General features: G+C 57.5%; 203 protein-coding genes, 1 tRNA gene and 1 riboswitch (2 of these 205 cut by a window edge). Of the genes, 75 read left to right on the top strand and 129 right to left on the bottom strand.

The features are described 5' to 3' along the window. The 29 genes from AACV31_RS01635 to AACV31_RS01495 form a co-directional block, all read right to left on the bottom strand. Positions 1 to 932, bottom strand: the 5' portion of a protein-coding gene (locus tag AACV31_RS01635; RefSeq protein ID WP_075199289.1) for a glycosyltransferase family 4 protein. It extends 277 nt beyond the left edge of the window; only the first 932 of its 1,209 coding nucleotides appear in the window; its start codon is at positions 930 to 932; its stop codon lies beyond the left edge, outside the window. Beyond that, a complete protein-coding gene (gene wecB / locus AACV31_RS01630) occupies positions 932 to 2,062 on the bottom strand; it encodes a non-hydrolyzing UDP-N-acetylglucosamine 2-epimerase (protein ID WP_075199288.1) in 1,131 nt (376 codons plus the stop codon). The genes AACV31_RS01635 and wecB overlap by 1 nt, the downstream gene beginning before the upstream one ends. Then, positions 2,062 to 3,165: a UDP-2-acetamido-2,6-beta-L-arabino-hexul-4-ose reductase gene (gene wbjC / locus AACV31_RS01625; protein WP_165154673.1), complete on the bottom strand. Its 1,104-nt coding sequence runs from the start codon at positions 3,163 to 3,165 to the stop codon at positions 2,062 to 2,064. The genes wecB and wbjC overlap by 1 nt, the downstream gene beginning before the upstream one ends. Before the next feature lies 1 nt (position 3,166). After that, the gene (fnlA, locus tag AACV31_RS01620) at positions 3,167 to 4,201 is read right to left on the bottom strand and encodes a UDP-N-acetylglucosamine 4,6-dehydratase/5-epimerase (RefSeq protein WP_075199286.1); all 1,035 of its coding nucleotides are present in this window, start codon (positions 4,199 to 4,201) and stop codon (positions 3,167 to 3,169) included. After that, on the bottom strand, positions 4,194 to 5,363 hold the full coding sequence (locus AACV31_RS01615) for a glycosyltransferase (RefSeq protein ID WP_165154675.1): 1,170 nt from the start codon (positions 5,361 to 5,363) through the stop codon (positions 4,194 to 4,196). The genes fnlA and AACV31_RS01615 overlap by 8 nt, the downstream gene beginning before the upstream one ends. Further along, on the bottom strand, positions 5,363 to 6,520 hold the full coding sequence (locus tag AACV31_RS01610; RefSeq protein WP_165154677.1) for a glycosyltransferase: 1,158 nt from the start codon (positions 6,518 to 6,520) through the stop codon (positions 5,363 to 5,365). Before AACV31_RS01610 ends, AACV31_RS01615 begins: the two co-directional genes overlap by 1 nt. Next, positions 6,521 to 7,465 carry a hypothetical protein gene (locus AACV31_RS01605; RefSeq protein WP_255491249.1) on the bottom strand — a complete coding sequence of 315 codons (945 nt, stop codon included), beginning with the start codon at positions 7,463 to 7,465 and terminating at the stop codon, positions 6,521 to 6,523. A gap of 181 nt (positions 7,466 to 7,646) precedes the next feature. After that, the gene (locus tag AACV31_RS01600; protein ID WP_165154679.1) at positions 7,647 to 8,936 is read right to left on the bottom strand and encodes a lipopolysaccharide biosynthesis protein; all 1,290 of its coding nucleotides are present in this window, start codon (positions 8,934 to 8,936) and stop codon (positions 7,647 to 7,649) included. 298 nt (positions 8,937 to 9,234) lie between these two features. Beyond that, on the bottom strand, positions 9,235 to 10,125 hold the full coding sequence (gene galF / locus AACV31_RS01595) for a UTP--glucose-1-phosphate uridylyltransferase GalF (protein WP_007769092.1): 891 nt from the start codon (positions 10,123 to 10,125) through the stop codon (positions 9,235 to 9,237). 171 nt (positions 10,126 to 10,296) lie between these two features. Further along, positions 10,297 to 11,715 carry a colanic acid biosynthesis protein WcaM gene (wcaM, locus tag AACV31_RS01590; protein ID WP_165154681.1) on the bottom strand — a complete coding sequence of 473 codons (1,419 nt, stop codon included), beginning with the start codon at positions 11,713 to 11,715 and terminating at the stop codon, positions 10,297 to 10,299. A gap of 11 nt (positions 11,716 to 11,726) precedes the next feature. After that, on the bottom strand, positions 11,727 to 12,947 hold the full coding sequence (wcaL, locus tag AACV31_RS01585) for a colanic acid biosynthesis glycosyltransferase WcaL (protein WP_041923726.1): 1,221 nt from the start codon (positions 12,945 to 12,947) through the stop codon (positions 11,727 to 11,729). Continuing rightward, the gene (gene wcaK / locus AACV31_RS01580; protein ID WP_146378865.1) at positions 12,944 to 14,224 is read right to left on the bottom strand and encodes a colanic acid biosynthesis pyruvyl transferase WcaK; all 1,281 of its coding nucleotides are present in this window, start codon (positions 14,222 to 14,224) and stop codon (positions 12,944 to 12,946) included. Before wcaK ends, wcaL begins: the two co-directional genes overlap by 4 nt. Before the next feature lie 80 nt (positions 14,225 to 14,304). Beyond that, positions 14,305 to 15,783 (bottom strand): MOP flippase family protein, encoded by a 1,479-nt coding sequence (locus AACV31_RS01575; RefSeq protein ID WP_007769061.1) that lies wholly within the window; start codon positions 15,781 to 15,783, stop codon positions 14,305 to 14,307. Between the two features lie 12 nt (positions 15,784 to 15,795). Beyond that, positions 15,796 to 17,190, bottom strand: coding sequence for an undecaprenyl-phosphate glucose phosphotransferase (gene wcaJ / locus AACV31_RS01570; protein ID WP_041923727.1), 1,395 nt, complete (start codon positions 17,188 to 17,190; stop codon positions 15,796 to 15,798). Positions 17,191 to 17,296: 106 nt separating this feature from the next. Further along, complete coding sequence (gene cpsG, locus AACV31_RS01565) at positions 17,297 to 18,667, bottom strand: colanic acid biosynthesis phosphomannomutase CpsG (protein ID WP_105582365.1); 1,371 nt, start codon at positions 18,665 to 18,667, stop codon at positions 17,297 to 17,299. 54 nt (positions 18,668 to 18,721) lie between these two features. Continuing rightward, on the bottom strand, positions 18,722 to 20,164 hold the full coding sequence (gene cpsB, locus AACV31_RS01560; protein ID WP_105537730.1) for a mannose-1-phosphate guanyltransferase: 1,443 nt from the start codon (positions 20,162 to 20,164) through the stop codon (positions 18,722 to 18,724). Positions 20,165 to 20,167: 3 nt separating this feature from the next. After that, on the bottom strand, positions 20,168 to 21,391 hold the full coding sequence (wcaI, locus tag AACV31_RS01555; protein WP_165154683.1) for a colanic acid biosynthesis fucosyltransferase WcaI: 1,224 nt from the start codon (positions 21,389 to 21,391) through the stop codon (positions 20,168 to 20,170). Further along, positions 21,388 to 21,867, bottom strand: coding sequence for a GDP-mannose mannosyl hydrolase (locus AACV31_RS01550; protein ID WP_007769046.1), 480 nt, complete (start codon positions 21,865 to 21,867; stop codon positions 21,388 to 21,390). Before AACV31_RS01550 ends, wcaI begins: the two co-directional genes overlap by 4 nt. Before the next feature lie 2 nt (positions 21,868 to 21,869). Next, positions 21,870 to 22,835, bottom strand: a complete 966-nt coding sequence (fcl, locus tag AACV31_RS01545) for a GDP-L-fucose synthase (protein WP_007769033.1) — start codon at positions 22,833 to 22,835, stop codon at positions 21,870 to 21,872. A gap of 2 nt (positions 22,836 to 22,837) precedes the next feature. Further along, the gene (gene gmd, locus AACV31_RS01540; RefSeq protein WP_015741790.1) at positions 22,838 to 23,959 is read right to left on the bottom strand and encodes a GDP-mannose 4,6-dehydratase; all 1,122 of its coding nucleotides are present in this window, start codon (positions 23,957 to 23,959) and stop codon (positions 22,838 to 22,840) included. A gap of 133 nt (positions 23,960 to 24,092) precedes the next feature. After that, on the bottom strand, positions 24,093 to 24,641 hold the full coding sequence (gene wcaF / locus AACV31_RS01535; RefSeq protein ID WP_007769029.1) for a colanic acid biosynthesis acetyltransferase WcaF: 549 nt from the start codon (positions 24,639 to 24,641) through the stop codon (positions 24,093 to 24,095). 22 nt (positions 24,642 to 24,663) lie between these two features. Further along, the gene (gene wcaE, locus AACV31_RS01530) at positions 24,664 to 25,416 is read right to left on the bottom strand and encodes a colanic acid biosynthesis glycosyltransferase WcaE (protein ID WP_165154685.1); all 753 of its coding nucleotides are present in this window, start codon (positions 25,414 to 25,416) and stop codon (positions 24,664 to 24,666) included. Between the two features lie 14 nt (positions 25,417 to 25,430). Beyond that, the gene (wcaD, locus tag AACV31_RS01525) at positions 25,431 to 26,651 is read right to left on the bottom strand and encodes a colanic acid polymerase WcaD (protein WP_007769024.1); all 1,221 of its coding nucleotides are present in this window, start codon (positions 26,649 to 26,651) and stop codon (positions 25,431 to 25,433) included. Then, on the bottom strand, positions 26,626 to 27,843 hold the full coding sequence (gene wcaC / locus AACV31_RS01520) for a colanic acid biosynthesis glycosyltransferase WcaC (RefSeq protein ID WP_105537727.1): 1,218 nt from the start codon (positions 27,841 to 27,843) through the stop codon (positions 26,626 to 26,628). Before wcaC ends, wcaD begins: the two co-directional genes overlap by 26 nt. Then, positions 27,840 to 28,328: a colanic acid biosynthesis acetyltransferase WcaB gene (wcaB, locus tag AACV31_RS01515; RefSeq protein ID WP_085958889.1), complete on the bottom strand. Its 489-nt coding sequence runs from the start codon at positions 28,326 to 28,328 to the stop codon at positions 27,840 to 27,842. Before wcaB ends, wcaC begins: the two co-directional genes overlap by 4 nt. A 2-nt stretch (positions 28,329 to 28,330) precedes the next feature. Further along, complete coding sequence (gene wcaA, locus AACV31_RS01510; protein ID WP_075197304.1) at positions 28,331 to 29,176, bottom strand: colanic acid biosynthesis glycosyltransferase WcaA; 846 nt, start codon at positions 29,174 to 29,176, stop codon at positions 28,331 to 28,333. Between the two features lie 188 nt (positions 29,177 to 29,364). After that, positions 29,365 to 31,527: a tyrosine-protein kinase Wzc gene (gene wzc / locus AACV31_RS01505; RefSeq protein WP_007769018.1), complete on the bottom strand. Its 2,163-nt coding sequence runs from the start codon at positions 31,525 to 31,527 to the stop codon at positions 29,365 to 29,367. 2 nt (positions 31,528 to 31,529) lie between these two features. Next, complete coding sequence (gene wzb / locus AACV31_RS01500; RefSeq protein WP_015741795.1) at positions 31,530 to 31,973, bottom strand: low molecular weight protein-tyrosine-phosphatase Wzb; 444 nt, start codon at positions 31,971 to 31,973, stop codon at positions 31,530 to 31,532. A 5-nt stretch (positions 31,974 to 31,978) separates the two neighbouring features. Further along, positions 31,979 to 33,118, bottom strand: a complete 1,140-nt coding sequence (locus AACV31_RS01495) for a polysaccharide export protein (RefSeq protein ID WP_015741796.1) — start codon at positions 33,116 to 33,118, stop codon at positions 31,979 to 31,981. 732 nt (positions 33,119 to 33,850) lie between these two features. Here AACV31_RS01495 and AACV31_RS01490 point away from each other — a divergent pair. Next, entirely contained in the window at positions 33,851 to 35,443 is a 1,593-nt protein-coding gene (locus tag AACV31_RS01490) for a TerC family protein (RefSeq protein WP_165154698.1), read from the top strand. Positions 35,444 to 35,491: 48 nt separating this feature from the next. Here the strand turns inward: AACV31_RS01490 and asmA are convergent, their stop codons facing one another. From asmA to udk, 3 genes are all read right to left on the bottom strand, one after another. After that, a complete protein-coding gene (gene asmA, locus AACV31_RS01485; protein ID WP_165154700.1) occupies positions 35,492 to 37,333 on the bottom strand; it encodes an outer membrane assembly protein AsmA in 1,842 nt (613 codons plus the stop codon). Positions 37,334 to 37,363: 30 nt separating this feature from the next. Continuing rightward, positions 37,364 to 37,945 (bottom strand): dCTP deaminase, encoded by a 582-nt coding sequence (dcd, locus tag AACV31_RS01480; protein ID WP_007699522.1) that lies wholly within the window; start codon positions 37,943 to 37,945, stop codon positions 37,364 to 37,366. A gap of 83 nt (positions 37,946 to 38,028) precedes the next feature. Further along, positions 38,029 to 38,670 (bottom strand): uridine kinase, encoded by a 642-nt coding sequence (udk, locus tag AACV31_RS01475; RefSeq protein WP_004386755.1) that lies wholly within the window; start codon positions 38,668 to 38,670, stop codon positions 38,029 to 38,031. A gap of 300 nt (positions 38,671 to 38,970) precedes the next feature. Here udk and AACV31_RS01470 point away from each other — a divergent pair, with 300 nt between their 5' ends. Continuing rightward, positions 38,971 to 42,360: a diguanylate cyclase gene (locus AACV31_RS01470; RefSeq protein ID WP_165154701.1), complete on the top strand. Its 3,390-nt coding sequence runs from the start codon at positions 38,971 to 38,973 to the stop codon at positions 42,358 to 42,360. Here the strand turns inward: AACV31_RS01470 and alkA are convergent. After that, entirely contained in the window at positions 42,350 to 43,198 is an 849-nt protein-coding gene (alkA, locus tag AACV31_RS01465) for a DNA-3-methyladenine glycosylase 2 (protein WP_165154703.1), read from the bottom strand. The genes AACV31_RS01470 and alkA overlap by 11 nt on opposite strands. 135 nt (positions 43,199 to 43,333) lie before the next feature. Here alkA and yegD point away from each other — a divergent pair, with 135 nt between their 5' ends. Further along, positions 43,334 to 44,686: a molecular chaperone gene (gene yegD, locus AACV31_RS01460; protein ID WP_015741802.1), complete on the top strand. Its 1,353-nt coding sequence runs from the start codon at positions 43,334 to 43,336 to the stop codon at positions 44,684 to 44,686. A gap of 9 nt (positions 44,687 to 44,695) precedes the next feature. Here yegD and AACV31_RS01455 read toward each other — a convergent pair whose 3' ends face one another. Both AACV31_RS01455 and AACV31_RS01450 read right to left on the bottom strand, forming a co-directional pair. Next, entirely contained in the window at positions 44,696 to 44,992 is a 297-nt protein-coding gene (locus AACV31_RS01455; protein ID WP_165154705.1) for a helix-turn-helix domain-containing protein, read from the bottom strand. Further along, positions 44,989 to 45,342, bottom strand: coding sequence for a type II toxin-antitoxin system RelE/ParE family toxin (locus tag AACV31_RS01450; protein WP_165154707.1), 354 nt, complete (start codon positions 45,340 to 45,342; stop codon positions 44,989 to 44,991). The genes AACV31_RS01455 and AACV31_RS01450 overlap by 4 nt, the downstream gene beginning before the upstream one ends. A 230-nt stretch (positions 45,343 to 45,572) precedes the next feature. Here AACV31_RS01450 and AACV31_RS01445 point away from each other — a divergent pair, with 230 nt between their 5' ends. The 8 genes from AACV31_RS01445 to yegS all read left to right on the top strand — a co-directional run bounded on the left by AACV31_RS01445 (position 45,573) and on the right by yegS (position 59,401). Then, on the top strand, positions 45,573 to 46,820 hold the full coding sequence (locus AACV31_RS01445; protein ID WP_165154709.1) for an MdtA/MuxA family multidrug efflux RND transporter periplasmic adaptor subunit: 1,248 nt from the start codon (positions 45,573 to 45,575) through the stop codon (positions 46,818 to 46,820). Then, positions 46,820 to 49,942 carry an MdtB/MuxB family multidrug efflux RND transporter permease subunit gene (locus AACV31_RS01440; RefSeq protein WP_165154711.1) on the top strand — a complete coding sequence of 1,041 codons (3,123 nt, stop codon included), beginning with the start codon at positions 46,820 to 46,822 and terminating at the stop codon, positions 49,940 to 49,942. The genes AACV31_RS01445 and AACV31_RS01440 overlap by 1 nt, the downstream gene beginning before the upstream one ends. Continuing rightward, positions 49,943 to 53,032, top strand: coding sequence for a multidrug efflux RND transporter permease subunit MdtC (gene mdtC, locus AACV31_RS01435; RefSeq protein WP_105537719.1), 3,090 nt, complete (start codon positions 49,943 to 49,945; stop codon positions 53,030 to 53,032). Between the two features lie 3 nt (positions 53,033 to 53,035). Beyond that, positions 53,036 to 54,451: an MFS transporter gene (locus tag AACV31_RS01430; RefSeq protein WP_165154712.1), complete on the top strand. Its 1,416-nt coding sequence runs from the start codon at positions 53,036 to 53,038 to the stop codon at positions 54,449 to 54,451. Continuing rightward, the gene (baeS, locus tag AACV31_RS01425; protein WP_161588520.1) at positions 54,448 to 55,875 is read left to right on the top strand and encodes a two-component system sensor histidine kinase BaeS; all 1,428 of its coding nucleotides are present in this window, start codon (positions 54,448 to 54,450) and stop codon (positions 55,873 to 55,875) included. Before AACV31_RS01430 ends, baeS begins: the two co-directional genes overlap by 4 nt. Further along, positions 55,872 to 56,594 carry a two-component system response regulator BaeR gene (gene baeR / locus AACV31_RS01420; RefSeq protein WP_015741810.1) on the top strand — a complete coding sequence of 241 codons (723 nt, stop codon included), beginning with the start codon at positions 55,872 to 55,874 and terminating at the stop codon, positions 56,592 to 56,594. The genes baeS and baeR overlap by 4 nt, the downstream gene beginning before the upstream one ends. Before the next feature lie 295 nt (positions 56,595 to 56,889). After that, positions 56,890 to 58,251: a prephenate-dependent tRNA uridine(34) hydroxylase TrhP gene (gene trhP, locus AACV31_RS01415; protein WP_165154714.1), complete on the top strand. Its 1,362-nt coding sequence runs from the start codon at positions 56,890 to 56,892 to the stop codon at positions 58,249 to 58,251. A gap of 250 nt (positions 58,252 to 58,501) precedes the next feature. Next, positions 58,502 to 59,401: a lipid kinase YegS gene (gene yegS, locus AACV31_RS01410; RefSeq protein ID WP_075197318.1), complete on the top strand. Its 900-nt coding sequence runs from the start codon at positions 58,502 to 58,504 to the stop codon at positions 59,399 to 59,401. Positions 59,402 to 59,697: 296 nt separating this feature from the next. On the opposite strand, the gene fbaB is transcribed toward yegS, so the two are convergent. The 3 genes from fbaB to thiM all read right to left on the bottom strand — a co-directional run bounded on the left by fbaB (position 59,698) and on the right by thiM (position 62,482). Continuing rightward, entirely contained in the window at positions 59,698 to 60,750 is a 1,053-nt protein-coding gene (gene fbaB, locus AACV31_RS01405) for a class I fructose-bisphosphate aldolase (RefSeq protein ID WP_165154995.1), read from the bottom strand. A gap of 147 nt (positions 60,751 to 60,897) precedes the next feature. Then, on the bottom strand, positions 60,898 to 61,698 hold the full coding sequence (gene thiD, locus AACV31_RS01400; RefSeq protein ID WP_075197320.1) for a bifunctional hydroxymethylpyrimidine kinase/phosphomethylpyrimidine kinase: 801 nt from the start codon (positions 61,696 to 61,698) through the stop codon (positions 60,898 to 60,900). Beyond that, entirely contained in the window at positions 61,685 to 62,482 is a 798-nt protein-coding gene (thiM, locus tag AACV31_RS01395) for a hydroxyethylthiazole kinase (protein ID WP_165154715.1), read from the bottom strand. The genes thiD and thiM overlap by 14 nt, the downstream gene beginning before the upstream one ends. Positions 62,483 to 62,515: 33 nt before the next feature. Further along, a riboswitch (TPP riboswitch) is annotated at positions 62,516 to 62,612 on the bottom strand. Between the two features lie 263 nt (positions 62,613 to 62,875). Between thiM and AACV31_RS01390 the strand changes: the two genes are divergently transcribed. From AACV31_RS01390 to AACV31_RS01370, 5 genes are all read left to right on the top strand, one after another. Further along, positions 62,876 to 63,370: an Hcp family type VI secretion system effector gene (locus AACV31_RS01390; RefSeq protein ID WP_165154717.1), complete on the top strand. Its 495-nt coding sequence runs from the start codon at positions 62,876 to 62,878 to the stop codon at positions 63,368 to 63,370. Continuing rightward, the gene (locus AACV31_RS01385; RefSeq protein ID WP_075197688.1) at positions 63,370 to 63,738 is read left to right on the top strand and encodes a tlde1 domain-containing protein; all 369 of its coding nucleotides are present in this window, start codon (positions 63,370 to 63,372) and stop codon (positions 63,736 to 63,738) included. Before AACV31_RS01390 ends, AACV31_RS01385 begins: the two co-directional genes overlap by 1 nt. 4 nt (positions 63,739 to 63,742) lie before the next feature. Continuing rightward, positions 63,743 to 64,183: a Shiga toxin A subunit gene (locus AACV31_RS01380; protein WP_165154718.1), complete on the top strand. Its 441-nt coding sequence runs from the start codon at positions 63,743 to 63,745 to the stop codon at positions 64,181 to 64,183. 239 nt (positions 64,184 to 64,422) lie between these two features. Beyond that, positions 64,423 to 64,749, top strand: a complete 327-nt coding sequence (locus tag AACV31_RS01375; RefSeq protein ID WP_032804767.1) for an RcnB family protein — start codon at positions 64,423 to 64,425, stop codon at positions 64,747 to 64,749. A gap of 359 nt (positions 64,750 to 65,108) precedes the next feature. Continuing rightward, on the top strand, positions 65,109 to 66,830 hold the full coding sequence (locus AACV31_RS01370) for an ABC-F family ATP-binding cassette domain-containing protein (protein ID WP_165154720.1): 1,722 nt from the start codon (positions 65,109 to 65,111) through the stop codon (positions 66,828 to 66,830). A 51-nt stretch (positions 66,831 to 66,881) separates the two neighbouring features. Here the strand turns inward: AACV31_RS01370 and AACV31_RS01365 are convergent, their stop codons facing one another. From AACV31_RS01365 to AACV31_RS01355, 3 genes are all read right to left on the bottom strand, one after another. Continuing rightward, positions 66,882 to 68,426: a methyl-accepting chemotaxis protein gene (locus AACV31_RS01365; protein ID WP_165154722.1), complete on the bottom strand. Its 1,545-nt coding sequence runs from the start codon at positions 68,424 to 68,426 to the stop codon at positions 66,882 to 66,884. A gap of 111 nt (positions 68,427 to 68,537) precedes the next feature. Beyond that, on the bottom strand, positions 68,538 to 69,263 hold the full coding sequence (gene btsR / locus AACV31_RS01360; protein ID WP_007762493.1) for a two-component system response regulator BtsR: 726 nt from the start codon (positions 69,261 to 69,263) through the stop codon (positions 68,538 to 68,540). After that, positions 69,260 to 70,945: a sensor histidine kinase gene (locus AACV31_RS01355; RefSeq protein ID WP_165154724.1), complete on the bottom strand. Its 1,686-nt coding sequence runs from the start codon at positions 70,943 to 70,945 to the stop codon at positions 69,260 to 69,262. Before AACV31_RS01355 ends, btsR begins: the two co-directional genes overlap by 4 nt. Positions 70,946 to 71,059: 114 nt before the next feature. Here AACV31_RS01355 and AACV31_RS01350 point away from each other — a divergent pair, with 114 nt between their 5' ends. Next, a complete protein-coding gene (locus AACV31_RS01350; RefSeq protein WP_075197683.1) occupies positions 71,060 to 71,485 on the top strand; it encodes a GNAT family N-acetyltransferase in 426 nt (141 codons plus the stop codon). Positions 71,486 to 71,543: 58 nt separating this feature from the next. Here the strand turns inward: AACV31_RS01350 and apbC are convergent, their stop codons facing one another. Both apbC and AACV31_RS01340 read right to left on the bottom strand, forming a co-directional pair. Further along, the gene (apbC, locus tag AACV31_RS01345) at positions 71,544 to 72,653 is read right to left on the bottom strand and encodes an iron-sulfur cluster carrier protein ApbC (RefSeq protein ID WP_038856763.1); all 1,110 of its coding nucleotides are present in this window, start codon (positions 72,651 to 72,653) and stop codon (positions 71,544 to 71,546) included. A gap of 136 nt (positions 72,654 to 72,789) precedes the next feature. Continuing rightward, a complete protein-coding gene (locus AACV31_RS01340; RefSeq protein ID WP_161588510.1) occupies positions 72,790 to 73,128 on the bottom strand; it encodes a putative T6SS immunity periplasmic lipoprotein in 339 nt (112 codons plus the stop codon). Positions 73,129 to 73,399: 271 nt separating this feature from the next. On the opposite strand from AACV31_RS01340, the gene metG reads away from it, so the two are divergent. The 3 genes from metG (at position 73,400) to AACV31_RS01325 (ending at position 76,525) form a co-directional block, all read left to right on the top strand. Beyond that, on the top strand, positions 73,400 to 75,433 hold the full coding sequence (metG, locus tag AACV31_RS01335) for a methionine--tRNA ligase (protein ID WP_165154734.1): 2,034 nt from the start codon (positions 73,400 to 73,402) through the stop codon (positions 75,431 to 75,433). Between the two features lie 178 nt (positions 75,434 to 75,611). After that, complete coding sequence (locus tag AACV31_RS01330) at positions 75,612 to 76,355, top strand: MerR family transcriptional regulator (RefSeq protein WP_007762512.1); 744 nt, start codon at positions 75,612 to 75,614, stop codon at positions 76,353 to 76,355. Positions 76,356 to 76,414: 59 nt separating this feature from the next. Beyond that, positions 76,415 to 76,525: a protein YohO gene (locus AACV31_RS01325; protein ID WP_015741830.1), complete on the top strand. Its 111-nt coding sequence runs from the start codon at positions 76,415 to 76,417 to the stop codon at positions 76,523 to 76,525. On the opposite strand, the gene AACV31_RS01320 is transcribed toward AACV31_RS01325, so the two are convergent. The 5 genes from AACV31_RS01320 to bglX form a co-directional block, all read right to left on the bottom strand. After that, positions 76,503 to 77,234: an ABC transporter permease gene (locus AACV31_RS01320; protein WP_007762514.1), complete on the bottom strand. Its 732-nt coding sequence runs from the start codon at positions 77,232 to 77,234 to the stop codon at positions 76,503 to 76,505. The genes AACV31_RS01325 and AACV31_RS01320 overlap by 23 nt on opposite strands. After that, positions 77,227 to 78,168, bottom strand: a complete 942-nt coding sequence (locus tag AACV31_RS01315; RefSeq protein ID WP_015741832.1) for an ABC transporter ATP-binding protein — start codon at positions 78,166 to 78,168, stop codon at positions 77,227 to 77,229. The genes AACV31_RS01320 and AACV31_RS01315 overlap by 8 nt, the downstream gene beginning before the upstream one ends. Continuing rightward, a complete protein-coding gene (locus AACV31_RS01310; protein ID WP_165154736.1) occupies positions 78,161 to 79,318 on the bottom strand; it encodes an ABC transporter permease in 1,158 nt (385 codons plus the stop codon). Before AACV31_RS01310 ends, AACV31_RS01315 begins: the two co-directional genes overlap by 8 nt. Positions 79,319 to 79,348: 30 nt before the next feature. Continuing rightward, positions 79,349 to 80,257 (bottom strand): glycine betaine ABC transporter substrate-binding protein OsmF, encoded by a 909-nt coding sequence (gene osmF, locus AACV31_RS01305; protein ID WP_007762526.1) that lies wholly within the window; start codon positions 80,255 to 80,257, stop codon positions 79,349 to 79,351. A gap of 156 nt (positions 80,258 to 80,413) precedes the next feature. After that, a complete protein-coding gene (gene bglX / locus AACV31_RS01300) occupies positions 80,414 to 82,711 on the bottom strand; it encodes a beta-glucosidase BglX (protein WP_165154738.1) in 2,298 nt (765 codons plus the stop codon). Positions 82,712 to 82,906: 195 nt separating this feature from the next. Between bglX and dld the strand changes: the two genes are divergently transcribed. Further along, entirely contained in the window at positions 82,907 to 84,658 is a 1,752-nt protein-coding gene (dld, locus tag AACV31_RS01295; protein ID WP_165154740.1) for a D-lactate dehydrogenase, read from the top strand. A gap of 91 nt (positions 84,659 to 84,749) precedes the next feature. Then, on the top strand, positions 84,750 to 85,304 hold the full coding sequence (locus AACV31_RS01290; protein WP_007762530.1) for a GNAT family N-acetyltransferase: 555 nt from the start codon (positions 84,750 to 84,752) through the stop codon (positions 85,302 to 85,304). A gap of 1 nt (position 85,305) precedes the next feature. Here AACV31_RS01290 and pbpG read toward each other — a convergent pair whose 3' ends face one another. Together pbpG and AACV31_RS01280 are read right to left on the bottom strand one after the other, a co-directional pair. Next, a complete protein-coding gene (gene pbpG, locus AACV31_RS01285) occupies positions 85,306 to 86,238 on the bottom strand; it encodes a D-alanyl-D-alanine endopeptidase (protein ID WP_075197673.1) in 933 nt (310 codons plus the stop codon). A gap of 166 nt (positions 86,239 to 86,404) precedes the next feature. Continuing rightward, entirely contained in the window at positions 86,405 to 86,992 is a 588-nt protein-coding gene (locus tag AACV31_RS01280) for a Yip1 family protein (protein ID WP_007762538.1), read from the bottom strand. 184 nt (positions 86,993 to 87,176) lie between these two features. Between AACV31_RS01280 and AACV31_RS01275 the strand changes: the two genes are divergently transcribed. Continuing rightward, a complete protein-coding gene (locus tag AACV31_RS01275; protein ID WP_165154742.1) occupies positions 87,177 to 87,743 on the top strand; it encodes a DedA family protein in 567 nt (188 codons plus the stop codon). Here AACV31_RS01275 and AACV31_RS01270 read toward each other — a convergent pair. Next, complete coding sequence (locus tag AACV31_RS01270; protein WP_165154744.1) at positions 87,740 to 88,513, bottom strand: SDR family oxidoreductase; 774 nt, start codon at positions 88,511 to 88,513, stop codon at positions 87,740 to 87,742. The genes AACV31_RS01275 and AACV31_RS01270 overlap by 4 nt on opposite strands. A gap of 172 nt (positions 88,514 to 88,685) precedes the next feature. Between AACV31_RS01270 and yohP the strand changes: the two genes are divergently transcribed. After that, on the top strand, positions 88,686 to 88,769 hold the full coding sequence (yohP, locus tag AACV31_RS01265) for a small membrane protein YohP (protein WP_000691708.1): 84 nt from the start codon (positions 88,686 to 88,688) through the stop codon (positions 88,767 to 88,769). A 36-nt stretch (positions 88,770 to 88,805) separates the two neighbouring features. Here yohP and AACV31_RS01260 read toward each other — a convergent pair whose 3' ends face one another. After that, positions 88,806 to 89,762 carry an MBL fold metallo-hydrolase gene (locus tag AACV31_RS01260; protein WP_165154746.1) on the bottom strand — a complete coding sequence of 319 codons (957 nt, stop codon included), beginning with the start codon at positions 89,760 to 89,762 and terminating at the stop codon, positions 88,806 to 88,808. Between the two features lie 75 nt (positions 89,763 to 89,837). Here AACV31_RS01260 and AACV31_RS01255 point away from each other — a divergent pair, with 75 nt between their 5' ends. Further along, entirely contained in the window at positions 89,838 to 90,761 is a 924-nt protein-coding gene (locus tag AACV31_RS01255) for a LysR family transcriptional regulator (protein WP_165154748.1), read from the top strand. A 2-nt stretch (positions 90,762 to 90,763) separates the two neighbouring features. Here AACV31_RS01255 and dusC read toward each other — a convergent pair whose 3' ends face one another. From dusC to AACV31_RS01240, 3 genes are all read right to left on the bottom strand, one after another. Then, positions 90,764 to 91,696 carry a tRNA dihydrouridine(16) synthase DusC gene (dusC, locus tag AACV31_RS01250; protein WP_161588502.1) on the bottom strand — a complete coding sequence of 311 codons (933 nt, stop codon included), beginning with the start codon at positions 91,694 to 91,696 and terminating at the stop codon, positions 90,764 to 90,766. A 72-nt stretch (positions 91,697 to 91,768) separates the two neighbouring features. After that, positions 91,769 to 92,068, bottom strand: coding sequence for a helix-turn-helix domain-containing protein (locus AACV31_RS01245; RefSeq protein WP_007776551.1), 300 nt, complete (start codon positions 92,066 to 92,068; stop codon positions 91,769 to 91,771). Next, complete coding sequence (locus AACV31_RS01240) at positions 92,069 to 92,416, bottom strand: type II toxin-antitoxin system RelE/ParE family toxin (protein ID WP_007762559.1); 348 nt, start codon at positions 92,414 to 92,416, stop codon at positions 92,069 to 92,071. It abuts the gene before it with no gap. A 253-nt stretch (positions 92,417 to 92,669) separates the two neighbouring features. Here AACV31_RS01240 and AACV31_RS01235 point away from each other — a divergent pair, with 253 nt between their 5' ends. The 4 genes from AACV31_RS01235 (at position 92,670) to sanA (ending at position 95,615) form a co-directional block, all read left to right on the top strand. Then, entirely contained in the window at positions 92,670 to 93,071 is a 402-nt protein-coding gene (locus AACV31_RS01235) for a CidA/LrgA family protein (protein ID WP_007699662.1), read from the top strand. Continuing rightward, positions 93,068 to 93,763, top strand: a complete 696-nt coding sequence (locus tag AACV31_RS01230) for a CidB/LrgB family autolysis modulator (protein ID WP_075197667.1) — start codon at positions 93,068 to 93,070, stop codon at positions 93,761 to 93,763. Before AACV31_RS01235 ends, AACV31_RS01230 begins: the two co-directional genes overlap by 4 nt. A 129-nt stretch (positions 93,764 to 93,892) precedes the next feature. After that, positions 93,893 to 94,777, top strand: coding sequence for a cytidine deaminase (gene cdd, locus AACV31_RS01225; RefSeq protein ID WP_105539155.1), 885 nt, complete (start codon positions 93,893 to 93,895; stop codon positions 94,775 to 94,777). Positions 94,778 to 94,901: 124 nt separating this feature from the next. Further along, positions 94,902 to 95,615 carry an outer membrane permeability protein SanA gene (gene sanA / locus AACV31_RS01220; protein WP_004387784.1) on the top strand — a complete coding sequence of 238 codons (714 nt, stop codon included), beginning with the start codon at positions 94,902 to 94,904 and terminating at the stop codon, positions 95,613 to 95,615. Between the two features lie 467 nt (positions 95,616 to 96,082). Here sanA and mglC read toward each other — a convergent pair whose 3' ends face one another. The 7 genes from mglC to AACV31_RS01185 all read right to left on the bottom strand — a co-directional run bounded on the left by mglC (position 96,083) and on the right by AACV31_RS01185 (position 104,261). Continuing rightward, on the bottom strand, positions 96,083 to 97,093 hold the full coding sequence (gene mglC, locus AACV31_RS01215; protein ID WP_007762569.1) for a galactose/methyl galactoside ABC transporter permease MglC: 1,011 nt from the start codon (positions 97,091 to 97,093) through the stop codon (positions 96,083 to 96,085). A 15-nt stretch (positions 97,094 to 97,108) separates the two neighbouring features. Then, a complete protein-coding gene (mglA, locus tag AACV31_RS01210; protein ID WP_007762571.1) occupies positions 97,109 to 98,629 on the bottom strand; it encodes a galactose/methyl galactoside ABC transporter ATP-binding protein MglA in 1,521 nt (506 codons plus the stop codon). A gap of 81 nt (positions 98,630 to 98,710) precedes the next feature. Further along, positions 98,711 to 99,709 carry a galactose/glucose ABC transporter substrate-binding protein MglB gene (gene mglB, locus AACV31_RS01205; RefSeq protein ID WP_007762574.1) on the bottom strand — a complete coding sequence of 333 codons (999 nt, stop codon included), beginning with the start codon at positions 99,707 to 99,709 and terminating at the stop codon, positions 98,711 to 98,713. Positions 99,710 to 99,992: 283 nt separating this feature from the next. Continuing rightward, positions 99,993 to 101,018 carry an HTH-type transcriptional regulator GalS gene (gene galS / locus AACV31_RS01200; protein WP_075197665.1) on the bottom strand — a complete coding sequence of 342 codons (1,026 nt, stop codon included), beginning with the start codon at positions 101,016 to 101,018 and terminating at the stop codon, positions 99,993 to 99,995. A 155-nt stretch (positions 101,019 to 101,173) separates the two neighbouring features. Next, positions 101,174 to 102,331: a DUF418 domain-containing protein YeiB gene (yeiB, locus tag AACV31_RS01195; RefSeq protein WP_165154750.1), complete on the bottom strand. Its 1,158-nt coding sequence runs from the start codon at positions 102,329 to 102,331 to the stop codon at positions 101,174 to 101,176. 8 nt (positions 102,332 to 102,339) lie between these two features. Further along, the gene (gene folE / locus AACV31_RS01190; protein ID WP_007762579.1) at positions 102,340 to 103,011 is read right to left on the bottom strand and encodes a GTP cyclohydrolase I FolE; all 672 of its coding nucleotides are present in this window, start codon (positions 103,009 to 103,011) and stop codon (positions 102,340 to 102,342) included. Between the two features lie 125 nt (positions 103,012 to 103,136). Continuing rightward, a complete protein-coding gene (locus AACV31_RS01185) occupies positions 103,137 to 104,261 on the bottom strand; it encodes a YbfB/YjiJ family MFS transporter (RefSeq protein WP_165154752.1) in 1,125 nt (374 codons plus the stop codon). Between the two features lie 123 nt (positions 104,262 to 104,384). Here AACV31_RS01185 and fghA point away from each other — a divergent pair, with 123 nt between their 5' ends. Next, positions 104,385 to 105,215 (top strand): S-formylglutathione hydrolase, encoded by an 831-nt coding sequence (fghA, locus tag AACV31_RS01180; RefSeq protein ID WP_165154754.1) that lies wholly within the window; start codon positions 104,385 to 104,387, stop codon positions 105,213 to 105,215. A gap of 317 nt (positions 105,216 to 105,532) precedes the next feature. On the opposite strand, the gene AACV31_RS01175 is transcribed toward fghA, so the two are convergent. Further along, a complete protein-coding gene (locus tag AACV31_RS01175) occupies positions 105,533 to 107,002 on the bottom strand; it encodes an amino acid permease (protein ID WP_032807421.1) in 1,470 nt (489 codons plus the stop codon). Between the two features lie 186 nt (positions 107,003 to 107,188). Next, positions 107,189 to 108,055: a DNA-binding transcriptional regulator YeiE gene (gene yieE / locus AACV31_RS01170; RefSeq protein ID WP_041923745.1), complete on the bottom strand. Its 867-nt coding sequence runs from the start codon at positions 108,053 to 108,055 to the stop codon at positions 107,189 to 107,191. Positions 108,056 to 108,172: 117 nt separating this feature from the next. Between yieE and AACV31_RS01165 the strand changes: the two genes are divergently transcribed. Then, positions 108,173 to 109,222 (top strand): YeiH family putative sulfate export transporter, encoded by a 1,050-nt coding sequence (locus AACV31_RS01165; RefSeq protein WP_075197662.1) that lies wholly within the window; start codon positions 108,173 to 108,175, stop codon positions 109,220 to 109,222. Positions 109,223 to 109,296: 74 nt separating this feature from the next. After that, on the top strand, positions 109,297 to 110,154 hold the full coding sequence (nfo, locus tag AACV31_RS01160; RefSeq protein ID WP_165154756.1) for a deoxyribonuclease IV: 858 nt from the start codon (positions 109,297 to 109,299) through the stop codon (positions 110,152 to 110,154). On the opposite strand, the gene AACV31_RS01155 is transcribed toward nfo, so the two are convergent. The 4 genes from AACV31_RS01155 to fruB form a co-directional block, all read right to left on the bottom strand. Continuing rightward, positions 110,155 to 110,985 (bottom strand): sugar phosphate isomerase/epimerase family protein, encoded by an 831-nt coding sequence (locus AACV31_RS01155; RefSeq protein ID WP_165154758.1) that lies wholly within the window; start codon positions 110,983 to 110,985, stop codon positions 110,155 to 110,157. A 129-nt stretch (positions 110,986 to 111,114) separates the two neighbouring features. After that, on the bottom strand, positions 111,115 to 112,809 hold the full coding sequence (gene fruA / locus AACV31_RS01150) for a PTS fructose transporter subunit IIBC (protein WP_165154760.1): 1,695 nt from the start codon (positions 112,807 to 112,809) through the stop codon (positions 111,115 to 111,117). Positions 112,810 to 112,825: 16 nt separating this feature from the next. Beyond that, positions 112,826 to 113,764 (bottom strand): 1-phosphofructokinase, encoded by a 939-nt coding sequence (fruK, locus tag AACV31_RS01145; protein WP_007750403.1) that lies wholly within the window; start codon positions 113,762 to 113,764, stop codon positions 112,826 to 112,828. Next, the gene (gene fruB / locus AACV31_RS01140) at positions 113,761 to 114,894 is read right to left on the bottom strand and encodes a fused PTS fructose transporter subunit IIA/HPr protein (RefSeq protein WP_165154762.1); all 1,134 of its coding nucleotides are present in this window, start codon (positions 114,892 to 114,894) and stop codon (positions 113,761 to 113,763) included. The genes fruK and fruB overlap by 4 nt, the downstream gene beginning before the upstream one ends. Positions 114,895 to 115,263: 369 nt before the next feature. Here fruB and setB point away from each other — a divergent pair, with 369 nt between their 5' ends. After that, positions 115,264 to 116,445 (top strand): sugar efflux transporter SetB, encoded by a 1,182-nt coding sequence (gene setB, locus AACV31_RS01135; RefSeq protein WP_015741861.1) that lies wholly within the window; start codon positions 115,264 to 115,266, stop codon positions 116,443 to 116,445. Here the strand turns inward: setB and AACV31_RS01130 are convergent. Next, on the bottom strand, positions 116,442 to 116,696 hold the full coding sequence (locus tag AACV31_RS01130; RefSeq protein ID WP_007762605.1) for a YkgJ family cysteine cluster protein: 255 nt from the start codon (positions 116,694 to 116,696) through the stop codon (positions 116,442 to 116,444). The genes setB and AACV31_RS01130 overlap by 4 nt on opposite strands. 19 nt (positions 116,697 to 116,715) lie before the next feature. Further along, on the bottom strand, positions 116,716 to 117,159 hold the full coding sequence (locus AACV31_RS01125) for a GNAT family N-acetyltransferase (RefSeq protein ID WP_165154764.1): 444 nt from the start codon (positions 117,157 to 117,159) through the stop codon (positions 116,716 to 116,718). 191 nt (positions 117,160 to 117,350) lie between these two features. Between AACV31_RS01125 and yeiP the strand changes: the two genes are divergently transcribed. Next, positions 117,351 to 117,923, top strand: coding sequence for an elongation factor P-like protein YeiP (gene yeiP, locus AACV31_RS01120; protein ID WP_015741863.1), 573 nt, complete (start codon positions 117,351 to 117,353; stop codon positions 117,921 to 117,923). Between the two features lie 64 nt (positions 117,924 to 117,987). Here yeiP and uxuA read toward each other — a convergent pair whose 3' ends face one another. Next, a complete protein-coding gene (gene uxuA / locus AACV31_RS01115) occupies positions 117,988 to 119,178 on the bottom strand; it encodes a mannonate dehydratase (protein ID WP_165154766.1) in 1,191 nt (396 codons plus the stop codon). A 205-nt stretch (positions 119,179 to 119,383) separates the two neighbouring features. Here uxuA and AACV31_RS01110 point away from each other — a divergent pair, with 205 nt between their 5' ends. From AACV31_RS01110 to yejF, 9 genes are all read left to right on the top strand, one after another. Beyond that, a complete protein-coding gene (locus AACV31_RS01110; protein ID WP_165154768.1) occupies positions 119,384 to 120,850 on the top strand; it encodes a mannitol dehydrogenase family protein in 1,467 nt (488 codons plus the stop codon). A 131-nt stretch (positions 120,851 to 120,981) separates the two neighbouring features. After that, positions 120,982 to 121,968, top strand: a complete 987-nt coding sequence (locus AACV31_RS01105) for a CobW family GTP-binding protein (protein WP_165154770.1) — start codon at positions 120,982 to 120,984, stop codon at positions 121,966 to 121,968. Between the two features lie 30 nt (positions 121,969 to 121,998). Further along, positions 121,999 to 122,706 (top strand): phosphatase PAP2 family protein, encoded by a 708-nt coding sequence (locus tag AACV31_RS01100; protein WP_165154997.1) that lies wholly within the window; start codon positions 121,999 to 122,001, stop codon positions 122,704 to 122,706. A 425-nt stretch (positions 122,707 to 123,131) separates the two neighbouring features. Next, positions 123,132 to 123,701 (top strand): bifunctional murein DD-endopeptidase/murein LD-carboxypeptidase, encoded by a 570-nt coding sequence (gene mepS, locus AACV31_RS01095; RefSeq protein ID WP_032806623.1) that lies wholly within the window; start codon positions 123,132 to 123,134, stop codon positions 123,699 to 123,701. 174 nt (positions 123,702 to 123,875) lie between these two features. After that, positions 123,876 to 125,438, top strand: a complete 1,563-nt coding sequence (locus tag AACV31_RS01090) for a cyclic di-GMP phosphodiesterase (protein ID WP_165154772.1) — start codon at positions 123,876 to 123,878, stop codon at positions 125,436 to 125,438. Between the two features lie 95 nt (positions 125,439 to 125,533). Continuing rightward, entirely contained in the window at positions 125,534 to 127,339 is a 1,806-nt protein-coding gene (locus tag AACV31_RS01085; RefSeq protein WP_165154774.1) for an extracellular solute-binding protein, read from the top strand. 8 nt (positions 127,340 to 127,347) lie between these two features. Continuing rightward, positions 127,348 to 128,445 carry a microcin C ABC transporter permease YejB gene (locus AACV31_RS01080; protein WP_007762620.1) on the top strand — a complete coding sequence of 366 codons (1,098 nt, stop codon included), beginning with the start codon at positions 127,348 to 127,350 and terminating at the stop codon, positions 128,443 to 128,445. Further along, positions 128,442 to 129,467 (top strand): ABC transporter permease, encoded by a 1,026-nt coding sequence (locus AACV31_RS01075; RefSeq protein WP_075197651.1) that lies wholly within the window; start codon positions 128,442 to 128,444, stop codon positions 129,465 to 129,467. The genes AACV31_RS01080 and AACV31_RS01075 overlap by 4 nt, the downstream gene beginning before the upstream one ends. A 1-nt stretch (position 129,468) precedes the next feature. Beyond that, positions 129,469 to 131,058 carry a microcin C ABC transporter ATP-binding protein YejF gene (gene yejF / locus AACV31_RS01070; RefSeq protein WP_165154776.1) on the top strand — a complete coding sequence of 530 codons (1,590 nt, stop codon included), beginning with the start codon at positions 129,469 to 129,471 and terminating at the stop codon, positions 131,056 to 131,058. Positions 131,059 to 131,061: 3 nt separating this feature from the next. Here the strand turns inward: yejF and AACV31_RS01065 are convergent, their stop codons facing one another. The 3 genes from AACV31_RS01065 to rsuA form a co-directional block, all read right to left on the bottom strand. Next, a complete protein-coding gene (locus AACV31_RS01065; RefSeq protein WP_007699763.1) occupies positions 131,062 to 131,406 on the bottom strand; it encodes a YejG family protein in 345 nt (114 codons plus the stop codon). Positions 131,407 to 131,737: 331 nt separating this feature from the next. Beyond that, the gene (locus AACV31_RS01060; RefSeq protein ID WP_015741875.1) at positions 131,738 to 132,934 is read right to left on the bottom strand and encodes a Bcr/CflA family multidrug efflux MFS transporter; all 1,197 of its coding nucleotides are present in this window, start codon (positions 132,932 to 132,934) and stop codon (positions 131,738 to 131,740) included. A gap of 15 nt (positions 132,935 to 132,949) precedes the next feature. After that, positions 132,950 to 133,657, bottom strand: coding sequence for a 16S rRNA pseudouridine(516) synthase RsuA (gene rsuA, locus AACV31_RS01055; protein ID WP_007762630.1), 708 nt, complete (start codon positions 133,655 to 133,657; stop codon positions 132,950 to 132,952). 170 nt (positions 133,658 to 133,827) lie between these two features. Here rsuA and AACV31_RS01050 point away from each other — a divergent pair, with 170 nt between their 5' ends. Together AACV31_RS01050 and rplY are read left to right on the top strand one after the other, a co-directional pair. Further along, entirely contained in the window at positions 133,828 to 135,588 is a 1,761-nt protein-coding gene (locus tag AACV31_RS01050; protein WP_041924190.1) for a DEAD/DEAH box helicase, read from the top strand. Positions 135,589 to 135,713: 125 nt separating this feature from the next. Continuing rightward, the gene (rplY, locus tag AACV31_RS01045) at positions 135,714 to 135,998 is read left to right on the top strand and encodes a 50S ribosomal protein L25 (RefSeq protein ID WP_007675837.1); all 285 of its coding nucleotides are present in this window, start codon (positions 135,714 to 135,716) and stop codon (positions 135,996 to 135,998) included. A gap of 104 nt (positions 135,999 to 136,102) precedes the next feature. Here rplY and yejK read toward each other — a convergent pair whose 3' ends face one another. Continuing rightward, positions 136,103 to 137,107 (bottom strand): nucleoid-associated protein YejK, encoded by a 1,005-nt coding sequence (yejK, locus tag AACV31_RS01040; RefSeq protein WP_007762647.1) that lies wholly within the window; start codon positions 137,105 to 137,107, stop codon positions 136,103 to 136,105. A gap of 134 nt (positions 137,108 to 137,241) precedes the next feature. On the opposite strand from yejK, the gene AACV31_RS01035 reads away from it, so the two are divergent. The 3 genes from AACV31_RS01035 to AACV31_RS01025 all read left to right on the top strand — a co-directional run bounded on the left by AACV31_RS01035 (position 137,242) and on the right by AACV31_RS01025 (position 139,403). Further along, positions 137,242 to 137,469: a YejL family protein gene (locus AACV31_RS01035; protein ID WP_007762648.1), complete on the top strand. Its 228-nt coding sequence runs from the start codon at positions 137,242 to 137,244 to the stop codon at positions 137,467 to 137,469. 19 nt (positions 137,470 to 137,488) lie between these two features. Beyond that, the gene (gene yejM / locus AACV31_RS01030; RefSeq protein WP_075197648.1) at positions 137,489 to 139,252 is read left to right on the top strand and encodes an LPS biosynthesis-modulating metalloenzyme YejM; all 1,764 of its coding nucleotides are present in this window, start codon (positions 137,489 to 137,491) and stop codon (positions 139,250 to 139,252) included. A gap of 74 nt (positions 139,253 to 139,326) precedes the next feature. Beyond that, positions 139,327 to 139,403, top strand: a tRNA-Pro gene (locus AACV31_RS01025). 170 nt (positions 139,404 to 139,573) lie between these two features. Here the strand turns inward: AACV31_RS01025 and AACV31_RS01020 are convergent. After that, positions 139,574 to 140,410 (bottom strand): MipA/OmpV family protein, encoded by an 837-nt coding sequence (locus AACV31_RS01020; protein WP_165154778.1) that lies wholly within the window; start codon positions 140,408 to 140,410, stop codon positions 139,574 to 139,576. A 207-nt stretch (positions 140,411 to 140,617) separates the two neighbouring features. On the opposite strand from AACV31_RS01020, the gene AACV31_RS01015 reads away from it, so the two are divergent. Further along, positions 140,618 to 141,295, top strand: coding sequence for a response regulator (locus tag AACV31_RS01015; RefSeq protein WP_007762651.1), 678 nt, complete (start codon positions 140,618 to 140,620; stop codon positions 141,293 to 141,295). Next, positions 141,295 to 142,686: a sensor histidine kinase gene (locus AACV31_RS01010; RefSeq protein ID WP_165154780.1), complete on the top strand. Its 1,392-nt coding sequence runs from the start codon at positions 141,295 to 141,297 to the stop codon at positions 142,684 to 142,686. The genes AACV31_RS01015 and AACV31_RS01010 overlap by 1 nt, the downstream gene beginning before the upstream one ends. Positions 142,687 to 142,817: 131 nt before the next feature. Here the strand turns inward: AACV31_RS01010 and AACV31_RS01005 are convergent, their stop codons facing one another. Further along, positions 142,818 to 143,396 carry a DUF4142 domain-containing protein gene (locus tag AACV31_RS01005; protein ID WP_165154782.1) on the bottom strand — a complete coding sequence of 193 codons (579 nt, stop codon included), beginning with the start codon at positions 143,394 to 143,396 and terminating at the stop codon, positions 142,818 to 142,820. Between the two features lie 368 nt (positions 143,397 to 143,764). Continuing rightward, positions 143,765 to 144,190 (bottom strand): nucleoside triphosphatase NudI, encoded by a 426-nt coding sequence (gene nudI, locus AACV31_RS01000; protein WP_015741884.1) that lies wholly within the window; start codon positions 144,188 to 144,190, stop codon positions 143,765 to 143,767. 376 nt (positions 144,191 to 144,566) lie between these two features. Between nudI and AACV31_RS00995 the strand changes: the two genes are divergently transcribed. The 3 genes from AACV31_RS00995 to AACV31_RS00985 all read left to right on the top strand — a co-directional run bounded on the left by AACV31_RS00995 (position 144,567) and on the right by AACV31_RS00985 (position 146,863). Then, a complete protein-coding gene (locus AACV31_RS00995; RefSeq protein WP_165154784.1) occupies positions 144,567 to 145,586 on the top strand; it encodes an iron-containing redox enzyme family protein in 1,020 nt (339 codons plus the stop codon). A gap of 61 nt (positions 145,587 to 145,647) precedes the next feature. Next, positions 145,648 to 146,565 (top strand): DMT family transporter, encoded by a 918-nt coding sequence (locus tag AACV31_RS00990; protein WP_165154786.1) that lies wholly within the window; start codon positions 145,648 to 145,650, stop codon positions 146,563 to 146,565. A gap of 79 nt (positions 146,566 to 146,644) precedes the next feature. Next, positions 146,645 to 146,863 carry a KTSC domain-containing protein gene (locus AACV31_RS00985; protein WP_015741887.1) on the top strand — a complete coding sequence of 73 codons (219 nt, stop codon included), beginning with the start codon at positions 146,645 to 146,647 and terminating at the stop codon, positions 146,861 to 146,863. A 3-nt stretch (positions 146,864 to 146,866) separates the two neighbouring features. On the opposite strand, the gene norW is transcribed toward AACV31_RS00985, so the two are convergent. Together norW and norV are read right to left on the bottom strand one after the other, a co-directional pair. Beyond that, on the bottom strand, positions 146,867 to 148,009 hold the full coding sequence (gene norW, locus AACV31_RS00980) for an NADH:flavorubredoxin reductase NorW (protein WP_165154788.1): 1,143 nt from the start codon (positions 148,007 to 148,009) through the stop codon (positions 146,867 to 146,869). Between the two features lie 3 nt (positions 148,010 to 148,012). Then, positions 148,013 to 149,446: an anaerobic nitric oxide reductase flavorubredoxin gene (norV, locus tag AACV31_RS00975; protein ID WP_165154790.1), complete on the bottom strand. Its 1,434-nt coding sequence runs from the start codon at positions 149,444 to 149,446 to the stop codon at positions 148,013 to 148,015. A 157-nt stretch (positions 149,447 to 149,603) separates the two neighbouring features. Between norV and norR the strand changes: the two genes are divergently transcribed. Then, positions 149,604 to 151,121, top strand: a complete 1,518-nt coding sequence (gene norR / locus AACV31_RS00970) for a nitric oxide reductase transcriptional regulator NorR (RefSeq protein ID WP_165154792.1) — start codon at positions 149,604 to 149,606, stop codon at positions 151,119 to 151,121. Between the two features lie 108 nt (positions 151,122 to 151,229). After that, the gene (locus tag AACV31_RS00965; protein WP_165154794.1) at positions 151,230 to 152,723 is read left to right on the top strand and encodes a SulP family inorganic anion transporter; all 1,494 of its coding nucleotides are present in this window, start codon (positions 151,230 to 151,232) and stop codon (positions 152,721 to 152,723) included. Positions 152,724 to 152,798: 75 nt separating this feature from the next. Here AACV31_RS00965 and AACV31_RS00960 read toward each other — a convergent pair whose 3' ends face one another. The 5 genes from AACV31_RS00960 to AACV31_RS00940 form a co-directional block, all read right to left on the bottom strand. Next, a complete protein-coding gene (locus AACV31_RS00960; RefSeq protein ID WP_165154796.1) occupies positions 152,799 to 154,445 on the bottom strand; it encodes a multidrug ABC transporter permease/ATP-binding protein in 1,647 nt (548 codons plus the stop codon). A 78-nt stretch (positions 154,446 to 154,523) separates the two neighbouring features. After that, complete coding sequence (gene alkB / locus AACV31_RS00955) at positions 154,524 to 155,168, bottom strand: DNA oxidative demethylase AlkB (RefSeq protein WP_105582208.1); 645 nt, start codon at positions 155,166 to 155,168, stop codon at positions 154,524 to 154,526. After that, positions 155,168 to 156,232, bottom strand: coding sequence for a bifunctional DNA-binding transcriptional regulator/O6-methylguanine-DNA methyltransferase Ada (gene ada / locus AACV31_RS00950; RefSeq protein ID WP_165154798.1), 1,065 nt, complete (start codon positions 156,230 to 156,232; stop codon positions 155,168 to 155,170). The genes alkB and ada overlap by 1 nt, the downstream gene beginning before the upstream one ends. Before the next feature lie 72 nt (positions 156,233 to 156,304). Then, a complete protein-coding gene (apbE, locus tag AACV31_RS00945; RefSeq protein WP_370458091.1) occupies positions 156,305 to 157,324 on the bottom strand; it encodes an FAD:protein FMN transferase ApbE in 1,020 nt (339 codons plus the stop codon). A gap of 120 nt (positions 157,325 to 157,444) precedes the next feature. Beyond that, positions 157,445 to 158,584 carry a porin OmpC gene (locus AACV31_RS00940; protein WP_165154802.1) on the bottom strand — a complete coding sequence of 380 codons (1,140 nt, stop codon included), beginning with the start codon at positions 158,582 to 158,584 and terminating at the stop codon, positions 157,445 to 157,447. A gap of 840 nt (positions 158,585 to 159,424) precedes the next feature. Here AACV31_RS00940 and rcsD point away from each other — a divergent pair. After that, on the top strand, positions 159,425 to 162,079 hold the full coding sequence (gene rcsD, locus AACV31_RS00935) for a phosphotransferase RcsD (protein ID WP_165154999.1): 2,655 nt from the start codon (positions 159,425 to 159,427) through the stop codon (positions 162,077 to 162,079). A 16-nt stretch (positions 162,080 to 162,095) separates the two neighbouring features. After that, positions 162,096 to 162,746: a response regulator transcription factor RcsB gene (gene rcsB / locus AACV31_RS00930; protein ID WP_007762679.1), complete on the top strand. Its 651-nt coding sequence runs from the start codon at positions 162,096 to 162,098 to the stop codon at positions 162,744 to 162,746. 166 nt (positions 162,747 to 162,912) lie between these two features. On the opposite strand, the gene rcsC is transcribed toward rcsB, so the two are convergent. Both rcsC and gyrA read right to left on the bottom strand, forming a co-directional pair. Further along, on the bottom strand, positions 162,913 to 165,762 hold the full coding sequence (rcsC, locus tag AACV31_RS00925; RefSeq protein ID WP_161576784.1) for a two-component system sensor histidine kinase RcsC: 2,850 nt from the start codon (positions 165,760 to 165,762) through the stop codon (positions 162,913 to 162,915). Between the two features lie 185 nt (positions 165,763 to 165,947). Continuing rightward, entirely contained in the window at positions 165,948 to 168,584 is a 2,637-nt protein-coding gene (gene gyrA / locus AACV31_RS00920; protein ID WP_015741899.1) for a DNA topoisomerase (ATP-hydrolyzing) subunit A, read from the bottom strand. Between the two features lie 159 nt (positions 168,585 to 168,743). On the opposite strand from gyrA, the gene ubiG reads away from it, so the two are divergent. From ubiG to yfaE, 4 genes are all read left to right on the top strand, one after another. Continuing rightward, positions 168,744 to 169,475, top strand: a complete 732-nt coding sequence (gene ubiG / locus AACV31_RS00915) for a bifunctional 2-polyprenyl-6-hydroxyphenol methylase/3-demethylubiquinol 3-O-methyltransferase UbiG (protein ID WP_007699897.1) — start codon at positions 168,744 to 168,746, stop codon at positions 169,473 to 169,475. 342 nt (positions 169,476 to 169,817) lie between these two features. Further along, the gene (gene nrdA, locus AACV31_RS00910) at positions 169,818 to 172,103 is read left to right on the top strand and encodes a class 1a ribonucleoside-diphosphate reductase subunit alpha (protein ID WP_007762699.1); all 2,286 of its coding nucleotides are present in this window, start codon (positions 169,818 to 169,820) and stop codon (positions 172,101 to 172,103) included. Between the two features lie 209 nt (positions 172,104 to 172,312). Continuing rightward, positions 172,313 to 173,443, top strand: coding sequence for a class Ia ribonucleoside-diphosphate reductase subunit beta (gene nrdB, locus AACV31_RS00905; protein WP_007762702.1), 1,131 nt, complete (start codon positions 172,313 to 172,315; stop codon positions 173,441 to 173,443). Between the two features lies 1 nt (position 173,444). Further along, positions 173,445 to 173,699, top strand: a complete 255-nt coding sequence (gene yfaE, locus AACV31_RS00900; RefSeq protein ID WP_004387471.1) for a class I ribonucleotide reductase maintenance protein YfaE — start codon at positions 173,445 to 173,447, stop codon at positions 173,697 to 173,699. A gap of 91 nt (positions 173,700 to 173,790) precedes the next feature. Here yfaE and glpQ read toward each other — a convergent pair whose 3' ends face one another. From glpQ to tctD, 6 genes are all read right to left on the bottom strand, one after another. Beyond that, positions 173,791 to 174,849 carry a glycerophosphodiester phosphodiesterase gene (gene glpQ / locus AACV31_RS00895; RefSeq protein WP_165154804.1) on the bottom strand — a complete coding sequence of 353 codons (1,059 nt, stop codon included), beginning with the start codon at positions 174,847 to 174,849 and terminating at the stop codon, positions 173,791 to 173,793. A 9-nt stretch (positions 174,850 to 174,858) separates the two neighbouring features. After that, a complete protein-coding gene (gene glpT / locus AACV31_RS00890) occupies positions 174,859 to 176,211 on the bottom strand; it encodes a glycerol-3-phosphate transporter (protein ID WP_165154806.1) in 1,353 nt (450 codons plus the stop codon). Positions 176,212 to 176,560: 349 nt separating this feature from the next. Beyond that, a complete protein-coding gene (locus tag AACV31_RS00885; protein ID WP_105582008.1) occupies positions 176,561 to 177,757 on the bottom strand; it encodes a nicotinamide mononucleotide deamidase-related protein YfaY in 1,197 nt (398 codons plus the stop codon). 93 nt (positions 177,758 to 177,850) lie between these two features. Next, positions 177,851 to 178,393 carry a YfaZ family outer membrane protein gene (locus tag AACV31_RS00880; protein WP_032806643.1) on the bottom strand — a complete coding sequence of 181 codons (543 nt, stop codon included), beginning with the start codon at positions 178,391 to 178,393 and terminating at the stop codon, positions 177,851 to 177,853. Between the two features lie 140 nt (positions 178,394 to 178,533). Beyond that, positions 178,534 to 179,970 (bottom strand): sensor histidine kinase, encoded by a 1,437-nt coding sequence (locus AACV31_RS00875; RefSeq protein ID WP_165154808.1) that lies wholly within the window; start codon positions 179,968 to 179,970, stop codon positions 178,534 to 178,536. Further along, positions 179,951 to 180,631, bottom strand: a complete 681-nt coding sequence (gene tctD / locus AACV31_RS00870; RefSeq protein ID WP_007762721.1) for a transcriptional regulator TctD — start codon at positions 180,629 to 180,631, stop codon at positions 179,951 to 179,953. Before tctD ends, AACV31_RS00875 begins: the two co-directional genes overlap by 20 nt. Positions 180,632 to 180,764: 133 nt before the next feature. Between tctD and AACV31_RS00865 the strand changes: the two genes are divergently transcribed. From AACV31_RS00865 to AACV31_RS00850, 4 genes are all read left to right on the top strand, one after another. Next, positions 180,765 to 181,745, top strand: a complete 981-nt coding sequence (locus tag AACV31_RS00865; protein ID WP_075199425.1) for a Bug family tripartite tricarboxylate transporter substrate binding protein — start codon at positions 180,765 to 180,767, stop codon at positions 181,743 to 181,745. A gap of 11 nt (positions 181,746 to 181,756) precedes the next feature. Next, positions 181,757 to 182,191: a tripartite tricarboxylate transporter TctB family protein gene (locus AACV31_RS00860; RefSeq protein WP_165154810.1), complete on the top strand. Its 435-nt coding sequence runs from the start codon at positions 181,757 to 181,759 to the stop codon at positions 182,189 to 182,191. Positions 182,192 to 182,202: 11 nt separating this feature from the next. Next, a complete protein-coding gene (locus tag AACV31_RS00855; protein ID WP_015741913.1) occupies positions 182,203 to 183,720 on the top strand; it encodes a tripartite tricarboxylate transporter permease in 1,518 nt (505 codons plus the stop codon). 104 nt (positions 183,721 to 183,824) lie between these two features. Further along, positions 183,825 to 184,448 (top strand): DUF2238 domain-containing protein, encoded by a 624-nt coding sequence (locus AACV31_RS00850; protein WP_161588472.1) that lies wholly within the window; start codon positions 183,825 to 183,827, stop codon positions 184,446 to 184,448. Here AACV31_RS00850 and menE read toward each other — a convergent pair. From menE to AACV31_RS00810, 8 genes are all read right to left on the bottom strand, one after another. After that, positions 184,425 to 185,816 carry an o-succinylbenzoate--CoA ligase gene (gene menE / locus AACV31_RS00845; protein ID WP_165154812.1) on the bottom strand — a complete coding sequence of 464 codons (1,392 nt, stop codon included), beginning with the start codon at positions 185,814 to 185,816 and terminating at the stop codon, positions 184,425 to 184,427. The two genes, AACV31_RS00850 and menE, sit on opposite strands and share 24 nt — an antisense overlap. Continuing rightward, on the bottom strand, positions 185,813 to 186,778 hold the full coding sequence (gene menC / locus AACV31_RS00840) for an o-succinylbenzoate synthase (RefSeq protein WP_165154814.1): 966 nt from the start codon (positions 186,776 to 186,778) through the stop codon (positions 185,813 to 185,815). Before menC ends, menE begins: the two co-directional genes overlap by 4 nt. After that, the gene (menB, locus tag AACV31_RS00835; protein ID WP_165154816.1) at positions 186,778 to 187,635 is read right to left on the bottom strand and encodes a 1,4-dihydroxy-2-naphthoyl-CoA synthase; all 858 of its coding nucleotides are present in this window, start codon (positions 187,633 to 187,635) and stop codon (positions 186,778 to 186,780) included. Before menB ends, menC begins: the two co-directional genes overlap by 1 nt. A gap of 12 nt (positions 187,636 to 187,647) precedes the next feature. Next, complete coding sequence (gene menH / locus AACV31_RS00830) at positions 187,648 to 188,412, bottom strand: 2-succinyl-6-hydroxy-2,4-cyclohexadiene-1-carboxylate synthase (RefSeq protein ID WP_165154818.1); 765 nt, start codon at positions 188,410 to 188,412, stop codon at positions 187,648 to 187,650. Continuing rightward, positions 188,412 to 190,079 carry a 2-succinyl-5-enolpyruvyl-6-hydroxy-3-cyclohexene-1-carboxylic-acid synthase gene (menD, locus tag AACV31_RS00825; protein ID WP_165154820.1) on the bottom strand — a complete coding sequence of 556 codons (1,668 nt, stop codon included), beginning with the start codon at positions 190,077 to 190,079 and terminating at the stop codon, positions 188,412 to 188,414. The genes menH and menD overlap by 1 nt, the downstream gene beginning before the upstream one ends. 84 nt (positions 190,080 to 190,163) lie before the next feature. Next, the gene (gene menF, locus AACV31_RS00820) at positions 190,164 to 191,453 is read right to left on the bottom strand and encodes an isochorismate synthase MenF (protein WP_165154822.1); all 1,290 of its coding nucleotides are present in this window, start codon (positions 191,451 to 191,453) and stop codon (positions 190,164 to 190,166) included. A gap of 103 nt (positions 191,454 to 191,556) precedes the next feature. Continuing rightward, positions 191,557 to 191,868, bottom strand: a complete 312-nt coding sequence (gene elaB, locus AACV31_RS00815; protein ID WP_007762748.1) for a stress response protein ElaB — start codon at positions 191,866 to 191,868, stop codon at positions 191,557 to 191,559. 49 nt (positions 191,869 to 191,917) lie between these two features. Beyond that, positions 191,918 to 192,388, bottom strand: a complete 471-nt coding sequence (locus AACV31_RS00810; protein WP_075199433.1) for a GNAT family N-acetyltransferase — start codon at positions 192,386 to 192,388, stop codon at positions 191,918 to 191,920. Between the two features lie 73 nt (positions 192,389 to 192,461). On the opposite strand from AACV31_RS00810, the gene rnz reads away from it, so the two are divergent. Then, entirely contained in the window at positions 192,462 to 193,376 is a 915-nt protein-coding gene (gene rnz / locus AACV31_RS00805; protein WP_165154824.1) for a ribonuclease Z, read from the top strand. Between the two features lie 53 nt (positions 193,377 to 193,429). On the opposite strand, the gene nuoN is transcribed toward rnz, so the two are convergent. From nuoN to lrhA, 14 genes are all read right to left on the bottom strand, one after another. Next, a complete protein-coding gene (nuoN, locus tag AACV31_RS00800; protein ID WP_007762757.1) occupies positions 193,430 to 194,887 on the bottom strand; it encodes an NADH-quinone oxidoreductase subunit NuoN in 1,458 nt (485 codons plus the stop codon). Positions 194,888 to 194,893: 6 nt separating this feature from the next. Beyond that, positions 194,894 to 196,423: an NADH-quinone oxidoreductase subunit M gene (gene nuoM, locus AACV31_RS00795; RefSeq protein ID WP_165154826.1), complete on the bottom strand. Its 1,530-nt coding sequence runs from the start codon at positions 196,421 to 196,423 to the stop codon at positions 194,894 to 194,896. A 155-nt stretch (positions 196,424 to 196,578) separates the two neighbouring features. After that, a complete protein-coding gene (nuoL, locus tag AACV31_RS00790) occupies positions 196,579 to 198,417 on the bottom strand; it encodes an NADH-quinone oxidoreductase subunit L (protein ID WP_007762763.1) in 1,839 nt (612 codons plus the stop codon). Beyond that, on the bottom strand, positions 198,414 to 198,716 hold the full coding sequence (gene nuoK, locus AACV31_RS00785) for an NADH-quinone oxidoreductase subunit NuoK (RefSeq protein WP_004388260.1): 303 nt from the start codon (positions 198,714 to 198,716) through the stop codon (positions 198,414 to 198,416). Before nuoK ends, nuoL begins: the two co-directional genes overlap by 4 nt. Next, positions 198,713 to 199,276, bottom strand: coding sequence for an NADH-quinone oxidoreductase subunit J (nuoJ, locus tag AACV31_RS00780; protein ID WP_007762766.1), 564 nt, complete (start codon positions 199,274 to 199,276; stop codon positions 198,713 to 198,715). Before nuoJ ends, nuoK begins: the two co-directional genes overlap by 4 nt. A gap of 10 nt (positions 199,277 to 199,286) precedes the next feature. Beyond that, entirely contained in the window at positions 199,287 to 199,829 is a 543-nt protein-coding gene (nuoI, locus tag AACV31_RS00775; protein ID WP_041923766.1) for an NADH-quinone oxidoreductase subunit NuoI, read from the bottom strand. Positions 199,830 to 199,843: 14 nt separating this feature from the next. Next, positions 199,844 to 200,824: an NADH-quinone oxidoreductase subunit NuoH gene (gene nuoH, locus AACV31_RS00770; RefSeq protein ID WP_004388258.1), complete on the bottom strand. Its 981-nt coding sequence runs from the start codon at positions 200,822 to 200,824 to the stop codon at positions 199,844 to 199,846. After that, complete coding sequence (nuoG, locus tag AACV31_RS00765) at positions 200,821 to 203,547, bottom strand: NADH-quinone oxidoreductase subunit NuoG (protein ID WP_165154828.1); 2,727 nt, start codon at positions 203,545 to 203,547, stop codon at positions 200,821 to 200,823. The genes nuoH and nuoG overlap by 4 nt, the downstream gene beginning before the upstream one ends. A 54-nt stretch (positions 203,548 to 203,601) precedes the next feature. Then, positions 203,602 to 204,939 (bottom strand): NADH-quinone oxidoreductase subunit NuoF, encoded by a 1,338-nt coding sequence (nuoF, locus tag AACV31_RS00760; RefSeq protein ID WP_165154830.1) that lies wholly within the window; start codon positions 204,937 to 204,939, stop codon positions 203,602 to 203,604. Further along, on the bottom strand, positions 204,936 to 205,436 hold the full coding sequence (gene nuoE / locus AACV31_RS00755) for an NADH-quinone oxidoreductase subunit NuoE (protein WP_007699978.1): 501 nt from the start codon (positions 205,434 to 205,436) through the stop codon (positions 204,936 to 204,938). The genes nuoF and nuoE overlap by 4 nt, the downstream gene beginning before the upstream one ends. A gap of 2 nt (positions 205,437 to 205,438) precedes the next feature. Then, on the bottom strand, positions 205,439 to 207,250 hold the full coding sequence (nuoC, locus tag AACV31_RS00750) for an NADH-quinone oxidoreductase subunit C/D (protein ID WP_023898361.1): 1,812 nt from the start codon (positions 207,248 to 207,250) through the stop codon (positions 205,439 to 205,441). Positions 207,251 to 207,337: 87 nt separating this feature from the next. Further along, the gene (locus tag AACV31_RS00745) at positions 207,338 to 208,012 is read right to left on the bottom strand and encodes a NuoB/complex I 20 kDa subunit family protein (protein WP_004388648.1); all 675 of its coding nucleotides are present in this window, start codon (positions 208,010 to 208,012) and stop codon (positions 207,338 to 207,340) included. A gap of 15 nt (positions 208,013 to 208,027) precedes the next feature. Next, positions 208,028 to 208,477, bottom strand: coding sequence for an NADH-quinone oxidoreductase subunit NuoA (gene nuoA / locus AACV31_RS00740; RefSeq protein ID WP_007762790.1), 450 nt, complete (start codon positions 208,475 to 208,477; stop codon positions 208,028 to 208,030). Between the two features lie 618 nt (positions 208,478 to 209,095). After that, entirely contained in the window at positions 209,096 to 210,031 is a 936-nt protein-coding gene (lrhA, locus tag AACV31_RS00735) for a transcriptional regulator LrhA (RefSeq protein WP_165154832.1), read from the bottom strand. Positions 210,032 to 210,984: 953 nt separating this feature from the next. Between lrhA and alaA the strand changes: the two genes are divergently transcribed. Continuing rightward, on the top strand, positions 210,985 to 212,199 hold the full coding sequence (gene alaA / locus AACV31_RS00730) for an alanine transaminase AlaA (RefSeq protein ID WP_075199763.1): 1,215 nt from the start codon (positions 210,985 to 210,987) through the stop codon (positions 212,197 to 212,199). Positions 212,200 to 212,279: 80 nt separating this feature from the next. Then, entirely contained in the window at positions 212,280 to 212,879 is a 600-nt protein-coding gene (gene yfbR / locus AACV31_RS00725) for a 5'-deoxynucleotidase (RefSeq protein ID WP_007762823.1), read from the top strand. A 5-nt stretch (positions 212,880 to 212,884) separates the two neighbouring features. Here yfbR and AACV31_RS00720 read toward each other — a convergent pair whose 3' ends face one another. From AACV31_RS00720 to yfbV, 4 genes are all read right to left on the bottom strand, one after another. Then, positions 212,885 to 214,717 carry an SLC13 family permease gene (locus AACV31_RS00720; protein WP_007762825.1) on the bottom strand — a complete coding sequence of 611 codons (1,833 nt, stop codon included), beginning with the start codon at positions 214,715 to 214,717 and terminating at the stop codon, positions 212,885 to 212,887. 102 nt (positions 214,718 to 214,819) lie between these two features. Next, complete coding sequence (locus AACV31_RS00715) at positions 214,820 to 215,479, bottom strand: sugar phosphatase (RefSeq protein WP_105538377.1); 660 nt, start codon at positions 215,477 to 215,479, stop codon at positions 214,820 to 214,822. A gap of 12 nt (positions 215,480 to 215,491) precedes the next feature. Beyond that, on the bottom strand, positions 215,492 to 215,986 hold the full coding sequence (locus tag AACV31_RS00710; RefSeq protein ID WP_007762828.1) for a YfbU family protein: 495 nt from the start codon (positions 215,984 to 215,986) through the stop codon (positions 215,492 to 215,494). A gap of 86 nt (positions 215,987 to 216,072) precedes the next feature. After that, complete coding sequence (gene yfbV, locus AACV31_RS00705) at positions 216,073 to 216,528, bottom strand: terminus macrodomain insulation protein YfbV (RefSeq protein WP_007762830.1); 456 nt, start codon at positions 216,526 to 216,528, stop codon at positions 216,073 to 216,075. Positions 216,529 to 216,862: 334 nt separating this feature from the next. Between yfbV and ackA the strand changes: the two genes are divergently transcribed. Next, positions 216,863 to 218,065: an acetate kinase gene (gene ackA / locus AACV31_RS00700; RefSeq protein WP_007762832.1), complete on the top strand. Its 1,203-nt coding sequence runs from the start codon at positions 216,863 to 216,865 to the stop codon at positions 218,063 to 218,065. A gap of 83 nt (positions 218,066 to 218,148) precedes the next feature. Beyond that, entirely contained in the window at positions 218,149 to 220,287 is a 2,139-nt protein-coding gene (gene pta / locus AACV31_RS00695) for a phosphate acetyltransferase (protein ID WP_015741935.1), read from the top strand. 67 nt (positions 220,288 to 220,354) lie between these two features. Here the strand turns inward: pta and AACV31_RS00690 are convergent, their stop codons facing one another. Both AACV31_RS00690 and AACV31_RS00685 read right to left on the bottom strand, forming a co-directional pair. Beyond that, positions 220,355 to 220,606, bottom strand: coding sequence for a DUF1158 domain-containing protein (locus tag AACV31_RS00690; protein ID WP_007762836.1), 252 nt, complete (start codon positions 220,604 to 220,606; stop codon positions 220,355 to 220,357). Between the two features lie 68 nt (positions 220,607 to 220,674). Beyond that, positions 220,675 to 221,019, bottom strand: coding sequence for a RamA family antibiotic efflux transcriptional regulator (locus AACV31_RS00685; protein WP_007700018.1), 345 nt, complete (start codon positions 221,017 to 221,019; stop codon positions 220,675 to 220,677). Positions 221,020 to 221,297: 278 nt separating this feature from the next. On the opposite strand from AACV31_RS00685, the gene AACV31_RS00680 reads away from it, so the two are divergent. After that, positions 221,298 to 221,879: a TetR/AcrR family transcriptional regulator gene (locus tag AACV31_RS00680; protein ID WP_075199648.1), complete on the top strand. Its 582-nt coding sequence runs from the start codon at positions 221,298 to 221,300 to the stop codon at positions 221,877 to 221,879. 57 nt (positions 221,880 to 221,936) lie between these two features. Here the strand turns inward: AACV31_RS00680 and yfcD are convergent, their stop codons facing one another. From yfcD to yfcF, 3 genes are read right to left on the bottom strand one after another with little or no spacing between them, the layout of a single operon-like run. Further along, a complete protein-coding gene (yfcD, locus tag AACV31_RS00675) occupies positions 221,937 to 222,512 on the bottom strand; it encodes an NUDIX hydrolase YfcD (RefSeq protein WP_105538379.1) in 576 nt (191 codons plus the stop codon). A 54-nt stretch (positions 222,513 to 222,566) separates the two neighbouring features. Next, positions 222,567 to 223,118: a phosphodiesterase gene (gene yfcE / locus AACV31_RS00670; RefSeq protein ID WP_075199650.1), complete on the bottom strand. Its 552-nt coding sequence runs from the start codon at positions 223,116 to 223,118 to the stop codon at positions 222,567 to 222,569. A 59-nt stretch (positions 223,119 to 223,177) separates the two neighbouring features. After that, positions 223,178 to 223,822 carry a glutathione transferase gene (gene yfcF, locus AACV31_RS00665; RefSeq protein ID WP_165154834.1) on the bottom strand — a complete coding sequence of 215 codons (645 nt, stop codon included), beginning with the start codon at positions 223,820 to 223,822 and terminating at the stop codon, positions 223,178 to 223,180. A gap of 144 nt (positions 223,823 to 223,966) precedes the next feature. Between yfcF and yfcG the strand changes: the two genes are divergently transcribed. The 4 genes from yfcG (at position 223,967) to AACV31_RS00645 (ending at position 227,125) form a co-directional block, all read left to right on the top strand. Next, the gene (yfcG, locus tag AACV31_RS00660; RefSeq protein ID WP_165154836.1) at positions 223,967 to 224,593 is read left to right on the top strand and encodes a GSH-dependent disulfide bond oxidoreductase; all 627 of its coding nucleotides are present in this window, start codon (positions 223,967 to 223,969) and stop codon (positions 224,591 to 224,593) included. 153 nt (positions 224,594 to 224,746) lie between these two features. Next, positions 224,747 to 225,649, top strand: a complete 903-nt coding sequence (locus tag AACV31_RS00655) for a TIGR01777 family oxidoreductase (protein ID WP_165154838.1) — start codon at positions 224,747 to 224,749, stop codon at positions 225,647 to 225,649. 140 nt (positions 225,650 to 225,789) lie between these two features. Then, complete coding sequence (locus AACV31_RS00650) at positions 225,790 to 226,494, top strand: DUF2384 domain-containing protein (RefSeq protein WP_105538382.1); 705 nt, start codon at positions 225,790 to 225,792, stop codon at positions 226,492 to 226,494. Next, positions 226,487 to 227,125: an RES family NAD+ phosphorylase gene (locus AACV31_RS00645; RefSeq protein WP_075199654.1), complete on the top strand. Its 639-nt coding sequence runs from the start codon at positions 226,487 to 226,489 to the stop codon at positions 227,123 to 227,125. Before AACV31_RS00650 ends, AACV31_RS00645 begins: the two co-directional genes overlap by 8 nt. Before the next feature lie 33 nt (positions 227,126 to 227,158). Here AACV31_RS00645 and hisP read toward each other — a convergent pair whose 3' ends face one another. From hisP to argT, 5 genes are all read right to left on the bottom strand, one after another. Further along, entirely contained in the window at positions 227,159 to 227,932 is a 774-nt protein-coding gene (hisP, locus tag AACV31_RS00640) for a histidine ABC transporter ATP-binding protein HisP (RefSeq protein WP_007762855.1), read from the bottom strand. Between the two features lie 10 nt (positions 227,933 to 227,942). After that, positions 227,943 to 228,659 carry an ABC transporter permease gene (locus AACV31_RS00635; RefSeq protein WP_161588456.1) on the bottom strand — a complete coding sequence of 239 codons (717 nt, stop codon included), beginning with the start codon at positions 228,657 to 228,659 and terminating at the stop codon, positions 227,943 to 227,945. Further along, the gene (locus AACV31_RS00630; protein ID WP_165154840.1) at positions 228,656 to 229,342 is read right to left on the bottom strand and encodes a histidine ABC transporter permease HisQ; all 687 of its coding nucleotides are present in this window, start codon (positions 229,340 to 229,342) and stop codon (positions 228,656 to 228,658) included. Before AACV31_RS00630 ends, AACV31_RS00635 begins: the two co-directional genes overlap by 4 nt. 73 nt (positions 229,343 to 229,415) lie before the next feature. Continuing rightward, complete coding sequence (gene hisJ, locus AACV31_RS00625; protein WP_165154842.1) at positions 229,416 to 230,198, bottom strand: histidine ABC transporter substrate-binding protein HisJ; 783 nt, start codon at positions 230,196 to 230,198, stop codon at positions 229,416 to 229,418. 235 nt (positions 230,199 to 230,433) lie between these two features. Further along, positions 230,434 to 230,686, bottom strand: the 3' portion of a protein-coding gene (gene argT, locus AACV31_RS00620; RefSeq protein ID WP_105538387.1) for a lysine/arginine/ornithine ABC transporter substrate-binding protein ArgT. 530 nt of this gene lie beyond the right edge of the window; 253 of the gene's 783 nt are visible here — the last part of the coding sequence; its start codon lies beyond the right edge, outside the window; the stop codon is at positions 230,434 to 230,436.

Here is a 230,686-nt window from a genome sequence, read left to right as displayed (position 1 = left end):
CCCGGGAAATTATGGGCCGAGTGCCTGGCTGAAAGGGAGAACAGACCGATATCCATTTCCGATAAAATAAACTTGAAATCGTCTTGCTTAACGGAAGGCAAATAGGTGAAATTACTTAAATTCCACTTCCTTGCCAAATTATTAATCAACTCGACTTCATCGCCCTGACCAATGAAAAGAAAGTGGGCTTGCGGATGAATACTCATCTTGCGTGTAAGGCGCAAAAGATTAGACATATCTTGTGCATGTCCAATATTTCCACCATAAAAGAAGATGACTTTATCTTCAAGTCCTAGTCTTTGGCGGAGAGAGGCATAATTTTCCGGTAAGGTTACGGGTTTAAGTGAAGCCCAGTTTCTCAATACTTCACATGGATAACCTTTATTGAGAGTACGGAAAAGTTCGAGATTTTTCTCGGACATAAGCCCAATGCGGTCTGCATGCGCGTAAGTCTGTTTTTCAAATAAACGAAAATATTGCGCTATCACAGAATCGTTTTTTATCATGCCCGCATCGATCACCCATTGAGGGAATAAATCACGTAAGATTAGATAAGCCGGACACTGGCAGTGAGCTTTAAGTTTTTTTACAAGCCCCCCCCAAAAAATTGAGGGAGAGTAATAAACAATCCCATCAAATGTATCGTTTTGCACACGCTTTTTAATTGAACGCCATGCCCGCCATGAGAGCAATGTTTCATTGATTGCACGCAGAATCTTATTCACATCTTTAAGAGCGCCACTTTTAAAACGCCACGTTGTCACTCCTTCTACAATATCTATTAAAAGCGCTTTATTAATAGTTGCATCTGGTGTGATTACCGTGACGTCATGTCCGGTTCTTAAAAATTCCTGCGCCAGCTCGTGAAACATTTTAGCGCCAACGCGAGTACTATTGGGCAAATAATCATCTATGATTAACGCAAGCTTCATCAATATTCTTTCCAGACTACTCTTTTAACGTAATCAGTATAGGATTGAATAATCCTGACGACTTTGTCAGATACATTCGGCATAGAATAATCACTTACCTGTCTTAATAAGCGCTCTTCCCCGCGTGGCTGAGAAGATAAGATCTCCAGGGCCTGTAATACACGATTGCATTCAAGTCCAACCATCATCACCGAGGCTTCTTCGAATCCTTCCGGGCGTTCGTGAGCTTCGCGAATATTTAACGCTGGAAAATTCATGATAGACGATTCTTCCGTAATCGTTCCGCTATCAGACAGGACAGCTCTGGAATTTTTTTGCAAATTATTATAGTCGTGAAAACCCAGAGGCTTTAATAGTTGAATATTTGGGTGAAATTCAATGCCTTGCTCGTTAATGCGTTTACGCGTCCGTGGGTGGGTCGATACAATAACCGGCAAATCATATTTTTCAGCGATAGTATTAAGAATTGAAGCTAATTTTATTAACTGCTTAGGCGAGTCGACGTTTTCTTCACGGTGTGCACTGACGACAAAAAATTCTCCCGCACGTAAGTTCAGGCGAGACAGCACATCAGAGTTGTCGATTTGTGGCATATAGTAGGAAAGTACTTCAAACATGGGGCTGCCGGTTTTAATGATTCTGTCCGGAGGCAGACCTTCAGCAAGGAGGTACTCACGCGCAATATCACTATAGGTCATATTAATATCGGCCGTGTGATCGACAATACGACGGTTAGTTTCTTCAGGAACGCGCTGATCGAAACAACGATTACCCGCTTCCATATGAAAAATTGGGATCTTACGGCGCTTAGCGGGAATGGCAGAAATACAGGAATTCGTATCACCCAAAACTAGCATTGCTTCAGGCATTTCTTTTTCAAGTACTTCGTCAACCTTTATGATGACTTGTCCAATTGTTTCCGCCGCATTTTTACCAGCAGCATTTAAAAAATAATCTGGCTTACGTACACCTAAATCGTTGAAGAAAACTTCATTTAATTCATAATCATAATTCTGGCCAGTATGAACAATAATATGTTCACAATATTGATCCAGCTTTGCTAAAACGCGTGATAACCGAATGATTTCTGGACGGGTACCAACAACTGACATTATTTTCATTTTAATCATTATAAAGCTCTCGCTATCGTATCGGGCTGTTCACGGTTAAATATTTCATTAGCCCAAAGCATCACAACAAGCTCATCAGAGCCAATATTCGTTATATCGTGCGTCCATCCGGGTACTGTTTCGACAATCCTGTACTCCTCAGAAGATACGTAGAGTTCATGACGCTCGCCCGTAATAATGTGTTGAAACTTGAATAGCGCGCTACCACGAATGACAAGGAACTTTTCATTTTTAGAATGATGATAGTGTCCACCGCGGGTGATACCTGGATGTGCCGTGAAAAAAGAGAATTGGCCTGTTGAAGGTGTCTTTAGCATTTCGCAGAAAACACCACGCGTATCTTCATACGATGGGATCGTATAAGAAAAATGCTCAACCGGTAAATAACTGAGCCATGTTGAATAGAGTGCGCGGACAAAGCCTGTCCCGACTTCCTCAGTTATGAGAGTATTGCGACTTTCCTTAAACCGATAAAGTAAATCAGCGACATCACCAACCGTTGTTGCATACACTGGTTTCACTTCCTGATAGCCACTCTCGATATCATCGGTAAGAAGCTTAATGGCTTCAGTGCATACATCATCTATATAAACGAGATTAACAACGGCTGCAGGATCATTAATTTTAATATCAATATCGTGAGCCAGATTATAGCAAAAGGTTGCTACAAAAGAATTGTAGTTAGGTTTACACCATTTACCAAAAACATTTGGATAGCGATAAATAAAATAACTAGCTCCGCTGACCGCGGCATATCTAATAATATGTTTTTCCGCAGCCGCTTTGCTTTCTCCATATGGATTGTCCAGCTCGGCCTGTATGGATGAACTCACCATTACAGGGATGCTTCGCTCGTTAGCTAGCAGTATATCAACTATTTGACCAGTTAAATTACTATTCCCTTCAGCAAACTCGTCAACGCATTGAGGTCTGTTTATACCTGCCAGATGATAGACAAAAGCAACTTCTTTGAGACCGTTTTCGAGTTCTTGATAAGGGCTATTGCGATCAATCTTGATAAGGTCAATGTAACCCGATTCTTGCAAGCGTAAACACAAGTTGCGGCCAATGAAACCATCAGCTCCAGTTACAAGTATTTTCATTTTATGAGTCCAATTCGTATTGCTCGCCAGCGCGTAAAGCTCGAATGAATGAAAGTTTTAGCAGCAGCTTTTTCATACCTTCAACATCAAGGCGAGTAGTATTATGAGAATTGTAATCTTCCACCTCAGATATGCGTCGATCGCCCTGTTCAACATATTTACCATAGTTAAGGTCACGTAAATCAGGTGGCACGCGATAGTAATCCCCCATATCAACCGCAGCAATCATCTCTTCACGGCTCAACAAAGCTTCGTATAGTTTTTCACCGTGTCGAGTGCCGATAATATTAATGGGATGATGCTCTTTATTGAGAAGCTCTTTTAAGGCGACAGCTAAGGTTTCAATTGTTGCTGCGGGAGCTTTCTGGACGAATATGTCACCGTTATTACCGTGTTCAAACGCATAGAGCACAAGATCCACAGCGTCTTCAAGTGTCATCATGAAGCGTGTCATATTGGGATCGGTAATAGTAAGGGGCTGGTCAGCTTTGATCAGGTCGACGAACAGAGGAATAACAGAACCGCGCGAAGCCATTACGTTGCCATAACGAGTACCACAAATGACAGTCTTGTTCGTATCCACATTACGTGATTTCGCAACCATCACTTTTTCCATCATAGCCTTGGAGATACCCATAGCATTGATTGGATAAACAGCTTTATCTGTACTTAGACATACCACACGTTTGACTTCGTTTGCAATTGCCGCTTCAAGGACATTTTCGGTACCAAGAACGTTCGTTTTAACCGCTTCCATGGGGTGAAATTCGCAGGAAGGCACTTGCTTGAGCGCAGCCGCATGATAAATAAAATCTACACCTCGTGTCGCGTTTAGAATGCTTCCATAGTCACGCACGTCACCAATATAAAATTTAAGCTTATTGTTATTATATTTTTTTCGCATGTCATCTTGTTTTTTCTCGTCACGGGAAAAAATGCGGATTTCTTTTATATCGGTATTTAAAAAACGATTAAGCACTGCGTTACCAAAAGAACCAGTTCCGCCAGTTATTAAAAGAACTTTATTTTTAAACATGCTCCCTCTCATTATTAACAAGATATTCTTTGATTAATGTCACTATTTTATTCACACGCTGTTCTTGCGAACCATATTTTTTTACAATTTGCATTGCCATGTGATATCTTTCCCCAAAATTAATATGTTGTATAGCATTATACAAAGCTTCAACATAAGAATTAAGATCATTGGCACTATAATAATAAGCATAATTACCGCAGATGGATTTCGCAAAATCAAAGTCTGGGACGACCAATGGTTTTAACGTTGACATTGCTTCGATGTAACTCGTAGAAAATACTTCTAGCGCACTAGGTTGAAGAACAACATCATATTTTGAATATATACTTAACGCTTGCGAATGAGAATAAGCACCAATATTTTCTATAAGATCCTCAACGCCGTTCTTTTTGGCAATTTCAACGATATTATAGTAGTCTTTATCAGAACCCACTGTAAAAATTATTTTGAATTTTCCTGAATATCTTTTTCTTAATAAAGCGGCTGCAACAGGAACTCTTTCTAAATCTTTATGCTTATAATATGCGGTAGGCACTAATATTTTGCAAACAGGTCCATTGCTTAACTGTTCAATGTAATCACCAGAAATACTTCTTTGGTTCAGGAAATTCAAGAATTCCTCTGATAGGGAATTATAAACTATATGGATCTGTGCCGTTTCACCTACTATATTCTGTAATTGAACTTTTGATGATTCTGTTTGAACAACCCATACATTAGCTTTCTTAATATTAATCCTTTGATAAGCAGTTTTCAACTTTCTCTTTATTTGCTCTTTTTTATTTCCGCACAAACTATAAGCATATTGTGAGGCACCTAAAATATACGGATTACTACAACCCATTATATGTGGGACGCCAAATTCTATATATGCTGGCCCAGCAGATGTATATACTACTTTAGGACTAACCAAATCTACTATTTTCTTTATTTTATTTCTAACAAGAAATGATGATGCGGGGGAATCATAAGCAATAAAAAAGGAGCCTTGGGGAAGAATGTTTTTTACTTGCTCATATACCTGAGGACTCAGTAAAAAGAACCATTCTAGCCCGTAACCTTCATTTTTTAATACTTGAGATATGAAATTTACGCTATTCTGGATCCCACCGCCAATTACATTTGTGGAACAGTTAAAAACCACATCTGATTTATTCATTATCTTATTCGCTTCATGAACTCTTTAAATTTTTGCAAATTAGCTCGTGCAGAATATTTTTCTTCATATATTTTTTTTAATGCAGGAGCATATTGATTCTTTTTATCCATAGCAACTTCAATTAAGTTATCAACATCATCTTCCATTGGCTGATATTTGATTCCAGTAAATTGTAATTCTGAACTAATATCACCAACAGCATTAGTAATAACAGGGACACCAAAAGATATCGATTCAACATACTTTGATGGAAAACCAGCAATAGCATATCTTTTATTTTCTCTAAAAAAAACACAATAATCGGTCTTTCTATATAACTTAAATACTTCAGCCATTTTTAACCGCCCAAGGAAAATACAAATTTCGTCAAGGGCATATTCTTTTTGATAGTATATAGGATATAGTTCTAAAAATTTTTCTTTATCAATACCAGCTATATAGAATTTTACTGAAGACATTGCTTTTTTACTTGTAAGCAAATCATCTATGAAAAAATCGAGTCTATCTTTTTTTCCAGGGGAACCCGCGTATAAAAGGTTCAAATTGTCAGCTGAATGCACCCTATTTTCAGCATATTGAAATTCATTACCAAGGGGAGGGATTTTGATAATATTTTTACCCTTGCGCATATAAAATGCCTCTAAGAATGAAGATATTGCGATAACATTTTTAAACAAAGGGTAGGCTAAATGCATGCGACACCAGTTCTCAAAAGAAGCAGCACTATACTTGCCTCCTACCAAATGCTCACTTTCATACCATTCAGTTGAATCAAGAATGATTTTCTTATTAAAAATCTTGGATAAAATAAAAATAGTTATCGAAAAGAGAAACGGTGTATTATAAATAAATACATGGCTGTATTTATCTTTATTAAAGATCATCCAAGGGATAATTTGTATACCCATAAATAGAAAGCTTATTAATTTCCTTATTTTAGACGTTCTTTCCTTATCTAGAATCGAGAAAGATAAATGGCTTGTTTTATCATTTATTTTAATTACACCTTCGTTTCCTTGTTCCCATCCGCCGACAATAATGCTTTTACATTCGTCTATATGGTTTAACATATCAACAATTTTATGGACTCGCTTTCCAGCAGCATCTATATCGGGAAACCTGAACATACCGGTATAAAATACTTTAAATTCGTCCATTTAATAACGTACCCTCATTTGTTTTTTAAAATTAATGTACATACTAAGACCCAAAATCTGTAGTACTGGAAAGAAAAGTATAAAATACCTCAAATTTATTGTTGGATTGAAAAGCCAAATACCAAAAAAAGCATTAATCATAGCTAACAGGTATTTTTCTTTTTGGTTCATATAAACATTATAGTTAACTATTGCATTTATTATAAAAGGACTCAAACTCATCAGAAAAATAACTTGAGGTATATTTTTAAAACGGCCTACATCGACCTGATATCCGTCGATAAAATCGAATGAAATTATTGCATCATGGACATATTGAATTGCTCTAATCGGATTTAAGAGCAAAGAACCTATATAATAATTTCTATTTAAAGTATAAACTAAATAACTCATACCGTCTGACAATGTAGATTCATTAAAAAATTCAGTTTGATACTTTGCTAAAACCCCATTAGCTAGTGAAAGCAAAACATATGCTACGATAAATTTAACAATATGATTTTTTTTACCAGTAATAAAAAATAAATAAAGTAAGAGTAATGCAGGCAGTTGAAAACGAATCAATGTGGAAATCATCACTAATAAAGAAAATGTTTTCCATTTTTTTTCTAATGATAATTTTATCGCTAGTAAAATTATTAAAATGGTAAAGGAATCTTTATTAATTAATTGCGCGAAATATATTAAAGGCGTCATTAAAAAAAATGTTAATGCAAATGTCAAATCTAAATTCAGCCTACGAATTATAGCTGTATATGTATTTAACGCAAATAGCAAAACAATCAAATTTACGATTAGCGCCAGTGTTTCATAAGAAACAACGATATCAAGGGATTTTAAAATGCCATGAAAAAAGTAATACAATAATGAAATGCCAAAATTATTATTTAAACCAGAAAGAGTTATCCAATTTCCGGAAGATTCAATATCCTCAATATAACTCAAATAAACATAGTGATCATGTATGTTTACCGGGTAAAGCCATCCGTCTACAGGCTCATATGTAAATCCCTTGTTATAAACAAAAAACAAGTAATACACGAAGCTGCCAAAACAAAAAAATAAAAAAAGATAGTATCTTAAAATAGTAGAAAAGTTATAATTGCTCTGATAAATGCCCATAGTATTACTTCACCCACCAAAAAGTTGACATAATAGTTACAAAGCAAAAAAGAATATAATAATGGCAATACTTTATATCAAAACCCATTGGGCTAAGTCGCTCTGAAACAAGCCATGTGGTATAGGTGAGTAATATGTTTGAAAAAAATATGGCTAAAGCAACACCCGTTAGCCCCCATATTGAACCACCGAATATAATAAGCAAAAACAAAATGACTGTATTACAGATATATATGTATGATATGTATTTTGTTTTCTCACTTAACTTTATGCCGGCATCAACCATTTCTTTTATGACTAAAAGTGACATAGCAATAATCATTATATAAGTAGGATGTTCTGATTCGGCATAAGACTGAGGTATAAAGAAACGAAAAACCAACCAGGTTATAATGAAAAGCACAACATCTACGACAGGCAACAAAATCAGCACTAATCTAAATATTTTTCTTGTACTTTCGATGGCGGCATTATTATTTTCATTATAAAGTAACGGGTACCACACCATACAAAATGCACTAACCCCGACTAGCATTAGAGCTGATATTTTATTAGCGAGGGCGAATAAACCAATAGTTGATTGAGTAAATATTGCATATAAAATAAAGCGATTACCATACTGCGCCATAACGCTAGCGATTCTGCCTGGTAACTGCGGTAGTGAAAATTCTATAAGTTTTTTAAAATCAGCCTGAGTGTTTTTAACAGAAAATTCATTTTTGAGGATAACTATGGATGTCACTACAGATACTATATAAGATACTAATAACGCAAAGAAGTAACCTTTTATACCACTATTTAACTTAATCACTGTATAGCAGGCCAATCCTGCAAATAGACTTGTTTGCAAAATATTAATAAAAATCACATATTTTATTGTTCGAGCATATCGTATAGTTAAACTATTGACTATGTATAAATTTGCAAACAACACGCAGAACCCAGATAAGCCTAGCTCAATATATGCTGAAGATCCTAATGATAACAATGAAGTCATCACTGGAATGGATATTAAATATATGATTAAAGTTCCAAAAGAAAACCGTAAGACGCTAATGAACGTTGATTTAGGAATGCTTTTGCTTTGATAAAAATACCTTTGTAAAGCAGTGTCTAGTTGACACATGCCAAATACCATGAAAATGTTATATAAAGAAAGTATAAGTTCTAAACGCCCCATCTCTTCAGGAACAAGATAGTGTGTAAAAATTGGTGTTAGTAGAAAGGGTAATAATCTTGAGATGCCTGAAACAAAAAGAAAAATGAAAATTTCCCGTATAAACTTAGCAATCATTTGTTTTTCTAGCGTTATTAATTGGAATTAATCAAAAAACAATGCTACCGCCCCTGGCTCAACAGCTACCAGTGTACTGAGTTATACAGCAATCTGTGGATCGGGCGATGAGCTTATTTACCTGCGTATCTGACCAGGGCGCTACCGCGATGTTACTTACCCGTCATGGCCTTTCAGCCACAAAAAAACAAAACGGCAGCGAGTCCGTCGAGTATAAATGCTTATCAACCCGAATGCTCAACTGCCGTTTTATCAAAGGCTATCCTGCCTGTATAGCGTTCTGCGCAAAGCGGCTGGCTTACGCCAGCAGTTTCTTGATGCTCTCGCGGAACTTCTGCCCTTCTTTCAGGTTACGCAGGCCGTAGTTAACGAACGCCTTCATGTAACCCATTTTTTTGCCGCAATCGTAGCTTTCGCCGGTCATCAGCATCGCTTCAACAGGCTGATTCTCGTTAAGGCGCGCGATGGCGTCAGTCAACTGGATACGTCCCCAGGCGCCCGGCTCGGTTTTCGCGAGTTCTTCCCAGACATCCGCGGACAGCACATAACGCCCGACGGCCATCAGATCAGAATTCAGCGTCTGCGGCTGGTCTGGCTTCTCGATGAAGTCGACGATACGGCTGATTTTACCTTCGGTATCCAGCGCATCCTGGGTAGTTATCACGGAGTATTCAGAGAGATCGCCTGCCATACGCTTGGCCAGTACCTGGCTGCGGCCATTTTCCTGGAAGCGCGCAATCATAGCGGCCAGGTTATAACGCAGCGGGTCAGCAGAAGCGGCGTCAATAATAACATCCGGCAGTACGACCACAAACGGGTTATCGCCAATAATCGGGCGGGCGCACAGAATGGAGTGGCCAAGGCCCAGCGGCTGCGCCTGACGCACGTTCATGATGGTCACGCCCGGCGGGCAGATAGACTGCACTTCTGCAAGCAGCTGGCGCTTCACACGCTGTTCAAGCAGCGCTTCGAGTTCGTAAGAGGTGTCGAAGTGGTTCTCAACCGCGTTCTTGGAGGAGTGGGTAACCAGCACAATTTCCTTGATTCCCGCCGCTACGATTTCGTCGACAATGTACTGAATCATTGGCTTATCGACGATAGGTAGCATTTCCTTCGGAATAGCCTTCGTGGCTGGCAGCATATGCATGCCGAGCCCGGCTACCGGGATGACTGCTTTTAAATTAATCATTTTCTCTCCCACCTCAAAAGGTTGATGAATTATAGTCGTTTACCGGACATAAGCCAGTATGAATTTATCCATGGCGTAAGCGCCACAGCCCCGCGACTCTCAGGGAAAGTGGTTATACCTTCTATGAATTCATACCGTTAATCGCCAGGATAATTCGTAAAGTCCGGGCAATCATTTTGTGATCCGCGTCGGCAGCGCAAAATTCAGCATTTCCGTATTCACGTGCTGATGATCCACCCGGTCGATATCGACTGAACTCTGTCCTTTCTCGTTCACGGCCTGGATGTTCGCAAGCGACAGCAGCGTATCGTCTTTAGCCATAAAGCGGCCGCGCACATCTTTGCGCAGATCAAAGCGCATCTTCAGCGCCGGGCCAACGGACGACTCCTGCATCACTTTGACATTACGCACAAACAGGTGCTGCGGCTTGTTATGCAGCTCAAGCGTCGCGCGCTTCATATCCACGTTCGTGATAGCGACAAACGAGGTGGCATTCCCGGAGGAGATCTGGATCCCGCGCAGCTTATAAGGCAGGGTGCGGTTATCCATGCAGATATTGTTCAGCTTGAAGTTCTGCGGAATCGACAGGTAATTGCCTTTAATCACCCCGTAGCCGATCAGCATCCCGGCGCTGTTCACCATATTAACGTCATCAATGAGGAAGTTATCGCAGCCGTAAATCGCGACCGTCGCGTTATCGATGCCCGCGGTTTTACTGAAGTCCGGCGTGATGTTTTTCGCTTTTACATTGCGGATGACGAAATGTTTGCCGTTCTCCACATGCACCAACTGGCGGCAGTTGCTGCCGGTGATGTTCGCCACCACGAAGTTCTTCACCGCCTGGCTTTCCGGATAGGTATTATCGTAAGTGCTGCCCGCAAGGCCGATGCCGATGCCCCAGTTGATTTTGCCGTTGGTGCAGTTGATCTGGTCAAGAACGTGATCGGAGATAAGAAGCTCCGAATCGTTGATCGCGACGTTCCATTCGATGGCGTCGCCCTGGAGCCGTTCAAAGCGTCCATGAGTGATACGCACATTGCGCAGTTCGTTATGAAATCCCTGGCGCAGAATGCCGTAATTGGCGTCGTGGATGTAGATATCGTCAATCACGAGATCCTGCATCTTCTGCGGCTTTTTGCCGCCGATGTAAATCTGCATCACCGGGCCGAAGCCGCTCATCTCGATGCCTTTAATCGCCACCTGCGAGCCGCGCACGTCGAGAATGATGTTATGCAGGCGCCCTTTTTTCTCGCCCAGGATCTGGCAGCCGTCCTGGAGAATAAAACGTCCTTTGCCGTTGCCTTTGAGCGCGCCGAGCACCCGCAGGGTTTTCCCGGCCGGCATAAACACCGGGCTGTTGATATTGTCGCAGGTGAGACTGGCGGGCACTTCCACGGTCTGCGCCTCACTGAAGGCAAGCTTAAATGCCTGGGGCCAGTTGTCCTTGTAGAAATCAGCGACATTCACGGTTTTGCCGCCCGTAACGGCATGGGCGGCGCGGCTGTGCAGCAGCGGCATCAGCGCCGCAGCGGCGCCGGCCTGCACGAAAGTCCGGCGGGAAAGACGCCCGGACGACATGATTTTACGCATAAAACCTCGGGTTACAGGGTTTGCAGCAGGCCCGCGAGTTCGCGGTAGATGCGCTGCTGGTTAAACTCGGTTTCCACTTTTTCACGGGCGCGGGACAGCATCGGGCGCAGCGTCTGTTCGTCGATTTGCGCAAAGGCCTGAAGCTTGTCCGCCAGCGCATGCGCGTCGTTTTCCGGCACCAGCCAGCCCGATTTTTCAGCGTCGATCAGCTCCGGAATACCGCTGTGCTGCGTAGAGATAACCGGAATGCCCACCGCCATCGCTTCCATCAGCGCGACCGGAATGCCTTCCATATCGCCATCCACGCCGGTGACGGAAGGCAGCAGGAACAGATCCGCCTCGTCGAGCATCGCTTTCACTTCATGGCTCGGTTTAAAGCCCGGCATAAACACGCAATCATCAAGACCATATTGCTCAATCAGCGTGCGCAGACGGCGCTCCCACGGCCCGGTGCCCAGGATGTTGTAACGAAAGTCCACGCCGCGGCCTTTCAGCAGGCGGCAGGCCTCGATCGCCACATGCAGCCCCTTTTTCTCGGTCAGGCGCGCCACGGAGATAATCTCCAGCGGCGTACCCGGCTGCTTCAGCGGGCGCAGCGAGAACTTCTCCATGTCCACGCCCATACGGGAGACCGCGATTTTCTCCTGCGGGCAGCCCATCGCCTTCAGACGTTCGGCCCACAGTTCGCTAATCGGCAGCATTAAATCGCCGCGGCGAAACAGTTGCTGATATTCCGGCGTGTAGCGCGTGAGAACTTCACGGTGCGACACATCGATGCCATGAAACACGGTCGCGATTTTGCCGTCCAGCACGCCCAGTTCGCGAAGCTTGGCGGCGGTGACGCCCGCCGGGCCGAAATGCGCGATAAACACATCGGCCTTCAGCGTGCCGGGCACGCGCCCGCAAATGGCCGAGAGAATCAGGTTACGCGCCTCATCGCCGTAGCGGGCCATATTGAGCGCCCGCCAGGTGCGGCCGTTGAACAGCCCTCGCGCGGTATGTCTGGCGCGATATTTCAGCTTGGCGGCTTTGCCTTCCGGCTCTTCCAGCAGAAAGCGGGTTTTCTGCGCCAGGTTGTACTCGGTATACGCGGCATGGGTGTTTTTCAGATCGCCCTTCTGCAGCGAGACGATCTCCACCTCATATCCCATGTTGATAAAGCCGACAATCTGGTTCAGGACGAACGTTTCCGAGGCGACCGGGAATTTCAGCAGAAAGAAGCTGACTTTCATCGGGCTCCTCCCGCGCGCATCAGCACGGATTTCACCATCTGATGGCCCTTCTCGCGCTCGGCGGCGACCGCCGTGGCGAGACGTTCATTAATCGCCGGCAGCTGGCCGAGCGTATCGCCCACCATCGACTGCAACGAGCCGTCCAGCAGATGGCGGATCTCAATCGCCATCTCCGGCATGCCGAGCTGCTGCATGATGCCCGCGGACTTGTGTTCGTAGTTAATGGCAATCGCTGGCGTCCCGAAGTTCATCGAGATAATCGCCGAGTGCAGACGGGTGCCGACGGTCAGCTCGCACGCGCCGAGAATTTTGCCCATCTCAAGGTCGTTCAGTTCATCCATCACCACGTGGAAGCGCGACGGATCTTTCACCAGCTTGCTCAGGTTTAGCGCCACCATACGGTCATCTTTGTTGTAACTGTCGATACCGGTGCAGGTGGAGAGCGCCAGCACCTGATAACCTTCGTCGATAATGCGGTTCACCACATTCGCGAAAGCCTGTTCGTAGGCCTGCTGGGTGGTGCCGAGACGTTTGTCGAACGGCGCCAGTTCGCGCAGCGTAATCGCTACGGTCTTATCGCGCGCCGCCACGTCCAGCCAGTGCTGCACCGCGTAGCTCGCGACGAAATCTTCATTATGATGCTCAACCAGCCAGGCGGTATCGACGCCCAGTTCCACTTTCGAAGTGTCGATCTGGCCTTTCTTCATCAGGTCGAGACTCACGGTTTCGCGCAGGATCAGCGCGTCGCAGTGGCCGAACACGTAGTTCGCGAGCTGGTTAAACTGCGGCTCCTGGAACGGCCCGACGCTGTGGCCCACCATAAACAGCGGCTTTTTCGCCATAAAGGCGCACAGCGCATGTTCAAATTGCGGGGTGCCGTAGAGATCGACGAAGAACGAGCCGCCGACCTGGATAATCGCGTCATAACCGCCAAGCAGCCCAACGAAATCGGTAAAGCCCTGCGGCAGAGAGATATTGCGCAGCTTCCCGTTGCCGGTCACTTTGGCGAGCAGCACCTGGTGCTGATAGCGGCGGCGCAGCACTTTCTTTACGCGGCCCATCACGCCCGCCGCGTTATTAAACTGCTTCATCTGTTTGTAGAGCGGATCAGGCATGACCTCTCTGTCCAGCAGCCAGGCGGAGCTCACCGGGTAGCGGCTCATCACGTCCACTTCCGCGGCAGGATCCTGAAGCGCTATCGCATCGATTAATCCGCGCAGGATAGCGCTGTCGCCACGGTTTCCGCAGGTGTGGTTGCCAAGAATGAGTAACTTCATGTTGACCTCTGAAATATGCGCTCGCCCTGTTCGCCGCACGCTGGCAGCAGGGGCTTGCGCATCAATAATTTTTAACGGGATCAGCCTGCACGGAGCAGCATTTTCATTTTATCGTTGCGGCAAAACTGACGTTTCAGCTCTACCACCAGCGCATTGCGCGAAAGCACTATCGTCACGACGAACGCCAGCACGCCAGCGCCAATCTGCACCGCCAGCAGCGGGGCGAGCGCCAGATGTCCTTTCAGCGCCACGCCAAGCGCGTAGCTGACCACAAGCGTAGGCAGCGAGAGCCAGAATGGCAGCAGAATGCTCTGGATATACTCGCGGTAGCTGGAGCCCAGCACCGGTTTAATCATGATGAAATAGCTCAGCACGGTATTGATTATCTGCACCAGCAGGAAGCCGAGCGTCACGCCGAGCGCGCCGCCAAGATGCCCGCCCGCGACAATCGCCGGAATAAACAGGAAGGTTTTAAAGACGTTGAATTTAAAGCTGATATCCACGCGCGCTTTCGCCATCAACAGCGAGCCAATCGGGTTACCGATAGAGCGCAGAAGACCTACGACGCACAGCAGTTGCAGAATCGGCACAATGCCCACCCACTTCTCACCAAACACCAGCGGCACGAAGTTATTCGACACCACCATCAGGCCGAGCAGCGCTGGGAAGTTAATGATACCGACCACCGAGAGCAGCTTGTAGAAGTTCACGCGCAGCTTGTCGATATCGTCCTGGATTTTGGCGAACGCCGGAAACAGCACGCGGGTGATAATCGGGTTAAGCTTCATTGGCGGTACGACCGCCACGTTGTACGCGAGGTTATACCCGCCCGCGACCGCCGCGCCGAGAATGCGCGCCAGCACCAGCGTCGAGAGGTTGGTATTGACGTAGTTCACCAGGCTGTCGGCGGTCAGCCACGCGCCGAACTTCAGGTTAGAGGAGACCGACGCCAGCGAGAAATGCAGGCCCGGACGGTAAATCTTGCGCCCGAAGAACCCGAACAGCGTGGTGCGCACCGCCGTGTTGACCAGATAACCAAGAATGGCGGTCATCGCCACCGGCCAGTACTGGGCGGAAATCACCGTAAAGGTGAAGCCCGCCAGCACCGAGAAAGTCTCAATGGCGCCAATCTTGTTGAACTCCAGCTCTTTTTGCATCAGCGCGCGGAACTGCTGGCCGTGCGGGATCACCACGAAGGCGAACGCCAGGGTCCGGATAAGCGGCGCCAGATCCGGGTTATGCAGCACGCCCGCGATAAGATCGCTTAACAGAAAGACCACCACACAGACCACAATCCCCAGGCCCACGTTCAGCCAGTAGAGCGTGGTCAGCTCCAGGTTGCTGATGGTTTTGCGCTGGATAATCGAGTTCGCAATCCCGAAATCGGAAAGCGTATCGGCCAGCGCGATAATCACCAGACTAATGGTCAGCAGACCGAACTGATGCCCATCCATCAGCCGCGCCAGGATGGTCATCTGCACCAGCCCCAGGCTGATGATAATCACCGTCGAAATGGCGGACCACTTGGCGCCGCTAATGGTTTTGTCGCGAAGGCTCATGACCTACTACCCTTAATATGCCGCTTTGTTAACAAAGCCTTTGAACACGGTCAGGAAGACGATTTTGATATCGAGCCACACGCTCCATTCGCGGATGTACTCCAGATCGAACTCGATGCGTTTTTCCATCTTCTCCAGGGTATCGGTCTCGCCGCGCCAGCCGTTGATCTGCGCCCAGCCGGTAATGCCCGGTTTCACTTTATGGCGCAGCATGTAGCCCTGAATCAGCGCGCGATATTGCTCGTTATGCGCCACCGCGTGCGGACGCGGGCCAACAATCGACATCTCGCCGGTGAGCACGTTAATAAACTGCGGCAGCTCATCAAGCGACGTGCGGCGCAGGAAGTTGCCCACTTTGGTGACGCGCGGATCGTTCTGCGTCGCCTGCTTCACGACTTTGTCGTTTTCCATCACGCGCATGGAGCGGAATTTCCACACCATAATCGGCTTGCCGTCCATGCCGTAGCGCGTCTGGCGGAAGATAATCGGGCCTGGCGAGCTGAGCTTCACGGCCACCGCGATACAGCACAACACCGGCGAAATCAGCAGCAGGATCATGGAAGCCAGAACGATATCTTCCAGGCGTTTGAGCACGCGGTTGATGCCCGAGAGCGGCGTATCGTACAGCGGCACCACCGGCACGCCGTTCACGTCATCCAGGCGCGAGTGCAGAATGTTGAACGTAAACACATCGGGGATCAGCATCACCGAGCAGGTGGTATCGGAAAGCTGGCGCACGAGTTTCTTCATCTGCGCCCCTTCGCTCATGGACATCGCGATATAGACGTTATGAATTTTGCCCGCGCGGGCGTCTTCCACCAGTTGTTCCAGGTTACCCGCCCAGCCCGTCGGCACGCCGCCCGGCTCCGGATCGTGATAAATGCCTGCGACTTCCAGCCCCAGCCAGGGCTCGTTGCGAAAGCTCTCGGCGAGTTGCAGACCGACCGGCTGCGCACCCGCAATCGCCACGCGACGGGTGTTATAACCGCGATTACGCAGCCAGCCCGCGCCGAAGCGAATCGCCGAACGGCACATCACCATCCCTACCCCGGTCAGCAGATACCAGGCGAAGAACACGCGCACCGGGCTGTCGAAATCGGGGTTAAAGGCCATCAGACCGGCGCTGAACACCAGGCTCATGGTCCAGTTCTGCAACAGCAGCAGCAGTTCGGTCGAGATTTTGACGCCGCGCCAGGAGCGGTAAAAATCGGTGATCCCGCCAATCATCTGGAATACAACGAGGGTGGTCAGGGCCATCAGCAGATGCATGTAGAAAAACGGCAGCTCATTGATCCTGCACACCACCCACAGTCCGACGAACATAATGGTTATGTCGGAGAATCGTTGCACCAGAGAGATTAACGATGCATTCGTTTTGGCTCGTTCGCGCTTTTTTAGATTTGTCATCGTCGTACCTTCAGGCGCCGTAAGGCGCAGTTAAGCGACTGTCTGGTCCCGGCAGGCGGGACGTAAGCGTCGCGGCGCACCGCGACGCGCAGACGGCCGCGCCGTTTTACTGATTCAGCAGCGCAAGGATTTCTTTGGTTTTCGCCTGCATCAGTTCCGTATCCGCACGCGACTCCACGTTAAGGCGCACCACCGGCTCGGTGTTGGACGAGCGCAGGTTAAAGCGCCACTCGCCAAACTCCATGCTGATGCCGTCGGTGCGGTCAATGCTGTCCGCCTGCGGCGCGAAGTGATCTTCAACGCGCTTAATCGCGACAGCCGGCTGCGCCAGTTTGCTGTTGATTTCGCCGCTCGCCGGGAACGCCGCCATGCGGTCGCGCACCAGCTCGCCCAGAGACTGGCCTTTCAGGCACAGCAGCTCGGTCACCAGCAGCCACGGGATCATGCCGCTGTCGCAGTAGGCGAAATCGCGGAAGTAGTGATGCGCGCTCATTTCGCCGCCATAAATGGCGTCTTCCTGGCGCATACGCTCTTTGATAAACGCATGACCGGTTTTCGACATCACCGGCGTGCCGCCCGCGCCCTGCACCACGTCAACGGTGTTCCAGGACAGACGCGGATCGTGAATGATTTTCGCGCCGGGGTGTTTTTCGAGGAACGCTTCGGCCAGCAGACCGACAATGTAGTAGCCCTCGATAAACTGCCCGGTTTCGTCGAACAGGAAGCAGCGGTCGAAATCGCCGTCAAACGCGATGCCCATATCCGCGCCATGTTCGATAACCGCGTTGCGGGTATCGTCGCGGCACTCCGGCAGCAGCGGGTTAGGAATACCGTTCGGGAAGTTGCCGTCCGGGTTGTTATGCACCTTAATGAACTGTACCGGCACATTCAGCGCCTTAAAGCGCGCTTCGATGGCGTCCACCACCGGGCCCGCGGCGCCGTTGCCGGAGTTAATGACAAGCTTCAGCGGCGTGAGGTTTTTCACGTCGATGTAGCCCAGCAGATGGTCGATATACGCGTCGCGCAGGTCGATTTTTTTGTAGCTGCCGCGGGCGGCTTCATTCACCGGCGGGAAGTCGTTCGCTTCGGCAAGACGCTGCACGTCGCGCAGGCCGGTATCGCCGCTAATCGGGCGCGCGCCTTCGCGGACCAGCTTCATGCCGTTGTAATCCATCGGGTTGTGGCTTGCGGTCACTTCGATGCCGCCGTCCACGCCCAGATGGAACGTCGCGAAGTAGATCTCTTCGGTGCCGGAAAGGCCGATATCCAGCACGTCGACGCCCGCGTCCTGCAACCCTTTCGCCAGCGCCAGCTTTAGCGCTTCGCTGGTCAGACGCACATCGCCGCCCAGCACGATGGTTTTCGGCTTCAGGAACTCGCCATACGCGCGGCCGATGCGCCACGCGATATCTTCATTTAACTCTTCGCCCAGACGCCCACGAATGTCGTAGGCTTTGAAACAGGTTAACTTTTCCATTTTTTATCTCTTGGGTTCTCTTTTTTGTCGGAAAATGCGCAGGATGCCTGCGCCTCACACCCGGCCGTAACGGTCGGCGAAGCGGATCACATCGTCTTCTTCCAGATAGGTGCCGGAGCGCACTTCAATCAGGTCGAGCGGGATCTTGCCGGGGTTTTCCAGGCAGTGCGTGGCGCCCAGCGGGATGTAGACCGATTCGTTCTCCCCTACCAGTTTCACGTCGTCGTTAATGGTCACCTTCGCAGTGCCCGCCACCACAATCCAGTGCTCGGCGCGGTGATGGTGCATCTGCAGCGACAACCCTTCGCCCGGCTTCACGGTGATGCGTTTCACCTGGTAGCGTTCGCCCTGATCAATGGAGTCATATTTGCCCCACGGACGGTAAACCTCGCGGTGGATGTGATGCTCATGGCGGCCGTCGGCTTTGATTTTCTCGACCACTTTTTTCACGTCCTGGACGTGATTACGGTCGGCGATCAGCACCGCGTCTTTGGTCTGCACCACGACGAGATCTTTCACGCCGACGGTGGTCACAAGGCCGGACTCGGCATAGACGTAGCTGTTTTCGGTGTTATGCGAAATCACGTCGCCGTGATGCACGTTGCCTTCCGGCGAATGGTTGGAGATCTCCCAGAGCGAAGACCAGGAGCCGACATCGCTCCAGCCTGCGTCCATCGGCACCACCACCGCGTCGGCGGTTTTTTCCATCACCGCGTAGTCGATGGACTCTTCCGGGCAGGCCAGGAAGGCTTCTTCGTCGACGCGGATAAAATCGAGATCCGGGTCAACGGTGCTCATGGCTTTTTCGCAGGCGTCAAGGATATCCGGGCGGTATTTGGCGAGCTCTTCCAGGTAGCGACCGGCGCGGAACAGGAACATGCCGCTATTCCAGTAATATTCGCCGCTGTTGACGTAGGACTGCGCGGTTTCCAGATCCGGTTTTTCGACAAACTGCGCGACGCTGAAGGCGACGGCGTCGACCGCCACTTCCGGATTAGAGACTTCGCCACGGCGGATGTAGCCGTAGCCGGTTTCCGGCAGGTTCGGCACGATGCCGAAGGTGACCAGCTTGCCGCTCTCGGCGAACGGCATCGCGGCGCGCACGGCATTGCGAAACGCGTCTTCGTCCTGAATGACATGGTCAGCCGCCAGCACCAGCATCAGCGGATCGGTTTCCGGGCTGTTGCGTTTTGCCGCCAGCGCCGCCAGCGCGATAGCCGGCGCGGTATTACGTCCGGCTGGCTCCAGAATGATGTTTTCGGTCAGCTTGTTGAGCTGTCGCAGCTGCTCGGCGACGATAAAGCGATGCTGTTCGTTACAGATAACCACCGGGCTTTCGCACTGCACGCCGTTTAAGCGGCAGACGGTGGTCTGAAGCATTGTCAGATCCCCTTTCAGACAGAGGAACTGTTTTGGGTAAAGCACGCGGGAAAGCGGCCACAGACGGCTGCCGGAGCCGCCTGCCATAATTACCGGAAAGAGTTTTGACTGACTCATGGCTTAACCCCGAATATCAGCGATAAATTGGCTTAACACGTTCTCTTTTTCGAGCGTGCGTTCGGCATATTCACGTGCCACCGTGTTGTCTTTGGGAAGCGCAAGCGCGCTGACGATCCCTTCCGCCAGCGCGTCAACCGACTCTGGCTCTACGCAGACGGCGATGCCTGGCTCCTCGATACAAAGCTGTCCAAGCTCGGTGTCGTGCTCGGCGGTGATCACCGCGTTGCCGCCGACCGCCAGGATATTGGTGAGCTTCGACGGCAGTACCGCGTCGGCCGCGCCGCGCTTCTGAATCACCAGATGGCAATCCGCCATCTTGAGAAGCGCCGGGAGCGCTTCATAAGGTTGCAGCGGGAAGAACTTCACGTTCGTAAGCCCCCGCTCTGCGACCATCTTCTCAAGGCGCGCTTTACCGCCGCCCTGGCCGACAATCGCGAAAATCCACGGCTGGTCGGTAAACCGCGCCGCCACGTCAATGGCGCTCTCCAGCCCCTGTTTCTCCCCGATGTTGCCGGAGTAGAGGATGATTTTTTTATCCGCCGGCAGACCAAGCTGGCTGCGCAGCGCCAGGACGTCCTCTGTCTTCACATCCCGGAACCGCGCCACTTCGGACCAGTTCGGGAAAAAGATCACGCGCTCCGGGGGAACCCCTTTTTCTTTGGCTTTGTTCATCATTGAGCGCGAAATGGTCGAGACGTTATCAACGTTATGCAGACCGCTACGCTCAAAGCGGCTGGCGAGACGGGCGATTTTGCCCCCCTTGCCGCGGCCCGCCATGCCAAGGCCAAGCATGGCGTCCACTTCGTAATCCTGAATGTGCAACAGCGTCTTCGCGCCGGAGAGCTTCGCCAGCAGGCGCATGCCCGGCGTGCAGAACAGCGTTGGCACGACGCCGATGATGCGATCCGGCTTCCAGCGACGCTGGGCCAGCAGCGGGAAGAATGAGCTCGCCGCAAAGCTGCCAAGATGGATCAGGCGTTTTAACGTAGAAGGTTGTTTCGGGACATAAAGCGGGCAGCGCCACACCGTGGCGGCGCCCTGCTCTTTGCGCCAGCGCCAGGAGGAGTAGTTCTCCCCCACTTTCCAGGCCGGGTAGTAAGGCGGTGCGGTAATCACCCGCACCTCATGGCCCTGACGGGCCATCCATTCCACCATCTCGCCGGTGTACTTACCGATACCGGTCAGCTCCGGCGAGTAGTTGATGCCGTAAACCAGGATTTTCATAAGCCCGGCACTCCGGCAAAACGTTCAGCCATGAAATAGGCGCGGCTGTTGTCGTGCACATCTTCACTCGCCACAATCGAGGAGGGCGACTGCCAGCGGTACGCTTCGTGCTGCTCTTTGGGCAGGTTGAGCTCATCCGCTTTTACGCGCAGCCGGAAACCCAGCACGATGTAATGGGTGGTGAAGTCGGTCCCGGAGAAGTTGTCGTCATAGAAGTGCTGCCAGACGCCGTAAAACTCTCCCTCCGGCATCGAAAAGCGTTTGCCAAGCTCCGCCTGCGTCAGACGTTCAAACGCCTGCGCCAGCGGCTCATCTTTCTGAACCCGACCGCCTGGCACGAACCAGAAGCCCTGCGCCGGACGGTTGGTGCGATGACCGAGCAGGAACTCCCCCTGCTCGTTCTCGACAATCAGATCGATGGAGATAAGCGGCGTGGAGCGCACCACGGTGGCAAAATCTTCCTGACTTAAAAACATCCTTACCCCCGGAAACGATGCTGGTTTTCAAGGAACCACTGGTAAGTGCTGGCAAGGCCCGCCTCCAGTGAAATCTCGTGATACCAGCCCAGTGAGTGCAGACGGGTGACGTCGAGCAGTTTGCGCGGCGTACCGTCCGGTTTAGAGGCGTCAAACACCACGCGGCCTTTGTAGCCCACCACTTTGGCGATGGTCTGCGCCAGCTCGCGGATAGTGCAATCCACCCCGGTGCCCACGTTGATGTGCGACAGCATCGGCTCGGTGTTTTCCTGCCACACCTCGCGGTCAAGCTCCATGACGTGAATGCTGGCGGCGGCCATGTCATCCACATGCAGGAATTCACGCATCGGCGTACCGCTGCCCCACACCACCACGTCCGCGGCGTTTTCCTGGGTCGCTTCATGGAAGCGGCGCAGCAGCGCCGGGATCACGTGCGAGTTGCTCGGGTGGAAGTTGTCGTGCGGCCCGTACAGGTTCGTCGGCATCACCGAGCGGTAGTCGCGGTTATGCTGGCGGTTGTAGGATTCGCACAGCTTGATACCCGCGATTTTGGCGATAGCGTACGGCTCGTTGGTCGGCTCCAGCGTGCCCTGTAACAGCTCGCTTTCCGCAATCGGCTGGTTCGCCAGTTTCGGATAGATGCATGATGATCCGAGGAACAACAGCTTGTTCACGTTGTGCAGATGCGCCGCGTGAATGATGTTGCTCTCAATCATCATATTTTCGTAGATGAAGTCCGCCGGGTAGGTGTTGTTGGCGACAATGCCGCCCACCTTCGCCGCCGCCAGGTAAACCTGATCCAGCGCGGCATCCGCGAAGAACGCGTTCACTGCCGCGCTGTCCAGCAGGTTCAGCTCGTCGCGCCCTTTGAGCACCAGCTCGACATCGTCGCGCTGCTCAAGCTGGCGAACGATGGCCGACCCCACCATCCCGCGGTGGCCGGCCACAAAAATACGTTGCTTTTTCATGCTCAGGACTCCAGCGCGATGGCAACCTCGTAGCCGTGAGATTTCAGCAGCGAGTGTTTCTTCGCGGCTTCGAGATCTTTCGCGACCATTTCAGAGACCATTTCCTGCAGAGTGATTTCCGGTTTCCAGCCCAGTTTTTCGTGTGCTTTGGTCGGGTCGCCCAGCAGGGTTTCCACTTCAGCAGGACGGAAGTAACGCGGGTCAACTTCAACGATCACGTCGCCCGGTTTCACGCCCGGTGCGTCATGGCCGGTCACGGAAACCACGATGCCTTTCTCTTCCACGCCTTTGCCTTCAAAGCGCAGTTTGATACCCAGCTGCGCGGCCGCCATTTCGACGAACTGACGCACGGAGTACTGCACGCCGGTCGCGATAACGAAATCTTCCGGCTGTTCCTGCTGCAGCATCATCCACTGCATTTTCACGTAGTCTTTGGCATGGCCCCAGTCACGCAGGGAGTCCATGTTGCCCAGGTGCAGGCAAGATTCCAGACCCTGTGCGATGTTGGCGATAGCGCGGGTGATTTTGCGGGTGACGAAGGTTTCGCCGCGGCGCGGGGATTCGTGGTTGAACAGAATGCCGTTGCACGCGTACATGCCGTAGGATTCACGGTAGTTTACGGTGATCCAGTAAGCGTACAGTTTCGCGACCGCATACGGAGAACGCGGGTAGAACGGGGTGGTTTCTTTCTGCGGGATTTCCTGCACCAGGCCATACAGCTCAGAGGTGGATGCCTGATAGAAACGGGTTTTCTTTTCCAGACCCAGGAAGCGGATAGCTTCCAGCAGGCGCAGGGTGCCCATGGCATCTACGTCTGCGGTATATTCCGGGGATTCGAAGGAGACCGCTACGTGGCTCATCGCGCCCAGGTTGTACACTTCGTCCGGCTGCACTTCCTGCAGGATACGGGTCAGGTTGGAGGTATCGGTCAGGTCGCCATAGTGCAGGTGGAATTTCGGGTTGGTGCTGTGCGGATCCTGGTAGATATGGTCAACGCGCTCGGTATTGAAGGAAGACGCGCGGCGTTTGATACCGTGGACTTCATAACCTTTCTCAAGCAGAAACTCAGCCAGATAGGAGCCATCTTGTCCGGTTACGCCGGTAATGAGAGCAACTTTACTCATAATTTGTTTTTCCTCTGTTTAAATCGGACTTTGCCTGGCTCACCAGGCCGTTTATTAATTCAGGGATCAGTGTCCTGCTCCCCTTTCCCAAACCCTCTCGGCTTGAGAGGGGAAATCGATGTGGCGCGGAGGGTTACTGCCCCTCCACCCGGTCGCGAACGATCTGCGCCGGATTGCCACGACAAATCTTGTTCGCCGGCAGCGTCTTAAATACGCTGCTGCGCGCGCCGACCACAGTGCCTGCGCCGATGGTCACGCCAGGCGCGACAAACACATCCGTCGCAAGCCAGGCCTTTTCGCCAATCACAATCGGCTCGGCGGTAATATCAAAATGCGGGCTCATGTAGTCGTGGCTGCCGGTGCACAGGTAGCATTTCTGCGATACCACGGCGTTCGCGCCGATGGTGATATCCCCAAGCGTATAGAGCACCGCGTCATCCCCGACCCAGGCGTAATCGCCGATGGTTAATTTCCACGGGTAGGTAATTTGCACCGAAGGGCGAATCACCACGCCTTTGCCAATTCGCGCGCCAAATAACCGTAATAAGAAGGCGCGCCAGCGATATAATATTTGCGGAGACCAGGCAAACAGCGTCGCCTGAACCGCCCACCACAGTTGAACCTTAATAGGGTGCCCGCCCCGGAAGCCTTTCGGCACCGAGAATCCGCTTAAATCTTGCATATGCTTTCCTTATGGCCAGGCTTTATGCTTTGTTATACAGCGCCTTAGCTTTTCCGGTCGTACGCATGCGTAATAAATAAGAAAGTTCTGTTAATATTCCAGGAACCCGCAATATGTTGCGTTGCACTTTTTTAGCGTCCTGACATAATTCCAGATTATTCGAGGTTGACACGCCGCCCATTGAGAATTCTGACACCAGCCCCTTCAGCTTTTTAAAGCCGTAGCCGGATTTATACATTTTGGCGGTTAACGCGTAATCGGATGAGACTTTATATTGCAGATCGTAGGGGTACTTTTTAAGCCCGGAAACCGGGAAGAAAATCGCCTGATGGCTGGCAGGCAGGCTGTGGTAAATATACCAGCCGCTTTTCGCGTTGCGGCGCATTTTATTGCCGTCACCGAAATCGAGCAGCGCATCGCCAATATACATCGCATTTTCATTTTCCGGCGCAGCGGCCAGCTGGCGCGCCACGTCGGCTACGCCTGGATGAAATATGTCGCCGGAATTCAGAAAAATCGCAAAGCGGCCGTTGGCCATTTCGATGCCTTTATTCATCGCATCGTAAATGCCGTGGTCTTTTTCGCTGACGAAACGCAGGTTGTACTGACCGTTGAGATCTTCCAGGAACTGCGCGGTACCGTCGTTAGAGCCGCCGTCCACCACAATCCATTCGAACTCGATCTCAGGCGCCTGCGCCAGGTGGGCCAGGGACTGCCAGGTCTTCACCACCCCTTCGTAATTGCGCCAGGCGACAGTAATTACACTTAAAAGCATCCGGGCCTACCTCATCAGGAATCTGTAATGTTTAACGCTTTACGCAGAATAAACGGACAAACAATTAAGAACGCATATTCCGGGCTAAAAATCGAACCGGTAAAAAACAGGGATACAGGTGTAAATAACCACAGCTGTACACGAAAATTCTGATTATTACCAAATGCGTTAATCATCATTTTCCCGACCCTGAACATATACCAGCCGGTGAGTAACACTGCGAACCATGAAAAATAAATGATTAGCAGGTAGAGCCCATTGTCTATTGTTTTTCCGACGTCCGCACCGTTAAAAATTCCGAATGATGCGACATATTCGTAAAGCGAACCAAAACGCACTACACCATCGATATTCGTCAGCGAATATCCCACCATCACCAGCGGTCCGATGATGCGATAATAGGATGACGAACCCTCTGTGCCTAAATCACCGATACGCTCCGCGATATACGGGAAGGCGAACACTACGCCTACGATAAACACAGCCAGGGAAACAATTGCCAGCGGCAACTTTTTACGAATCGCGTTTTTATTAAGATACTGAAACGCCCACTCCAGCAAATAAAACAGGATAAATGTCATCACGCCCGAAAACGAACCCGATAAGACTATCCCTAAAAGAATCATACCATCGGTTTTTGGGGTTTTGATACCAAACTGTTTGATGCTGAGCCAAATTGAGATTAACGCCAGAGCGAAGAACGCCGGCTCGAAATACATCGCCGTGGTGCGCCTGCCGCCAAACTTAATGAAATTGAGTACATAGCTGTTGCTGTAGATGAGAAACTTCGAGATGGTTTCCATCAGACTACTGCCGCCGGAGAGGATAATCTGCGCCATCTCCAGCGCCGCCAGCGTAACGATAAAGCCCACCACCAGGTAAAACAGCCGCAGAATTTTGCGGTAGTTACGCGGCGAGATGGTCTTGAAGCGAATGCTCCAGGTCATCCCGATGATGATAACCGTATACAGAAACAGCATCGTCGACGTGACATATTTACTGGCGTCGAGCGATTTACCGAACAGGTAGTTGAACATCGTCAGACCAGCGCCGAGTCCCAGCGCGATCATCAGCTTCTTCAGGTTAATCTTGTCCACGAACAGCAGCAGCAGCACCGGCAAAAACGTCACAATCGTAATCGGGAAACTCTCGCCAAGCTGCGCCAGTTTGACGTTCACCACCAGATAGATGAACGGCAGCAGCAGATAGCTACAGACTCTGATAGAACGAGACATATTCCTCCAGCATCTGTTGGCCGCTGTACGCTTCCCGACTGCGCGCCCGGAAGGCTTCAAGCGTGGTGCCGAAAACCGCTTCGGCGATCTGCGCTTTACCGCGCTGCGCCAGCAGCAGCACGTCATTGTCATCGACCGTTTTACCGCCCGATTTATTCAGCACTTCCTGCGCCGCCTCGCTGTGGGTGGCGATAACCGGCACGCCGATGGAAAGCGCTTCGCACAGAATCAGCGGGTAGTTATCGACGCGCGACGTAAACAGCAGCGCGTCCATCTGATTCAGTTCGTTCATCAGCTTACGTTTGTCGGTCAAAAAGCCGTGGTTGACTACATTGGCGCCTTCAAACGGCGAGAATTTGCCGAAGGTGTGCACTTCCACTTTATCGCCGAGCGCCACCAGATCGCGCACCAGACGCTGATTGGTTTTACCGTCGTAACGTAAATCGTGAGCCACAACGGCGATTTTCGGCGCGCCCGTGCCCGGCGGCATCAGCGGCAGTTCGGCGAGAATGGCTTCCGTCGCCACGTCGATGCCGTTGTTGATGATTTTGCAGCGCCCTGCCCCGTAGAGGCTGTTAAAGGCGTCGGCCACGTGCTGGCTTGGCGAAATAAAATGGCAGCCGAGCGCCAGCATGTCGCGAAAGCGCTGGCGTTTGTTATCGACCAGGCTGTGCGCGCGGTCGACTTTGACCGGCGGATAGTTGTCCAGCGTCGGGCATTTCTGGCAGCCGCTTTTCCAGCCTTCGCAGCCGTCGAGAAAGGCGCAGCGGCCGGTGACGCTCCAGTGATCGTGCAGCGTCCAGACGAAAGTGACGTCGCGCTTGTGCGCTTTCAGCTTCTGGCAGAACGCCACCACCTTATCGAGATTCAGCCAGTAGCTGTGCAATACATGAAAGTGCAGCACCACCGGCCCGTCGGCGCGCGTTACCCGACGGTAAAGCCCGTCGAGCGAGCCAAAGAGATCCTGGTTTACGAAGCGGAACAGCGCGATATTGGCGATCGAGGTCAGTCGCGGCGTATGTTTTTCCACTTCCGGGAAATTATCGTGACTGACGCTTTTTTTACCGCCCTTGCCGTAGCCGTAAATAAAACGGGAACGCATCCCTTTTTGCAGGGCGCGCTGATGAAGATCCAGCGCTACGCCTGCCGCGCCGCCTTCTGCGAGGCGGACATTAAATTGTAATATGTTCATTTAATTACCTTCACCCGCGCTTTTTCGCCGACCACCAGCGCATTGTCCGGCACGCTGTCCAGCACCACGCTGCCCGCGCCTATCGTGACGTTATTGCCGATGGTGATATCGCCAATGATCACCACGTTCGCCCCGAGCTCCACGCCGTTGCCGATAACCGGGCAGGCGAGGCTTTCCGCGCCGCGGTTGCCGATGGTGACGCCGTGGCGAATGGTGAAATCATCTCCGGCCACCACGTTTTTGTTGATAACGACGGCATAACCGTGGTGAATGGTGAAACGGCGGCCAATGGTGGCGGCGGCCTGAATTTCATACCCGAAAAAACATTCGGTAAAGAAGCGGTAGAGCAGCAGCACCGGCGCCGCCCACAGGTTGTTAAGCACGTTTTTTTTGCGCCACACCGAGCAGAAGTGCGCGATGCGATAGGCGACCACCATGCAGCAGGGGCGCAGGTTCCATGAATTCGCGCGCAGATCCTCAAGCAGCATTATTTCCCCCGCAGGCTGTCAGCCAGACGTTTGGTATTACGCACCGACAAAAGCGTCAGCAGCGTGCGCCAGTTCATGCGTTTATTACGGATCTGATAGAGCGTAAACAGCTGATATTTTTTGCTGGCGCGGTCGAATTTATCTTTGTGTTTACGGTAGAAGTGGAAATAACCGGCAAACTTTTTCGCCGATTTGGTTATCTGCATTTCACCGTGGTTGATATGCAGAATTTGCGTCGCGTCTTCCACTTTCCACGGCTCGCCGTAGGTCACGACCATGCGCAGGAACATGTCGTAGTCCTGCGCGGCGGCAAGCTCGTTATCAAACAGCGACTCTTTGAAACGCCACGCCCAGGTGAACACCTGGTTGCCGACGATGTTGCGCTTAAAGAACAACTTCAGCGACCACGGCGATTTCGGGTAGAGCGGCAGGCTGGTCGGCTGCGAGTAAACCTGGCCTTCGCACAGATAGTCGTTGGCGTAGAGAAACGCGTGCTGATTAAGCTTCTCTTTGTGCGAAAGGAAAACGGACAGCCGGTTCGGCATCCATTCGTCGTCATCGTCGATGCCGGTAATGAAATCGCCCTTCGCCTGCAGAATGGCCTGGTTGCGCACCGCGCACGCGCCGGAGTTAAAATCATTGCGCGTGTAGCTGACGCGCGGATCGTTAAGCGCCAGAACGAAGTTTTGCAGCTGCTCCCAGTTGCTGGAGCAGTCGTCGACAATGATAAGTTCCCAGTTGTCGTAGTCCTGGCGCAGCACGGAATTGATCGCCCGGATAGCCAGTTGCTGGCGGTTCCACGTCGGCATGTAAACAGACACTAAGGGGCGCGCGGTGCTGGTCATTGTGGTTTCTCCGAATGCTTAATGGATGTTATGCACGTTGCCGCAAGGGCGTAGCCGCTTAAGGCTGCGCCGTGTTCATTGCCCTCACCCCCGCCCTCCTCCTCAGAAAAGAGGAAGAAAATAAGCCTGCCGTTGGGGTTGCTTACCCTCCCGCAGGGAGCGGGAGGGCGAGGTGGGGAGGGACGCCGCTACTTGTGGTCCGATTTGTACTCGTACTCGTAGTAGCCGTAGTCCTGGTAGCCGGAAGCGCGACGGAAGATGGAGTTAAGGATAACCCCCCGGACTTCAATGCCGTTCTGCTCGAAGCGGCTCAGGCTGGTCTGTACTTCTTTAAGCGTGTTGACCGCATAGCGCGCGACCATCAGCGTGGTGCCGGCGTGGCGGCCGACGACGGCGGCATCGGTGACGGCCAGAATCGGCGGCGTATCGATAAGCACCATGTCGTAGTTCGCGCTCGCCCATTTCACCAGCTCCGCGAAACGTTCGCTCATCAGCAGCTCAGACGGGTTCGGCGGCACCTGACCGCGCGGCACCAGGTCAAAGCCCGGCACAGAGGTTTTCTGCGCGCAGCGGCTGATATCGCCCTGCCCTGACAGCACGTCAGAGAGTCCGTTGACGTTAGTCGTGCCAAGCAGCTCGTGGGTGTAGCCCTTACGCATATCGCAGTCGATCAGCAGCACGCGTTTGTGGGTCTGGCTGATCACCGCCGCCAGGTTGGCGCAGACAAACGTTTTACCGATAGACGGGCTTACACCGGTCAGCATCAGGACGTTGTTCGGCGCCTGCATCATGGCGAAGTGCAGACTGGTGCGCAGGCTGCGGATAGCCTCGATGGCGAGATCCGTCGGGTTGCCCACCGCCAGCAGCTGGCTCTGTTTGAAGCGTTTAACCCCTTTGACGGTCTTCACGCTGTCGCGCGATTTCTGCCATTCAGAGAGCGGGATACTGGCGTAGACGTTGATTCCCGCCTCTTCCAGCGCCAGCGGGCTTTCGATACCGCGGTTAAACAGCGAGCGCAGCAGCACAATCACGATGGAGAGCAGCAGGCCGAGAATAATGCTGCCAAGCACGATCAGCGCTTTCTTCGGCTTCACCACGCCCGGTTGAGTGATAGCCGGGTCGACGATACGCACATCGCCCACGGTGCTCGCCTCGGTGATTTTCAGCTCCTGCTGTTTGTTCAGCAGCTGCATGTACACCTGCTGGCCCGATTCCACATCACGGGTCAGACGGACGATCTCCTGCTGGGTTTTCGGCATCGCGGTGACGCGGTTATTCAGCTTCGCCTTTTCATCTTCCAGCGCCTGGCGTTTTTCCAGCAGCGTGCGATACGCCGGGTGCGCTTTGGTGTAGAGCTTGGAGATTTCCGCCTCTTTGAACGTCAGCTCGTTGAGCTGAGCGTCAATGTTCACCATTGAGTCCAGCACCGCTTTGGCCTCCAGCGGCAGGTCGACAGAATCCTGCTGCTGGCGATACGCGTTGAGTTTGTTCTCGGCGATATCCAGATTCGAGCGCACTTCCGGAAGCTGTTTGGCGAGAAACGCCAGGCTTTTGGCCGCTTCTTCCGATTTACGCTCGATATTCTGCTCAAGGTAATTACGGGTGATGCTGTTAAGAATATCGCGGATCTGATCGCGATCTTCGCCCATATACGTCAGGCTCAGCACGCCGGTGTCTTTACCCGTTTCGGTGACCGTCAGGTTGTTTTGCAGCTGATTGATCATGCCGAGCGTGGAGTATTTGGTGACGGTAAATTCACTGCCTTCCTGTGCGTGAATCTCGTCCACCATCATTTTCACGCCGTCTTTGCTCAGCGGTTTACCCACTTCGCCGCGGGCGCTAAAACCGCCGCTGCTGGTGAGCTGATACTGTTTCGGGCCCAGCACCGCGACCGTGAACTCATCCTCCGCCATGCCTTTCGGCAGATCGAAAGTGGTCACTTTAATGGTCTCGTCGGCGCGGCCCATCAGGCGTTCCCAGCCCGAACCAAACAGGGGGAACGTCTTTTTCTGAACGGCGATGTCGAGATCAAGATCGTCGACGGTTTTGCCGAGCACCAGACGGGACTGGATCAGCTGAATTTCCGCATCCGACGCGGGCGGCTTGTTTTGCAGCGCCGTGCTGATGTCCTGCACCAGGGAGTTGCCCTGATTCTGCTCGATTTGCACCAGCGCGTCGGCGCTGTAGATGGGAGTGGCGAACATGACATAAATCAGCGCGCCCAGCGCAAACAGCGCCGTAATGCCAAGCACCCACCAGCGTGCTTCCACCACAGTGCCGACCAGGCGTCCAATATCTATCTCGTCGCCGCCCTCCACCGGGGCGGCAGAATGTCTCACTTTATCAGTCATCGTTATCCCTGCTGCGTTTTCAGTGCCTGCGCCCACTGGCGGGCAGAGTGATCCAGAAGTGCGTAAACCGCCTCAAAGGCGTCCCGGCTTTTACGATACGGGTCGGGAATATCGCGCTGGTCGTCCCAGTGACCAAACAGCATCACTTTGCCGCGCATCTCCGGCGCCATGTCGCAAATCGAGGAGACATGACGCTTTTCCATGGCGAGGATTAAGTCGTACTCGCGGCACATCGCGCTGGTTAACTGGCGGGCCTCATGGCCCTCCAGAGAGAGGTCGTGCGCGGCCGCCACGCTCACCGCGCTGGCGTCTGCCCCCTTCCCGACCAGCGCCCCAAGGCCTGCGGACGCGACCGTCACGTCCGGCAGATGGCGTTTAAGCAATCGCTCCGCGGTAGGGGAACGACAGATGTTCCCCACGCAAACCACAAGTATTTTGTTAAACATAGGCGTTACCACTTGTGAATGTCGTTTGCTGTATCCGTCATGTAACGGACGCCACTGATGGTCGGCAGCAACTGGTTGATAAGACGGTTCCAGCGCGCCACCGGTGCGGTGGTGACATAGACCACGTCATACGGTTGCAGACGGAATTCCGTCGCCATAATGAGCGAAGTCGCATCGGACATATCAAGCTGGTAAATGTTGGCAATCTTGCCGCCGCGCTGGGTGTCGCCGCGCAGAGGACGGATAACAAAGATGCCGCTCGCGTTAGACGTCGTCAGATCGATACCTTCAGCCTGGCCGAGCGCTTCGGTCAGCGTCATACCACTGAAGTCCATTTTGAGCGTGCTCTGTTTCTTCACTTCGCCCATCACGAAGACTTTCAGATCGTCATTACGCGGAACGAATAAGATATCGCCCGGATAAAGCAGATGGTTCTGGCTCAGATCGCCGTTCTGCATCAGCGCCTGCAGGGAGATGCGGCGCTCCTGACCGTTATGGGTCAGCACGACGTTGCGCCAGTCAGCGGCGTCCGTCAGACCGCCTGCGGCGTTGATGGCATCCAGCACGGTCAGCGGCACGTTGGTGATGGCCTGCTGGCCCGATTTCGCCACCTGCCCTGAGATATAGGCTTTTTGCGAACGGAATGCGGCGATATTAACGTCCACCTGCGGGTCAGCGATGTACTGCGCTAAACGGCCGGTAATATCGCTGCGGATTTCAGCGAGGGTTTTGCCAACAACGTGGACCTTACCAATGTAGGGATAGAACATGGTGCCGTCCGGCTGCACCCAGTTACCGGTGTCGCTGGAGCTGCGGTACTGGCCCGCAGGCGTGGTGAGTTCCGGGTGATCCCAGACGGTGACGTTGAGTACGTCGCCCGGCCCTACACGATACTGGTAGTTGGCAATCTCCTGGTCGAGAGACATATTCGGCTGAGCCACGTTCGGACGAGGACGTAATTGTTCTACCAGTCGCGGCGTCAGCGGATATACGTTCACCATCCGGTCAAGATCAAAGTCTGCATCCTGTTGCTTGATCACGTCCTTTCCCATCGTAGACATATTGCTGCCGGGAAAAACAGTGCAACCGCTCATCAAGGTTACAGACACCAATAAAGGCATCAATTTCAGTCTGGATTTCATCATTGAATTTTTATCACTTTGGCAGAGTAATTATTCTGACCCTTTAAATAAGCCACCGTACCGCTTGTTCCTGCATCAAGAATGCGGCGTCAGGCGCCAGAATATAACTGGAATCATTCCTAAAAGTCGCTTATTTACCCATATACTATTGACAGAATAATTGAGGCTAATTGACAGACTTCAGGCACGCTACCGCCCTTGGCTTTCAGTTACCAATCTACTGCAAAAACAGACGGTTATATTGACACACCCCTGTGGAGCCTCTTCCAATTGGATTTATCTTATTGCAAGAGACGGTTCATTACGCTGGCGCACTGCTCATCCAGAACGCACAAAGAAAAATCCTTGTGTGCCGGTGGGAATAAGAAATGCTGAGTGGATTGTTGCAGCTAAAGTTTTGGCAGGCAAGTTAACGCACCGTTGCAGGGCTGTTTTTAAGAATAATATGAACAGCCCATTTTATTACTTTTAGGATTTTCTTCATGTTGACAGGCAGGGGCGTATAAACTACGCAGACATTATAATTAAGATATATCCGGGTAATATTATTATTTCATTCTTTTTCATTATGACCAAAATATGGCATCTGGCTACTTATTAGCTTTTATTTGCCACGTTTGGTTAATTTCCCGCCACTCTTCGCCGTTAAGATAATTCTGCCTCGCGTTGCAATTTAAGCGCGATTTATCCAGGATCATCAGACTGCTATTTATCTTAAAAGGTAACTGACCCCATATGGAATGGATTGCCGACCCCTCGATCTGGGCAGGTCTGGCCACGCTTATCGTGCTGGAGCTGGTGCTCGGAATCGACAACCTGGTGTTTATCGCCATCCTGGCTGAAAAACTGCCCCCCGCCCAGCGCGACCGCGCGCGCGTTACCGGCCTGATACTGGCGATGGTGATGCGTCTCGGCCTGCTGGCCTCCGTCTCGTGGCTGGTGACCCTCACCACACCGCTGTTAACCATCAAAAGCTTCAGCTTCAGCGCCCGCGATTTAATTATGCTGCTGGGCGGCCTGTTTCTGCTGTTTAAAGCGACCGTGGAACTTAACGAGCGGCTCGAAGGCAAAGATACGGAAAACCCGACGCAGCGGCGCGGCGCGAAATTCTGGGCCGTGGTGGCGCAGATTGTTATCCTCGATGCGGTCTTCTCGCTAGATTCGGTCATCACCGCGGTCGGCATGGTGGATCACCTGGCGGTCATGATGGCGGCGGTAATTATCGCCGTCTCCCTGATGCTGATGGCAAGCAAGGCGCTGACACGCTTTGTGAATCATCACCCGACGATTGTTATCCTCTGTCTCAGCTTTTTGCTGATGATAGGCTTCAGCCTGATTGCCGACGGCTTCGGCTTCCATATTCCTAAAGGCTATCTCTACGCGGCCATTGGCTTTTCTATTATTATCGAAGCCCTCAACCAGCTCGCAATTTTCAACCGCCGCCGTTTTCTCTCCACCGCCAATCAGACGCTGCGCCAGCGCACCACGGAAGCCGTAATGCGGCTTATCAGCGGTAAGAAAGAAGACGCCGATCTCGACCCGCAGACGGCGTCGCTGCTCGCCGATTACGACAACCATCCCCTGTTCAATCCGCAGGAACAACGGATGATTGAACGCGTGCTGAACCTTAACCAGCGCACCGTCAATAGCATTATGACCTCCCGTCACGACGTCGAGCATATCGATATCAACGCGCCAGAGGCGCAGGTACGCGCCCTGCTTGAGCGCAATCAGCATACCCGCGTGGTTATCCGCAGTGACGAAGACGAGGACGCACTGCTCGGCGTGGTGCATATCATCGACTTGCTGCAACAGTCGCTGCGCGGCGAGCCGCTCGATCTGCGCGCGCTGGTGCGCCAGCCACTGGTGTTCCCGGAAGGGTTGCCGCTGTTAAAAGCGCTGGAGCAGTTTCGCAACGCCCGCACTCACTTTGCGTTTGTGGTCGATGAGTTTGGCTCGGTGGAGGGGGTGGTGACGCTGAGCGACGTGATGGAAACCATCGCCGGTAATCTGCCAAACGAAGTGGAAGAGATTGACGCGCGCCACGACATTCAGAAAAACGCCGACGGTAGCTGGACCGCCAACGGCCATATGCCGCTGGAAGACTTGATTCAGTATGTTCCGCTGCCGCTTGACGAGAAGCGGGAGTACCACACGCTCGCCGGGCTGATGATGGAGTATCTGCAACGCATTCCGGGCGTGGGCGAAACGGTCCAGGTGGGACATTACCGGCTCACCACGCTCGCGGTGGAACAGCATCGCATTCAGAAAGTGCGAATCACCTCGCAGGCTGTGCCGCAGGAAACGCCGACCGACGACGCGGCGTAACGCCATAAAAAAAGCGGCCGCCAGGGCCGCTTTTTTGTGTGGTGGAGATTACAGCTTATCGAGCAGTTTTTTCACATCCTGCGCGTCGTTGCTGCCTTTATGGCGCTCGCTCCAGTCGCTCAGCCGACGTTTGGCTTCATCCTGCAGATGCTTACGCAACAGCTGATCGACCTGCAAACTGTAGTTAAGCGCCTTCCACGAACCGTAGACGCGCAGTGGCACCGGCGTGGCTTTAAGCCACTGCACCAGTTTATCGTCGCCTTTCCAGCCGTCGGTCACCTGTACTTTAAAGCGCGTGTCGCACTGCTCGCGCACCAGATCGAGCGTGCCCTCCCCGCTTAAGGCCAGCAGTGAAGACTGCCCCTGCATCTCGTCAAGCGTCAGCTCGCCGTGATCCAGCGTCGCGTGCGTGGTGAAACTGTCGAGCGTGGTGGCGTTGTCGAAATCTTCGCGCGCGCTCACCCCACCGCCGCTGCGTTCTACCGCCTGCTGGATAAGCTGCTGGAAATTCAGCCCTTCCATGCGGCTGCCTTTAAGCGCAAGCGTCGCCTCGCCTTCCCAGTTTTCACGAAACGCCTGGGCGTCGATGCGATCGCCCTGAAACTTACCGTCAACGCTCATTTTGCCGGTCAGCGCGATAGGGTAATTAAAGGCGCGCAGGATCTCGCCCACTTCAATATCTTTCGCGTTGACCGTAAAACGCGCGTCCGGGACATCATCGCGCGCGTCAAGCCTTCCCGGCAGCGACAGTTCGCCCGCGCCGAGTTTGCCGGTCAGCGCGCTAAGCGTCAGCAGCCCCGCCTGATTGCGCATCTGCGTATTGACGTTGCTGAAGGTCAGCCCACGCCAGCGTACGCTGTCGGCCTGAATACGGGCGCTGGCGTTAAAACCACGCAGCCCCACATACGGCGCCTGGTCCACTTCAGCGGCAATCACCGGGCGCGGCAACGCGCTCTGCTGGCCCTGCTGGGCGACGGCGGTAGTGGTGGCCGGGTCCGGCGCGAGCAGTTTTTCCAGATCCAGCGCGCTGAAATGCAGATCGAGATCCCAGGCCGGCGTGTCGCCAAGCGTCACGCTCCCCTGCCCGGCAAGCTGGCTGTCGTTGGCTTTAAGGTTGAGCGCGCTGAATTCCAGGCGCTTGTCGCCCTCAAGCCAGCGTGCCTGGAACGTGCCTTCGCCTGTGATGCCGTCACGGGGAAGATCGGCGCCGTGCAGTTGCCAGGAGAGCTGCGACACCGTGGCGCTCAGGGTTTGCGGATAGTCGGCGGCGTTCAGCGCGGCAGTGAGCGAGAGCGTCAGATCGCGCTGATCGCGGCTGACTTTGCCACTCAGCTCAAGCTGCGCATCGTGGTACTCGTTCTGCTCCATTTGCAAATTAATGTTGCGAACGGTGACCTGTTCATCATCTTTATGCTGGAACACCAGCACGCTGTCGGCCACTTTAAGACGGGCGATGTCGAACGACCAGCCGCGGGTATCTTCTACCGGCGGCGCGCTGTTTTTCGGCCCGACCGGCGCGCCCGGTTCGTGCCGCGCCTCGCTCTGGGGCGTGAGCTGCACCACCGCGCCTTTCAGCATCACCTGACGCACAGCGAGCTGGTGCGAGAGCAGCGGAAACAGCGCCACATCCAGACGCATGTTATCGGCGCTGACCAGCGGCTGGCTGGCGCCGGGCGCGGTAAGGCTCATCCGGCCCGAGAGAATGCTGAGCTGCGGCCAGACGTGCCAGCGCAGCGGGCCATCAAGCTTCAGCTGATACCCGCTGCGCCGCTCGACCTGGCTTATCATGTAACTGCGAAAATCGTTGGGATTTACCAGCATCACCAGCGCGGAGAGACCGGCGAAAAACACCACCAGTAAGATCATCAGCGTGGTCAGAACTCGTCTCATGGCATCCTCTGCAGACCGGCCCGCGGGCGCTTAGTCTTTGTCTATACGGCTGGCGACAGCACCCTGCTGATCGCGATATTTCGCATCCTGACGGCGGTTGTAAGGACGCTCTGCCGGGCCGGAAAGCGGCTCGAAGCTCAGCGCGCCAATCAACATGCCAGGGCGCAACGCCAGGGGCAACTTACCTGAATTATAGAACTCCAGCACAATACAGCCCTGCCAGCCCGGATCGATACGGTGCGCGGTGACGTGCACCATCAGCCCGAGCCGCGCCAGCGACGAACGTCCGTCGAGCCAGCCGACCAGATCGGCCGGCAGCGTGACGGACTCATAGGTCACCGCCAGCGCCAGCTCGCCCGGATGGAGGTAAAACGCCTCGCCGTCGTTCAGCACGATTTCGTCGCTCATGACGCGATCGAGCGCCGCGCTCACTTCATCTTTCGGGCCGCTTAAATCGATAAACGCGGCGGTATGGCCGCGGAAGGTGCGGAATTTATTGCCAAGACGCACATCCACCGTGGCGCCGTTAATGCGCTCCACCGGCGGACGCGGGGTAATCGCCAGTCGGCCTTCATCCAGCCAGGCTTCAATATCTCGGTCACAAAGACGCATTACACTCTCCTGATGTGTTCAGGCTTCCGGCAAACGCCGAAAGCCTGAGGGTAACTTCTGGAACGGTACACGCAAAACGCAGCTTATTCAAAGAACTGGCTGATTTTCGCCTTGAGAATATCGATAGCGATGCGGTTCTTGCCTCCGCGCGGCACGATGATGTCGGCGTACTGCTTGGAAGGATCGATAAATTGCAGGAACATCGGGCGCACCGTTTTCTGATACTGCGTCATCACAGAGTCCATAGAACGGCCGCGCTCGTTGACGTCACGCTTAATGCGGCGCATCAGGCAGATATCCAGCGGGGTATCGACGAAAATCGAGAAATTCATCTCTTCGCGCAGACGCGCGTCGGTGAGCAGCAGGATCCCTTCCAGAATAATCACCTTTTTCGGTTCGATATGTACCGTTTGCGCGGTACGCGTGTGCTCCACGTAGCTGTAAACCGGCAGCTCGATGGGTTTACCTGCTTTCAGCATTTGCAGGTGTTGAAACAGCAGGTTGTGATCCATCGCGTTCGGATGGTCATAATTGGTTTTAACCCGCTCCTCCATGGACAGATGACTTTGATCCTTGTAATAGCTGTCTTCTGGAATAACACCAATGTGTTCATCACCGACCTGCTCACGCAGCTCCCGATAGAGGGTACTTGCGATAAGGCTTTTACCTGAAGCCGATGCGCCGGCGATGCCGATGATGACGCATTGATGGGACTTGTCAGTCATAAATTAGCGACCTGGTTTACATAATAAAGAGAAAAGGAAGGGTGACGCCGTCGCGCCAGACGCGGCAATTATAGGGATTTCACGAAATTGATACCAGTCGATGCTGCAATCGTGAGAATAAGTGCGCAAATTCTGTCGTCTGTGGCAGGTGAAAAGCGGTGTTTTTCGCCGTGTAAACAGGCATTAAGCGAGGCGCAGGCTCTCCGGCGCGCTTTTTATTATTCACCGCAGTTAATTTATGAGCAGACGCCATAGGAATTGTAAATTGTTTGTACTAGCATAACCGAAACATTTTTCCTGATGCGTCCGGGTATTGCACCTGACGGCAATGCCTATGCGGATTATGTGGTAATGATCAAAAAAAAGAACAAGCAGGAGCTGGCGGCCACGCCGCATCCTCTGCTGCGCTTAGTAAGCCTGGGCTTACTGACCTACATTTTTACGCTCTTTTCGCTTGAGCTGACGCTATTCGACACGCTTCTGGCCCCGCTGTGGTTCCCGACCTCCATTATGATGGTGGCGTTCTTTCGTCACGCCCTGCGCCTGTGGGCGCCGATTGCGCTGGTCTGCGGCGCGGGCACGGTGCTGGCGAGCCTGACGCTGTTCCCGGCCGCGCACCTTGAGCTCTCTTATACCGTTATCAATATTATCGAAGCGCTGCTGGGCGCAACGCTACTGCGCAAACTGCTGCCCTGGTACAACCCGCTTAAAAATCTCAATAACTGGATTCGGCTGGCGTTCGCCAGCGCCGTGGTGCCGCCGCTGGTGGGGGCACTGCTCCTGACGGCCATCAGCGATGTCCACGTCACGCTGCGCCTGGCGCTGGTGTGGATCTTATCGGAAACCATCGGCGCGCTCGCGCTGGTGCCGCTCGGGCTGCTGTTTAAAGCGCGCTACCTGCTGCGTCATCGCAGCCCGCGCCTGTTGGCCGAAAGCCTGGCGACCCTCTGCGTCACGCTGCTGTGCAGCTGGCTGGCGCTGCACTATATGCCGTGGCCCTTCACCTTCGTGATTGTGCTGCTGATGTGGAGCGCCATCCGCCTGCCGCGGCTGGAGGCGTTCACGGTCTTTCTCGCCACCGTCATGATGGTCTCTTTTGTTATCGCCACTAACCCGACGCTGCTTGATTTGCCGCATGAAGGCGTAGTGATCAATGCGCCCTGGCTGCCCTTTTTAATGATCCTGCTGCCCGCTAACGTGATGACGATGGTGATGTACGCCTCCAGGGAAGAGCGCAAGCTCATTACCGAGAGCGAGACGCGCTTTCGCAACGCGATGGAATATTCCGCCATCGGCATGGCGCTGGTCTCGACAGAAGGCGGCTTCTTGCAGGTTAACAAAGCGCTCTGTACGTTTCTTGGCTATACGCCCGAGCAGCTCGCGAATATGAGCTTCCAGCAGATGACCTACCCGGAAGATCTGCATGCCGATATGGCGCAGGTCGAGAAGCTGCTGAACGGCGAGATGAATAACTACTCGATGGAGAAGCGCTACTACACCCGCGCGGGCGATGTGGTATGGGCGCTGCTGGCGGTCTCTATCGTGCGCCAGCGCGACGGCTCGCCGCTCTACTTTATCGCCCAGGTGGAGGATATTACCGATCTCAAGCGCACCGAGTGGGTGAACAAACGTCTGATGGAGCGTATTACGCTCGCCAACGAAGCAGGCGGCATCGGCATCTGGGAGTGGGAACTTGGCACCGACGTGCTCGCCTGGGATCAGCGCATGTTTGAGCTTTTCGAAGTGCCGCCGCACACGCGCCCGACCTACCAGCTCTGGAAATCGCGGCTGCTGAAAGAAGATGTCGCCCAGGCGGAAGCCACCATCCAGGAGGCGCTGCGCGCGCGCGTGCCGTTTAAGATGGAATATCGCATTCAGGTGAAAAACGGCGTGCGCCACATTCGCGCGCTGGCCAACCGCGTGCTGAATAAACAGGGCGAGGTGGAGCGGCTGCTCGGCGTGAACATGGACATGACCGAGGTGAAACAGCTTAACGAGGCGCTGTTCCAGGAGAAAGAGCGGCTGCATATCACGCTCGATTCTATCGGCGAAGCGGTGATTTGTACCGATATCGATATGAACGTCACCTTTATGAACCCGGTCGCCGAGAAAATGAGCGGCTGGCGTCAGGAAGAGGCTATCGGCCAGCCAATCCTCGCGATTCTGCGTATCACGTTTGGCGATAACGGTCCGCTGCTTAACGATATTCACAACGGCGAAGCCTCGCAGGCCGGCACCGGTATTGAACAGGATGTGGTGCTGCACTGCCGCAGCGGCGGCAATTACGACATTCATTACACCATTACGCCGCTCAGCACGCTGGAAGGGGAAAATATCGGCTCGGTGCTGGTTATCCATGACGTTACCGAATCGCGCAAAATGCTGCGCCAACTGAGCTACAGCGCCTCGCACGACGCCCTCACCCATCTCGCCAACCGCGTAAGCTTTGAAAGCCATCTCAAGCGGCTGCTGCAAAGCGTCAGCGACAACCATCAGCGCCACGCGCTGGTTTATATCGATCTCGATCGTTTTAAAGCGGTGAACGATTCCGCCGGACATGCGGCAGGCGACGCGCTGCTGCGGGAACTCGCGTCGCTGATGCTGGGGATGCTGCGCACGACTGACGTGCTGGCGCGCCTTGGCGGCGATGAATTTGGCCTGCTGCTGCCGGATTGCAGCCTGGAGAACGCCCGCACCATCTGCGAGCGCATCGTGGCGGCCATCAATGAATACCCGTTTGTCTGGGAGAGCCGTCTGCACCGCATCGGCGCCAGCGCGGGGATTACCCTTATCGAGGCGACAAATAACCAGGCGCAGGAAGTGATGTCGCAGGCGGATATCGCCTGTTACACCTCGAAGAACGCCGGGCGCGGCGTGGTGACGGTTTACGAACCGCACCAGCAGCAGCTCCATAATGGCCGCGGCACCCTGACCGCCCAGGAGCAGCAGCGCATGATAAGCGAACACCATCATGTGCTGATGGTGCGTCCGGTCGCCTCGCCGCGCGTGCCGGAAAGCGCCAGTTTCTGGCTGCTGTCGCTGCGCCTGTGGACCAGCGAAGGCGAAATGATAGAAGAGCACAGCTTCCGCGCGGGGCTGACCGATCCGGAGCTGATACAGGCGCTGGACACCCGCATGATGACCGATTTCTTTCGCGATCACGCCGCGAATGTGGCGCGCAAGGGCGTCGGCGTGGCGCTGACCCTCTCCGCTGCGACGCTGTTAAACGCCCAGCGCCTCGATGCGCTGCTGGCGCAGCTTGCCGCCAGCCCGCTGCCGCCGCGCCTGCTGCATCTGATTATCAACAGCGAGGTGTTAATGCAGGATGCCGCGACGGCGCGCCGCCATCTGGCGCGCCTGCGTGAAGCGGGTTGCCGGGTCGTGCTGAGCCACATCGGCCGCGAGCTGGAAGTGTTTGAACATTTCTCTGCCGCCTGCGCCGATTACATCATGGTGGCAAGCGACCTGGTGACCGACGCCCATGCGAGCCTGATGGACGAAATGCTGCTGACGATTGTGATGGGCAATGCGCGCCGCCTCGGCCTGCAAACCATCGCGGGCCCCGCCGACCAGCAGTCGTTGCTGGAAACGCTCGCGAGTGTGGGCATCGATCTGGTTTACGGCGAAACGGTGGCCCAGACGCAGGCGCTGACCGCGCGCCTCGCCACCAGCTATTTCGCTATTCACTAAGCGGCGTCTGCCAGTCCTGAGCGTACCAGATGTGTAAAAGCGCGTAGGTGCGCCACGGCTGCCAGCGCGCGGCATAGCGGCGGATCTGCGCGGGCGTCATCGGCGCGAAACGCTGCTTAATCAGATAGTCGTCCGGCAGAAAGATATCCGGCGCCTGCCAGCCGCGCATCGCGAAATAATTCGCCGTCCAGGGACCGATCCCCGGCAGTTGCGTCAGCGCTTTCACGCCAGCCGCCACATCCTCCGGGCAGGTGAGCGGAAACCGCCCGGCCAGATGTTCATGGGCGAGCCGGATAAGCGCCCCGGCGCGCATCAACGGCATCCCGAGCGCTTTGAGCGTCGCAGGCTCAGCGCGCGCCATCTCTTCAGGCGTCGGAAAGCGCCAGCCGGTTCCATCCTCAAGCGGCGCGCCCACCGCCTGCACTACTTTGCCGGTCAGCTTCGCCGCCATCGCCACGCTCACCAGCTGCCCGAGAATCGCGCGCACGCCCTGCTCAAACACATCCACCGAACCCGGTAACCGCAACCCTGGCCTGCTGGCGGCGAGCGGCCCGAGCGTCTCCAGCATTGGCGTCGGGTCGAAATCCAGATCGAACAGCCGCACCACGCGCGCCTGCACCGCTTCCGCCACCGGCAGCAGGCCGTCGCTCATGTCGAGCGTCAGCGTCGCGCGCGCCGGATGCGGCGTGACGCTAAACCAGCCCTGATGCACGCCGATAGCCAGCGTGCGCCGGTAGCGGCTTTCGCTCACCTCTTCAATGCCCGCCACGGCACGGTCGCTGAGAAAACGTAACATCCATGGCCAGTCGTAAGGTGGCTGATAGCGAAGCGTAAACATGGCGTCTCCTTTGTTGATGATTTCTAAAGCTTAATCGCTACGGCCTTTTTTTGCCTTGCGCGGTTATTCCATTTGCCGCCGACGCGACATTTCGCTAAAGTCGCCCCCCTTCTTCACGGCATGGGGAATATGTGAATGTTTATCGGTTTTGACTACGGCACCGCCAACTGCTCTGTGGCCGTCATGCGCGACGGCGTACCGCAGATGCTGCCGCTTGAGCAGGGCTCGACGCTGCTGCCGTCCATGATTGGCGCGCCGGTGCGCGAGGCGATAAGCGAATGGCTTTATCGTCATCAGAATGTCGAGGCGAGCGGCGCGGAAACGCAGGCGCTGCTGCGTCGCGCGGTGAGCTATAACCGCGAAGAGAGCATCGACGTCACGCCCGGCAGCGTGCAGTTCGGCCTGAGCGCGCTGCGCCAGTACATGGACGATCCGGAAGAGGTCTGGTTCGTGAAGTCGCCGAAGTCGTTTCTCGGCGCCAGCGGGCTGAAGCCGCAGCAGGTCGCGCTGTTTGAAGATCTGGTCTGCGCGATGATGGTGCATATTCGTCAGACGGCGCAGCAGCAGGCGAACGCGGAGATAGACCAGGCGGTGATTGGCCGTCCGATCAACTTCCAGGGGCTCGGCGGCGATGAGGCCAACCGTCAGGCGCAGGGCATTCTGGAGCGCGCGGCGCACCGCGCCGGATTTCGCGATGTGGTGTTTCAGTATGAGCCGGTCGCGGCCGGGCTCGATTTTGAAGCGACGCTTCGTGAAGAACAGCGCGTGCTGGTTGTGGATATCGGCGGCGGCACCACCGACTGCTCGCTGCTGCTGATGGGCCCGCAGTGGCGCGCCCGTCGCGATCGCGATCAAAGCCTTCTCGGCCACAGCGGCTGTCGCGTGGGCGGTAACGATCTGGATATCGCGCTGGCGTTTAAACAGCTGATGCCATTACTTGGCATGGGCGGCGAAACCGAAAAAGGCACCGCGCTGCCGGTGCTGCCATGGTGGAACGCCTGCGCTATCAACGATGTTCCGGCGCAGAGCGATTTTTACAGCGCCGCCTGTGGACGCCTGCTGGCGGATTTAGCGCGCGACGCCCGCGAGCCGCAAAAAGTGGCGCTGCTGCAAAAAGTGTGGCGGCAGCGTCTGAGCTACCGGCTGGTGCGCGCGGCGGAAGAGAGCAAAATCGCGCTTTCGCAGGCTCCGCTGTGCCAGACCGCGCTGCCGTTTATCGAGGCGCAACTGAGCCAGGAAATCACCCAGCAGGCGCTCGCGCTGGCGCTTAACCCGCCGCTACAGCGTATTCTTGAGCAGGTCACGCTGGCGCTTGCGGCAAGCAATGAACGCCCCGACGTGATTTATCTGACCGGCGGCAGCGCGCGTTCACCGCTGATCCGCGAGGCGCTGCAAACGCAACTGCCGGGCATTCCGGTACAGGGCGGCGACGATTTCGGCTCCGTCACCGCCGGTCTTGCTCGCTGGGCGCAGGTGGTGTTTCAGTAACAAGCGCCGTCATACCGGGATCACTTTGCTGCCTTCGGGCAGCTCAACCAGCAAAGAGAGCTTGCCGCCCAGCGCTTCGACATAGCGCTTGAGCGTCAGCAGTTTGATTTCCTTGCCGCGCTGCTCAATGGCGGCGATAGCGGGCTGCGTTACGCCCATTATCTCCGCCAGCTGCTGCTGCGAAAACGCCCTCTCTTCGCGAATGCGCGGCAGGCCGTGCTCCAGCGCGATTTCGTCAGCCATGCGCAACACGTCGGCATACTCTTCTGCGGAATACCCTGCCAGCACATCATCCAGTGTTTTCATCTCTCGCTCCTTAGCGCCAGCAGGTGCCGATAAAAACGGGCTTCCGCCAGCCTGATATAAATGGAATAAAAACGTTTATTCCCGGTTTTATTGCCGCCGCACAGTAAAACCGCACGGCGATCGGGATCGAAGGCAAACAAGATACGCCACGCTCTTCCCTGAAACTGCGCGCGCAACTCTTTCAGTTGACCGTAGCGCGAAGTCTTTAACGTATCGACCAGCGGACGTCCAAGTGTTGGCCCCAGCTGGCTTAAATGCATCAGATACGCTGAAAGCCGTTTTTGCACTGCGCGATCTTGCCTTTCATACCATGTGGCGAATTCCGGACACATGATCACCGTCCATGCCATAACCATCCCTCATAAACTATAGTTTATATCCACAGATAAAACCATACTTTAAAAGCGGTTTTAAAGCTCTGCCAGAGACGGATACCAGCGCTGCGAGACGTCTCGTAAAACGTGCGCGATTCAGACACTTCTAAACGGTGTTTCATATTTCCTCCATCTTTCCGCTGTGAAGGCTCACTAAACTTGTATCATTACGCCTAATCGTTTCAGGAAAAGAAGACGTACTGCTTATGAAAAGCACGGTTAAAAAGCGCCGGTGGGTCATCGCCGGTATTGTTGTCGTGGCGTTGGCCGCCCTCCTCTACTGGCGTTACGCCGCAACAGAGGCTTCTTCAGGCAAAGCACAGCACGCGGGCGGTCGCGCCGCGATGCGCATGGGCGGCGCCCCCGCCCCGGTGCAGGCCGCCACCGCGCGCAGCGAGGCAGTGCCACGCTATCTCACCGGCCTTGGGACTATCACCGCCGCGAATACCGTGACGGTGCGCAGCCGCGTGGACGGTCAGCTGATGGCGATTCACTTTAAAGAAGGCCAGCAGGTGAAAGCGGGCGATCTGCTCGCGGAAATCGACCCGAGCCAGTTTAAAGTGGCGCTCGCCCAGGCGCAGGGACAGCTTGCCAAAGACCGCGCCACGCTCGCCAATGCCCGCCGCGATCTGGCGCGCTATCAGCAGCTTGGCAAGACGAATCTGGTCTCCCGCCAGGAGCTGGATGCCCAGCAGGCGCTGGTCAGTGAAAGCGAAGGCACGCTGAAAGCCGATGAAGCCGCCGTCGCCAGCGCGCAGTTACAACTCGACTGGAGCCGCATCACCGCGCCGATTGACGGGCGCGTCGGCTTAAAACAGGTGGATATCGGCAACCAGATTTCCAGCGGCGACACCACCGGCATCGTGGTGCTGACCCAGACGCACCCTATCGATCTTGTCTTTACCCTGCCGGAGAGCGATATCGCCGCCGTAATGCAGGCGCAGAAGGCCGGGAAAACCCTGACGGTGGAAGCCTGGGATCGCACCAACAGCACAAAGCTCAGCACCGGCGAGTTGTTAAGCCTTGATAACCAGATTGACGCCACGACCGGCACCATCAAGCTCAAGGCGCGCTTCGCCAATGAAGATGACGCGCTGTTCCCGAACCAGTTCGTTAACGCCCGTATGCTGATTGATACCCAGCAGAACGCGGTCGTGATCCCCACCGCCGCGTTGCAGATGGGTAACGAAGGCCACTTCGTCTGGGTGCTCAACGATGACAATAAAGTGAGCAAACACACCGTCACCACCGGCATTCAGAACAGCGAAAGCGTGGTCATCACCGCGGGCCTCTCCGCCGGCGATCGCGTGGTGACGGACGGCATTGACCGCCTGACCGAAGGCGCGAAAGTGGATGTGGTAGAAGCGCAAACGGCGGCGGAGGCCGCGAAGCCTGAACGCGGCGAGCGCGCCCCGACCGACAGCGCCCGCGCGGCCAAAGGAGCGCGTTCCTGATGCAGGTGTTACCTCCGAGCGCCACCGGCGGCCCGTCCCGCCTGTTTATTCTGCGCCCCGTCGCCACCACGCTGCTGATGGTGGCTATCCTGCTTGCCGGGATCATCGGCTATCGCTTTTTGCCGGTCTCCGCCCTGCCGGAAGTGGACTACCCGACGATTCAGGTGGTGACGCTCTACCCCGGCGCCAGCCCGGATGTCGTGACCTCCGCCATTACCGCGCCGCTGGAGCGCCAGTTCGGCCAGATGTCGGGCTTAAAGCAGATGGCCTCGCAAAGCGCGGGCGGTGCCTCGGTGGTGACGTTGCAGTTTCAGCTAACGCTGCCGCTGGATGTCGCCGAACAGGAGGTGCAGGCCGCCATTAACGCCGCCACCAACCTGCTGCCGGACGATCTCCCTAACCCGCCGGTCTACAGCAAAGTGAACCCGGCGGACCCGCCGATTATGACGCTTGCGGTCACCTCGTCGGCGTTGCCGATGACACAGGTGGAAGATATGGTGGAAACCCGCGTCGCGCAGCGTATCTCGCAGGTGACCGGCGTGGGGCTGGTGACGCTCTCCGGCGGGCAGCGTCCGGCGGTGCGGGTGAAGCTTAACGCGCAGGCGCTGGCGTCGCTGGGCATTGACAGCGAAACGGTGCGCACCGCCATTACCGGCGCGAACGTCAACTCGGCGAAGGGCAGTTTCGACGGCCCGGAGCGCGCAGTGACGCTCTCCGCGAACGATCAGATGAAATCCGCCGACGAGTACCGCAACCTGATCATCGCCTATAAGAACGGCGCGCCGGTGCGGCTTGGCGACGTGGCGACGGTCGAGCAAGGGGCGGAGAACGCCTGGCTTGGCGCATGGGCCAATAAACAGCCTGCGATTGTGATGAACGTCCAGCGCCAGCCGGGCGCCAACATCATCACCACCGCCGAAACCATTCAGAAACTGCTGCCGCAGCTTACGGAAAGCCTGCCGAAATCGGTGCAGGTGAAAGTGCTGACGGATCGCACCACGAATATCAGCGCCTCGGTCAACGACACGCAGTTTGAGCTGATGCTGGCGATAGCGCTGGTGGTGATGATTATCTACCTGTTCCTGCGCAATATTCCGGCGACCATTATCCCGGCGGTGGCGGTGCCGCTGTCGCTGGTGGGCACCTTCGCGCTCATGGTGTTCCTCGATTTCTCCATCAATAACCTGACGCTGATGGCGCTGACCATCGCCACCGGGTTTGTGGTGGATGACGCCATCGTAGTGATTGAAAACATCTCACGCTATATCGAGAAAGGCGAAAAGCCGCTGGCGGCCGCGCTCAAGGGCGCAGGCGAGATAGGCTTTACCATTATCTCCCTGACCTTTTCGCTTATCGCCGTGCTGATCCCGCTGCTGTTTATGGGCGATATCGTGGGCCGTCTGTTCCGCGAATTCGCGGTGACGCTGGCGGTGGCGATTTTGATCTCGGCCGTGGTGTCGCTGACGCTGACGCCGATGATGTGCGCGCGCATGTTAAGCCATGAATCGCTGCGCAAACAGAACCGCTTCTCGCGCGCCTCAGAGCGCGTCATTAACCGTGTCATTGCCCGCTACGGCCAGCTCCTGAAGCGCGTACTCAACCATCCGTGGCTGACGCTCGGCGTCGCGTTCGGCACGCTGGCGCTGACGGTGCTGCTGTGGATTGTCATCCCGAAAGGCTTTTTCCCGGTGCAGGACAACGGCATCATCCAGGGCACGTTGCAGGCGCCGCAGTCGGTGTCGTTCGCCAGCATGGCTGAACGCCAGCGCGCGGTGGCGGATATCATTCTGAAAGATCCGGCGGTGGAGAGCCTCACCTCGTTTGTCGGCGTCGACGGCACCAACCCGTCGCTGAACAGCGCGCGGCTGCAAATCAACTTAAAACCGCTCGATGACCGTGACGACCGCGTGCAGACGGTCATTACGCGTCTCCAGGAGGCCGCGAGCCGCGTGCCAGGGGCAACGCTGTATCTGCAACCGATTCAGGATCTCACCATCGACACCCAGGTGAGCCGCACGCAGTACCAGTTTACCCTGCAGGCCAATTCGCTGGAGGCGCTCAGCACCTGGGTGCCGAAACTGGTGGCGCGCCTGCAAACGCTGCCGCAACTCGCGGATGTCAGCAGCGACTGGCAGGACAAGGGCCTCGTGGCTTACGTGAATGTGGATCGCGCCAGCGCCAGTCGGCTGGGCATCAGCATGAGCGATGTCGATAACGCGCTCTATAACGCCTTCGGCCAGCGGCTCATCTCCACCATTTACACTCAGGCCAACCAGTACCGGGTGGTGCTGGAGCACGACACCGCCGCCACGCCGGGCCTGTCGGCGCTTGACGGCATTCGACTGACCAGCAGCGACGGCGGCACGGTGCCGCTCAACGCCATTGCGAAAGTCGAGCAGCGCTTCGGTCCGCTCACGATTAACCATCTCGACCAGTTCCCGTCGACGACGATCTCCTTCAACGTGCCGGAGGAGCATTCGCTCGGCGACGCGGTTGCGGCCATCACCCAGGCGGAGGCGGATCTCGCCTTTCCGTCCGAGATAACCACCCAGTTCCAGGGCAGCACGCTCGCTTTCCAGGCGGCGCTTGGCAGCACTATCTGGTTGATTGTGGCGTCAGTGGTGGCGATGTATATCGTGCTCGGCGTGCTGTATGAGAGCTTTATCCACCCGATTACCATTCTCTCGACGCTGCCCACCGCGGGCGTCGGCGCGCTGCTGGCGTTGCTTATCGCCGGTGCCGAGCTGGACGTTATCGCCATCATCGGCATTATTCTGCTGATAGGCATCGTCAAGAAAAACGCCATCATGATGATCGACTTTGCGCTGGCCGCCGAGCGCGAACAGGGCATGACGCCGCGCGAGGCTATTTATCAGGCATGCCTGCTGCGTTTTCGGCCTATCCTGATGACCACGCTCGCCGCGCTCCTCGGCGCGCTGCCGCTGATGCTCAGTACCGGCGTCGGCGCGGAGCTGCGCCGACCGCTCGGCATCGGCATGGTCGGCGGCCTGCTGGTAAGCCAGGTGCTGACGCTCTTTACCACGCCAGTGATTTACCTGCTGTTCGACCGCCTTGGTCACGCTGTTCGCCGCCGTCTGCCCGCGCGTGATAAGGAGGCGTAAGTGAAGTTTTACGCGCTCTTTATCTACCGCCCGGTGGCGACGATTCTGCTTTCCATCGCCGTAACGCTCTGCGGCGTGCTTGGCTTCCGGCTGCTGCCGGTGGCCCCGCTGCCGCAGGTCGATTTCCCGGTGATCATGATAAGCGCCTCGCTGCCGGGCGCGTCGCCGGAAACCATGGCGTCGTCGGTCGCAACGCCGCTTGAACGCTCGCTCGGGCGCATCGCAGGCGTCAACGAGATGACCTCCACCAGCTCGCTTGGCAGTACGCGCATCATTCTGGAGTTTAATTTCGATCGCGATATCAACGGCGCGGCGCGCGACGTGCAGGCGGCGATCAACGCCGCGCAGAGCCTGCTGCCGAGCGGGATGCCCTCGCGTCCGACGTACCGCAAAGCGAACCCGTCCGATGCGCCGATCATGATCCTGACGCTCACCTCGGATACCTTCTCCCAGGGCGAGCTTTACGACTACGCCTCAACGCAGCTTGCCCAGACCATCGCACAGATTGACGGCGTGGGGGATGTCGATGTGGGCGGCAGCTCGCTGCCGGCCGTCAGGGTGGCGCTCAATCCGCAGGCGTTGTTTAACCAGGGCGTCTCGCTGGATACGGTGCGCAGCGCCATCAGCAACGCCAACGTGCGTCGTCCGCAGGGGGCGATAGAAGACACGCAGCGCCGCTGGCAGCTGCAGACCAACGATGAACTCAAAACCGCCGCCGAATATGAGCCGCTGATCATTCATTACAATAACGGCGCGGCGGTGCACCTGCGCGATGTGGCGACCGTTACCGATTCGGTGCAGGACGTGCGCAACGCGGGCATGACCAACGCCAAACCGGCCATTTTGCTGATGATCCGCAAGCTCCCGGAAGCCAATATTATCGAGACCGTGGACAGGATCCGCGCCGCGCTGCCGGAGCTGCGTGACACCATTCCCGCCGCCATTGATATGCAGATCGCGCAGGACCGCTCGCCGACCATTCGCGCGTCGCTGGCGGAAGTGGAGCAGTCGCTGGCGATTTCCGTCGGTCTGGTGATTCTGGTGGTGTTCCTGTTTCTGCGCTCCGGACGCGCGACGCTTATCCCCGCCGTCGCGGTGCCGGTATCGCTTATCGGCACCTTCGCCGCCATGTATCTGTGCGGCTTCAGCCTCAATAACCTCTCGCTGATGGCGCTCACCATCGCTACCGGTTTTGTGGTCGATGACGCCATCGTGGTGCTGGAGAATATCTCGCGCCATCTGGAGGCGGGCATGAAACCGCTTCAGGCAGCGCTCCAGGGCGTGCGTGAAGTGGGCTTTACGGTACTTTCCATGAGCCTGTCGCTGGTGGCGGTCTTTCTGCCGCTGCTACTGATGGGCGGGCTGCCGGGGCGGCTGTTCCGGGAATTCGCCGTGACGCTCTCGGTCGCCATTGGGATTTCGCTGGTGGTGTCACTGACGCTTACACCGATGATGTGCGGCTGGCTGCTGAAGACCAAACCGCGTGAAGAGACGCGCCGTCGCGTCGGCGTGAACCGCCTGTTGCTGGCGCTGCAGGGCGGTTACGCCCGCTCGCTCGGCTGGGTACTGAACCACGCCCGGCTGGTCGGGCTGGTGCTGCTGGCCACCATCGCGCTGAACGTCTGGCTCTATGTTTCTATTCCCAAAACTTTTTTCCCGGAGCAGGACACCGGGCGGCTGATGGGCGGCATTCAGGCCGACCAGAGCATCTCTTTCCAGGCGATGCGCGGCAAATTACAGGATTTCATGAAAATTATTCGCGAAGATCCGGCGGTGGATAACGTCACCGGCTTTACCGGCGGCTCGCGGGTGAACAGCGGCATGATGTTTATCTCGCTTAAACCGCTCGGCGAGCGCACCGAAAGCGCCCAGCAGGTCATTGACCGGCTGCGCAAAAAACTCGCGCGCGAGCCGGGGGCCAGCCTGTTTTTAATGGCGGTGCAGGATATCCGCGTCGGCGGGCGGCAGTCGAACGCCAGCTATCAGTACACGCTGTTGTCAGACGATCTGGCGGCGCTGCGCGAATGGGAGCCCAAAATCCGCCAGGCGCTCGCTAAGCTGCCGCAGCTCGCGGATGTGAACTCCGATCAACAGGACAACGGCGCGGAAATGAGCCTGGTGTATGACCGCGAATCAATGGCGCGTCTGGGCATCAGCGTGCAGGATGCCAATAGCCTGCTGAACAACGCTTTCGGGCAGCGCCAGATTTCGACCATCTATCAGCCGCTTAATCAGTACAAAGTGGTGATGGAAGTCGACCCGCGGTATACGCAGGATATCAGCGCGCTGGATCAGATGTTCGTCATGAACAGCGAAGGTAAGCCGATTCCGCTCTCGTGGTTTGCGTCATGGCGGCCCGCCAACGCGCCGCTGTCGGTTAACCATCAGGGGCTGTCGGCGGCGTCCACCATCGCGTTTAACCTGCCGACCGGCGTGTCGCTCTCGGAGGCCAGCGACGCCATCACCCGCACGATGACCTCGCTTGGGGTGCCGTCGTCGGTGCGCGGCAGCTTCGCGGGTACGGCGCAGGTTTTCCAGGAGACGATGAATTCGCAGGTGATCTTAATCCTCGCGGCTATCGCCACGGTTTATATCGTGCTGGGGATTTTGTATGAGAGCTACGTGCATCCGCTGACCATTCTCTCCACGCTGCCGTCGGCGGGCGTCGGCGCGCTGCTGGCGCTGGAGGCGTTTGACGCCCCGTTTAGCCTTATCGCGCTTATCGGTATTATGCTATTGATTGGTATCGTGAAGAAGAACGCGATAATGATGGTGGACTTCGCGCTGGAGGCCCAGCGCAACGGCCAGCTCAGCGCCCGCGACGCCATTTTCCAGGCCTGCCTGCTGCGTTTTCGTCCGATCATGATGACGACGCTGGCAGCGCTGTTCGGCGCGCTGCCGCTCATGATTGCAAGCGGCGACGGCGCGGAATTGCGCCAGCCGCTCGGGATTACGATTGTCGGCGGTCTGGTGATGAGCCAGTTGCTGACGCTCTATACCACGCCGGTGGTCTACCTCTTCTTCGACAGACTGCGCCTGCGTTTTACGCGCCGGGCGAAACCTGAGGACACCCTGACCGCGAGCGAATAATTTATGACTGACCTGCCCCAGAACGTGCGCTGGCAATTGTGGATCGTCGCCTTCGGCTTTTTTATGCAGGCGCTGGATACCACTATCGTCAATACCGCCCTCCCCTCAATGGCCGCAAGCCTCGGGGAGAGCCCGTTGCGGATGCATATGGTCATCGTCTCGTATGTGCTGACGGTGGCGGTGATGCTGCCCGCGAGCGGCTGGCTGGCGGACCGCGTTGGGGTGCGCAACATTTTCTTCAGCGCCATTGTGCTGTTCACGCTCGGCTCGCTCTTTTGCGCGCAATCGTCGACGCTCAATGAGCTGGTGGCGGCGCGGGTGCTACAGGGCGTCGGCGGCGCGATGATGGTGCCGGTCGGCAGGCTGACGGTGATGAAAATCGTTCCGCGCGATCAATACATGGCGGCGATGACGTTTGTGACGCTCCCCGGCCAGGTGGGGCCGCTGCTCGGCCCGGCGCTCGGCGGGCTGCTGGTGGAGTACGCCTCCTGGCACTGGATCTTTTTCATCAACCTGCCGGTGGGCATTGCGGGCGCCGCCGCGACGCTCTGGCTGATGCCAAACTACACCATGCAGACGCGGCGTTTCGATTTCTCCGGTTTTGTACTGCTCGCTTTCGGCATGGCGGCGCTGACCATTGCGCTCGACGGCTACCGCAGCACCGGCCTCTCCCCTGCCGGACTCGGCGCGCTGGTGGCGGGCGGCAGCGCGGCCCTGCTGTTCTACCTCTGGCACGCGCGCGGCAACGAGCGGGCGTTATTCAGCCTGCGGCTTTTTAACACCCCGACGTTTTCGCTGGGGCTGCTCGGTAGTTTATGTGGCCGCATCGGCAGCGGCATGTTGCCGTTTATGACGCCGGTGTTTTTACAGATTGGGCTTGGGTTTTCACCGTTTCACGCCGGGCTGATGATGATCCCGATGGTGCTTGGCAGCATGGGAATGAAACGCATCGTGGTGCAGGTGGTAAACCGCTTTGGCTATCGCCATGTGCTGGTGGCCTCGACGCTCGCGCTGGCGCTGGTGAGCCTGCTGTTTATGGGCGTGGCGCTGGCGGGCTGGTGCTGGCTGTTGCCGGTGGTGATGCTCTTTCAGGGGATGGTGAACTCGGTGCGTTTCTCGACGATGAATACGCTGACGCTGCGCGATCTGCCCGATGCCATGGCGAGCAGCGGCAACAGCCTGCTGTCGATGGTGATGCAGCTCTCCATGAGCGTAGGGGTCAGTATCGCGGGCCTGCTGCTGGGCGCGTTTGGCCACAACCAGCTGGCCGCCGACAGCAGCGACGCCCACGGCGTCTTTTTCTGGACATACCTGTGCATGGCGCTAATTATCGCCGTTCCGGCGCTGGTGTTTGCTCGCGTGCCGGACGATGTCAGTAAAAACGCCGTCATCGCACGGCGTAAAAGGAGTGCTTCATGAGGTTCTGGCGGCCCGGCATCACGGGCAAGCTGTTTTTAGCCATTTTCGCCACCTGTATCCTGCTCTTGATAACGATGCACTGGGCGGTGCGCTTTAGCTTTGAGCGCGGCTTCATCGACTATATCAAGCACGGCAACGAGCAGCGGCTGGCGCTGTTAAGCGACGCGCTGAGCGATCAGTATCAGCAGCACGGCGACTGGGGATTCCTGCGGCATAACGATCGCGTGGTGTTCCAGATCTTACGCTCTTTCGAGCGTGAGAACGCCCACGACGGCCCGCCACCGCCGCCGGACGGCAGGCCGCCGCCCCATATGCCACCGCACGGCTGGCGCACACAGTTCTGGGTGGTGGATGCCGAACAGAATGTGCTGGTCGGCCCACCGTCGCCGGTGCCGCAGGATGGCGCGCGGCGCGCCATTGCCGTTGACGGCAAACGCGTCGGCTGGGTGATCGCCTCGCCGGTCGAGCGGCTGACGCGCAGCACCGATATCAACTTTGATAAACAGCAGCGGCGCACCAGCTGGCTTATCGTCGCGCTCTCGACGCTGCTCGCGGCAGCGGCCACCTTGCTGCTGGCGCGCGGGCTGCTTGCCCCGGTAAAACGGCTGGTGGAAGGCACTCATCGTCTGGCGGCGGGCGATTTCACCACCCGCGTCGTCGCCACCGGGCAGGATGAGCTGGGCCGACTGGCGCAGGATTTCAACCAGCTCGCCAGTACGCTTGAGAAAAACCAGCAGATGCGCCAGGCGTTTATGGCGGACATCTCCCATGAGTTGCGCACGCCGCTGGCGGTGCTGCGCGGCGAGCTGGAGGCGATTCAGGACGGCGTGCGCCAGTTTACGCCGGAATCGGTCGCCTCGTTGCAGGCGGAAGTGGGCACGCTGACCAAACTGGTGGATGATCTGCACCAGCTGTCGCTCTCTGACGAAGGCGCCCTCGCCTACCAGAAAAAGCCGCTGGAGATCGTGGCGTTGATTGAGGTGGCCGCGGGTGCGTTCCGCGAGCGTTTTGCCGCGCGCGGGCTGACGCTGAATTTGTCGATGCCGGAAAACGTGACGCTTTTTGGCGATCGCGACCGTCTGATGCAGCTTTTTAATAATCTGCTGGAAAACAGCCTGCGCTACACGGACGCGGGCGGCGGGCTGCTGATTCAGGGGGAGCGTCAGGCGCAGCGCTTTGTGCTGCGGTTTAGCGACAGCGCGCCGGGCGTGAGCGATGAACAGCTCGCGAAACTGTTTGAGCGCTTTTACCGGGCGGAAGGCTCGCGTAACCGCGCCAGCGGCGGCTCGGGCCTCGGTCTTGCCATCTGCGCCAATATCGTGGCGGCGCATGGCGGGACGATTACTGCCGATCATTCTTCATCAGGTGGTGTTAGCATCACCGTATCCTTACCGCTTGATGCCGTACTTCCGGGAGACGTATGACAGAGTTACCGATTAACGACAAAACCCCGCGCATTCTGGTTGTCGAGGATGAGCCTAAACTCGGCGCGCTGCTGGTGGATTACCTGCGGGCGGCCAGCTACGCGCCCACGCTGATTAACCATGGCGATCAGGTGTTGCCGTATGTCCGCCAGACGCCGCCGGATTTGATTCTGCTGGATCTGATGCTGCCCGGCACTGACGGGCTGACGCTGTGCCGCGAAATCCGTCGCTTCTCTGAAGTGCCGATTGTGATGGTCACCGCCAGAATCGAAGAAATCGACCGCCTGCTGGGGCTTGAGATCGGCGCCGATGATTACATCTGCAAGCCCTTTAGCCCGCGCGAAGTCGTGGCGCGCGTGAAAACTATTTTGCGCCGCTGCAAGCCGCAACGCGATCTGCAAACGCTGGACGCGCAGAGCCCGCTGGTTATTGATGAAGGACGTTTCCAGGCGAGCTGGCGGCAGAAGCCGCTCGATCTGACGCCCGCCGAATTCCGGCTGCTGAAGACGCTCTCCAGCGAGCCGGGCAAGGTGTTTTCCCGCGAGCAGTTGCTGAATCACCTGTATGACGATTATCGCGTGGTGACCGACCGCACAATCGACAGTCATATCAAAAATTTGCGCCGCAAGCTGGAAGCGCTGGACGACGATCAGCCGTTTATCCGCGCCGTATACGGCGTGGGCTACCGCTGGGAGGCCGACGCGGGCCGGGTGGTGTAGAGATAATCGCTGGCGGGTGCGGGTTGCATGGCGGGTGCGCTGCGCTTACCCGCCCTACGCAGAATGTGAATCGGGTTTTCGTAGGGCGGGTAAGCGTAAGCGCACCCGCCGTCACGTTCATAAGTTTCGTAGGGTGGGTAAGCGCAGCGCACCCACCTTGCTTCCATAAGCCCCATAACGGTTTGCACGCCCAGGCTGCGGGCGCTACAATTCCCGCCCTTAACGTGGGGGTAAACGTGCCCCCGACCGCTTCACTGTTGAAGCGGGTCTGACCTGTCATCAGAACGAGTTCATCATGTTTAAACCAGAATTACTGTCGCCTGCGGGAACGCTGAAAAATATGCGTTACGCCTTCGCCTATGGCGCCGACGCCGTTTACGCCGGCCAGCCGCGATACTCGCTGCGCGTGCGCAATAACGAATTCAACCACGAGAATTTGCAGCTCGGCATTAATGAAGCCCATGCGCTGGGCAAAAAATTCTACGTGGTCGTTAACATCGCGCCGCACAACGCCAAGCTCAAAACCTTTATCCGCGATCTCAAACCTGTTGTGGAGATGGGGCCGGATGCGCTGATTATGTCCGATCCGGGGCTTATCATGCTGGTGCGCGAGCACTTCCCGCAGATGGATATCCACCTTTCGGTGCAGGCTAACGCGGTGAACTGGGCGACGGTAAAATTCTGGCAGCAGATGGGGCTGACGCGCGTCATTCTTTCCCGCGAACTGTCGCTGGAAGAAATTACTGAAATCCGCGAGCAGGTGCCGGAAATGGAGCTGGAAATCTTCGTCCACGGCGCGCTCTGCATGGCCTATTCCGGCCGCTGCCTGCTTTCCGGCTACATCAATAAACGCGATCCGAACCAGGGCACCTGCACTAACGCCTGCCGCTGGGAATATAACGTTCAGGAAGGCAAAGAGGACAGCATCGGCAATATCGTGCATATCCATGAGCCAATCCCGGTGCAGAACGTCGAGCCGACGCTCGGCATCGGCGCGCCGACCGACAAAGTCTTTATGATTGAAGAGGCCCAGCGCCCTGGTGAATACATGACCGCGTTCGAAGATGAACATGGCACGTACATCATGAACTCCAAAGATCTGCGCGCGATTCAGCACGTCGAGCGGCTCACGAAGATGGGCGTCCACTCGCTGAAAATCGAAGGCCGCACCAAATCGTTCTACTACTGCGCCCGCACCGCCCAGGTCTATCGCCGCGCGATTGACGACGCCGCCGCTGGCAAGCCGTTCGACCCGAGCCTGCTGGAGACGCTCGAAGGGCTGGCGCACCGCGGCTACACCGAAGGTTTTCTGCGCCGTCACACCCACGATGACTACCAGAACTATGACTATGGCTACTCGGTATCGGACCGTCAGCAATTCGTCGGCGAGTTTACCGGTGAGCGCAACGGCGCGCTGGCCGCGGTGGCGGTGAAAAATAAGTTTTCGATTGGCGACAGTCTGGAGCTGATGACGCCGCAGGGCAACGTCAGCTTTACGCTTGAGCATATGGAAAACGCCAAAGGTGAGAAAATGGACGTGGCGCCGGGAGACGGATATACCATCTGGATGCCGGTTCCGGAAGATTTAGCACTGGAATATGCGCTGTTGATGCGTAATTTCTCTGGCCAGACCACCAGAAATCCACACGGCAAATAATTTATAAGGGTTATTTTTACTGCGCGAATGTTTCTTCGAATGGGATCACAAACCGTTATGTTTAAAGCGGTTATTATCCCTGGCGCTGAAAAACATAAACCATAAATGCCCGTTGTACCAGGAACCACCTCCTTCAGCCTGCGTAATCTCCCTTACGCAGGCTTATTTTTTTGTCCTTTCAGTCAGTTCTTAAGCGACTCGCCAGACTCTGCGATAAACTCTGTGAATCGGTATTCACTGGAGTGCATTCATGTCCCGTTCCCCTGGTTCATTTCTGATTTTAAATGGTAAAAGCGCTGACAATGAGATCCTGCGCGGCAGCGTCAAGCTGCTGCGTGACCAGGGCCACCCGATAGAGGTGCGCGTGACCTGGGAAAAAGGCGATGCGGCGCGCTATGTCAGTGAGGCGGCGGAACAGGGTGCGCAGACGGTGATCGCCGCAGGCGGCGACGGCACGATTAATGAAGTGGCGGCGGCGCTGGCCTCGCTGAGCGGCGAAGAACGTCCGGCGCTCGGTCTGCTGCCGCTCGGCACCGCGAACGATTTCGCGACCAGCGCGGCCGTACCGGATGACATTGAGCTAGCGCTGAAACTGGCCATTGAAGGCCGCGCCGTGCCGATTGATATCGCGCACGTCAATGATAAAACCTGGTTTATCAATATGGCGACCGGCGGTTTCGGTACGCGTATCACCACCGAAACGCCGGAACGATTAAAAGCGGCGCTGGGCGGAGTGTCGTATCTGATCCACGGTTTGATGCGGATGGACGCCCTGAAAGCGGATCGCTGCGAAATTCGCGGCGAGAATTTTCAGTGGAAAGGCGACGCGCTGGTGATTGGCATCGGCAACGGGCGTCAGGCGGGCGGCGGACAGGAGCTGTGCCCGGAGGCGTTGATTAACGACGGCCTGCTGCATCTGCGTATTTTTACCGGCGAAGAGTTATTACCTGCGCTGTTTACCACGCTGACGCAGCCGGAAGAGAGCCCGAATATTATCGACGGCGCATCGGCCTGGTTTGAGATAACCGCGCCGCATGAGATCACCTTTAATCTCGACGGCGAGCCGCTGAGCGGACAGCATTTCCGTATCGAGGTGCAGCCCGGCGCGCTGCATTGCCGCCTGCCGCCGGATTGCCCGCTGCTTAAGTAAGGTATGCGCGGGATGGCGTTACGGTTTGTGGGACGGCGGGTGCGCTGCGCTTACCCGCCCTACCACGATGCAAGGGTTTGAGATTTTGTAGGGTGGGTAAGCGTAGGGTGGGTAAGCGCAGCGCACCCACCTTATACCACGCCCCACCTTATACCACGCCCCACCTTATACCACGCCCCACCATAGCCCACGCCCCACCATAGCCCACGCCCCACCTTATACCACGCCCCACCGCTTACCCCGCCCACAAAAAACGCGCCCACAGGCGCGTTTTTGCTGCGTAACCTCAACCGCCGTCAGGCAATCGTCACGCTCTTGTCCAGATAAACGTCCTGCACCGCGTTAATCAGCTTCACGCCATCAGCCATCGTTTTCTTAAACGCCTTGCGTCCCAGAATCAGCCCCATGCCGCCCGCGCGCTTGTTAATCACCGCCGTGCGCACCGCATCGGTAAGATCGGCCTCGCCGCCGGACGCGCCGCCGGAGTTAATCAGCCCCGCGCGGCCCATATAGCAGTTGGCGAGCTGGTAGCGCACCAGATCAATCGGGTTATCGCTCGTCAGCTTGCTGTAAACGCGCTCATCGGTATAGCCGAACTTCAGCGCGGTATAGCCGCCGTTATTCTCGGCCATCTTCTGCTTCACGATATCCGCGCCGATTGTGGCGGCCAGATGGTTGGCCTGACCGGTGAGGTCGGCGCTGGAGTGGTAATCCACGCCATCTTTCTTGAAATTATTGTTACGCAGATACGCCCACAGCACCGTCACCATGCCGAGCTCATGCGCGCGCTCAAACGCGGCGGAGATCTCCTCAATCTGGCGGCGCGACTCTTCAGAGCCGAAATAGATAGTCGCCCCGACCGCCACCGCGCCCATATTGAACGCCTGCTCGACGCTCGCATACAGCGTCTGGTCATACTGGGTGGGGTAACTCAGGGTTTCGTTATGGTTGATTTTCACCAGGAAAGGAATGCGGTGCGCGTAGCGGCGCGACACCGACGCCAATACGCCGTAAGTTGACGCCACGCAGTTACAGCCCGCCTCAATCGCCAGCTCGACAATATTTTTAGGGTCGAAATACATCGGATTGGCGGCGAACGACGCGCCCGCCGAATGCTCGACGCCCTGGTCCACCGGCAGAATAGACAGATAGCCGGTGCCCGCGAGGCGTCCGGTGTTGTAGAGGGTCTGCATATTTCGCAGCACCGCAGGCGGACGGTTGTTATCGATCATCACGCGATCGACATAATCCGGCCCTGGCAGATAAAGCTGGTCGGAGGAAATGGTCGTACAGCGGTGCTGTAACAGGCTATCGGCATCATTGCCGAGCAACTGCACAATATCAGTCATCATACGCTCCCGTTATGGTCGGCAGGCGCAGACCTGCCGGACGATAAAATTCCTTACCCACGTCTTAACTGGGCCCTCTTAGCCTGGACTTGATTAGCACAGATTGCCAGACCTGACCGCATTTTCAGCTAATTCTGCTGGCACGCTTCACCACCACGCATGAAAATGATGGACGGGCCCGATCCCCTCTCCCACCTCCAGGCTATCCGCCTGTTGCAGCGCTTGAGTGAGCCATGCTTTCGCCGCCGTCACCGTCTCAACCCAGTCAGCATATTGCGGGCGCAGCGCCGCGAGCGCGCTGGAGAGCGTGCAGCCGGTGCCATGGGTGTTTTTGGTGATGACACGCGGTGCCGTGAAGCGCGTCGCGCCGTCGGGCGTAAAAAGCCAGTCCGGGCTTTCGGCATCGTCCAGATGCCCGCCTTTCATCAGCACCGCGCCGCAGCCGAGCGCCAGCAACGCCTCGCCCTGCTGGCGCATCTCCGCTTCGCTGCGGGCATGTGTGGTTTCCAGCAGCGCCGCCGCCTCCGGTAAATTCGGCGTGATGATCGCCACCTGCGGCAATAACCGTTCGCGCAGCGTGCGCACGGCCGACGGGCTTAGCAGCGGATCGCCGCTTTTCGCGAGCATGACCGTATCCAGCACGATATTGCGCACACGGTAGCGTGCGAGCCGCTCCGCCACGGCCTCCACCACATCGGTTTCCGCCAGCATGCCGATTTTGGTGGTGTCGATGCGCACATCGCTTAATACCGAGTCGAGCTGTGCGGCGACGAACGACGGCTCAATCCGATACACCGACTGCACGCCGCGCGTGTTCTGCGCCACCAGGGCCGTGATCACTGAGGTCCCATAGGCGCCGAGCGCCGAGAAGGTTTTGAGATCGGCCTGAATGCCCGCGCCGCCGCTCGGATCGGTACCGGCGATGGTGAGCGCGTTAATGCGTTTCATGAGCACCTCCGAATGCCTGCGCGTGCAGACTATCCAGCAACGCGCTGGCGAAACTGCCGGGCCCACGGGAAATGGCCTGCGCCTGTTCGCCCGCCCGCTTCATGAGCCAGCAGGCCGTCGCGACATTTTCCAGCCGGTCGCCCGGCAGCGCGCAGCAGGCGGCGACGACCGCCGAGAGCGCGCAGCCGGTGCCCACCACGCGGGTGAGCATCGCGGTGCCGCCCTCGACCGCCAGCGTGCGTTCGCCATCGGTGATGTAATCAACCTCGCCGGTAACGGCGACAACAGCACCGCTGCGGCGCGCCAGTAAGCAGGCCGCCTCGCGGGCCTGATGCGCGCTTTCAGTGGCGTCAACGCCGCGCCCGCCGCCGCTCTCGCCTGCCAGCGCGCGAATTTCCGAAGCGTTCCCGCGGATCGCGGCGGGACGACACGCCAGGATCTCCTGCGCGAATTCAGTGCGTAGCGTGAGCGCGCCGACGGCGACCGGGTCGAGCATCCAGGGCTTGCCCGCCGCGCAGGCGCTGTCGATGGCCGCCCGCATCGCCTGCTGCTGCGGACGCGTCAGCGTACCGAGGTTGATGAGTAAGGCATCGGCGATGGCCGCGAACTGCGCGGCTTCTTCGGCATCCACCACCATCGCGGGCGAGGCGCCAAGCGCGAGCAGGACATTGGCAGTGAAATTTTGCACCACATCGTTGGTGATGCAGTGCACCAGCGGCGCATGACGACGAAGTTGGGTGACAACAGGCGCGGCGTGCGAGCCGCAAAGCAGGTCAGAAGACATGGTTCTCTCCTGCCAGGCGCGAAGACGGGATACCGGACAGGCATCTGACTTCCCTACGCTGGCATTATCCAGATCAGGTAATACGGGTATTTCTCAGCCTTCACGAAGAAGGGCACCCCGAGTCATCAGTAAATACATTTACCGCTGTCAGAGTAGGGCAAACGGATGAGGGAGGCAAGCGGTGGATTTAACCATATTATCCACGATAGAATTCATAACATTTTTATTTGCCCCTTATATTTAATTAAGGATAAACATTTTTAAATGTAATATTTAAAATAGTGAGCAGTCCGTATTTTAGCTTTCTGAGCTATCACCACAAAAAAGATAATGTCATTAAAATTTAACGGGGTTAAGATCGCCATATCATTAATGCGTAAAAAAGGAACTCTTGTGGCTATTCCTGCATACTTATGGTTGTTCGATGAGACTGACCAACCTGTTAATGGATCCGTTAATATCCATAACAGAGAAGGCAGCATTGAAATTTTAGAATTTATGCATAGTGTAGAACTGCCCGTTGACCACCTGACAAGTGAAATCACCAGCAAGCGCATTCATAGTGATGTTGCCTTACTCAAAGAAATAGATATCGCCTCACCTTATCTTTACAGAGCAGTAGCTACAGGTCGAAAGTTCAACAAGGCTGAATTAAAGTTTTATAAAATCAATTTCAACGGCAATGAGGAGGAATATTTTCGTATCACAGTGGAAAATGCGATAATTAATGAAATAACTTCTCTCATGATGGATGATAAAGACCCTCTTTTTGGAAAACATAATCATTTGGAAGCGTTTTACATTTCCTATGAAAAAATAACATGGCACTACATTGATGGTAACATCATTCATAGTGATAACTGGAACAAAAAAATGGAGGCAGCATAATGCCCTGGGTTTATAAGGTTAGCGCAAAGGAGTTTTATTTAAACGGAACTTATCAGTTTTCAGCAGAATATTCAGGCAGGCCGGGTTATAAAGATGATTCGGCGAATGAATGCGTTAAAGGTAAAGGTCCATTACCAAGAGGTACATATACTATTGGGCCAGCCTTTAGCCATCATAAAACTAAAGCGTGGACAATGAAGCTTACCCCCTATACAGAAAATGACATGTGTGGTCGGGACGGTTTTATGATTCATGGCGAGAGCACTGCCCATCCAGGAGAAGCCTCTGATGGTTGTATCATTCTCAGCCTGACGAACCGTAAAATCATCGCAGCCAGTGACGACAAAATATTAGTGGTAGAAGATTGAAAACATGAAGCGATTACTTTTCTGCCTTATATCCGCTATCCCTGTTATCTCGTATAGTAAAAATCATGATTGCACAATCGTTGGTGCATCGCTGGAATCTTCATTATTTAGTGCGATAGGGGATGAATTAAACATTGATATTACCGCTATCGACCGCGCTAAAACTCGGGTAGAACATCTGTATACTGCTCCCGTATCGAAAACCTATGCTGCTGCATTAGCGAAAACTGACTATGCCGCTAATACATCAGCAGGCAGGCTATCATTATCAGAAGGTGATTATTTTGCAAGTTACCACGGTAATCATACGCAATCGGTAACAGCAAAATATACTTATTTCAACAAAGCCAATAAAAAAGATGTTTTTATCGCCTCTGGTCTGATAAATCGTGATGAATGCTCTGTCAGGTTTAACGGATATTTAACGCTTTCCAGGGAGTTTTGATCTCTGTGCTTAAGTTATACCCTGTAAATTCACTCGGTCGCAGCTGGAGAATTGCAGGAGAGAGCACTGCCCATTAGAAACAGCAACCTACCCCCCACCAAATCAGCTCAACGCCGATTGCTATCCGCTTCATTTTTTTATACATAATTAGCCTTGCCCGGCCGGGGATGGCGCAGGAAGATAGCGGCCTGACGGTAACAAAATCAACGGGGCGCAGCGCCCTGACATGTGGAGAAGGTATGTTGAAAACCAGAATGATCGTAGCGGGAGTACTGTTGATGTCGGTGGCCTCTGCATTCGCCGCAGATGTCGTAAAACCGAAATCCATCGATAGCTATGAAGTGAAAGAGTTTCACTCCGATTCCAAAAAATACACCATCGGCGACATCGTGCCGGACCTCTACCGCACCGAGCAGTACAACATCAAACAATGGCAGATCCGCAACCTGCCCGCCCCTGAAGCGGGCACCCACTGGACGTACATGGGCGGCTACTACGTGCTTATTACCGATGCCGATGGCAAAGTCGTGCGCGCCATGAACGGCGACATTTTCTACCACCGTTAATCCTTCTGCGCCTGAAACGCCGCCCGGCGCTCAGGCGCGTCTTTCCTGTCGTTACCTCAAAACGTTTTTTAGCTCACACCCCTCAATACGCGTAGTGGTGCAAAAACGCTCCGCCCGCTACACTCGCCCTACCCATCAACCTGATGAATATAAAAGGAGGACTCTTATGCTGTGCTGTGAATTGTTTGACTATTCACATCATTTTGGCGATCGCCAGAGCTCAGGCATTACCGGTATCGTGCTGCGATAACTGGACCCTGAGCGAAGATCCCATCACATAACCCTTCTCCAGGGCTTACCAGATTATCGTCAGCGATGTTTGACGAGGCATTGTTATGCCTGAAAATTCTGAGTAAGCGATGAGCACATTACTGACGGCGCACTCTCTGCGCATTGATTCTCCGTTTGGCCCGGTGCTGAACGCCCTTTCCTTTACCCTGAAAAAAGGCGACCGCATTGGCCTGATTGGACATAACGGCTGCGGCAAAAGCACGCTGCTGAAAGCGCTGGACGGCACCCTTGCGCCCGCCGAAGGCGTTGTGACGCGCGCGGCGCGCTGCCTGCTGGCGCGCGTGGAGCAACATCTGCCGGACGAGCTGCATCAGCAGACGCTACTTGAAGCGCTGCTGGCCCGGCTGCCGGAAACCGAGCGCGAAAGCAGCGCCTGGCGGGCGCAGGCGTTGCTGGCGAATATGGGTTTTGCCGAGGCCGCCTGGTCGCTGACGGCAGGCTCGCTCAGCGGCGGCCAGCATACCCGTCTGCTGCTGGCGCGCGCCCTTATCGTCTCGCCCGATCTGCTGTTGCTTGATGAGCCAGGCAACCATCTCGATCTTCCCACCCTGCTGTGGCTGGAGCAGTTTCTGGCGCGCTGGAACGGCAGCTTTATTCTGGTCTCCCACGACAGCGCGCTGCTGGACAGCGTAACTAACCGCACCTGGATCCTGCGCGACGGTCAGCTCCAGGCGTTCGATCTCCCCTGTACGGCGGCCCGTGCGGCGCTGGTGGCGCGCGATGAGAGCGATGCGCTGCGCCGTAAAGCGGAGCAAAAAGAGATAGACCGCGTCACGGCGAGCGCGAAACGGCTCGCCACGTGGGGGCAGGTTTATGACAACGAAGACCTGGCGCGCAAAGCCAAACAGATGGAAAAGCAGGTCGCACGGCTTAAGGAGGAGCAAACTGAACTGGCGCAGGGCAGCCGCTGGCAGTTGACGCTTTGCGGCGATGCGCTGGCGGCGGACCGTCTGCTTGAGCTGGAAAATCTGGCCGTCAGCGCGGCGCCTGACGCCCCCACGCTGTTTACTCTGCCGCTGGCGCGGCTCAAGAGCGGCGATCGCGTGGCGCTGCTCGGCCATAACGGCTGCGGCAAGTCATCGCTGCTGCGCCTGCTGTGGCAGCAGTGGCAGACGGCGGAAACGGGTCCCGGCGTCACATTTCATCCGCGCGTGTCGCTCGGGTATTACGATCAGTCGCTGCATCAGCTACCGGATAACGCCACGCTGCTGGAGGCGCTGGAGCCGTTCGCCCCGGAACTGCAACAGCGTAAGCTCGCGCTTATCAGCGCCGGTTTTCCGTGGGCGCGGCACGGGCAGCGGGTCGACACGCTCAGCGGCGGTGAGCGCTCGCGCCTGCTGTTTGTCGGCCTGTCGCTCGCGCGCTATTCGCTGTTGATGCTTGATGAACCCACCAACCATCTCGACATGGAAGGCAAAGAGGCGCTGGCGCAAACCCTGCAAACGTTCGCAGGCGGGCTGTTGCTGGTGACGCACGACAGAACGCTGATGGAAGCGAGCTGTAACCGCTTCTGGCTCGTGGAGGATGGCGGTTTGAGCGAGTGGCACAATATGGACGCGCTGATGGCGCGCCTGCGCGCCGCGCCGACGCAGGAGGCGATGGATGAGGCTCATGCAGTCACCACGCCGCCTGAGACAAACAGCGACACGCGCCTGCTGGAGCGGCTGATTGACCTGGAAACGCGGCTGAATGCCGATCTCGAACGCAAACCACGCCATCAAAAACCGGCGCTGCAAGCCGAGTGGCGTAAGGAGATAGCGCACCTCAGCGCCGCGCTGGGGCTTGAGTAAACCAAAAAGCCGCCCTCACAGGCGGCTTTTTTATTACAACGACGGAGAAGATCAGGCCGAGAGGCGGAACTTCTGCACGGTGCTTTGCAGCTCTTCGGTCTGACGCTCCAGCGCGGCGGCGGCGGCGGAAACCTGCTCCACCAGCGAGGCGTTCTGCTGGGTGACGGTGTCCATCTGGGTGATAGCCAGCCCCACCTGCGAGATGCCCTTGCTCTGTTCTTCAGACGCCGAAGCGATCTGTTTGATGATCGTGCTGACGTTCGATACGCCGCGATAGATTTCCGCCATCGAATCCCCCGCCGCGTTGACCAGCTCCGAACCTTTATCGATACGCTCGACCGATTCGGTGATGAGCGTTTCGATTTCACGGGCGGCCTCAGCGCTGCGGCTCGCAAGGTTGCGTACTTCGCCTGCGACGACCGCGAAGCCGCGGCCCTGCTCGCCTGCGCGCGCCGCTTCAACGGCGGCGTTGAGCGCCAGGATGTTGGTCTGGAACGCAATGCTATTAATCACGCTGGTAATATCGGCGATTTTCTTCGAACTGCCGGAAATCCCCTGCATGGTCTCGATAACATTCTGCGCCAGCTGGCCGCCTTTACCGGCGTTTTCCGAGGCGGCATGCGCCAGCTCGCTCGCCTGACGGGCGTTCTCGGCGTTAAGGCGCACGGTAGAGGTCAACTCTTCCATACTGGCGGCGGTCTGCTCCAGCGCGGCGGCCTGCTCTTCGGTACGTGACGAAAGATCATTATTGCCCGCGGAAATTTCCGACGCGCCGCGCCAGATATTTTCGCTGCCGTGGCGAATCGCGCTCACGGCTTCGCGCAGTTGATCCTGCATCGCGGTCAGCAGCGGCACCAGTTTACCGACGCAGTTGCGGCCAAACGGTTCAACCGGCTGGCTGAGATCGCCTCCCGCAATCAGGGTGAAGTGGTTGCGGATTTTCTCAAGCGGCTTCACCAGCAGCGCCACCAGATAGCGGTCGGTCAGCAGCAACAGGAGCAGACCAATGATCACCGCAATAATAATCACCGTTTTGGTGGTGACGGTCATGCTGTCGACGCGCTCGCGGGTGGCGTCAAGCTTGGCGCCCGCCGCGGCGTTGAATTTCTCGGCGCTCGCGCCAAACGCGCGGCTGAAGACCGGCGTCACTTTACCGGCATGGGCGCGGTATGCCTCCGGCGTGCCTTCGCGCGCCAGTTTCATTTGCGGGATCACACCTTCATCGAGCAGCTTCTGCCAGTCGGCGATCACTTTTTGCGATACGGCCGGATCGAGCGGGCCGGGGGAGAGCTGTTTAAACGCGTCGAGCTGGCGCGACATGCTGTCGAGCGCCTGCTGCACGGATTCGAGCGATTTGGCGTCCGGCGTGCCGTTTTCCATGGCGCGGGTAAGACGGGTGACGAAGCGGAAATACTGATCGTTGCCTTTGCTGAGCACGGTCATTTGCGACACCAGCTGGCGGTCCACACGGTTGCCATCGGCCATCGCCGAGAGCGAATAGACGCTGTAGACGCCCACGGCCGCCCATAACACGCAGAGTACGCCGAGCACCGTCAGCATCACTGCGCGGATGGAAAAGTCTTTAAGCAGGCCCATCAAGAAGTCCTCATTTTTGCCTGATACGGATATATCTTCCCGTTATCGGCAAACGAGGAAAAAGATGTACGGGGCGATAACATTTATTTTACCGCCGCGATAATCACGCGCCTATCCGCGCAGTCCGAGCGCTTCTTTCAGGGTTTTGAGATAACGGCGGCTGACCGGCACCGTCTGGCCGTGGCGCAGCAGCAGCTCCGCCTGGCCGTTCTCCTCCAGCCGGATCTCTTTCAGGTGCGCCATGTTGACCAGATACTGCCGGTGGCAGCGCATGAGCGGCGTGCGGCTCTCCAGCGTGCGCAGCGTCAGCTCGGTGAAACCTTCCTGCCCTTGCCCGCTCGTGACATACACGCCGCTCATGCGGCTGGCGACAAACGCCACGTCCTCCATTTGCAGCAGGTAAATGCGGCTGTGGCCAGTGCAGGGAATAAATTTCAGCGCCTCCTGGCGCTCGGTGATCGGCGACATATCCTGCTCGCGCCGCTCGTTGCGCATCCGCGTCAGCGTCTTTTGCAGGCGCGCGGTCTCAATCGGTTTGAGCAGATAATCAAAGGCATGCTCTTCAAACGCCTGCACGGCGTATTCGTCAAACGCCGTCAGAAAGACAATCCACGGGCGGGTGTCGGGGTCGAGCATCCCGACCATTTCGAGACCGGAGATGCGCGGCATCTGGATATCGAGAAAGACCACGTCCGGGCGCAGGCGGTGCACCGCGCCGATAGCCTCCACGGCGTTGGCGCATTCGCCCACCACCTCGATATCCGCCTCTTCTTTCAGCAGAAGACGCAGATTCTCTCGCGCCAGCGGCTCGTCATCGACAATCAGCACGCTAATCATGTCGTTCCCTCCAGCGGTAAACGTAAGGTAATCCGGGTAAAGCGGTCCTGTTCACAGGCGACCGAAATGCCGCACTCGTCGCCGAAGCGCGCGCGCAGTCGTTTATCCACCAGGCTCATGCCAAGGCCGTTGTTCGCGGCGTTGGGCTGATAGAGCCCGGCGTTGTCTTCAATTTCCAGCACCAGATGCTCGTCGTCGCGGCTGCCGCGCAGGGCGATTTCGCCCGGTCCTAAAAGCTGCGAGGTGCCGTGCTTAATGGCGTTCTCGACAATCGGCTGCAACGTAAACGCGGGCAGCCGGATATGGCGCAGCTCATCGGGCAGGTTCATGCTCACCTGTAAATGCGACTGAAACCGCGCCTGTTCGATTTGCAGATACGCGTTCACATGGTCGATTTCATCGGCGAGCGACACCACATCCGTCGGGCGCTTGAGGTTTTTGCGGAAAAATGTCGAGAGATACTGCACCAGCTGGCAGGCCTGATCGCTGTCGCGGCGGATCACCGCCATCAGCGTGTTCAGCGCGTTAAACAGGAAATGCGGGTTCACCTGGGCATGCAGCAGCTTGATCTCCGACTGGGTGAGCAGCTGCTTCTGGCGCTCATACTGGCCCGCCAGGATTTGCGCGGAAAGCAGTTGCGCGATCCCTTCTCCCAGCGTGCGGTTAATCGAGCTGAACAGACGGTGCTTGGGCTCATACAGCTTGATGGTGCCGACCACCTTACGGTTCTCGCCGCGAAGCGGGATCACCAGCGTCGAGCCGAGCTTACAGTTCGGGTGCAGCGAACAGCGGTACGGCACTTCGTTGCCGTCGGCGTAAACCACTTCGCCGGACTCGATCGCCCGCAGCGTCCAGGGCGACGAAATGGGGCTGCCAGGCAGATGGTGATCCATACCGATGCCGGTAAAGGCCAGCAGCTGTTCGCGATCGGTAATGGCGACCGCGCCTATCTCCAGCTCCTGGCGAATCACCTGCGCCACCTTCATGCTGTTTTCGACGTTAAACCCCTGGCGCAGGATCCCTTCTGTCGCAGAGGCGACCTTCAGCGCGGTGGCGGAAAACGCCGTGGTGTATTTCTCAAACATCGCGCGCTTGTCGAGCAGAATGCGCATGAACATCGCGGCCCCGACGGTATTCGTGACCACCATGGGCGCGGCGATGTTTTGCACCAGATGCAGCGCGTCGCCGAACGGGCGGGCAATCAGCAGAATAATGCCCATCTGGACAATCTCCGCCACCAGCGTAATCGCGCCTGCGGTAAAAGGGTTAAAGATTTTATCGGTGCGCCCGCGACGAATCAGCCAGCGGTGAACGATCCCGCCGAGCAGCCCTTCGACAATCGTTGACACCATGCAGCTCAGCGCGGTCATGCCGCCGAGCGAATAGCGATGCAAACCGCCGGTGAGCCCCACCAGGCCGCCCACCAGCGGCCCGCCGAGCAGGCCGCCCATGACGGCGCCAATCGCGCGGGTATTAGCGATGGAGTCCTGGATATGCAGGCCGAAATAGGTGCCCATAATGCAGAAACCAGAGAACGTAACGTAGCACAACAGTTTATGCGGCAGGCGAATCGACACCTGGATCAGCGGAATAAACAACCGCGTTTTGCTCATCAGCCAGGCGATCACCAGAAACACGCACATCTGCTGGAGCAGCAATAACACCAGATTGAACTCGTACACGTCCACGCTCCGCTCTGACAATTAAGAGCGCGTAAAATACGCTGCTGTGCCATAACTTTCTATGAAGAAAACCAAAAAAACAGCAGGTCAGCGTCGTTTATAAAGGAGACCGTTATGGAGATTAGACCGTGGGAGGAGAGCGATCGCCCGTTTTTACGCACGCTCTATCTGCACGCCCGCCGCGAGGGGTGGCCGTGGCTTGACCCCAGCGAATGGCGACTGGAGGATTTTGACGCCGACACGCTCGGCGAAACGATTCTGGTGGCGCAGGAGGACGGCCACCGGCTGGGGTTCGCGTCCATCGCTGACAATGACAACTTTCTGCATCATCTCTTTGTGGCGCCAGACGCCCAGGGGCGCGGCGTCGGCGCGGCGCTGCTGGAGGCCGTGCAGGCGCGGTTTACCAGCACCGGCGCGCTGAAATGTATGGAGAAAAACGCACGCGCGCTGCGCTTTTACGCCCGTCACGGCTGGGTGGAGGAAGGACACGGCGACGCCCCGGAAGGCGCCTATGTGCTCCTGCATTTTCGCAAACCCTGATCCATAAAAAACGCCTCCCGTGGGAGGCGTTTTTCATTTTAGCGACAACGACCCGGCATCACACCGCGCGAAACGCGATATCGCCCGGGATCACTTCGCCTTCCCAGTAGAGCTGCGCCGCCACACGGCCCGCCAGCTGGCGGTAAATGGTGGTGAACTCGCTCTCCGGGCGGGAGACCACGGTCGGCTGGCCGCGGTCGAGGTCTTCACGCAGCGTAATATGCAGCGGCATCTGGCCCAGCAACTGGGTGCGGTAGGTTTCCGCCAGCTTCTGCGCGCCGCCGGTGCCGAAAATCGGCTCGTGATGACCGCAGTTGCTGCAAATATGCATACTCATGTTCTCAACGATGCCAAGCACCGGCACTTCCACTTTTTCAAACATCACGATGCCTTTTTTAGCGTCGATAAGCGCGATGTCCTGCGGCGTGGTCACCACCACCGCGCCGGTCACCGGGATGTTCTGGGCAAGCGTCAGCTGAATGTCGCCGGTGCCCGGCGGCATATCCAGCACCAGATAGTCGAGATCCGGCCACATGGTTTCCTGCAGCAGTTGCAGCAGCGCTTTGCTCGCCATCGGACCGCGCCACACCATGGCGTTATCGTCGGTCACCAGGTAACCGATGGAGTTGGTGGCAAGACCGTGAGACATAATCGGCGCCATGTGCGTGCCGTCCGGCGAGGTCGGGCGTTCGCCTTCCGCGCCCAGCATCGTCGGCACCGACGGGCCGTAGATATCGGCATCCAGAATGCCCACTTTCGCGCCTTCCGCCGCCAGCGCCAGCGCCAGGTTGACGGCAGTAGAGGATTTCCCTACACCGCCCTTGCCGGAGCTGATCGCGATGATGTTTTTCACACCGTTCACGCCCGGCTGGTTTTTCACGCGTTTTAAGGTGGCGATGCTGTGGGACAGCTTCCAGTCGATCGCGCTCGCGCCGGTTAAACGCAGCAGCTCGGCGCTCACCTGCTCTTTCAGCTCCTCAAAACCGCTGCGCCAGGCGAACGGCATCAGCAGTTCGACATGGATGGTGTCATCAAGCCAGGCGACGTGATGCAGCGCTTTCAGCGCCGTGAGGTTGTGCTTCAGGGTGGGGTGCTGGAAATTGGCTAACGTCCCGGCGACCAGCGCACGCAGCGCCTCGGGGGATTTGGCCTGGGATTGCGAATTCATCCCGACTCCTTTGTTGTTCTGATGTTAATAAATTGCAGTCATAGAATCATAACAGAGTCGTGGGGAGTAAGACGACATTAAACGCCCGTTGAGCCTGGCCTGATGTGCGCTTATGCACACCAGCGGGCGTCTGGCTTCAGGGCGCGATAAACGATACGGCGTATTTTTGCCGTTCACCGCCCGGCTTCATCAGCACATACTCTGCCACCCACGCTTCACCCTTCTGGTAAGCGCCGTACGGCAGACAGGTCTGATACGCAGGTAATAGCACCGCGTGGCGCTTTGGGTTTGGGTCATGGATGGAATAAACCGCATACTGCGTGAAGACATCCCCCGGCCCGGCCTGCGCGGTATAAATACAAACCTCGCCATTGATAATGCGCACGTCGCCGGCGCGATTAAACGTCGCCTGGTCAGCCACGCAGCCGGTTAAATTAACCAGCGACATCAGGAAAATAGCCGATAACGTTTTCATATCTGGCGAGCAGTCCTTTTTTATCCGATTGGGATACGCTTTAAAACGCCGCCCACCTTTAAAGCATTAGCGCCAGCCTCACTGATATCCATCCCACAGACGCCCGCAATTCAGAATCCCTCGCGCGTGTTATTCCTGGCGGCTCATCGCCTCGCCGTAGGCCGCTCTTTCGTCTGCTTTTTTGCGCGCTTTTGCCGCCGCGCGGTACTCAACGCGGGTGGATTCGGGTACTATGACTGCCCCATTTGCCACAGAAGACGTAATACTCACTATGACTCAAGTCGCGAAGAAAATTCTGGTAACGTGCGCGCTGCCGTACGCCAACGGCTCCATCCACCTCGGCCATATGCTGGAGCACATCCAGGCTGATGTCTGGGTCCGTTACCAGCGAATGCGCGGCCACGAGGTTAATTTCATCTGCGCCGACGACGCCCACGGCACGCCTATCATGCTCAAAGCCCAGCAGCTTGGCACTACGCCGGAGCAGATGATTGCCGAGATGAGCAAAGAGCATCAGACCGATTTCGCGGGCTTTAACATCAGCTACGACAACTATCACTCCACCCACAGCGACGAAAACCGCGTGCTGTCGGAGCTGATTTACACCCGCCTGAAAGAGAACGGCTTTATTAAAAACCGTACCATTTCGCAGCTCTACGATCCTGAGAAAGGCATGTTCCTGCCGGACCGTTTCGTGAAAGGCACCTGTCCGAAATGTAAATCTGCGGATCAGTACGGCGATAACTGCGAAGTGTGCGGCGCGACCTACAGCCCGACCGAGCTTATCGAGCCGAAATCGGTGGTCTCCGGCGCGACGCCGGTGATGCGTGATTCTGAACACTTCTTCTTCGATCTGCCGTCGTTCAGCGAAATGCTGCAGGCGTGGACCCGCTCCGGCGCGCTCCAGGAGCAGGTGGCGAACAAAATGCAGGAGTGGTTTGAATCCGGCCTGCAACAGTGGGATATCTCCCGCGACGCGCCTTACTTCGGCTTTGAAATCCCGAACGCGCCGGGCAAATATTTTTACGTCTGGCTGGATGCGCCTATCGGCTACATGGGGTCGTTCAAAAACCTGTGCGACAAGCGCGGCGATACCCTGAGCTTCGAGGAATACTGGAAAAAAGACTCCGCCACCGAGCTGTATCACTTCATCGGTAAAGATATCGTCTATTTCCACAGCCTGTTCTGGCCGGCGATGCTGGAAGGCAGCGGTTTCCGCAAACCGACCAACCTGTTTGTGCACGGCTATGTGACGGTCAACGGCGCGAAAATGTCTAAATCGCGCGGCACGTTCATCAAGGCCAGCACCTGGCTGAACCACTTCGACGCCGACAGCCTGCGCTACTACTACGCGGCGAAACTCTCGTCACGCATCGACGATATCGACCTGAACCTGGAAGATTTCGTGCAGCGCGTGAACGCGGATATCGTCAACAAGGTGGTCAACCTGGCGTCGCGCAACGCGGGCTTTATCGCTAAACGTTTTGACGGCGAATTAGCCGCGGAACTGGCTGACCCGGCGCTCTACAAAACCTTCACCGACGCGGCTACCGTGATTGGCGAGGCGTGGGAGAGCCGCGAGTTTGGTAAAGCGATCCGCGAAATCATGGCGCTTGCCGATCTGGCGAACCGCTACGTTGACGAACAGGCCCCGTGGGTGGTCGCTAAACAGGAAGGCCGCGACGCCGATCTGCAGGCGATCTGCTCCATGGGCATTAACCTGTTCCGCGTGCTGATGACGTACCTGAAGCCGGTACTGCCGGAGCTGTGCGCGCGCGCCGAGGCGTTCCTGAATGTCGAGCTGACCTGGGACGGCGTTAACGCCCCGCTGCTCGGCCATAAAGTGAACAGCTTCAAAGCGCTCTATAACCGTATTGAGATGAAACAGGTGGAAGCGTTAGTGGAAGCCTCCAAAGAAGAAGTGAAAGCGGCTGCCGCGCCTGCGACCGGCGAGCTGGCGGATAACCCGATTCAGGAGACCATCACGTTTGACGATTTCGCGAAAATCGATCTGCGCGTGGCGCTGATTGAAAACGCGGAATTCGTTGAGGGCTCCGACAAACTGCTGCGCCTGACGCTGGATCTCGACGGCGAAAAACGCAACGTCTTCTCCGGCATCCGCTCCGCCTACCCGGACCCGCAGGCGCTGATTGGCCGTCTGACGGTGATGGTGGCGAACCTCGCGCCGCGCAAAATGCGCTTCGGTATTTCTGAAGGCATGGTCATGGCCGCAGGCCCTGGCGGGAAAGATATCTTCCTGCTGAGCCCGGACAGCGGCGCGAAGCCGGGTCAGCAGGTGAAATAACCTGACGCCCAACGCGCCAGCCGCGCCATAAACCGAGGGGAGATGCATATCTCCCCTTTTTTCGTCCTGCGCCGTGGTTTTCGCCTTTTGCCGCCAGGATACAGGATACAAACTCTTTTTCCCGGTTCGTGCATCACCTACTACATTTAACGGGTAACATTTCCCGAAGAGAACCAGTATGGCGTTATATACGATTGGCGAAGTGGCCGATCTCTGCGAAGTAAACCCTGTGACGCTGCGCGCGTGGCAGCGCCGTTACGGGCTGATCAAACCCGTACGCACCGACGGCGGCCACCGTCTGTTCAGCGAGGCGGACATCGACCGCATACGCGAAATCAAACACTGGATTGAGCAAGGCGTCCAGGTCAGTAAAGTTAAAACGCTGCTCAGCGAGGACGGCGCCGATGAGCCGGAAGGCTGGCGCGAGCGACAGGAGATGCTGCTCACGAAACTGCGCAGCGGCAATCCAGGCCAGGTGCGCCACTGGGTAAGCGAGCTTGGGCGCGATTACCCGGCCCAGATGCTGGTGCGCCATCTTTATACCCCGCTGCGCCGCCGGATGCAGTTACAGCATGCCACGCTGCATGCGCTGTTAAGCCTTCTTGACGGCATTCTGATTAACTACATCGCGCTCTGCCTGCAATCGGCATGGAAAAAGCCCGGCAACGACGCGCTGGTGGTCGGCTGGAATCATCAGGATGCGACGCAGGTCTGGCTCGCGGCCTGGGTGGCGGTGCAGAAAGGCTGGCGGGTGGATGTGCTGGCGCAGCCGCTGGTACAGTTGCGCCCGGAGCTGTTTCCTGGCAAAACGCTGCTGGTGTGGTGCGGAGAGCCGCCCGCGGCGCGTCAGCTTGAGCAGATCGCCGCCTGGCATCAGCAGGGACACGCCATCTTTTCACTCCATGAGCCGGAAACGATTTAAAGGTTCATTAACAGGCGCGCTTCACCGTATAATTACGCGGTTAACATAAGGAGCAACGCATGAAATTAGTCAGAATCGGGCTTATCACCGGCATGGTCCTGATGGCCATCGGGGGTATCGGCGGCGTTATGCTAGCCGGCTACACCGTTATCCTGCATTCCGGTTCATAACCCGCGCCAGGCGCTCAAAGAGCCGGTCCACCAGGACCGCCGCCAGCGCCACCAGCACCGCACCCTGAATCACATACGCCGTGTTAAACCCACTCAGGCCGATGATAATCGGGGTGCCGAGCGTGCTGGCGCCCACGGTCGAGGCGATGGTGGCCGTGCCGATATTAATAATCACCGACGTCCGGATCCCGGCGAGCATCACCCCGAACGCCAGCGGCAACTCCACTTTGCGTAATATTTGAGCGCGGCTCATGCCGACGCCCCGCGCCACCTCTTTCACATCCTCCGGCACCGCGCTCAGTCCCGCGAGCGTCCCTTGCAAAACGGGCAACAGGCCGTAAAGAATGAGCGCGACAATCGCAGGCTCCCGTCCGAAGCCCATCACCGGCACGGCAATCGCCAGCACCGCCACCGGCGGGAACGTCTGCCCGGCGGCGGCGAGCGTTTCGGCAAGCGAGCGGAACTCGCGTCCCCACGGGCGCGTTACGGCAATCCCCACCGCGACGCCGCAGGCGACCGACACCGCGCCCGCGACCGCCACCAGGCCGAGATGCGAGAGCGTGAGCGCGACAAAGCTCTCCTGGAGATAAACCGGGCGCGACAGCCCCGGAAACAGCCAGTGAAACAGTCCTTCGCTGTGCGGCATCGCCAGTAACAGCGCGACAAACAGCAGCGCCAGCCAGAGCAGCGGATCGCGCAGTCTATTCACCCCGCGCCTCCCGCTGATTCACCAGATGACGAAAGCGCAGCACGCCGCGGTGCGCCCCTTGCGCGTCCACCACCGACAGCGCCTCGCACTGGCGCTCGACAAACACTGACATCGCCTCGCGCAGCGTTAAGGTGTCCGCCACTGGCGCGCCCTCGCCTGTGCCAGGCTCGATAAATTCCGCCACCTGTTTGAGCGACAGCAATCGCACGCCAAGCTCGCTGCGCCCGAAAAAATCACGCACGAAATCATTGCGCGGCGCGGTGAGCAGCGTCAGCGGCGCGCCCTGCTGCACCACTTCGCCGTTATCCATCAGCACCAGATGCTGGGCAAGCCCGAGCGCCTCGTCGATGTCGTGCGTGACCAGCACAATGGTGCGCCCGAGCAGCTGATGAATGCGGCGCATCTCCTGTTGCAGCGCGCTGCGCGTTACCGGATCGAGCGCGCCGAACGGCTCGTCCATCAGCAACACCTCCGGGTCGGCCGCCAGCGCGCGCGCCACGCCGACGCGCTGCTGCTGCCCGCCGGAGAGCTGATGCGGATAGCGATCGCGAAACGCTTCAGGCGCGAGCCCAAGCAGCGCGAGCAGCTCATCGACCCGCGCCTGAATGCGCGCCTTCGGCCATTTCAGCAACTGCGGCACCGTGGCGACGTTTTGCGCCACCGTCCAGTGCGGGAACAGCCCGACCGACTGAATCGCATACCCCATGCGCCTGCGCAGCGCTTCGGGCGAAAACTGACGGATTTCCTCGCCCGCGAAGCGGATCTCGCCCGCGTCGTGCTCCACCAGACGATTAATCATCTTCAGCGTAGTGGACTTACCGGAGCCGGAGGTGCCGATAAGCACCGAAAACGCGCCTTCGGCGAACGTCAGGCTTAAGTCTTTCACCGCCGCGCCGCCGTCATAAAATTTACTGACCTGCTGAAATTCAATCATCTCGTTTCGTCTCCAGCGCGCCGATGGCGAGCGTAAACAGCGCGTCCAGCACTACCGCCAGCGCCACGACCGGGATCACCCCGAGCAGCACCAAATCGAGCGCGCTGCTGAGTAATCCCTGAAATACCAGCGCCCCGAATCCGCCTGCGCCAATCAGGGCGGCCACCACCGCCATCCCGACCGTCTGCACCGCCACCACCCGCAGGCTGCGCAGCCAGACGGGCAGCGCCAGCGGCACATCGACATGCCAGAAGCGCTGCCAGGCGGACATGCCCATTCCGCGAGCGCTCTCCCGCACCGCGTCGGGAACCTGCCCAAGCCCCGCCACCACGCCGCGCACCAGCGGCAGCAGCGCGTAGAGCGTGAGCGCAATCAGCGCGGGCGCAAGCCCGGTGCCGGAGACGCCCAGCGCGCCGAGCGCCGGAAATGTCTGCGCCAGCCCGGCGAGCGGGGCCATCAGCAGACCGAACAGCGCCACCGACGGCACCGTCTGAATAATATTGAGCGCGGCGAACAGACCGGGCTGCCAGCGCGGGCGCCGGTGACACAGGATCCCGAGCGGCAAGCCGATGACGACCGCAGGCGCCAGCGTGCCGAAAAGCAGCGTCAGGTGGCGCGCGGCGGCGTCATCAAACACCGTCTGGCGGTTGGCGTATTCTTTAAGAAGCGACAGCGCATCGAAATGACCGCTCAGCAGAAGCCAGAGCGGCGCAATCCAGATTTGCGCCTGTAGCAGCCAGCGCCAGAGCGGCTGGCGCGTCAGCCTGCCGATGGCGTCGCTTGCAGCGAGCAACGAGACCGCGAGCATCAGCCACAGGCCGCTGCCGGGCGAGGTCCGCGCCAGACGACTGCCGGTTTCAGCCAGCCGCGCCGCCTCGTCGCCCGTCACAAACAGCAGCGTGATAAAGAGCGCTTGCGCGGCAATAAGAATCAGCAGCGCCCCCGGTTTTCCGGGCACGCAGGCGAGCAGACAGAGTAAAAGCGGCAGCGCCCACAAGGCAGGCGCGATAGCAGGAAAAAGCCCGGAGAGGCCGAGCGGCGCGCCGGACACCAGCCGGTTCGGCGCGTAATTTAAAAAGGGCAACAGGGCGGCGGCGGCCAGCAAGACCGCCAGCAGCACCAGCACCCGGTTATGGCATCTGATTGACAAAACGTGTCCCGCAGGCAAACGCCGGAGGCGTTATTTCACCAGTCCTTTTTCTTTAAGCCACTGCGACGCCACTTTACCGGCATCGAGCCCTTCTACCGCGATTTGCGCATTCAGTTCCTGAAGCGTTTTCTCATCCAGCGCTTTAAAGACCGGCTCAAACCACTGCGGCATCTCCGGGTACGCCTTCAGTACCGCCTCACGCACGACGGGCGCTGGCGCGTAAACCGGCTGAACGCCTTTCGGATCGGTGAGCGTTTGCAGACCGAGCGCCGCTACCGGGCCGTCGGTGCCATACGCCATCGCGGCGTTAACGCCGGAGGTTTGCTGGGCCGCCGCTTTGATGGTCACCGCGGTATCGCCGCCCGCGAGCGACAGCATCTGATCCTGATTCAGTTTAAACTGGTAGGCTTTTTCAAAGGCTGGCAGCGCGTCCGGGCGCTCGATAAATTCCGCCGAGGCGGCGAGTTTGAACGTGCCGCCGTCTTTAAGGTAACGGCTGAGATCGGCAAGCGAGGTCAGTTTGTTTTTCTGCGCCAGATCCTGACGTACCGCGATAGTCCAGGTGTTGTTCGCCGCCGCGGGCGTCAGCCAGATAAGTTTGTTCTGCTCGGCGTCGAGCTTTTTGACTTTGTCATAGCCCTGCTGTGCGTTTTTCCAGGCCGGATCGTTCTCCTGCTTAAAGAAAAACGCGCCGTTGCCGGTGTATTCCGGGTAGATATCCAGCTCGCCGGACGTGATCGCCCCGCGCACCACCGGTGTGGTGCCCAGCTGGATTTTGTTGACCGTTTTCACGCCGTGGCTGTCCAGCACCTGCAGAATAATGTTGCCGAGCAGCGCGCCTTCGGTGTCGATTTTCGAGCCCACTTTCACCGGCTCGGCCGCCTGCGCGCCTGCCGCCAGTAGTAACAGACCTGCCGCGCTCCAGAGTTTTAGCCTCATGATTTTCCTCTTTTATCCGCTTCGCTAAGGGCTTAAGAGAAAAGCGTAGTTGATAAATCTCAGGGGGAAAGGGAAAAGACGGGAAATGGCATTTTTTAACGGACAAACGCCATAAAAAAGGGCCGGTTTCCCGGCCCTCTGACAGTCGACAGCAGTTTACAGCAGTTCAAATTCGCCCTGCTTCACGCGGGCGGAATCCAGCCCGATGAAGACATTAAATTTGCCTGGCTCCGCGTCATATTTCATGCGCTGGTTCCAGAATTTCAGCGCGTCGATATCGATAGGGAAGCTGACGGTCTGGGTTTCGCCCGGCTTGAGGGTCACTTTCTCAAAGCCACGCAGCTGTTTCACCGGACGGCTCATGGAAGCCGTAACGTCCTGGAGATACATCTGCACCGCAGTCGCGCCTTCGCGCTTGCCGGTGTTGGTCACCGTCACGCTGGCGGTTACTTTGCCGTCGCGCTTCATGGTCGGCGCGGAGAGCTTCACGTCGGAGACGCTGAACGTGGTGTAGCTCAGGCCGTAACCGAACGGATAGAGCGGGCCGTTAGCTTCATCAAAGTAGCGCGAGGTGTATTTGTTCGGTTTTTCCGGGTTGTACGGACGGCCGGTGTTGAGATGGCTGTAGTACACCGGGATCTGCCCGACCGAGCGCGGGAAGGAGATAGGCAGCTTGCCTGACGGATTGTAATCGCCAAACAGCACATCGGCGATGGCGTTACCGCCTTCGGTCCCGGCAAACCAGGTTTCCAGAATCGCATCGGCCTGCTGGTCTTCTTTCACCAGCGCGAGCGGACGGCCGTTCATCAGCACCAGCACCAGCGGTTTGCCGGTCGCTTTCAGCGCGCTGATAAGGTCACGCTGGCTCTGCGGAATGGTGAGATCGGTGCGGCTGGAGGCCTCATGCGCCATGCCCTGCGCTTCGCCCACGACCGCCACGACCACGTCAGACTGCTTCGCGACGTTTACCGCCTCGTCGATCATCTCTTTTGGCGTGCGTTTATCCACCACCACCGCTGGCTCGTAGAGATTCAGGAAGTCGACGATGCCTTTATCGTCGGTCACGTTAGCGCCTTTGGCGAACAGAATTTTCGCCTTATCGCCCGCCACGTTTTTCATACCCTGAAGCAGCGTCACGGACTGGTCAGCCACGCCTGCGGCAGACCAGCTGCCCATCATGTCGCGTTTGCTGTCGGCCAGCGGCCCGACCACCGCGATGGTGCCGGATTTTTTCAGCGGCAGCGTTTCCAGACGGTTTTTCAGCAGCACCAGGCTTTCGCGCGCCACGTTACGCGCGTCGTCGCGGTGCAGACGGCTTTCGGCGTTGGTGTCTTTCGGGTCAGAGTCTTTCGGCCCCAGATGGCTGTACGGATCGTTAAACAGCCCCATGTCATATTTGACGTTCAGCACGTGACGGGTGGCGTCGTCGAGCTCTTCCATCGAGACTTTGCCGCTCTTGATAAGATCCGGCAGGTATTTGCTGTAGTACTCATCCGCCATACTCATATCGACGCCGGATTTAATCGCCACGCGCACCGCGTCTTCCGGATCGGACGCCGTACCGTGTTTAATCAGCTCTTTGATAGCGCCGTGGTCGGAGATGGTGATGCCTTTAAAGCCCCAGTCGCCGCGCAGCAAGTCTTTCAGCAGCCAGCCGTCGGACGCCGCCGGTGTGCCGTTCAGGGAGTTAAGCGCGATCATCACGCCGCCGCTGCCCGCGTCGAGCGCTTCTTTATAGGGCGGCATGTAGTCGTTGAACAGACGCTGGGAACTCATATCGACGGTGTTGTACTCTTTCCCGCCTTCCACCGCGCCGTAAGCGGCGAAGTGTTTCACGCTGGTCATAACGGAATAGCGGTCCGCCGGGCTTTTGCCCTGCATCGACTCAACCATCGTTTTACCCATCATGCTGGTGAGATAGGTATCTTCGCCGAACCCTTCAGAGCCGCGGCCCCAGCGCGGGTCGCGCGTCACGTCCACCATCGGCGCCCAGGTCATGTTCAGGCCGTCGTCGGCGGCTTCATACGCCGATACGCGGCCCACGGTTTTTACCGCGTCGAGGTTAAATGTTGAGGCAAGCCCGAGGCTGTTCGGGAAAATGGTGCGCTGGCCGTGCAGCACGTCGTAGGCGAAAAACAGCGGAATTTTCAGGCGGCTAAGCTGCATTACCTGATCCTGCATCGCGCGGATATCCTGGCGGGTCACGGTGTTGAAAATCGCGCCGACCTGGCCTTCTTTGATCATGTCCCGAATCGCTTCTTTCGGGTTATCCGGCCCGACGCTTATCAGACGCAGCTGGCCGATTTTCTCATCGACCGTCATTTTTTTGAGTAAATCGGTGACGAACGCATCCCGCGCTTCGGGCGTCAGCGGATGGTCGCCAAACGGTTCAGACGCCAGGGCCGGTTGCAGCGCAAGGCTCACGGCCATACCCACAGAACAAAGCCATTTCATAGGATTAACTCTCTTTTAGACGCAGCCGCAACGTTGCCGCCACAACAAATATAAGGTGTGCAGTGTGCCATAAGCCTTAGCAGGGAAGAAGCCAAACGCAAGTTTATACGCTGATTTTTCAACCTTTTCGGACTCGTTGAGAAATTCGCGGCTATGCTTAGAGACGTGCGTTTTCTCTGCCACAAGGAGTGGAACATGACCCTGACACCAACCTCCGGTAACCATGAGGTTATCGCGGAGCTGACCCGCATGACCGGCGCCAGCCATCTTCTCACCGACCCGGCCAAAACCGCCCGTTACCGCAAAGGCTTTCGCTCAGGTCAGGGCGAGGCGCTGGCCGTCGTTTTTCCCGGTACGCTGCTGGAATTATGGCGCGTTCTGGAAGTTTGCGTCGCCAGCGACAAAATAATTCTGATGCAGGCGGCCAACACCGGCCTGACGGAAGGCTCGACGCCGAACGGCAACGACTACGATCGCGACATTATTATTATCAGTACGCTGCGCCTCGATAAGCTGCACCTGCTGGATAACGGCGAGCAGATCCTCGCTTATCCCGGCACCACACTCTGGCAGCTGGAGCGCGCGCTGAAGCCGCTCGGACGCGAGCCGCACTCGGTGATTGGCTCCTCGTGCATCGGCGCCTCGGTGATGGGCGGCATCTGTAATAACTCCGGCGGCGCGCTGGTGCATCGCGGCCCCGCCTATACCGAAATGGCGCTGTTCGCGCAGATAGACGACACCGGGCGGCTGCGTCTGGTGAATCATCTGGGCATCGATCTCGGCCAGACGCCGGAGCAGATCCTGGGCCGCCTTGACGATGACCGCATTGATCCGACCGCCGTGCGCCACGACGAACGCCAGGCTTCCGATCGTCACTATATTGAGCGCGTGCGCGATATCGAAGCCGATAGCCCGGCGCGTTACAACGCCAACCCGGAGCGGCTCTTTGAAGCCTCCGGCTGCGCCGGTAAGCTTGCCGTGTTCGCGGTGCGTCTCGATACGTTCGAAGCCGAAAAACGCCAGGAAGTGTTTTATATCGGCACCAACCAGCCTGACGTATTGACCCATATTCGCCGTCATATTCTCGCGAATTTCCAGAGCCTGCCGGTCGCGGGCGAATATATGCATCGCGATATCTACGACATCGCCGAACGCTACGGGAAAGACACGTTCCTGATGATCAACAAACTCGGCACCGACAAAATGCCGTTCTTCTTCACCACCAAAGGCCGCACCGACGCCTGGCTTGAGAAAGTGCCGTTCATCAAACCGCACTTTACCGACCGCGTGATGCAAAAACTGGGCGGGTTATTCCCCGGTCATTTGCCGCCGCGCATGAAAAGCTGGCGCGATAAATATGAGCATCATCTGCTGCTGAAAATGGCGGGCGACGGCATTGAAGAAGCGCGCAGCTGGCTGACGAGCTTCTTTAAAGAGGCCGAAGGCGATTTCTTCGCCTGTACGGCGGAAGAAGGCAGCAAAGCGTTTCTGCACCGCTTTGCGGCGGCGGGCGCGGCGGTGCGTTATCACGCGGTGCACGCCGACGAGGTGGAAGATATTCTGGCGCTGGATATCGCGCTGCGACGCAACGATACCGAATGGTTCGAGCATCTACCGCCGGAAATTGACAGCAAACTCGTGCACAAGCTCTATTACGGCCACTTCTTCTGCCATGTTTTCCATCAGGATTACATCGTCAAAAAAGGCGTGGATGTACATGCGCTGAAAGAAGAGATGCTGGCGCTGCTGCGCGCGCGCGGCGCGCAATATCCGGCAGAGCATAACGTCGGCCATCTCTACGAAGCGCCGGAAAGCTTAAAACAGTTTTATAAGGCCAATGACCCGACCAACAGCATGAACCCCGGCATCGGCAAAACCTCGAAGCAGAAATACTGGGGTGAGCCGGACGGGATCGCACAAACGCCAGAGGAGCATACCGCCCGCTGATTCTGGCAGGCTGTATTCTTTTTAAGCACAGGCATACTATATCGTCCATACCGCCGGAGCCCTCCGGCGGTATGTCTTTGAGGATACAGGTATGGCTGTTGTGGAAAATCTCACGGCGTCAAAAGCCGCGATTCGTGACGTTACGTCGGGGGATATCGAGGCTATCTGCGCCATTTACGGCTGGCATGTCGAACACGGCCGCGCCTCCTTTGAAGAAACGCCCCCTACCCTTGATGAGATGACCGCGCGCGTCAACGCCGTCACGCAGCAGGATTTGCCCTGGCTTGTGGCGGAGATCGACGACATCGTGGTCGGCTACAGTTACGCCTCGCCCTGGCGCCCACGCCCTGCGTATCGCTATACCCTCGAAGAATCGATTTATATCGACGCCAGCATGGTCGGACGCGGCATCGGCAGCCGTCTGTTGCAGGCGCTGATCGAGCGCTGCGAGCAAGGCCCGTGGCGTCAACTGATGGCGGTGATTGGCGATGGTGAAAATAATCGCGGCTCGACGCGTCTGCACCGGCTGCTGGGGTTTGAAGTGGTGGGGAGTTTGCGCAGCGTCGGGTTTAAATTCGGCGGCTGGCGCGACACGCTGATTATGCAGCGTCCGCTCAACCAGGGAGACTGGACGCTGCCGGAATAGCTTATTCGACGCTGTTATTGGCCATTTGCGCCGCTTTCTGGCGCTTATAGCTCAGCGCCGCTTCAGGCACCGGTTGCGCCTTGCCGGTTTCAAGCCAGGTACGCAGACGGCTGGCGTCAGCAAAGTGAGTGTATTTGCCAAAGGCGTCCATCACCACCAGCGTGACCGGGCGGTTTTTAATCAGCGTGCGCATCATCAGGCAATGCCCCGCCGCGTTGGTAAACCCGGTTTTGGTCAGCTGGATATTCCAGTTATCGCGGTAGACCAGATGGTTGGTGTTACGAAACGGCAGCGTATAAGCCGGGTTCGCGAACGTCGCCATCTCTTCGCGCGTGGTGCTGAGCTGGCCAATCAGCGGATACTGTTTGGTCGCGATTAACAGCTTTGTGAGATCGCGCGCGGTAGAGACGTTGTGGATGGAGAGCCCTGTCGGCTCCACAAAGCGCGTGTTGCGCATGCCGAGCGCTTTCGCTTTGGCGTTCATGGCGCGAATAAACGCGTCGTAGCCGCCCGGATAGTGATGCGCGAGGCTTGCCGCCGCGCGGTTTTCCGACGACATCAGCGCCAGCAGCAGCATATTTTTACGGCTGATCTGGCTGTTTAAGCGCACCCGCGAATAGATCCCTTTCATTTCCGGCGTATGGCTGATATCGACCGTCAGCATCTCATCCAGCGGCAGACTGGCGTCGAGCACGACCATCGCGGTCATCACTTTGGTAATCGACGCGATCGGGCGCACCAGATCCGGGTGGCTTGAGAACAGCACTTCATTGGTGCGCAGATCGACTATCATGGCGCTGCCGGAAGCAATTTGCGGCTCGGCGGCGGCAACAGGCGACGCGGCGGCTTTCGCGGCGGCCAGCGCCGGAGTGGAAAGCGGCGCGGCCAGCAGCAGCGCGAGACTTAACAGGGAAAGACGAATTTTTATCGACATGGCGAAGGTTCGGAAAATAATTCACGCGCGTAATTAAACGCACCGCCACCAATGGAAAAGCTATTGATGGCTGGCGCGGGCATCATACTCCGGCCTTCGCGTTTCCCGCTACAGAAGATTCAGCGCAGGGCGCGGCGCCGCCGGTTTTTTAGACCGGCGGCACGCGTCAGAACAGACGATAACCGTAGCCCCACAGCAGGACCGTCAGGGCCAGCAATACTTCCAGCAGCAGCACGCCGATAGCGAGCGTCGAGCCGGAAAAACGCAGCCCCTCTTCCTGGTTAATATTGAGAAACGCCGGAATGCCGATATACAGCAGATAGCCGGTATAAAGCAGCGCCAGCGTGCCCGCCAGCGCGCAAAGCCATACCAGCGGATAGAGCGCCACGATGCCGCTTAAAAAGAGCGGCGTCGCCACATAGCCCGCAAAGACCATACAGCCCGCGAGCGACGGACGGCGCGGATAGTCGCGCGCCATCCACCAGATGACCCGCCCCATGACCGCCACACCGGCCAGCATCAGCGCATAGAACAGCACGGCCAGATAAAAACCGGTAAAGAGTGACAGCTTCACCACATTGCCGTCGCCGAAATCCCAGCCAATCTGGGTGGTGCCGATAAACGCGCACAGCACGGGAATGGCCGCCATGATGAGTACGTGGTGGGTATAGTGATGCGACACGGTTTCGTTTTCGCGACGAATCATCTGCATTTCACGGAAAGGATGGGACAGAAGCCCCCAGACATGGTTCATAACGCCCCCTGACACAGACCGCCCGGAACGGGTGCTTTAAGTATAATTCAGCCTGCGTGATTAAAAAGTAAACAGAACAAAAACACGTGGGCCGTTGTACGCGCAGGGTATGGCGGGCGCGTTATACTTTCGGTTTCGCGCGTGGCGCGAAGAGAGGTATGACAAACGGGAGTAAGTGGAATTCATGGATATCAATAACCTGATTGAGCAGTACGGTTATGTGACGCTCTTACTGGGCAGCCTTGCCGAAGGCGAAACGGTCACGCTGCTGGGCGGCGTGGCGGCGCATGAAGGGCTGCTGCGCTTTCCGCTGGTGGTGCTGGTGGTGGCGCTCGGCGGCATGATTGGCGACCAGGCGCTTTACCTGTTAGGACGTCGGTTCGGCACCCGGGCGCTGGCGCGCTTTTCCGGCAAGCAAAAGCAAATCGCCCGCGCGCAGACGCTTATCCAGCGCCATCCGGCGTGGTTTGTGATTGGCACGCGCTTTATGTATGGCTTTCGCATTGTCGGCCCGCTGCTCATCGGCGCAAGCCGGGTTCCGCCGAAGCTCTTTGTGCCGCTGAATATTCTCGGGGCGCTGGTCTGGGCGATGCTGTTCACTACGCTGGGTTATCTGGGCGGACAGGTCATCGAGCCGTGGCTGCATCGCCTCGATCATCATCTCAAACAGCTGGTATGGGTGGCGCTGGCGGTGGGCATTGTGCTGCTGCTGCGCTGGCTGTGGCGTAAGCGCAGCAGCAGAGAGGATTAAGCCTTCGGTTTAAACTGCGGGTTGGCGAGCGTAAACCCGCCGTCGATGATAAACGACTGGCCGGTGGTGTAGGTGGCGCCTTCCGAGCAGAGCCACGCGACAATGCTGGCAATCTCATCGGTTTCGCCAGGGCGCGCTATCGGGATATTCGGCATCGAGCCGGGTTTCGCGTCGCCCTCTTCCATATCGTTCATCGGCGTGGCGATAGCGCCAGGCGCGACGGCATTTACCAGGATGTTATGCTCTACGAGCTCCAGCGCCATTGATTTGGTCAGGCCGCCGAGCGCATGTTTGGCGGCGGTGTAGGCGCTCGCCTCCGGCAATGGCGTATGTTCATGCACCGAGGTGATATTCACAATGCGCCCGCCCTGCCCCTGCTTCACCATCGCTTTGGCGGCGATTTGCGAGCACAGGAACGCGCCGTCCACGTCCACCGACTGGATGCTGCGCCATTCATCGAACGTCATCTCCAGAAACGGCTTTTTGATCATCGCGCCCGCGTTATTCACCAGCGCGTCGATACGACCGAAGCGATCGATAAGCGTCTGGATGGCGTTCGCGCCTTCCGGCAGATGGCTGAGGTTGAGCTGGATAAGCTCGGCGCGCCGTCCGAGGCTTTCGACTTCCTGCGCGGTCTCTTTCGCGCCTTTATCATCGCTGTGCCAGGTAATACCGATATCAAACCCCTGCTTTGCGAGAAAAACCGCACACTTCTTGCCGATGCCTGAATCTGACGCGGTGACGATCGCCACTTTGTTTGCAGAACTCATGGTGCCTCCGGGAGTTGCGTTAAAGCGTTAAGTATAGCGAGGCCTGAACATTCGGCGCCGGGGAGGGAAAAACGCTACCCGCACTTTTTTCTGCCGCCTTTGCAGGAGCTTCTATACTGATAATTACCTTCATGGATCAACGAGATCCCGCAAAGACAATAAGGAGTAAGTGATGAAAATCATTCTGTGGGCGGTACTGATTATTTTTCTGATTGGGCTGTTGGTGGTCACGGGCGTGTTTAAAATGATCTTCTGATGTACCGGGCGCCGCCTGTCCGCGGCGCCCTTTACGTTACTTCGCGCCGTGGCTGCTGTAGTTGACCGGCACCCAGCGATACCCGTCTCTCTGCGCTTTAATCTTCCCAATTCCCGGAAACGCGATATGCGCCGATGCCACCCAGGCGTTGCTCTGCGCCGCCATCTTCAGCATTTTCTCCCGCATGGCCACCGCCTCGTCCTGATTGACGTCAAAATGAATCGCCACCTGCGGCTGCGGCATTTGCACCGCTTTCACATGAATGATGTCGCCCCACAGCAACAGCGTTTCGCCGCCGCGGCTCACTTTATAGATAACGCTGCCAGGCGTGTGGCCGGGCGCGGCCAGCGCTTCAATGCCGGGCATAATTTGCGTGGGCGCGCGGAACGCCTTCATCTTTCCGGCGCTGATGACCGGGCGCAGCGACCGTTCAGACTCCGCAAACGTGTGGCGCTGGCTGGCTTCTACTTCCTTCTCGCGCGCCGGGTTCAGCCAGAGATCGAGATCGCGCTGATCTACACGCACGGTGGCGTTCGGGAAGACCGGTTTACCGTCGCGCTGTAGGCCGCCAGAGTGATCGGCGTGAACGTGCGTCAGCAATACCGTGTCGATTTGCGACGGTTCGATACCGGCGGCGCGCAGGTTTTCCGGCAGATGACCGCCGTTATTCCCAAGCAGCGCGCCCGCGCCGGTGTCCACCAGAATGAGTTTATCGCCGGTATTGATGACATAGGCGTTGATAGAGGTTTCGACCTGCGGCGTCAGCGCGTCATCGGCGAGGCGCGCGTTGAGAGCGTCGGGCGCGATGCGGGTCAGCAGTTTGTCGGCGGGAATGGTTACAGTGCCGTCAGACACCGCCGTTATCTGCCAGTCGCCCAGCATCATGCGGTAATAGCCCGGCGCCTGGGCGTTGTTGACGGCCATCGGGGCCGCGCCGAGCGGCGCGGCCAGCGCGACGGTGAAAAGCGCCAGTAAGGTCGCAGCAGTTTTCATGGTATTTCTCCAGGTGATTTATCTTGCTGAAGTATCCACGCCGCACTAGTATCACTCCAATTGATTGGAGCCATAATGACTATCAAAGAAAACGATTTTCGCAAAATCGACCTCAACCTGCTCATCGCTTTCGCCGTGCTGTTTCGCGAGCAGAGCGTGTCACTCGCGGCCGATAAACTGCATCTCGGGCAGCCGGCTGTCAGCGGCGCGCTCGCACGCCTGCGCGATATGTTCGATGACCCGCTCTTTATCCGCAGCGGCCACCGGATGCAGCCGACCGCGCGCGCCATCGCCCTGCATGGGGAGCTGATGCCGCTCCTGGAGCAGCTCCAGTCGGCGCTGTTTCAGCAGGCTGAATTCCACCCGCAGCAGGCGAGCGCCACCATTACGCTTGGCATGACCGACTGGGTGGAGATGTGGCTGATGCCGCAGCTGATCCCGGCACTGCGTGAGGCTGCGCCTGGCCTGCGGCTTAACGTGGTGGCGAGCTCGCCGTTTAGCGATCCGCGCCGTCTGGAAGAAGGCGAACTGGATATGGCGATAAGCGTGGCGCAGGCCGGGCCGCGCTGGCAGGAGCGCGAGGTGCTGGTCAGTATGCCTTTCGTGACGCTCTGGCACCCCTCGCAGCTCCGCCTCGCCGCGCCGCTGACGCTCAGCGATTATGTGCGCGAACCGCACCTGATGGTGACGTACCGCGAGGCGACCAGCAGCCTTATCGACACGCTGCTGGCGCGTCAGGGAGAGAGCCGCCGCATTTGTTACACCACGCCGCACTTCGCGGGCCTGCCTGGCCTTCTGATGCAAATGCCCGCGCTCGCGACCGTGCCCGCCGGACTGTGCGATATGTGGCAGACGGCCTGGGGCCTGACGTCGAGCCCGGTGCCGCTCGACGTGCCGCCGTTTGAGGTGGCGCTGCTCTGGCATCAGCGCCATAACAGCGATCCGGCGTTGATGTGGTTGCGCGGGTTTATTCAGCGGCTGGTGGCGAACGGCGAATAACGTCAGTAACGGTTGATGGCGTCGGCAATAGCCGCTGAGGTGGTTAACGCGCGTATTTCGCTGAAAAGCGCTGTCGCCTCGGCATACTCTTTGCGCAGATAGCCCAGCCACTGTTTGATGCGCGCCACATGGTACATGCCCGTATCGCCCTGTTTCTCAAGCCGGGTGTACTGTTGCAGCAGTTGCACCACCTCCGGCCATGGCATACGCGGCTCGTTATATTTAATCACGCGGCTTAAATTCGGCACGTTGAGCGCGCCGCGGCCTATCATCACCGCGTCGCAGCCCGTCTCTGCCATGCAGGCCTGCGCGCTGGCGTAATCCCAGATTTCGCCATTGGCGATAACCGGGATCGTCAACCGCTCGCGGATTTCGCCAATCGCCGCCCAGTTGATCCGCTCCGCTTTATAGCCATCTTCTTTGGTGCGCCCGTGCACCACCAGCTCCGTCGCGCCCGCCTGCTGGACGGCATCGGCGATTTCAAAACGGCGCGCGCCGCTGTCCCAGCCGAGACGGATTTTCACCGTTACCGGCAGGTGCGCAGGCACGGCTTCGCGCATCGCTTTCGCGCCGCGATAGATAAGATCCGGGTCTTTCAGAAGCGTGGCGCCGCCACCGCTGCCGTTCACAAGCTTAGACGGGCAGCCGCAGTTGAGGTCAACGCCCCAGGAGCCCAACGCCACCGCGCGGGCGGCGTTTTCCGCAAGCCACTGCGGATGCTGGCCGAGCAGTTGCACACGCACCCGCGTGCCGGACGGCGTGCGGCTCTCGTGATGCAGCTCCGGGCAGAGTTTATAAAACGATTTCACCGGCAGCAGGCTGTCCACCACGCGCAAAAACTCGGTGATGCAGAGATCGTAATCGTTCACGCCGGTGAGCAGTTCGCGCACCAGAGAATCAAGCACGCCTTCCATCGGCGCCAGTAGAACACGCATAACGCTACCCGTTAAAAAAAGAGGCGCTATGGTAGCGCCTCGCCGCCCCGAAAGGAATGCGCGAGCGCGGGCTCAGAGCGTAAAACCGAAACGCTGGCCGTCCGGCAGCTCGACATCCAGACGCACCGTCCCGCCGAGCGCTTCGACATAGCGTTTTAGCGTGGAGATTTTCATCTCGTTGCCGCGCTGTTCGATAGCCGCGACCGACGGCTGCGCGATGCCCATCTGGCGCGCCATCTCGGTTTGCGACACGCTGAGCGCCTCGCGCAGCGCATACAGGTGGGTTTCCAGCAGCAGCTGCGCCGTTTTCTCTTCAATGCGCGCGCGGGCCTCCGGGGTCTGCGCCGCCAGCACTTCATCAAACGTCTTCATCTATACCTCCCGGTGTTTCAGATAGTCACTAAACAGTTTGTCAGCAACGCGCAGCATGACCTGATAAAACCGCTTTTCATTGCCTTTTTTATCCGCCGCGCATAGCACAATGGCGTAACGGTGCGGATCAAAAGCGTAAAAGGCGCGCAGGGGCCGTCCGGCGTGCTGGATCCGTAATTCCTTCATGCCCGCGTGACGCGAGCCTTTAAGCGTGTCGGCATAGGGACGCCCCAGGTGCGGCCCTTTGATTTTCAGAAGCCCCAGCGCCGCCAGAACATCCTCCTGCAACGGTTGCGGCTGCGTCGCGAGCCAGCACTCAAACTCATGAGTGAGGTAAATAGTCCACATGGCGCTCCTCCCTGTACGTTAGCGACTACCGTGAACGGCAAGGAGCGTTTTATAGATTGTAATCTATAGCTTCAAGCGAATCATTAGCGGTTTGCGTAACGCCGCCCAAAAAATTTATGCGGCCCCGAAAGGCTTACCGCGAACCTGAGCGGCGACTCGAAAGTTTAGGTATGCTGGGCTGGCTCCTGTGATCGGTAGCACAGTTTTCATTTTAATTGTATGATGAATGCGTTCGGTTTAAAGGTGACCTCCTATGAGCACAATGCTGACTTCTCTCTGGCAACTGGTACGCGCGTTTATTTTGATTTACGCCTGCCTCTATGCAGGTATCGCGATTGCCGCGCTGCTGCCGATTACCATCCCCGGCAGCATCATCGGCATGCTGATTCTTTTTGTGCTGCTCGCCTTTCAGATCCTGCCTGCAAAGTGGGTTCAGCCCGCCTGCAATCTGCTGATCCGCTATATGGCGCTGCTGTTTGTGCCGGTGGGTATTGGCGTGATGCAATATTTCGACGTGCTGCAGGCGCAGTTCGGCCCGGTGGTGGTCTCCTGCTTTATCAGTACGCTGGTGGTGTTTATGGTGGTGAGCTGGAGCGCGCATCTGGCGCACGGCGAGCGCAAAGTGGTAGGCCAGGAAAGGAGTCGTGAGAAATGATCCAGAATATCTGGTGGTCGCTGCCGCTGACGCTGCTGGTGTTTTTCGCCGCCCGTAAGCTCGCCGCGCGTCTCAAAAGCCCGTTGCTCAATCCGCTGCTGGTCTGCATGGTGGTGTTGATCCCTTTTCTGATGCTGACCCATATTCCTTATGAGCGCTATTTTCAGGGCAGCCGCATTCTGAATGATTTACTGCAACCCGCCGTGGTGGCACTGGCGTTCCCGCTGTATGAACAGCTGCACCAGATCCGCGCGCGCTGGAAATCGATTATCACGATTTGTTTCGCCGGGAGCGTGGTGGCAATGGTCACCGGCACTTCTGTTGCGCTGTTAATGGGCGCCAGCCCGGAGATCGCGGCATCGGTGCTGCCGAAATCCGTAACCACCCCGATTGCGATGGCCGTGGGCGGAAGCCTCGGCGGCATTCCCGCCATCAGCGCCGTTTGCGTGATTTTCGTGGGTATTCTCGGCGCGGTGTTCGGCCATGCCGTGCTGAATGTGATGCGGATAAAAACCAAATCCGCACGCGGGCTCGCGATGGGCACCGCCTCGCACGCCCTGGGTACGGCGCGCTGCGCGGAGCTGGATTACCAGGAAGGCGCGTTCAGTTCGCTGGCGCTGGTGATCTGCGGCATTATCACCTCGCTCCTGGCGCCCTTTTTGTTCCCGCTTATTCTGGCGATATGGCGCTAAAACATGCGATACGTCGCGCATTTTCATTTTAAATTTCATTTGTTGCATAGCCAGTGAGAGTTAAATCACATATAAAGCCTCGGGAGCGCCGTAAACTACGGTTCCGGTTATTTCTTTTGAGGCTTTGCCATGCACCCACGTTTTGAAACTGCCTTCGCACAGCTGCCGGCGGCGCTGCAAGCCGCGCTGGCGCCGCTGATTGCCGATATTCATTTCCCGGCGATGCTGAACGCTGAACAGGTCGCTGACATTCGCCGCCAGAGCGGTCTGGATGATGACGCGCTGGCCTTCGCGCTGCTGCCTTTAGCCGCAGCCTGCGCGCAGACGGAGATTTCTCATTTTAATGTGGGCGCTGTGGCCCGCGGCCTGAGCGGCAGTCTCTATTTTGGCGCCAACATGGAGTTCCGCGGCGCGGCGATGCAGCAGACCGTCCACGCCGAGCAGAGCGCCATTACCCATGCCTGGATGCGCGGCGAAACCGGCCTTGCGGCTATTACCGTTAACTACACGCCGTGTGGCCACTGCCGCCAGTTTATGAATGAGCTGAACAGCGGGCTTACCCTTCGCATTAATCTGCCGGGGCGCGCGCCTTCACAGCTTGGCGATTACCTGCCGGACGCCTTCGGCCCGCGCGATCTTGATATCAAGACGCTGATTTTTGATACCGAAAACCATGGCTATGCGCCTGAGGGCGACGCGCTGGCTCAGGCGGCGATCGCCGCGGCTAACCGCAGCCATGCGCCTTACAGCCAGTCGCCTTCCGGGCTCGCGATTGAAACCCGGGACGGCGCGGTCTTTACCGGCAGCTATGCCGAAAACGCGGCGTTTAACCCTTCGCTGCCGCCGTTACAGGCTGCGCTGAACCTGCTGAGCCTGAACGGCTACGCGTGGACGGATATCAAACGCGTCGCGCTTGCCGAACTGAACGATGCGACCATCGTTCAGCGCGATGCCACCGCCGCGACCCTGAACGCGCTGGGCTTTACCAGCCTTGAGCAGGTTACGCTCGCCTGAAACATCACAGCGGGCGCCCTGCCCGCTGTGACGAAAAATGCTTCAACCGGACGTTCGATTCTTGCTCTTGCCCGACGGGTAAAGTAGCCTTGAATCTCTTTCCTTTTTGCTTCGAGCTGCCTGAATGTTAAAGCGTTTGTTATACAGCCTGCTGGCCCTGATTGGCGTACTGCTGTTAACAGCGCTGCTGCTCGACCGCTGGATCAGCTGGAAAACCGCGCCTTACGTCTATGACGAGCTACAGGATTTGCCGTGGCGGCAGGTGGGCGTGGTGCTCGGCACCGCCAAATATTATCGCACCGGCGTCATTAATCAGTATTACCGCTACCGCATTCAGGGCGCGCTGAATGCCTATAACAGCGGCAAGGTGAATTACCTGTTGCTGAGCGGCGATAATGCCCAGCAGAGCTATAACGAGCCGATGACGATGCGCAAGGATTTGATAGCGGCAGGCGTCGATCCAGCGGATATCGTGCTGGATTACGCGGGTTTCCGCACGCTCGATTCTATCGTTCGCACCCGTCGGGTGTTTGATACCAACGATTTCATCATTATTACCCAGCGTTTCCATTGCGAGCGCGCGCTGTTTATCGCGCTGCATATGGGCATCCAGGCGCAGTGTTATGCCGTGCCGTCGCCGAAAAATATGCTGTCGGTGCGCGTACGCGAATTTGGCGCGCGGTTAGGCGCGCTGGCGGATCTCTATATCTTTAAGCGCGAGCCGCGTTTTCTCGGCCCGCTGGTGCCGATCCCGGCCCTTAGCGAAGTGCCTGACGACGCGCAGGGTTACCCTGCCGTGACGCCCGAGCAGATGCTGGAATTGCAGAAGAAGAAGTAAACGCGGCGGCATGGTGGGCGCCACATGGCGGGTGCGCTACGCTTACCCGCCCTACAAATACTGGGATATACCAGGTCAGTGAACGCGTTCCGTTCGCCATAATGTCATCCTGATATAAGCGCTTCCCTCACGCGAACGTGCAAAGGGGGCTCGCCGCCGCCCCCTTTGCAATCCCGGCTCCCGGCATAAAATCGCCCCTGCGGGGAAGCCTCGCCTTATTCCCTCCGGCTACGGGTCGGGCATGACAATACCTCCCTGTATTGTCATGCCCTCGCACCGGGTCCATCCGGTGCGCCCCATCCTGCGGCGAAACGGCGAGGCCGATTTTTTTAAGCCGGAGCAAAACCATCCCCATCAGCGGCATATGGTCTGTAGGGCGGGTAAGCGAAGCGCACCCGCCGTTCCCCCTTTCCCCCGCCCCATAAAAAAAGCCCCCGCAGGCGGAGGCTTTTTCGGTGTAACGACGCTTATTTTTTACGCGCGTATTTCAGGGAATCCAGCGCTACCGCGAAAATAATAATCCCGCCCTTGATGATGTACTGCCAGTACGGGTTAATACCGATATACGTCAGGCCGTAGTTAATGACGGTAAAGATAATCACACCGGTCACCACGCCAAGCACCGTACCCACGCCGCCGCTGAAGGAAACGCCGCCCACCACGCATGCCGCGATGGCGTCGAGCTCATACATAAAGCCCAGGTTGTTGGTGGCAGAGCCGATACGGCCCGCTTCCAGCATCCCGCCGAAGGCGTAGAACACGCCGGAGAGCGCATAAATCATCAGCAGGTTCAGCGCCACGTTCACGCCGGAGACTTTCGCCGCTTCCGGGTTGCCGCCGATAGCGAAAATGTTTTTACCGAAGCGGGTTTTGTTCCACAGGATCCAGACGAACGCGACGGCGATCAACGCGTAGAACGTAATGTAGGAGAGCCTGAAACTACCGAGCGCCACAAAGCCCTGCGTAAAGGTCGAGAAGCCGGAATCGAAACCTGAAATCGGCGACGCGCCCACGAAGTCGTAATACAGCGAGTTAATACCGTAAACGATGATCATCGTGCCAAGGGTGGTAATAAACGGCGTCACGTTGAGGTACGCGATAATAACGCCGTTCACAAGTCCTATCACAGCGCCGATGGCGCAGACAATCAGGATCACCAACGGAATCGGCATGGTCGCCATTTCCGGGAACACCTTGTTGGCATTTTCCATTGACTGCAGCAGCGTCGCTGCCACCACCGCCGCCAGACCCACCTGGCGCCCAGCGGAAAGGTCGGTCCCCTGGGTGACAATCAGCCCCGCCACGCCGAGCGCGATAATAATACGCACCGATGACTGGGTCAGAATATTACTTAAGTTCAGCAGGCTTAAAAACGTTGGATCCTGGAAAATAATAATGGCCAGCAACACTAAAAGGACGACGTAAATACCGCCCTCTTTCAGATAAGTGAGAAAACTCTTCTTATTTAACGCACTCATGAGGAGCCCCTGATATTAAAGGTGCAAAGACGCAAGACGCAGAATTTCATTTTGCGTCGTCGTTTTGGTGTCAACAATTCCGGAGACGAGGCCATTGCTCATTACCAGAATACGGTCAGTTATCCCTAACAGCTCAGGCATTTCTGAGGAGATAATAATGATCCCCTTGCCCTTTTTCGCCAGTTCAGCAATAAGCTGGTAGATTTCGAATTTCGCGCCTACGTCGATACCGCGCGTCGGCTCATCGAGCATTAATATTTCCGGCTGGGTAAGCAGCCAGCGCCCAATAATGACTTTTTGCTGGTTACCGCCGGAAAGCGAACCAATTTGCGTGCGATGACCCGGCGTTTTAACACGCATTGAGTCAATCACCCACTGGGTATCGCTTTTCATGCGGGAATTATCCAGCAAGCCGATTTTGCTCTTATAGTTGCGAATATTGGAAATCAGGGAGTTGAAGCCGATATCCAGATAAGCGTAGATCCCCGTTGAGCGGCGCTCCTCGGTCACCAGCGCAAAGCCGTTATTAATGGCTTCATTCGCGCTGTGGTTATTGATCTTTTTGCCGTGCAGACTAATGGTTCCGCCGGATTTCTCGCGAATACCAAATAAGGTTTCCACAATATCGGTGCGTTTCGCGCCTACCAGGCCCGCAATCCCGAGAATCTCGCCTTTATGCAGATCAAAGGAGACATCGCGAATCGACGGCTGGCGCAGCGAGGTCAGGTTGCGCACTTCAAGAATCACTTCACCCGGTTGGTTTTCACGATCCGGGAAGCGCTGGTTGAGCGAGCGCCCCACCATCATGGCGATGATTTTATCCATGTCCAGGCCGTCGAGGGGCTGGGTGGCGATCCACTGGCCGTCGCGCAGGATAGTGATTTCATCGCACAGCTGGAAGATCTCTTCCATTTTGTGGGAAATATAAACGATACCGCAGCCGCGATCTTTCAGCTTACGGATAATCTTAAAGAGGTGATTGACCTCTTTCTCGGTCAGAGAAGACGTCGGTTCATCCATGATGACGATTTTGGCGTCATAGGAGAACGCTTTGGCGATTTCAATCATCTGCATCTGCGATACGGAAAGCGTACCCACGCGAGCTTTAGGATCGATATCAATATCGAGCTCGTCGAAAATCGCTTTGGTATCAAGATACATTTTTTCCTGGTCTACAAACATGCCTTTGGTCGGGTAACGGCCAAGCCACATGTTGTCCATGACGGAACGTTGTAATACCAGGTTTAATTCCTGATGCACCATTGATATTCCATTCTCAAGCGCCTCTTTGGCAGAATGGAAATCGATTTCTTTCCCCTGGAAAAGAATACTGCCGGAATCTTTTTGATAGATCCCGAAAAGACATTTTAATAACGTTGATTTGCCCGCGCCATTCTCACCCATCAGAGCATGAATAGAATGGGGACGAACTTTTAAATTAACGTTATCGAGTGCCTTAACGCCCGGGAAACTCTTGTTGATATTCGTCATTTCCAACAAGTATTCGCCTGACGACTGCGTATTATTGCTGACCATATTTATACCTGGCTGCGAGAGTGTTGTCTGAGCATGGCACGCTAAAGGGGGCGCAAAATGCGCCCCGTAAAAACTTGGCAATTATTTTTTGCTGGTGATTTCCGCCAGGTTGTCTTTATCAACGCCGACGTAAGGAATACGCACCACTTTGTTTTCAATTTTCCAGTCAGTGCCATCTGCCGCGCCTTTGCCTGCCGCCAGGTTTTTGGCAAGGTCAAAGGTCGCTTTCGCCTGGTTGTTGGCATCGTTCAGCACGGTACCGGCCAGCGCGCCAGATTTCACCAGCGCCAGCGCTTCAGGCAACGCATCCACGCCGAAGACCGGAACGGAAGATTTGTTGTGCGCTTTAAGCGCTTCTACCGCACCCATCGCCATGGCGTCGTTGTTGGCGATAACCACTTCGATTTTGTTAGCGTTCGGACCAGAGAGCCAGGCGTCCATTTTATCTTTCGCCTGAGCGGTGTCCCACATCGCGGTATCCAGCTGCAACTGCTGGGTTTTGATGCCCTTGTCGTTCAGCTCTTTGATAACGTAAGTGGTGCGCGCTTCAGCATCCGGGTGACCCGGCTCGCCTTTCAGCAGCACGTACTGGATCTGACCGTCTTTGTTCAGGTCCCAGCCCGCGTTGGCTTTCCAGTGCTTGGCAATCAGATCGCCCTGGATAATGCCGGATTCTTTAGAGTCGGTGCCCACGTAATAAGCTTTGTCATAGCTGTCCAGCGCTTTGCGGGACGGCTCTTTGTTGAAGAACACGATAGGGATGTTCTGACCGCGCGCTTTTTCAATCACGGTGCCTGCGGCAGCCGGGTCAACCAGGTTGATCGCCAGAGATTTGACGCCTTTCGCCAGCAGCACGTCAATCTGGTCGTTCTGCTTGGACTGGTCGTTCTGGGAGTCATTCATCAGCAGCTGAACGTCAGGCGCCGCAGACGCGTCTTTTTCAATGGCTTTACGTACGACGGACATGAAGTTGTCGTCATATTTATAAATGGTTACGCCAATACGGTCAGCTGCCTGAGCCGCGGTGCCAAAGAGCATGCAGGACATAACGGCAGAGAGGGTCAACACCTTCTTATTCATGGTATCTCCGGTTTTTATGCAGGGTAGCAATCGTGAAAAACGGGCGGCAGGACGGTAAGGATAAAAGCCTTACTGAATGCCGAAGTTCACTAATAAATAACGCTTCCATGCTCGGTAAGACTTCCAGTAACGCTTTTTTATCGTTCAGGGGCGGCAGATAACGTCAGTGTTAAATCGCCGTTACATAAAGTTTCAGGCCCATGAGACGCCGTCATCATAGTCAGCGCAATGTTAATATACTGTGAATTTACTCACAGATTGAAAGCGGTTACATCACCCTCGTTTATAAACTAGTGATCGGGGCCACATTTTGCCGCGCCGCCACAGAATGACGACGCACCAGCGTCGGCATAAAACAGTGGGTTGACGCCGGATCCAGCTCCCCTGCGGCGCCCTGTAACGCCAGTTCGGTAGCGAGACGCGCCATTGATACCACCGGATAACGCACGGTCGTCAGTTGCGGGTCGGTATAACGGGCAATCGGAATATCATCGAAACCAATGACTGACAGATGCTGCGGCACCAGAATGCCGTTATCTTTCAGCGCCGTCAGCGCGCCCGCCGCCATGCTGTCGTTATACGCAAACACGGCGGTAAGATGCAGGTTACGGCCCAGCAACTCCACCATCGCCGCCTCCCCGCCCTGCATGTCCGGACTGCCGGTACCCACCCAGCTTTCGGGCGGCTGAATGCCCTCATCGGACAGCGCCCGCTGCCACCCTTCGCGACGTTTGTCGTTATCATCAATGTGGTGACTGGAGGCGAGATAGCCGATGCGCTGATGTCCGCTGCTTTGCAGCATCCGCGTCGCCATCATCGCGCCGGTGACGTTATCAAGACCGACGCAGCGATGCGCGTAACCCGGCACGATGCGGTTAATCAGCACCATGCCCGGCACCTGTTCGAGGAAGGTTGAAAGCTCGTCGTCGCTGAGCGATTTGGCATGCACGATAAGCGCGCTGCAGCGCTGGCGGATCAGCACTTCAATGGCGTGACGCTCTTTTTCTGCCTCGTGATAGCTGTTGCCGATAAGCACATATTTGCCGTGCTGCTGCGCCACCACGTCAACGGCTTTCACCAGCGCGCCGAAGAACGGATCGGAAACGTCCATCACGACGACGCCTATCGTGTCGCTGACCTGGGTCGCCAGCGCCTGGGCGTTCGCGTTCGGGCGGTAACCCAGTTGCGTGACCGCCTGCATGACAGTTTCGCGCGTTTCCGGGCTGACCAACGCGCTGTTATTGAGAACGCGGGAGACCGTCGCGACAGACACCCCTGCCAGACGGGCAACGTCACGAATGGTGATCATGGCGACCACCCTGAAGAGCTGAAATGCGTCTCACAGAAACCCCCTGTGTTAAGTCAGGTGGCTATTCTGGCAGTGCGCCCTCACGCGCTGCGTGAAGCGCATCACAGCGCTGGAAACGGTTACATACGATTTGTTAACGATTGTGATCCAGATCGTTATCTGGATGATGCAGTTTGCGGTGCGCCTGCGGCAAGGCGCGTCAGACGGCGCCATACCCACTCCAGCGGCCCCTGGCGGAAATAACGCAGCCAGAGCACTGAGAAGGCGAGGTTAACGGCCCAGACCGCCGGAACAAACGCCAGCAGCGACAGCCGGTCGAACCTCATAAACAGGCCGAAGTGATTAAACAGCGTGGTGCAGATAAGGCTTTGCAGCAGATAGTTGGTGAGCGCCATGCGCCCGACGCAGGCCACGGCGGCCATCAGTTTAAGGCGTCCCAGCCGCGGCCAGTAGCCGAAAACCAGCGCGGTATAGCCGAGCGCCTGCAGCGGCGCGCCAAGCTCGCGCGGCGCCTGAAGAAGAAACGCGCACCAGCGGTAGTCCCAGCCAAGCCGCCACTGAACAATAATCGCCGGCAGATTGATGACTATCCCCAGCGCCACCAGCCCGAACCCGGTGCGCCGGTAGTGACGCAGGCTGAATTCGCCGCGCAGCCAGCCGCTGCGCATCAGCGCCGCGCCGATAAGCATCATGCCCGCCAGCTGCCAGCCATACTGCGCGCCGAGCGCCAGCAGCATGGAGGAGAGCAGATCGAGGCGGCTGCGCACAGCCTCCATGCCCCCTTCCAGACGCCAGAATTTCTCATAGAACAGATCGGCCGCCTGCGGCGTCCAGGAACGGCTCATGTGATCGTCAGACATCATGCCGAGCAGCAACAGCACCGCAATGCCGATGAGATAAAGCACCAGGCCGGTTTTAAACAACGATTTGACGCTCTGGGCGTCGCGCACCATGCGCCAGCAGACCAGCCCCACCAGCCCGTAAGCCAGCAGAATGTCGCCATCCCAGATGAAAATCGCGTGCAGGAAACCGAGCAGCGCCAGCAGCGTCAGGCGCGCCTGGATCCAGCGTTTGCCACGCGGCAACAGCATTTGCAGACCGGCGCCGAACAGCAACGCAAACAGCGTGAGGAATTTGACCTGGGCGAAGAGATCGAGCAGCGCCCATGTCCAGGCGTCGCGGGAGGTGATATCGCCGTACCAGGCGGGGTTGAGATAAGCCGCCTTCGGGAGCCCAAAGGCGGTAATGTTGAGCAGAAGAATGCCGAGGATCGCCAGACCGCGTACCGCGTCGAGAGTGATATTCCTCGTCATCCTGCGTCTTAGCCGTTGTGGTGACGCACGGCGCGCAGAAACTCCTGGCGCGTGTTCTGGCTGGACTTAAACAGCCCGCCGAGCGAGGTGGTCGTGGTCGCGCTGGTGGCGTCGCGAATACCGCGCGCTTTCACGCAGTAGTGCACCGCGTCTATCGATACCGCCACGTTATTGGTGCCAAGCAGCGTTTGCAGCGCCACCAGCACCTGCTGCGTCAGTCGCTCCTGCACCTGCGGACGCTGGGCGAAGAACTGCACGATGCGGTTGATTTTTGAAAGCCCGATCACCGCGTCTTTCGGGATATACGCGACGGTCGCTTTACCATCGATGATCACAAAATGGTGTTCGCAGGTGCTCGTCAGGGTGATATCGCGCACCGTGACCATTTCATCCACCTTCATTTTGTTCTCAATGACGGTTATCTTCGGGAAATTGGCGTAATCAAGGCCGGAGAAAATCTCATCCACATACATTTTCGCGATGCGATGCGGGGTTTCCATCAGGCTGTCATCGCTCAGATCCAGGTTAAGCAGCTGCATGATTTCGGTCATGTGACCCGCGATGAGGCGCTTGCGGGTTTCGTTATCCAGTTCGTTGACCGGCGGACGCAGTGGCGTCTCCAGACCGCGCGCGACCAGCGCTTCATGAACCAGGGCCGCTTCTTTACTGAGTGATGGCATCGTTATTTTCTCCTGCAGGTGTAACCAGACTCTGCCCGGCCGGGGCTGAGCGTGGGCTCATTGTGCGTGAGCAAACGCACATAATCCAGTGGCCGGGGCGAAATTGTTGAAATCGTCGCGGCCTTTCAGGCACGCCGGAAGACCAGCGCGCCGCCGATAAAGAGCGCCACGCCCGCCAGCCATAATGCGGGCTCCAGCTGGCCGGTAAAGTGGCTGGAGAGCGCCGATGTTACCGGCCCGACGAGCTGGCCTATCGCATAACCGGTGGTGAGCAACCCGGCGAGATAGCGGGTATGCTGCGGCGCCAGCTCGCGTCCACACTGCAACGAGAGCTGCACCGCGCACAAAAAACCGCCGCCGACCAGAAGCGATCCGACCACCAGCCCGGACAGCCCCGGCAGCAGCGCTGCCGCCAGCACGCCGAGCCCCTGAAGCCAGAGCACGACGGCGAGCCGCTGCGACGCCGTACCGCGCGTGCGCCAGAGAATGCCGAGCGCGATCCCGGCGACCGACGCCGCGCCGAATACCGGCCATACAAACTGCGCGAACAGGCTGCCGGGAAAGCGCGCCGCCGCCATCTGCGATAAAAACGTGGCCGGCAGAATATAGCCGTAGCCCGCCAGACTGTAGCTCCAGACCAGTCTTTTCAGCGCGGGCGTGAGCTCCAGCGGCGCGGGTGGCGTATCCGCACGGTGCAGCTCGCCTTTGCGGGGTAAATAACGGGCGATAAGCGCAATCAGCGCGAACGCCAGCGTGCCGTAGATAACCCAGCCCTGCGCCGCGCTGAGCGCCGCGCCGTGGATCCAGACTGCCAGCAGGCCGCTGATGGTGATGCCGACGCCGGGACCGGCGAAGACCGCCGCGCTTAAGCCCGGTCTGCCGTGGTGGGCAAGCTGTTCGTTGGTCCAGCCCGCCGCCATCACCAGCGCCCAGCCGCTCATGCAGCCAATCACGAAGCGCACCACGCCATGCGACCACGGGCCGTCCGCCAGCGCGGAAATCAGCGTCAACAGCACCGCGCCCCACACGCCCATATGCAGCCGGTATTCGACATGGCGGTGAGCGTGCATGGCGTCCCAGGCGCCGAGCAAATAGCCAAGATAGTTGGCGGCGGCCACAAGACCCGCGCTGGTGAGCGTCAGTTCGCCCTCGCCCACCATGAGCGGCACCTGCGGCGTAAACGCGAACCGCCCGATCCCCATCGCCACCACCAGCGCCAGAAAGCCGGTTAATGCAATACGCAGCGCCACGCCGCCCCCATTTGTTAAAATAAAGTTATCAATATGATGCGCTATGATCCCGGCCCGGTGAAGTGAAACTTGCTCACCTGGCGTATAGACTGCACTATCCGGGTTTGAACAAAAGGAGCCTCTATGGAACTGCTCGAAGAACACCGCTGTTTTGGCGGTTTACAACAGCGCTGGCGTCACGACTCCCGCGTGCTTAACTGCCCGATGACCTTCAGCATCTATCTCCCGCCCGACGCGCAGACCCCGCCGCCGGTGGTATGGTGGCTGTCCGGGCTGACCTGTAGCGATGAGAATTTCACCACCAAAGCAGGCGCGCAGCGGGTGGCCGCTGAGCTTGGCCTGGCGCTGGTGATGCCGGATACCAGCCCGCGCGGCGACGCGGCGGCGGATGACGCCGGTTACGATCTCGGCAAAGGCGCGGGCTTTTACCTGAACGCCACTGAGGCGCCGTGGGCCGCGCACTACCGGATGTTTGATTATCTGAGCAATGAACTGCCGCAGGTGCTGGCGGAGAACTTTACGCTGGCGCCGAAGGCGGCGATTAGCGGACATTCGATGGGCGGCCACGGGGCTCTTATCATGGCGCTGAAAAATCCGGGACGTTTTAGCTCGGTGTCGGCGTTCGCGCCGATTGTGAACCCTACTGAGGTGCCGTGGGGCAAAAAAGCGTTCGCGGCATACCTGGGAGATGACGAGAGCCAGTGGCGCCAGTGGGATAGCTGCGCGTTGATGGAGCAGGCTTCAGCGGAAAACGCGATCCCGACGCTTATCGATCAGGGCGACAGCGATCCGTTTTTCGGCGAACAGCTCCAGCCGGAGCGGCTTGATGAAACGGCGCGCGAGGCGGGCTGGCCGTTAACGTTGCGTATGCAGCCGGGTTACGACCACAGCTATTATTTTATCGCCACGTTTATTGAAGAGCATTTACGTTTTCACGCGCAGCATTTGCGTTAGCAGGGCGTGATTCGAAGGTTGTAATACGGTACGTGGTGGGTGCGCTTCGCTTACCCACCCTACACATCTGTCGCACCTTCATCCCAGGGCATGTAAGCGCAGCGCACCCGCCGTCAACCGTAACCACGCGCCACTGTAGGGCGGGTAAGCGCAGCGCACCCGCCGTCAACCGCAACCTCGCGCCCTTGTAGGGCGGGTAAGCGAAGCGCACCCGCCATCAACCGCAACCTTGCGCCTTTGTAGGGCGGGTAAGCGCAGCGCACCCGCCGTCATCAAAAAACACCCATTAAAAAAGGGCGCCTTACGCGCCCTTCTCTTTATTTCTTCAGATGCTCAGGGAATTCCATATCGCGATAACTCACGAAACGGGAGCCCTTCGTCAGCTTGTAGCCAAACCAGATAATCAGGAACAGCGGAATGCCGATATAGGTCGCCGCGACGGCGGCCCAGTCAATGGTATCCGCGAGGAACGCCTGATAGTTCTGGCCAAGCGTAATAATCAGGCACAGCACGAAGGCGAAAATCGGGCCCAGCGGGAAGAAGCCGGAACGATACGGCAAATCGTTGATATCGTTGCCCTGCAGCACATAGCCGCGACGGAAACGGTAATGGCTGATGGCGATGCCAAGCCAGGCGATAAAGCCCGTCATCCCGGAGGTGTTCAACAGCCACAGATAGACCGTCTGGTTGCCGAACATCGAGGTCAGGAAGCACAGACCGGCGATAATGGTGGTCGCATACAGCGCGTTGCGCGGCACGCCGCCTTTCGACAGCTTCGAGAAAATGCGCGGCGCTTTGCCGTCGCAGGCGAGCGTATAGAGCATACGGGTGGAGGCATACATCCCGGAGTTACCCGCCGAGAGCACCGCCGTCAGGATAACCGCGTTCATGATCGCCGCCGCACCCAGCAGACCGGCATGCTCGAACACCAGCGTGAACGGGCTGACGCTAATATCTTTCACATCGTTGCGCAGCAGGCTCGGGTCGGTGTACGGGATAATCAGGCTGATAATCAGGATAGCGAACACATAGAACAGCAGGATACGCCAGAATACCTGACGCACCGCGCGCGGAATGTTTTTCTCCGGCTCCTCGGATTCGCCCGCCGCGATGCCGATAAGCTCGGTGCCCTGGAAGGAGAAGCCGACTATCATCGCCACGCCAATCATCGCCGAGAAACCGCCTGCGAACGGCGCATCGCCAATTTTCCAGTTGCTCCATCCCGCCGGTTCTGACCCTTTGAAAATACCCACGATCATCGCAATACCCACCAGGATAAAGATAATCACGGTGGCGACTTTGATTAACGAGAACCAGTACTCCGCTTCGCCGAAGCCTTTCACGGAAATCACGTTCAGCAGGAACATAATGCCGAGGAACAGCGCGCTCCAGATCCAGCCGGGCGTGTCCGGGAACCAGTAGCTCATGACCAGTTGCGAAGCCACGAGATCAACCGCGATGGTCACCGCCCAGTTGTACCAGTAGTTCCAGCCGAGCGCGAAGCCGAAGCCTTCTTCGACATATTTCTGGCCGTAGGTGGAAAACGAGCCCGATACCGGCATGTAGGCAGCCAGCTCGCCAAGGCTCGTCATCAGGAAGTAGACCATCAGACCGATGAGAATATAGGAAAACAGCGCGCCACCAGGGCCCGCCTGAGAAATGGTCGCTCCGGAAGCGACAAAAAGCCCTGTGCCGATGGAGCCGCCAATGGCGATCATGGTCAGGTGGCGCGCCTTCAGTTCGCGACGCAGCCCAGGCGCTTGTGTGGTTTTAGATTCGGAAACCATATAAAAATAATGCCCATCCATCAAAAGAGGCGCGATTGTAGCAGAGTTGCCGCAGAGCGCCTGGTGGAAATACGCGGTTATAAGAGAGCTTCATGATCGCTCGAGGATTATAAGTAAAGCAGCGAATCGGGGCGGCGGAAGGAAAAAAACTGATGATGAGCGCGCCGTGTGACGCGCTCCGCGAAATCAAAGTTCGCAATAGCGCAGAAAACGCGCCAGCGCGCTGGAGAGATGTTTCTGACGGTGGTGAATGCGATAAAGCCGACGTATCAGCGGCGGCAGCGGCAGTTTTACTTCCACCAGCGAGCCGGTTTCCAGCTGTTCGGCAATGACCCGACGCGACAGGCAGCTGACGCCAAGCCCGTGGCGCACCGCATGTTTAATGGCTTCTGAGTTGCCAAGCTCCATGCTGAGACGAAACTGCGGCAAATGCGACAGCAGCAGATAATCGACAATTTCGCGCGTACCGGAGCCTTTTTCGCGCAAAATCCACGGCATGGCGGCAAGCCGCTCCAGCGTGACCTCACCTTCCAGCAAAGGGCTGGCGGGCGAAGCGAACACCACCAGCTCATCCTCAAGCCACGGCTGCGCCACAATCTCCGCCATATGGCATGGCCCTTCGATAAGCCCGATATCCACGCGGAAATCGCACACCGCCTGCACCACGTCGAGGCTGTTGCCGACGCTCATCTCAAGCGGCAGATCCGGGAAGTCGCGACGGTAGCGGGCGATGATCTCCGGCAGAATATAGTTGCCGATGGTGCTGCTGGCGTAAACGCGGATAGCGCCATTGTCATTACGAAACAGCCGTTCGATTTCGCCCGCCTGCTCCAGCAACGCCACGGTGCGCGGATATAACAGCCGCCCATGTTCATTCACGACCAGCCGCTTGCCGACGCGGTCAAACAGTTGCACCCCGAGCTGGCCTTCCAGATCGGTGAGCGCCGCGCTGACGGCAGACTGAGAGAGGGACAACATCTGTGAAGCCTGGGTCGTCGAGCCGCTTTTCAGCACTTCGGCGAACACTTCCAGCTGGCGTAAGGTGATGTGCATGATGACCTCGTGCGAACGCAACGGTGCTTACCACTTATTGAGATTAATTATAAATATATAATCAATTTTAATTTTATACCAGAAAGGCATAAGCTTATTCCATAACAGGAGGACGCTATGACCACACTGACTTTTTCTGACCGCCATCATGGGCTTATGCATTTTTTGCCGGGCCTGGCGCTGACCGGGCTGCTGACGGCCGCCGCCCTTTGGATCGGCGCTATTCCCGCCGTCGGGAATGCGGGCTTCAGCGCGCTGACCGTCGCCATTCTCGGCGGGATGATTATCGGCAACACGCTGTACCCGAAAATCCACACCCACTGCGACGGCGGCGTGCTGTTCGCCAAACAGCATCTGCTGCGCCTTGGCATTATTCTCTACGGTTTTCGTCTCACCTTCTGGCAGATAGCCGATGTGGGCGCCAGCGGCATTCTGGTGGACATCCTCACGCTCGGCAGCACGTTTACCCTCGCCTGCTGGCTCGGGCAGAAAGTCTTTAAGCTTGACCGTGAAACCAGCTGGCTGATTGGCGCGGGCAGCAGCATCTGCGGTGCCGCGGCGGTGCTGGCGACCGAGCCGGTCGTAAAAGCGCAGGCGAGCAAAGTCACCGTGGCGGTGGCGACGGTGGTGATTTTCGGTACGCTGGCGATTTTTGTGTACCCGCTGCTGTGGCCGTGGCTTTCGCCGTGGTTTAGCGAACAGACCTTCGGCGTCTATATCGGCTCGACGGTGCATGAAGTGGCGCAGGTCGTCGCGGCAGGCCATGCGGTCAGCCCGGAGACGGAAAACGCGGCGGTGATCGCCAAAATGCTGCGCGTCATGATGCTGGCTCCGTTCCTCCTGCTGCTGGCAGGCCGGGTAAAACAGCTCGCGCCGCGCGGCGGCGAGAAAGCGGGCAAAATTACTATTCCGTGGTTCGCCCTGCTGTTTATCGTGGTGGCGGCGTTTAACTCGCTCCATCTGCTGCCGCAAGGCGTGGTAAATACGCTGGTGACGCTCGACACCATTTTGCTGGCGATGGCGATGGCGGCGCTTGGCCTGACGACCCACGTCAGCGCGCTGAAAAACGCAGGTGTGCGTCCGCTGCTGATGGCGCTGATGCTTTTCGCCTGGCTGATTGTGGGCGGCGGCGCGATTAATCTCGCGGTCACGCATCTGCTGGCATAAACCGGCACGCCTTTCCCTGCTCTGTCCGCTATGATAAAACGTTCCCCCTTTTGCGGGTATGACAGGAGAAAACGATGAAGTTTACAGGCGCGCACGTCAGCGCATCGGGCGGGGTGGCGAACGCCCCGGCCCGCGCGGCGGAGATTGGCGCGACAGCTTTTGCGCTGTTTACCAAAAACCAGCGCCAGTGGCGCGCGGCGGCGCTGACGCCTGCCGTCATCGAGGAGTTCAAAGCCGCCTGCCGCCAGCATGGTTACGGCCCCGGTCAGATCCTGCCGCACGACAGCTTTCTGATTAACTTAGGGCACCCGGAGCCGGAAGCACTGGAGAAATCTCGCGCGGCGTTTATCGACGAGCTGGAGCGTTGCGCGCAGCTCGGGCTGACGCTGCTGAACTTTCACCCCGGCAGTCACCTTCAGCAGTTAAGCGAAGAGGCGTGTCTGTCGCGCATCGCCGAGTCGGTGAATATCGCGCTCGATAAAACCGCAGGCGTCACGGCGGTGATTGAAAACACCGCAGGCCAGGGCAGCAATCTCGGTTTTCGTTTTGAGCATCTGGCGGCGATTATCGACCAGGTGGAAGATAAATCCCGCGTCGGCGTTTGCATTGATACCTGCCACGCCTTCGCAGCGGGTTACGATCTGCGTACCGAAGAAGATTGCGAAAAAACCTTCGCCGAATTCGACCGCATCGTCGGTTTCCAGTATCTGCGCGGCATGCACCTGAATGACGCCAAAAGCACCTTCGCCAGCCGGGTCGACCGGCACCACAGCTTAGGCGAAGGCAATATCGGCTTTACGCCCTTTCGCTGGATCATGCAGCAGCCGCATTTCGACAACATTCCGCTGATTCTGGAAACCATTAATCCGGATATCTGGAAGGAAGAGATAGCCTGGCTGAACGCCCAGCAAACTGACGGCGCGCAGGCGTAATTACGTCTCTCCCTCGCGGCGCGGCGCTTCAAGCTGCGCCGCAAGCCAGTTTAGCGAGGCGAACCCGGCGCGGGCGCTCTCTTCGGGGCCCACCTGCTGCCACGCATCGCTGAACACTTCCAGCGACCACGGCCCCTGATATCCGCTGTTCATTAATGTACGTGCGAAATCGACGACCGGCAGACTGCCTTCGCCCGGATAAGTGCGAAAATGGCGGCTCCACGCCTCAAGCGGTAAATTCTTGCGCGGCGCGTCGGCGAATTGCGTAAAGAAGATTTTTTCCGGCGGGATGACGTCAGGCGCCAGCGTATCCCCACGCGCCAGCACGTGAAAGCTGTCTAACACCAGGCCGAGCGCCGGATGATCCACGGCTCTCACCCGCTCCCAGGCCTGCGTATAGCGGTTCACATGGCGGCCCCAGGCGAGCGCCTCGTACCCCACCCGCGCGTCAAACTCCGCCGCGATCTCCGCGAGGCGCGCTAAATCCTCCGTCTGCCGCGCCGGATCGGCGCTGCTGTTCGCCTCCAGATTGCTGCACGCCAGCAGACAGCGACAGCCCGTTTCGCGCATCGTCTCAAACGTGCGGTACGCGCGCTCGCGGGTTTGCGGCCACGTTTGCGGCGGTACGCCTTCGCCGTTACGCAGCGGCTGCCAGAGAAAAATCGTTAAGCCCAGCTCCCGGCACAGCGCGGCCAGCCGCGCCGGGCTTTCGCCCCATTGCGTGAAATCGGGTTCGAATATTTCGACGCCGTCGAAACCGGCCTGCGCGATGGCGCGCAGCTTTTCCGGCAGGGTTCCGGCGACACACAGCGTGGCGATTGAGCGCAGCACAGCGTCCTCCTTTAAGCGATACAAAGAGTTAAGTGTTGACGTAAACGGCGCAGAGGGCAAAAAAGGCGTGTAACGGAGAGTGACAGAAGGGATAAAAAAACTCCCTGCCGGAGCAGGGAGTTATCAGCATCAGGCCGCTTTCGCCGCCATTTCGCTTTCAGGACGCTTCAGGAAGGCGTAAACCAGACCCGCCAGCAGCGAACCTGCCACGATGGCGAGCAAGTAGCCCAGCACCGGGGTAATGGCGCCCGGGATCAGCAGGACGAACAGACCGCCGTGCGGCGCCATCAGTTTCGCGCCAATCGCCATGGAGATAGCGCCGGTCAGCGCGCCGCCCGCGATACAGCACGGGATCACACGCATCGGGTCACGCGCGGCGAACGGGATAGCGCCTTCGGAGATAAAGCACAGGCCCAGCACCAGCGCCGCTTTGCCCCCTTCCTGCTGGCCTTTGTCGAATTTACGACGCGCCACCAGTGTGGCGATACCCATCGCCAGCGGCGGAACCATACCGGCCGCCATAATCGCCGCCATCGGCGCATACACCTGAGAACTCAGCAGCCCCACGCCAAAGGCATACGCCGCTTTGTTCACCGGACCGCCCATGTCGGTACACATCATTGCGCCGAGGATAGCGCCCAGCAGGACGGCGTTCGCCGTACCCATGCTCTGCAGCCACGCGGTCAGGCCCGCCAGGATTTTAGCAACCGGCGTACCGATCACGTAAATCATCGCCAGACCCACAATCAGGCTGGAGAACAGCGGAATAATCAGGATCGGCTTCAGCGCTTCCATACTCTGCGGCAGTTTTACTTTACCGCTGATGGCCTTCGCCACGTAACCGGCCAGGAAACCCGCGATGATACCGCCGATAAAGCCGGAACCGGTGCTGACCGCAAGCATACCGCCGATAAGACCCGGCGTGAGGCCCGGACGGTCGGCGATGGAGAACGCGATATAACCGGCCAGTACCGGCACCATCAGGGCGAACGCAGAGCCGCCGCCGATTTTCATCAGCGCAGCCGCCAGCGTCCCTTCCTGTTTAAACGCTTCGATACCGAACACAAACGAGAGCGCGATGAGCAGACCACCCGCCACCACCATCGGCAGCATATAGGACACGCCGGTCAGCAGATGACGGTACGGACCCGCGCCGCCCTGCTCTTTTTTATCCGTCGCCACGGCGCCTGCGCCTGCAGGCTGGTACGGTTTCGCTTCCGCCACCGCTTTGTCGAACTCTTGCGCGGTTTTCTTCAGCGCCAGACCGGTCGAGGTGCGATACATCGGCTTACCGGCAAACTTCGCCAGATCCACTTCGATATCCGCGGCCACGATGACCAGATCCGCCTGCGCCACTTCTTCCGGCGTAATCGCGTTACCCGCGCCGACAGAGCCGCGCGTTTCCACTTTCACCCACCAGCCGCGTTTTTTGGCTTCGGTTTCAATCGCTTCCGCCGCCATAAAGGTATGCGCCACGCCGGTCGGGCAGGCCGTGACCGCCACGATGCGTTTCGGGCCGCTGGCGTTTACGCTTGCCGCAGGCGCGGCGGCAGGCGCGGTATAAGCCTTCGCGTGAGATTTCGCTTCGCCTAAGAACAGCTCCGGGTGCGCCACGGCGCGATTAATATCTCCGAGGTAAACCTTTTTGCCGTTCAGGGATGCGTCCGCCGGTACGGCACTGCCGATAACAATCGCCAGCTCCGCATCGTTCGGGTTATCGGTTAATTCCAGCTGTGCTTTTTGCGCGGCGGCGCCAAGCAGCGTTTTCGCCATATAAGCGCGGGCCTGTCCACACCCGGGCTCGATAATCAGCAGCGTTTTCATTATGCCTCTCCTGCTGTTAGTGGAAGGGTTTTAAGTCGACACGCGCCATCATTGCGGCCAACTGTGTCCTGTCGGTGATGCCGACGTTGCTCTGGCTGACCGCCAGCGCCGCCACCGCCGTTGCAAGACGTAGGGTATGCTCACTGGATTCACGCATCAGCAACCCGTAAATCAGGCCGCCGACCATGGAATCCCCTGCCCCGACCGTACTGACGACTTCGCAGGACGGCGGTTTGGCGATCCATTCACCCGACGCGTTCACCCACAGCGCGCCTTCCGCGCCCAGAGAGATCACCACATGGGCGATACCCTGTTCGCGAAGCGCGTGAGCCGCCTCGATAACATCTTTCAGTTCCGGCAGTTTGCGGCCGGCCCAGATCTCCAGTTCGCGGCGGTTCGGTTTCACCAGCCACGGCGCGGCTTTCAGCCCCGCGACCAGCGCCTCGCGGCTGCTGTCGAAGATAATGCACGGACACTGGCTGCGCAGGCGGGTCATCCAGTCGGTGAACGCTTCCGGAGAAACGCCCGACGGCAGGCTGCCGCTGACGCACACCATGTCGAACTGGCCAAGCCAGGTTAAGGAGTCATTAACGAAACGCTCCCAGTCGGCAGGCGTCACTTCAAAACCGGAGAAGTTCAGGTCGGTCACTTCGCCGTCTTTTTCCGTCAGTTTGACGTTAATGCGGGTACGGCCCTGCACCACCTGGAAACGGTTGGCGATGCCAAGTTCGCTGAACAGCTGCTGAAAGCCATCCTGGTTATCTTTACCCAGAAAACCGCCCACGGTGACGTCGATGCCTAAATCTTTGAGCACTTTGGCGACGTTAATGCCTTTACCCGCAGCGTGCAGACCGGTGGTCCGCACGAGGTTAACTTCGCCGCGCTCAATCTCTGCGCAGTAACCTACCAGGTCATATGCCGGGTTGAGAGTAATAGTGGCGACACGTCTGCTCATGCTGCGCCCTCCCCAAGACCCGCGTTGATCGCTTCGCCGATGGCGTCCAGCGCCGCCTGCGCATCTTCGCCCTGCGCGGTAAAGCGCAGGCGATGGCCTTTCTTAACGCCCAGCGCCACGACTTTCATCAGGCTGCGGCCGTTAGCCGGTTTACCGGTGCCGTCGAGGTTGGTGACGGTGACATCGCTGTTGAACTGTTTGATGGTGTTCACCAGCACGGTGCCCGGACGCGCGTGCAGACCGTGCTCGTTACGAACGGTGAATTCCGCGCTCAGCACGTCTTCGCCCGGCGCGTCGTCGCTGGTCAGCAGCGTCAGCAGCGTGGCGGCGTCGGCGTTCAGCAGACGGTCAGCTTTTTTCGCGATCAGCAGTTCGCTGACGCGGCCCAGCACCTGCAGCGGCTGATCGTCAGCGACGGCAACGGTCAGCAGCAGGCCGACGCTTTCGCCATCCTGGGTGAACGGCTGCGCCGGACGGCTTACCGCGACCGCGCTTGCCAGGTTGCCCTGCGCGCAGTCAGCAAGCCAGACGCCCTGCCCGAGGTTTAGCGGTTTGGCGTTAATCACGTGGCTCACGAATTCAGCATCCACCGCGCCCGCTTCGCTGAGGCGACCGGCGTTCAGCGCCTGCAACGTCACAAGGCTCGTGGCTGCAACGTCAAGCGTGATGGTGTCGTTATCCAGTTTCATGCCCGCGCTTTGCTTCTCGCCCATCAGCAGAGCGCGCAGCTCTTCGGCGGTGGTCGCGGTTTTCAGCTGTTCAGCAATCGCGTCGTCGCTCAGCACGTGGGTGAGCTGACGCAGCAGACCTAAGTGTTCATCGGAGCTGGCGGCGATACCAATGGCGACATAGGCGACCTGATCGTCGCCCCAGGCGACGCCCTGCGGGAACTGAAACACCTGCACGCCGGTCTTCAGCACCTGGTCGCGCGTGTCAGTGGTGCCGTGCGGAATGGCGATGCCATTGCCTAAGAAGGTGGAAGTTTGCTTTTCGCGGGCCAGCATGCCATCAACATAACCGGCGCTGACGTTGCCCGCTTTCACCAGCGCGTCAGCTACCTGACGAATCGCTGCTTCTTTATCACCGGCGTGGGCGCCGGGATGGATATCCTGAACAGATAACTGGAACATGGTCTCCTCGCTTGCTGAACCCGAATCGTTTCAGCCGTTGTGAGAAAAAGAGCGTTGCCCCGCCAAATGAGCAAAACGAGACAACGCTGAAACGTTTCAAGAAAGTCTGCATTTTCTGCACGCTGCACGCAAGAAAAGCCGTTATTCACGTGTTGAATATTAGAGATCCCGCACATTTCATCCTTTAGTTAAACGCAGCGAGGCCCCGCTTCAGCACTTTTCAGATAACGTTCAGCTCGCTTCAGCAAAGCGGCAGAATCATTCTGAAATGCTATTTTGATTTTTCGTGGCGTCACGGCGTCAGGTATCTGTTCAAATAATGACAAGGGGCGTAAACTCCGCCCCTTCTTTATTGACACTGCCCAGGTTATGCAAAACGACTCCCTCACAGCGCCGCAACGGCCCCTCGATTTCACGTCAGCCTCGTTTCTGATTGTCGCCTTTCTCACCGGTATCGCGGGCGCGCTGCAAACCCCGACGCTGAGCCTGTTCCTGACGGAAGAAGTTCACGCCCGTCCGGCGATGGTCGGCTTCTTTTTTACCGGCAGCGCGATCATCGGCATTTTCGTCAGTCAGTTCCTGGCCGGGCGCTCGGATCGCAAAGGCGATCGCAAGTCCCTGATTTTCGTCTGCTGCCTGCTGGGCGCGCTGGCGTGCCTGCTGTTCGCCTGGAACCGCAACTATTTCATTTTGCTGTTTGTCGGCGTGTTCCTGAGCAGTTTTGGCTCGACCGCCAACCCGCAAATGTTCGCGCTGGCGCGCGAGCATGCCGATCGCACCGGGCGCGAGGCGGTGATGTTCAGCTCGGTGCTGCGCGCGCAGGTGTCGCTCGCCTGGGTGGTAGGGCCGCCGCTGGCGTATGCGCTGGCGATGGGTTTTGGCTTTCAGGTGATGTATGTCAGCGCGGCGGCGGCGTTTGTGCTCTGCGCGCTGATGGTCTGGTGCTTTTTACCGTCGATGCGTAAAGAGCCGCTCGCCACCGCCGCGCCCCTGGAAGCGCCGCGCCGCAACCGGCGCGACGCGCTGCTGCTGTTTTCGGTATGCACGCTGATGTGGGGCACCAACAGCCTTTACATCATTAATATGCCGCTGTATCTGATTAACGAACTGCGCCTGCCGGAAAAACTGGCGGGCGTGATGATGGGCGCAGCGGCCGGGCTTGAGATCCCGGTGATGCTGATTGCGGGCTATTATGCCCGTCGATTTGGCAAACGCTTTCTGATGCGGGTGGCGGTAGCGGCGGGCGTGCTGTTTTATCTCGGAATGCTGACGCTGCACAGCCCGGCGCTGCTGCTGGCGCTACAGCTGCTGAACGCCATTTATATTGGTATTCTGGCGGGTATCGGCATGCTCTATTTTCAGGATTTGATGCCAGGCCAGGCGGGTGCTGCGACCACGCTTTACACCAATACCACGCGCGTGGGCTGGATCATCGCCGGTTCGCTTGCGGGCGTGATTGCGGAGCTTCTCAACTACCACTCGGTGTTTTACGTGGCGCTGGCGATGACCGCAGGCGCGGTCTGGTGTTTGTGGCGCATTAAGGATGTTTAAGGCGCGGTCAACGCCTCAAGATGAATAAGAAAGGTCATCGCGTCGTGGCGGCTCTCGCCGCACATCTCTTTAGAAGGCTGAAGGCCGCCGCACACCTTCGGGCGCAGCGGCGAACCAAAGAGTTTACAGCGCAGACGTTCGTCAAGCTGGACGCAGGGCGTGTTCGCCGGTTTGCCGTCGGGCATGCCGGGGATCGGGCTTGAGATCGACGCTGCGGTGCAGCAGGCGCCGCAGTCGGGGCGACATTCCATACATTCTCCGTGACGACGCTCAGGCGTCGATCAGTGATTTTTCCAGCAGCAGCCGGTAGTCTGCCGCCTCGCCCTTCTTTTCCAGCCCGATAATCTGGTAACCGTTGCGGATCAGCAGCATCAACATGGCGCGAAACTGATTGCGCGTTTTCACGTAAAGCCGCTGGTAGCCGTTTTCCTGCGCCCAGCATTCCTGCGTTTCCAGCAGCTGCTGCGCCACGCCGTCGCGTCGGTACGCAGGCACGACGCCGCCGAGCCAGCTGTAAAACTCGCCTGGCGCCGATTCATAGCCGAGCTTAAAGCCAACCGGCTGAGTGCCGTCATACGCCACCAGGGCGCAGGCGACGCGCTCGTCGATACGCTCACGGATAGTCTGCGCATCATGTAGCCCGGCGAACTCCGGGATCAGACGATAAACGATAGCCGTTTCTTCAGGCAGGACGTGACGGATGGAAATCGGCATGGCGGCTCCTCGCGTGAAAGCCGGGCATTGTAGCCTTTTGCCTCGCGCGGTACAGCCCTGTGGCTTAAAAATTCGCCGCGCGCCGCTTTTTCGGCCTGCCTCGCAATGTGCGTAATTCCGCTTGCCTGCCGCGTGTCTCGCGAGTAACTTGTCGCGATATTTTGCATATTCCAGCTTAACAGGACACGTCGATGCCAAGAGCGAATGAAATTAAAAAAGGTATGGTGCTGAATTACAACGGCAAACTGCTGATTGTGAAAGATATCGATATTCAGTCACCGAGCGCGCGCGGCGCGGCTACGCTGTACAAAATGCGTTTTTCCGATGTCCGTACCGGGCAGAAAGTGGAAGAGCGTTTTAAAGGCGACGATATCCTGGACACCATTACGCTGACCCGTCGTTTTGTCGATTTCTCTTACGTCGACGGCAACGAGTATGTCTTTATGGATAAAGAAGACTATACGCCGTACACCTTCACGAAAGATCAGATTGAAGAAGAGCTGCTGTTTATGCCGGAAGGCGGTATGCCGGATATGCAGGTCCTGACCTGGGACGGCCAGCTGCTGGCGCTTGAACTGCCGCAGACGGTGGATCTGGAAATCGTGGAAACCTCGCCGGGCATCAAAGGCGCCTCCGCCAGCGCCCGCTCCAAACCGGCGACCCTCTCTTCCGGCGTCGTGATTCAGGTGCCGGAGTACCTGAGCGCCGGTGAGAAAATCCGCGTGCATATCGCAGAGCGCCGCTACATGGGCCGCGCCGAGTAATCGCCGCCCTGTAAACGTAAAAAGCCCCGCCAGCGCGGGGCTTTTTTTATGGCGGTGCTGACGATTACAGCAAATCCGGGAACAGCACTTTTTTCAGCGCCAGCTCCACGCCGCGCACTTCCGCAAGCCCTTTCAGGCGGCCAATCGCCGAATAGCCAGGGTTGGTTTTCTTGCGCAGATCGTCAAGCATCTGGTGACCGTGATCCGGACGGAATGGGATCGGGCGCAGATCGCCGGTTTTTTTACGGCGCTGCTCTTCGGTCAGGATCGCTTTCACCACTGCCACCATATCGACGTCGCCATAAAGATGCGCCGCCTCGTGGAACGTTTTCGGGTTCGCCTCGCGGCAGGTGGCGCGCAGATGCGTAAAGTGAATGCGATCGGCAAAAGTTTCTACCATCCGCACCAGATCGTTATCCGCCCGCACGCCGTAAGAGCCGGTACACATAGTGAAACCGTTATAGATGCTGTCGACGGTCTCTTTCAGCCACTGCATATCTTCAATGGTGGAGACGATGCGCGGCAGACCGAGGATCGGACGCGGCGGATCGTCCGGGTGGACTGCCAGACGCACGCCCACTTCTTCCGCCACCGGGACAATCGCTTTCAGGAAATACGCCATGTTATCGCGCAGCGCGGCTTTATCGATATGGTCGTACTCGCTCAGACGGGCGCGGAACTGATCCAGCGTATAGCCCTCTTCCGCGCCCGGCAGACCAGCGATGATATTGCGCGTCAGCGTCTCAATCTGCGCTTCGCTCATCGCGCTGAAATAGTCCTGCGCCTGGCGCTGCTCATCCTCAGAGTAATCATGCCGCGCACCATCGCGTTTTAAAATGTGCAGTTCAAACGCCGCGAAGGCGATGTGATCGAAACGCAGCGCTTTTGAGCCGTCCGGCAGCGTGTATTCCAGATCGGTGCGCGTCCAGTCAAGGATGGGCATGAAGTTATAGCAGACGGTATCGATGCCGCAGGCCGCCAGATTGCGAATGCTCTGCTGGTAGCTTTCGATATAGCGATCGTACTGGCCGGAGTGCGTTTTGATATCTTCATGCACCGGAATACTTTCGACGACTGACCAGGTCAGTCCTTTCTGCGCAAGCTCCGCCTGACGTTTTTTGATCTCCTCGACCGGCCAGACCTCGCCGTTAGGAATGTGGTGCAGTGCGGTGACGATGCCGGTCGCCCCGGCCTGTCTGATGTCATCCAGCGATACCGGATCGTTCGGCCCGTACCAACGCCAGGTTTGTTCCATCGCCCTCTCCTTAAAAGTTGTTATACCAATATTGCGGAACACTATGATGACTACCATACATGTTTGGCCGGAACCGTCAAACCGCACGCGAGCCGCTATTGATCCAGCTCACAATCCCCGGATATTTACGGCACACCAATTCAATTTGCTGTCATATAACTTTACACTGGTTTTGTTAAATAATGGTTATCAGGATATGTGAGAAATGAATAATATCGCTTCCGCCACGCTGCCCGCGTCGGTTCAACGCCCGACTTACGACCGCCGCACCCTGCAAACTCGCATCGTGCATTTCGGCTTCGGCGCGTTTCACCGCGCGCATCAGGCGCTGCTGACCGACAGAGTGCTTAACCTGAACGGCGGCGACTGGGGCATTTGCGAGATTAGCCTGTTCAGCGGCGATGAACTGATGAGCGCGCTGCGCGCCCAGGATCATCTCTATACGGTGCTGGAAAAAGGCGCTGACGGTAATCAGGCTATTATTATTGGCGCTGTGAATGAATGCCTCAATGCGAAACTCGACGGGATGGACGCGATTATTGAAAAATTCTGCGAGCCGCAGGTCGCTATCGTCTCGTTGACCATTACGGAAAAAGGCTACTGCATCGATCCCGCGACCGGCCATCTCGATACCCAAAACAGCCGTATCGCGCACGATCTTGAAAACCCGCACCAGCCGCACTCCGCGCCCGGCCTGCTTGTGGAGGCGCTGCACCGCCGCCGCGAGCGTGGGCACGCCCCGTTTACCGTGCTCTCCTGCGATAATATTCCTGATAACGGCCATGTGGTGCGCGAAGCGGTGCTCGGCATGGCGCACAAGCGCGACCCGTCGCTGGCGCAATGGATCGCGGATAACGTGACCTTTCCCGGCACGATGGTGGACCGTATCGTGCCGGCAGCGACGCCGGAATCACTACAGGAAATTGCCGACGCGACCGGTGTTGCCGATCCGTGCGCCATCAGCTGCGAGCCGTTTATTCAGTGGGTGATTGAAGATAATTTCGTCGCGGGCCGCCCTGCCTGGGAAGATGCGGGCGTACAGATGGTGGATGACGTGCTGCCGTGGGAGCAGATGAAGTTAAGAATGCTGAACGGCAGCCACTCTTTTCTCGCGTATCTTGGCTATCTCGCCGGCTATGCTCATATCAGCGACTGTATGAACGACGCGCATTTTCGCGACGCGGCGCGACAGCTGATGCTGCGCGAACAGGCGCCGACGCTGCGCATCACTCGCGTAGATCTTAACGGCTATGCCGACAGCCTGATTACGCGTTTCGCCAATCCGTCGCTGAAGCATCGCACCTGGCAGATTGCCATGGATGGTAGCCAGAAACTGCCGCAGCGTATGCTGGATTCGGTACGCTGGCATTTGCAGCACGGCGGCGAGTGGTCGCTGCTGGCGCTGGGCGTGGCGGGCTGGATGCGCTACGTGAGCGGCGTGGATGACAACGGAGCGTCCATCGACGTGCGCGATCCGCTCGCGGAAAAAATCGCGGCGTTAGTGCAATCAAGCAGCGAAGACGAACGCGTCGGCGCGCTGCTGACGCTCAAAGAGGTGTTCGGCGAGGATCTGCCGCAGCATCCGCTGTTTATCCATACGCTGAACGCCGCCTGGCAGTCGCTGTGCCGCCTGGGCGCGAAAGAGGCGGTTGCGCGGCTCGCGCGGCGCTGATTTTTAACCCTGAATGCTTTTAACGCGGACGCGGCCCCTGCCCGTCCGCGTTGCCTCTTCTCATGCCCGCTATTTTTATCCAGAATGACGCCTGATGATTTATTCCCGTCAGATATTTATCAGGAGCGCACGTGACCCGTACCAATCTCATTACCGGCTTTCTTGGCAGCGGCAAAACCACCACGATCCGTCATCTGCTGGCGCATAAAGATCCGGCGGAAAAATGGGCCGTCCTGGTCAATGAATTTGGCGAGGTGGGCATCGACGGCGCGCTGATGGCCGACAGCGGCGCGCTGTTAAAAGAGATCCCCGGCGGCTGCATGTGCTGCGTCAATGGCCTGCCGATGCAGGTTGGGCTTAATACCCTGCTGCGCCAGGGCAAACCCGATCGTCTGCTGATTGAGCCGACGGGGCTTGGTCATCCGAAGCAAATCCTGGATATGCTGACGTCCGAGGTTTACGAGCCTTATATCGACCTGCGCGCCACGCTGTGCCTGCTCGACTCGCGTCAGCTGCTGGATGAAAAATATAGCGCCAATGAGAATTTCCGCGACCAGTTGGCTGCGGCGGATATCATCGTCGCCAATAAACAGGATCGCAGCGACGCGGCAAGCCTCGCGGCGCTGAACGCCTGGCGCGACGAACACGCCGCCGACCGGGAACTGGTGTTCGCTATCCAGGGCGAAATCGACCCGGCGCTACTCGATGAACCCCGTCTGAACCTGCGTGAACTGCCCGCCAGCGCGCATCACGCTCATTCGCACGCGCCGCGCAGCGGCCTTGCCGCGCTGAGCCTGCCGGGCAATCAGCGCTGGCGTCGCAGCCTTAATAGCGGACAGGGGCATCACGCCTGCGGCTGGATTTTTGATGCCGACACGGTATTCGATACTATCGGCATCCTGGAATGGGCGCGACTCGCCCCGGCTGAGCGCGTAAAAGGCGTACTGCGTATTCCCGAAGGGCTGGTGCGTATTAACCGCCAGGGACAGGATCTGCACATCGAAACCCAGAGCGCTCCGCCGCCGGACAGCCGGATTGAGCTGATCACTGCGGCGGAAACCGACTGGAACGCACTTCAGTCCGCCTTGTTGAAGCTTCGTTTAGACACGGCGCTTTAACGTTACCCTTTTGTGAATATTCAGACTGCCATGACCAATACCCGTTTCCCCACGATCCTGCTGCTTAATCTCGCAGGCGCCGTCCTGTTTCTTTCCTGGTATCCGCCGGCGCAGACCGGTTTCTGGTTTACCCTCGATGCCGGGGTTTTCCACTTTTTTAATCACCTGGCTGCGACCAGCCATAGTTTTTTATGGTTTCTGGCGATCACTAACAATCGCGCGTTTGACGGCTGCTCGCTGCTGGCGATGGGTCTGCTGCTGCTCTGGTACTGGCGTCAGGCTACGCCGCCGGGCCGCCGCCACATCATTATTATGGGCGTCGTGATGCTGCTTTCCGCGGTTGTGCTCAATCAGCTTGGCCACCTGTTGCCGGTGTCGCGTCCGAGCCCAACCCTGACGTTTGAAGACAGCCTGCGGGTGGGTAAGGTCGTGGGGATTTCCACCAAAGACGCCTCGACCGACAGTTTTCCGGGCGACCACGGCATGATGCTGCTTATATTTGCGGGATTTATGTGGCGCTATTTCGGCGGTAAAGCTTTCGCGCTTGGCCTGTTGATATTCTGCGTTTTCGCGCTGCCGCGCATGATGATTGGCGCGCACTGGTTTACAGATATCGCCGTTGGCTCTTTGTCAATCATTTTTATTGGTCTTCCGTGGATTTTATTGACGCCGCTTAGCGATAAAATAATTACCTGGCTTAATAATCATCTGCCCGGTCAAAAAACAACAAATTTATAACAATTAATTAATAAATTAATTGTATCACCAACAGGGATCGTTAAGGGTCCCTGTTTATTTTATATGCACTCCCCTCCTGACGCTTTTCGCAAGACTTTCACAGATTCGTCATAAAAATGAATAAGTTGTCTATTTTTACGGCAAATCATGCCCCCTTTTCCTTTCTCTGCAAATGCTATACGGGCATTACAATTTCTTATAAAAAAATAACTAAAACCACTCGCCATATGGGGTTTGTTAAGGTAATCTCGGGAGCGTTTTGCGGTTTAAGGGCATTTATTGGTAATGCAAATAAAAAGTGTGGACTGACACACAATTTAGCTCACCAGGAATTGTCTTACCCCCCAGAGCTCATTAGTCTCGGCACGTTTAGCTTTTTTTATAACGATTTTTATCGTTAAGGACTTCAAGGGAAAACATACATAATGGTCAAATCTCAACCAATCCTGAGATATATCATGCGGGCTATCCCCGCAGTCGCTGTGGCAGTTTTGCTTTCAGCATGTAGCTCTACCAATACCGCAAAAAACATGCATTCTGAGACGCATGCAGTAGGTGAAAACGACGGGCTGTTACTGCAAGCCTCTCAGGATGAATTTGAACAGATGGTTCGTACGCTGGATGTTAAATCCCGCATTATGGATCAATACGCTGACTGGAAAGGCGTGCGCTATCGCCTCGGCGGCAGCAACAAAACGGGCATCGATTGTTCTGGTTTTGTGCAGCGTACCTTCCGCGAACAGTTTGGTTTAGAACTCCCGCGCTCAACGTATGAGCAGCAGGAAATGGGCAAACCGGTCGATCGTACCCGGTTGCGCTCCGGCGATCTGGTGCTGTTCCGCGCCGGCTCTACCGGCCGTCATGTAGGCATTTACATCGGTAATAATCAGTTCGTACATGCGTCAACACGTAGTGGCGTCATGATTTCCAATATGGACGAACCCTACTGGAAGAAGCGCTATAACGAAGCGCGCCGCGTACTGAGCCGTAGTTAATTCCGGTATGACGATTTCCCTTGATCGTCCTCGCTGAACGATAAAAAACGCTGCTGATGCAGCGTTTTTTTTGTCTATGATTCTGGATGCCCGCCTCGCCCTTTCCCCTCACCTTACGCGGAATTGTCTGTTAAGCTGGTTTCACGCTAGTTGCTCGCACAGGAACTAAAAAGGATGTTATCCAGTCCGCCTTTTGCATCAACGCTCTCCACGCCCCGTAAAATTATTCTGGTCGGTATTGCGACCGGGCTGGCCCTGACGTTGATGATTACGCTCGCCGCCCGCGGCTGGCTGCACCAGCAGCGGGAAAACCAGTACGACATGCTGGCGCGGGATATCCATCATTATCTCAATACATATTTTGCGCAGCTGAAAGCCTCCGCCGACGCGCTGCAACCGCTGACGCTCGCCGAATGCGGCGCCGTGTCGGCCGAACTCACCTCACGCGCGGCATTTAACGTCAACGTGCGCGCCTTTTTATTGATAAGAGACGGCGCCGCCTATTGCTCCTCCGCCACCGGCAAGCTTCATCTGCCGCTTCGCGACCTTGTGCCGGATATCGATACCCGTAAAACGGTGGATATCAGCATTATTCCGGGCACGCCGATGATGCCCGATAAACCCTCTATCGTGATGTGGTTCGGCAATCCGCTGATGGAAGGTCGTGGCATTGTCACCACGCTTAACGTCAATCTTACGCCCTATCTGGTTTATACCGCGCGGCAGAACGATCTCAACGGTCTGGCGCTGGTGGCGAAAGATCGGGCGCTGACCACCTTTTCCGGGAAAGTAATGACGCCGGACGAACTGCCCGCCGAGCCGCTGCGCAGCGAGAGCGTGCAGGGTTATCCGCTTAAACTCTACCTGTATGGCGACACCATGCCCGCTGAAGACCGCCATCTGGCGCTGCTGCTGGGTCTATTAATCGGGGTCCTGGGCGGCGCGCTGACGGTAATTCTGCTGGCGCTGCGCGCGCGATCCGGGCGCGAGATCCTCAGCGCCATCAAGCGCAACCAGTTTTTTGTGGTCTATCAGCCTGTGGTGGACGCCGCCACGCGCCAGATCCGCGGCGTGGAAGCGCTCATGCGCTGGGAGCACCCGAGTGCCGGCATGATCCCGCCAGACGCCTTTATCAGCTTCGCCGAGGCGCAGGGGCTTATCGTCCCGCTCACTCATCATCTGTTTAAATTGATTGCTCAGGATGTGCCGCGCCTGCAACAGTCGCTGCCGCCCGGCGCCAAGCTCGGCATTAATATTGCGCCCGGTCACCTTCATTCCGAGCAATTCAAAGCCGATATCCAGAAGCTGCACGCCTCGCTGCCGCCGGATTACTTTCAACTGGTGTTTGAGATAACCGAGCGCGACATGATCCGCGAAGAAGAAGCGATGGATCTTTTTACATGGCTGCATGAACAGGGCCATGAAATCGCGGTGGATGATTTTGGCACCGGCCACAGCGCGCTGATTTATCTTGAGCGCTTCACGCTTGATTATCTGAAGATCGATCGCGGATTTGTCAATGCGATCGGCACAGAGACGATCACCTCGCCGGTGCTTGATGCCGTCATTAGCCTGGCGAAACGCCTGAATATGGTGACGGTGGCCGAGGGCGTGGAGACGCAGGAGCAAGCGAAATGGCTGACCGTGCGCGGCGTAAACTTTTTGCAGGGCTATTATTTCAGCCGTCCGGTGCGCGCCGCTGATTTGCCTGCCAGCATGAAAGAAGCCGACGCATAACGCAGGGCTATTTCACAATCCCGCGCGGCTCCCTTATTATGCTGCCATGCTGTTACCGCGCCCGCTCAGGCCCCGGAGAAGGACACACCACCTCAATGATTGCACGCGCGTTCGTTTTGCTGTTTCTGATGTTCAGCGCGGTTTGTCATGCGCAGACCATTCATGAAAGTTACTCCCTGGCGGTGCTCGGGGAGCCGAAGTACGTCGTTAACTTCAACCACTTCGATTACGTGAATCCAGCGGCGCCGAAAGGCGGCAGCATCACGCTGGCGGCCATCGGCACGTTTGATAACTTCAACCGCTACGCGCTGCGCGGCAATCCTGGCGTGCGTACGGAAACGCTCTACGACTCGCTGTTTACCAGTTCCGACGACGAGCCGGGCAGCTACTACCCGCTGATTGCCGACATGATCCGCTACCCGGACGACTTTTCCTGGGCGGAAGTGACGATAAACCCTCAGGCGCGCAACCACGACGGCTCGCCTATTACCGCTAAAGATGTCGCGTTTACCTTCCATAAATTTATGACCGAAGGCGTGCCGCAGTTCCGGCTCTATTATAAAGGCGCTTCGATGAAAGCCATCGCGCCGCTGACCGTGCGCATTGAGCTGGCCCAACCCGGCAAAGAAAATATGCTGGGCCTGCTGACCCTGCCGGTGATGCCCGAAAAATTCTGGCGCGACCATAAGCTTGGCGATCCGCTCCCCTCGCCGCCGCTGGCGAATGGCCCCTACCGCGCGACCCAGTGGCGCATGGGGCAGTACATTGTTTATTCCCGCGTGAAGGATTACTGGGCGGCCAACCTGCCCGTTAACCGTGGCCGCTGGAATTTCGATACCATTCGCTACGATTATTATCTGGATGACAACGTCGCTTTCGAGGCGTTTAAAGCGGGCGCGTATGATTTTCGCCCGGAAACCAGCCCGAAAAACTGGGCGACGCGCTATACCGGCAGCAATTTTGACCGTGGCTATATCGTTAAAGACGAGTTCGAGAAAACTACCGCCCAGGATGCCCGCTGGCTGGCGTTCAACATTCAGCGGCCTTTCTTCGCCGACCGCCGCGTGCGTGAGGCCATCTCGCTCGCTTTTGATTTCGAATGGATGAATAAAGTGTTGTTTTACAACGCCTGGCGCCGTCCGAACAGCTACTTCCTGAATACCGACTATGCTGCGCGCCACTATCCGGACGCCGATGAGCTCACGCTGCTGGCGCCGCTGAAAAAAGCGGTGCCCCCGGAAGTTTTTACCCGTATCTACGAGCCGCCGGTGTCGCGCGGCGACGGCTTTGACAGAGAGAATCTCATCAAAGCGCTGGCGCTCCTGAAAGAAGCGGGCTGGGAGCTTAAAAATAACAAACTGGTGAACCGCGAGACGGGCAAGCCCTTCACGTTTGAACTGCTGCTCGGCTCACAAGGGAATAACCAGTGGGTATTGCCTTTACAGCACAGCCTGGCACGGCTGGGCATTACCATGACCCTCCGCCAGGTCGATAATTCGCAGCTTACCAACCGGCTGCGCAAACGCGATTTCGACATGATGCCCACGCTCTATCGCGCCGCGCCCTGGCCCGATACCGGCTTACAGATAAGCTGGGCCTCGGACTACATCGACTCCTCGTGGAATACCCCCGGCGTGCAGAACCCGGCGGTGGATAAACTCATCGCGCAGATTATCGCCAGCCAGGGCAACCAGCAGAAGCTGCTGCCGCTCGGCCGTGCGCTCGACCGCGTGCTGACCTGGAACTACTACATGATCCCGATGTGGTACGCCGCCGCGGATCGCGTGGCGATGTGGAACAAATTCTCGCGCCCGGCCACCAGCCCGCTCTACACCATTGGCTTTGATACGTGGTGGTATGACGTGAATAAAGCCGCCACGCTGCCAGAAGCGCGGCGCTGAGGAGAGTTATGGGCGCTTATCTGCTTCGTCGCTTGCTGTTGTTGATCCCGACGCTCTGGGCCATCGTCACAATTAACTTTTTCATCGTTCAGATAGCGCCCGGCGGTCCGGTGGATCAGGCGCTTGCGGCTATCCAGTTTGGCAGCGGTAGCGGCGTACCTGGCGTACAGGGCGGCGGGATGCAAAGCGCTCGACCGCAAAACGGCGTGGTGAACGTTAACGAGAGCCACTACCGCGGCGCTCGCGGGCTCGACCCGGAAGTGGTCGCCGAAATCACTCACCGCTACGGGTTCGACAAACCGCTGCATGAGCGCTACCTGAAAATGCTGTGGGATTATGCGCGTTTCGATTTCGGTGACAGTCTGTTTCGCAGCGCGTCGGTCATTGATTTGATTAAAAACAGCCTGCCGGTATCAGTCACGCTCGGTCTGTGGAGCACGCTGATTATCTATCTGGTGTCGATCCCGCTTGGCATCCGCAAGGCGGTCAACAGCGGCAGCCGCTTTGACGTCTGGAGCAGCGTGGCGATTATCACCGGGTACGCCGTTCCCGCCTTTTTGTTCGCAATTTTACTGATTGTCATTTTCGCGGGCGGCACCTGGTTCGATCTCTTCCCGCTGCGCGGGCTGGTCTCGACCAATTTCGACACGCTCCCGTGGTATCAGAAAATCACCGACTATCTCTGGCACATTACGCTACCGGTACTGGCGACGGTCATTAGCGGCTTTGCGACGCTCACCATTCTCACCCGCAACGCGTTTCTGGACGAGATCCGCAAGCAGTATGTGGTGACGGCCCGCGCCAAAGGCCTGGGCGAGCAACAGATCCTCTGGCGTCATGTGTTTCGCAACGCCATGCTGCTGGTGATCGCTGGCTTCCCGGCGACATTTATCAGCATGTTTTTTACCGGTTCGGTGCTGATTGAAGTAATTTTCTCACTGAATGGCCTTGGGCTGCTGGGCTATGAAGCCACGGTGTCGCGCGATTATCCGGTGATGTTCGGCACGCTCTATATTTTCACCCTGGTCGGCCTGCTGCTGAATATCCTGAGCGATATCACCTATACGCTTGTCGACCCACGCATTGATTTCGAGAGGCGCGGATGAAAGGGCTGAATCCGGTCAATCAGGCGCGCTGGGCGCGGTTTCGTCATAACCGGCGCGGCTACTGGTCGCTGTGGATTTTCGCGGTCATTTTTGCGTTAAGCCTCTGCGCCGAGCTTATCGCCAACGATAAGCCGCTGGCGGTGCATTACCAGGACCGCTGGTATTTTCCGCTTATCCATTCCTACAGCGAAAGCGATTTTGGCGGCCCGCTCGCCACGCCTGCCGATTATCAGGATCCGTGGCTGCAACAACGGCTGGAGGAAAAAGGCTGGGTGCTCTGGGCGCCGGTGCGTTTTAGCGGCACCGCGATTAATTTTGCGTCGGATCACCCCTTCCCTGCTCCGCCGTCGGCGCAAAACTGGCTTGGCACCGACGCCAACGGCGGAGATGTGCTGGCGCGCGTTCTGTATGGCACGCGCATTTCATTGCTTTTCGGGCTGATGCTCACCTTCTGCGCAAGCGTCCTTGGCATTACCGTCGGCGCGATTCAGGGCTACTACGGCGGCAAAATCGATCTCTTTGGCCAGCGGTTTATCGAGATTTGGTCAGGCATGCCGACGCTGTTTCTGATTATTATCCTCTCAAGCGTGGTGCAGCCGGGTTTCTGGTGGCTGCTCCTGATAACCGTCCTGTTCGGCTGGATGGCGCTGGTGGGCGTAGTGCGCGCTGAGTTTCTGCGTACCCGCAACTTTGACTATATCCGCGCCGCCCAGGCGCTCGGCGTCAGTGACCGCGCCATCATCTGGCGTCATATGCTGCCGAACGCGATGGTGGCGACGCTGACGTTTCTGCCGTTTATTCTGTGCAGCTCGATTACCGTACTGACGGAGCTTGATTTCCTGGGCTTCGGGCTGCCGCTCGGCTCCCCGTCGCTCGGCGAATTACTCTTGCAGGGCAAAAATAATCTTGAGGCGCCCTGGCTTGGGCTCACTGCCTTTTTCTCGGTGGCGATCCTGCTGTCGTTGTTAATTTTTATCGGCGAAGCCGTTCGCGACGCCTTCGATCCCGGTAAGGCGGTCTGATATGGCGCATCCTCTGCTTTCCATCGACAATCTCTCCATCGCGTTTCGCCAGCAGGGCGTGGAGCGCCAGGTGGTGGATTCCCTGTCGCTGGCCATCGAGCCGGGCGAAACCCTGGCGCTGGTGGGCGAATCGGGCTCCGGCAAGAGCGTCACGGCGCTTTCCGTGCTGCGCCTGCTCCCGTCGCCGCCCGTCGTCTATACGCAAGGCGATATCCGCTTTCAGGGCAAGTCTATGCTGCACGCCAGCGAGCGCGAGCTGCGCGCGGTGCGCGGCAACCAGATAGCGATGATTTTTCAGGAGCCGATGGTTTCCCTGAACCCGCTGCACAACGTGGAGAAACAGCTCTATGAAGTGCTCTCGCTGCACCGCGGCATGCGTCGCGAGCCCGCGCGCGTCGAGATAATCAGCTGCCTTGAGCGCGTCGGCATCCGCAATGCGGCGCAGCGGCTGAACGATTTTCCGCATCAGCTTTCCGGCGGCGAACGTCAGCGTGTGATGATAGCCATGGCGCTGCTGACCCGCCCGGCGCTGTTAATCGCCGATGAACCGACCACCGCGCTGGACGTCACGGTGCAGGCGCAAATCCTGCAACTGCTGGCGGAGCTTAAGCGCGAACTCAACATGGGGCTGCTGTTTATCACCCATAACCTGAATATCGTAAAACGGCTGGCGGATAACGTGGCGGTCATGCAGAACGGACGCTGCGTGGAGCAAAACCGCGCGGCGGCGCTGTTCGCCGCGCCCGCGCATGACTATACCCGTCGCCTGATTAACGCCGAGCCGGACGGCGCTCCGGTGCCGCTTCCTGAGCCCGCCGTGCCGCTGCTCAGGGTGCAGGGGCTGAGCGTGGCGTTTGAGAAGCGTCGCGGGCTGTTCAGACGCATCGTGGGCTATCATCACGCGCTAAAGAACTTAAGCTTTACGCTTCATGCGGGGGAAAGCCTGGGGCTAGTGGGCGAATCCGGGTCTGGCAAAAGTACGTCAGGGCTCGCGCTGCTGCGCCTTATCGCCTCAAAAGGAGAGATTGACTTCGACGGTCATCCGCTGCATCAGCTTAACCGCCGTGCGCTGCTGCCGCTGCGCCGTCGTATCCAGGTCGTGTTCCAGGATCCGAACTCATCGCTCAACCCGCGTCTTGACGTGCAAAGCATTATCGCCGAAGGGCTGCGCGTGCATCAGCCGACGCTGACCGCGGCGCAACGCGAGGCGCAGGTGATTGAAGTTATGCGTGAAGTGGGGCTTGATCCTGAGACGCGCCACCGCTACCCGAGCGAATTTTCCGGCGGCCAGCGTCAGCGCATCGCCATCGCGCGAGCGCTAATCTTAAAACCAGAACTGTTGATCCTGGATGAACCCACGTCGTCGCTCGATCGCACCGTGCAGGCGCAGATCCTGTCGCTGCTGAAAAAACTACAGCAGGACTATCAGCTCGCTTACCTGTTTATCAGCCACGATCTTCAGGTGGTGCGTTCGCTGTGTCATCAGGTGGTGGTGTTGCGTCAGGGAGAGGTCATTGAGCAGGGCGACTGTCAGACTATCTTCGCCGCCCCGCGTGAGGCTTATACGCGCGAGCTGTTAACGCTGCGCTGACGCTCAGAAAGGATTCTGGCCGGAAAACGGCTCAGCAATCGCCACGCCGAAATTCTTCAGGCGGCAGGTGGCCGCGAACTCATCCTGATGGTTCACGAACAGGCATGGCTCGCCTTCGCACTCCAGCACAGAACAATCGACCGAGATATCGCTCAGCGCCTGGCTGAGCTTATGCATCACCGGCCAGGCTTTTTCACCGTCCGGGCTTAGCAGGCGCAGGCCGACCAGGCAGTTATCGCAGTCGGGGCCCTGATGCGGAATCGGTTCAACTTTTGAACCGGCGAAACCCGCCCGCCACCGATAGCTCTGCGGCAAGCGATGAACGATAGAGAGTTGTAGCGTATTCAAGATAGTGTCCCCGGAAACATAAATTTTACAAGTCATTCACATAAAGATTAACACATGTTGACAAAAAGTGATCGCGTCAACAAAGAAAACGGTTTCATTGCAAGCGGCCGCCGGTTATTTCCTCATCAGCGAGGCGGTTATTTTGTGCGTTGGCTCGCATTTTGGCGCTATATGTACCCCGTTACGCGTTATGACACAACCTTTTTTAATACAAGGCTGTGACTTTTTACACGATATATTTTTACATTCAGGAAACGAAAACGACTTACGGACGCGCGCCGGGGGAGTAAAAGCGTGAGTTAAGCGCGGGAGGAAAACTCCCGCAAGAAGATTAGATCGCGTGCCTGCGAGGACGGCTGGCGTAGAGATAAAAGAGAATCGAGCAGGTGGCGCAGAAGAAGATAGAGAGCAGCATCGGCCAGGCGGAGTTAAACGTCGCCATGGAGAGCAGCGCGCCCATAATCGCCCCGATCCCGAAGCGGAACGTGCCCGCCAGCGACGATGCCGTGCCCGCCATGTGCGGGAATTCGTCCAGGATAACCGCCATCGCATTGGATGCCACCAGCGACACGCAGCCCACAAACGCCGCCACGCCCAGCACCAGCGACCAGAAGCCGATATCGAACTGGGCGCTTATCACCAGCCACACCGCCATCGCGAACTGAATAAACAGCCCGGCGCGGAACATTTTCAGCGCGCCCACGCGGCGCACAAAGCGGCTGTTGATGATGGTCATCACGAACAGAAACACGATGTTAAGCGCGAAGTAATAGCCAAAATGCTGCGGCGACACGTGGTTCAGTTCGATATAGACAAACGGCCCGGCGCTTAAAAACGAGAACATGCCGGCAAAGCTGAAGCCGCTCGCCAGCATATAGCTCAGGACGCGCTTATGGCGAAACAGCGTGGCGAAGTTGCCAAGGGTGGTGCGAAAGTGAAACTTCTGGCGGCGCTCTACCGGCAGCGTTTCGCGGATGAGAAAGAAAATCATGGCGCAGGCGAGCAGCGCCAGCACCGCAAGGATCCAGAAGATAACGTGCCAGTTAAACCAGACCAGCACCGCCCCGCCCGCCATCGGCGCCAGCAGCGGCGCGATGGTGGTCACCAGCATCACGAACGACATCATGCGCGAGAACTCTTCCTTCGGGTAGATATCGCGCATCAGGGCGTTGATGACTACGCTTGCCGCCGCAGCGGAGAGCCCGTGCAGAAAACGCATATAAATGAGCTGGTCGATAGTCTGCGCCAGCGCGCAGGCGATGGCGGCCGCCGCGAAAATCAGCGTGCCGCCGAGGATCACCGGCTTGCGTCCCAGGCTGTCGGCCATCGGGCCATAGAAAAGCTGGCCGATGGCGAAGCCCAGAATATAGGTGCTGAGCGTCATCTGGGCGCTGCCCGCCTCGACGCCAAACTCGCTGGCGATAACCGGCAGCGCCGGCAGGTACATATCGATAGAGAGCGGCATCAGCATGGCCAGCAGGCCAAGAATAAACACAATACCCAGAGACGAATTCTGCCTGGTGGTCACTGTAGACTCCTGAAATTAGCGAGACGGCATGCCAACGCTGGCAATTTCGTCTTCGGTTAACGGGCGATATTCGCCAGGCGCAAGCTCAGGATCGAGCTCAATCGCGCCAATGCGCTCGCGATGCAGACCGACGACGTGATTACCTACCGCGGCAAACATGCGCTTCACCTGGTGATAGCGCCCTTCGCTGATGGTAAGACGCACTTCGGTCGGCGTTATCACTTCAAGCTGCGCCGGTTTGGTGAGATCTTTTTCGTTATTCAACTGCACGCCTTTGGCGAACAGCGCCGCGGTGTCATCCGCCACCGGCGATTCCAGCGTCACCAGATACGTTTTTTCGCAGTGGTGGCGCGGCGAAGTAATGCGGTGCGACCACTGACCATCGTCAGTCATCAGCACAAGGCCGGTGGTGTCGATATCGAGCCGCCCTGCGGCGTGCAGCTTATGGGCGACCGGCTCGTCCAGGAAGTAGAGCACCGTCGGATGATCCGGATCGTCCGTGGAGCAGACGTAACCCTGGGGTTTATTCAGCATAAAATAGCGCGGGCCATTCTGCTGGGTCAGCGGATTACCGTCATACTCGATCTCGTGGTCCGGCAGCAGTTTAAAAGCGGTATCTTTTACAATATCGCCATTCACCGTTACCCGGCTGGCGCGGATCTCACGACCAGCAATAGCGCGGCTGACGCCAAGCTGCTGGGCGATAAATTTATCAAGTCGCATTATGTTTATAAGCCTGTTGTTGATGCAGTTCCGACGCGGGGGCGGGCAAGGCGCCCGTCAACATTCATGAAGCGGAATCAGAGCCGTCAGTATAACGGGCAATGGCCCGCTCACAAGATGAAATTGATTCGTGGCATAATATTAGCGTGATCCCTATTTCTGCAGGCCCCATGTCTTTTACTTTACGTCCCTACCAGCGCGAAGCGGTGGATGCCACCCTTAACCATTTTCGCCGTCACGACGCGCCAGCGGCGATCGTTCTGCCGACCGGCGCAGGCAAAAGCCTGGTTATCGCCGAACTGGCGCGGCTGGCGCGCGGCCGCGTGCTGGTGCTCGCCCACGTGAAAGAGCTGGTGGCGCAAAACCATGCGAAATATCTGGCGCTCGGGCTTGAGGCCGACATCTATGCGGCGGGCCTCGCGCGTAAAGAGAGCCATGGCAAAGTGGTGTTCGGCAGCGTGCAGTCGGTGGCGCGCAACCTCGACCATTTTCAGGGAGAATTCTCGCTGGTGATTGTCGATGAGTGCCATCGCATCAGCGATGACGACGACAGCCAGTATCAGCAAATCCTCACGCACCTGCGTAAGCAGAACCCGCGCCTGCGGCTGCTGGGGCTGACCGCCACGCCGTTTCGCCTCGGCAAAGGCTGGATTTACCAGTTCCATTATCACGGAATGGTGCGCGGCGATGAAAAGGCGCTGTTTCGCGACTGCATCTATGAGCTGCCGCTGCGCTATATGATTAAGCACGGCTACCTGACGCCGCCGGAGCGCCTCGATATGCCGGTGGTGCAATATGACTTCAGCCGCCTGCAGGCCCAGAGCAACGGGCTGTTCAGCGAGGCCGACCTCAACCGGGAGCTGAAACAGCAGCAGCGCATCACGCCCCATATCGTGAGCCAGATTGTCGAATTCGCCGCCGACCGGCGCGGCGTGATGATTTTCGCCGCGACCGTTGAGCACGCGCGTGAAATCACCGGCCTGCTGCCTGCGGGCGAAGCGGCGCTTATCACCGGCGAAACGCCAGGGCGCGAGCGCGACGCGATTATCGAGGCGTTTAAAGCCCAGCAGCTGCGTTTTCTGGTCAACGTGGCGGTACTGACGACCGGCTTTGACGCGCCGCATGTGGATTTAATCGCTATTTTGCGCCCAACCGAATCGGTCAGCCTCTATCAGCAGATTGTCGGACGTGGGCTGCGGTTGTCGCCGGGTAAAACAGATTGTCTGATCCTCGATTACGCAGGCAATCCGCACGATCTCTACGCGCCGGAAGTGGGCGCGCCGAAGGGCAAAAGCGACAACGTGCCGGTACAGGTTTTCTGCCCTGCCTGCGGCTTTGCCAATACGTTCTGGGGCAAAACCACGGCGGACGGCACGCTGATTGAGCATTTCGGCCGCCGCTGCCAGGGCTGGTTTGAGGATGACGAGGGCCACCGCGAACAGTGCGATTACCGCTTCCGCTTTAAAAACTGTCCGCACTGCAACGCGGAAAACGATATCGCCGCGCGGCGCTGCCGCGAATGCGACAAAGTGCTGGTCGATCCGGATGATATGCTGAAAGCGGCGCTGAAACTCAAAGATGCGCTGGTGCTGCGCTGCGGCGGGATGCAGCTCCAGCCTGGCGCCGATGAAAAAGGCGAATGGCTGAAAGTGACCTATTACGATGAAGATGGCGCGGACGTCAGCGAGCGTTTCCGCCTGCATACGCCCGCCCAGCGCACCGCCTTCGAACAGCTCTTCATCCGCCCGCATACCCGCACGCCGGGCGTGCCGCTACGCTGGATAACCGTCAACGATATCGTGGCCCAGCAGGCGCTGCTGCGCCACCCGGATTTTGTGGTGGCGAGGCTCAAAGGCCAGTACTGGCAGGTCCGTGAAAAGGTGTTCGACTATAACGGCCGCTTCCGGCGCGCCAATGAATTACGCGGTTAGCGGCGGTTTTCATTGCCCGTGCGCGCTCAAATAGCTATAATACCGCCCGCTTTTGCATCCGCAAAGCCAGTCATTTGCCTGTTGCTGGGTCGCCTGTAACAGGTTTCTTATTAAGAGAGATGTCAATGTTTACTATCAACGCTGAAGTACGTAAAGAGCAGGGTAAGGGTGCGAGCCGCCGCCTGCGTCACGCCAACAAGTTCCCGGCTATCATTTACGGTGGCACCGAAGCTCCGGTTGCTATCGAACTGGATCACGACAAGCTGATGAACATGCAGGCTAAACCGGAGTTCTACAGCGAAGTGCTGACTCTGGCTATCGATGGCAAAGAAGTTAAAGTTAAAGTTCAGGCTGTACAGCGTCACCCGTACAAACCGAAACTGCAGCACATCGACTTCGTTCGCGCGTAATTGCGATGAAGGAAAAAACGCCGCGCTATGCGGCGTTTTTTTTTGCCTGTTATACAGGCTCAAAAAATAAGGGCGGATATTCCGCCCTTTCTCTTATCTCACGTTTATTTGCCGGACATGCGGCGCTGTAACTGATCGCGCAGGTTCGGCGGCGTGCCTTTGATAGTCAGCGTGTCGGTCGCCGGGTCCCAGAAAATACGCTCGCCGAGCAGCATGGCGTCGAAATTAATCGTCAGTCCACCGCCGCTGCCTGCGTATTTGGTCAACTGGCGCAGCGTACTGCGGTCCGCCGGGAAGGTTTCTTCCAGCTCGTAGCCCTGCTCCGCCGTAAACTCCTGGAAGCTTTTCTCGCCGAAATTCGGCAGCTCTTTGGAAAGCTCAGACAGCGCAATCTCTTCGCCCGCCTGCAATTGCTCGTTGCAGTAGCTGTAGACCTGCGCACGCACATTCTGGCGCTCGGCTTTATCGAGCTGCGCCTCGGCGGTGAAATCGTCCAGCGCCTGCAACAGCCCGCGGTTTTGCGCTTTAGTGTCGAGACCCACGCTCGCGCCGAGGAAATCCATAAAGAAATCGGCAACCTTGCGCCCTACCCGGCCTTTCAGGAAGGTTAAGTAGCGGGTCGATTCCGGATTGGTTTCCCACTCGGTCAGATCGATGCGCGCGACGATATCGGCATGGTTGATATCCAGGTAGTGCGTGGCGCTGATGTCGAGCTGCTCGTTGACGCGCATGCTGCTTAAGTTGTTCAGCACCGCCACCAGCAGGTATTCCACCGCCAGATAACGGTAGTGACAAAACAGCACGATGCCGCCATCCGCGAACGGGTATTTCGCCAGCTCGTCACGCAGACGGCCCGTGGCCGCGCGGCTGAACGCCAGGAAATCCTCATCGCCGCGACGGCACTGGCGCAGCGCCTCGGCAAGCTCGCTTTCTTCATTAAAAAGGCCGTAAGCTTTGCTTTTCGCGCTGTAGACGCGATGCAGCTCGGCCATCATTTCCGTGACCGTATTGCCAGGTTCAAGCAGCGAGTCGCGCAGGATAAGCTCCAGGTTCTGCTCATCGCGCTTAATTAACTGATGTAAGGCAATCTGGTTGATATCCAGACTCATGATAAACTCTCCTGTTGGGCAGGGGCGTATTCAACCACTGCCCGCCGTCCTGCGCAACCGCAGATAAAAAAGCGGAAATAAAGCCACTGCTACGGTAAGATATTGGACTTTCCTGAACAAACTGATGTTGATTTATGCCACAACTATCCCGCTATAGTGATGAACACGTTGAAGAATTACTGACTGAACTGGCGAGCGTGCTGTCAAAGCACAAAGCGCCGACCGACCTTTCCCTGATGGTGCTTGGGAACATGGTCACCAATGTTATTAATAACAGCGTGGCCCCCGCGCAGCGCAAGACGCTGGCGCGCTCCTTCGCGGAGGCGTTGCAGTCCTCCATTCGCGACGATAACGCGCATTAAGGAAGAACGTTAAAAAGCTATGGTGACTAACCGTCAGCGCTACCGCGAAAAAGTCTCCCAGATGGTCAGTTGGGGGCACTGGTTCGCCCTGTTCAATATTCTGCTTTCCATTGTTCTTGGTAGCCGCTATCTGTTCATCGCCGACTGGCCCACAACCCTGACGGGCCGGATTTACTCCTACGTCAGCCTGGTGGGCCACTTTAGCTTTCTGGTCTTCGCGACTTATCTGCTGATCCTCTTCCCGCTCACGTTTATCGTGATGTCGCAGCGGCTGATGCGGTTCCTGTCGGCGATCCTCGCGACCGTCGGCATGACCCTGCTGCTGGTCGACAGCGAAGTCTTTACCCGCTTCCACCTGCACATCAACCCGGTGGTCTGGCAGGTGGTGATTAACCCCGATCAAAGCGAAATGGCCCGCGACTGGCAGCTGATGTTTATCGCGGTGCCGGTGATTTTGCTTATCGAGATGCTGTTCGCCACCTGGAGCTGGCAGAAGCTGCGCAGCCTGACGCGCCGCCGCCGGTACGCGCGCCCCGTGGCGGCGCTCTTTTTCGCGTCGTTCGTGACTACCCATGTGATGTATATCTGGGCCGACGCCAATTTCTACCGTCCGGTTACGATGCAGCGCGCGAATCTGCCGCTCTCCTACCCGATGACGGCGCGCCGTTTTCTGGAAAAACATGGTCTGCTGGACGCGCAGGAGTATCAGCGTCGACTGGTGGAACAAGGCGATCCCGAAGCGGTGAGCGTGCAGTATCCGCTGAGCGACCTGCGGTACGGCGATATGGGCTCCGGCCATAACGTACTGTTAATCACGATAGACGGTCTGAACTATTCGCGCTTTGAAAAACAGATGCCGTCGCTGGCGCAGTTCGCGCACGACAACATTAACTTTACCCAGCATTTCAGCTCCGGAAACCTGTCGGACAACGGCATTTTCGGCCTGTTCTATGGGATTTCGCCGGGCTATATGGATGGCGTGCTGGCCGCGCGCATTCCGGCAGCGCTTATCACCGCGCTTAATCAGCAGGGTTATCAGCTGGGCCTGTTCGCCTCCGATGGCTTTAGCAGTTCGCTGTACCGCCAGGCGCTGCTTTCCGATTTCTCGCTCCCTACGGCGAAGCCGCAGAGCGACGATCAAACCGCCTCGCAGTGGATTAGCTGGCTGAATAAATACGCCTCGGAAGATAACCGCTGGTTCTCGTGGGTCTCGTTCAACGGCACCAACATTGACGAAGATACCCAACAGGCGGCCTTCACGCGCCGCTACGCCCGCGCGGCGGGGAATGTGGATGCGCAGATTGACCGTGTGCTCGCGGCGCTGAAAGCGAGCGGCAAGCTGGAGAATACCGTGGTGATTATCACGGCGGGACGCGGCGTTCCGTTAGGCAACCAGCAGGAGAGCTTCGGCTGGGATCGCTCGCGCATTCAGGTGCCGCTGGTTATCCACTGGCCGGGCACGCCTGCGCAGCGCGTGACGAAACTGACCGATCATCAGGACGTGATGACGACCCTGATGCAGCGCCTGTTGCACGTGCGCACACCTGCATACGAATATTCACAGGGCGAAGATCTCTTCTCCCCTGCCCGTCGCAATAACTGGGTAGTCAGCGCGGATAACAACACACTGGCGGTAACGACGCCGCGAATGACGCTGGTGCTGGATAACAACGGCAACTACCGGATGTACGACCTGCGCGGCGAGCGGATGAACGACGATAAACCGCAGCTCAGCCTGCTGTTACAGGTGCTGACGGATGAAAAACGGTTCATTGCTAACTGATTGATTATTTATAAATCACTCAGCCTGGCGTGGCTTGCAATCAGCGTGAAAACGGGTAGTATAAGCCTCCACGTCGGCACGTAGCGCAGCCTGGTAGCGCACTGTCATGGGGTGTCAGGGGTCGGAGGTTCAAATCCTCTCGTGCCGACCAAAAAATCCCAAGAAAACCAACCCGTTGCGGTTGGTTTTTTTATGCCTGCGATTTGGCGAGGGTGAAAGCGCTTTTGCTGGCACGTTGAATACCGCCCCGTCCAGAGCCGGGGCAGATCGAAAGCGTGTTTATTAAAAGCAGGCGTTCGGGCAGCGCGCCGTGAATAACGCTCAGAAGCGATAAGTGACCTTCAGACTACCCACAGGCGAGCTTTTTCGGTGAACAAGGGGGCTATTGCCGGCATCCCCCGTCAATTGCGTAAAGCCTGCTGCGGCAATGACGCTCCAGTTTTGGTTGAACCTGTGGGCCCAGTCAATATTCAGCGAATAGTCATAAATTCCGGCGCCGGCATCATATCGGCCGAATCCCGAGCCCGCAGACTGCGCCGCATTTACCCCGTAGTAAGTCTGCATGTACTTGCGGGATCCCCAACTGCTGTTCAGCGCCAGCGTCACCGTATTTTTCCATGATTTAAAGAGCGGGCTGACAATGCTGAAGTGCACAGCCTCACCATTGTTCCTCTCAGAAACCGGCACCTCAGCCTGCAATTGCAAACTGAGCCACTCGTTCACCTCGTATCCCAGACCAGGCGCCACGACCGCCGAGCCTTTGATGTCTCCCACCCCCCGCAACTCGTCGCTGCCATAGCTTATCGAATCGCTGCCCACGTCACGATCCTTACGGCCTGGACGATAGCTCAGCCCCGCGTTGTAATCTAGCTTGCCGAGATGGTTGCCGTAGCCAATCCCCCGCGTGGTGCTGATAAAGAAACCATTCGCCATGGCGTAATCCAGCACCACCGCCGTTGTGGCGCGGCTTTTATTCGAACCCGAATAGCGTGGCGCGACATCCACGCCGCCGCCCAGGGTCAATACGTTGCTCTCGGCTTGTTCTGCCGCCTGTATCGGGCTGGCCAGTAACGCCAGGATGGCTGCCGGCACAATTTTTTTCAGACTACGCCCCGGGAATAAAGGGGGAAACTTATGACGCCGTTCGATGTTTCTCATTAAAGAGGTCCTTATGGATTCCACTGATTGCGATATAAGCGGTTTGTGTAAACGCCAGAGCGCTCAGTGTGAATGCCCACCCTAAGGTTCTCATGAGCCAAAAATGAAGAATGACTGAAGCACGTAATGAGGCTGCAAACCTGATAGATTGCCGGGTACCGTTGTTTCTTAAGATGTTCTTCATTCACTGCTGATACCCTTGCCATTGTGAAAATTCTACTTATCGAAGACGACCTGGATCTCGGCAATGGCGTACGTATCGCCTTTGCCGATCAAGGGTTTGATGTCATATGGGTTCGCCGCAAAGAGGATGCGCTGCATCAGCTTGATGCCTGCGTGCCGGAACTGATCTTGCTCGATCTGGGGCTGCCGGACGGCGATGGCATGAGCCTGATGGCGTACGTGCGTCAGCGGTTCAAAGGGCTCCCCGTCATCATCCTGACAGCGCGAGGCACGCTGCAGGATCGCCTGGGCGGGCTGGATGCCGGTGCGGATGACTATCTTGTTAAACCTTTTGTTCTCGCCGAGTTGCTGGCACGGGTTCGAGCACTGGCGCGACGCAGTTATGGTTTTGAGAATGAAGCGATCGAAATCCGGGGGTTATCTCTGCATGTGCCCACGCGTCGCGTGACGGTAAGCGCGCGTCACGTTGAGTTGACGGCAAGTGAATATGCGCTGCTTGAAACATTAATGCTACGGCCTGACCGTGTGCTGACACGGGGGTTTCTGGAGGAAAGGCTATTCGGCGCTAAAGAAAATCTAAGCAACGCGCTGGATGTGCATATGGGTAACTTACGTCGAAAAATCGGCGACGGCTATGTACGAACGGTGAGAGGCGTAGGGTATGTCATTGATACCGTACCGATCAACAAGGTGTCTGGTTGATGCGAAATGTGTGGCGCCGCCTGAAGCTCCCGACGCTGGTAAGACGAATCATCATCGCCCAGATGGTGCTGCTTGCCTTGCTTTGGTGCCTTTTTTTGACCTTCATTTTATGGGAGGACCTGCGCAGCCCTCCCATCCTCACCGGCAGTCAGACGTACAACACCCTTTTTACCCTGGTGGAGAAAATGGCCAACCGCCCGCAGGATCGAACCGATGTGCTGGAGGCGTTCAGCAAGGCATTACGGGAAGGGTATGGCGGCGGTGACGATCCGGCACTGTCAATCAGCCTCATCGTTCGCAAGAATAATGCGATTATTTTTTCGTCTGATGGCGCACCCACAGGGGTGACCAACACCCGATTAGGGGAAGTTCAGCGTATTCAGAGTGAAGGCCGCACCTGGACGAGCCGAACGCTAAAATCCGCAAACGCCGACGTAGAGGTGACGCTTTTCACCCCTGCCGGAGGCTGGAACTTCTTTATCTATCTCAACTCGCGCGGCTACTACATATTGCCGCTGCTTATCTGCATTCCTTTTCTTTTGTTTCCCGCGTGGCTCTCCATCCGCATCGCCATGCGTCCCTGGAATAGCGTGGTGAATGAAATTACTTTACGGACGCCAGAAGATCTCTCGCCCTTAAAAGAAGTACCAAAGCACAGAGAGCTTCGCCAGATGGTGGACGCGATTAACGAATTTCTTGCCAGGGTGCGGGAAGGCGCTGAGAGGGAACGGGTGTTCATTGCCGATGCCGCCCACGAGCTGCGTACCCCCCTGGCGGCGATGCGAATTAATGTTGAGGCTTTACAGTCCTGGGTCAGTAGCGAGAATCAACAGGAGCTGCTGGCAGGGATTATTCGCAGCAACAGCCGGGCGGCGCGTCTCGTCAATCAGTTGCTGCTGATGATGCACAGTGAAGCGCGCGTTGACACGGTGATGCAGCCAGTACCGCTGACGACGCTCATCCAGGAACGAATGGCTGCGCTGGAGCCCCTCGCGACGGAGCGCAGGATTGAGCTGGAATTCTACTCGCTTGATGAAGTCTGGATCACGGGTATTCGGGAACGCCTGATGTCGCTGATTGACAACTTAATTGAGAATGCCGTGAAGTACAGTCCTGAAGGTGGGCGCGTTGAGGTGGAAGTACGGGCAGCCGATAAATTCACTCGGTTACGCGTCTCAGACGCGGGCCCCGGCATTCCGGTTGCCTTAAGGGAGCGGGTATTTGACAGGTTTTTTCGCGATCCCAGCCAGCTGCAAAGCGGGAGTGGTTTGGGGCTTGCCATCGTTAAAGCGGTGGCGCAGCAACATAACAGTAGCGTATGCCTGAGTACGTCCGCAGAAGGCGGTCTCATGGTCACGGTAGACTTTCCCGACAGCAAAGGCGGCTCCTGATACCGCAACGGGTTAAGGAATGACCTCCCTGTCATTCATACCGGTGATAACGCCACTTCTACCGTGGCGTTATTTAACACGCAGCGCGCAGGACTCGCACAGCAGAGCCCTGTCCGCATTTACGGACCCGGTTATTTAGCTGAATCTTTCATCTGCTCAGCAGATTTCAGGTGCGCCTCCACGACTGGCGTGTGCGCATCGGCCAGCGCCTTCACATCCGGATCCTTGATGTTTTTGGCGTCACTTTGCAGTTTCGACAGCACCATTTTGTGATCTTTGGTGCCCGCGTTTTCCATGTACATCTTATCAAAGGCGTCGCCGCTCTCTTTTTCGAGCTTAGCGGCCATCGCCTTGTGCTTAGCGTCCGGCTCAGTCGGCAGCGTCACGCCTTTTTGCTGAGCGACTGTCTGAACTTTGCTCAGCGCAGCGCTATGGTCGTCGACCATCTTCTGTGCAAAGGCTTTGACGTCGCTGTTCTGGGCTTTTTCCAGCGCAATCTTAGCGGCGGCGACCTCATTGATATTGGCCTGCGCCATGTCCTTCAGCGCTTTTTCGTCGCCGGCGCTGAGTTTGGCATCAGATGCGGTCTGGCTTGCGGCGCCAGTCTGCGCGGTACTCGCTGGCGTCCGGGCTTGCACGCTCAGCGTGCTGAACATCGCTGCGACTGCTGTTACGACCAGCAACCCTTTCACGGTTTTGCTCTTCTGCATTTTGTTCTCCTGATGGCCATGAGTAAGGCTGATGCAAGGCTATTAACCGTGCTCAGCTTCAGAGGTAAATGACAACTGCAAAGCTCAGTATAGGATAACAATCTGAGATAGCCGTTTTCGTCAGGGTCTTTCACGGCAAAGCGAAGCGAATAACAGCAGTTAAAGAAGCAAAAATGGGTCGTGGCAGCGATGTAAGCCATGAGGCCATGTTCAGGCGTTACGCGTTAAAAGGCCATCTCCTCTCCGGCAGTGGCAGAATTCTCTTATTCTGAGATAACGCAGCATTTTTTTATAACGTGTAATGAGGGAGGGTTCCTCTGGATGCCCTGGAGAAATTAACTCCCTGTTATAACGTGCCGGCATACTTTTTAAAGCAGACCCTTTTGCGTAAAAGTAACCCGGGTCGCTTCATTTAAATCGATATTTTTTAGCATCTCAGGTGAAACCCACATAATTTCCTGGAACTCGTCATTGAACGTAATATCCCGATTAGCGCTGATGCAATCGAAAATAAGATAAATCATATATATCTCTTCGGTTGTGCCATCCGGATACGTTTTATTACGGATATCGTCACGGAATGTCCAGGGTTTGATTTCCGTAATTAACAGCGCCTCGCCTAACTCCTCCATTATTTCACGTCTTAATGCTGTTTCCAGGGTTTCGCCGGGCTCCATCCCACCGCCGGGCAACGCCCATTGTCCGGGGAATACCCCGCGATCGGACGCCATTTTACAAAGCAAATACTCGCCATCATTTTGTATCACAGGACATACGATTATTCTCTGACGCATTTCAACTCCTTTATGAGAAGACGCATTAAGTAGCCACACACATTAAAGGGTAATGTTTTAAATGTGAAGCGCCTGTGTTCACATTACCCAAAGAAACGATACGGCCTGCTGCGCAACCGCCACGCATCGCATCATCTCACAAGATATTGCGCCCCTCTTTTACTGTCCGCCTGTTCACGCTTAAGCAATCAATAATTTCGTACCGGTACCACCATTAACGCGCAGATATACATTTACCGCTCAGAAACAGCTTATCGTCATGTCCAGGCCGCAACGCTTTTTTTGATAAAATATATCCTTTTTTATGTGACATTCGTCACAAATATCCACGCATCAATAACCACACAATAAGCGCGCCTAAAACAAGGAAATTGCCATGTTTAATCTTAAGAGAATTGAACCCGCTTTTACGGATGATATTTATGGTTTCACACCAAGCCTGCTCGCCTGGATAAATGGCGACAGCGAAACTCCCCCCGCGCTGAACACGCTGCATGAGATTCTTCAGCGCGCCTGGCATGAGAACTCGGCGGTCGATGAGAAAATAGTTCAGCATGCGTTATTTATTATCTACCAGAGCGTCCTGTCTCACCCCTTATCAGCGCCCGCCTCCAGACAATACGATCCCGCCCTCCTGGAAATAAAGAACGCTATCGAACAGCAATGGATGGAGCATGAATTCGCCGGGCTGGTTATTCCTGATGAAGTGAATACCGCCAGGCATTACGGTGATTATTTAAAAACGGTCTGGCACGCCCATAATGCCTCGCATCACCCTCTTTTCGAATTCCTTGAAAAAGATGCTTCTACCAGACAACTCTATTATTTCTTCAAAAGCGACAGCGCGCTTAACTTAATATTCTTTGATTTGGTCGCTTATACCCTGATTGGCTCACAACCGGAAACGCGCGGCACCATCAGTGAAAACCTGTGGGATGAGATAGGCCATGGCGATAACGTCTTCACGCACGTCAATCTCTATAAAGACGTTCTGGCGCGCCAGGATATTACCCTGCCCGCCAATCACTATATTGATATGTACGGCACGGAAGCGCTGGCCGGTCATAACGCGTTTATGCTGGGCTCTGTTAACCGCAAACATTACTACAAATTGCTCGGCGTGATGGCGATGACGGAAGTGTTAGACCCGCCGCAGTATGAGAAACTGGTGAACGGCTGTCTGCGGCTGGGGCTTATCAGTCGCGATGTGAAATACTATACCGAGCATATTACTATCGATATCAAACACGGGGATGACTGGCTTTATAACGTGATTGATGTCATCGCCGAACGCGACCCTGCGACCCGCAAAGAATTTTATCTGGGCAGTTTATTACGGCTGCGCACCGCCGAGCGTTACTACGATCAGCTGATGCAAAAATTGCTCGCGCTGTGATGATAATACCGGCCCGGAGAATAGCGCCGGGTCTTTCTGTATACTGAACGAGAGGTAATCTGTGGCCTATTTACTGCTCGCTCTCGCCGCGATTTTCTGGGGCGGAAATTATGTGGTGGGACATATTCTGGTCCAGTATGTGGACCCTTACGGGTTAAGCCTTATTCGCTGGGGCTTTACCACTGCGCTGATGCTGGCGCTTTACTGGCGTCAGTGCGCTGTTGATTTCGCTGCGCTCAGAAAACATCTCGGCATTAATACTCTGCTTTCATTTCTGGGCCAGGTCAGTTTTCCGTTGAGCTTATATATCGGGCTTCAGTACACCACCTCCCTGAATGCTGCGATTTATATCTCCAGTACGCCGTGTCTGGTTCTGCTGATCAACCATTTTGTGTTTGACGAGCGCATTTCAGCCCGCAATATTATCGGGGTCATCGCCAGCACGGGCGGGGTATTATATCTCGCATTTTCCAGCGCAGGCGGCAGCGGCAATATTAAAACTTTCGGCGTAGGCGATGTATTAACGATTATCTCCGCGCTGAGCTGGGCCTTTTACTGCGCGTTTTTACGCCTGAAAGATAAATCCGTGAAAAACACCTCTTTTGTCGCGTTCAGTTCGCTTATCGGTACGATAATTCTGGTGCCGATGTTTCTGCTGCATGCGGCGCTGGCGCCGGATTACCGGGGCGTGATTTACACGCTTTCGCCCGCCGTTATCGCAGGCATTCTCTATCTGATTATTTTTCCGTCCTGGCTGTCGTATGTTTTCTGGAATAAAGGCGTTTCGCTGATAGGCACGACGCGCAGTGAAATTTACACCCATCTTATTCCCGTCTCGGGCGGTATCATGGGCATTGTGTTTTTAGGGAATGAACTCAGAAGCTATCACATCATTACCATGTTACTGATTGTCTTTGGCATCGTCTGTTGTTCATACCGCAATGAACCGAAAGTCAGCCCCGGCGTGGTGGAGCGCTAATCAATAGCGGCGGCGAGGCCGAATCAGCGCCGTTGAGCGCTATACTTAACGTAAATTCCCCATCTGCCGCGAGAGCGTAATGCAACGAGAAAATGTCATCTCCCGCAGTCTGGCGTCGGTCGGTTATGACTGGGACAGCCGGGTGCTGGAGATAGCCTTTCACAACGGCGCGGTCTATCACTATCTGAACGTGCCGGAGCAGGTGTATCTCGCGCTGGGCAACGCCCTGTCGAAAGGGCGTTATTTTCGTAAAGCCATTAAAGACCGCTTTCCTTACCAGCGCGTGGACGTGGAATAGTCCTCAGGCGTTCGCCGCGTTCAGGGCTTTGAGCAAGCCAAACGCCTGCTTCATCTGGTCCTCACTCACCACGAAACCACGCAGCACGCCCTGCCCGTCCATACCGCGCGCGATTATGCCGCCGGGGCTTATGCACACCTCCCATATCAGCTCCCGGTTGCCGGTATCGCCCGCCAGATGCAGCGGCATCAGCGGCGTTTTCACTTTGACGAGCATCGCAGGCAGCGTCAGGTTTTGCGCGTTACCGGTAAGGTTTCTGGCGAGCGTCATGGCGCAGAGCTGTGCTGGTTGCAGGAACGGCAGCAGTTGCCCGCGGATCTCCGCGCAGTCGCCGAGCGCGTAAATATCCGGGTGGCTGGTGGCAAGCCGGTCATCCACCACGATCCCGTGCCCGGTCACCAGCCCGGCGCGCTGAGCGAGCGTTAAATCGGGCCGCAGGCCGATGGCGCAGACCACCGCGTCAACGCTCTGCTGATGCCCGTCGGTGAGCGTCGCCACCAGCGAATCGTGATGGCGCGCGAGCGACGACAGGCCCGTGCTGAGCCGCAGCGTTACGCCGTGTTGCATCAGCACCGTTTGCAGGCGGGCGCTGATTTCCGGTATCAGTATTGATGAGAGCAGGCTCGTGCTGGTATCCACCAGCGTCACCTGTTTCCCGGCGCGGTTCAGATCCATCGCAAGCTCGGTGCCAATCAGCCCGCCGCCCAGCACCAGCACGCGTCTGGCGTCGCGTAGCGCCGCCTCGCAGCGGCGATACTCCTGCTGGCTGTTGAGCGTAAACATCAGCTCGCAGCCGCTCACCGGCGGCACAATCGCCTGCGCGCCGGTGGCGAGTACCAGTTGCTGCCAGGAGAAAGTGCCGGCGCTGGTTTCCACGGTGCGCGCAGCGGTGTCGATAGCCGTCACCTGCGTCAATGGATGCAACGCAATGTCGTTCTGTTCCGCCCACTCGCCTGCGCGCTGGCGGGTGAGATCGTCCGCGCGCTGCCCGTTAGTAAACACATGGCTGAGATCGGGTTTGTTATAGTCATCGCCGCTGTCCGCCGTGATAAGCCAGATCGGACGGGTCCTGTCCTGCTGGCGCAGGTGGCGCACCAGCTGGCGGGCGGCAAAGCCCGCGCCAACGATAATCAGTTCCTCGCGCATGGTTCAGCCCTCGTAAACGTCAAAGACCGATTTGCCGATGCCGCATTCCGGGCAGAGGAACGTCTCCGGCACGTCATCCCACGACGTCCCTGGCGCGACGTCCTGATTCGGCTCGCCCTTCGCCGGGTCGTACACCCACTGGCAGACGGTACAGATCATGCACTGCCCTGCCAGTTCGTCCGGCTCCTGAATGTTCACGCCGGACGCTTCAGCGATTGCTGGCGCGGCGACAGGCAGCGGCGATAACGCCCAGGCGCGCGCGATTTCACGACCATGCTCGCGGCAGATTTCCAGCGCGTCGAGATCCGGGCGCCACTTGGCTTTCAGGCTAAGCGACATCTCAAACCCGGCGTCCTGCAGGCGGGTGGAAAGCCGGTCGACCGCGCCGCCGCTCCAGCCGTGTGAGCCAAACGCGCTGGCGCGCTTGTTGCGAAAACGCAGACCGGTCATCTCTTCTACCAGCCCGGCGATTTTCGGCATCATCACGTTGTTCATGGTGGAGGTGCCGACCAGCACGCCTTTAGAGCGGAAAACATGCGTGAGGATTTCGTTTTTATCGCTGCGGGCGACGTTGAAAATTTTGACGGCCACGCGCGGGTCCACCTCGTTAATACCCTGAGCAATCGCATCCGCCATCAGGCGGGTATTACCGGACATGGTGTCGTAGAAAATCGTAATGCGATCTTCCTGGCAATCCGCCGCCCATTTCAGGTACAGCTCCACTATCTGCGCCGGGTTATCACGCCACACCACGCCGTGAGAAGTGGCAATCATCTCCACCGGCAGGTTGAAACCAAGAATTTCGGTGATTTTCGGCGTCACCAGGCGGCTGAACGGCGTGAGGATGTTGGCGTAGTAGCGCTGGCACTGTTCAAACAGCTCAGCCTGATCCACTTCATCGTTGAACAGATGCTCATCGCAGTAGTGCTGGCCGAAGGCATCGTTGCTGAACAGCACCGCGTCGCCGGTCAGGTATGTCATCATGCTGTCGGGCCAGTGAAGCATCGGCGTTTCAACAAAGATGAGTTTTTTGCCGTTGCCGATGTCCAGCGAGTCGCCGGTTTTCACCACGTTAAAGTTCCACTCCGGATGGTGGTGGTGGCCGTTAATGGAATCGATGCCGTTGGCGGTGCAGTAGATTGGCGTATCCGGAATGCAGTTCATCAGCTCAGAAAGCGCGCCGGCGTGATCTTCCTCGGCGTGGTTGATAATGATGTAGTCGATATCCGCCAGATCGATTTCGCTGCGCAGGTTGTTGACGAAATCCCGGCTGAATTTATGGTCAACGGTATCGATCAGGACGTTTTTCTCTTCACGAATGAGATAGCTGTTGTAGCTGCTGCCTTTTAAGGTTTTGTACTCGGTGCCGTGAAAATCGCGCACTTCCCAGTCGCGCTGGCCAACCCAAAAAATGTTGTTTTTGACATGAATGTTCATTGCAAGGTTCCTCTGAAATAATCTGGTTTGCATCAGTTATTGCAGGGACCGTGCCAGTTTTTAACGAACTGATTTTAAAGCCTTTATAAATTCATGATTGTCAAAATGACTATCGCGGAGTATTGTTTTTTTGACACTTTATTGTGGAATTGACACGATGACGCTTTCTGCCCAGTCTCTCGCCGCGCTGGCGGTCGATATGCAAAACGGCCTGCCGGGGCGCGACCGCTTTAACCGCATGATCGCCAGCATTCACCGCCTGCTGCACTGCGACGCCACCGCGCTTTTGCGCTATGAAGACCGCCAGTTCCGCCCGCTGGCGACGGCGGGCCTCGCCCCGGATGTAATGGGCCGCCGCTTCAGCCTGGCGGCGCATCCGCGCCTCGAAGCTATCGCGCGGGCAGGCGACGTGGTGCGCTTTCCCGCCGACAGCTTTCTGCCGGACCCTTACGACGGGCTGATCCCGGAGCGCCAGGAGCTGCATGTGCACGCGTGCGTCGGAATGCCGCTGTTCTCCGGGCAGACGCTGATCGGCGCGCTGACGCTGGACGGCATGAGCGCCACGCAGTTTGATGCTTACAGCGATGATGAACTGCGCGGCGTGGCGAGCCTTGCGGGCAGCGCGCTGCATAACGCGCTGCTGGTGGAACAGCTGGAGAAAACCGCCGCGCCCTTCAGCCGTGCGCTGGAGAATGTGCAGCCGGATGAGCGGCTGGAGATGATTGGCGAGTCGGCCCCAATGCAGCAGCTGAAAAAAGAGATATCGCTGGTGGCGCCGTCGGATCTCAACGTGCTGGTGCTTGGCGAAACCGGCGTCGGCAAAGAACTAGTGGCGCGCGAGCTACACGCGCAATCCGCCAGAGCCGCGAATCCGCTGGTCTACGTCAACTGCGCCGCCCTGCCCGAAAGCGTGGCGGAGAGCGAGCTATTCGGGCATGTCAAAGGCGCGTTCACCGGCGCTATCCACGACAGGCGCGGCAAATTTGAACTGGCCGATAACGGCACGCTGTTTCTTGATGAAGTGGGCGAGCTGCCGCTGACGCTACAGGCGAAACTACTGCGCGCGCTGCAGTATGGCGATGTGCAGCGCGTCGGCGAAGATAAACTGCTGCGGGTGAACGTGCGCATTGTCGCCGCCACTAACCGCGACCTGCGGGATGCCGTGGCGCAGGGCGGCTTTCGCGCCGATCTCTATCATCGCCTGAGCGTCTTCCCGCTCCACGTACCGTCGCTTCGCGAGCGCGGTGACGATATCCTGCTGCTGGCAGGGTATTTCTGCGAAAAATGCCGGGTGAAGTTCGGCCTGAACCGCGTGGCGCTGAGCCCGCAGGCAAGCGAGTGGCTGATGGCGCAGCGCTGGCCGGGCAATATCCGCGAGCTTGAACACGCGCTTTACCGGGCGATTATCGTGGCGCAGGCCGCAAGCCGCGGGCCGGAGCTGCTGCTGCAGGCGCACCACTTCGCTCCAGGCGCCAGCGTTGTCGCGCCGCGCGAGACCCCGGCCGCCGCCGCGCCGCCAGTCGAGAACCTTCAGCACGCCACGCGCCAGTTTCAGCGCGATTACATTCAGCGCGCGCTGCACGTTGCCGGCAATAACTGGGCAGCCTGCGCCCGGCTGCTGGAGATGGACCCTGGCAACCTGCACCGGCTCGCGCGCAAGCTCGGCCTGAAGTAACCGCGTCCGTTTAGCAAGGCTGGCGTTTTGCCGCCTTGCTCTGTACCATCGCCCGTCCCTGCTGCCCGCAAAGGGCGGCGCTCATGATAAAAACACCTGCAAATACTCATGTCTGATACTCAAACTGCGGCTCGGGCGGTGCCTGAGCTTTCTGTAGCGCATGTACTGCGCACGCCGCGCCTGCTGATGCGCGAAACGCTGGCGGGCATTCTGACCGCGCTGGCGCTGATCCCGGAAGTTATCTCGTTCTCCGTGATTGCGGGCGTCGACCCGAAAGTCAGCCTGGTGGCGTCTATTGTGCTGTGCTTCAGCATGTCTCTGCTTGGCGGGCGTCCGGCCATGGTGACGGCGGCGGCAGGCTCGGTGGCGCTGGTCATCGGCCCGATGGTGCATCAGCACGGCGTCGGCTACATTCTGCCTGCCCTGGTGCTGGGCGGCATCATCCAGATCCTCTTCGGGCTGGGTGGGCTGGCGCGCATGATGCGCTACATCCCGCGCTCGGTGATGACCGGCTTTGTTAACGCGCTCGGCATCCTGATTTTCATGGCCCAGGTGCCGCACGTCTGGGGGCAGAGTCAGATGGTCTGGCTGCTGTTCGCCGCCACGCTCGCCATCGTGCTGCTGCTGCCGCGCGTCACCAAAAGCGTGCCATCGCCGCTGGTGGCGATTGTCGCGGTAACCGTCATCGTCTGGGCGTGCGGCCTGACGCCGCCGACCGTTGGCGACGAAGGCCCGATGACGCCGGGCCTGCCAGGCTTCACACAACTACTGGTGCCGCTCAATCTGGATACGCTGCATATCATCTGGCCCTGCGCGCTGAGCATCGCGTTTGTCGGGCTGATGGAGTCGCTTTTAACGGCGCGTCTGGTGGATGACATCACCGATACGCCGTCCAGCAAGCGCCGCGAATGCTGGGGGCTGGGTGTCGCCAATATCCTGAGCGGCTTTTATGGCGGCATCGGCGGCTGCGCGATGATCGGCCAGACGGTGGTGAACGTGGAGCTGGGCCGCGCCCGCTCGCGCTTTTCCACTATCGCCGCGGCGCTGGTGCTGCTGCTGATGGTAACCGGGCTGAGCGCCGTGATGGCGCAGATCCCGATGGTCGTGCTGGCGGGCATTATGATGGTGGTCGCGGCGAAAACGCTGAACTGGCACAGCATCGCGCCTGCCACGCTCAAGCGGATGCCGGTGTCTGAAACGCTGGTGATGGTCGTCACCGTCATCGCCACCGTCTGGACCGGCAACCTCGCCATTGGCGTGGCGGGCGGCGTGCTGTTTGCGATGATGCTCTTCGCGCGTCGTGTCGCCCACGTGGTGCGCGCCGAGCGCGAAATTATCGATAACGGCAACGCGGTGCGCTACCGGGTGCGCGGCCCGCTGTTTTTCGCAAGCAGCAACGATCTCTACGAGCATTTCCGTTACGCGGAAGATCCGGCGCGGGTGATTATCGATTTAACCCATGCGCAGATCTGGGACGCCTCGACCGTCGCGGCGCTGGACGCCATCGAAACCCACTACCAGCGCTATAACGCGACCGTGGAAATTGACGGGCTGGATATGCGCAGCCACGAATTCCACCAGCGGCTGAGCGGCAAGCTCTGAAAAAAACCACCGACAGCGCGGTGGTTTCAGGCCCGGTAAGGCGGAAAAGACTTCCGCCTTTTTTATGCGCGCGGGTTAGCTGCCGGTGCGCGCCAGCACATCGCGGCTGGCGAGCTGGCGCTCTTCGCCGGTGAGCTCAGACAGCACGCCCTGGCGCATCTCCAGCAGCCGGTCGGCATGGATGAAATAGTGATCGTCATGGCTGATGGCGAACACGGTTTTGCCCATCTCTTTCATCAGCGGCAACAACACCTGATAGAACTCACGACGGAAATGCGGGTCCTGATCGGCGGCCCATTCATCCAGCAGGATGATATCGCGCCCTTCCGCCAGCGCCAGCAGCAGCGCCACGCGCTTTTTCTGCCCTTTCGAGAGTTTCAGGTTGAGGATTTTGCCGTTCTCAAGCGTCAGTTTATTAACCATTTTCAGACGTTCCAGCCAGCTTTCCACAAGCGCCGGGTCCGCCTCTTCGCCGCCGGGGCCGAGCAGTTTGTCAAACAGCCAGACATCGGTGAAAACCGCCGAGAAGTGCTGGCGGTACGCGTTCATATCATTTGCGGTGACTGGTTTGCCGGGGATCAGGATCTCGCCGGAAGCGGGTTCATACAGCCCGGTTAAGAGCATCGCGAGCGTGGATTTGCCGCTGCCGTTGCCGCCAATCAGGAACAGCAGCTCGCCGCGGTGAATGGTGAGATTAATCGGCCCGACGCTGAAACTGCCGTCGTGGTAAGTAAAGGTGACGTCACGTAATTCCAACTGCTGCCAGCCGTCATTGCGCGCCGGGCGTTCAAACTCAGGCTCATAAGGCGCGAGCTGGAACTGTTTGAGTTTATTAAAAGCCACCTGGGCGGAGAGCAGCGTCGGCAGCGCGCCCATCGCCGAAAGCAGCGGCGTGCGCAAAAAGAGCAGCGCCAGCGAATAGGTGGCCGCGACGGTGGTGTCGGCCCAGCCGAGCCCGTTCGCCATCCAGAACACCAGGCCAATCACGCCGAGCATCATGATATTCGACCAGTTAACGGCGCTCAGGTGGAAGGTGTCGGCGCGGATAATATGATCGCGATAGCGCTGCGCGTCCGGTTTGTAGATCTTGTCGAAGAGATACTCCGCGCGCTCGCGGTTGAGCGAAAGCTCTTTGCGCCCTTCCAGCACGGTCTGGAAATCCTCATACAGGCTGTCTTCCACTTCGCGAAGCGTGGCGAGATGCTTATAGACGCGCTGCACCAGCAGGTAGCCTGTCCAGAGCGTTACGGCTATCCACAGCGCGGTCACCAGCAGCATTTTGCCGGACAGCCAGCCGAGATACGCGGCGCTGCCGATGGTCAGGATGATGCCCTGCACCAGCTCCGGCAGACGCACAAACGCGACGGTGATGTTGCGCACGTCGCTCGACAGCCCCGCCAGCAGCGTGGCGCTGCCAAGCTTTTCTATCTGCTCGACCGGCGTATCCATAATGCGCTTGATAAATTCGCTGCGCAGCCGGTAGACGAAGTGGTGGCCAAGCATGGTGAGCGCCAGCTGCGAGCCGAGCGTCACCGCCATCAGCAGCACCAGAAGACCAAGGAATTCCGGCAACACCGAGGCGGTGAGATCGACGGTTGCAATCAGGCGTTGATTAATAAAGGCGATAAGCCCGATACCGAGTGCCGCGCTGGCAAGGCTCAGCGCGAGCACCAGAGAAAACGGCCAGCGATACTGGCGCCAGACGAGGCGCAGAAGTTCCATAAATAAACATGACTCAGGCAGTGAAAACTGCGAGCAGTTTAAACGGCTGCGCGTTCACATCAAGAATAATTCTTATTTTTATTTGCGTGCCTGGCGGAACGTCAGGTTATAGCGATATTCTCCGGTAGCCGGGTGCTGACCGGGCTTAAGTGGCTGTATGCCATGGTAAAAAAGCCGAGACGGCCCGCCCCATACCACCACGTCGCCATGCTCCAGCAGGAGACGCTTTAGCGGATCGTTGCGTTTCAGGCCGCCGAACTGAAACACGGCGGGCAGGCCTAGCGAAACGGAGACAATCGGCGCGCGCAGATCCGGCTCGTCTTTATCCTGATGCAGCGACAGCTTCGCGCCCGGCGCGTAGCGGTTGATAAGACAGGCGTCAGGGGTGAAATCGGGATAACCCGCCGCACGCGCGGCCGCGTCGCACAGCGCGCGAAAGGCGTCGGGCATCGCGGGCCAGGGCGCGCCGGTTTGCGGGTCGACCTGCGCGTACAGGTAGCCTTTCAGGTTGGTGCTCCAGCCCACCTCGCCGCAGTTGGTCATCGCGACCGACATGGTATAGCCGCCGGGCGTCACCATATGACGAAACGGCGAGCGGGCCGCGACGGCGTCAATGCCCGCCATCAGCGCAGGCGCCGGGGCCAGCGCGAAACGGCGCAGCACGACCGCGCCATCGGCGAGCGGTTCCTGCCAGGGTTCAGCATCGGCAAAGAGATCGAGCATTACTTCTCCTGTTCACGTTCGCGGGCGAGCAGCCGCGCCTTACGGTCTGCGCCCCAGCGGTAGCCGGAAAGCGCGCCGTCGCGGCGCACCACCCGGTGACACGGCACGACGATCGCCAGTTTATTGGCCGCGCAGGCGCTGGCGACAGCGCGCACCGCCTGCGGGTTGCCGGTGCGCTCGGCGAGCGTCTGGTAGCTGATAGTGCTGCCGGGCGGCACCGCCTGTAGCGCCTGCCAGACGCGCAGCTGAAACGCGGTGCCGCGTAAATCGAGCGGCAGCGCCAGTTCGCCCTGCGGCGCATCGAGCCACGCGGTGACCTGCGCCACCTGCGCGCTGAATGCCGCATCCGGCGCGAGACGCTCCGCGTGCGGGAAAATCGTCGCAAGCTCGGCTTCCAGCGCCGCGGCGTCATCCGCCAGCAGTACGGCGCACAAGCCGCGGTCGCTTGCCGCCACCAGACATAACCCCGCCTCGCAGGGCGCGATGGCGTAGCGAATCGCTATTTTCTCGCCGCCGCGCCGGTACTGCCGCGGGCTCATCCCCAGCGCCCTGTCGGCGTCGCGGTAGAGCGCGCTGCCGGAGGAAAACCCGGCCTCCCAGAGCGAATCGGTGACGCTCATGCCGCCGCGTAGCGCCGCCTGCAGTTTTTGCGCGCGTCGCGCATTTTGCCAGGCTTTCGGCGTCATGCCGGTCAGCGCTTTAAACTCGCGATGAAAATGATACGGGCTCATGGCGGCGCTTTCGGCAAGCGTTGCAAGCGTCAGCGGCGTGTCGCTCTGTTCCATTAGCCGACACGCCGCTGCGATGCGCTGCGCTTTTTGCGCCTGCGGCGTGGGCCCTGCCGGCTGGCACCGTTTACAGGGGCGAAAGCCCGCCGCGCCGGCCGCCGCCGCATCCGGATAAAAACGGACGTTTTCGCGAAGCGGCCTGCGCGCCCGGCACGACGGGCGGCAGAAAATGCCGGTCGTCACCACCGCGAAGACAAAGGCGTTATCAGCACGCGAGTCGCGGTTTTCCACCGCCTCCCAGCGGGCGTGCTCGCTGGTAAAATCTGTTACGTTCATAGCGCTCTCCTTCTTACAGGTTAGCGTGAGTTTGCCCGACCAGCCGCCCGCGAAAACGCCTCTTCTTGCTTTTTAATTTTCGGTTTTCTCAATAAAGCTTGTGAACTGCGGCGACATCCAGGTCGTGAAGCCGTCGCCCTCGCGGGTGATGAAATAGACCGCAAGCTTCTCGCGCAGCGCCACGGCTTTCGCTTTTTCCGGGCCAAGCACCATCAGGCCCGTATCCCAGGCGTCCGCTTCCAGCGCGGTCGGCGAAATGACCGTCACCGAGACCAGCTTATGCGTAATGGGCCGTCCGGTGGCAGGATCGATAACATGTGAAAGGCGTTTGCCGTCGAGTTCATAATAGTTGCGGTAGCTGCCGGAGGTGCTGATGCCGTGACCGTTGATATCCACCACCGCCTGGACGGCGTTTTCCCGGTCGGTCGGCTTCTGGATAGCCACGCGCCACGGCTGGCCGCCAGGGTTCATGCCGCGGCTCGCAAGCGCGCCGCCTACCGATACCAGATAGCGGCTGATCCCCTCTTCTTCCATCAGGCGCGCCAGATGATCGGCCGCGTAGCCTTCACCGACGGTGGAGAGATCGACATAGAGATCGGGCAGATCTTTTTGCAGCCACTGCTGCCCGGATCCGTTAATGACTTTCAGGTGCGACAGGCCGGTACGCGCGCGGGCCGCGTCGATTTGCGCCTGATCCGGCGTTTTCACCGGCTGTTTATCCGGCCCGAAGCCCCAGAGGTTAACCAGCGGCCCGATGGTGATATCCATGGCGTTATCGGTTTTCGCGCCGACGCGCAGCGAGTCGGTCACGATATCCGCCATCGCCTCGTCCACCGGCCAGGGCGCCGTCGTGCGGGCGTGATTAAAGCGCATCAGCGCGGAGTCGTCTTTCCAGGTAGAAAGGAGGTGGTCGTCGGCGTCGAGCCGCGCCTGGATTTTTTGGCGCAGATCGCCTGCGCGCGCCGCATCGACGTTTGCCAGGCTGACGCGCCATGACGTGCCCATCGTTTTGCCTTCCAGCACCAGCGCCTGCGGGGCGGAGGTCGGGGCGTTATCACAGCCTGCGGCAGTCCAAGCGGCGGCCAGCAGCATGGTTCGTAAACCGGGTAATTTCACGCATTTCTCCTCTGTAACGGCGGCCCAAGGTTACCTTATTTTCTTCAGACATAAAAAAAGGAGCCCGCAGGCTCCTTTTGCACATCTGGTCGGGGATTAGAACTGGTAAACCAGGCCTACCGCTACGACGTCATCAGTGCCGATACCAGCCTGACGGGTGAAGTTGTTGTCATCCAGCAGGTTGATTTTGTAATCCACGAAGGTGGACATGTTTTTGTTGAAGTAGTAAGTCGCGCCAACATCAACATATTTCAGCAGGTCCTGGTCGCCGAAAGATTCGCCAGTAGTTTTGTTGGCGATGTCTTTACCGCGGGACTGCAGGTAAGCCACGGACGGACGCAGGCCGAAGTCGAACTGGTACTGTGCAACCACTTCGAAGTTCTGCGCTTTGTCAGCGAAGCCGTAGATGTCGCTGCGGTCGCCGTTAGAAGTACCGAAACGGGTCGCGTTGTAAGTCTGGGAGTACTGCGCCGCCAGGTAGATGTTGTTAGCGTCGTATTTCAGGCCGCCAGAGTAAACTTCTGCGTGATCGCCTTCGCCGAACAGCGCCGCATTGCTGGCGTTCTGGTCAGCGGTACGTTTGGACGTCGCCATCGCGCCACCCACGCTGAAGCCCTGGCCCAGATCGTAGGTCAGGGACATGCCGTAACCGTCGCCGTTCTGTTTCAGCAGGCTGCGGCCGCCGGTGGAGTCGTTTTCACCAGAAACGCTGCCGTTTTTACCCTGGTACTGCAGGGCGAAGTTCAGACCGTCAACCAGACCGAAGAAGTCGGTGTTGCGGTAAGTTGCGATACCGTTGCCACGAGACTGCAGGAAGTTGTCAGCACCGTAGGTGTCGCCGCCGAATTCCGGCAGAACGTCGGTCCAGGAGGTGACGTCGTAGATAACGCCGTAGTTACGACCGTAGTCGAAAGAACCGGCATCGCCGAATTTCAGGCCTGCGAACGCCACACGGGTCCAGGACTGGTTGTCGTTTTCAGCGGTGTTGCCCTGGATCTGATATTCCCACTGGCCGTAACCAGTAATCTGATCGTTAACCTGGGTTTCGCCTTTGAAACCGATACGCATATAGGTCTGATCGCCGTCAGCGCCTTTGTCGTCAGAGAAGTAGTGCTCAGCGTCAACTTTGCCGAACAGATCTAATTTGTTGCCGTCTTTATTATAAATTTCTGCCGCATTGACGCTGCCTGCAACCAGCAGAGCTGGGACCAGCAGTGAGAGAACTTTAACTTTCATTATATTAACCCTCTGTTATATGCCTTTATATACTTATTATTGCCACTGCTCACTAATTCACGGAACTAGCGGGCACATCTATTGTCCGAAACCGGAGACGAATAATCCAACAGGAATATGATACGAAAACTTTGAAGGTGTTTCATAATGCCTACAAAATGTAACTAAATATTAATATGACGGAACTTTTTTTCGCACTAATCGCTAAATATATTCGCACTAATTATCAAGAAATGCCTTTTAATTTATATAAATCAACAAGATAGCCATTCAGATTATTTACCGCACTGAATGACAAAACCAAATAAGAAGAGTCCACTAGAATTACTCCCGCTATCATCATTAACTTTATTTATTACCGTCATTCAGATCTGAATGTTCGTTTTACCCCTATTACCGCCGGATGCTCGCATCCGGCATTTTTTTGCCCTGATATTCTGGTTCAACTATTTCCGGGTAAATTCGCGTAAAGTTAACGACTATTAAACAATCACATTGCTGCTATTTTGTTCGCCTGCGAATAAATTTTCGCTAATTGCGCCCTGCTCCGCTTCCCATTCTCCTGCCCATCAGGCTTTCTGAGCCGCAGTTTCAGACCGTTCTCACCATCTGGTAAATCATACGTTTCGCTTTATACTTCATTGTTTGCGATACTGTTAAAAGAAGACAGCTGTCGCCCCCGACAGGCCCTGTGCTACGGGCGTCGCGCTCTGGTTCATCGCGGCGTTGCAGGACAAGAAGGCAAAAAAATGGATAGCTGCCGCCGGCGCAGCACGGTTCTTTATTCTTTACACGGCGCAGGCCGGTGGATTACGCACAATAATGAGTCAGCCAGACGCAATGATCCCCAATAAATTTTCCCTTATGCCGGGCAGTATTACCCGTTTCTTCTTATTACTGATTGTGGTGTTGCTGGTGACGATGGGCGTGATGGTCCAGAGCGCCGTTAACGCCTGGCTGAAAGACAAGAGCTACCAGATAGTCGACATCTCCCACGCGTTGCATAAACGGGTCGATACCTACCGTTACGCCACCTGGCAGATTTACGACAACATTGGCGCCAGCGCGGCGGGCCAGAATGGCGAAGGCTTACAGGAAACGCGCCTGCGTCAGGATGTCTATTATCTTGAAAAACCGCACCGCAAAACCGAAGCGCTGATTTTCGGCTCTCACGACAGCTCGACGCTCGATATGACGCAGCGGATTTCGAGCTATCTGGATACCCTGTGGGGCGCTGAAGGCGCGCCATGGTCGATGTATTATCTGAACGGCCAGGATAACAGCATGATTCTGGTCTCGACGCTGCCGTTAAAAGATCTCTCCGCGGGCTTTAAAGAAAACTCTATTAACGCGATTGCCGATTCACGCCGCGCCGAGATGCTTCAGCAGGCCAACGCGCTGGATGAACGCGAAAGTTTTTCTCCGTTACGCAAACTCGCCTGGCAGAACGGCCACTATTTCACGCTGCGCACGACCTTTAACCAGCCGGGTCATCTGGCAACCGTGGTGGCGTTCGACATACCCATTAACGATCTCATCCCGCCAGGCATGCCGCTTGAGAGTTTCCGTCTGGAGCCTGACAGCAGCCAGAACGCCCTGGCGGGTCAGAATAAAGAAGATCCGGACAGCGTCACCATTAATTTCAACAGCAATCGTATTGAGATCTCCTCCGCGCTGACCAGTACGCAGTTGCGTATCATCTGGGAAGTGCCGTTCGGCGCGCTGCTAATGGAGACGCTGCAAAATATCCTGCTGCCGCTGCTGCTAAATATCGGTCTGCTGGCGCTGGCGCTGTTTGGCTATACCACCTTCCGCCACCAGCCGAGCCGTCCGGTAGAGACCGTCACCAGCAGCGCGAATAATGCGGAGCTGCAAATGCTGCGCGCGCTGAATGAAGAGATTTTAAGCGTGCTGCCGCTGGGGCTGCTGGTTCACGATCAGGAATCCAGCCGCACCATTATGAGCAATAAAATTGCTGACCACCTGCTGCCGCACCTGAATCTGCAAAACATTACCTCGATGGCGGATCAGCATCAGGGCATTATTCAGGCGACGGTGAATAACGAGCTGTATGAGATCCGGCTGTTCCGAAGCCAGGTAGTGCCGCGCACCCAGATTTTCATAATTCGCGATCAGGATCGTGAAATCCTGGTGAATAAAAAGCTCAAGCAGGCGCAGCGCCTGTACGAGAAAAACCAGCAGGGCCGCTCCGCGTTCATGCAGAATATTGGCGCGGCGCTGAAAGAGCCGACCCAACAGCTTGCGCAGCAGGCGGCGCTTATCGAGGCGCCGGAAAGCCAGGTGCTTGCCGAGCAGGCCGAGCGTATTGCGCGTCTGGTCGATGAAATTCAGCTGGTGAATCAGCTGGAGGCGGATTTCTGGCGCCCGACGCCGACCGACTTCACCATTCAGGATCTTATCGATGAAGTGGTGCCGGAAGTGCTGCCGGTCATCAAGCGTAAAGGCCTGCAACTGCTCATCAACAACCAGCTCGCCGCCAACGAAGAGCGCCACGGCGATCGCGAGGCGCTGCGCAAAGTGCTGTTGATGCTGCTGCACTACTCCGTCACCACGACGCAGATTGGCAAGATTACGCTGGAGATTATGGCGGAAGAAGGCGCGCGCGAGCGTCTGCTATTCCGCGTGTTGGATACCGGCGAGGGCATCAGCAACAGCGAAATCGACAACCTGCATTTCCCGTTCCTGAACGACACCTCGACCGATCAGTTCGGCAAAGCCAACGGTCTCACCTTCTATCTCTGCAATCAGCTGGCGCGCCGCCTCGGCGGTCATCTGAATATCAAAGCCCGCAAAGAGCTGGGCACGCGCTATTCGCTGCACGTGACGATGCCGGTGGAACCGATGGAAACCGAAGAGAGCGACGAGCGCCTGCTGGATGACGTGATTGCGATGATCGATATTACGTCGAATGAAGTGCGTAATGTGGTGGTGCGCCAGCTTGAACAGTGGGGCGCGTCCTGCATCACGCCGGACGAAAGGTTATCAAGTCAAGAGTACGATATATTTTTAACGGATAATCCGTCTAATCTTACTGCCAACGGCCTGCTTTTAAGCGATGATGAGGCCGGCGTTCGACGCATCGGACCGGGACAGCTGCGCGTCAACTTTAATATTAGTCACGCCATGCAGGAAGCAGTGCTACAACTTATTGAAGAGCAACTGGCGCAGGAAGATATTCCTGAATCCCCAATGGGCGGCGATGAAAATGCGCAGCTCCATGCCAGTGGCTATTATGCGCTGTTCGTCGATACGGTACCGGATGATGTTCAGAGATTGTATACTGAATCGTCCGCCGGTGATTTTGCTGCGCTGGCGCAGACAGCGCACCGCCTGAAGGGCGTGTTCGCTATGCTGAATCTGGTTCCCGGCAAACAGTTATGTGAAACACTGGAGCATCTTATTCGCGAGAAGGATGCCACAGCCATAGAAAAATATATCAGCGACATTGACGTTTACGTCAAGAGCCTGCTGTAGCAAGGTAGCCTAATACATGAACAATATGAACGTAATTATTGCCGATGACCATCCGATTGTTCTGTTCGGCATTCGCAAATCTCTTGAACAAATCGAGTGGGTGAATGTTGTCGGTGAGTTCGAAGATTCCACAGCACTAATTAACAATTTGCCGAAGTTAGACGCGCACGTTCTTATCACCGACCTTTCCATGCCGGGCGATAAATACGGCGACGGCATTACGCTTATTAAATACATTAAGCGTCATTTCCCAACGATCTCTATTATCGTACTGACCATGAACAACAACCCGGCCATTCTGAGCGCCGTGTTGGATCTCGACATCGAAGGGATTGTTCTCAAGCAAGGCGCGCCGACCGACCTGCCGAAAGCGCTGGCCGCGCTGCAAAAAGGCAAGAAATTTACTCCGGAAAGCGTCTCCCGTCTGCTTGAGAAAATCAGCGCGGGCGGCTATGGCGATAAACGCCTGTCCCCGAAAGAGAGCGAAGTGCTGCGCCTGTTCGCAGAAGGTTTCCTGGTGACCGAAATCGCCAAGAAACTGAACCGCAGCATTAAAACCATCAGTAGCCAGAAGAAATCGGCGATGATGAAACTCGGCGTGGATAACGATATCGCGCTGCTGAACTACCTCTCCTCCGTCAGCCTGACGCCGGCGGATAAAGAGTAACGCCTGCTGTCCCTGCCCGCCGGGCAGGGACATATCCTCGTCTCCCGTCCTGCTTTTCCCGCCGCACACGCCTTCAACAGATTAATAACGCTAAACGTTCACGCCTGCGCGTCGCTAAACGTTCCGTTCAGACTCGTAACGCATTGCGCACCGCCGTCCGTGACGATTAGCTGCGCGACTTGCGAACGCGGTCGGCATACACCGCCAGCGTCTGTTTCAGTACGTCCAGCGTCACCGGTTTAGAAAGACAGCTGTCCATCCCGGATTCCAGGCAGCGCTGTTTCTCCTCCGCGAGCGCGTTGGCGGTCACGCCCACCACCGGCAGCGTCATGCCCAGCTCACGTATACGCTGCGTCAGGCGGTAACCATCCATGTTCGGCATGTTGACGTCGCTTAAGACGATATCGATATGGTTTTTGCTGAGCACATTGAGCGCGTCTACGCCGTCGTTGGCGGTGCGGCACTGATAGCCCAGCGTACCGAGCTGATCGGCAAGCAGTCGGCGGTTAATCGGGTGGTCATCCACCACCAGAATCATCATATCTTCGTTCTGCTCGGCGCTGGCGGAAGCGGCAGGCAGCACAGGCTGGCTACCCGGCACCTCAACATTAATGCTGTAAATGCGGCCCAGCAGCGTCAGAAGCTCATGCGGCGCCGCGACGCTGTGCATCCAGACGCCAGGACTGCGCTCTACCGGCATCCCGATATGACGACGGCAGAAGAAGATAACCGCCCTGCCCGGCCACGCGACGCAGTTTTCATCGTCGGTGATGAGGATATCGTCTTTATCCGGCGTTTCGCCGTGGTGATTCTGCACCTGAATATTGTTACGCGAGAGCAGCCCTTGCAGATATTCGCACAGCGACGCGTTGCGCACCGCGAGCCAGCAGCGTTTATGAGAGAGCCCGTCGACATTCGCTTTCGGCGGCAGCTGCGCCTGCCACAGTGGAATGCGGATCGTAAACTGGCTGCCCATGCCCGGCTCGGTATCAACCGAGATATCGCCGTCCATCATGTTGATAAGTTTTTCGCAGATAGCGAGCCCAAGCCCGGTCCCCTGGAAGTTACGCTGCACGCCAGTGCCCACCTGGAAGAACGGATCGAACAGCCGCACCACTTCTTTCGCCGGGATGCCGACGCCGGTATCACGCACGCGGAAGCAGAGATAGTCGCCCTGGGTGCCGACATGCAGAATAATGCAGCCGATATCGGTGAATTTAATGGCGTTGCTCAACAGGTTGGAGATCACCTGTTGCAGACGCATCGGATCGCCCAGCAGCGTCATCGGCACGTCAGGCTCGATAAAGCAGTACAGCCCGAGTTGTTTACGCACCACCAGCGGCTGATAGTTAGCGGTGATATGGCTCATCAGTTCACGCGGGGAAAACTCGCGCGGCTCGATCTTGAGCTGTTCCGATTCGATTTTCGAGAAATCGAGGATATCGCTGATGATTTTCAGCAGCAGGCTGGAGGAGTTGTGCATCGCGGTGACGAGGCGATCCACGCCTTTCGGCAGCTCCTGCGTTTGTAGCAGATCCAGGTTACCGATAATCCCGTAGAGCGGCGTGCGCAGTTCATGGCTGACGGTCGCAAGGAACATCGATTTCGACTGGCTCGCCTGCTCGGCCGCCTGGGCCATCTCCTGCAGCGACTCTTCCATTTTGACGCGCGCCGAGACATCCACCAGCACGCAGATCGCCACGTTTTCATTGCGATAGCGCGAATGCACGAAACTGATTTGCAGGTTGGTGTTGTTGCTGGTGAGCACATCGACGAAATTCACCTGCTGTCCGCAGATGATTTGCGTCAGCCGCTGGCGGTCTTCATGCGTCAGCATGTTCAGGTAGTTATGCGCCAGCTCGTTGGAGATAATGTTGGTCCCATCCTGGGTGCGCAGAATACAGATACCCACCGGCGCCGAGGCGACGATTTTACGGTTGAACTGCTCATGCTCTTCCAGGCGCTGGGCGTCGTTTTCCGCCGGAATAAAAATGCGCCGTTCATACATGCGCGCCAGCGTAAACAGCACAATCCCCACCAGCACATTCAGCAGCACCGCGTTGAGGATAAGCATCCGGATGCGCTCCAGCACCAGATCAACCGGAACGGAATAGACAATGCTTAATGACGATGGCGGCAGGCTCTTTTTCAGGATCAGTTGCTTAAAGCCAGACGTATAGCCAAACCATGCGCGCTCCTGTTCCCACTCGCCGTTGCGCTCAAGGCGCGTTTCCGAACCGGTGAGTGAAAACAGCGGACGGTCGTTTTCATCGAGGATAGTCACGCCCATCGGCATGCTGCCGGGCGTAAAGAAGTTTTCAATGCGGATGGTCTGCTCAATACCCAACAGCCCCTGGAGGCGGTTCGCCAGATAGACCGGCGTCAGAGAGTAGAAATTGCCGATGCCCGGACGCGGGCCAGGCGATACCCAGAACAGGCTGTTGCCGCGCTCATCCTGCGGCGCGTTGCGATATTTAATGATGCGCTCATGCAGCGCCTGGAGAGTTTTGTCGCGCTCAAGCGGGATCTCCCGCAGGCCGAAATCCGCCATACAGAGGTTATCGGAGCCTATCAAAAACACGCGGTTTAAATCGTAGGCGGCGGAGAAATTATCGTGCCAGTAGCGTAAAAACCAGGAGAGCGACTGCAACGAACCGCGCCAGCTGGTGCCGAGCGTATTACAGTCAGAATCGGAAAACAGCGGCACAAACGACGGCGCGGTCAGCGCATCGTTTTGCGCGCGCCCGCTTTTCATCAGCGCGTCGATATTCTCCAGCCGGTTTTCAGCCACATACTTCAGCTCTTTCATGACGTCAGAAGTGCGCTGAATATAACGCTGCGCCTGATCGTAACTCAGGTTAAATTCCTGACGAATTTCCGACTCTTTCACATGCAACGCGCTTACGATGTAAAACACCGAAAACAGGGCGATCAGCAGCCAGAGCAGCAGCGCCAGCGCCCGGAAAAGATAGCGAGACACTTTAAGCGTCGAGCGAAAAGAGACGAAGTATTTCAAAGGGGCACCAGCTAGCCGTGAGGTATGAAAAAGGAATGCCGTTAAGGTAGCCGCAAAACCCTTGTGCCGCAACGGCAACGCGATTATCCGGCGATATTCAGAGCAGCCTGGCGCACCGGGCGCCAAAAAAAGAAAGGGCCGGTTTAACCGGCCCTTTCAGATGGCAAAACGCGAACGCGTGACGATTACTCGTCGGCGTCGTCCGCCGCATCGTCGTCAACGTCGGTTTCCGGCGCGATTTCATCGTCGCCTTCCGCCACGCTGCCGTCGATAGAGTCGAGCTCTTCGTCATCTACCGGTTCGGCGACACGTTGCAGACCCACCACGTTCTCATCTTCCGCGGTGCGGATGAGGATAACGCCCTGGGTGTTACGGCCTACCACGCTGATTTCCGATACGCGCGTACGCACCAGGGTGCCTGCGTCGGTGATCATCATGATCTGGTCTGCGTCATCGACCTGCACCGCGCCGACGACCGGCCCGTTGCGATCGGTCACCTTGATGGAGATAACCCCTTTCGTCGCGCGCGACTTGGTCGGGTACTCTTCCACCGCGGTACGCTTGCCGTAACCGTTCTGGGTGGCGGTCAGGATAGCGCCTTCGCCGCGCGGTACGATAAGCGACACGACGCTATCGCCCTCGCCGAGGCGAATACCGCGCACGCCAGTGGCGGTACGGCCCATCGGACGCACCGCGTCTTCTTTGAAGCGCACCACTTTGCCCTGCGCGGAGAACAGCATCACTTCGTCTTTACCTGCGGTCAGGTCGACGCCGATCAGCTCATCGCCCTCGTTCAGGTTTACCGCGATGATACCGGCGGTACGCGGACGGCTGAACTCGGTCAGCGCCGTTTTCTTCACGGTGCCGCTCGCGGTCGCCATAAAGACGTTAACGCCTTCTTCATACTCACGTACCGGCAGGATCGCGGTGATACGCTCGTTCGCTTCCAGCGGCAGCAGGTTGACGATAGGACGTCCGCGGGCGCCGCGGCTCGCTTCCGGCAACTGGTAGACTTTCATCCAGTAGAGACGACCACGGCTTGAGAAGCAGAGGATCGTATCGTGGGTGTTGGCCACCAGCAGGCGGTCGATAAAGTCTTCTTCTTTAATACGCGCGGCGGATTTGCCTTTACCGCCGCGGCGCTGCGCTTCGTAATCCGTCAGCGGCTGATACTTCACATAGCCCTGGTGAGACAGGGTGACCACCACATCTTCCTGGTTGATCAGATCTTCGATGTTGATATCGGCGCTGTTGGCGGTGATTTCGGTGCGGCGCTCATCGCCGAACTGATCGCGGATCAGTTCCAGCTCTTCGCGGATTACTTCCATCAGGCGGTCGGCGCTGCCGAGGATATGCAGCAGCTCAGCGATCTGCTCCAGCAGCTCTTTATACTCGTCGAGCAGTTTTTCATGCTCAAGGCCGGTGAGCTTCTGCAGACGCAGATCGAGGATCGCCTGTGCCTGCTGCTCGGTCAGCCAGTATTTGCCATCGCGAATACCGAACTCCGGCTCCAGCCACTCCGGACGCGCGGCGTCGTCGCCAGCGCGCTCCAGCATCGCGGAAACGGTGCCCAGCTCCCACGCCTGGGCGATGAGGCCCGCTTTCGCTTCGGATGGGTTCGGCGCACGGCGAATCAGCTCGATAATCGGGTCGATGTTGGCCAGCGCAATCGCCAGACCTTCTAAGATATGCGCACGCTCGCGGGCTTTGCGCAGTTCAAAGATGGTGCGGCGGGTCACGACTTCACGACGGTGGCGAACGAACGCCGCCAGAATCTCTTTCAGCGCCATGATCTTCGGCTGACCGTGGTGCAGCGCGACCATGTTGATACCGAAAGACACCTGAAGCTGCGTCTGGGAATAGAGATTATTGAGCACTACTTCGCCGACGGCGTCGCGTTTGATCTCAATGACGATGCGCATACCGTCTTTGTCAGACTCATCGCGCAGCGCGCTGATGCCTTCGACGCGTTTGTCTTTCACCAGCTCGGCGATTTTCTCGATCAGGCGCGCTTTGTTCACCTGATACGGAATTTCGTGCACGATAATGGTTTCGCGCCCGTTTTTCGGATCGACTTCCACTTCCGCGCGCGCGCGAATGTAGATTTTGCCGCGCCCGGTGCGATACGCCTCTTCAATGCCGCGACGACCGTTGATGATGGCGGACGTCGGGAAATCCGGGCCAGGAATGTGCTCCATCAGCCCTTCGATGCTGATATCTTCATCATCGATATACGCAAGGCAGCCGTTAATCACTTCCGTCAGGTTATGCGGCGGAATGTTCGTCGCCATCCCGACGGCGATACCGGATGAACCGTTTACCAGCAGGTTCGGGATTTTGGTCGGCATGACGTCAGGGATTTTTTCCGTGCCGTCATAGTTGTCTACAAAATCAACGGTTTCTTTGTCGAGGTCGGCCATCAGTTCATGGGCGATCTTCGCCAGACGGATTTCCGTATAACGCATCGCCGCGGCGGAGTCGCCGTCGATAGAACCGAAGTTGCCCTGACCATCCACCAGCGTATAGCGCAGCGAGAACGGCTGAGCCATACGTACAATGGTATCGTAAACGGCGGAATCACCGTGGGGATGGTATTTACCGATTACGTCACCAACGACACGGGCGGATTTTTTGTAGGCTTTATTCCAGTCATTGCCCAACACGTTCATGGCGTAAAGTACGCGACGGTGTACCGGCTTGAGGCCATCTCGGACATCCGGAAGCGCGCGGCCGACAATAACCGACATCGCGTAATCCAGATAGGAGTTCTTTAACTCTTCCTCAATGTTGACCGGTGTAATTTCTCTGGCAAGGTCGCTCATCTGACCGTTATCCCTCTACTGTGTCCCGGATTCAAAGGTCGCAAATTATAACACAGCCGCGGCCTGTTCGGTAAACCGAATAGCCCCGTCAGGCCGCTTTATTCCCCACTAACGCCTGTTATACTCGACGCTCTTGCGAAGAAAGGAGTAGAGGCGTCCATGAATGCTGAAAAACCGCCAGTTGCGCACAACGTAGACTTAGAAGAAATCGCCAAATTTGAAGCTGTCGCTTCGCGCTGGTGGGACACTGAAGGGGAGTTTAAACCGCTGCATCGCATTAACCCGCTGCGTCTGGGCTATATCGCCGAGCGCGCCGGCGGTCTGTTCGGGAAAAAGGTGCTGGATGTCGGCTGCGGCGGCGGCATTCTCTCAGAAAGCATGGCCCGCGAAGGGGCGAACGTCACGGGGCTCGATATGGGCGCGGAGCCGCTGGCGGTGGCGCGCTTGCACGCGCTGGAAAGCGGCGTCGAGCTTAACTATGTCCAGCAGACGGTGGAAGAACACGCGGCGCAGAATGCGGGCGCCTATGATGTGGTGACCTGCATGGAGATGCTCGAACACGTGCCGGACCCGCGCTCGGTGGTGCAGGCCTGTGCTCAACTCGTGAAGCCCGGCGGCCACGTCTTTTTCTCCACGCTGAACCGCAACGCCAAATCCTGGCTGATGGCGGTGGTTGGCGCGGAATATGTCCTGCGCATGGTGCCGAAAGGCACGCACGACGCCAAAAAGTTTATCCGCCCTTCCGAACTGCTGGGCTGGGTGGATGAAACGCCGCTGGAAGAACGTCATATCATCGGTCTGCATTACAACCCGCTCACCAACCGCTTTAAGCTCGCGCCGGGTGTTGATGTTAACTATATGTTGCATACACAGGCTAAAAAACCGGCCTGATAGAAGCTTTTCGTATTAAAAATTGCGCAACGTTCTGTTGCGCAAATTCTTTCCTGACCAGGAAATCAGCGTTCGATCAAAAATTCATTTTTTTTCCTGCCGCCTTGACAAGGCCTCAAGCCCTTATGACATGAGGACTTACTTAATTTCGAGATTTTGCAACCGCAAATTAACACCGAAATCAAGCCTTGTTCTCAAAAGAATCCGGACTAGAATACTCACCATATAGCGTTTCACTTATCTCAAACCCCCTATATATAGTATTTATCCACAGAGTTAGTCACTTGTGGATAAGCGGGGGATATTTTCTATTTTCACGGATTTCACGGACAGGTATTACCCATGAATCAGAGTCTGCTGGTAACAAAACGAGATGGCAGCCAGGAACGCATTAACCTGGATAAAATTCATCGTGTTCTGGACTGGGCTGCGGAAGGTCTCCATAACGTCTCCATCTCCCAGGTAGAGCTGCGTTCTCACATTCAGTTCTACGACGGCATCAAAACCTCCGATATTCATGAGACCATCATCAAGGCGGCGGCGGATCTGATCTCCCGCGACGCGCCGGACTACCAGTACCTGGCCGCGCGCCTGGCGATTTTCCACCTGCGCAAAAAAGCCTACGGTCAGTTCGAGCCGCCGAAGCTTTACGATCACGTCGTGAAGATGGTGGAACTGGGCAAATACGACCATCACCTGCTGCAGGATTACAGCGAAGAAGAGTTTGCGCAGATGGACGGTTTTATCGACCACTGGCGCGATATGAACTTCTCCTACGCCGCGGTGAAGCAGCTTGAAGGGAAATACCTGGTTCAGAACCGTGTGACCGGCGAGATCTACGAAAGCGCGCAGTTCCTCTACCTTCTGGTGGCGGCGTGCCTGTTCTCGAACTATCCGCGTGAAACCCGTCTGGATTACGTGAAGCGTTTCTACGATGCGGTCTCCACCTTTAAAATTTCGCTGCCGACGCCGATTATGTCCGGCGTGCGTACCCCAACCCGTCAGTTCAGCTCCTGCGTACTGATCGAGTGCGGCGACAGCCTGGATTCCATCAACGCCACCTCCAGCGCCATCGTGAAATACGTTTCCCAGCGCGCCGGTATCGGCATCAACGCGGGCCGCATCCGTGCGCTCGGCAGCCCGATCCGCGGCGGCGAAGCGTTCCACACCGGTTGCATTCCGTTCTACAAGCATTTCCAGACCGCGGTGAAATCCTGCTCTCAGGGCGGCGTTCGCGGCGGCGCGGCCACCCTCTTCTACCCAATGTGGCATCTGGAAGTGGAAAGCCTGCTGGTGCTGAAAAACAACCGCGGTACAGAAGCGAACCGCGTGCGTCACATGGATTACGGCGTACAGATCAACAAACTGATGTACCAGCGTCTGCTGAAAGGCGAAGACATCACGCTGTTCAGCCCGTCCGACGTGCCGGGCCTGTATGACGCGTTTTTCGCCAACCAGGACGAGTTCGAGCGTCTGTACACCAAATATGAGCAGGACGAGAGCATCCGCAAGCAGCGCATTAAAGCGTCTGAGCTGTTCTCGCTGATGATGCAGGAACGCGCCTCTACCGGCCGTATCTACATCCAGAACGTGGATCACTGCAACACCCACAGCCCTTTCGATCCGGTTGTCGCGCCGGTGCGCCAGTCTAACCTGTGCCTGGAAATCGCGCTGCCGACCAAACCGCTGGACGACGTGAACGACGACAACGGCGAAATCGCGCTCTGCACCCTTTCCGCTTTCAACCTGGGCGCTATCGACAGCCTGGATGAGCTGGAAGAGCTTTCTACGCTGGCCGTTCGTGCGCTGGACGCCCTGCTGGACTACCAGGATTATCCGATCCCGGCGGCGAAACGCGGCGCGATGGGTCGTCGTACTCTGGGTATCGGCGTCATCAACTACGCCTACTACCTGGCGAAGCACGGCGTGCGTTACTCCGACGGCAGCGCGAACAACCTGACGCACAAAACGTTCGAAGCGATTCAGTACTACCTGCTGAAAGCCTCTAACGAGCTGGCGAAAGAGCAAGGCGCGTGCCCGTGGTTCAATGAAACCACTTACAGCAAAGGCATTCTGCCGATCGACACCTACAAGAAAGACCTGGATGCGATCGCCAGCGAGCCGCTGCACTACGACTGGGACGCCCTGCGCGAATCCATCAAGACGCACGGTCTGCGCAACTCCACGCTGTCTGCCCTGATGCCGTCCGAGACCTCTTCGCAGATCTCTAACGCCACCAACGGCATTGAGCCGCCGCGCGGCCACATCAGCATTAAAGCGTCGAAAGACGGTATTCTGCGTCAGGTGGTGCCGGACTACGAGCAGCTGAAAGATAAGTACGAGCTGCTGTGGGAAATGCCGGGCAACGACGGTTATCTGCAACTGGTGGGCATCATGCAGAAATTTATCGACCAGTCGATTTCTGCTAACACCAACTACGATCCGACGCGCTTCACGTCAGGCAAAGTGCCGATGCAGCAGCTCCTGAAAGACCTGCTCACCGCCTATAAGCTCGGTGTGAAGACGCTGTACTACCAGAACACCCGCGACGGCGCGGAAGATGCCCAGGACGACCTGGCGCCATCCATTCAGGATGACGGCTGCGAAAGCGGCGCATGTAAAATCTAAAACGCAGGGCGGGGAAACCCGCCCTCTTGTTGTTAAGGCCGTAGGGTGGGTAAGCAAAGCGTACTCACCATTTACAGCCGAACCGTTGGCCGTAGGGCGGGTAAGCGAAGCGCACCCACCGTCAACAGCCGAACCGTTGGCCGTAGGGTGGGTAAGCAAAGCGCACCCACCGTTAACAGCCGATATTGTTTGCAGACAGGATTTACGTCATGGCCTACACCACATTTTCACAGACGAAAAACGACCAGCTTCTTGAACCCATGTTTTTTGGCCAACCAGTCAACGTGGCGCGTTACGATCAGCAAAAATATGAAATTTTCGAAAAGCTTATCGAAAAGCAGCTGTCATTCTTCTGGCGCCCTGAAGAAGTGGACGTTTCCCGCGACCGCATCGATTTCCAGGCGCTGCCGGAGCATGAAAAACACATTTTCATCAGCAACCTGAAATACCAGACGCTGCTCGACTCCATCCAGGGCCGCAGCCCTAACGTGGCGCTGCTGCCGCTGATCTCGATTCCGGAGCTGGAAACCTGGGTCGAAACCTGGGCGTTTTCCGAGACTATCCACTCGCGCTCCTATACCCACATCATCCGCAATATCGTCAACGATCCGGCGGTGGTGTTTGACGACATCGTCACCAACGAGCAGATCTTAAAGCGCGCCGAAGGCATCTCGCACTACTACGACGACCTGATCGAGATGACCAGCTACTGGCATCTGCTGGGCGAAGGCACTCACAGCGTCAACGGCAAAACCGTGACCGTAAACCTGCATGAGCTGAAGAAAAAGCTCTACCTGTGCCTGATGAGCGTCAACGCGCTGGAAGCGATTCGCTTCTACGTCTCCTTCGCCTGCTCCTTCGCATTCGCCGAGCGCGAACTGATGGAAGGCAACGCCAAAATCATCCGCCTCATCGCCCGCGATGAAGCGCTGCACCTGACCGGCACCCAGCACATGCTGAACCTGATGCGCAGCGGCGAAGACGATCCGGAAATGGCTATCATCGCTGAAGAGTGCAAACAAGAGTGCTACGACCTGTTCGTGCTGGCGGCGCAGCAGGAGAAAGAGTGGGCGGAATATCTGTTCCAGGGCGGCTCCATGATCGGTCTGAACAAAGATATTCTCTGCCAGTACGTTGAGTACATCACCAATATCCGTATGCAGGCCGTTGGTCTGGATCTGCCGTTCAAAACCCGCTCCAACCCGATTCCGTGGATCAACACCTGGCTGGTGTCCGATAACGTGCAGGTGGCGCCGCAGGAAGTGGAAGTGAGCTCTTATCTGGTCGGCCAGATCGATTCTGAAATCGACCATGACGATCTGAGCAGCTTCCAGCTCTGATATGGGTCGTATTACGCTTCGCGTGACGGGCACCGAGCTGTCGTGCCCGGACGAACACCCTTCTCTGCTGGCGGCGCTGGAGTCACACGCGGTAACGGTGGAATACCAGTGCCGTGAGGGCTATTGCGGCTCGTGCCGCTGCAAGCTGGTCGCAGGCCAGGTGCAGTGGCTGACCAAACCGCTGGCGTTTATTCAGGAAGGCGAGATTTTGCCCTGCTGCTGTAAACCGCAGGGCGATATCGAGATAGAGATGTAACGATGCCGTATTGTCGGGTGGCGCGACGCTTACCCGGCCAGGAAAACCGTCGTTCGCAGGCCGGGTCAGGCGAAGCCGCCACCCGGCAATATCAGCGTTTATCTTTCAAAAAACTCACCGCTTTATCCGGGAAATCGGTAAACAGCCCGTCCACTTCCGCCTTGTTATACAGCACGTCATAAAGCTGATTCACGTCTGTCGCGTACACCGGCAGCTGGTCGGCGCGCACCGTATACGGGTGCACCTGCAAATGGCTGGCGTGCGCCTCTTTCGCCATATCGGTCAGCGTCACGTGGTCTTTGGTCGAACCTTCCGCCACCAGCATATGGTAATCCGGCCCGATGCCATCGGCGTACTGCGCAATCTGTTTCATGGCGCCCGGTTTAAACATCCAGTCATAGCGATAGTTTACCCACTTGCCATCGGCCTGCTGCTCCTGGGTTTCGTTCCAGTCGGTGTAAGCGATAAGCTGCACCAGCTTCAGATCCATTCCCATTTTCGGCTCCAGCTCATTTTTAATGCGCTTAAGCTCGTTGGCGTCGAAACATTGCAGATACACCTTATCCTGCTTCATGGTGTAACCATATTTTTTGAGGGTTTCCAGCGTTTTCGCGGCAATATCCTTGCCTTCCTGATGATGGAACCACGGCGCTTTGATCTCCGGGTAAATACCGATGTTTTTGCCAGTCGAGTGATTCAGCCCCTGCACAAACTCAATTTCTTCTTCAAAGGTATGCACCCGGAAATCTGATTTGCCCATCGGGAAGCGGCCGGGGAACGTCTGCACCTTTTTGCCGTTTTCCAGCTCAAAACCTTCGCTGAATTTCAGCGATTTGATCTCCGCAAGCGTGAAATCAATCGCGTAATAACGGCCATCTTTACGCGCACGGTCCGGGAAGCGCTCCGCCACGTCGGTGACGCGATCCAGATAGTGGTCATGCAGCACCACCAGCTGGTCATCTTTGGTCATCACCAGATCCTGCTCAAGATAATCCGCGCCCTGCGCATACGCCATCGCTTTGGCCGGCAGCGTATGCTCCGGCAGATACCCGCTGGCGCCGCGATGGGCGATCACCAGTTTCTCCGCCGCCAGCGCGTTTGCCGACATCACGCCAATCGCCAGCGCCGCCAGCGTCATTTTCAGTTTCATCGTTGCTCCTTATACGCGTTTCGCTAGGGTCGCATGGTGCTGTCTGTGCTCGCCCACCATCACGATAATCAGCAGCAATACCGCCAGAATGCTGCCGCCAATCATCACCATAAAACCGCCATCCCAGCCGAAGAAATCGACGGTATAGCCCACGATAGCGCTCGCCGCTACCGAACCGCCCAGATAACCGAACAGGCCGGTAAAGCCCGCCGCGGTGCCCGCCGCCTTTTTCGGCGCCAGCTCCAGCGCATGCAGACCAATCAGCATCACGGGGCCGTAAATCAGAAAGCCGATGACAATCATGCACGCCATATCGACATGCGGGTTGCCCGGCGGGTTGAGCCAGTAAACGATGGTGGCGATAGTCACCAAGGTCATAAAGAACACGCCGGTCGCGCCACGGTTGCCGCGAAAAACTTTATCCGACATCCAGCCGCAAATCAGCGTGCCGGGGATGCCTGCGTATTCATAGAAGAAATACGCCCACGAGGATTTATCCAGCGCGAAATGCTTCACCTCTTTTAAATAGGTCGGCGACCAGTCGAGAATGCCGTAGCGCAGCAGGTAAACGAAGACGTTCGCGATGGCGATGTACCACAGCAGCTTATTCGGCAATACGTACTGCATGAAAATTTGCTTCGCGGTCAGCTCTTCTTCGTGCTTCTCGTTATAGTCGTCCGGGTAGTCATTTTTGTATGCCTCAACAGGCGGCAGACCACAGGACTGCGGCGTATCGCGCATCAGGGCGAAGGCGATAACCGCCACCAGAATCGCCGCGAAAGCAGGCATATACAGCGCGGCGTGCCAGTCGTTAAACCACGCCATGCCGAGCAGGAACAGCAGCGGCGGGATCCCGCCGCCGACGTTATGGGCGCAGTTCCACACGGAAACAATCCTGCCGCGCTCTTTCTGCGACCACCAGTGCACCATGGTGCGTCCACACGGCGGCCACCCCATGCCCTGGAACCAGCCGCACAGGAACAGCAGCACAAACATCACCATAATGCTGGAGGTCGCCCAGGGAACGAAGCCCATAAACAGCATCACCGCCGCCGCGAGGATCAGGCCTGCGGGCAGAAAGACACGGGGATTCGAACGGTCAGAGACCGAACCCATGATGAATTTCGAGAAACCATAAGCGATGGAAATGCCAGAGAGCGCAAAACCGAGATCGCCACGTGAGAAGCCCTGCTCCACCAGATATGGCATCGCCAGAGCAAAGTTTTTACGCACCAGATAGTAAGCGGCATAGCCGAAGAAAATCCCCATAAAAATCTGCCAGCGCAGGCGGCGATAGTGCTGATCGACTTCGCCGTCAGGCAGCCTGGCGCGATGCGGGGCGGGTTTAAAAATACTTAACATCTCTGTCTCCTGCTGATGAGGGTTATATCTATTCGTTTTACTTATGTTTCCTTTGCGAGCGTGATAGTAGGCAAAATGGATTATTTATGCTGTGAAACATCGCACAAATTGTTACAGAATTATGACAATCGAAAACAAATGCGCATCGCATCACGATTAGTTTTCGTTCGACGCGCGTTTATTTTCGATTAAGTCCAAACAGAGGCGGAGAAATGTGGAGGATGGCTGCGGGTGAGCTAAAAAGAAAATGAGGCGAACTGCGGTCAGCGCCGCCAGCGGCGTGGCGGTTCTTTCAGAAACACTCAGGAAACACGGGCGCCCGGTGATGCACAGGCGCCCCGTTGCGCCGTCAGACCGTGTGCGTCTCGACGACCTGCACCCAGCCCTGGCTTGCCGTCACGTCCTGGCCATTCAGCCAGCGGCGCACCAGCGTAAGCGCCATCATGGCGCAAATCTCCTGGCGGATACGCAGCGCGTAACGGCTGGCGTTAAAGCGCAGACGCACAGCCTGCGTGCCCTGCGGCGTGGTCAGCGCGATATTGATCTCGTCGTCTTCAAAGCTCGCGATGCTCAGCGCCAAATCGGCGAGATGGCGGCTGCGGCGATCGACGTTCCAGTGAGCGGTCTGCGCCAGCGTCTCCACCTGGGCAGGCAGCACTTCGCTCGCCAGCAGCGGCGCGTCGGCGCCCGAGAGTTGCAGCGCCAGCAGGCCCGCAGTGAACTGTTCGCTCAGCGTAATGCTCAGTTGCTGCTCGCGCAGGCAGCGGGCAATCTGGGCGGGCAGCGTTTCAGTGCCTTCAAAAATCAGGCTGTCGCCCGCCACCTCACGCACGCGCGGCCAGAGGGCTTCCATCTCTGCGCGACGCGACGCCGGCCCGGTGAGTTTGAGTTCGATAATCGGCGTAGAGGAGCGGTAGCCCATCGCCACGTCCGGCGGCAGCGTCAGAGGATCGAGTTCTGCGGCGAGATCGCTTTCGGAGCGCCCGAACGTGGTGAGTCGCAGGCAGAGCGGCGGCGCGGGGAGCGTAAAGCGCTCGCGCAGACGCGGCAGGATCTCATGCTCCACCATCCGTTTGAATTCAGACGGCACGCCGGGCGTGAAGAAAATCAGACAGCGGTTGAGCTTAATAGCGAACCCGCAGGCGGTGCCAACCGGGTTGTCGATCATTTCGCTGCCCGCCGGCAGCAGCGCCTGTTTGCGGTTACTCGCGGCCATCACGCGCCCGCGCGCTGTGAAAAAGCGCTCCATCTGCGCGAGCCAGCCTTCATGCAGCACCAGCTCCACACCCGCCGCGCGGGCCGCCGCCTCGGCGCTGAGATCGTCGCTCGTCGGTCCGAGGCCGCCGTTGACGATTAAGATATCGGCGTGCTGGCTGCGCTCGGTCAGCGCGGATACCAGCGATTCCAGGCTGTCGCCCACGGTGTTGCGGCGGGTCAGCGGCAATCCCTGATTAAAAAACAGATCGGCAAGCCAGGCGGCGTTGGTATCGACAATCTGACCGTGCAACACCTCATCGCCGGTCGAGAGCATTTCTGTCTGTAGCATTATTTTCTCCGCAGGAAGGGAAGGCTTTACTATAGCGCGCAGAGAAAAGAAGAAGGAGAAAAACAGGCGCAGCGGAACACCGCGCCCGGAAAATCAGAAGCCTGCGCTGACGCCCAGGTACGGGCCATCGGCCACTTTGCTGTCGCGATCGCCATCTTTACCGGTCATGTTGATGTAGCGGTAACCGGCTTCCACGCTGAGCGGACGGAACAGGGAGAAACGCGCGCCCGCGCTGGCTTCCTGGTAGTCGTTCACGCCGCTGGAAAGCGAATCCGGCGAGTAGTAGTAATCGCCGAACAGCGAGATACGCTGCCCGATATCCCAGCGCACGCCGCCGCCGACAGCCGCCGCGTAGCCTTCATCCCCTTCGTTCGGGTTCAGGTAAATGGCCTTGACGCCCGGCGTGACCATGAACGGCCCCAGCGGCAGGTTGAAGCCCAGACCGGCGCCCACGATATCGCCGTGATCGTCATTGTGCGCCCAGTTGCCGGTCAGTTGCAGACCGCTGCTTTCCGTGCCGAAACCGACGCCCATATTGGTGTAATGCTCGCCCACAGAACCATTGACGCTGATGGCGCCCGCCTGTGTGGCAGCCAGCAGCAGGCCGGCCAGTGCTAAACGAAGTGTGTTTTTCATTCCATGTATCTCAAAAAAAGAAAAAGAGCCCTGCAAACGCAACGCGGCATTGTACCTGTATCGGGGCGGCGATCAATGCGATGCGCTCACCGCCTCCCTGCGGCACGTGAAAAAGGAGAAAACACCTATGCGGAAAAGCATTAAACGGCGCTTTGGCCGCGCGCGGGCGGATGCAGCGGCAGACGAACGCGCGCCAGCAGCCCGCCGAGCTGCTCGCCTTTCAGAAGTTCTGCCCGAGTGCGGTGCCAGCGGGCGATGTCATTCACCAGCGCCAGCCCAAGCCCGGCGCCGGGGTGCATAGCGGCATTATCGAGACGGCGAAACGGCGTCAGCGCCTGGTCGCGCTGCGCGGCGTCGATGCCGGGGCCGCTGTCTTCCACCTCAAGGCGCGCCTCGCCTGCATCAAGGCAGACGCGCACCGTCACCACGCCGCCTGCGGGCGTATATTTCAGCGCGTTATCCAGCAAATTGGCGCACAGCTCCGCCAGCAGCAGCGGCTCGGCGGCGACCCATACCGGCCCTTCTTCGCCCTCGTAACCGAGATCGACCGGTTTGCTGCGCGCCTGCGGCAGGCGGGAGAAACAGCTTTCCCGCGCCGCCGCCACCAGATCCACCACGCCGAGCGCGCGCGACTCGCCCGGCGCCGCGCGCCGCAGCGTCGCGAGCTGCAACAACCGTTCGGTCAGATCGATAGTCTGATCCAGCGTCGCGCTCATCGCCTGAAGACTTTCACGCCACTGCGCCGGATCGGGGCTTGCCAGCGCGACGGCCGCCTGGGTTTTCAGCACGGTCAGCGGCGTTTTTAACTGATGCGAGGCGTCGGCGCTAAAGCGCTCCTGGCGGGCGATCAGCGCGCGCAGGCGGCTGATATAGCGGTTGAATGCGATGATTAACAGCCGCGTTTCCGACCACGGCAGCAGATCGGGCAGCGGGGTCAGCTCGCCGGGCGAGCGTCTCACCATCAGGCGCGAGAGCTTGCGCATGGGCTTGAGTACGCGACGCAGCAGCAATCCGGCGAGCACCAGCGTTAACAGCACCAGCCCGCCCTGCGAGAGCGCGGAAGAGATAAGCAACTGCCGCGCCAGCAGATGACGCGACTGCAACGTCTCGGCGACGTAAATCTCCGCCATGCCGTTAATGCCATCTTCATTGACCGGCTGCAACAGCCGCGCCACCCGCAGCCGCTGGCCCTGATACGTTGTGTGATAAAACCACGCCAGCGCCGGGTAAAGTTCGGTGCGCGCCACGCCGCGCGGCATCGACGGGAGATCGTCATAGCCAGAAATCACCCGCCCGTGCGTATCCTGCACTTTGTAGTAGAGGCGGTCATTCATGTTGCGCTCGACGCTGTCCAGCACCACCCAGGGCACGTCCGCCTGCAATTCGCCATGCTGGACGTTCAGGCGCTCGGCAATAATGCGCGCCGAGGCCAGCAACGTGCGATCGTAGGCCTGAGTCGCGGCATTCAGCGCGCTGACGTAGCTGTTTAAGGCGGAAAAGGCCCACAGCAGCGAGAGCGGCAGACCGAGAAACAGCAGCAGTTTTCCGAGCAGGGATTCAGGGCGCCACCAGCTCATCGCTGCACTCCAGCACATAACCCAGGCCGCGCAGCGTGGTAATTTGAACATTGCTCGCCAACAGCTTTTTGCGCAGCCGGTGGATGTAGATCTCAATACTTTCCGGGCTGACATCGTCGCTTAAGCTGAACACCTGTTCGAAAAGTTGCTGCCGCGTGACCGGACGGCGGCGGCGATACATCAGCACGGTTAAGAGCGCATGTTCGCGCGGCGTGAGCGCCAGCGGCCTGCCCTGTAATTCGAAATAGCCCGCGTCGTGAAAGGTCAGCTCGCCGAGACGCTGCGCCTCCTGCACCTGCCCTTCGCTACGGCGCACCAGCGCGCGCAGCCGCGCCTCCAGCTCGCTCAGCTCAAACGGCTTCGGCAGATAATCATCGGCGCCCTCGTTAAGGCCTTTCACCCGGTCGGCCACCGCGCCGTGCGCGGTCAGCAGCAACACCGGCACCGCCTGCCCGCGGCGGCGCAGGCGGCTCAGCACCTCAAGCCCGCTCAGGCGCGGCATTTCAATATCCAGCACCGCCACGGCGTAGCGCTCGTTTTGCAGCAGGTGATCCGCCGCCAGACCGTCGCCGACGCAGTCCACCGCAAAGCCGGTGTTCGTCAGCGCTTTCTCCAGCCAGTGAGCCAGCTCACGGTTATCTTCCGCCAGTAAGAGACGCATATCACATCCAGTAAAGTTTCTGTCGCGATGAAAGGAAACTGAAAGGCTTTAGTTTTAACAATCATGCAACCGATACGCTACAAAGCAGTTCACATAATCAGAAACATCACGGCAGTCATGCATGAGGATGAAAATGAAAACATCGCTTCTCTCTACCCTGTTAGCAACGTCACTGGCTTTCTCTTTTACCGCAGCCCTGGCGGCCGAGGCGCCGTCACGCCCGGAATGCATCGCGCCCGCCAAGCCCGGCGGCGGCTTCGATTTAACCTGCAAACTGATTCAGGTGAGCCTCCAGGAAACCGGCGCGCTGGAAAAACCGATGCGCGTGACATACATGCCAGGCGGCGTCGGCGCAGTGGCCTATAACGCCATCGTGGCCCAGCGTCCTGGCGAGCCAGGCACCGTCGTCGCGTTTTCCGGCGGCTCGTTGCTCAATCTTTCGCAGGGGAAATTTGGCCGTTATAACGTCGATGACGTGCGCTGGCTCGCAAGCGTCGGCACCGATTACGGCATGATCGCAGTACGCGCCGATTCGCCGTGGAAAACGCTGGGCGATTTGATGAAAGCGCTGGAAAAAGATCCGAACAGCGTGGTGTTTGGCGCGGGCGCGTCCATCGGCAGCCAGGACTGGATGAAGACCGCGCTGCTGGCTCAGAAAGCGGGGGTCGACCCGCACAAGATGCGTTACGTGGCGTTTGAAGGCGGCGGCGAGCCGGTCACCGCGCTGATGGGCAATCACGTGCAGGCGGTGTCGGGCGATCTCAGTGAAATGGTGCCGTACCTCACCGGTAATAAACTGCGGGTGCTGGCGGTGTTCGCCGATGAGCGCCTGCCCGGCCAGCTCGCTCAGGTGCCGACCGCCAAAGAGCAAGGCTTTGACCTGGTGTGGCCTATCATTCGCGGCTTCTACGTCGGCCCCAAAGTCAGCGATGCCGACTACCAGTGGTGGGTGCAGGCCTTCGAAAAACTCCAGCAAACCGACGAGTTTAAAAAGCAGCGCGATCTGCGCGGCCTGTTTGAGTTCAACCTGACCGGCAAAGCGCTGGATGAATATGTGAAAAATCAGGTCAACGACTACCGCGAGAAAGCCAAAGCCTTTGGCCTTGCGAAATAGCGCAGGAGGATGTGATGAGCGATCGCATTTTTGCCGGGATCTGGATCGTGCTGTGTATCGGCGGGCTGTTTGTGGCCTGGCAGATCCACAGCGAGTACGCCTACGAGCCGGTCGGCCCGCGCCCTTTCCCGATGGGCATTATCGCGCTGATGCTGCTGTGCGCGGTGCTGTTACTGCTGCGCCAACCGGATGTCGTCGCCTGGCCGCATCATGCCGTGCTGCAACGGCTGGTGGTGATGGTGATTGTGTTGCTGCTCTACGCCTGGGGCTTTGAATGGCTGGGCTTTCCGCTCGCCACCGCGCTGCTGACGGCGGTGATCGGCATGCTTTTCGGCGCGCAGCTTCCGGCGGCGCTGGTATCCGGCGTGGTGATGGGCGGCGTGCTCTGGTACGCCTTTGACCGCTTGCTTGACGTGACGCTGCCCCTCGGGGCCTGGCTTAATTAACGGGAGCTTTTATGGATACCTGGCTTTATCTCTCGCAGGGCTTCGCCGTCGCGCTGACGCCCACCAACCTGCTGATTGCGCTGATTGGCTGTTTTGTCGGCACTATCGTCGGGCTGCTGCCGGGCCTCGGGCCGATTAACGGCGTCGCCATTCTGCTGCCGCTGGCGTTCGCGATTCATCTGCCTGCGGAGTCGGCGCTGATCCTGCTCGCTACGGTCTACATCGGCTGTGAATATGGCGGGCGCATTTCATCGATACTGCTCAACGTGCCGGGCGACGCGGCGGCGATCATGACGGCGCTGGATGGCTACCCGATGGCGCAGCAGGGGCGCGGCGGCGTGGCGCTCTCCATCTCCGCCGTCAGCTCATTCGTCGGCTCGTTTATCGCGATTTTCGGCATTATTCTTTTCGCCCCGGTACTGGCGGAGTGGTCGCTGGCGTTCGGCCCGGCGGAATATTTCGCGCTGATGGTATTCGCCATCGCCTGCCTTGGCAGCATGATGGCGCAAAACCCGCTGAAATCGTTCCTGGCCGCGTTGATTGGCCTCGGGCTTGCGACGGTCGGCGTGGACGCCAATACCGGCGTGTATCGCTTTACGTTTGACAGCGTGCATCTCTCGGATGGCGTGCAGTTTATCGTGGTGGTGATTGGTCTGTTCTCGGTGTCTGAAATTCTGCTGATGCTGGAGAGCACCAGCAGCGGCCAGACGCTGGTGCGTAAAACCGGGCGCATGATGTTTAACGCCAAAGAAGCGGCCGCCTGTACGGGCGCGACGTTGCGCTCGTCGGTGATCGGCTTTTTTGTCGGCATCCTGCCGGGCGCAGGGGCGACTATCGCCAGCGCCATTACCTACATGACCGAGAAAAAGCTCGGCGATAAAGACGGCTCGTTCGGCAAAGGCGATATTCGCGGCGTGGCGGCGCCTGAGGCGGCGAACAACGCCTCGGCCTGCGGCTCGTTTATCCCGATGCTCACCTTAGGCGTGCCCGGCTCCGGCACCACGGCGGTGATGATGGGCGCGTTGACGCTCTATAACATTACGCCGGGACCGGCAATGTTTACCGAACAGCCGGATATCGTCTGGGGGCTTATCGCGGCGCTGCTTATCGCTAACGTGATGCTGCTTATCATGAATATTCCGTTGATTGGCCTCTTCACCCGGATGCTGACCATTCCGCTGTGGTTCCTGGTGCCGGCCATCGCGGCGGTCTCGGCGGTAGGCGTCTACGCGGTGCACAGCACGACGTTCGATCTGGTGCTGATGGTGGGCCTCGGCGTGCTGGGCTATATCCTGCGTAAAATGCACTTCCCGATGTCGCCGCTGATCCTGGGCTTCGTGCTGGGGGAGATGCTGGAGCAGAACCTGCGCCGCGCGCTCTCTATCAGTAACGGCGAGCTCGGTATTTTATGGCAGAGCGGCGTGACCAAAACTTTGCTGATTATGGCGACGCTGGTGATTGTCGTGCCGCCGCTGGTGAAGCAGCTACGCAAGCGTCAGCTAAAAACGCAGGACGATCCTGCCTCCTGAGGGTAAAACGTCGCTGGTCGCCGCGTAACGGCCAGCGACGGAAACCATTGTATTTTCGCCGTATCTGCCTGATAGTTACCGTTTTAACTTTCTGGTTATCCGTTATGACCGTCGCATCGTCCCGTTCGGGGTTAACATTCGCAGCGCTGGCGCTGGCCCTGATTCTTGTTTACACCGGTATCAGCGCAGGAGACAAACTCACCTGGCTGATGGAAGTGACGCCGGTCATTATCATCGTTCCGCTCTTGATGGCCACGTATTCGCGCTATCCGTTAACTCCGCTGCTTTATGTGCTGATTTTCTTCCATGCCATCATTTTGATGGTCGGCGGTATGTACACGTACGCAAAAGTCCCCCTCGGTTTTGACGTTCAGGCGTGGCTGGATTTAAGCCGCAATCCCTACGACAAACTGGGACACTTTTTTCAGGGACTCGTACCGGCGCTGGCGGCGCGGGAAATTTTGCTTCGCGGCGGCTACGTTCACGGACGTAAAATGCTCGCCTTCGTGGTCTGCTGTATTGCGCTGGCGATTAGCGCCGTTTACGAGCTGATCGAATGGTGGTCGGCGCTGGCGCTGGGACAAGGCGCGGATGACTTTCTCGGCACCCAGGGCGATCCCTGGGATACCCAGTCGGATATGTTTTGCGCCCTGCTCGGCGCGCTGACTACCGTTTTAGCGTTGGGCCACTGGCATACAAAGCAGCTATTGCACCTCCAGCGCGCCTGAGTCAGAAATGGCCTGCTGGTTTACCCAGTCACGTAACGCCCGGCGGGATATTTTAATCCCGCCTGCTTTCAGCGCTTCAGGCAGCCGCAGCCAGCGCACCGGCTGCTGGAAGCGCGCCAGCTTATCGGCGCACCAGCTTGCCAGCACGGACAGGTCGCCCTGTTCGCTGCACTCCACGACCGCCACCGGCCGCTGCCCAAATTCCGCATCATCCTGCGGCACAATAAAAATTTGTTCAATCCACGGATGGGCGCCAATCACCCGCTCCACATCCTCCGGCTGAATCCCTTCTCCGCCGCTAAAAAAGAGATTATCCATTCTTCCGAGGAGGGTCAGCCTGCCCTCGTCGATTCTGCCGCCATCACGGGTGGCGAACCACCCGTGCTCATTGGTCAGCGGGATAATTTTTCCCTCGCGCCAGTAGCCTGCGGCCATGCTGTCCGAGCGAAGCCAGACTTCGCCATCGACAATCCGCAACTCGCGTCCCGGCAAAGGCTGCCCGACATCCGGCAGACCATCCGCCTCTTTGGCGCATACTGTGGAGGCAAACTCGGTCAGCCCGTAGCCGCACCAGCAGCGAATACCGCGCTTACGGGCCTGTTCGGTTAGCGCTACCGGGATCGCCGCGCCCCCCAGCAGCACCGCCTTAAGCGACACGTCAACGCCGCTATTCAGAAGACGCCAGAGCTGGGTCGCCACCAGGGAGGCATGCGTGCAGCCGCGTAACGCCTGTTCCAGCGGCTGCTTGTCGCGTACCGTCAGGCCTGCGCCCGCAACCAGCCAGCGCCAGAGAATGCCCTGGCCGGAAACGTGAAACAGCGGCAGCGAGAGCAGCCAGTCGTCATGCGGGGCAAACGGTATCATCGCCAGCACGCCCTCAGCGCTGGCAAGATGGGCGCGAAAAGTGTGCACTGCCGCTTTCGGTAGTCCGGTCGACCCTGAAGTCAGCGTCAGGGAAGCGATACGATCTTCTCGCCAGGGCGCCGCGCGCTCGCCTGTGGCTGGCTGCAACGTCAGTGAATGAAGCGCCACCGGCAGACAGCCGCCGTTCAACACCAGCGCATGGCGCAGGTCCAGCGTCGGCAGCAGTTCAGCCAGCAGGGGCGCGGGCAGCTGCGGATTTAGCGGCAGGACGCGAGCGCCGCACTGCAGCAGGGCCAGCCACGACAGCAAAGCATCGGGCTGATTATAAGCGCGCAGCAGCACGCCATCGCCGTCGCGAACGCCCTGGGCGTGAAATCCCGCCGCCAGCGCATCAATGCATGTGCACAGTTCCCGCCAGCTTAGCCGCCGCTCGTTCAGGCACAGCGCCTGCACCTCCCCTCTCAGTCGCGCCCAGTGACGCCACGGCCAGTCAAAGAAGCTCACAGCAGCGGCTCCAGCGCATCCACCGACCAGCACGGCAACGGGCTGTCAGGCCACGGGCGCACCAGTTGGGCCTGCATCAGCGCGAGCGTATCAAGCCCCGGCGTGACGCCCGGCGTCAGCCATGCGGCAAGCCGCGCAAGCTGGGTTAAGCCGAGACTGGATTCCAGAGAGGAGCTGATTACCGCCGTCAGCCCCGCCGCGTGCGCGCAGGCAATCTGCTCGCGCACCCGCTCAAGGCTGCCGGTAAGCGTCGGCTTGATAACCACCGCCCGCAGGCCAGGCTCCGCGGCGACGGTAAAGCCCCGCTCGCGCAGGCTCTCATCCCAGGCGATAGCAATGCCGGTATGCGCCGCGAACGCGCGGGAATCGTCAGGCGTTTTGCAGGGTTCTTCGATAAATTCGATGCGCGAGCGGTACGCCGGATTAACATATTTCGCGAACTGCTGCGCTTTCACGGGCGTCCAGGCACGGTTAGCGTCAAGCCGCAGGCGCAGCGCAGGCAGCGCCTCCAGCAGCAGGTTGACGACCATGCCGTCGCGCACCGCCTCATACAGCCCCACTTTGACCTTAGCGACGTTATCGCCGCGCTGCCCGGCAAGGCGCGCGAAGAGTTCATCCGGATCGCCGGTGCACAGCGGCGCGACGTGATAGTTTCCGGCCTGCGGCAGCGTGCCATGAAGCTCCGCCTGCGCGAGGCTTAAGCCGAACGCGACGCTCGCCATCGCTGGCAGCGCAGAGGCATCGCCGCGTTGCCACGCCAGAAGCCAGTCGCGCGCGGCAGGCAGCGCGGCGTCCAGCGTCTCTTCGCTGAATCCCGGCAGCGGCGCGATGTCGCCCCATCCTTCGCGCCCGTTGTCACGCAGGCGCACCAGCAGGCCATCGCGGGTTTTCAGGCGCCGCTCCCGCAGCACCACGCCCGCGTCCATCGGCACCTGATAACGATAAAGCTGTGCCGCGCGCATTACGGGTTACGCTTGAATTTGCTGAAATCCGGCTGGCGCTTCTGGTTGAACGCGTTGCGCCCTTCCTGGCCTTCTTCGGTCATGTAGAAAAGCATGGTCGCATTGCCCGCCAGCTCCTGAAGCCCCGCCTGACCGTCGCAGTCGGCATTGAGCGCCGCTTTCAGGCAGCGCAGCGCCATCGGGCTGTTTTGCAGCATCTCACGGCACCAGCGCACCGTCTCTTTCTCAAGCTCCGCCAGCGGGACGACGGTGTTCACCAGCCCCATATCCAGCGCCTGCTGCGCGTCGTACTGACGGCACAGGAACCAGATTTCACGCGCTTTTTTCTGGCCGACGATGCGCGCCATGTAAGAAGCGCCCCAGCCGCCGTCAAACGAGCCGACTTTCGGCCCCGTCTGGCCAAACACCGCGTTTTCCGCCGCAATCGTCAGATCGCACATCATATGCAGCACGTGGCCGCCGCCAATCGCAAAGCCCGCCACCATCGCCACGACCGGTTTCGGGCAGGTGCGGATCTGGCGCTGGAAATCGAGCACATTGAGATGATGCACGCCGGAGTCGTCCTGATAGCCGCCGTAGTCGCCGCGTACTTTCTGGTCGCCGCCCGCGCAGAAGGCTTTTTCGCCTTCGCCGGTCAGGATAATCACGCCGATATTGTCGTCATAGCGCGCATCCGCCAGCGCGTTAATCATCTCTTTAACGGTGAGCGGGCGAAACGCGTTGCGCACCTGCGGGCGGTTAATGGTGATTTTGGCGATGCCGTCAGTGGATTTCTGATAGCGGATATCGGTGTAGCCTTCTGAACAGTCGAGCCATTCGGCAGGCGCATACAGCATCGCTTCATCAGGATAGATCATGGGAGTTCTCCGTTAGGGGCGCAAAATCGCGTTAAGACAACAGGCCACCGCAGCCGGGTTTTCCCGGTGCGCGTTGTGGCCTGCGCCAGTAATCAAATGCAAAGAGGCATTGAGCGTGGCGGCGAGCGCGCGAAATTTTGCATCGCGCTCGCCGCAGAGGTAATGAAACGGTACGGGCAACTGCGCCAGCGGCGCATACAGCGGCGGCTGGCGGCCGAGCGAGGTAGCTTCCAGCATCGTGGCCAGGGCGGTGGGCGCATTACGGGCGCGCAATGTTATTAGTGCCTCGCGCTGCGCGTCGGTCAGCGTGGCGAAAACGGGCTGGCGATACCAGGCGTCCAGCACCGTTTCAATCGGTTCATTGTGAAACCGCTGCGCCCACTGTTTATCAGCAAGGAAACGCGCGTTGCGCTCATCGGCATTCAGAAGCCCAGGATGGCCGCCTTCCACCACCAGCCCACGCAGGCCGGGCGTCTCGCCCTGCGTAGCATGAAACATCGCTATCCGCCCGCCAAGCGAGTAACCCACCAGCCAGTAGTTAAGTATGTTGTAACTATTTAACGTTGCGATGAGCTGTTCGTTAACGTGCGCAAAATCCACGGCGCGGAGATGCGCCGAGCCGCCGTGGCCCGGCAGATTGATAAACAGATGGTTATGCTCCACGCAGGCCGCAGCGACTGCCTGCCACTCGCGCTGGTCGCCGAGAAAACCGTGCAGCCAGACGACAGCGCCGCGCGCGGCAGCGCGGGCGGGCTGAAAATACGCGGCCAGCGGCATCAGGCGCACACCTGTCTGATTAGGCGCTGGAACACCTGCGCGCCGGCGGTTTCCGGGACGCGCAGTTCAATGATGGTCGCGACCGGCGAGCGCCATGCGCGCGCCATCGTCTCTTTAAGCGCGGCCAGGCTCTCCGGCGCGTCGTAGTTCAGCGAAAACATCGCCGCCGCAGGCGCAAAGCTGACGTTTTGCGGCATACAGTAGAATTTTTCGCGCTCGCGGGCGGGCGTCGGGAGCATGGAGAAGATCTGCCCGCCGTTGTTGTTCACGACGATCAGCACGAAAGGCGCGGGCGCGTCGCGCAGGAGCGCCAGCGCGTTGAGATCGTACAGCGTGGAGAGATCGCCCAGCACCGCAAGCGTGGGTTTACCGGTGGCGCGCTGCACGCCCGCCGCGGTGGAGACCAGCCCGTCGATGCCGCTCGCGCCGCGGTTGCCGTAGACCGGATAACCGGCGGGCAACTGCGCCAGCGCATCCACCAGCCGCACCGTCAGGCTGTTGCCGAGAAAAAGTTGTCCATCCGGCGCCAGCAGTTCCGGAAGCCGGTGCGCCACCTGCGCCTCGCCCCATTCGGTGAGGCTGCGCGCCACGATGCGTTGCGTCTGCGCCGCCAGCCCTTCGAGCGGCTCGGCCCACGGCATCACGGGATGCGCCGGATGGTGTTCAAGCCAGGCGGAGATATCCGCCACCAGCCGACGCCCGCAATGATGCGCCGGATCGAGCCGCCCGGGCAGCGGATCGACAATCCAGTACTCCTGCGCACGACATTCGCTTTGCCACTGCAACACGCGTTTACCGGTCAGGCTGCCGCCAAACTGCACGACAATCTGCGCCTGCGCCAGCAGCGCGGCGGCATCAGGGTGCGCGAGCCAGAGATCGGCGCACGGCAGCGGCTGGCCGGTTTGCGACAATACATCGCCAATCAGCGGCCAGCCAAGACGCGCCGCCCACAGCGCGACGTTCTTGCCTTCCTGCGCTGTGAGCCTCCCTGCCAGCACCACGCCGCGCTGTTCACGCCAGAAAGGCCAGTCAGCCTGTGTGCTGACGGCCTGCGTATTCTCATAGCGCAACCAGGGCGTGTTCGTCTGCCACCATTCGCCCGGCGCCTGCTGCCACGCAAGGCCCGTATCGTCCAGCTCGCCATAGAGCGGTTCGGCGAACGGGCAGTTGATATGCAGCGCGCCTGCCTTTAGCGCGCCCATCTTTTCATCGATGGCGCTGATAAGCCAGGCGGCGGGAATGGACGGCGTGGGACGCGGTAAATCGAGTGCGGCGGCGGGATGTGAGCCAAAAATGGCCTGCTGACGAATCGCCTGATTCGCGCCGCAATCAATCAGCTCCGGCGGGCGGTCGGCGGTGATCACCACCAGTTTTTCGCCCGTCAGCCCCGCTTCTATCACTGCGGGGTACAGATTCGCCACCGCCGTACCGGACGTGACAATCACCGCCACCGGCTCGCCGCTCGCTTTGGCAAGCCCCAGCGCCAGATGACCAAGCCCTCGCTCATCGAAATGGGTATGCGGCATAAACGCCGGATGTTGCGCGGCGGCGAGCGTAAGGGGCGTGGAGCGCGAGCCCGGCGCGATGCAAAGATGGCGCACGCCATGGCGGCTCAGCGCCTCAAGGATGACGCCAGCCCAGCGGCGGTTGAAAGTGCTTGTCGACATAAGCTTGTCCGGTATCAATTTAGCCGGTTTATTATAAAGCCTCGTCGAAATCGAATTTTGATATGGGTCGGGTTGTGGCGCGGCTCACTGCGCAAGAAGCATGAGCAGGGCCGCGGCTTTGTTCTCGATTTCCTGCCATTCCAGCGCGGCCTGCGAGCCTGCCACCAGCCCGGCGCCCGCATAGACGCGGATCGTCTCATCCTTAAGCCGCGCCGAGCGCAGGCTGACGCAAAACTCTGATTGCTCCAGCGACAGATACCCGGCTGAGCCGGCGTACCATTCGCGATCGAACGGCTCGTGTTCAGCGATAAAACGACGCGCCGCCTCACGCGGCAGGCCCGCCACCGCGGCGGTAGGCTGCAACTGACGCAGACACGCCGCGTCGTCCGGTGCATAAAGCCGCGCCGTGATAGCGCATTTCAGATGCTGTACCCGCCTCAGCCGCACCACTTCAGGCAACCGCGCAGAAATGCTATGCGCAATCGCCTGTAGCCGCTCGCGAATATCTTCCACTACCAGCGCATTTTCGCGCTGATTTTTATCATCGGCCAGCAGCCATGCGGCGCGCGCCTGCGCCTGATCGTCGTCGGGAAGATTCTCCACCGTGCCCGCCAGCGCCTCGGTGTCAAGCGCCAGCCCGCGGCGCCGCCACAGCCGCTCCGGCGTGGAGCCGAGAAACGCCTCGCGCGCGCTAAACGCCAGATAAAAATGGTAGCAATGGTGATTGGCTTCGCGGCTTGCGGCCATCAGCGCCGTCGCATCAGGCGGTGCGATAAAACGCAGATCGGTGGCGCGCGCCAGCACCACTTTGGCGATGTCGCCGCGATCGATAGCGCTCGTCGCCGCCCCGACCAGCTGCGTCCACGGCTGCGCCTGCGGGACATCGCAGCGGCTGACGCGGCGCGGTGGGCGCTGCATCAGCGTTTGTCGCGCCGGTTGCAGGTTATGAATGAGCGGCTTTAACGCCTGCGCCGCCTTTTGTTGCGAGCAGGCGCTGTAGATCGTCACAATCAGCCAGGCGCGATTCTCCTCCCTGCGTAACTCCAGACGCGGGACGAAGAAAAGCCCGTTTTGCGGATCAAACGCGTTCAGCCCCCATGCGCGCAGCCCTGGCGTATCGGCATGCTGGCGTAAAAGCGCTTGCGCCTCATCGAGGCTTGAGAATGTGCACGCCGCGCCAAGCGTGGCGGCCTCTTCATGGCCCTCGCGAGAACGCCAGTAAAACTGCGGGAAACCAGGCTGCGCGCCAAGCCAGGCGAGAAAATCACAGGATTCAGGGGAAAATTCAAAGGCGCAACGCCAGAGGCCGGGCGTATCCGGCGCGTCGGCAAGCGCCTTTTCCGCCAGCGCCTGCGCTGCGGCGAGGGTGTTCACTGGTTTCCTTTCCTTTGCTTAAAACCATGCATTCTACAGGGTCTTAAAGGCAAAAAAAATGGCGCACCCGAAATGGATGCGCCGGTGCGCGATGTGCCGTGAATTAACGGCGGGCTAACAGCAGGCCCAGCACCAGACCTGCGGCGGCACCGATACCTACGCCCTGCCACGGTTTTTCATGCACATAGTCATCGGCACGATAGACCGCCTGTTTGGCGCGGAAGTAGTAGTTGTCGGACGCCGTGCTGACGCGGCTTTTCACGTCATGCAGCGCCTGCTCCGCGCGGGCTTTCAGCTCAACATATTTTTGATCCGCCGGGTCGCCGGAAGAACGCAGGATCTCTTCCAGAGTATCGCTCAGCAGGGTCAGATCATCGTCTACGCGCGTTTCATAAGGTTGTGAAGATAAAGGCATAACTGGTCTCCGTGTTAACAAGTTACCGGTTTGCTAACTATAGACACTCTCACGCTTTTTTGCCTGGACGCGGTTCGCGCCGCATCCCGATGTGCGGGATGCCGTCTTCGTCATAGATATCGGTGGCGGGAACAAAGCCAAACTGCGCGTAAAACGCCTGGAGATGCGCCTGCGCGCTCAGGTATAGCGGGCTTTGCGGCCAGTTGCGCTCGCAGCTCTCCACGGCGCGTTTCATCAGCTCCACGCCCAGCTTTTCACCCCGCGCGGCGCCGGAAACAATGACCCGCCCTATCGCAACAGGTGTGTGTGGATCGTCACTTTTCAGAATCCTCGCATAAGCAATCAGCTGATTATCGCGCCAGGCAAGCAGATGGCGGTTCTCGCCCACCAGATCTTCACCATCCACATCCAGATAAGGGCACGTTTGTTCAACCACAAACACTTCACAGCGCAGCTTCAGCAGCGCGTATAACGTCGGGACATCCAGCTCGGCGTGATGCTTATCCTGCCAGTCGATCATATTGGGCTCCAGAATGTGCGGCGATCCTCGTTATACTAAAAGCTTTCGCGCAATCGTACAGAGTAAATTGCTCATGGAACTGACATTTTTAGGCACCAGCGCCGGGCTGCCCTCAACGACCCGCAATGTGACGGCCATCGTGCTGAACCCGCAAAATAATCAGTCGGGGCTATGGCTTTTTGACTGCGGCGAGGCCACCCAGCACCAGATGCTGCGCGCCAGCGCCAACCCCGGCAAGATAGAGAAAATCTTTATCACGCACCTGCATGGCGATCACATCTTCGGGTTGCCGGGCATGCTGTGCAGCCGCTCCATGGCGGGCTGCGAGACGCCGCTTGAGGTTTATGGTCCGAAAGGCATCGCCGAATTTATCGAAACCACGCTGCGCCTGAGCGGCTCCTGGACCAGCTACCCGCTGAGCGTTCACGAGATAACCGAAGGGCAGCTGTTTGACGACGGCGAGCTTACCGTTACCGCATTCCCGCTCACGCACCCCGTAGAGTGTTACGGCTATCGTATTGAGGAGCATGATAAGCCCGGCGCGCTGGACGCGGCGCGCCTTAAGGCGGCGGGCGTCGCCCCAGGGCCGCTGTTTCAGCAGCTTAAGCGCGGCGAGACGGTGACGCTTGATGACGGACGCACGCTGTGCGGCGCCGATTACCTGAGCGCGCCGCGTCCTGGCAAAAAGATAGCGATTTTCGGCGATACCGCCCCGACGCCGCAGGCGGTCGCCCTCGCCCGCGAGGTGGATGTGATGGTTCATGAAACCACGCTTGAAGCGGCGATGGCGGAGAAAGCCAACGGTCGCGGACATTCAACCACGCAGCAGGCGGCGACGGTGGCGAAAGACGCGGGCGCGAAGCGTCTGGTGATGACGCATTTCAGCTCACGCTACGGCGCGGAAGACTGCCAGCGGCTCCTCGCGGAGTGCCAGGCCGTGTTCCCGGCAAGCGAGCTGGCGGAAGATTTCCTGACCATTACGGTATAGCGCCCATAAAAAAACCGCCGATAAACGGCGGTTTTTTAGCTTAAGCGCATGGCTTACATCAGCGGTTTCGCCAGCTGCACCAGCGTAATCAGCGGCTGCGGCCAGACACCCAGCACCAGTACCAGCAGCGCGGAGATCAGTACCACGACGCCGCCCGCGCTGTACGCCCAGTTGGACGGTACGTCGCGGTTAAGCTGCTGCGGCGCGTTCAGGTACAGGCTTACCGCTACGCGCAGGTAGTAGTAGAGGCCAATCGCAGAACCCACCACCACAGCGCCGGTCAGCCACCACAGGTTGGACTGCACACCCACGGCCAGCACGTAGAATTTACCGATAAAGCCCAGCGTCATCGGAATACCCGCCAGCGACAGCATCATCACGGTCATCACGGCCGACAGGATCGGACGGTGCCAGAACAGGCCACGGTAGGAGTAGAGCGAATCCGCGTCCGGGCCGCGATACGGGCTGGACATCAGGCTCACCACGCCGAACGCGCCGAGGCTGCTGAAGAGATAACCCGCCAGGTAAACGCCCACGGCTTCCATCGACATTTCGCCGCTTTTCAGCGCAATCAGCGCGACCAGCAGATAGCCCAGATGCGAGATGGAGGAGTAACCGAGCAGACGTTTAATGTTGGTCTGGGTCAGCGCCATCAGGTTACCGAAGATGATGGAGGCGAAGGCGAGCACACCTAACACCACGCGTACCGCCTCGCTGTCACCTAGCGGCGCGTAGAGGAACAGACGCATCACCACGCCGAAGATAGCGATTTTGCTCGCGGTCGCCAGGAACGTGGAAACCGGCGCAGGCGCGCCCTGGTAGACATCCGGCGTCCAGAGGTGGAACGGCACCAGAGAGAGCTTAAAGCCGAGGCCGACAATCATCAGGCCCAGACCCGCCAGCAGCAGCGGCTCGCTCAGCATGTTGTCCGCGAGGCTCTTACCGAGCGTGACGAACGACAGGCTGCCGGACTGCGCGTACACCAGCGCCATACCAAACAGCAGGAAGGACGAGGCCGCGGCAGACAGGATGGTGTATTTGATAGCCGCTTCCAGCGAGCGTTTCTGACGAAATGCGTAACCGACCAGGCCAAACAGCGGTAGAGAGATAAGCTCGATACCCAGGAACAGCGCCGCCAGATGATTGGCGTTCGCCAGCAGAATACCGCCCAGTGCGGCAATCAGCACCAGCAGGTAGAACTCTTCCTTGTTATCGTTGTAGCCCTGCAGCCACGGATAGGCGAAGGTGCAGGTGGCGAGGCTCGCCAGCAGCACCAGACCGGTATACAGCATGGCGTAACCGTCCACGCGCATCAGCGGCGTGACGTCCATCGCACCTGCCTGACCCACGAACCACAGCGACAGCAGCGCGGCGTTCAGTCCGACAACAGACAGCGTGGCATTGAGGAAGTGATTACGTCGCCACGCAATGGAGAGCATCACAACTACCACCGTCAATCCGACGATCAGCAGCGGTAGCAGCGCGATCAATTGTTGAGTAGTTATTGTCATGGCGAATTACGGCCTTGTAGTTGAAACAGAATCGGTAAACCACTGCTGAATATTGCTCATCGCCGAATGGGATGTATCCAGAATTGGCTGGGGATAAAAGCCCAGCAGTACCAGAAGCACCACCAGCAGCAGGATCATAAACAGCTCGCGCGGCGACAGACCGCGAATCTCCTGACTCGCCGCTTCGCTCTTCGGCTGACCGAAGTACGCGCGATGCAGCATCGCCAGCGAGTAAACGGACGCGAATACCAGACCGAAGGTCGAGATGACGGTAATCACCGGCACCACCTGGAAGCTGCCGAACAAGATCATGAATTCGCCGACGAAGTTACCGGTGCCCGGCATACCAAGCGTCGCCACGGCAAAGAACATCGACAGCGCCGGCAGCCATCTGATTTTGCTCCACAGACCGCCCATCTGGCGCATATCGCGAGTATGCAGACGCTCATAGAGCTGGCCGCACAGAATAAACAGACCCGCCGCGGAAAGACCGTGAGCAATCATCTGAATAACCGCGCCCTGATAAGCAAGCTGGCTGCCGGTGTAGATGGCGATCAGCACAAAGCCCATGTGGGAAACGGAGGTGTAGGCGATAAGACGTTTGATGTCGTACTGGGTAAAGGCCATCCACGCGCCGTAGAAGATGCCAATCACGCCAAGCCACATGGCGATCGGGGCGAATTCCGCGGAAGCGTTCGGGAACAGCGGCAGCGCGAAGCGCAGCAGACCGTAGGCCGCAGTTTTCAGCAGAATACCCGCGAGGTCAACGGAGCCTGCGGTCGGCGCCTGAGAGTGCGCGTCCGGCAGCCAGCCGTGCAGCGGCACCACCGGCATTTTCACCGCAAACGCGATGAAGAAGCCCAGCATCAGCAGATATTCAACACCGTGGGACATCGGCGTTTTCAGCAGGTGTTCATAGTTGAACGTCCACTCGCCCGTGGCGTTGTAGTGCACAAACACCAGCGCCAGGATAGCAATCAACATCACCAGACCGCTCGCCTGGGTATAGATGAAGAATTTGGTCGCCGCCGTGATACGCGTTTTACCGTCCGATGCCTTATGGCCCCACAGGGCAATCAGGAAGTACATCGGCACCAGCATCATTTCCCAGAAGAAGAAGAACAGGAACATGTCGATGGCGAGGAACACGCCGATCACGCCGCCCAGGATCCACATCAGGTTGAGGTGGAAGAAGCCCTGATATTTTTCAATTTCATTCCACGAGCAGAGCACCGCCAGCACGCCGAGCAGGCCCGTCAGCACCACCATCAGCAGCGACAGACCGTCGATGGCTAAGTGGATGGTGATCCCAAAACGCGGGATCCAGTCGTGAATGTACTGGTCCTGCCACTTCGGAAACTCACCGGATTGCGTCAGGGAGTAGCCGCCCTGCAACCAGAGTTGCAGGCCGAGCGCCAGCGTCAGCCCCATGGTAATCAGCGCAATCCAGCGCGGCACCTTGACGCCGAAGCGTTCGGTCTGCCAGCACAGGAAGCCGCCGATAAAGGGAATCAGTATTAGCCAGGGTAGTAACATGGCGATTTTTGTTCCTTGTTTAAGTCCAGCTCAGGCTATCTTACTCGTCACCGTGAACCCCGCTGCGCGCAGAGGGTGTTCACGGTGACTTCGCTGATAACGCCTGTCCTTTCAGACTTGATTTTCAACGAATTCTTTTAAAATTCACTTATGAATCAACGCAACACCATCAGCAACACCAGCACGACCACCGCACCAATGCTCATTGAGGCCACATACCAGCGCAGGTAGCCGTTCTCGCTCAGCAGCAGACCGCGGCCTGCGTAGCGGGAAAGGATGGCCGGAATGTTCATCAGCGCATTCAGCGGATCGCGTTGCAGCAGCCAGGCGATGCCCAGGAAAGGCTTGACGAACACTTTGTCATACAGCCAGTCGAAGCCCCAGGCGTGATACCACCAAGTGCCGAAGAAACGACCCGGCGCGCTTTTGGCGACGGCGGTGACCAGCGTACGCTTGCCAAGCCACAGCCAGGCGGCGATCAGGATACCGACAATCGCTACCACGCCCGAGGTGATTTCCAGCGCCATTTTGCCTTCGTGACCGAAGTGGTTTTCCGGCAATACGCCCGCCAGCGGCGGCGTAATCAGCGCGCCGACAAAGGTGGAAAGCACCAGCAGCACGATAAGCGGCAGATGATGGGTAATCCCCTTCCCTGCGTGTGCGTGAATTTTTTCTTCGCCGTGGAACACGATGAAAATCATGCGGAAGGTATAGATAGACGTCAGGAACGCGCCAACCAGACCCGCCAGCATTAAGTAGTTATGGCCGTTGGCAGCAGCGCCCCACAGAATTTCATCTTTACTGTAGAAGCCTGCGGTCACGACCGGCAGTGCCGCCAGGGCCGCGCCGCCCACCAGGAAGCAGGCGTAAACCAGCGGAATGGATTTACGCAGGCCGCCCATTTTGAAGATGTTCTGCTCGTGGTGGCACGCCAGAATGACGGAGCCGGACGAGAGGAACAGCAGCGCTTTAAAGAACGCGTGCGTCATCAGGTGGAAAATCGCCGCATCCCACGCCTGAACGCCAAGCGCCAGGAACATGTAGCCAATCTGGCTCATGGTGGAATACGCGAGAACACGTTTGATGTCGGTCTGCACCAGCGCGGCGAAGCCCGCCAGCACCAGCGTAATGGCACCAACGATACCGACCAGATGTAGGACGTCCGGCGTCAGCAGGAACAGGCCGTGGGTACGGGCAATCAGGTAAACGCCCGCGGTCACCATGGTTGCCGCGTGGATCAGCGCAGAAACCGGCGTCGGGCCCGCCATCGCATCCGCAAGCCAGGTCTGGAGCGGAAGCTGTGCGGATTTACCGACCGCGCCGCCGAGCAGCATTAGCGTCGCCCAGCGCAGCATTTCATTGCCGTTGGCGAAGTGCTGCGGCGCCAGTTCCACCATTTCGCGGAAGTTCAGCGTGCCGAGTTCGTTGTAGAGAATAAACAGCGCGAACGCGAGGAAGACGTCACCCACACGGGTCACGACAAACGCTTTCATCGCCGCGGCGCCGTTCTTCGGATCGGTGTAGTAGAAACCGATCAGCAGATAGGAGCAGAGACCCACGCCTTCCCAGCCGAGGTACATCAACAGCAGGTTATCGGAGAGCACCAGTACAACCATGCTCGCGATAAAGAGGTTGGTGTAGGCGAAGAAGCGGGAGTAGCCCTCTTCGCCGCGCATATACCAGGACGCGAACATGTGGATCAGGAAGCCTACGCCGGTAACCACAGAAAGCATGGTCAGCGAAAGGCCATCCAGCACCAGGTTGACGCCGATGTTGAAATCGCCGACTGACATCCAGGTCCACAGCGGCAGCGAGAATGCCTGCTTACCGTTATTAAAGAAATCAATGCCAGCGTAAGCGGTGACCAGCGCCGCCAGGCCCACAGAGCCGACCCCAATCGTCGCGGAGAGGTTTTCCGACCAGCGACCCCGGGAGAAGGCGAGCAGAATATAGCCAATCAATGGCAAAATAATGGTTAATGCGAGCAGGTTCATCCACGCATCTCACTTACTGAATCGATATTCAGGTTCTGGCGACGACGATGGAGTTGCAGCAGCAGCGCGAGGCCGATACTGGCTTCCGCCGCGGCTAAGCTAATCGCCAGGATATACATTATCTGACCGTCAGTCTGGCCCCAGTAGCTGCCAGCGACCACGAAAGCGAGCGCGGCGGCGTTAATCATGATTTCCAGCCCTATCAGCATAAACAGCAGATTGCGACGGATAACCAGACCGGTCAGACCCAGGACGAACAGAATAGCCGCCAGGATCAGTCCATGTTGTAACGGGATCATGCGCGCTCCTCCGTTTTTCTTTTCGACGCGTCCGACGGAGCCCCGCCGCGCACGCTTACCACATCGCCCGCTTTCTCTTCACGGCCCAGGTGGAAGGCCACGACCAGGCCCGCCAGCAGCAACATGGAAGCGAGTTCCACCGCCAGTACGTAAGTCTGGAACAGGTCTTTACCGACGGCTTTCGCGCTAATGGGGTTGCCTTCAATGCCCTGATCGTTAACGCCCAGAATGGCGTAGACAATCACCACCAACAGGACGGCCGAGAGAATGCCAGGGCCAATCCAGATCTGCGGTTTGAGCCATTCGCGCTCCTGACGCACCACGGAATCGCCGAGGTTCAGCATCATGACCACGAACACGAAGAGCACCATGATGGCGCCTGCGTAGACGATGATCTCCAGCGCACCGGCGAAGTAAGCGCCGAGTGAGAAAAAGACGCCTGCGATCGCCAGCAGCGAAATGATCAGGTACAGCAGCGCGTGTACCGGATTGCTGTGGGTGATCACCCGGGCGGTGGTCAGGACCGCCACAAGGGCGCAGATATAAAAAGCGAATTCCATTCCTGACTCCTTAAGGTAACAGGCCTTTGACGTCGATAGGTTTGGCTTCGTTTTCCGCGTCGCCTTTATCTTTGCCGTCGATTGCCATACCCGCCATCCGGTAGAAGTTATATTCCGGGTATTTGCCCGGACCGGAAATCAGCAGGTCCTCTTTTTCGTACACCAGATCCTGGCGCTTAAACTCGCCCAGCTCGAAATCCGGCGTCAGCTGGATAGCGGTGGTCGGGCAGGCCTCTTCGCACATACCGCAGAAAATGCAGCGTGAGAAGTTGATGCGGAAAAACTCCGGATACCAGCGGCCATCTTTCGTCTCCGCTTTTTGCAGAGAGATACAGCCCACCGGGCAGGCGACCGCACAGAGGTTACAGGCCACACAGCGCTCCTGACCGTCCGGATCGCGCGTCAGCACGATACGGCCGCGGTAGCGCGGCGGCAGATAAACCGGCTCTTCCGGATACATGCGCGTTTCGCGTTTGGAAAACGCGTGCAGGCCAATCATCCAGATACTGCGTAGTTGGGTGCCGAAACCAACCACTATGTCTTTCAATGTCATGGTTTTCTCACCCCTTATGCCGCTGTCTGCCAGAGAATGACAGCCGCGGTTACCAGCAGATTGATAAGCGTCAGCGGCAGGCACACTTTCCAGCCGAAGGACATTACCTGGTCATAACGAGGACGCGGTAATGCGGCGCGAATCAAAATAAACATCATCATGAAGAACGCGGTTTTCAGCGCGAACCAGATGAAAGGCGGTAACCAGGGGCCCTGCCAGCCGCCGAAGAACAGCGTCACGATAAGCGCGGAAACGGTCACAATCCCGATATATTCGCCCACGAAGAACAGACCGAACTTCATGCCGGAGTATTCGATGTGGTAACCGTCAGCCAGTTCCTGCTCCGCTTCCGGCTGGTCAAACGGGTGACGGTGACACACCGCAACGCCCGCGATAGCGAAAGTGATGAAGCCAAAGAACTGCGGGATCACGTTCCAGAGATGCGCCTGGTTGTTGACGATATCGGTCATGTTGAACGACCCGGCCTGCGCCACAACGCCCATCAGCGAAAGACCGAGAAACACTTCGTAGCTCAGCGTCTGCGCGGAAGCACGCATCGCGCCCAGCAGCGAGTATTTGTTGTTACTCGACCAGCCTGCGAACAGCACGGCGTAGACGCCAAGGCCCGCCATCATCAGGAAGAAGAGGATCCCGATATTGAGATCCGCCACCACCCAAGTGGGGCTGACAGGCACAATCGCGAACGCCAGCAGCAGCGAGGTGAACGCGATCATCGGCGCCAGCGTAAAGATGACGCGGTCAGAGAAGCGCGGGATCCAGTCCTCTTTAAAGAACATTTTGATCATGTCCGCGACCAGCTGGAGCGAACCGCCCCAGCCAACGCGGTTCGGCCCGTAACGGTTCTGGAAGAGGCCGAGCAGACGGCGCTCCCCAAAACTCATGAACGCGCCGCAGCTCACGACCACCAGCAGAATGACCACCGCTTTCAGGATGCTGAGCAGGATCTCGATAACATCCGGTGTCAACCAACTCATTGCGCAGCCTCCTGCAGATTTTCAAGACGAGCGCCAGCCATGACAGGCGCGATGCCCGGCATCCCCATCGGCAGACCGACCTGCCCTTCCGTCAGCCCTTCAGACAGCTGCAACGGCAGCGTGATAGTCTGGCCTTCATAGTTGAAGGAGACTTTCGCGCCCGCGTTGACGCCAAGCTTCGCGGCATCTGCCGGATTCAGGCGGATGTACGGCTGCGGCATGCGGCTCTGGAAGACCGGCGAACGCTGCGACAGCTCATCGCTGCCGAACAGGTGGTAATAAGGCGCGATACGCCACTGACCATCCTGCGGCGCGAAACGCTGCGGTACGGTCGTGAAGTAGTCGATAGCGCCCTCGCCCGCCTCGATGAGACGCACGCCCGGATCGCCGTGACGCAGGTGTCCGCCCACTTCGTCCTGGAATTTGTTCCAGGCCTGCGGGGAGTTCCAGCCCGGTGCCCAGGCGAACGGCACCTGAGAACGCGGCGCGTCCGGATGGTTGTTCCCTTCCATCGAGAAGGAGAACATGGTGTCTTTATCCTGCGGCTGACGCGGCTCGTGAACGCTGATGTTCGCGCGCATGGCGGTGCGACCGCTGTAACGATGCGGTTCGCGCGCCAGTTTCTGACCACGGATGCGGAAGGTCGCGTCCGGCGCGGCGTCTTTAATGCCCGCCAGGTGCGGCAGTTTCGCGATGCAGGCGTCGATCACGTGGTCGAGCTGCGTCCAGTCCGGATGGCGGTTTTCCAGCGTGCTGTGCAGCGAATGCAGCCAGCGCCAGCTTTCCAGCATGGTCACGGTGTTGTCGTAGTATGACGGGTCATAGACCTGGAAGAAGCGCTGCGCGCGGCCTTCGTTGTTGATGACCGTACCGTCGCTTTCAGCGAAGCTCGCGGTGGAGAGCACGAGATGCGCGTGATCCATGATCGCGGTGCGCTGATGGTCGATAACCATTACCAGCGGCGCTTTCGCAAGCGCGGCGTCCACACGTGTCGCCGAGGCGTGACGGTGCAGATCGTTTTCCAGCACGATGACGGCGTCAGCGTTGCCGGTCTCCAGCTCGTTCAGCGCGTCGTCAAGCGAACCGCCGCCAATCATGCCGAGACCGACGCTGTTAACCGCGCGGGCGATCATGGTGATCCCCACATCCACGCCGCGGCCTTTCAGCGCTTTCGCGACGTTCGCGGCCGCCTGGATCACTTCCACGCTGCCAGCGTTGGTGCCGGAGATAATCAGCGGCTTCTTCGCCCCTGCCAGCGCCTGAACAATCACGTCGACTTTGTTTTGCAGGTCGCGATCCAGCCCGTCGACCGCAGGCGATGCGGTATCCAGCGCGTTGGCGATAGCAAAACCGAGACGCGCCTGATCTTCCACCGGCGCGCGATAGGTCCACGCGGCGATATCGTCCAGACGGGTGCTGTCGACGTTAGTCACAAACAACGGATGCTTGGCACGCTGGCCAATGTTCAGGATGGCCGCGATCTGCCAGTCAGCCACTTTCTGGGCCGCCGCCATTTCGCGCGCTTTGCCTTTCACTGCCTGACGAACCGCCAGCGCCACGCGCGCGCCGGTCTGGGTGATGTCTTCGCCCAGAATCAGCACGGCATCGTAAGATTCAATCTCACGCAGCGCCGGTGTGCGAATGCCGCTTTCGCGCAGCACTTTGAGCATCAGTTGCAGACGTTCCTGCTCGCCCGCCGCGATGCCGGTATAGAAGTTTTCCGCCCCGACCAGCTCGCGCAGCGCGAAGTTGCTCTCGACGCTCGCGCGCGGGGAGCCGATACCGATGACTTTCTTCGACTGGCGCAGAATATCCGCCGCGCCCTGCATCGCCTGATCGGCGTTCAGGGTGATCAGGTCATCGCCACGGCGCTGAACCGGACGACGCGGACGGTCTTTCAGGTTGACGTAGCCGTAGCCGAAACGGCCGCGGTCGCACAGGAAGTAGTGGTTAACGGTACCGTTGTAGCGGTTTTCGATACGACGCAGCTCGCCATAGCGTTCGCCAGGGCTGGTGTTGCAGCCCAGCGAGCACTGCTGGCAGATGCTCGGCGCAAACTGCATATCCCATTTACGGTTGTAGCGCTCGGAGTGCGTTTTATCGGTGAAGACGCCAGTCGGACAGATTTCGACCAGGTTACCGGAGAATTCGCTCTCAAGCGTACCGTCTTCCGGACGACCGAAATAGACGTTGTCATGCGCGCCGTAAACACCGAGATCGGTGCCGTCAGCGTAATCTTTGTAGTAACGCACGCAGCGATAGCAGGCGATGCAGCGGTTCATCTCATGGTTGATGAACGGCCCCAGATCCTGATTGCGGTGAGTACGCTTGGTGAAGCGGTAGCGACGGAAGCTATGGCCGGTCATCACGGTCATATCCTGCAGGTGGCAGTTGCCGCCCTCTTCACAGACCGGACAGTCGTGCGGGTGGTTGGTCATCAGCCACTCCACGACGCTTTCGCGGAACTGTTTCGCTTCGTTGTCGTCAATAGAAATAAAGGTGCCATCGGATGCCGGCGTCATGCAGGACATCACCAGGCGACCACGGGTATCTTCCGCGTTCTGATATTGCTTCACCGCGCACTGGCGGCAGGCACCAACGCTACCCAGCGCCGGATGCCAGCAAAAATAAGGAATATCGAGGCCGAGCGACAGACACGCCTGCAGCAGGTTGTCCGCGCCGTCTACCTCATATTCTTTGCCGTCTACATGAATCGTAGCCATAGTCAGCATGCTTCCAGTTGGCCTGGCGCGAGCCAGGCGTTAATCAAAATGCTTTTACCAGCGCGTCTTGAGCAGGTTCGGCTGAATACCATTAATGGCACGGGTGTTGCCGGGGCCCTGCTTAATGCCCGCTTCGAATTCGTCACGGAAATATTTAATGGCGCTCTGAAGTGGCTCTACGGCACCTGGCGCATGGGCGCAGAACGTTTTACCCGGGCCCAGGAAGCGGCAGAGCTGCTCCAGGGTTTCGATATCCCCCGGCTGCCCTTCGCCGCGCTCCAGCGCGCGCAGGATTTTAACGCTCCACGGCAGGCCGTCGCGGCACGGCGTACACCAGCCGCAGGACTCGCGCGCGAAGAACTCTTCCAGGTTACGTACCAGCGACACCATATTGATTTCGTGGTCGACGGCCATCGCCAGCGCAGTGCCAAGACGGCTGCCCGCTTTACCGATGCTGGCGAACTCCATCGGCAGATCGAGGTGCGCGTCGGTCAGGAAATCTGTCCCCGCGCCGCCCGGCTGCCAGGCTTTGAATGTCAGGCCGTCACGCATGCCGCCCGCGTACTCTTCAAGGATTTCACGCGCGGTAGTGCCGAACGGCAGCTCCCAGACGCCCGGGTTTTTCACGCGCCCGGAGAAGCCCATCAGCTTGGTGCCTTTGTCTTCGCTGGTCGACAGGCCCTGATACCACTCCACGCCGTTCGCGAGAATGGCCGGCACGTTGCACAGGGTTTCGACGTTGTTAACGCAGGTCGGTTTGCCCCATACGCCGCTGGACGCCGGGAACGGCGGCTTGGAACGCGGGTTGGCGCGACGGCCTTCCAGCGAGTTGATAAGCGCCGTCTCTTCACCGCAGATATAGCGGCCTGCCCCGGTGTGCACGAAGAGTTCAAAATCGAACCCCGAGCCGAGAATGTTTTTGCCAAGCAGCCCGGCTTCGGTCGCTTCCGCGATAGCGCGGCGCAGACGTTCGGCGGCTTCGATGTATTCGCCACGCAGGAAGATGTAACCGCGGTACGCTTTCAGCGCGAACGCGGAGATCAGCATGCCTTCCACCAGCAGGTGCGGCAGCTGTTCCATCAGCATGCGGTCTTTATAGGTGCCCGGCTCCATTTCATCGGCGTTACACAGCAGGTAACGGATGTTCATGGATTCGTCTTTCGGCATCAGGCTCCATTTCAGACCAGTGGAGAAGCCCGCGCCGCCGCGCCCTTTCAGACCGGCATCTTTCACGGCGTTGACGATTTCATCCGGCGCCATGCCGGTGAGCGCTTTACGCGCGCCTTCGTAGCCGTTTTTGCTGCGGTACTCTTCAAGCCAGACCGGTTGCTTGTCGTCACGCATACGCCAGGTCAGCGGATGCGTTTCGGCAGTACGAATAATCTGTTTCATTTGTACTGCTCCAGAAGTTCAGGGATCCCTTCCGGCGTCAGATAACTGTGAGTGTCCTCATCAATCATCATGGTCGGCCCTTTGTCGCAGTTGCCAAGGCAGCAGGTCGGCAGCAGGGTAAAGCGTCCGTCAAACGTGGTCTGGCCCGGTTTGATGCTCAGATGTTTTTCAATCGCGGACTGAATTCCCTGATAGCCGGTGATGTGACACACCACGCTATCGCAGTAGCGAATCACGTGACGGCCTACCGGCTGGCGGAAGATCTGGCTATAGAAGGTCGCGACCCCTTCGACGTCGCTCGCCGGAATGCCCAGGACGTCCGCTATCGCATAGATAGCGCCGTCCGGCACCCAGCCACGCTGCTTCTGAACGATTTTCAGCGCTTCAATGGACGCCGCACGCGGGTCTTCGTAGTGGTGCTTCTCGTGCTCAATCGCCTCACGCTCTGCCGCACTCAGCTCAAAAGCCTCGTTCTGTGGTTGTTGATTCTCGTGCATAGTTAGCGATCCACATCAGACATTACAAAATCGATACTACCCAGATAGACAATCAGGTCGGAAACCAGGCTGCCGCGGATCACCGAAGGAATCTGCTGAAGATGCGGGAAACTCGGTGTGCGGACGCGGGTACGGTAGCTCATGGTGCTGCCGTCGCTGGTCAGGTAGTAACTGTTAATCCCCTTGGTTGCCTCAATCATCTGGAAGGATTCGTTGGCCGGCATGACCGGGCCCCACGAAACCTGCAGGAAGTGAGTAATCAGGGTTTCGATATGTTGCAGCGTGCGCTCTTTCGGCGGCGGCGTGGTCAGCGGGTGATCCGCCTTGAACGGGCCTTCCGGCATGTTTTTCAGGCACTGCTCAAGGATACGCAGCGACTGGCGCACTTCTTCGACTTTCAGCATCACGCGCGTGTAACAGTCGCTGATGCCGCCGCCGACCGGCACTTCGAACTCGAAGTTCTGGTAGCCAGAGTACGGGCGCGCTTTACGCACGTCGAAATCGATACCGGTGGCACGAAGGCCAGCGCCGGTGGTGCCCCATGCCAGCGCTTCTTTGGCGTCATACGCCGCCACACCCTGGGAACGGCCTTTCAGGATGGTGTTTTTCAGCGCTGCTTTGACATAAGAATCGAGACGTTTCGGCATCCACTCCAGGAACTCTTTCAGCAGACGATCCCAGCCGCGCGGCAGGTCGTGCGCGACGCCGCCGATGCGGAACCAGGCCGGGTGCATACGGAAACCGGTAATTGCTTCAACCAGATCGTAGATTTTCTGACGATCGGTGAACGCGAAGAAGACCGGCGTCATGGCGCCGACGTCCTGAATAAACGTCGAGATGTACAGCAGATGGCTGTTGATGCGGAACAGCTCAGAGAGCATCACGCGGATCACTTCCACGCGCTCCGGCACCTGAATCCCCGCCAGTTTTTCCACGGCCAGCACGTACGGCATTTCGTTTACGCAGCCGCCGAGATATTCGATGCGGTCGGTATAAGGAATGTAGCTGTGCCAGGACTGACGCTCGCCCATTTTCTCCGCGCCGCGGTGGTGGTAGCCGATATCCGGCACGCAGTCGACGATCTCTTCGCCGTCCAGTTGCAGGATGATACGGAACGCACCGTGCGCCGACGGGTGGTTCGGGCCGAGGTTCAGGAACATGAAATCTTCAGTGTCGTTGCCGCGCTTCATGCCCCACTCTTCGGGCTTGAAGGTCAACGCTTCCATTTCCAGCTCTTCTTTTTGCTTGGTGAGCGTAAACGGATCAAATTCAGTCGCGCGCGCCGGATAGTCTTTACGCAGCGGGTGCCCTTCCCAGGTCGGCGGCATCATGATGCGGCGCAGGTTCGGGTGACCGGTGAACGTAATACCGAACATTTCCCAGGTTTCACGCTCATACCAGTTGGCGTTCGGGAAAAGACGGGTAAAGGTCGGCACGTTGAGATCGTTTTCAGAAAGCGCCACTTTCAGCATGATGTCGCGGTTGCGATCGATGGAAAGCAGGTGGTAGAAAACGGAAAAATCCGCAGCCGGTAAACCGTTGCGGTGGGTGCGAAGGCGCTCGTCCATGCCATGCAGGTCATACAGCATAACGTAGGGTTTAGGCAGCTTTCGTAAAAATTCGCCAACTTCCAGTAATTGTTCACGCTTGACCCAGACAACCGGAACTCCGGTGCGGGTGGCCTGAACAGTAAAGGCATCCGGCCCAAAACGGTTACGCAGTTCGCCAATAACCGGGTCGTCGAGGTGATCCCTGGTCTGCCACACAGGCAAAACGGCGTCTTGCGCAGTTAAATCGGTCATATTGTTCACCATTGCCAATGGTCTGTGATGACTGTCGGGCGGCGGCTTCTCGCTGTCGTTTATTGGTATACGTGAGAAGCGACCTCCCGCAGGCGCAAATTAAATTTCGTCCGGCGTACGCAGGTTGGTGACTGCGATACGTTCGCCGCGTTTACGCTCACGCTCTGACTGCATGTTGGCGCGATAAACGCCCTGATCGCCAACCACCCACGAAAGCGGACGGCGCTCTTTGCCAATCGACTCCTGCAGCAGCATCAACGCCTGCATGTACGCTTCCGGACGCGGCGGGCAACCTGGGATGTACACATCCACGGGCAGGAATTTGTCCACGCCTTGCACAACGGAATAAATATCGTACATACCGCCGGAATTCGCACACGCGCCCATGGAAATAACCCATTTCGGCTCCAGCATCTGGTCATACAGACGCTGAATCACCGGGGCCATTTTGGTGAACGGCGTACCGGCGACCACCATGAAATCGGCCTGGCGCGGGGAAGCACGCAGTACTTCCGCACCGAAACGCGCGACGTCATGGACCGCGGTGAACGAGGTCACCATCTCCACGTAGCAGCAGGAAAGGCCAAAGTTATAAGGCCAGAGGGAGTTTTTACGCCCCCAGTTCACCATGTCATGCAGGGCATGCTCGAGCTTGCCCATGTAGACGCTGCGGTGTACATGCTGTTCCAGAGGATCAGTCACAATCTCCTGTTTTTGCAGGGGGTAACGGTCATTCTCACCGTCGGGATCTATGCGGGTGAGCGTATAGTCCATCTTATTGCCTCGCTGTTACTGCGTATGACGATTAGTGAGACTGCCAGCTTCTTCGGTGTTCAAACGTTCGCGACGTGAGCGCGAAGGCGTCCACTCCAGCGCGCCGATACGCACCAGATAAACCAGACCAGCCAGTAGCACTAAAATGAAAATTGCGGCCTCGATAAAGCCGAGCCAGCCGACTTCACGAACTGATGTTGACCAGGCGAAGAGATAGAGCGCTTCCACGTCAAAGATGACGAAAAACATCGCTACCAGGTAGAACTTCGCGGAAAGTCGTAAGCGGGCGGTGCCGACCGAGTCGATCCCCGATTCGAACGGGGTGTTTTTGTACCTGGCGCGAGCGCGTCCGCCAAGGAACCAGGCGCCCGCCAGCATCAGACAACACAGGCCAATGGCAACAATAAGAAAGATACCGAACGCCCAGTGATGAGCGATAACTTCAGTGGATGTTGACATACTCATTGCTTACTCATCAAAAGTGGCGCTAAAGCCTCTGCTCTTGCTGGCAGATGAACGCCACATCGATTCAAGGGGAGGAACAATCAACCGTACAATAACTGCCGGAAATATAACTTAGGCAGCGAATTGATGGGGTTTTTTACTCCTTTCTATAACCTTTTGTCAACTTTAACAAAAGAAACCTAACATTAGTTTACATCTCTCCAAGACCCTTAACATTTGATGCTTTTAGCGTCCTGTGAGCCGCGTGCGAGACTACGGAGCCCGGCGGGTGAATCGTGTCCGTTAAAAGTGAGGAGACATAAACACCCCTTATTTTGGCAGGAATTTCTAACTATTCCTCCCCCTCGTCGGGAGTATTTTCTTGATCTGAGACACGCTTTTGTTAATTGACCAGTAAAAACAGCAACAAAATCGCTCACTTTTTAACAACAAAAGTAAAATTTTCTGCTGGCATTGACGACGCCGCGGCGGGATTTCGGAACGGAAAAGGTGTTGAAATGGTGTTTTGATTTATGTTAATTACAACCACTTAGCTAAGTAAAATGTATAAAAAAAGCCTCTGATAATCACTGAATTACCAAAGGCTTTATTAACAACTTTTTAACTTTGGCGAAAAAGTTACTCCAGATCGCCCTGCATCAGCAGCTTATCATCGCCACCTTCAATCGCAGCGGTGTAACGCCACGGCTGGTAGTGGCTTTCCATCGCCTGGAAGATGATCTCCGCCATTTCGTTCTTGCTGTTGGTATTGCGACAAAGCATGTACTGCGTTTCCGGCAGCACGGGCAGGCCGTCAGACGTGCCCAATACGCGCAGCTCCGGACTCATCATCTCCACCGGGCGGGCGGTAATGCCAAGCCCCGCTTTTACGGCGGCACGCACCGCAGGCAACGTGGACGCGACGTAAGAGATACGCCACGGCACATTCGCCGCGTTGAGTTGCTCAATGATGATGTCACGATGCGGGCTCGGCTCATCGAGCATCACCAACGGCACCGCTTCATTTTTGTGCAACGTATAGTCCGCCGCGCAATACCAGAGCGTGGGCGAGGTACGCAGCACCAGCGAATCCAGATTCTCCGGCTGATGCGTGGTAACGACCAGGTCTATCTCCTGTTGGTTCAACATTTCGATAATGTACGGGTTACGCTGAACGCGTACATCAATCGCCAGTTTCGGATAGACCGAACTAATGCGGTTGAGAAGATACGGCAGAATGGTATCCGCCGATTCGTCAGAAGCGCCAATGGTCAGGACGCCCTGCAAATTGCTATACATTAGCGAAGTGCATGCTTCATCGTTGAAGCGCAAAATTTTACGTGCATAACCGAGCAACTGGATGCCGTGTTCGGTTAAGAGCTTATTGCGCCCATGGCGGGCAAACAGCTCTTTACCGACCAGTTGCTCCAGGCGCTGCATCTGCTGGCTGACGGCCGACTGCGTACGGCATACCGCTGCCGCCGCGGCGGCAAACGTATTCAGATCGGCGACTGCGACAAACGTTCTCAGCAGATCGAGGTCGAGGTTTAAGATCGGACGATTTGCGTTAATCATATTGTTATCACTTTCAGGTAACCGCACGCAGCGGGCACCGTCTGTTGCTATGTGTAAAGGAAAGAAAGCAATTCCTTTTGAAGCATGCTTCCGGGCTAACACAACCCGCGTCGGAAGACCGCCATGCGCGTTTCTAATTCAAACCCCTGGTTATTAAAACAGTAAAAGGGTGTTTTTTTCTGCTATCGCTGTGCCCTTACATCAAATATTTTGCACATCGAACCCGTGATTTGAATTAAAAATCTGGCTACGTTGGCTAAGGCGAAAAGCAACGACTTTGCGACCTTAACATACTCTGACAAAAGAAAGAGAAGAGTATATAACTATGCCTGACTCGTGTCCTGAATGACTATAGAAACAACCAGTTGCCCGAGAGGAGACTCCCGGCCTGGCTGCGCTGGCGAAACGTCTCGCGCCAGGAGCTGTATAATATCGCAAATCTGTTCTTTTTTTAAGACTCCATGCGATTTTACTTATACGGGACAGCAAATTTCTAAATTTTCGTAACTCTATTACAGACATCACCAAAACCAATAATTAATATTATTTAATAATTCATTATTTCTCGGCCTTTTCATATAACAAGATCGTTACAAAGCGCGTTATGCCACATTCTTTTTTACGGCAATAAGCGTGATGATAAAACCTCGCTATTAACTGTGGGTAAAGTTCATATCGTGTGAATTAATTAACGCGCTAATGTTGTGCGTTTCTGAGTATGGTGGCATCGACCATAGTTAAAACTTATACCAGCACAAAAAACACAACTCACTTCTTTTTACGATATTTTATAAAAATAAAAGTAATTTATAAGAAAGATTACACCAGCGCGACAAGGACTTACTGTAAGCATTAGGTTGCAGGCGAGGCTTTAAAAGCCTGGGCGGGAGGAGTAAATTGTCGGCCATCGGCTTCCATGGCAGGAAGCGCAAAACAAGTAAGGTTCTGACGTTATGTCGCCCATCGAAAAATCCAGTAAGCTTGACAATGTCTGCTACGACATCCGCGGCCCGGTGCTTAAAGAGGCCAAACGCCTTGAAGAGGAAGGTCAAAAAGTTCTTAAGCTGAATATCGGCAACCCGGCCCCCTTCGGCTTTGACGCCCCCGATGAAATTCTTGTGGATGTCATCCGCAATCTGCCTGGCGCCCAGGGCTACTGCGATTCCAAAGGGCTCTATTCCGCCCGTAAAGCTATCATGCAGCACTATCAGGCGCGCGACATGCGCGACGTCACGGTCGAGGATATTTATATCGGCAACGGCGTTTCTGAACTTATCGTTCAGGCGATGCAGGCCTTACTGAACAGTGGCGACGAAATGCTGGTGCCGGCGCCCGATTACCCGCTGTGGACGGCGGCGGTGTCGCTCTCCGGCGGCAAAGCGGTGCACTATCTTTGCGATGAATCCTCAGACTGGTTCCCGGATCTCGACGACATTCGCGCCAAAATCACGCCGCGCACCCGCGGGATTGTCATTATCAACCCGAACAACCCGACCGGCGCGGTCTATTCGAAAGAACTGCTGCTGGAAATCGTTGAGATCGCCCGCCAGCATAATCTGATCATTTTCGCCGACGAAATTTACGACAAGATCCTTTATGACGACGCCCAGCACCACTCGATCGCAGCGCTGGCGCCGGATCTGCTCACCGTCACCTTTAACGGTCTCTCTAAAACGTACCGTGTGGCGGGCTTCCGTCAGGGCTGGATGGTGCTGAACGGGCCGAAAAAACACGCCAAAGGGTATATTGAAGGGCTGGAAATGCTCGCTTCAATGCGCTTGTGCGCGAACGTTCCTGCGCAGCACGCCATCCAGACGGCCCTCGGCGGTTATCAGAGCATAAGCGAATTTATCGTGCCCGGCGGGCGGCTTTACGAACAACGCAACCGCGCGTGGGAACTGATTAACGACATCCCAGGCGTTAGCTGCGTAAAACCGCGCGGCGCGCTCTACATGTTCCCGAAAATCGACGCGAAGCGTTTTAATATTCACGACGATCAGAAAATGGTGCTCGATTTCCTGCTGCAGGAAAAAGTACTGCTGGTTCAGGGGACCGCGTTTAACTGGCCGTGGCCTGACCACGTACGTATCGTGACCCTGCCGCGCATCGACGAACTCGATCTCGCCATTAACAAGCTGGGCCGCTTCCTTTCCGGCTACCATCAGTAATCGATTCGGGGGGAGATTTGCATCTTCCCCCCGCTCCCCTCACAATGGTTTTTTGTCGCAGTCACAGACAAGGGATCTTTATGAGTCAGAGTCATTTTTTCGCCTACCTTTCCCGCCTGAAGTTAATCAACCGCTGGCCGCTGATGCGCAACGTGCGCACTGAAAATGTCTCTGAACACAGTCTGCAGGTGGCGATGGTCGCCCATGCGCTCGCGGTCATTAAAAACCGCAAATTCCAGGGCAACGTCAACCCCGAGCGTATCGCGCTGCTGGCGATGTACCACGACGCCAGCGAAGTGCTGACGGGCGATCTGCCCACCCCGGTGAAGTATTTCAACTCCCAGATAGCCCATGAATATAAAGCCATCGAGAAAATCGCTCAGCAGAAGCTAATTGCGATGGTGCCGGAAGAGTTACAGGACATCTTCGCCCCGCTGCTTGATGAGCATCACTACACGGAAGATGAAAAATCGCTGGTGAAGCAGGCAGATGCGCTGTGCGCCTACCTGAAATGTCTGGAAGAGCTTTCGGCGGGCAATAACGAATTCCTGCTCGCCAAAAGCCGTCTGGAAAAAACGCTGGCGCAGCGGCACAGCGCCGAAATGGACTATTTCATGCAGATCTTCGTGCCGAGCTTCCATCTCTCTTTAGATGAAATCAGCCAGGATTCCCCGCTCTGAGGGTCTCAGAACGGGAACAGTACCGGGATTAACAGCACGCAGACGACCATCACGATGACCGTAAACGGTACGCCGGTTTTCACGAAATCGCTGAAGCGGTAGTTCCCCGGCCCCAGCACCAGCGTGTTGACCGGCGAAGAGACCGGCGTCATAAACGCCGCCGAGGCCGCCATCGCCACGCCCATGGCGAACGGGTACGGCGATACGCCCATGGTCTTGGCCGCCGCCAGCGCGATGGGCGCCATCAGCACCGCCGTCGCGGTATTGGAAATAAACAGCCCAATGACGGCGCACATCACAAACAGGCAGCCCAGCATCATATGCGGACCATAGCCGCCGCCGACGCGCATCAGACCGTCGACAATCAGCGTCACCCCGCCGGTTTTTTGCAGCGCCTGCGCAAACGGCATCATGCCGACAATAAGGATAATGCTCGGCCAGTGAATGGCTTTCCACGCGCTTTCCGGGTTGATGCAGCGAAACTTGCCCATCAGCAGACAGGCGATAATCGCGGCGACGGGGTTCGGGATTTCATCCGTCAGCATCATCGCCACCATTAGCGCCAGACAAAAGATGGCGTGCGGTGCCTGGCTGTGGGCGGGCGAAGCGTCGCTCTCTTCCACCGGCAGGTTCAGCACCACCACATCACGGTTTTTCTGCCCCAGCTGGCTGATGAGCTTCCAGGTCCCGACCACTAAAAGTAAATCGCCAAGCTCAAGCGGCTCGTCCACTATCGCGCCCGGCAAGGCTTTACCTTCGCGTTTGATGCCGACGACATTCAGGCCATAGCGGCTGCGGAAATTTAGCTCGCGGACGGTTTTGCCCGCCATGGTTCCTTCCGGCGTCAGCGACAGCTCCGCCATACCGACATCCAGCGCCTGATCGGAAAAATAGTCGCCGCGCAGGATCATCGGCTCCAGTTGCTGCTCGCTGCAAAACTGGCGCAAGTCGATATCAGACGCGGAAATGTCTATCAGCAATACGTCCCGCGCCCGGAATTCCGTGACCCCGTTTACATCGACAATCACCCGGCGGAAATGACGCCAGCGTTCAACGCCGATGACGTTCGCGCCGTAGCGCTCACGCAGCTTTAAATCGTCAAGACGGTGGCCAATAAGCGGCGAACCAGGGCGAATCGCCAGGCGGCGCGCCCGGCCCGTGAGATGGTAATCGCGGATAAAGTCGCGGAAGGTGCGGCGGCTCCACGCCTGCGGCTTCTCGCGGCCATCGCCTGAGCCAAGCATGAAGCGCATCACCAGCATATAGAGAATGCCGAGCACAAGAATCGCCAGCCCCACGGGCGTCACGCTAAAAAAGCCAAAACCCGGATGCCCTTCGCGCAGCAGTTCGCTGTTAACAACCAAATTTGGCGGCGTCGCCACCAGGGTCATCATGCCGCTGATAAGCCCGGCGAAGCTTAACGGCATCATCAGCCGCGACGGCGCGATTTTCATCCGCGCACAGACGCTTATCACGACCGGAATAAATATCGCCACCACACCGGTGGAACTCATAAACGCGCCGAGCCCGGCAACAGTCAGCATCAATAGCACTAACATGCGGGTTTCGCTGCTGCCCGCCATCTGCACCAGCCAGGCGCCCATTTTGGTCGCGACCCCGGTGCGAACCAGCCCGTCGCCAATAACAAACAGCGCGGCAATGAGAATGACGTTGGGATCGCTGAAACCGGCAAACGCTTCATTAACGGTTAGCGTACCGCTGAGAATGAATGCCACAATCACCAGCAGCGCGACGGCATCCATACGGATTTTAGCGGTAGCGAACAGCATCACCGCCACGCCAAGCAGAGTCAGAACCCAGATTAATTCACCATTCACAACGTATCCTTTTGTTGTCATCACGGCCTGAGCAAAACGAAAACGGCGGGAAACCCGCCGTCAGAGAAAGGTGGCGCCGCAGCGCCAGAAGGCGGCGGGCCGTTACGGCTGCTTTTTAACGCTCACCCAGCCGCCCGCTCCTTTTTCCAGTACCAGTTCGGTAAGGGTTTTAATCACCAGCGCCGCCTCGTCAAGACGCGGCGTATCGGCTGGCGGATTAGCGGCAATCACCGGACAGCCCGCCGCAAGACCGGAGAGAATGCCCGCCGGCGCGTCTTCCACGACGGCGCACTCATGAGGCGCGAGGCCCAGCAGTTCAGCGCCGAGCAGATAGGCATCCGGCTCAGGTTTGCCGCGCTTAACGCGCTCAGCAGTGACGAATACCTCTGGCTCCGGCAACCCCGTCGCGCCGCGGCGCGCGGAGGCGACGGGCATGGAGCCCGAGGTCACTATGGCCCAGGGAATGCGGGCATCGTTCAGATGGTTCAGGAGCGCCAGCGCGCCTGGCAGCGCGACGATGCCCTCGGTATCGCTCGCTTCGATTTGCTCCAGGCGATGAAACTCCGCCATGATTTCGTCCTCGCTGTGTCCCGCCATAAAGTGGCGCAGCGAGGTGATCGCCTGTTTACCGTGAATAAAGCCCAGCACCTCGTCATGCGCGATGCCAAAGCGATCCGCCCAGTGACACCAGGCGCGTTCAACGGCAGGCAGAGAATCCACCAGCGTACCGTCCAGATCGAACAAAAACCCTTTACATTCCACAGCCTTCTCCCGTCAGGCGTTAATAATCTGCATAATTTCGTTGGCGCACAAATGGTATTGACGCGGGCACGCCTGCCACACTTTCAGCATCCGTTGATATTTCTCCCACATCGGGGTTTGCGCGTTAAAGCCGTGCGTGCCGGCGTCGAAATGGGTATAGCGCCCTTCGGTATTAACCAGAAAGCGCACATAGCCAAGAAAACGCGCTTCGGTGGCGGCGTCGAAGCCTAAAAAGGTGACGCGACGCTCATCGATGGTATGCGCGTCTTTCATATTGGCTCTGGAGACCTGGAGGGCGTGATACATCTCCATGACGTCGATGACGGTGCGGCAGGTTTCTTCGCTCAGCTCGCCGAAATCGCGGTCGAGTTCGCGCATCTGTAAACCGTAGCCGCGCTCGATGATGGTTTGCAGGCGGCGATAACGCTCGCCATTTTCCGGATCGAGCAGGGTCATCATTTTATACTGGTTGGAGAGAATAAGACGCTGGGCATGGGTCATTTCCATGGTGTGCTCCTGTTACAGGCGAAGCCCGATCAAAGTGGGATACTGCCCTTACTTTGCCTTTTTTTGCCCAGGCGTCTTTTGATCAATTACAAGTCATCAAGAAAAGTTTTATCAAGTTGCTTAAACGCACGTTTCAGGGTGTCGGCCAGCGCCTGATAATCGGGCTTGCCTTCCACCGGCGCGAGCGCTTGTCCCGCCTCCTGTAATTTGGTGCGGACTTCATAAAACCAGCTCAGCGTGACGGGCGGGAGCGGCGTGACGGAGCGCTTGCCGAGCCACCACAGCCCCTGCATCGGCATACTCAGCGCGAACAGCGCCGTGGCGACGGCAGGCCCAAGCTGGCCACCGAGCGCGATTTGCCAGCACAGCGTAAACACAGCGACAGGCGGCATGATGCGGATCGCGAAGCGCGTGGCGCGAATCACGCGGTTTTCGACAAAGACCGGCGCCAGGCGCTTATCAATCGGCCAGGTCTTTGAGTAGTGCTGCCCACGACGAAACAGGCTAAAAAAGCTTACGGGGCGATTTTCAGGTGTCGACATGGCCTTACCTCAACTTCATTAATAAAAAATAAAATTTTCCTGCAAGATAACAACTCTCCATGACAACGTTCAAAATATTTTGTCAATGCAAGTCGCAATCAGTTATCCTGTGCGCGCCTGCGATGGCGTAGAAGGCAAAGCCCGCGCTGTCAAATCTTTAAGGTCGTCTTTCGCGCCGGAAATTTGCGCAAAATGGCGTAAACTCTGTTTATTTCTTCGTCACAGCAGAATCTCTCTTCGCTATGACGTTAATCATAAATGTCGGCGTCATCTTACGCTACGCTGAGAGACTCACTGACGTTTTTTTAGCCACGTATCATTAATAGGTACTTCCATGTCGAGTAAGTTAGTACTGGTTCTCAACTGCGGTAGCTCCTCACTGAAATTTGCCATCATCGATGCTCTTAACGGTGACGAGTACCTGTCCGGTCTGGCCGAATGTTTCCATCTTCCTGAAGCGCGTATTAAATGGAAAATGGATGGCGGCAAACAAGAAGCGGCGCTTGGCGCCGGTGCGGCTCACAGCGAAGCGCTGAACTTCATTGTTAATACTATTCTGGCACAAAAACCAGAGCTGTCTGCACAGCTGACCGCGATTGGTCATCGTATTGTGCACGGTGGCGAGAAGTATACCAGTTCCGTGGTCATTGATGAGACTGTTATTCAGGGCATCAAAGATTCCGCTTCCTTCGCGCCTCTGCATAACCCGGCTCACCTGATCGGTATCGCCGAAGCGCTGAAATCCTTCCCGCACCTGGCGGATAAAAACGTGGCCGTCTTCGACACCGCGTTCCATCAGACCATGCCGGAAGAATCTTACCTCTATGCCCTGCCGTACAAACTGTACAAAGAACACGGCATCCGTCGCTATGGCGCACACGGCACCAGCCACTTCTATGTGACTCAGGAAGCCGCAAAAATGCTGAACAAGCCGGTGGAAGAAGTGAATATCATCACTTGCCACCTGGGCAACGGCGGTTCTGTTTCCGCTATCCGCAACGGCAAATGCGTTGACACCTCCATGGGTCTGACCCCGCTGGAAGGTCTGGTCATGGGCACCCGCTCCGGCGACATCGACCCGGCTATCGTCTTCCATCTGCACGACGCGCTGGGCATGAGCGTTGATGACATCAACAAACTGCTGACCAAAGAGTCTGGCCTGCTGGGTCTGACCGAAGTGACCAGCGACTGCCGTTATGTTGAAGACAACTACGCGACCAAAGAAGACGCGAAGCGCGCGATGGATGTCTACTGCCACCGCCTGGCGAAATACATCGGCTCCTATACCGCGCTGATGGAAGGTCGTCTGGACGCGGTCGTCTTCACCGGCGGCATCGGCGAGAACGCGGCGATGGTTCGCGAACTCTCCCTCGGCAAGCTGGGCGTACTGGGCTTCGAGGTTGACCACGAGCGCAACCTGGCCGCGCGTTTCGGCAAATCCGGTTACATCAACAAAGAAGGCACCACCCTCGCCATGGTCATTCCGACCAACGAAGAACTGGTTATCGCGCAGGACGCCTGCCGCCTGACCGCCTGATCCCTCACCGCCAGCCTGCGCTGGCGGTGTTGTTTTATGTGGTGCCAGCCGCGCGGCTGGCTGCAACAAAAAGAGGATAAACCGTGTCCCGTATCATTATGCTTATTCCTACCGGAACCAGCGTCGGCCTGACCAGCGTCAGCCTCGGCGTGATCCGCGCTATGGAACGTAAAGGCGTTCGTCTGAGCGTCTTCAAACCTATCGCCCAACCTCGTACTGGCGGCGATACGCCGGACCAGACCACGACCATCGTGCGCGCAAACACCAATCTGCCAGCCGCTGAACCGCTGCGCATGAGCCACGTCGAGTCGCTGCTCTCCAGCAACCAGAAAGACGTGCTGATGGAAGAGATCATCGCTCGCTTCCATGAAAACACCAAAGATGCAGAAGTGGTGCTGGTGGAAGGCCTGGTGCCGACCCGTAAGCATCAGTTCGCCCAGTCGCTGAACTATGAAATCGCGAAGACCCTGAACGCGGAAATCGTGTTCGTCATGTCTCAGGGCACCGATACCCCGGAACAGCTGAAAGAGCGTATCGAACTGACCCGCAGCAGCTTCGGCGGCAGCAAAAACGCCAACATCACCGGCGTTATCGTCAACAAACTGAACGCGCCAGTGGATGAGCAGGGCCGTACGCGTCCGGATCTCTCCGAGATTTTCGACGACTCCACCAAAGCGAAAATCATCAACATCGACGCGCAGCATCTGCAGGCCATCAGCCCGCTGCCGGTACTTGGCGCGGTGCCGTGGAGCTTTGATCTGATAGCCACCCGCGCTATCGACATGGCCCGTCACCTGAACGCGACTATCGTCAACGAAGGCGATATCAAAACCCGCCGCGTGAAGTCTGTGACGTTCTGCGCGCGCAGCATTCCGCACATGCTGGAACACTTCCGTCCGGGCTCTCTGCTGGTGACCTCCGCGGATCGTCCGGATGTGTTAGTGGCCGCCTGCCTTGCCGCGATGAATGGCGTAGAAATCGGCGCCATCCTGCTGACCGGCGGTTATGAAATGGACGAGCGCATCAACAAGCTGTGTGAACGCGCTTTCGCCACCGGCCTGCCGGTCTTTATGGTGAACACCAACACCTGGCAGACCTCGCTCAGCCTGCAGAGCTTCAACCTTGAAGTGCCGGCAGACGACCATGAGCGTATCGAAAAAGTGCAGGAATATGTGGCAAGCCACGTCAGCGCCGAGTGGATCGACTCCCTGACCGCCACGTCCGAGCGCAGCCGTCGTCTCTCTCCGCCGGCATTCCGCTACCAGTTGACCGAGCTTGCGCGTAAAGCGGGCAAACGCGTCGTGCTGCCGGAAGGCGACGAACCGCGTACCGTGAAAGCGGCGGCCATCTGCGCCGAGCGCGGCATCGCGACCTGCGTGCTGCTGGGTAACCCGGACGAAATCAGCCGCGTGGCGGCCGCACAGGGCGTAGAACTGGGCACCGGCATCGAAATCGTCGATCCGGAAGTGGTGCGTGAAAGCTACGTGGCGCGTCTGGTTGAGCTGCGTAAGAGCAAAGGTATGACCGAAGCGGTCGCCCGCGAACAGCTGGAAGATAACGTGGTGCTCGGCACGCTGATGCTGGAGCAGGACGAAGTCGACGGTCTGGTATCCGGTGCGGTACACACCACCGCGAACACCATCCGTCCGCCGCTGCAGCTCATCAAAACGGCGCCGGGCAGCTCGCTGGTCTCCTCCGTGTTCTTCATGCTGCTGCCGGAACAGGTTTACGTTTACGGCGACTGCGCGATCAACCCGGATCCGACCGCAGAACAGCTGGCCGAAATCGCGATTCAGTCCGCCGATTCCGCTGCCGCTTTCGGCATCGAACCGCGCGTGGCGATGCTCTCCTACTCCACCGGCAACTCCGGTGCGGGCAGCGATGTAGAAAAAGTGCGTGAAGCCACCAAACTGGCGCAGGAAAAACGCCCGGATCTGGTTATCGACGGCCCGCTGCAGTATGACGCCGCCGTTATGGCTGACGTAGCGAAATCCAAAGCGCCGAACTCGCCGGTTGCAGGCCGCGCTACCGTGTTCATCTTCCCGGATCTGAACACCGGTAACACCACGTACAAAGCGGTACAGCGTTCTGCCGACCTGATCTCCATCGGGCCGATGCTGCAGGGTATGCGCAAACCGGTTAACGACCTCTCCCGCGGCGCGCTGGTTGACGATATCGTCTACACCATCGCACTGACGGCGATTCAGGCGTCACAGCAGTAATTACTGCCAGCAAGAAAGCAAAAGGCCGCGCGATGCGGCCTTTTTTAATTCTGCCCTTTCGGCGCGCTTATGCACGCTCCAGCGAAAACCAGCGCCGCCATACGAAGCGAATGACGTAATACTCCACCGCGCCGAGCAGTAAAAACCAGATGCAGAAAATAATGGTATAGAGCTGGTTAAGATCGACCAGATGGAACATGGTCATCAGGTGTTGCGCCAGCGTCAGCGTGAGTCTCGGGGCCGGCAGCAGCAGGCAGGAGAGAAACGCCAGCAGCAGAATGCCGCCAGCCGTGATCAGCGTTTCAAGAGGATGCTTCATGAGAGGCTTTCGGTCTGTTCAAAAGCGCATTGTCAGGGAATTCGACGCGCTATGCAAACCGCGCGCCCTCAGTGGTTCGTCGGAGCGTCGCCCTGCTTGCGCCATGTGCCCGGCGACATCTGAAATTTACGCGTGAACAGGCGCGTGAAAGTCTGCTGGGAATCAAACCCATATTTCATGGAGATATCGAGCACGCGATCGTTAGTTGCTCGCAGATCCTGCGCCGCCAGACGCAGCTTTTTCTCCCGGATGTAGCGCCCGATGCTCTCCCCTTTGTGGTGATGGAAAAGCCGTTGCAAATGCCATTTGGAATAGCCCGCGTGGCGCGCAATATCATCAATGCGCAACGGCTTGTGAAGATTGTCATCAATCCAGTCAGTCAGCGTTTCAATAACCTGAGCGGGAAGTTCCATAGAATCCCTCCAGTTGTGGTAATCGCAGTGATATTTCAGGCGTTCGCCTGCCCTGAATTCCGGCTCGGATGAGCGCCTCGCTCATTTTCCAGGCGCAAAAAGCCTGCACGCGGCGCAGTGAAAATACTGGCCAGCGAAACTTGATAATGAGTGAGTAAACACTCATTATAGGAATGTAAGTCGATTCGTCAACTCTGTTTTTGTCCTGTGATCGCAAGCCTTGCAGCGGATCGGCGAGTCATGATTCAATCTGCCCTTTTTACAGGAGAGCAAAGCCCGTGGCGCGTCCCCGCAGTGAAGATAAAAGAATGGCGATTCTGGAAGCCGCCACCGAAGCGATAGCCGAGGCGGGTCTTGGCGCGTCAACCGCGCTTATCGCACGTAAAGCGGGGGTGGCTGAAGGCACCGTGTTTCGCTACTTCGCCTCCAAGGACGATCTCTATAACGCGCTCTATGTCCATCTGAAGCAAGATTTCTGCCGCTCGATGATAGGCAAGCTCAACAGTAACAGCGATCACCGAGAAAATATCCGGCACGTCTGGAACAGCTTTATCGAGTGGGGACTGACCAAACCGGAAGCGAACCTGGCCGTACGTAAGCTCGAAGTCAGCAGCCGTATTACCGACGAAAGCGAGAAGCTCGTCACCGATATCTACCCGGAGCTGCATGACCTGTGCGAAAAGTGTATTTCGCCGCTATTCCGCTCCGGGGAGTTTCGCGCATTTGGCGATGAAATCTTCTTTGCGCTGGCGCAGACGACCATGGATTTCGCCACGCGCGAACCGGCGCGTTCTGACGAATTTAAAGCGGTGGGATTTGATACGTTGTGGCGCGCGATGTGCGACAACCAACAGGCGTAAGCTAACGCCGTAAAAACCGCCCCGCGCGTCATACTGACCATCGCGGGGCCGCGGCGCTTAGCTAAGCGAGGCGTTTTTCTCTTCCTGCTCTTTCTCTTTACTGTGACCGCTGCTCTCCTGCCCGGCGTTACGACTCAGCCAGAGCGAAAGCGCTTTTAGCGTATCCGGCGTAAATTCATCGCAGCGCGCCGTTATCTCTTCCGGCTCCATCCAGCAGACGTCGCTGATTTCGCTCTCCTGCAGCGCGAACGGACCGTGGGAGACGCAGCTGAACAGCCCGCCCCAGACGCGGCAATGCTCATCTTCAAAGTAGAACTGTCCATGCTCGGCGAAAGGTACGCCCGCGATGCCCAACTCCTCTTCCGCCTCGCGACGCGCGCTCTCAAGCAGCGCTTCGCCCGCCTGCACAACGCCGCCTGCGGTGGCGTCAAGCATGCCCGGCATAAAGTCTTTAATATCGGTGCGGCGCTGCACCAGGATTTTGCCCATGCCATCATGCACCACGATATAGGTCGCGCGGTGACGCAGACGTTCAGCGCGCATCTGCGCCCGGCTGGACTGCGCTATCACCTCATTGTCTTCACTGACAATGTCCACCCATTCCATGTCTGCCAAATGATTCTGCTCCACCATCAGGAAACCTTCTTCAATAAGCGCTCTTACGGCGCGTTCTGGTTGTTCGGTAAATTAAGGGGAAATCGCAATCTGTGCAATAACCTGCGAGGTTTCCAGGGTGATTACGCTCAGCGTATCGTCATTTAAGAACCCATAGCTTGCAGGGTACCCGCCTTTCGGCATGCTGACGGAGCCCGGATTAAAGTGGATCTGCTCGCCGTGGCGCGCGGCCACCGGAATATGCGTGTGCCCGTAAACCAGCACATCGCCTGCGGCCAGCGGCGGCAGGTTATCGGGACTGTAGAGATGACCGTGCGTCAAAAAGAGCCGCTGTTTCGCCAGCAGCACCTGCTGCCAGGGCGCGGTGATGGGGAATTCCAACAGCATCTGGTCGACTTCGCTGTCGCAGTTGCCACGCACCGCGATAATGCGGTCAGCCACGGTGTTAAGCCGTTTCGCCACCTCGCCCGGCGCATAGCCCTCCGGCAGCGGGTTGCGCGGCCCATGATTTAAAAAATCCCCCAGCAATACCAGCCAGCGGGCGTCGCTGTCGGCAAAGCGCGCCAGCAGAAGCTCCGTGGCAGGCAGCGAGCCGTGAATATCCGAAGCAAACATCAGCTTCATTACTCACCTTCCGAATGAAAATTGTGGTGCACGCATGATAACGGATCGCGCCGGGCTTATCAGCCCGCACGCCTGGCAGAAAGTGCGATATAACGCTGCACCGACGCCCGCTGCCACTGGAATGCCGCGTAGTCGGCAAGGGCTTCCGGCACCGGATCGCCATGCATCGCCAGACGGTTAATCATCAGCGCCAGATCGGTATCGGCGAGCGACCATTCACCAAAGAGATTTTGTTGCCCGTGCGAGAGTAACGCCTGCGCGCACGCGATGAGCTTATCCGCCGCCGCCTGACCGTCGGCGCTCAACGGCGCATAGCGGGCCGCGCCGAAGATAACGTCGGTCGGGCGTTCAGACCGCAGCGGTCCCAGATCGCTGCGCAGCCACGCCTGCACCTGACGGGCGCGGGCGCGCTTTTCAAGCTCATGCGGATAGAGGCGCTCCCACACCGGCGGCGCGAAACGCTCTTCGAGATATTCCGTAATCGCCGACGATTCGCTCAGCGCGAAATCGTCAATCACCAGCAACGGCACCCGGCGCGTTAAGGCAAAGCCCTGCCAGTCGGCCTGTAAATGCTCTCCGCGGGATAAATCGCGCGTTTGTAGCTGAAACCGCAGGCCTTTTTCCTGAAGCGCCACCCATACGGACATCACATACGGGCTAAAGAAACTGGCATCGGACCAAAGCGTAATGACGGGCTGCGACATGGCTTTTCTCATCTCTGATGGCGGATAGCTAAAACTATACCGTAAACCGTTTTCTGTCATGCCGCAGAATATGGGGGCCGCCGCATTATTCACCAAACCGCCTATACTTTGAGCACGCTGAACCCCCTTCAAAAGGACGCTGTCATGCTGGATCTCTACTACGCCCCGACGCCGAACGGTCATAAAGTTACGCTGTTTCTTGAAGAGGCCGGGCTGGAGTATCGTCTCCACCGCGTTGACATCAGCAAGGGCGAGCAGTTTAAGCCGGAGTTTCTCGCCATTGCCCCGAACAATAAAATCCCCGCCATTATCGACCATGCGCCGTCCGACGGCGGCCCGCCGCTGAGCCTGTTTGAATCGGGCGCGATTTTGCTCTACCTCGCCGATAAAAGCGGAAAACTGCTGAGCGGCGAGCTGCGCGAGCGCCAGATAGCGTTACAGTGGCTCTTCTGGCAGGTAGCCGGTTTCGGGCCGATGCTCGGTCAGAACCACCACTTTAACCATTTCGCGCCGCAGGCGGTGCCTTACGCTATTGAACGGTATCAGGTGGAAACGCAGCGCCTGTATGGCGTACTGAATAAGCGGCTGGAGAAGTGTCCGTGGCTCGGCGGCGAGCGTTACAGCGTCGCGGATATCGCGACGTATCCGTGGGTGGTGTCCCATGAGCGCCAGCGCATCGACCTCGACAACTTCCCGGCGGTCAGCAACTGGTATGAGCGCATTAAAAACCGCCCGGCAACCGAACGCGCGTATCAGCTCGCCAACAGTTAAAAGACGCAGAGAGCTGATAACCGCTTCTCTTTACAGGACAATATCGCCCGGCGTGCTCAATATCGCAGGCAATCGCCGCCGGGTCGCCTATGCTGAAGAAAAGGCAACATCACTTCATGCGCGGGCGGCGCAACACGCACGCAGGAGGCAATTATGGAGATTCTGGTAACGGGCGGCACCGGGCTGATTGGCCGCACGCTGACATCACGCCTGCTGGCGTTAGGCCATCACGTTACGGTCGTGACCCGCAACCCCGATAGCGCCCGCGCGCGGCTCGATGCCGGCGTCACGCTGACACCGGGGCTGGATCACTTCAGCAATCTCGACGCTTTCGACGCGGTTATCAATCTCGCGGGCGAACCCATTGCCGATAAACGCTGGACGGCGGCGCAAAAAGAGCGGTTGTGTCAGAGCCGCTGGCAGATAACCCAGCGACTGGTGGCGCTGATGGCGGCCGGCAGCGAACCGCCTGCCGTCTTTCTCTCCGGCTCAGCGGTAGGCTATTACGGCGATCTCGGCGAGGTGGTGGCTGCGGAAGATGAGCCGCCGCACAGCGAATTTACCCATAAACTCTGCGCCCGCTGGGAGCAGATAGCCGAAGGCGCGCAAAGCGATAAGACCCGCGTCTGCCTGCTGCGCACCGGCGCGGTCCTGGCGCCGGACGGCGGCATGATGAGCAAGCTGCTGCCGCTCTTTCGTTTAGGCCTTGGCGGGCCGATAGGCAGCGGTCGCCAGTATCTCTCATGGATACATATCGACGACATGGTAAACGCGATTATCTGGCTGCTGGATAACGATCTGCGCGGGCCGTTTAATATGGTGGCCCCTTACCCGGTGCGCAACGAGCGTTTTGCTCACGCACTCGGCCATGCGCTGCATCGCCCCGCGTTTATGCGCGCCCCGGCGACTGCCGTGCGCCTGCTGATGGGCGAATCCGCCGTCCTGGTGCTGGGCGGCCAGCGCGCGCTGCCGAAACGTCTTGAGGAGTCGGGCTTCGGTTTCCGCTGGTTCGATTTAGAAGAGGCGCTGGGGGATATCGCCGCGCGAGCTCGCTAACCTTTTACACTCGCTTCGCGGGCAGCCACACCGCCCGCGCCACGCTATTTTCCCGTTCTTTGTCCCGCCGCTGGCTTTCCCTGACCTGGTTGCGTTATAATCAATATCACGAATATCATTTATATCACGAAGGGGGCGCTATGACTTCTCGTCCACGCCACGCAAAACTGAAAGAGTATCCGCTGGAGGTCAGCGTCGAGTTTGTCGACGTCGGGCATCTGGTGACGTCCCTTCATGAGACACCCGCGCCCTGGGGACACATTCAGCTTTCGGATATCCCCGGTGAAGACGCCGGGCGCTACCTGATGCTGAAAATGCCGGACGATGTCGACGAAGAGACGATGGATAACGATCTGCGACTCGCCATTGTCAGCGCCGTGACGGCCGTGTCGCAAATGAAGCGCGCCGGGCAGAGCGGTGAGCCCGCGCATGCCGCGCCGTTGCAGGCCCGGAACCGCGAGCGGCTCGACGCGCTGCGCCAGACCGTGCTTGACGAAAGCCGGTGGCTTTCCGCCGGTGAAGTGAGCCTTGCGGCAGGCGCGGCGCTGAAAAACCCGAGCGCGACGGCGAACCGCTGGAAGCAGGCAGGTAAAGTGTTCGCCCTGCCGGTCAATGGCAAAGACCGCTATCCCGCCTGGGCGTTTGACGAGGGCGGTCAGCCGCTGCCGTCGCTCAAATCTATCCTTGCGCTGTTTCGCGAGAAAACGCCCTGGACTATCGCGCTCTGGTTTCATTCACCCAATGCCTGGCTTGGCGGCGAAAAACCCAAAGACCGGCTGAAAGCCGATCCGCAGGCGGTGCTGGACGCCGCAAAGGCGGAAGCCGAGGGGCCGATGCATGGCTGATGTCAGGGATGAACGCCTGCCTGCGCCGCCTGCGGATATGCAGGTGCCGCGCGTTACGGTGTGGCCCGCAGGGAAGCGGATAGTTCGCGTGCACAGCCGCCAGTTTGCGGGCGATGCCTTTAACCCCGGCTACGGGAACGCGCGTTTCAGCCCGCTGCAGCGCGCCGACGGTCGCCTCATTCCCACGCTTTATGGCGGTATCGACGCCGAAGTGGCGATCATGGAATCGCTGTTTCATGATGTGCCGAAAGACGCGTCCGGCGCGAGCTTCGATCTGCATAAAGCCCATGATCTTTACATCAGCACGTTAACGCCGGAGGCGGCGCTTGAACTGGCGAATCTGACGCCGGTGCTGCTGCGCCGCTGGGGCGTCACACAGGCGGCGCTGACCGCCAGCTCCCCGCGCCTCTACCCGCAGACGCGCCTGTGGGCAGCCGCTATTCATGCCGCGAATCCGCGCCTTCACGGCATTAGCTGGGCGTCACGCCAGCACGGCGGTAAGGCGCTGATGTTATTCGGGGATCGTATCCGCACGCTCAAGCTGCATGAGAGCCTGCCGCTGACGCAGGGGGCGCTGACCGACATTTACCGGCTGGCCGAAGAGATGGGATTGGTACTGATAGACCACTAAGCGCGACCGGCGTCCCTGCCGGTCAGTGTTGCGTTACTTCAGCGAGCCTTTCAAAAACTGCTGCAGGCGCGGGCTTTGCGGGTTATTAAAGAGCGCGTCCGGCGGCCCTTCCTCTTCGATTTTGCCCTGATGCAGGAAAATCACATGCGAGGAAACGTGGCGGGCAAATTCCATTTCATGCGTCACCACGACCATCGTTTTGCCCTCTTCGGCGAGCTTCTGCATGATGCGCAGCACTTCGCCCACCAGCTCTGGATCCAGCGCGGAGGTCGGTTCGTCGAACAGTAAAACATCCGGCTCCATCGCCAGCGCGCGGGCAATCGACACACGCTGCTGCTGGCCGCCGGAGAGATGCACCGGGTATTTGCCCTGCGCGCGCTCATCGATGCCCACTTTGGCGAGGTATTTCAGCGCCCGCTCGCGCGCATCCTGTTTGCTTAAACCCAGCACCTGAATCGGCGCTTCCATGACGTTCTCCAGCACCGTCATATGGCTCCACAGGTTAAAGTGCTGAAACACCATCGTCAGGCGCGTGCGCAAAAGGCGTAGCTGATTTTTATCCGCCACCTTAAGCTGGCCGTCTTTATCGCGCACCAGCGTGATGTTCTGGTTATTCACCACGATAGTGCCTTCGCTGGGCTTTTCCAGGAAGTTGATGCAGCGCAGGAAGGTGCTCTTGCCGGAGCCGGAAGAGCCGATAATGCTGATGACATCACCGGCGTTCGCCTTCAGCGACACCCCTTTTAGCACTTCATGTTCGCCGTAGCGCTTGTGCAGATCGGTAACGTTTAATTTATTTTCAGACATGCGTAGCCACTCAGTGCGTTGAAGCCGGTTTCAGGTGCCGCAGCCAGCGCTTTTCCGCCTTGCGGAACAGGCTTATCAGCACATAAGAGATAATCAGGTACAGCACTGCCGCAATGCCAAACGCCGTAAACGGCTGGTAGGTGGCGGCGTTAATGTCGCGGGCGATCTTCAGCAGATCCGGCACGGTCGCGGTAAACGCCAGCGCCGTGGAGTGCAGCATCAGGATCACCTCATTGCTGTAGGCAGGCAGCGCGATGCGCAGCGCCGACGGCAGAATAATGCAGCGGTACATTTTAAAACGAGAAAAGCCATAAGCGCGCGCCGCCTCGATCTCGCCGTGCGGCACCGCGCGAATGGCGCCCGCGAAAATCTCGGTGGTGTAGGCGCAGGTGTTGAGCGTCAGCGCCAGCACGGTGCAGTTCAGACCGCTGCGGAAAAACTCATTGAGTAATGGCGTGCCTTTCACCACCTCCAGCGTATACATGCCGGAGTAGAACACCAGTAATTGCACATAGAGGGGCGTGCCGCGAAAAATATAGGTAAACAGCCAGATGGGAAACCAGACCACTTTATTTTCCGAGACGCGGCCAATGGCGAGAAAAAGCGCCAGCACGCCGCCCATCACCACCGAGGCGATAAGCAGCCAGAGCGTAATCGCCACACCCGTGAAGCGATAGCCGTCGGTCCACAGCAGGGATTTCCAGTACTCCTGAATAATCTCTATCACAGGTCAGCCCTCTTCACGCCCACGGTATAGCGGCGCTCAAGCAGTAGCAGAACGCCATTCGAGAGCGTGGTAAACACCAGATAAATCAGCCCGCAGACAATCGCGAAGTAAAACGGCTGCCAGGTGCTTTTCCCGGCAAGCTGCGTCGCCTTCACGACATCCTCCAGCCCCAGCAGCGACACCAGCGCGGTCGCTTTTAAAATCACCTGCCAGTTATTGCCGATGCCCGGCAGCGCATAGCGCATCATCGTGGGAAAGAGAATGCGGCGGAAGGTTTGCGCGCCGGTAAAACCAAATGCGGTGGCCGCTTCGATATGGCCTCTTGGCACGGCGAGAAACGCGCCGCGGAAGGTTTCGGTGAAATAGGCGCCGTAGATAAACCCCAGCGTGATGATGCCCGCAATCATTGGGTCGATATCAAACTGGCTGAACCCCAGCGCGTCGGTAACGCTATTGAGCGCAATCTGCAAACCGTAAAAAATCAGCAGCATCAGGACGAGATCGGGCACGCCGCGAATCAGCGTCGTATACGCTTCAAAAACTAGCGCCAGCGGGCGGTTGCGTGAGAGCTTCGCCCCTGCGCCGACCAGCCCAATCGCCACCGAAAGAACCACGGCGCTGAGCGCCAGCTCCAGGGTGACGAGCGCGCCCTGAAGGATTACCTGTGAAAACCCATACAGCATGGTGACTTATCCTGTACTCAGCGTGCGCACGGCCCATCGGCGCCCCGCGGGGCGCCGTGCAAACGCGTGCGGATTAATCGCCGTAGACGTTGAAATCGAAATACTTTTTGGCCAGCTTCTCGTAGGTGCCGTCGGCGCGCATCTCTGCAAACGCCTTGTTCAGCGCCTCGCGCAGTTCGTTATCCTCTTTACGAACGCCCATGCCGGTGCCGACGCCAAAGAGTTTTTCATCTTTAATCGACGGGCCGCCGAACTGATAGCCCTTGCCCACCGGCTGCTTCAGAAAGCCTTCGCTGGCGGCCACTTCATCCTGAAACGCGGCGTCGATACGGCCTGCGGTCAGGTCGGAGTAGATATTGTCCTGCCCCTGGTAAGAGACAATTTCCACGCCCTTAGGCGCCCAGTGCACGTTGCCGTAGGTTTCCTGGGTGGTGCCCTGCAATACGCCCACGCGTTTGCCTTTCAGCGACTCAAGCGTCGGCTGGACAGGCGAGCCTTTCGCCACAACCAGGCGCGAATCCGCCGCATAGAGTTTGTCGGTAAAACCAATCTCCTGCTGGCGCTTTTCGGTAATCGACAGCGACGACATAATTGCGTCGATTTTCTTCGCTTTGAGAGAGGGGATCAGCGCGTCGAGCGGCTGTTCGATGAAAGAACATTGCGTCTGGATGCGTTTGCACAGTTCTTTGGCCAGATCGATGTCGAAACCGACGAGCTCGCCCTGCGCGTTTTTCGATTCAAACGGCGCATAGGTGGGATCGGTGCCGATACGTAAATGCTGCGGAATTGCTGCGAAAGCCCCAGAAATGCTGGACAGCGCCAGCCCCAGAGAAAGTGCTAACAGCCTTTTTTTCATAACTATCCTCATCAGACGCGCATATTTAAATGTCAGGCGGAAAAACTGCACTTATCGTGCCATCACTGCCGCCTCGTAATCAAAACTTTATGCGTGCTGAGATAGATTTATTTTCATTCTTCGTGCTTAGAAATGCGCTTATGCCCTTTTATGGTGCATAAGACGCACTATTTTGCGTCACGCCAGCCAGGCACGCACTATTGTGGTGACCGGCTGGCGAAAAGGTGACAGACGGTCAGTCGCCATAGACGTTAAAGTCGAAATATTTCTTCGCCATTTTGTCGTAGGTGCCATCTTTGCGGATTTCGCCGAGCGCTTTGTCGAACGCCGCTTTCAGCTCGGCGTCATCTTTGCGCAGACCCACGCCGGTGCCGTCGCCGAAGTAATTTTTATCTTTTACCGACGGGCCGGCAAACGCGTACTCTTTCCCGGCAGGCTGTTTAAGAAAGCCTTCGCTGGCCGCCACTTCATCCTGGAGCGCCGCATCC

It is taken from the genome of Cronobacter sp. EKM101R (genome assembly GCF_963888145.1).
GTDB lineage: Bacteria > Pseudomonadota > Gammaproteobacteria > Enterobacterales > Enterobacteriaceae > Cronobacter > Cronobacter turicensis.
The sequence above is the reverse complement of the archived record's forward strand: the minus strand, read 5'-3'. Positions and strand labels throughout refer to the sequence as shown.

Coding starts and splice junctions, on each gene's coding strand:
- cpsG (WP_105582365.1), bottom strand. CDS start 18,667: ATGGAAAAGTTAACCTGTTTCAAAGCCTACGACATTCGTGGGCGTCTG.
- yejK (WP_007762647.1), bottom strand. CDS start 137,107: ATGAGTCTGGATATCAACCAGATTGCCTTACATCAGTTAATTAAGCGC.
- osmF (WP_007762526.1), bottom strand. CDS start 80,257: ATGAGGCTAAAACTCTGGAGCGCGGCAGGTCTGTTACTACTGGCGGCA.
- thiD (WP_075197320.1), bottom strand. CDS start 61,698: ATGAAACGCATTAACGCGCTCACCATCGCCGGTACCGATCCGAGCGGC.
- bglX (WP_165154738.1), bottom strand. CDS start 82,711: ATGAAATGGCTTTGTTCTGTGGGTATGGCCGTGAGCCTTGCGCTGCAA.
- galF (WP_007769092.1), bottom strand. CDS start 10,125: ATGATTAATTTAAAAGCAGTCATCCCGGTAGCCGGGCTCGGCATGCAT.
- nfo (WP_165154756.1), top strand. CDS start 109,297: ATGAAGTTTACAGGCGCGCACGTCAGCGCATCGGGCGGGGTGGCGAAC.
- yfcE (WP_075199650.1), bottom strand. CDS start 223,118: ATGAAGCTGATGTTTGCTTCGGATATTCACGGCTCGCTGCCTGCCACG.
- AACV31_RS01325 (WP_015741830.1), top strand. CDS start 76,415: ATGAAATTAGTCAGAATCGGGCTTATCACCGGCATGGTCCTGATGGCC.
- wcaK (WP_146378865.1), bottom strand. CDS start 14,224: ATGAAGTTACTCATTCTTGGCAACCACACCTGCGGAAACCGTGGCGAC.
- wzc (WP_007769018.1), bottom strand. CDS start 31,527: ATGACTGATAAAGTGAGACATTCTGCCGCCCCGGTGGAGGGCGGCGAC.
- norR (WP_165154792.1), top strand. CDS start 149,604: ATGACGCTTTCTGCCCAGTCTCTCGCCGCGCTGGCGGTCGATATGCAA.
- AACV31_RS00880 (WP_032806643.1), bottom strand. CDS start 178,393: ATGAAAAACACACTTCGTTTAGCACTGGCCGGCCTGCTGCTGGCTGCC.
- galS (WP_075197665.1), bottom strand. CDS start 101,018: ATGATCACCATTCGTGACGTTGCCCGTCTGGCAGGGGTGTCTGTCGCG.
- tctD (WP_007762721.1), bottom strand. CDS start 180,631: ATGCGTCTCTTACTGGCGGAAGATAACCGTGAGCTGGCTCACTGGCTG.
- AACV31_RS00650 (WP_105538382.1), top strand. CDS start 225,790: ATGACTTCTCGTCCACGCCACGCAAAACTGAAAGAGTATCCGCTGGAG.
- alkA (WP_165154703.1), bottom strand. CDS start 43,198: ATGTTTACGCTTCGCTATCAGCCACCTTACGACTGGCCATGGATGTTA.
- yfcD (WP_105538379.1), bottom strand. CDS start 222,512: ATGGTGGAGCAGAATCATTTGGCAGACATGGAATGGGTGGACATTGTC.
- ubiG (WP_007699897.1), top strand. CDS start 168,744: ATGAATGCTGAAAAACCGCCAGTTGCGCACAACGTAGACTTAGAAGAA.
- nuoG (WP_165154828.1), bottom strand. CDS start 203,547: ATGGCTACGATTCATGTAGACGGCAAAGAATATGAGGTAGACGGCGCG.
- AACV31_RS01490 (WP_165154698.1), top strand. CDS start 33,851: ATGGAATGGATTGCCGACCCCTCGATCTGGGCAGGTCTGGCCACGCTT.
- AACV31_RS01470 (WP_165154701.1), top strand. CDS start 38,971: ATGCGTCCGGGTATTGCACCTGACGGCAATGCCTATGCGGATTATGTG.
- AACV31_RS01615 (WP_165154675.1), bottom strand. CDS start 5,363: ATGAATAAATCAGATGTGGTTTTTAACTGTTCCACAAATGTAATTGGC.
- AACV31_RS01445 (WP_165154709.1), top strand. CDS start 45,573: ATGAAAAGCACGGTTAAAAAGCGCCGGTGGGTCATCGCCGGTATTGTT.
- menH (WP_165154818.1), bottom strand. CDS start 188,412: ATGCCGCTGGCCGCGTATTTTCAGCCCGCCCGCGCTGCCGCGCGCGGC.
- AACV31_RS01260 (WP_165154746.1), bottom strand. CDS start 89,762: ATGAAAACTGCTGCGACCTTACTGGCGCTTTTCACCGTCGCGCTGGCC.
- AACV31_RS01370 (WP_165154720.1), top strand. CDS start 65,109: ATGAGCACATTACTGACGGCGCACTCTCTGCGCATTGATTCTCCGTTT.
- btsR (WP_007762493.1), bottom strand. CDS start 69,263: ATGATTAGCGTGCTGATTGTCGATGACGAGCCGCTGGCGCGAGAGAAT.
- thiM (WP_165154715.1), bottom strand. CDS start 62,482: ATGTCTTCTGACCTGCTTTGCGGCTCGCACGCCGCGCCTGTTGTCACC.
- asmA (WP_165154700.1), bottom strand. CDS start 37,333: ATGAGACGAGTTCTGACCACGCTGATGATCTTACTGGTGGTGTTTTTC.
- AACV31_RS01290 (WP_007762530.1), top strand. CDS start 84,750: ATGGCTGTTGTGGAAAATCTCACGGCGTCAAAAGCCGCGATTCGTGAC.
- AACV31_RS01175 (WP_032807421.1), bottom strand. CDS start 107,002: ATGGTTTCCGAATCTAAAACCACACAAGCGCCTGGGCTGCGTCGCGAA.
- yieE (WP_041923745.1), bottom strand. CDS start 108,055: ATGCACATCACCTTACGCCAGCTGGAAGTGTTCGCCGAAGTGCTGAAA.
- dld (WP_165154740.1), top strand. CDS start 82,907: ATGACCCTGACACCAACCTCCGGTAACCATGAGGTTATCGCGGAGCTG.
- fnlA (WP_075199286.1), bottom strand. CDS start 4,201: ATGTTTAAAAATAAAGTTCTTTTAATAACTGGCGGAACTGGTTCTTTT.
- ada (WP_165154798.1), bottom strand. CDS start 156,232: ATGAACGTAACAGATTTTACCAGCGAGCACGCCCGCTGGGAGGCGGTG.
- alaA (WP_075199763.1), top strand. CDS start 210,985: ATGTCGCCCATCGAAAAATCCAGTAAGCTTGACAATGTCTGCTACGAC.
- AACV31_RS00885 (WP_105582008.1), bottom strand. CDS start 177,757: ATGCTACAGACAGAAATGCTCTCGACCGGCGATGAGGTGTTGCACGGT.
- AACV31_RS01005 (WP_165154782.1), bottom strand. CDS start 143,396: ATGCAGAAGAGCAAAACCGTGAAAGGGTTGCTGGTCGTAACAGCAGTC.
- nuoK (WP_004388260.1), bottom strand. CDS start 198,716: ATGATCCCGTTACAACATGGACTGATCCTGGCGGCTATTCTGTTCGTC.
- nrdB (WP_007762702.1), top strand. CDS start 172,313: ATGGCCTACACCACATTTTCACAGACGAAAAACGACCAGCTTCTTGAA.
- nuoN (WP_007762757.1), bottom strand. CDS start 194,887: ATGACAATAACTACTCAACAATTGATCGCGCTGCTACCGCTGCTGATC.
- AACV31_RS01315 (WP_015741832.1), bottom strand. CDS start 78,168: ATGATTGAATTTCAGCAGGTCAGTAAATTTTATGACGGCGGCGCGGCG.
- yejF (WP_165154776.1), top strand. CDS start 129,469: ATGGCGCATCCTCTGCTTTCCATCGACAATCTCTCCATCGCGTTTCGC.
- wcaD (WP_007769024.1), bottom strand. CDS start 26,651: ATGTCTCGTTCTATCAGAGTCTGTAGCTATCTGCTGCTGCCGTTCATC.
- fbaB (WP_165154995.1), bottom strand. CDS start 60,750: ATGACTGATATTGTGCAGTTGCTCGGCAATGATGCCGATAGCCTGTTA.
- AACV31_RS01450 (WP_165154707.1), bottom strand. CDS start 45,342: ATGGCATGGACGGTGATCATGTGTCCGGAATTCGCCACATGGTATGAA.
- AACV31_RS01610 (WP_165154677.1), bottom strand. CDS start 6,520: ATGGACGAATTTAAAGTATTTTATACCGGTATGTTCAGGTTTCCCGAT.
- nuoA (WP_007762790.1), bottom strand. CDS start 208,477: ATGAGTATGTCAACATCCACTGAAGTTATCGCTCATCACTGGGCGTTC.
- yfbR (WP_007762823.1), top strand. CDS start 212,280: ATGAGTCAGAGTCATTTTTTCGCCTACCTTTCCCGCCTGAAGTTAATC.
- ackA (WP_007762832.1), top strand. CDS start 216,863: ATGTCGAGTAAGTTAGTACTGGTTCTCAACTGCGGTAGCTCCTCACTG.
- fruK (WP_007750403.1), bottom strand. CDS start 113,764: ATGAGCAGACGTGTCGCCACTATTACTCTCAACCCGGCATATGACCTG.
- AACV31_RS01100 (WP_165154997.1), top strand. CDS start 121,999: ATGACCAATACCCGTTTCCCCACGATCCTGCTGCTTAATCTCGCAGGC.
- AACV31_RS01385 (WP_075197688.1), top strand. CDS start 63,370: ATGCCCTGGGTTTATAAGGTTAGCGCAAAGGAGTTTTATTTAAACGGA.
- AACV31_RS00985 (WP_015741887.1), top strand. CDS start 146,645: ATGCAACGAGAAAATGTCATCTCCCGCAGTCTGGCGTCGGTCGGTTAT.
- AACV31_RS00940 (WP_165154802.1), bottom strand. CDS start 158,584: ATGAAAGTTAAAGTTCTCTCACTGCTGGTCCCAGCTCTGCTGGTTGCA.
- AACV31_RS01035 (WP_007762648.1), top strand. CDS start 137,242: ATGCCACAACTATCCCGCTATAGTGATGAACACGTTGAAGAATTACTG.
- AACV31_RS00655 (WP_165154838.1), top strand. CDS start 224,747: ATGGAGATTCTGGTAACGGGCGGCACCGGGCTGATTGGCCGCACGCTG.
- AACV31_RS01275 (WP_165154742.1), top strand. CDS start 87,177: ATGGATATCAATAACCTGATTGAGCAGTACGGTTATGTGACGCTCTTA.
- rplY (WP_007675837.1), top strand. CDS start 135,714: ATGTTTACTATCAACGCTGAAGTACGTAAAGAGCAGGGTAAGGGTGCG.
- AACV31_RS00685 (WP_007700018.1), bottom strand. CDS start 221,019: ATGGAACTTCCCGCTCAGGTTATTGAAACGCTGACTGACTGGATTGAT.
- menB (WP_165154816.1), bottom strand. CDS start 187,635: ATGATCTATCCTGATGAAGCGATGCTGTATGCGCCTGCCGAATGGCTC.
- yeiB (WP_165154750.1), bottom strand. CDS start 102,331: ATGACGAGGAATATCACTCTCGACGCGGTACGCGGTCTGGCGATCCTC.
- udk (WP_004386755.1), bottom strand. CDS start 38,670: ATGACTGACAAGTCCCATCAATGCGTCATCATCGGCATCGCCGGCGCA.
- AACV31_RS01245 (WP_007776551.1), bottom strand. CDS start 92,068: ATGAAGACGTTTGATGAAGTGCTGGCGGCGCAGACCCCGGAGGCCCGC.
- wcaE (WP_165154685.1), bottom strand. CDS start 25,416: ATGCTTTTAAGTGTAATTACTGTCGCCTGGCGCAATTACGAAGGGGTG.
- yfcF (WP_165154834.1), bottom strand. CDS start 223,822: ATGTCGCAGCCCGTCATTACGCTTTGGTCCGATGCCAGTTTCTTTAGC.
- pbpG (WP_075197673.1), bottom strand. CDS start 86,238: ATGTCGATAAAAATTCGTCTTTCCCTGTTAAGTCTCGCGCTGCTGCTG.
- baeR (WP_015741810.1), top strand. CDS start 55,872: ATGACAGAGTTACCGATTAACGACAAAACCCCGCGCATTCTGGTTGTC.
- AACV31_RS01080 (WP_007762620.1), top strand. CDS start 127,348: ATGGGCGCTTATCTGCTTCGTCGCTTGCTGTTGTTGATCCCGACGCTC.
- AACV31_RS00810 (WP_075199433.1), bottom strand. CDS start 192,388: ATGATCGACTGGCAGGATAAGCATCACGCCGAGCTGGATGTCCCGACG.
- AACV31_RS01130 (WP_007762605.1), bottom strand. CDS start 116,696: ATGGAATGTCGCCCCGACTGCGGCGCCTGCTGCACCGCAGCGTCGATC.
- baeS (WP_161588520.1), top strand. CDS start 54,448: ATGAGGTTCTGGCGGCCCGGCATCACGGGCAAGCTGTTTTTAGCCATT.
- menC (WP_165154814.1), bottom strand. CDS start 186,778: ATGCGCGCGGCACAGCTTTATCGTTATCAGGTGCCGATGGACGCGGGC.
- rsuA (WP_007762630.1), bottom strand. CDS start 133,657: ATGCGACTTGATAAATTTATCGCCCAGCAGCTTGGCGTCAGCCGCGCT.
- apbE (WP_370458091.1), bottom strand. CDS start 157,324: ATGCTGCTGGCCGCCGCTTGGACTGCCGCAGGCTGTGATAACGCCCCG.
- AACV31_RS00745 (WP_004388648.1), bottom strand. CDS start 208,012: ATGGACTATACGCTCACCCGCATAGATCCCGACGGTGAGAATGACCGT.
- AACV31_RS01110 (WP_165154768.1), top strand. CDS start 119,384: ATGAATAATATCGCTTCCGCCACGCTGCCCGCGTCGGTTCAACGCCCG.
- AACV31_RS01085 (WP_165154774.1), top strand. CDS start 125,534: ATGATTGCACGCGCGTTCGTTTTGCTGTTTCTGATGTTCAGCGCGGTT.
- AACV31_RS01075 (WP_075197651.1), top strand. CDS start 128,442: ATGAAAGGGCTGAATCCGGTCAATCAGGCGCGCTGGGCGCGGTTTCGT.
- rnz (WP_165154824.1), top strand. CDS start 192,462: ATGGAACTGACATTTTTAGGCACCAGCGCCGGGCTGCCCTCAACGACC.
- AACV31_RS01350 (WP_075197683.1), top strand. CDS start 71,060: ATGGAGATTAGACCGTGGGAGGAGAGCGATCGCCCGTTTTTACGCACG.
- dusC (WP_161588502.1), bottom strand. CDS start 91,696: ATGCGTGTTCTACTGGCGCCGATGGAAGGCGTGCTTGATTCTCTGGTG.
- yfaE (WP_004387471.1), top strand. CDS start 173,445: ATGGGTCGTATTACGCTTCGCGTGACGGGCACCGAGCTGTCGTGCCCG.
- AACV31_RS01020 (WP_165154778.1), bottom strand. CDS start 140,410: ATGAGAAACATCGAACGGCGTCATAAGTTTCCCCCTTTATTCCCGGGG.
- AACV31_RS01365 (WP_165154722.1), bottom strand. CDS start 68,426: ATGGGCCTGCTTAAAGACTTTTCCATCCGCGCAGTGATGCTGACGGTG.
- nuoJ (WP_007762766.1), bottom strand. CDS start 199,276: ATGGAATTCGCTTTTTATATCTGCGCCCTTGTGGCGGTCCTGACCACC.
- wbjC (WP_165154673.1), bottom strand. CDS start 3,165: ATGAAAATACTTGTAACTGGAGCTGATGGTTTCATTGGCCGCAACTTG.
- AACV31_RS00865 (WP_075199425.1), top strand. CDS start 180,765: ATGAAAACATCGCTTCTCTCTACCCTGTTAGCAACGTCACTGGCTTTC.
- uxuA (WP_165154766.1), bottom strand. CDS start 119,178: ATGGAACAAACCTGGCGTTGGTACGGGCCGAACGATCCGGTATCGCTG.
- AACV31_RS01440 (WP_165154711.1), top strand. CDS start 46,820: ATGCAGGTGTTACCTCCGAGCGCCACCGGCGGCCCGTCCCGCCTGTTT.
- gmd (WP_015741790.1), bottom strand. CDS start 23,959: ATGAGTAAAGTTGCTCTCATTACCGGCGTAACCGGACAAGATGGCTCC.
- menD (WP_165154820.1), bottom strand. CDS start 190,079: ATGTCGACAAGCACTTTCAACCGCCGCTGGGCTGGCGTCATCCTTGAG.
- AACV31_RS01280 (WP_007762538.1), bottom strand. CDS start 86,992: ATGAACCATGTCTGGGGGCTTCTGTCCCATCCTTTCCGTGAAATGCAG.
- fruB (WP_165154762.1), bottom strand. CDS start 114,894: ATGTTCCAGTTATCTGTTCAGGATATCCATCCCGGCGCCCACGCCGGT.
- mglB (WP_007762574.1), bottom strand. CDS start 99,709: ATGAATAAGAAGGTGTTGACCCTCTCTGCCGTTATGTCCTGCATGCTC.
- mepS (WP_032806623.1), top strand. CDS start 123,132: ATGGTCAAATCTCAACCAATCCTGAGATATATCATGCGGGCTATCCCC.
- wcaA (WP_075197304.1), bottom strand. CDS start 29,176: ATGACCAGCACCGCGCGCCCCTTAGTGTCTGTTTACATGCCGACGTGG.
- AACV31_RS01600 (WP_165154679.1), bottom strand. CDS start 8,936: ATGATTGCTAAGTTTATACGGGAAATTTTCATTTTTCTTTTTGTTTCA.
- AACV31_RS01375 (WP_032804767.1), top strand. CDS start 64,423: ATGTTGAAAACCAGAATGATCGTAGCGGGAGTACTGTTGATGTCGGTG.
- AACV31_RS01165 (WP_075197662.1), top strand. CDS start 108,173: ATGACCACACTGACTTTTTCTGACCGCCATCATGGGCTTATGCATTTT.
- AACV31_RS01235 (WP_007699662.1), top strand. CDS start 92,670: ATGAGCACAATGCTGACTTCTCTCTGGCAACTGGTACGCGCGTTTATT.
- AACV31_RS01340 (WP_161588510.1), bottom strand. CDS start 73,128: ATGAAAACGTTATCGGCTATTTTCCTGATGTCGCTGGTTAATTTAACC.
- AACV31_RS01090 (WP_165154772.1), top strand. CDS start 123,876: ATGTTATCCAGTCCGCCTTTTGCATCAACGCTCTCCACGCCCCGTAAA.
- fruA (WP_165154760.1), bottom strand. CDS start 112,809: ATGAAAACGCTGCTGATTATCGAGCCCGGGTGTGGACAGGCCCGCGCT.
- glpQ (WP_165154804.1), bottom strand. CDS start 174,849: ATGAAACTGAAAATGACGCTGGCGGCGCTGGCGATTGGCGTGATGTCG.
- nuoH (WP_004388258.1), bottom strand. CDS start 200,824: ATGAGTTGGTTGACACCGGATGTTATCGAGATCCTGCTCAGCATCCTG.
- AACV31_RS00645 (WP_075199654.1), top strand. CDS start 226,487: ATGGCTGATGTCAGGGATGAACGCCTGCCTGCGCCGCCTGCGGATATG.
- AACV31_RS01240 (WP_007762559.1), bottom strand. CDS start 92,416: ATGTGGACTATTTACCTCACTCATGAGTTTGAGTGCTGGCTCGCGACG.
- nuoE (WP_007699978.1), bottom strand. CDS start 205,436: ATGCACGAGAATCAACAACCACAGAACGAGGCTTTTGAGCTGAGTGCG.
- yejM (WP_075197648.1), top strand. CDS start 137,489: ATGGTGACTAACCGTCAGCGCTACCGCGAAAAAGTCTCCCAGATGGTC.
- rcsD (WP_165154999.1), top strand. CDS start 159,425: ATGATCCCCAATAAATTTTCCCTTATGCCGGGCAGTATTACCCGTTTC.
- alkB (WP_105582208.1), bottom strand. CDS start 155,168: ATGCTCGATCTCTTTGCCGATGCTGAACCCTGGCAGGAACCGCTCGCC.
- norW (WP_165154788.1), bottom strand. CDS start 148,009: ATGCGCGAGGAACTGATTATCGTTGGCGCGGGCTTTGCCGCCCGCCAG.
- fghA (WP_165154754.1), top strand. CDS start 104,385: ATGGAACTGCTCGAAGAACACCGCTGTTTTGGCGGTTTACAACAGCGC.
- wecB (WP_075199288.1), bottom strand. CDS start 2,062: ATGATTAAAATGAAAATAATGTCAGTTGTTGGTACCCGTCCAGAAATC.
- hisP (WP_007762855.1), bottom strand. CDS start 227,932: ATGTCTGAAAATAAATTAAACGTTACCGATCTGCACAAGCGCTACGGC.
- fcl (WP_007769033.1), bottom strand. CDS start 22,835: ATGAAAAAGCAACGTATTTTTGTGGCCGGCCACCGCGGGATGGTGGGG.
- AACV31_RS01050 (WP_041924190.1), top strand. CDS start 133,828: ATGTCTTTTACTTTACGTCCCTACCAGCGCGAAGCGGTGGATGCCACC.
- sanA (WP_004387784.1), top strand. CDS start 94,902: ATGTTAAAGCGTTTGTTATACAGCCTGCTGGCCCTGATTGGCGTACTG.
- nrdA (WP_007762699.1), top strand. CDS start 169,818: ATGAATCAGAGTCTGCTGGTAACAAAACGAGATGGCAGCCAGGAACGC.
- wcaC (WP_105537727.1), bottom strand. CDS start 27,843: ATGAACATATTACAATTTAATGTCCGCCTCGCAGAAGGCGGCGCGGCA.
- AACV31_RS00630 (WP_165154840.1), bottom strand. CDS start 229,342: ATGCTGTATGGGTTTTCACAGGTAATCCTTCAGGGCGCGCTCGTCACC.
- AACV31_RS01575 (WP_007769061.1), bottom strand. CDS start 15,783: ATGAGCCTTCGCGACAAAACCATTAGCGGCGCCAAGTGGTCCGCCATT.
- AACV31_RS01380 (WP_165154718.1), top strand. CDS start 63,743: ATGAAGCGATTACTTTTCTGCCTTATATCCGCTATCCCTGTTATCTCG.
- rcsB (WP_007762679.1), top strand. CDS start 162,096: ATGAACAATATGAACGTAATTATTGCCGATGACCATCCGATTGTTCTG.
- dcd (WP_007699522.1), bottom strand. CDS start 37,945: ATGCGTCTTTGTGACCGAGATATTGAAGCCTGGCTGGATGAAGGCCGA.
- wzb (WP_015741795.1), bottom strand. CDS start 31,973: ATGTTTAACAAAATACTTGTGGTTTGCGTGGGGAACATCTGTCGTTCC.
- elaB (WP_007762748.1), bottom strand. CDS start 191,868: ATGCCTTTATCTTCACAACCTTATGAAACGCGCGTAGACGATGATCTG.
- nuoI (WP_041923766.1), bottom strand. CDS start 199,829: ATGACATTGAAAGACATAGTGGTTGGTTTCGGCACCCAACTACGCAGT.
- AACV31_RS00875 (WP_165154808.1), bottom strand. CDS start 179,970: ATGAGCTGGTGGCGCCCTGAATCCCTGCTCGGAAAACTGCTGCTGTTT.
- folE (WP_007762579.1), bottom strand. CDS start 103,011: ATGCCATCACTCAGTAAAGAAGCGGCCCTGGTTCATGAAGCGCTGGTC.
- yfbV (WP_007762830.1), bottom strand. CDS start 216,528: ATGTCGACACCTGAAAATCGCCCCGTAAGCTTTTTTAGCCTGTTTCGT.
- AACV31_RS00710 (WP_007762828.1), bottom strand. CDS start 215,986: ATGGAAATGACCCATGCCCAGCGTCTTATTCTCTCCAACCAGTATAAA.
- yohP (WP_000691708.1), top strand. CDS start 88,686: ATGAAAATCATTCTGTGGGCGGTACTGATTATTTTTCTGATTGGGCTG.
- wcaM (WP_165154681.1), bottom strand. CDS start 11,715: ATGCGTAAAATCATGTCGTCCGGGCGTCTTTCCCGCCGGACTTTCGTG.
- lrhA (WP_165154832.1), bottom strand. CDS start 210,031: ATGATTAACGCAAATCGTCCGATCTTAAACCTCGACCTCGATCTGCTG.
- AACV31_RS01010 (WP_165154780.1), top strand. CDS start 141,295: ATGCGAAATGTGTGGCGCCGCCTGAAGCTCCCGACGCTGGTAAGACGA.
- wcaL (WP_041923726.1), bottom strand. CDS start 12,947: ATGAAAGTCAGCTTCTTTCTGCTGAAATTCCCGGTCGCCTCGGAAACG.
- AACV31_RS01330 (WP_007762512.1), top strand. CDS start 75,612: ATGGCGTTATATACGATTGGCGAAGTGGCCGATCTCTGCGAAGTAAAC.
- metG (WP_165154734.1), top strand. CDS start 73,400: ATGACTCAAGTCGCGAAGAAAATTCTGGTAACGTGCGCGCTGCCGTAC.
- cpsB (WP_105537730.1), bottom strand. CDS start 20,164: ATGAGTCAGTCAAAACTCTTTCCGGTAATTATGGCAGGCGGCTCCGGC.
- AACV31_RS01230 (WP_075197667.1), top strand. CDS start 93,068: ATGATCCAGAATATCTGGTGGTCGCTGCCGCTGACGCTGCTGGTGTTT.
- AACV31_RS01455 (WP_165154705.1), bottom strand. CDS start 44,992: ATGAAAACACTGGATGATGTGCTGGCAGGGTATTCCGCAGAAGAGTAT.
- mglC (WP_007762569.1), bottom strand. CDS start 97,093: ATGAGTGCGTTAAATAAGAAGAGTTTTCTCACTTATCTGAAAGAGGGC.
- nuoF (WP_165154830.1), bottom strand. CDS start 204,939: ATGAAACAGATTATTCGTACTGCCGAAACGCATCCGCTGACCTGGCGT.
- yegD (WP_015741802.1), top strand. CDS start 43,334: ATGTTTATCGGTTTTGACTACGGCACCGCCAACTGCTCTGTGGCCGTC.
- nuoC (WP_023898361.1), bottom strand. CDS start 207,250: ATGGTGAACAATATGACCGATTTAACTGCGCAAGACGCCGTTTTGCCT.
- AACV31_RS01550 (WP_007769046.1), bottom strand. CDS start 21,867: ATGTTTTTAAGTCAGGAAGATTTTGCCACCGTGGTGCGCTCCACGCCG.
- yfcG (WP_165154836.1), top strand. CDS start 223,967: ATGCTGGATCTCTACTACGCCCCGACGCCGAACGGTCATAAAGTTACG.
- AACV31_RS00960 (WP_165154796.1), bottom strand. CDS start 154,445: ATGGAACTTCTGCGCCTCGTCTGGCGCCAGTATCGCTGGCCGTTTTCT.
- AACV31_RS00850 (WP_161588472.1), top strand. CDS start 183,825: ATGACCGTCGCATCGTCCCGTTCGGGGTTAACATTCGCAGCGCTGGCG.
- nuoM (WP_165154826.1), bottom strand. CDS start 196,423: ATGTTACTACCCTGGCTAATACTGATTCCCTTTATCGGCGGCTTCCTG.
- AACV31_RS00690 (WP_007762836.1), bottom strand. CDS start 220,606: ATGAAGCATCCTCTTGAAACGCTGATCACGGCTGGCGGCATTCTGCTG.
- AACV31_RS00995 (WP_165154784.1), top strand. CDS start 144,567: ATGTTTAATCTTAAGAGAATTGAACCCGCTTTTACGGATGATATTTAT.
- mglA (WP_007762571.1), bottom strand. CDS start 98,629: ATGGTCAGCAATAATACGCAGTCGTCAGGCGAATACTTGTTGGAAATG.
- wcaI (WP_165154683.1), bottom strand. CDS start 21,391: ATGAAAATCCTGGTTTACGGCATCAACTACTCGCCGGAGCTGACCGGT.
- norV (WP_165154790.1), bottom strand. CDS start 149,446: ATGAACATTCATGTCAAAAACAACATTTTTTGGGTTGGCCAGCGCGAC.
- AACV31_RS00855 (WP_015741913.1), top strand. CDS start 182,203: ATGGATACCTGGCTTTATCTCTCGCAGGGCTTCGCCGTCGCGCTGACG.
- yegS (WP_075197318.1), top strand. CDS start 58,502: ATGTCCCGTTCCCCTGGTTCATTTCTGATTTTAAATGGTAAAAGCGCT.
- AACV31_RS01270 (WP_165154744.1), bottom strand. CDS start 88,513: ATGAGTTCTGCAAACAAAGTGGCGATCGTCACCGCGTCAGATTCAGGC.
- AACV31_RS01495 (WP_015741796.1), bottom strand. CDS start 33,118: ATGATGAAATCCAGACTGAAATTGATGCCTTTATTGGTGTCTGTAACC.
- AACV31_RS00965 (WP_165154794.1), top strand. CDS start 151,230: ATGTCTGATACTCAAACTGCGGCTCGGGCGGTGCCTGAGCTTTCTGTA.
- apbC (WP_038856763.1), bottom strand. CDS start 72,653: ATGAATTCGCAATCCCAGGCCAAATCCCCCGAGGCGCTGCGTGCGCTG.
- wcaJ (WP_041923727.1), bottom strand. CDS start 17,190: ATGACAAATCTAAAAAAGCGCGAACGAGCCAAAACGAATGCATCGTTA.
- hisJ (WP_165154842.1), bottom strand. CDS start 230,198: ATGAAAAAAAGGCTGTTAGCACTTTCTCTGGGGCTGGCGCTGTCCAGC.
- AACV31_RS01255 (WP_165154748.1), top strand. CDS start 89,838: ATGACTATCAAAGAAAACGATTTTCGCAAAATCGACCTCAACCTGCTC.
- nuoL (WP_007762763.1), bottom strand. CDS start 198,417: ATGAACCTGCTCGCATTAACCATTATTTTGCCATTGATTGGCTATATT.
- AACV31_RS01430 (WP_165154712.1), top strand. CDS start 53,036: ATGACTGACCTGCCCCAGAACGTGCGCTGGCAATTGTGGATCGTCGCC.
- AACV31_RS01125 (WP_165154764.1), bottom strand. CDS start 117,159: ATGCCGATTTCCATCCGTCACGTCCTGCCTGAAGAAACGGCTATCGTT.
- glpT (WP_165154806.1), bottom strand. CDS start 176,211: ATGTTAAGTATTTTTAAACCCGCCCCGCATCGCGCCAGGCTGCCTGAC.
- trhP (WP_165154714.1), top strand. CDS start 56,890: ATGTTTAAACCAGAATTACTGTCGCCTGCGGGAACGCTGAAAAATATG.
- yeiP (WP_015741863.1), top strand. CDS start 117,351: ATGCCAAGAGCGAATGAAATTAAAAAAGGTATGGTGCTGAATTACAAC.
- nudI (WP_015741884.1), bottom strand. CDS start 144,190: ATGCGTCAGAGAATAATCGTATGTCCTGTGATACAAAATGATGGCGAG.
- cdd (WP_105539155.1), top strand. CDS start 93,893: ATGCACCCACGTTTTGAAACTGCCTTCGCACAGCTGCCGGCGGCGCTG.
- setB (WP_015741861.1), top strand. CDS start 115,264: ATGCAAAACGACTCCCTCACAGCGCCGCAACGGCCCCTCGATTTCACG.
- gyrA (WP_015741899.1), bottom strand. CDS start 168,584: ATGAGCGACCTTGCCAGAGAAATTACACCGGTCAACATTGAGGAAGAG.
- wcaF (WP_007769029.1), bottom strand. CDS start 24,641: ATGCAAGATTTAAGCGGATTCTCGGTGCCGAAAGGCTTCCGGGGCGGG.